At 67.9% G+C, this 224,369-nt stretch carries 216 protein-coding genes, 6 tRNA genes and 1 other RNA gene (1 of these 223 running past the window's edge); 81 read left to right on the top strand and 142 right to left on the bottom strand.

Translation table 11 applies throughout. The annotated features are described in order from the left end of the window. Nucleotides 1-305 carry the 3' portion of a TetR/AcrR family transcriptional regulator gene (locus tag ACIOVG_RS11655; RefSeq protein ID WP_247630066.1) on the top strand. It extends 289 nt beyond the left edge of the window, so the window shows 305 of its 594 coding nt (coding positions 290-594); its start codon lies off the left edge, out of view; it ends in the stop codon at nt 303-305. Here ACIOVG_RS11655 and ACIOVG_RS11650 read toward each other — a convergent pair. Genes ACIOVG_RS11650 through pdhA form a run of 3 tightly spaced genes read right to left on the bottom strand, consistent with a single transcriptional unit; the run spans nt 298 to nt 3,790 of the window. Next, entirely contained in the window at nt 298-1,665 is a 1,368-nt protein-coding gene (locus ACIOVG_RS11650; RefSeq protein WP_400873335.1) for a dihydrolipoamide acetyltransferase family protein, read from the bottom strand. The genes ACIOVG_RS11655 and ACIOVG_RS11650 overlap by 8 nt on opposite strands. Continuing rightward, on the bottom strand, nt 1,662-2,672 hold the full coding sequence (locus tag ACIOVG_RS11645) for an alpha-ketoacid dehydrogenase subunit beta (RefSeq protein ID WP_400873332.1): 1,011 nt from the start codon (nt 2,670-2,672) through the stop codon (nt 1,662-1,664). The genes ACIOVG_RS11650 and ACIOVG_RS11645 overlap by 4 nt, the downstream gene beginning before the upstream one ends. Before the next feature lie 2 nt (nt 2,673-2,674). Continuing rightward, nucleotides 2,675-3,790, bottom strand: coding sequence for a pyruvate dehydrogenase (acetyl-transferring) E1 component subunit alpha (gene pdhA, locus ACIOVG_RS11640; protein WP_400874751.1), 1,116 nt, complete (start codon nt 3,788-3,790; stop codon nt 2,675-2,677). A 169-nt stretch (nt 3,791-3,959) separates the two neighbouring features. Between pdhA and ACIOVG_RS11635 the strand changes: the two genes are divergently transcribed. After that, the gene (locus ACIOVG_RS11635; RefSeq protein ID WP_141872064.1) at nt 3,960-4,433 is read left to right on the top strand and encodes an Lrp/AsnC family transcriptional regulator; all 474 of its coding nucleotides are present in this window, start codon (nt 3,960-3,962) and stop codon (nt 4,431-4,433) included. Here ACIOVG_RS11635 and ACIOVG_RS11630 read toward each other — a convergent pair. Continuing rightward, a complete protein-coding gene (locus tag ACIOVG_RS11630; RefSeq protein WP_400873328.1) occupies nt 4,405-5,304 on the bottom strand; it encodes an alpha/beta fold hydrolase in 900 nt (299 codons plus the stop codon). The genes ACIOVG_RS11635 and ACIOVG_RS11630 overlap by 29 nt on opposite strands. A gap of 67 nt (nt 5,305-5,371) precedes the next feature. Here ACIOVG_RS11630 and ACIOVG_RS11625 point away from each other — a divergent pair, with 67 nt between their 5' ends. Continuing rightward, nucleotides 5,372-6,112 carry a 3'-5' exonuclease gene (locus ACIOVG_RS11625; protein WP_400874749.1) on the top strand — a complete coding sequence of 247 codons (741 nt, stop codon included), beginning with the start codon at nt 5,372-5,374 and terminating at the stop codon, nt 6,110-6,112. 48 nt (nt 6,113-6,160) lie between these two features. Here ACIOVG_RS11625 and ACIOVG_RS11620 read toward each other — a convergent pair whose 3' ends face one another. After that, entirely contained in the window at nt 6,161-7,180 is a 1,020-nt protein-coding gene (locus ACIOVG_RS11620) for a YihY/virulence factor BrkB family protein (RefSeq protein ID WP_400873325.1), read from the bottom strand. Then, complete coding sequence (locus tag ACIOVG_RS11615; protein WP_400873322.1) at nt 7,173-8,213, bottom strand: LacI family DNA-binding transcriptional regulator; 1,041 nt, start codon at nt 8,211-8,213, stop codon at nt 7,173-7,175. Before ACIOVG_RS11615 ends, ACIOVG_RS11620 begins: the two co-directional genes overlap by 8 nt. Before the next feature lie 207 nt (nt 8,214-8,420). Here ACIOVG_RS11615 and ACIOVG_RS11610 point away from each other — a divergent pair, with 207 nt between their 5' ends. The 5 genes from ACIOVG_RS11610 to ACIOVG_RS11590 all read left to right on the top strand — a co-directional run bounded on the left by ACIOVG_RS11610 (nt 8,421) and on the right by ACIOVG_RS11590 (nt 13,728). Further along, nucleotides 8,421-9,779: an ABC transporter substrate-binding protein gene (locus tag ACIOVG_RS11610; RefSeq protein ID WP_400873319.1), complete on the top strand. Its 1,359-nt coding sequence runs from the start codon at nt 8,421-8,423 to the stop codon at nt 9,777-9,779. A gap of 2 nt (nt 9,780-9,781) precedes the next feature. After that, on the top strand, nt 9,782-10,696 hold the full coding sequence (locus ACIOVG_RS11605; RefSeq protein ID WP_400873316.1) for a carbohydrate ABC transporter permease: 915 nt from the start codon (nt 9,782-9,784) through the stop codon (nt 10,694-10,696). Beyond that, the gene (locus ACIOVG_RS11600; RefSeq protein ID WP_400873314.1) at nt 10,693-11,517 is read left to right on the top strand and encodes a carbohydrate ABC transporter permease; all 825 of its coding nucleotides are present in this window, start codon (nt 10,693-10,695) and stop codon (nt 11,515-11,517) included. Before ACIOVG_RS11605 ends, ACIOVG_RS11600 begins: the two co-directional genes overlap by 4 nt. A 62-nt stretch (nt 11,518-11,579) precedes the next feature. Continuing rightward, complete coding sequence (locus ACIOVG_RS11595) at nt 11,580-12,560, top strand: family 43 glycosylhydrolase (protein WP_400873311.1); 981 nt, start codon at nt 11,580-11,582, stop codon at nt 12,558-12,560. After that, nucleotides 12,550-13,728 (top strand): serine hydrolase domain-containing protein, encoded by a 1,179-nt coding sequence (locus ACIOVG_RS11590; RefSeq protein WP_400873308.1) that lies wholly within the window; start codon nt 12,550-12,552, stop codon nt 13,726-13,728. The genes ACIOVG_RS11595 and ACIOVG_RS11590 overlap by 11 nt, the downstream gene beginning before the upstream one ends. 12 nt (nt 13,729-13,740) lie before the next feature. On the opposite strand, the gene ACIOVG_RS11585 is transcribed toward ACIOVG_RS11590, so the two are convergent. The 3 genes from ACIOVG_RS11585 to ACIOVG_RS11575 form a co-directional block, all read right to left on the bottom strand. Beyond that, nucleotides 13,741-14,385: a hypothetical protein gene (locus tag ACIOVG_RS11585; protein ID WP_400873305.1), complete on the bottom strand. Its 645-nt coding sequence runs from the start codon at nt 14,383-14,385 to the stop codon at nt 13,741-13,743. Between the two features lie 77 nt (nt 14,386-14,462). Next, nucleotides 14,463-14,539 (bottom strand) — tRNA-Ile (locus ACIOVG_RS11580). 30 nt (nt 14,540-14,569) lie between these two features. After that, nucleotides 14,570-15,106 (bottom strand): gamma carbonic anhydrase family protein, encoded by a 537-nt coding sequence (locus tag ACIOVG_RS11575; RefSeq protein ID WP_400873302.1) that lies wholly within the window; start codon nt 15,104-15,106, stop codon nt 14,570-14,572. Nucleotides 15,107-15,246: 140 nt separating this feature from the next. On the opposite strand from ACIOVG_RS11575, the gene ACIOVG_RS11570 reads away from it, so the two are divergent. Then, on the top strand, nt 15,247-15,732 hold the full coding sequence (locus ACIOVG_RS11570; protein WP_400873300.1) for a Dps family protein: 486 nt from the start codon (nt 15,247-15,249) through the stop codon (nt 15,730-15,732). 73 nt (nt 15,733-15,805) lie between these two features. On the opposite strand, the gene ACIOVG_RS11565 is transcribed toward ACIOVG_RS11570, so the two are convergent. From ACIOVG_RS11565 to ACIOVG_RS11550, 4 genes are read right to left on the bottom strand one after another with little or no spacing between them, the layout of a single operon-like run. Beyond that, nucleotides 15,806-17,311 carry an amidohydrolase gene (locus ACIOVG_RS11565; protein WP_400873297.1) on the bottom strand — a complete coding sequence of 502 codons (1,506 nt, stop codon included), beginning with the start codon at nt 17,309-17,311 and terminating at the stop codon, nt 15,806-15,808. A 39-nt stretch (nt 17,312-17,350) separates the two neighbouring features. Then, on the bottom strand, nt 17,351-18,349 hold the full coding sequence (locus ACIOVG_RS11560; RefSeq protein WP_400873294.1) for an Fpg/Nei family DNA glycosylase: 999 nt from the start codon (nt 18,347-18,349) through the stop codon (nt 17,351-17,353). Between the two features lies 1 nt (nt 18,350). Then, entirely contained in the window at nt 18,351-18,836 is a 486-nt protein-coding gene (locus ACIOVG_RS11555; protein ID WP_400873291.1) for a ribose-5-phosphate isomerase, read from the bottom strand. 38 nt (nt 18,837-18,874) lie between these two features. Then, nucleotides 18,875-20,059 (bottom strand): ferrochelatase, encoded by a 1,185-nt coding sequence (locus tag ACIOVG_RS11550; protein WP_400873289.1) that lies wholly within the window; start codon nt 20,057-20,059, stop codon nt 18,875-18,877. A 123-nt stretch (nt 20,060-20,182) separates the two neighbouring features. Here ACIOVG_RS11550 and pepN (ACIOVG_RS11545) point away from each other — a divergent pair, with 123 nt between their 5' ends. The 4 genes from pepN (ACIOVG_RS11545) to ACIOVG_RS11530 all read left to right on the top strand — a co-directional run bounded on the left by pepN (ACIOVG_RS11545) (nt 20,183) and on the right by ACIOVG_RS11530 (nt 25,989). Beyond that, the gene (pepN, locus tag ACIOVG_RS11545; RefSeq protein WP_400873286.1) at nt 20,183-22,735 is read left to right on the top strand and encodes an aminopeptidase N; all 2,553 of its coding nucleotides are present in this window, start codon (nt 20,183-20,185) and stop codon (nt 22,733-22,735) included. Between the two features lie 79 nt (nt 22,736-22,814). Continuing rightward, nucleotides 22,815-23,888 carry a mechanosensitive ion channel family protein gene (locus tag ACIOVG_RS11540; RefSeq protein WP_400873283.1) on the top strand — a complete coding sequence of 358 codons (1,074 nt, stop codon included), beginning with the start codon at nt 22,815-22,817 and terminating at the stop codon, nt 23,886-23,888. Then, nucleotides 23,843-24,331 carry a globin gene (locus ACIOVG_RS11535; protein WP_400874747.1) on the top strand — a complete coding sequence of 163 codons (489 nt, stop codon included), beginning with the start codon at nt 23,843-23,845 and terminating at the stop codon, nt 24,329-24,331. The genes ACIOVG_RS11540 and ACIOVG_RS11535 overlap by 46 nt, the downstream gene beginning before the upstream one ends. Then, on the top strand, nt 24,331-25,989 hold the full coding sequence (locus ACIOVG_RS11530) for an FAD-binding dehydrogenase (protein WP_400873280.1): 1,659 nt from the start codon (nt 24,331-24,333) through the stop codon (nt 25,987-25,989). Before ACIOVG_RS11535 ends, ACIOVG_RS11530 begins: the two co-directional genes overlap by 1 nt. A 9-nt stretch (nt 25,990-25,998) precedes the next feature. On the opposite strand, the gene ACIOVG_RS11525 is transcribed toward ACIOVG_RS11530, so the two are convergent. Beyond that, complete coding sequence (locus ACIOVG_RS11525; protein WP_400873277.1) at nt 25,999-26,664, bottom strand: hypothetical protein; 666 nt, start codon at nt 26,662-26,664, stop codon at nt 25,999-26,001. 51 nt (nt 26,665-26,715) lie between these two features. Here ACIOVG_RS11525 and ACIOVG_RS11520 point away from each other — a divergent pair, with 51 nt between their 5' ends. Further along, nucleotides 26,716-27,606 carry an acyl-CoA thioesterase gene (locus ACIOVG_RS11520; protein WP_400873274.1) on the top strand — a complete coding sequence of 297 codons (891 nt, stop codon included), beginning with the start codon at nt 26,716-26,718 and terminating at the stop codon, nt 27,604-27,606. 66 nt (nt 27,607-27,672) lie between these two features. On the opposite strand, the gene ACIOVG_RS11515 is transcribed toward ACIOVG_RS11520, so the two are convergent. The 4 genes from ACIOVG_RS11515 to ACIOVG_RS11500 all read right to left on the bottom strand — a co-directional run bounded on the left by ACIOVG_RS11515 (nt 27,673) and on the right by ACIOVG_RS11500 (nt 30,990). Further along, nucleotides 27,673-28,167 carry an acyl-CoA thioesterase gene (locus tag ACIOVG_RS11515; protein WP_400873271.1) on the bottom strand — a complete coding sequence of 165 codons (495 nt, stop codon included), beginning with the start codon at nt 28,165-28,167 and terminating at the stop codon, nt 27,673-27,675. 7 nt (nt 28,168-28,174) lie between these two features. Beyond that, nucleotides 28,175-29,854, bottom strand: coding sequence for an energy-dependent translational throttle protein EttA (gene ettA / locus ACIOVG_RS11510; RefSeq protein ID WP_363553498.1), 1,680 nt, complete (start codon nt 29,852-29,854; stop codon nt 28,175-28,177). A gap of 63 nt (nt 29,855-29,917) precedes the next feature. Continuing rightward, entirely contained in the window at nt 29,918-30,211 is a 294-nt protein-coding gene (locus tag ACIOVG_RS11505; RefSeq protein ID WP_400873268.1) for a DUF6993 domain-containing protein, read from the bottom strand. 272 nt (nt 30,212-30,483) lie between these two features. After that, on the bottom strand, nt 30,484-30,990 hold the full coding sequence (locus ACIOVG_RS11500; protein WP_400873266.1) for a single-stranded DNA-binding protein: 507 nt from the start codon (nt 30,988-30,990) through the stop codon (nt 30,484-30,486). 204 nt (nt 30,991-31,194) lie between these two features. On the opposite strand from ACIOVG_RS11500, the gene ACIOVG_RS11495 reads away from it, so the two are divergent. The 10 genes from ACIOVG_RS11495 (at nt 31,195) to ACIOVG_RS11450 (ending at nt 37,727) form a co-directional block, all read left to right on the top strand. Next, nucleotides 31,195-31,464, top strand: coding sequence for a hypothetical protein (locus ACIOVG_RS11495; protein ID WP_400873263.1), 270 nt, complete (start codon nt 31,195-31,197; stop codon nt 31,462-31,464). Between the two features lie 195 nt (nt 31,465-31,659). Continuing rightward, nucleotides 31,660-31,735 (top strand) — tRNA-Arg (locus tag ACIOVG_RS11490). 127 nt (nt 31,736-31,862) lie between these two features. After that, nucleotides 31,863-32,729: a hypothetical protein gene (locus ACIOVG_RS11485; protein ID WP_400873260.1), complete on the top strand. Its 867-nt coding sequence runs from the start codon at nt 31,863-31,865 to the stop codon at nt 32,727-32,729. Between the two features lie 99 nt (nt 32,730-32,828). Then, nucleotides 32,829-33,455, top strand: coding sequence for an oligoribonuclease (gene orn / locus ACIOVG_RS11480; RefSeq protein ID WP_400873257.1), 627 nt, complete (start codon nt 32,829-32,831; stop codon nt 33,453-33,455). Between the two features lie 36 nt (nt 33,456-33,491). Beyond that, nucleotides 33,492-33,567 (top strand) — tRNA-His (locus tag ACIOVG_RS11475). A gap of 131 nt (nt 33,568-33,698) precedes the next feature. Next, a complete protein-coding gene (locus ACIOVG_RS11470) occupies nt 33,699-35,885 on the top strand; it encodes a heavy metal translocating P-type ATPase (protein WP_400873254.1) in 2,187 nt (728 codons plus the stop codon). A 40-nt stretch (nt 35,886-35,925) separates the two neighbouring features. Next, on the top strand, nt 35,926-36,555 hold the full coding sequence (locus tag ACIOVG_RS11465; RefSeq protein WP_400873251.1) for a LysE family transporter: 630 nt from the start codon (nt 35,926-35,928) through the stop codon (nt 36,553-36,555). Between the two features lie 46 nt (nt 36,556-36,601). Then, complete coding sequence (locus ACIOVG_RS11460; RefSeq protein WP_400873248.1) at nt 36,602-36,949, top strand: metallopeptidase family protein; 348 nt, start codon at nt 36,602-36,604, stop codon at nt 36,947-36,949. Continuing rightward, complete coding sequence (gene clpS / locus ACIOVG_RS11455) at nt 36,946-37,242, top strand: ATP-dependent Clp protease adapter ClpS (protein ID WP_400873245.1); 297 nt, start codon at nt 36,946-36,948, stop codon at nt 37,240-37,242. The genes ACIOVG_RS11460 and clpS overlap by 4 nt, the downstream gene beginning before the upstream one ends. Then, nucleotides 37,239-37,727 carry a DUF2017 family protein gene (locus tag ACIOVG_RS11450; protein WP_400873242.1) on the top strand — a complete coding sequence of 163 codons (489 nt, stop codon included), beginning with the start codon at nt 37,239-37,241 and terminating at the stop codon, nt 37,725-37,727. The genes clpS and ACIOVG_RS11450 overlap by 4 nt, the downstream gene beginning before the upstream one ends. A gap of 12 nt (nt 37,728-37,739) precedes the next feature. Here the strand turns inward: ACIOVG_RS11450 and ACIOVG_RS11445 are convergent, their stop codons facing one another. From ACIOVG_RS11445 to gatC, 6 genes are read right to left on the bottom strand one after another with little or no spacing between them, the layout of a single operon-like run. Continuing rightward, nucleotides 37,740-38,321: a hypothetical protein gene (locus tag ACIOVG_RS11445; RefSeq protein WP_400873239.1), complete on the bottom strand. Its 582-nt coding sequence runs from the start codon at nt 38,319-38,321 to the stop codon at nt 37,740-37,742. Continuing rightward, nucleotides 38,305-38,622, bottom strand: coding sequence for a hypothetical protein (locus ACIOVG_RS11440; RefSeq protein ID WP_247630036.1), 318 nt, complete (start codon nt 38,620-38,622; stop codon nt 38,305-38,307). The genes ACIOVG_RS11445 and ACIOVG_RS11440 overlap by 17 nt, the downstream gene beginning before the upstream one ends. A 37-nt stretch (nt 38,623-38,659) precedes the next feature. Further along, a complete protein-coding gene (gene dinB, locus ACIOVG_RS11435) occupies nt 38,660-39,916 on the bottom strand; it encodes a DNA polymerase IV (protein ID WP_400873235.1) in 1,257 nt (418 codons plus the stop codon). A gap of 48 nt (nt 39,917-39,964) precedes the next feature. Then, on the bottom strand, nt 39,965-41,479 hold the full coding sequence (gatB, locus tag ACIOVG_RS11430; protein ID WP_400873232.1) for an Asp-tRNA(Asn)/Glu-tRNA(Gln) amidotransferase subunit GatB: 1,515 nt from the start codon (nt 41,477-41,479) through the stop codon (nt 39,965-39,967). Continuing rightward, the gene (gene gatA, locus ACIOVG_RS11425) at nt 41,479-43,020 is read right to left on the bottom strand and encodes an Asp-tRNA(Asn)/Glu-tRNA(Gln) amidotransferase subunit GatA (RefSeq protein WP_400873229.1); all 1,542 of its coding nucleotides are present in this window, start codon (nt 43,018-43,020) and stop codon (nt 41,479-41,481) included. The genes gatB and gatA overlap by 1 nt, the downstream gene beginning before the upstream one ends. Next, nucleotides 43,017-43,316, bottom strand: a complete 300-nt coding sequence (gatC, locus tag ACIOVG_RS11420) for an Asp-tRNA(Asn)/Glu-tRNA(Gln) amidotransferase subunit GatC (protein ID WP_247630032.1) — start codon at nt 43,314-43,316, stop codon at nt 43,017-43,019. The genes gatA and gatC overlap by 4 nt, the downstream gene beginning before the upstream one ends. Before the next feature lie 70 nt (nt 43,317-43,386). Between gatC and ACIOVG_RS11415 the strand changes: the two genes are divergently transcribed. After that, a complete protein-coding gene (locus ACIOVG_RS11415) occupies nt 43,387-45,087 on the top strand; it encodes a long-chain-fatty-acid--CoA ligase (RefSeq protein WP_400873226.1) in 1,701 nt (566 codons plus the stop codon). A gap of 47 nt (nt 45,088-45,134) precedes the next feature. After that, nucleotides 45,135-46,973 carry a DEAD/DEAH box helicase gene (locus ACIOVG_RS11410; protein ID WP_400873223.1) on the top strand — a complete coding sequence of 613 codons (1,839 nt, stop codon included), beginning with the start codon at nt 45,135-45,137 and terminating at the stop codon, nt 46,971-46,973. 63 nt (nt 46,974-47,036) lie between these two features. Here ACIOVG_RS11410 and ligA read toward each other — a convergent pair whose 3' ends face one another. From ligA to ACIOVG_RS11395, 3 genes are read right to left on the bottom strand one after another with little or no spacing between them, the layout of a single operon-like run. Continuing rightward, entirely contained in the window at nt 47,037-49,373 is a 2,337-nt protein-coding gene (gene ligA / locus ACIOVG_RS11405; RefSeq protein ID WP_400873221.1) for an NAD-dependent DNA ligase LigA, read from the bottom strand. A gap of 58 nt (nt 49,374-49,431) precedes the next feature. Next, nucleotides 49,432-50,529 (bottom strand): tRNA 2-thiouridine(34) synthase MnmA, encoded by a 1,098-nt coding sequence (mnmA, locus tag ACIOVG_RS11400; protein ID WP_400873218.1) that lies wholly within the window; start codon nt 50,527-50,529, stop codon nt 49,432-49,434. A 9-nt stretch (nt 50,530-50,538) separates the two neighbouring features. Next, nucleotides 50,539-51,714 (bottom strand): cysteine desulfurase family protein, encoded by a 1,176-nt coding sequence (locus ACIOVG_RS11395; RefSeq protein WP_400873215.1) that lies wholly within the window; start codon nt 51,712-51,714, stop codon nt 50,539-50,541. 93 nt (nt 51,715-51,807) lie between these two features. Between ACIOVG_RS11395 and glgX the strand changes: the two genes are divergently transcribed. The 3 genes from glgX (at nt 51,808) to glgB (ending at nt 58,216) form a co-directional block, all read left to right on the top strand. Continuing rightward, on the top strand, nt 51,808-53,880 hold the full coding sequence (glgX, locus tag ACIOVG_RS11390; RefSeq protein WP_400873213.1) for a glycogen debranching protein GlgX: 2,073 nt from the start codon (nt 51,808-51,810) through the stop codon (nt 53,878-53,880). A 65-nt stretch (nt 53,881-53,945) separates the two neighbouring features. Next, nucleotides 53,946-56,018, top strand: coding sequence for an alpha-1,4-glucan--maltose-1-phosphate maltosyltransferase (locus tag ACIOVG_RS11385; RefSeq protein ID WP_400873210.1), 2,073 nt, complete (start codon nt 53,946-53,948; stop codon nt 56,016-56,018). Next, nucleotides 56,015-58,216 (top strand): 1,4-alpha-glucan branching protein GlgB, encoded by a 2,202-nt coding sequence (gene glgB, locus ACIOVG_RS11380; RefSeq protein WP_400873207.1) that lies wholly within the window; start codon nt 56,015-56,017, stop codon nt 58,214-58,216. The genes ACIOVG_RS11385 and glgB overlap by 4 nt, the downstream gene beginning before the upstream one ends. Before the next feature lie 55 nt (nt 58,217-58,271). On the opposite strand, the gene ACIOVG_RS11375 is transcribed toward glgB, so the two are convergent. Both ACIOVG_RS11375 and ACIOVG_RS11370 read right to left on the bottom strand, forming a co-directional pair. Further along, the gene (locus ACIOVG_RS11375) at nt 58,272-59,195 is read right to left on the bottom strand and encodes a tetratricopeptide repeat protein (protein ID WP_400873205.1); all 924 of its coding nucleotides are present in this window, start codon (nt 59,193-59,195) and stop codon (nt 58,272-58,274) included. After that, entirely contained in the window at nt 59,192-61,102 is a 1,911-nt protein-coding gene (locus ACIOVG_RS11370; protein ID WP_400873203.1) for a glycosyl transferase, read from the bottom strand. Before ACIOVG_RS11370 ends, ACIOVG_RS11375 begins: the two co-directional genes overlap by 4 nt. A 176-nt stretch (nt 61,103-61,278) precedes the next feature. Between ACIOVG_RS11370 and ACIOVG_RS11365 the strand changes: the two genes are divergently transcribed. Then, entirely contained in the window at nt 61,279-62,328 is a 1,050-nt protein-coding gene (locus ACIOVG_RS11365; RefSeq protein ID WP_400873200.1) for an AI-2E family transporter, read from the top strand. Nucleotides 62,329-62,334: 6 nt separating this feature from the next. Here the strand turns inward: ACIOVG_RS11365 and ACIOVG_RS11360 are convergent, their stop codons facing one another. The 9 genes from ACIOVG_RS11360 to rpsB all read right to left on the bottom strand — a co-directional run bounded on the left by ACIOVG_RS11360 (nt 62,335) and on the right by rpsB (nt 69,074). After that, nucleotides 62,335-63,051 carry an alpha/beta hydrolase gene (locus tag ACIOVG_RS11360; protein WP_400874744.1) on the bottom strand — a complete coding sequence of 239 codons (717 nt, stop codon included), beginning with the start codon at nt 63,049-63,051 and terminating at the stop codon, nt 62,335-62,337. Between the two features lie 2 nt (nt 63,052-63,053). After that, nucleotides 63,054-63,341 carry a hypothetical protein gene (locus ACIOVG_RS11355; protein WP_400873197.1) on the bottom strand — a complete coding sequence of 96 codons (288 nt, stop codon included), beginning with the start codon at nt 63,339-63,341 and terminating at the stop codon, nt 63,054-63,056. A 9-nt stretch (nt 63,342-63,350) separates the two neighbouring features. After that, the gene (locus ACIOVG_RS11350) at nt 63,351-64,019 is read right to left on the bottom strand and encodes a transglycosylase SLT domain-containing protein (RefSeq protein WP_400873194.1); all 669 of its coding nucleotides are present in this window, start codon (nt 64,017-64,019) and stop codon (nt 63,351-63,353) included. 66 nt (nt 64,020-64,085) lie between these two features. Continuing rightward, nucleotides 64,086-64,667, bottom strand: coding sequence for a DivIVA domain-containing protein (locus ACIOVG_RS11345; RefSeq protein WP_400873191.1), 582 nt, complete (start codon nt 64,665-64,667; stop codon nt 64,086-64,088). After that, nucleotides 64,664-65,824, bottom strand: a complete 1,161-nt coding sequence (locus tag ACIOVG_RS11340; protein WP_400873188.1) for a phosphatidate cytidylyltransferase — start codon at nt 65,822-65,824, stop codon at nt 64,664-64,666. Before ACIOVG_RS11340 ends, ACIOVG_RS11345 begins: the two co-directional genes overlap by 4 nt. A gap of 5 nt (nt 65,825-65,829) precedes the next feature. Then, on the bottom strand, nt 65,830-66,384 hold the full coding sequence (gene frr, locus ACIOVG_RS11335; protein ID WP_141872151.1) for a ribosome recycling factor: 555 nt from the start codon (nt 66,382-66,384) through the stop codon (nt 65,830-65,832). Nucleotides 66,385-66,452: 68 nt separating this feature from the next. Next, nucleotides 66,453-67,169 (bottom strand): UMP kinase, encoded by a 717-nt coding sequence (pyrH, locus tag ACIOVG_RS11330; protein ID WP_400873185.1) that lies wholly within the window; start codon nt 67,167-67,169, stop codon nt 66,453-66,455. A 91-nt stretch (nt 67,170-67,260) separates the two neighbouring features. Beyond that, the gene (gene tsf / locus ACIOVG_RS11325; RefSeq protein ID WP_400873182.1) at nt 67,261-68,088 is read right to left on the bottom strand and encodes a translation elongation factor Ts; all 828 of its coding nucleotides are present in this window, start codon (nt 68,086-68,088) and stop codon (nt 67,261-67,263) included. A 44-nt stretch (nt 68,089-68,132) separates the two neighbouring features. Further along, complete coding sequence (gene rpsB, locus ACIOVG_RS11320; RefSeq protein WP_400873179.1) at nt 68,133-69,074, bottom strand: 30S ribosomal protein S2; 942 nt, start codon at nt 69,072-69,074, stop codon at nt 68,133-68,135. A 296-nt stretch (nt 69,075-69,370) separates the two neighbouring features. Here rpsB and ACIOVG_RS11315 point away from each other — a divergent pair, with 296 nt between their 5' ends. Then, a complete protein-coding gene (locus ACIOVG_RS11315) occupies nt 69,371-69,952 on the top strand; it encodes a M23 family metallopeptidase (RefSeq protein WP_400873176.1) in 582 nt (193 codons plus the stop codon). A gap of 62 nt (nt 69,953-70,014) precedes the next feature. Here ACIOVG_RS11315 and ACIOVG_RS11310 read toward each other — a convergent pair whose 3' ends face one another. From ACIOVG_RS11310 to ACIOVG_RS11270, 9 genes are all read right to left on the bottom strand, one after another. Then, nucleotides 70,015-70,917: a tyrosine recombinase XerC gene (locus ACIOVG_RS11310; RefSeq protein ID WP_400873174.1), complete on the bottom strand. Its 903-nt coding sequence runs from the start codon at nt 70,915-70,917 to the stop codon at nt 70,015-70,017. A gap of 98 nt (nt 70,918-71,015) precedes the next feature. Further along, nucleotides 71,016-72,209, bottom strand: coding sequence for a DNA-processing protein DprA (dprA, locus tag ACIOVG_RS11305; protein ID WP_400873171.1), 1,194 nt, complete (start codon nt 72,207-72,209; stop codon nt 71,016-71,018). Then, a complete protein-coding gene (locus ACIOVG_RS11300) occupies nt 72,206-73,735 on the bottom strand; it encodes a YifB family Mg chelatase-like AAA ATPase (RefSeq protein ID WP_400873168.1) in 1,530 nt (509 codons plus the stop codon). The genes dprA and ACIOVG_RS11300 overlap by 4 nt, the downstream gene beginning before the upstream one ends. Beyond that, nucleotides 73,732-74,094, bottom strand: coding sequence for a YraN family protein (locus ACIOVG_RS11295; RefSeq protein ID WP_400873165.1), 363 nt, complete (start codon nt 74,092-74,094; stop codon nt 73,732-73,734). The genes ACIOVG_RS11300 and ACIOVG_RS11295 overlap by 4 nt, the downstream gene beginning before the upstream one ends. Nucleotides 74,095-74,217: 123 nt before the next feature. Beyond that, complete coding sequence (locus ACIOVG_RS11290) at nt 74,218-74,544, bottom strand: DUF2469 family protein (RefSeq protein WP_017204525.1); 327 nt, start codon at nt 74,542-74,544, stop codon at nt 74,218-74,220. 50 nt (nt 74,545-74,594) lie between these two features. Continuing rightward, complete coding sequence (locus tag ACIOVG_RS11285) at nt 74,595-75,254, bottom strand: ribonuclease HII (RefSeq protein ID WP_400873162.1); 660 nt, start codon at nt 75,252-75,254, stop codon at nt 74,595-74,597. Further along, a complete protein-coding gene (lepB, locus tag ACIOVG_RS11280; protein ID WP_400873159.1) occupies nt 75,251-75,979 on the bottom strand; it encodes a signal peptidase I in 729 nt (242 codons plus the stop codon). The genes ACIOVG_RS11285 and lepB overlap by 4 nt, the downstream gene beginning before the upstream one ends. Nucleotides 75,980-76,097: 118 nt before the next feature. Continuing rightward, nucleotides 76,098-76,445, bottom strand: coding sequence for a 50S ribosomal protein L19 (rplS, locus tag ACIOVG_RS11275; protein ID WP_091037582.1), 348 nt, complete (start codon nt 76,443-76,445; stop codon nt 76,098-76,100). A 171-nt stretch (nt 76,446-76,616) separates the two neighbouring features. Then, nucleotides 76,617-77,105, bottom strand: a complete 489-nt coding sequence (locus ACIOVG_RS11270) for an MFS transporter permease (RefSeq protein ID WP_400873156.1) — start codon at nt 77,103-77,105, stop codon at nt 76,617-76,619. A 109-nt stretch (nt 77,106-77,214) separates the two neighbouring features. Between ACIOVG_RS11270 and map the strand changes: the two genes are divergently transcribed. Both map and ACIOVG_RS11260 read left to right on the top strand, forming a co-directional pair. Continuing rightward, nucleotides 77,215-77,997, top strand: coding sequence for a type I methionyl aminopeptidase (gene map / locus ACIOVG_RS11265; RefSeq protein WP_400873153.1), 783 nt, complete (start codon nt 77,215-77,217; stop codon nt 77,995-77,997). Nucleotides 77,998-78,061: 64 nt separating this feature from the next. Then, nucleotides 78,062-78,655, top strand: coding sequence for a histidine phosphatase family protein (locus ACIOVG_RS11260; protein WP_400873150.1), 594 nt, complete (start codon nt 78,062-78,064; stop codon nt 78,653-78,655). Here the strand turns inward: ACIOVG_RS11260 and trmD are convergent. Genes trmD through rpsP form a run of 4 tightly spaced genes read right to left on the bottom strand, consistent with a single transcriptional unit; the run spans nt 78,652 to nt 80,637 of the window. Continuing rightward, nucleotides 78,652-79,350 (bottom strand): tRNA (guanosine(37)-N1)-methyltransferase TrmD, encoded by a 699-nt coding sequence (gene trmD, locus ACIOVG_RS11255; protein ID WP_400873147.1) that lies wholly within the window; start codon nt 79,348-79,350, stop codon nt 78,652-78,654. The genes ACIOVG_RS11260 and trmD overlap by 4 nt on opposite strands. A gap of 20 nt (nt 79,351-79,370) precedes the next feature. Beyond that, complete coding sequence (gene rimM / locus ACIOVG_RS11250; protein WP_400873144.1) at nt 79,371-79,988, bottom strand: ribosome maturation factor RimM; 618 nt, start codon at nt 79,986-79,988, stop codon at nt 79,371-79,373. Continuing rightward, on the bottom strand, nt 79,972-80,202 hold the full coding sequence (locus ACIOVG_RS11245; RefSeq protein ID WP_363553403.1) for an RNA-binding protein: 231 nt from the start codon (nt 80,200-80,202) through the stop codon (nt 79,972-79,974). The genes rimM and ACIOVG_RS11245 overlap by 17 nt, the downstream gene beginning before the upstream one ends. Nucleotides 80,203-80,208: 6 nt before the next feature. Then, nucleotides 80,209-80,637, bottom strand: a complete 429-nt coding sequence (gene rpsP / locus ACIOVG_RS11240; protein ID WP_017830730.1) for a 30S ribosomal protein S16 — start codon at nt 80,635-80,637, stop codon at nt 80,209-80,211. 209 nt (nt 80,638-80,846) lie between these two features. On the opposite strand from rpsP, the gene ACIOVG_RS11235 reads away from it, so the two are divergent. Beyond that, entirely contained in the window at nt 80,847-81,998 is a 1,152-nt protein-coding gene (locus ACIOVG_RS11235; protein WP_400873141.1) for a glutamate--cysteine ligase, read from the top strand. A gap of 19 nt (nt 81,999-82,017) precedes the next feature. Here ACIOVG_RS11235 and ACIOVG_RS11230 read toward each other — a convergent pair whose 3' ends face one another. Then, the gene (locus ACIOVG_RS11230) at nt 82,018-82,989 is read right to left on the bottom strand and encodes a sugar-binding domain-containing protein (protein ID WP_363553399.1); all 972 of its coding nucleotides are present in this window, start codon (nt 82,987-82,989) and stop codon (nt 82,018-82,020) included. Nucleotides 82,990-83,091: 102 nt separating this feature from the next. Here ACIOVG_RS11230 and ACIOVG_RS11225 point away from each other — a divergent pair, with 102 nt between their 5' ends. From ACIOVG_RS11225 to glpK, 3 genes are all read left to right on the top strand, one after another. Then, nucleotides 83,092-84,801 carry a glycerol-3-phosphate dehydrogenase/oxidase gene (locus ACIOVG_RS11225; protein ID WP_400873138.1) on the top strand — a complete coding sequence of 570 codons (1,710 nt, stop codon included), beginning with the start codon at nt 83,092-83,094 and terminating at the stop codon, nt 84,799-84,801. Nucleotides 84,802-84,893: 92 nt separating this feature from the next. After that, the gene (locus ACIOVG_RS11220; protein WP_400873135.1) at nt 84,894-85,646 is read left to right on the top strand and encodes an MIP/aquaporin family protein; all 753 of its coding nucleotides are present in this window, start codon (nt 84,894-84,896) and stop codon (nt 85,644-85,646) included. 28 nt (nt 85,647-85,674) lie between these two features. Then, entirely contained in the window at nt 85,675-87,189 is a 1,515-nt protein-coding gene (gene glpK, locus ACIOVG_RS11215) for a glycerol kinase GlpK (protein WP_400873132.1), read from the top strand. A gap of 7 nt (nt 87,190-87,196) precedes the next feature. On the opposite strand, the gene ACIOVG_RS11210 is transcribed toward glpK, so the two are convergent. Further along, the gene (locus ACIOVG_RS11210; protein ID WP_400873129.1) at nt 87,197-88,120 is read right to left on the bottom strand and encodes a LysR substrate-binding domain-containing protein; all 924 of its coding nucleotides are present in this window, start codon (nt 88,118-88,120) and stop codon (nt 87,197-87,199) included. Nucleotides 88,121-88,198: 78 nt separating this feature from the next. Here ACIOVG_RS11210 and ACIOVG_RS11205 point away from each other — a divergent pair, with 78 nt between their 5' ends. After that, entirely contained in the window at nt 88,199-89,116 is a 918-nt protein-coding gene (locus ACIOVG_RS11205; RefSeq protein WP_400873126.1) for an EamA family transporter, read from the top strand. Between the two features lie 8 nt (nt 89,117-89,124). Here the strand turns inward: ACIOVG_RS11205 and ffh are convergent, their stop codons facing one another. The 4 genes from ffh to ACIOVG_RS11185 form a co-directional block, all read right to left on the bottom strand. Further along, nucleotides 89,125-90,681, bottom strand: a complete 1,557-nt coding sequence (gene ffh / locus ACIOVG_RS11200) for a signal recognition particle protein (protein WP_400873123.1) — start codon at nt 90,679-90,681, stop codon at nt 89,125-89,127. A 13-nt stretch (nt 90,682-90,694) separates the two neighbouring features. After that, nucleotides 90,695-91,195: an RNA polymerase sigma factor gene (locus tag ACIOVG_RS11195; protein ID WP_400873120.1), complete on the bottom strand. Its 501-nt coding sequence runs from the start codon at nt 91,193-91,195 to the stop codon at nt 90,695-90,697. Beyond that, nucleotides 91,192-91,806, bottom strand: a complete 615-nt coding sequence (locus ACIOVG_RS11190) for a hypothetical protein (RefSeq protein WP_400873117.1) — start codon at nt 91,804-91,806, stop codon at nt 91,192-91,194. The genes ACIOVG_RS11195 and ACIOVG_RS11190 overlap by 4 nt, the downstream gene beginning before the upstream one ends. An 84-nt stretch (nt 91,807-91,890) precedes the next feature. Beyond that, on the bottom strand, nt 91,891-92,478 hold the full coding sequence (locus ACIOVG_RS11185) for a TetR/AcrR family transcriptional regulator (RefSeq protein ID WP_400873115.1): 588 nt from the start codon (nt 92,476-92,478) through the stop codon (nt 91,891-91,893). 38 nt (nt 92,479-92,516) lie between these two features. Here ACIOVG_RS11185 and lipB point away from each other — a divergent pair, with 38 nt between their 5' ends. Then, nucleotides 92,517-93,215 (top strand): lipoyl(octanoyl) transferase LipB, encoded by a 699-nt coding sequence (gene lipB, locus ACIOVG_RS11180; RefSeq protein WP_400873112.1) that lies wholly within the window; start codon nt 92,517-92,519, stop codon nt 93,213-93,215. Continuing rightward, nucleotides 93,212-94,201, top strand: coding sequence for a lipoyl synthase (gene lipA / locus ACIOVG_RS11175; protein ID WP_400873109.1), 990 nt, complete (start codon nt 93,212-93,214; stop codon nt 94,199-94,201). Before lipB ends, lipA begins: the two co-directional genes overlap by 4 nt. A gap of 9 nt (nt 94,202-94,210) precedes the next feature. Here lipA and ACIOVG_RS11170 read toward each other — a convergent pair whose 3' ends face one another. The 3 genes from ACIOVG_RS11170 to smc all read right to left on the bottom strand — a co-directional run bounded on the left by ACIOVG_RS11170 (nt 94,211) and on the right by smc (nt 99,274). Further along, nucleotides 94,211-94,711 carry a DUF2004 domain-containing protein gene (locus tag ACIOVG_RS11170; RefSeq protein ID WP_400873106.1) on the bottom strand — a complete coding sequence of 167 codons (501 nt, stop codon included), beginning with the start codon at nt 94,709-94,711 and terminating at the stop codon, nt 94,211-94,213. 43 nt (nt 94,712-94,754) lie between these two features. Then, entirely contained in the window at nt 94,755-95,627 is an 873-nt protein-coding gene (ftsY, locus tag ACIOVG_RS11165) for a signal recognition particle-docking protein FtsY (protein ID WP_400873103.1), read from the bottom strand. A gap of 98 nt (nt 95,628-95,725) precedes the next feature. Beyond that, nucleotides 95,726-99,274: a chromosome segregation protein SMC gene (smc, locus tag ACIOVG_RS11160; protein ID WP_400873100.1), complete on the bottom strand. Its 3,549-nt coding sequence runs from the start codon at nt 99,272-99,274 to the stop codon at nt 95,726-95,728. 523 nt (nt 99,275-99,797) lie between these two features. Here smc and ACIOVG_RS11155 point away from each other — a divergent pair. The 5 genes from ACIOVG_RS11155 (at nt 99,798) to ACIOVG_RS11135 (ending at nt 104,370) form a co-directional block, all read left to right on the top strand. Next, nucleotides 99,798-100,076: a hypothetical protein gene (locus tag ACIOVG_RS11155; protein WP_400873097.1), complete on the top strand. Its 279-nt coding sequence runs from the start codon at nt 99,798-99,800 to the stop codon at nt 100,074-100,076. Nucleotides 100,077-100,090: 14 nt separating this feature from the next. Further along, nucleotides 100,091-101,182 carry a GNAT family N-acetyltransferase gene (locus ACIOVG_RS11150; protein WP_400873094.1) on the top strand — a complete coding sequence of 364 codons (1,092 nt, stop codon included), beginning with the start codon at nt 100,091-100,093 and terminating at the stop codon, nt 101,180-101,182. Then, on the top strand, nt 101,179-102,258 hold the full coding sequence (locus ACIOVG_RS11145; protein ID WP_400873091.1) for a GNAT family N-acetyltransferase: 1,080 nt from the start codon (nt 101,179-101,181) through the stop codon (nt 102,256-102,258). Before ACIOVG_RS11150 ends, ACIOVG_RS11145 begins: the two co-directional genes overlap by 4 nt. 100 nt (nt 102,259-102,358) lie before the next feature. Beyond that, complete coding sequence (locus ACIOVG_RS11140) at nt 102,359-103,054, top strand: ABC transporter ATP-binding protein (protein ID WP_400873088.1); 696 nt, start codon at nt 102,359-102,361, stop codon at nt 103,052-103,054. Then, complete coding sequence (locus ACIOVG_RS11135; RefSeq protein ID WP_400873085.1) at nt 103,051-104,370, top strand: permease; 1,320 nt, start codon at nt 103,051-103,053, stop codon at nt 104,368-104,370. The genes ACIOVG_RS11140 and ACIOVG_RS11135 overlap by 4 nt, the downstream gene beginning before the upstream one ends. A gap of 68 nt (nt 104,371-104,438) precedes the next feature. Here ACIOVG_RS11135 and mutM read toward each other — a convergent pair whose 3' ends face one another. The 6 genes from mutM to ACIOVG_RS11105 all read right to left on the bottom strand — a co-directional run bounded on the left by mutM (nt 104,439) and on the right by ACIOVG_RS11105 (nt 109,571). Then, on the bottom strand, nt 104,439-105,302 hold the full coding sequence (mutM, locus tag ACIOVG_RS11130) for a bifunctional DNA-formamidopyrimidine glycosylase/DNA-(apurinic or apyrimidinic site) lyase (protein ID WP_400873082.1): 864 nt from the start codon (nt 105,300-105,302) through the stop codon (nt 104,439-104,441). Continuing rightward, nucleotides 105,295-105,987 (bottom strand): ribonuclease III, encoded by a 693-nt coding sequence (rnc, locus tag ACIOVG_RS11125; protein WP_400873079.1) that lies wholly within the window; start codon nt 105,985-105,987, stop codon nt 105,295-105,297. The genes mutM and rnc overlap by 8 nt, the downstream gene beginning before the upstream one ends. Before the next feature lie 17 nt (nt 105,988-106,004). Further along, a complete protein-coding gene (gene rpmF / locus ACIOVG_RS11120; RefSeq protein WP_013586329.1) occupies nt 106,005-106,214 on the bottom strand; it encodes a 50S ribosomal protein L32 in 210 nt (69 codons plus the stop codon). Between the two features lie 2 nt (nt 106,215-106,216). Next, the gene (locus ACIOVG_RS11115; RefSeq protein ID WP_400874741.1) at nt 106,217-106,711 is read right to left on the bottom strand and encodes a YceD family protein; all 495 of its coding nucleotides are present in this window, start codon (nt 106,709-106,711) and stop codon (nt 106,217-106,219) included. Nucleotides 106,712-106,838: 127 nt separating this feature from the next. Further along, the gene (gene coaD, locus ACIOVG_RS11110; protein WP_400873075.1) at nt 106,839-107,336 is read right to left on the bottom strand and encodes a pantetheine-phosphate adenylyltransferase; all 498 of its coding nucleotides are present in this window, start codon (nt 107,334-107,336) and stop codon (nt 106,839-106,841) included. A gap of 54 nt (nt 107,337-107,390) precedes the next feature. Next, a complete protein-coding gene (locus ACIOVG_RS11105) occupies nt 107,391-109,571 on the bottom strand; it encodes an ATP-dependent DNA helicase RecG (RefSeq protein WP_400873073.1) in 2,181 nt (726 codons plus the stop codon). Nucleotides 109,572-109,632: 61 nt separating this feature from the next. Between ACIOVG_RS11105 and rsmD the strand changes: the two genes are divergently transcribed. Continuing rightward, a complete protein-coding gene (rsmD, locus tag ACIOVG_RS11100; protein WP_400873070.1) occupies nt 109,633-110,229 on the top strand; it encodes a 16S rRNA (guanine(966)-N(2))-methyltransferase RsmD in 597 nt (198 codons plus the stop codon). Here the strand turns inward: rsmD and thiL are convergent, their stop codons facing one another. Then, the gene (gene thiL, locus ACIOVG_RS11095) at nt 110,230-111,225 is read right to left on the bottom strand and encodes a thiamine-phosphate kinase (protein ID WP_400873067.1); all 996 of its coding nucleotides are present in this window, start codon (nt 111,223-111,225) and stop codon (nt 110,230-110,232) included. 23 nt (nt 111,226-111,248) lie between these two features. On the opposite strand from thiL, the gene ACIOVG_RS11090 reads away from it, so the two are divergent. Further along, on the top strand, nt 111,249-111,731 hold the full coding sequence (locus ACIOVG_RS11090; protein WP_400873064.1) for a DUF3515 family protein: 483 nt from the start codon (nt 111,249-111,251) through the stop codon (nt 111,729-111,731). A gap of 51 nt (nt 111,732-111,782) precedes the next feature. Here ACIOVG_RS11090 and ACIOVG_RS11085 read toward each other — a convergent pair whose 3' ends face one another. The 6 genes from ACIOVG_RS11085 to leuC all read right to left on the bottom strand — a co-directional run bounded on the left by ACIOVG_RS11085 (nt 111,783) and on the right by leuC (nt 118,146). Then, on the bottom strand, nt 111,783-112,865 hold the full coding sequence (locus ACIOVG_RS11085) for a D-alanine--D-alanine ligase family protein (RefSeq protein WP_400873061.1): 1,083 nt from the start codon (nt 112,863-112,865) through the stop codon (nt 111,783-111,785). Continuing rightward, nucleotides 112,771-113,904, bottom strand: a complete 1,134-nt coding sequence (locus ACIOVG_RS11080) for an NAD(P)H-dependent glycerol-3-phosphate dehydrogenase (protein WP_400873059.1) — start codon at nt 113,902-113,904, stop codon at nt 112,771-112,773. The genes ACIOVG_RS11085 and ACIOVG_RS11080 overlap by 95 nt, the downstream gene beginning before the upstream one ends. Then, entirely contained in the window at nt 113,894-114,658 is a 765-nt protein-coding gene (locus tag ACIOVG_RS11075) for a lysophospholipid acyltransferase family protein (RefSeq protein WP_400873056.1), read from the bottom strand. Before ACIOVG_RS11075 ends, ACIOVG_RS11080 begins: the two co-directional genes overlap by 11 nt. Then, entirely contained in the window at nt 114,655-116,022 is a 1,368-nt protein-coding gene (murA, locus tag ACIOVG_RS11070) for a UDP-N-acetylglucosamine 1-carboxyvinyltransferase (RefSeq protein WP_400873053.1), read from the bottom strand. The genes ACIOVG_RS11075 and murA overlap by 4 nt, the downstream gene beginning before the upstream one ends. Before the next feature lie 67 nt (nt 116,023-116,089). Then, the gene (gene leuD, locus ACIOVG_RS11065; protein WP_400873050.1) at nt 116,090-116,686 is read right to left on the bottom strand and encodes a 3-isopropylmalate dehydratase small subunit; all 597 of its coding nucleotides are present in this window, start codon (nt 116,684-116,686) and stop codon (nt 116,090-116,092) included. 2 nt (nt 116,687-116,688) lie between these two features. After that, nucleotides 116,689-118,146, bottom strand: a complete 1,458-nt coding sequence (gene leuC / locus ACIOVG_RS11060; RefSeq protein ID WP_400873048.1) for a 3-isopropylmalate dehydratase large subunit — start codon at nt 118,144-118,146, stop codon at nt 116,689-116,691. Between the two features lie 187 nt (nt 118,147-118,333). On the opposite strand from leuC, the gene ACIOVG_RS11055 reads away from it, so the two are divergent. Both ACIOVG_RS11055 and ACIOVG_RS11050 read left to right on the top strand, forming a co-directional pair. Beyond that, nucleotides 118,334-119,629, top strand: a complete 1,296-nt coding sequence (locus ACIOVG_RS11055) for an O-acetylhomoserine aminocarboxypropyltransferase/cysteine synthase family protein (protein ID WP_400873045.1) — start codon at nt 118,334-118,336, stop codon at nt 119,627-119,629. Beyond that, the gene (locus ACIOVG_RS11050) at nt 119,626-120,939 is read left to right on the top strand and encodes an LLM class flavin-dependent oxidoreductase (protein WP_400873042.1); all 1,314 of its coding nucleotides are present in this window, start codon (nt 119,626-119,628) and stop codon (nt 120,937-120,939) included. Before ACIOVG_RS11055 ends, ACIOVG_RS11050 begins: the two co-directional genes overlap by 4 nt. 21 nt (nt 120,940-120,960) lie before the next feature. On the opposite strand, the gene ACIOVG_RS11045 is transcribed toward ACIOVG_RS11050, so the two are convergent. Then, the gene (locus tag ACIOVG_RS11045) at nt 120,961-121,458 is read right to left on the bottom strand and encodes a DUF427 domain-containing protein (protein ID WP_400873039.1); all 498 of its coding nucleotides are present in this window, start codon (nt 121,456-121,458) and stop codon (nt 120,961-120,963) included. 36 nt (nt 121,459-121,494) lie between these two features. On the opposite strand from ACIOVG_RS11045, the gene ACIOVG_RS11040 reads away from it, so the two are divergent. Beyond that, a complete protein-coding gene (locus ACIOVG_RS11040; RefSeq protein ID WP_400873036.1) occupies nt 121,495-122,091 on the top strand; it encodes an LON peptidase substrate-binding domain-containing protein in 597 nt (198 codons plus the stop codon). On the opposite strand, the gene ACIOVG_RS11035 is transcribed toward ACIOVG_RS11040, so the two are convergent. Both ACIOVG_RS11035 and ACIOVG_RS11030 read right to left on the bottom strand, forming a co-directional pair. Then, a complete protein-coding gene (locus ACIOVG_RS11035) occupies nt 122,054-122,404 on the bottom strand; it encodes a DUF2834 domain-containing protein (protein WP_400873033.1) in 351 nt (116 codons plus the stop codon). The two genes, ACIOVG_RS11040 and ACIOVG_RS11035, sit on opposite strands and share 38 nt — an antisense overlap. A 12-nt stretch (nt 122,405-122,416) precedes the next feature. Further along, nucleotides 122,417-123,424 carry a TerC family protein gene (locus tag ACIOVG_RS11030; RefSeq protein ID WP_400873030.1) on the bottom strand — a complete coding sequence of 336 codons (1,008 nt, stop codon included), beginning with the start codon at nt 123,422-123,424 and terminating at the stop codon, nt 122,417-122,419. A gap of 264 nt (nt 123,425-123,688) precedes the next feature. Between ACIOVG_RS11030 and ACIOVG_RS11025 the strand changes: the two genes are divergently transcribed. After that, complete coding sequence (locus ACIOVG_RS11025; RefSeq protein WP_400873027.1) at nt 123,689-124,246, top strand: RNA polymerase sigma factor; 558 nt, start codon at nt 123,689-123,691, stop codon at nt 124,244-124,246. Further along, the gene (locus ACIOVG_RS11020; RefSeq protein ID WP_400873024.1) at nt 124,243-125,352 is read left to right on the top strand and encodes a DUF4349 domain-containing protein; all 1,110 of its coding nucleotides are present in this window, start codon (nt 124,243-124,245) and stop codon (nt 125,350-125,352) included. Before ACIOVG_RS11025 ends, ACIOVG_RS11020 begins: the two co-directional genes overlap by 4 nt. A 169-nt stretch (nt 125,353-125,521) precedes the next feature. On the opposite strand, the gene ACIOVG_RS11015 is transcribed toward ACIOVG_RS11020, so the two are convergent. Beyond that, nucleotides 125,522-125,594, bottom strand: a tRNA-Glu gene (locus ACIOVG_RS11015). Between the two features lie 151 nt (nt 125,595-125,745). Here ACIOVG_RS11015 and ACIOVG_RS11010 point away from each other — a divergent pair. Further along, a complete protein-coding gene (locus ACIOVG_RS11010; protein ID WP_400873021.1) occupies nt 125,746-126,384 on the top strand; it encodes an MBL fold metallo-hydrolase in 639 nt (212 codons plus the stop codon). 2 nt (nt 126,385-126,386) lie between these two features. Continuing rightward, complete coding sequence (locus tag ACIOVG_RS11005; RefSeq protein WP_400873018.1) at nt 126,387-127,268, top strand: aminoglycoside phosphotransferase family protein; 882 nt, start codon at nt 126,387-126,389, stop codon at nt 127,266-127,268. Here the strand turns inward: ACIOVG_RS11005 and pepN (ACIOVG_RS11000) are convergent. Beyond that, nucleotides 127,265-129,748, bottom strand: a complete 2,484-nt coding sequence (pepN, locus tag ACIOVG_RS11000) for an aminopeptidase N (protein WP_400873015.1) — start codon at nt 129,746-129,748, stop codon at nt 127,265-127,267. The genes ACIOVG_RS11005 and pepN (ACIOVG_RS11000) overlap by 4 nt on opposite strands. Nucleotides 129,749-129,846: 98 nt before the next feature. Between pepN (ACIOVG_RS11000) and ACIOVG_RS10995 the strand changes: the two genes are divergently transcribed. Next, a complete protein-coding gene (locus tag ACIOVG_RS10995; RefSeq protein ID WP_400873012.1) occupies nt 129,847-130,284 on the top strand; it encodes a MarR family winged helix-turn-helix transcriptional regulator in 438 nt (145 codons plus the stop codon). A gap of 60 nt (nt 130,285-130,344) precedes the next feature. Further along, nucleotides 130,345-131,202, top strand: a complete 858-nt coding sequence (locus ACIOVG_RS10990) for a 3-hydroxyacyl-CoA dehydrogenase (protein ID WP_400873009.1) — start codon at nt 130,345-130,347, stop codon at nt 131,200-131,202. Between the two features lie 26 nt (nt 131,203-131,228). Here the strand turns inward: ACIOVG_RS10990 and ACIOVG_RS10985 are convergent, their stop codons facing one another. Further along, nucleotides 131,229-133,712: a tetratricopeptide repeat protein gene (locus ACIOVG_RS10985; protein WP_400873006.1), complete on the bottom strand. Its 2,484-nt coding sequence runs from the start codon at nt 133,710-133,712 to the stop codon at nt 131,229-131,231. A 154-nt stretch (nt 133,713-133,866) separates the two neighbouring features. Between ACIOVG_RS10985 and ACIOVG_RS10980 the strand changes: the two genes are divergently transcribed. Together ACIOVG_RS10980 and ACIOVG_RS10975 are read left to right on the top strand one after the other, a co-directional pair. Beyond that, nucleotides 133,867-134,361, top strand: coding sequence for a hypothetical protein (locus ACIOVG_RS10980; RefSeq protein WP_400873003.1), 495 nt, complete (start codon nt 133,867-133,869; stop codon nt 134,359-134,361). A gap of 3 nt (nt 134,362-134,364) precedes the next feature. Next, entirely contained in the window at nt 134,365-135,369 is a 1,005-nt protein-coding gene (locus ACIOVG_RS10975) for a hypothetical protein (protein ID WP_400873000.1), read from the top strand. 1 nt (nt 135,370) lies between these two features. Here ACIOVG_RS10975 and ACIOVG_RS10970 read toward each other — a convergent pair whose 3' ends face one another. Both ACIOVG_RS10970 and ACIOVG_RS10965 read right to left on the bottom strand, forming a co-directional pair. Further along, a complete protein-coding gene (locus ACIOVG_RS10970) occupies nt 135,371-136,351 on the bottom strand; it encodes a DNA topoisomerase IB (RefSeq protein ID WP_400872997.1) in 981 nt (326 codons plus the stop codon). Between the two features lie 116 nt (nt 136,352-136,467). Then, on the bottom strand, nt 136,468-136,965 hold the full coding sequence (locus ACIOVG_RS10965; RefSeq protein ID WP_400872994.1) for a hypothetical protein: 498 nt from the start codon (nt 136,963-136,965) through the stop codon (nt 136,468-136,470). Nucleotides 136,966-137,136: 171 nt separating this feature from the next. Between ACIOVG_RS10965 and ACIOVG_RS10960 the strand changes: the two genes are divergently transcribed. Beyond that, the gene (locus ACIOVG_RS10960; protein WP_400872992.1) at nt 137,137-137,967 is read left to right on the top strand and encodes a hypothetical protein; all 831 of its coding nucleotides are present in this window, start codon (nt 137,137-137,139) and stop codon (nt 137,965-137,967) included. Between the two features lie 43 nt (nt 137,968-138,010). On the opposite strand, the gene ACIOVG_RS10955 is transcribed toward ACIOVG_RS10960, so the two are convergent. From ACIOVG_RS10955 to ACIOVG_RS10945, 3 genes are all read right to left on the bottom strand, one after another. Then, on the bottom strand, nt 138,011-139,678 hold the full coding sequence (locus tag ACIOVG_RS10955) for an MFS transporter (RefSeq protein ID WP_400872989.1): 1,668 nt from the start codon (nt 139,676-139,678) through the stop codon (nt 138,011-138,013). After that, nucleotides 139,675-140,691, bottom strand: coding sequence for a glutaminase A (gene glsA, locus ACIOVG_RS10950; RefSeq protein ID WP_400872986.1), 1,017 nt, complete (start codon nt 140,689-140,691; stop codon nt 139,675-139,677). Before glsA ends, ACIOVG_RS10955 begins: the two co-directional genes overlap by 4 nt. Before the next feature lie 72 nt (nt 140,692-140,763). Next, nucleotides 140,764-141,720: an AraC family transcriptional regulator gene (locus ACIOVG_RS10945; RefSeq protein ID WP_400872983.1), complete on the bottom strand. Its 957-nt coding sequence runs from the start codon at nt 141,718-141,720 to the stop codon at nt 140,764-140,766. Between the two features lie 216 nt (nt 141,721-141,936). Between ACIOVG_RS10945 and ACIOVG_RS10940 the strand changes: the two genes are divergently transcribed. Further along, on the top strand, nt 141,937-143,190 hold the full coding sequence (locus ACIOVG_RS10940; RefSeq protein WP_400872980.1) for an acyl-CoA dehydrogenase family protein: 1,254 nt from the start codon (nt 141,937-141,939) through the stop codon (nt 143,188-143,190). A 206-nt stretch (nt 143,191-143,396) separates the two neighbouring features. Here the strand turns inward: ACIOVG_RS10940 and ACIOVG_RS10935 are convergent. From ACIOVG_RS10935 to ACIOVG_RS10905, 7 genes are all read right to left on the bottom strand, one after another. Further along, nucleotides 143,397-143,468 (bottom strand) — tRNA-Gln (locus tag ACIOVG_RS10935). A 170-nt stretch (nt 143,469-143,638) separates the two neighbouring features. Continuing rightward, nucleotides 143,639-145,144 (bottom strand): glutamate--tRNA ligase, encoded by a 1,506-nt coding sequence (gltX, locus tag ACIOVG_RS10930; RefSeq protein WP_400872977.1) that lies wholly within the window; start codon nt 145,142-145,144, stop codon nt 143,639-143,641. A 62-nt stretch (nt 145,145-145,206) separates the two neighbouring features. Further along, nucleotides 145,207-146,466 (bottom strand): MFS transporter, encoded by a 1,260-nt coding sequence (locus tag ACIOVG_RS10925; protein ID WP_400872974.1) that lies wholly within the window; start codon nt 146,464-146,466, stop codon nt 145,207-145,209. Next, the gene (locus ACIOVG_RS10920; protein WP_400872971.1) at nt 146,463-147,239 is read right to left on the bottom strand and encodes a fumarylacetoacetate hydrolase family protein; all 777 of its coding nucleotides are present in this window, start codon (nt 147,237-147,239) and stop codon (nt 146,463-146,465) included. The genes ACIOVG_RS10925 and ACIOVG_RS10920 overlap by 4 nt, the downstream gene beginning before the upstream one ends. Nucleotides 147,240-147,378: 139 nt before the next feature. Further along, a complete protein-coding gene (locus ACIOVG_RS10915) occupies nt 147,379-148,479 on the bottom strand; it encodes a branched-chain amino acid aminotransferase (protein ID WP_400872968.1) in 1,101 nt (366 codons plus the stop codon). A gap of 62 nt (nt 148,480-148,541) precedes the next feature. Beyond that, nucleotides 148,542-149,585, bottom strand: coding sequence for a 3-isopropylmalate dehydrogenase (locus ACIOVG_RS10910; RefSeq protein WP_400872965.1), 1,044 nt, complete (start codon nt 149,583-149,585; stop codon nt 148,542-148,544). A 74-nt stretch (nt 149,586-149,659) separates the two neighbouring features. Then, nucleotides 149,660-151,195 (bottom strand): MFS transporter, encoded by a 1,536-nt coding sequence (locus ACIOVG_RS10905; RefSeq protein WP_400872962.1) that lies wholly within the window; start codon nt 151,193-151,195, stop codon nt 149,660-149,662. A 96-nt stretch (nt 151,196-151,291) separates the two neighbouring features. Here ACIOVG_RS10905 and ACIOVG_RS10900 point away from each other — a divergent pair, with 96 nt between their 5' ends. Further along, nucleotides 151,292-151,834, top strand: coding sequence for a TetR/AcrR family transcriptional regulator (locus tag ACIOVG_RS10900; RefSeq protein ID WP_247629941.1), 543 nt, complete (start codon nt 151,292-151,294; stop codon nt 151,832-151,834). Between the two features lie 62 nt (nt 151,835-151,896). Here the strand turns inward: ACIOVG_RS10900 and serA are convergent, their stop codons facing one another. From serA to ACIOVG_RS10885, 3 genes are all read right to left on the bottom strand, one after another. Then, complete coding sequence (serA, locus tag ACIOVG_RS10895; protein ID WP_247629940.1) at nt 151,897-153,501, bottom strand: phosphoglycerate dehydrogenase; 1,605 nt, start codon at nt 153,499-153,501, stop codon at nt 151,897-151,899. A gap of 120 nt (nt 153,502-153,621) precedes the next feature. Then, nucleotides 153,622-153,951, bottom strand: coding sequence for a hypothetical protein (locus ACIOVG_RS10890; protein ID WP_400872958.1), 330 nt, complete (start codon nt 153,949-153,951; stop codon nt 153,622-153,624). Then, nucleotides 153,948-154,421: a hypothetical protein gene (locus tag ACIOVG_RS10885; protein WP_400872955.1), complete on the bottom strand. Its 474-nt coding sequence runs from the start codon at nt 154,419-154,421 to the stop codon at nt 153,948-153,950. Before ACIOVG_RS10885 ends, ACIOVG_RS10890 begins: the two co-directional genes overlap by 4 nt. A 79-nt stretch (nt 154,422-154,500) precedes the next feature. On the opposite strand from ACIOVG_RS10885, the gene ACIOVG_RS10880 reads away from it, so the two are divergent. After that, entirely contained in the window at nt 154,501-155,433 is a 933-nt protein-coding gene (locus ACIOVG_RS10880) for a hypothetical protein (protein WP_400872952.1), read from the top strand. A gap of 22 nt (nt 155,434-155,455) precedes the next feature. Here ACIOVG_RS10880 and ACIOVG_RS10875 read toward each other — a convergent pair whose 3' ends face one another. Beyond that, nucleotides 155,456-156,115: a GntR family transcriptional regulator gene (locus ACIOVG_RS10875; protein WP_400872949.1), complete on the bottom strand. Its 660-nt coding sequence runs from the start codon at nt 156,113-156,115 to the stop codon at nt 155,456-155,458. A 124-nt stretch (nt 156,116-156,239) separates the two neighbouring features. Here ACIOVG_RS10875 and ACIOVG_RS10870 point away from each other — a divergent pair, with 124 nt between their 5' ends. Then, nucleotides 156,240-159,023 (top strand): FAD-binding and (Fe-S)-binding domain-containing protein, encoded by a 2,784-nt coding sequence (locus ACIOVG_RS10870; RefSeq protein WP_400874738.1) that lies wholly within the window; start codon nt 156,240-156,242, stop codon nt 159,021-159,023. A 71-nt stretch (nt 159,024-159,094) separates the two neighbouring features. Here ACIOVG_RS10870 and ACIOVG_RS10865 read toward each other — a convergent pair whose 3' ends face one another. Genes ACIOVG_RS10865 through ACIOVG_RS10840 form a run of 6 tightly spaced genes read right to left on the bottom strand, consistent with a single transcriptional unit; the run spans nt 159,095 to nt 166,140 of the window. Next, a complete protein-coding gene (locus ACIOVG_RS10865) occupies nt 159,095-160,444 on the bottom strand; it encodes an alpha-L-fucosidase (RefSeq protein WP_400872946.1) in 1,350 nt (449 codons plus the stop codon). Then, complete coding sequence (locus ACIOVG_RS10860; RefSeq protein WP_400874735.1) at nt 160,441-161,985, bottom strand: M81 family metallopeptidase; 1,545 nt, start codon at nt 161,983-161,985, stop codon at nt 160,441-160,443. The genes ACIOVG_RS10865 and ACIOVG_RS10860 overlap by 4 nt, the downstream gene beginning before the upstream one ends. A gap of 59 nt (nt 161,986-162,044) precedes the next feature. Then, the gene (locus ACIOVG_RS10855; protein ID WP_400872943.1) at nt 162,045-163,025 is read right to left on the bottom strand and encodes an ROK family protein; all 981 of its coding nucleotides are present in this window, start codon (nt 163,023-163,025) and stop codon (nt 162,045-162,047) included. A gap of 2 nt (nt 163,026-163,027) precedes the next feature. Beyond that, complete coding sequence (locus ACIOVG_RS10850) at nt 163,028-163,942, bottom strand: carbohydrate ABC transporter permease (RefSeq protein ID WP_400872940.1); 915 nt, start codon at nt 163,940-163,942, stop codon at nt 163,028-163,030. Beyond that, nucleotides 163,932-164,837 (bottom strand): carbohydrate ABC transporter permease, encoded by a 906-nt coding sequence (locus ACIOVG_RS10845; RefSeq protein ID WP_400872937.1) that lies wholly within the window; start codon nt 164,835-164,837, stop codon nt 163,932-163,934. The genes ACIOVG_RS10850 and ACIOVG_RS10845 overlap by 11 nt, the downstream gene beginning before the upstream one ends. Nucleotides 164,838-164,880: 43 nt before the next feature. Continuing rightward, the gene (locus ACIOVG_RS10840) at nt 164,881-166,140 is read right to left on the bottom strand and encodes an ABC transporter substrate-binding protein (RefSeq protein ID WP_400872934.1); all 1,260 of its coding nucleotides are present in this window, start codon (nt 166,138-166,140) and stop codon (nt 164,881-164,883) included. Between the two features lie 203 nt (nt 166,141-166,343). Between ACIOVG_RS10840 and ACIOVG_RS10835 the strand changes: the two genes are divergently transcribed. Continuing rightward, on the top strand, nt 166,344-167,495 hold the full coding sequence (locus ACIOVG_RS10835; protein WP_400872931.1) for an ROK family transcriptional regulator: 1,152 nt from the start codon (nt 166,344-166,346) through the stop codon (nt 167,493-167,495). A 51-nt stretch (nt 167,496-167,546) separates the two neighbouring features. On the opposite strand, the gene ACIOVG_RS10830 is transcribed toward ACIOVG_RS10835, so the two are convergent. From ACIOVG_RS10830 to ACIOVG_RS10795, 8 genes are all read right to left on the bottom strand, one after another. Next, the gene (locus ACIOVG_RS10830; RefSeq protein ID WP_400872928.1) at nt 167,547-168,812 is read right to left on the bottom strand and encodes an alpha-L-fucosidase; all 1,266 of its coding nucleotides are present in this window, start codon (nt 168,810-168,812) and stop codon (nt 167,547-167,549) included. 157 nt (nt 168,813-168,969) lie between these two features. Next, a complete protein-coding gene (ilvC, locus tag ACIOVG_RS10825; protein ID WP_247629926.1) occupies nt 168,970-169,998 on the bottom strand; it encodes a ketol-acid reductoisomerase in 1,029 nt (342 codons plus the stop codon). Between the two features lie 62 nt (nt 169,999-170,060). Continuing rightward, the gene (gene ilvN / locus ACIOVG_RS10820; protein ID WP_141872233.1) at nt 170,061-170,570 is read right to left on the bottom strand and encodes an acetolactate synthase small subunit; all 510 of its coding nucleotides are present in this window, start codon (nt 170,568-170,570) and stop codon (nt 170,061-170,063) included. A 3-nt stretch (nt 170,571-170,573) separates the two neighbouring features. Beyond that, nucleotides 170,574-172,376, bottom strand: a complete 1,803-nt coding sequence (locus ACIOVG_RS10815) for an acetolactate synthase large subunit (RefSeq protein WP_400872923.1) — start codon at nt 172,374-172,376, stop codon at nt 170,574-170,576. 68 nt (nt 172,377-172,444) lie between these two features. After that, nucleotides 172,445-174,163 carry a dihydroxy-acid dehydratase gene (ilvD, locus tag ACIOVG_RS10810; RefSeq protein WP_400872920.1) on the bottom strand — a complete coding sequence of 573 codons (1,719 nt, stop codon included), beginning with the start codon at nt 174,161-174,163 and terminating at the stop codon, nt 172,445-172,447. A gap of 9 nt (nt 174,164-174,172) precedes the next feature. Then, complete coding sequence (otsB, locus tag ACIOVG_RS10805; RefSeq protein ID WP_400872917.1) at nt 174,173-174,970, bottom strand: trehalose-phosphatase; 798 nt, start codon at nt 174,968-174,970, stop codon at nt 174,173-174,175. Nucleotides 174,971-175,080: 110 nt separating this feature from the next. Further along, entirely contained in the window at nt 175,081-176,490 is a 1,410-nt protein-coding gene (locus ACIOVG_RS10800; protein ID WP_400872914.1) for a trehalose-6-phosphate synthase, read from the bottom strand. 66 nt (nt 176,491-176,556) lie between these two features. Then, nucleotides 176,557-177,804, bottom strand: a complete 1,248-nt coding sequence (locus ACIOVG_RS10795; protein WP_400872911.1) for an MFS transporter — start codon at nt 177,802-177,804, stop codon at nt 176,557-176,559. A gap of 218 nt (nt 177,805-178,022) precedes the next feature. Here ACIOVG_RS10795 and ACIOVG_RS10790 point away from each other — a divergent pair, with 218 nt between their 5' ends. After that, the gene (locus ACIOVG_RS10790) at nt 178,023-178,322 is read left to right on the top strand and encodes a hypothetical protein (protein WP_400872909.1); all 300 of its coding nucleotides are present in this window, start codon (nt 178,023-178,025) and stop codon (nt 178,320-178,322) included. 39 nt (nt 178,323-178,361) lie between these two features. Here the strand turns inward: ACIOVG_RS10790 and ACIOVG_RS10785 are convergent, their stop codons facing one another. Genes ACIOVG_RS10785 through ACIOVG_RS10775 form a run of 3 tightly spaced genes read right to left on the bottom strand, consistent with a single transcriptional unit; the run spans nt 178,362 to nt 181,000 of the window. Further along, nucleotides 178,362-179,561 (bottom strand): acetyl-CoA C-acetyltransferase, encoded by a 1,200-nt coding sequence (locus ACIOVG_RS10785; protein ID WP_400872906.1) that lies wholly within the window; start codon nt 179,559-179,561, stop codon nt 178,362-178,364. Beyond that, entirely contained in the window at nt 179,554-180,225 is a 672-nt protein-coding gene (locus ACIOVG_RS10780; protein WP_400872903.1) for a 3-oxoacid CoA-transferase subunit B, read from the bottom strand. The genes ACIOVG_RS10785 and ACIOVG_RS10780 overlap by 8 nt, the downstream gene beginning before the upstream one ends. Nucleotide 180,226: 1 nt before the next feature. Next, complete coding sequence (locus ACIOVG_RS10775) at nt 180,227-181,000, bottom strand: CoA transferase subunit A (RefSeq protein ID WP_400872900.1); 774 nt, start codon at nt 180,998-181,000, stop codon at nt 180,227-180,229. Between the two features lie 104 nt (nt 181,001-181,104). Between ACIOVG_RS10775 and ACIOVG_RS10770 the strand changes: the two genes are divergently transcribed. Genes ACIOVG_RS10770 through ACIOVG_RS10755 form a run of 4 tightly spaced genes read left to right on the top strand, consistent with a single transcriptional unit; the run spans nt 181,105 to nt 184,136 of the window. Further along, on the top strand, nt 181,105-181,893 hold the full coding sequence (locus tag ACIOVG_RS10770; RefSeq protein WP_400872898.1) for an IclR family transcriptional regulator: 789 nt from the start codon (nt 181,105-181,107) through the stop codon (nt 181,891-181,893). Between the two features lie 53 nt (nt 181,894-181,946). Next, nucleotides 181,947-182,387 (top strand): MarR family winged helix-turn-helix transcriptional regulator, encoded by a 441-nt coding sequence (locus tag ACIOVG_RS10765; protein ID WP_400872895.1) that lies wholly within the window; start codon nt 181,947-181,949, stop codon nt 182,385-182,387. Further along, complete coding sequence (locus ACIOVG_RS10760) at nt 182,384-183,622, top strand: MFS transporter (RefSeq protein WP_400872893.1); 1,239 nt, start codon at nt 182,384-182,386, stop codon at nt 183,620-183,622. The genes ACIOVG_RS10765 and ACIOVG_RS10760 overlap by 4 nt, the downstream gene beginning before the upstream one ends. 31 nt (nt 183,623-183,653) lie before the next feature. Next, nucleotides 183,654-184,136 (top strand): YbaK/EbsC family protein, encoded by a 483-nt coding sequence (locus ACIOVG_RS10755; protein WP_400872890.1) that lies wholly within the window; start codon nt 183,654-183,656, stop codon nt 184,134-184,136. A 76-nt stretch (nt 184,137-184,212) separates the two neighbouring features. Here ACIOVG_RS10755 and ACIOVG_RS10750 read toward each other — a convergent pair whose 3' ends face one another. After that, the gene (locus ACIOVG_RS10750) at nt 184,213-185,766 is read right to left on the bottom strand and encodes an Ig-like domain-containing protein (protein ID WP_400872887.1); all 1,554 of its coding nucleotides are present in this window, start codon (nt 185,764-185,766) and stop codon (nt 184,213-184,215) included. 287 nt (nt 185,767-186,053) lie between these two features. Between ACIOVG_RS10750 and ACIOVG_RS10745 the strand changes: the two genes are divergently transcribed. The 5 genes from ACIOVG_RS10745 to ACIOVG_RS10725 all read left to right on the top strand — a co-directional run bounded on the left by ACIOVG_RS10745 (nt 186,054) and on the right by ACIOVG_RS10725 (nt 189,135). After that, nucleotides 186,054-186,126, top strand: a tRNA-Lys gene (locus tag ACIOVG_RS10745). A 137-nt stretch (nt 186,127-186,263) separates the two neighbouring features. Next, nucleotides 186,264-187,061 (top strand): inositol monophosphatase family protein, encoded by a 798-nt coding sequence (locus ACIOVG_RS10740; RefSeq protein ID WP_400872884.1) that lies wholly within the window; start codon nt 186,264-186,266, stop codon nt 187,059-187,061. A gap of 20 nt (nt 187,062-187,081) precedes the next feature. Further along, the gene (locus ACIOVG_RS10735) at nt 187,082-187,651 is read left to right on the top strand and encodes a hypothetical protein (RefSeq protein WP_400872881.1); all 570 of its coding nucleotides are present in this window, start codon (nt 187,082-187,084) and stop codon (nt 187,649-187,651) included. 62 nt (nt 187,652-187,713) lie between these two features. Beyond that, nucleotides 187,714-188,223, top strand: coding sequence for a GNAT family N-acetyltransferase (locus ACIOVG_RS10730; protein ID WP_400872878.1), 510 nt, complete (start codon nt 187,714-187,716; stop codon nt 188,221-188,223). 9 nt (nt 188,224-188,232) lie between these two features. Continuing rightward, complete coding sequence (locus ACIOVG_RS10725; protein WP_400872875.1) at nt 188,233-189,135, top strand: dihydrodipicolinate synthase family protein; 903 nt, start codon at nt 188,233-188,235, stop codon at nt 189,133-189,135. Nucleotides 189,136-189,138: 3 nt separating this feature from the next. Here ACIOVG_RS10725 and ACIOVG_RS10720 read toward each other — a convergent pair whose 3' ends face one another. The 5 genes from ACIOVG_RS10720 to ssrA all read right to left on the bottom strand — a co-directional run bounded on the left by ACIOVG_RS10720 (nt 189,139) and on the right by ssrA (nt 194,772). After that, nucleotides 189,139-190,590, bottom strand: coding sequence for an FAD-binding oxidoreductase (locus ACIOVG_RS10720; RefSeq protein ID WP_400872872.1), 1,452 nt, complete (start codon nt 190,588-190,590; stop codon nt 189,139-189,141). Beyond that, a complete protein-coding gene (locus tag ACIOVG_RS10715) occupies nt 190,580-191,716 on the bottom strand; it encodes a histidinol-phosphate transaminase (protein ID WP_400872869.1) in 1,137 nt (378 codons plus the stop codon). Before ACIOVG_RS10715 ends, ACIOVG_RS10720 begins: the two co-directional genes overlap by 11 nt. 37 nt (nt 191,717-191,753) lie before the next feature. Next, nucleotides 191,754-193,241 carry a purine-cytosine permease family protein gene (locus tag ACIOVG_RS10710; RefSeq protein ID WP_400872867.1) on the bottom strand — a complete coding sequence of 496 codons (1,488 nt, stop codon included), beginning with the start codon at nt 193,239-193,241 and terminating at the stop codon, nt 191,754-191,756. A 114-nt stretch (nt 193,242-193,355) separates the two neighbouring features. Beyond that, nucleotides 193,356-194,075, bottom strand: coding sequence for an IclR family transcriptional regulator (locus tag ACIOVG_RS10705; RefSeq protein WP_400872864.1), 720 nt, complete (start codon nt 194,073-194,075; stop codon nt 193,356-193,358). Nucleotides 194,076-194,402: 327 nt separating this feature from the next. Next, nucleotides 194,403-194,772: a transfer-messenger RNA gene (gene ssrA, locus ACIOVG_RS10700) on the bottom strand. Between the two features lie 137 nt (nt 194,773-194,909). On the opposite strand from ssrA, the gene ACIOVG_RS10695 reads away from it, so the two are divergent. Further along, complete coding sequence (locus ACIOVG_RS10695) at nt 194,910-195,572, top strand: SIMPL domain-containing protein (RefSeq protein WP_400872861.1); 663 nt, start codon at nt 194,910-194,912, stop codon at nt 195,570-195,572. Between the two features lie 40 nt (nt 195,573-195,612). Here the strand turns inward: ACIOVG_RS10695 and hflX are convergent, their stop codons facing one another. Continuing rightward, complete coding sequence (gene hflX, locus ACIOVG_RS10690; protein ID WP_400872858.1) at nt 195,613-197,118, bottom strand: GTPase HflX; 1,506 nt, start codon at nt 197,116-197,118, stop codon at nt 195,613-195,615. A gap of 68 nt (nt 197,119-197,186) precedes the next feature. Between hflX and ACIOVG_RS10685 the strand changes: the two genes are divergently transcribed. Then, nucleotides 197,187-197,828 (top strand): class I SAM-dependent methyltransferase, encoded by a 642-nt coding sequence (locus ACIOVG_RS10685; protein ID WP_400872855.1) that lies wholly within the window; start codon nt 197,187-197,189, stop codon nt 197,826-197,828. 18 nt (nt 197,829-197,846) lie between these two features. Here the strand turns inward: ACIOVG_RS10685 and dapF are convergent, their stop codons facing one another. The 18 genes from dapF to ACIOVG_RS10595 all read right to left on the bottom strand — a co-directional run bounded on the left by dapF (nt 197,847) and on the right by ACIOVG_RS10595 (nt 214,662). After that, the gene (gene dapF, locus ACIOVG_RS10680) at nt 197,847-198,719 is read right to left on the bottom strand and encodes a diaminopimelate epimerase (RefSeq protein WP_400872852.1); all 873 of its coding nucleotides are present in this window, start codon (nt 198,717-198,719) and stop codon (nt 197,847-197,849) included. A 22-nt stretch (nt 198,720-198,741) separates the two neighbouring features. Then, nucleotides 198,742-199,188: a GNAT family acetyltransferase gene (locus tag ACIOVG_RS10675; RefSeq protein ID WP_400872849.1), complete on the bottom strand. Its 447-nt coding sequence runs from the start codon at nt 199,186-199,188 to the stop codon at nt 198,742-198,744. A gap of 56 nt (nt 199,189-199,244) precedes the next feature. Next, a complete protein-coding gene (locus ACIOVG_RS10670; protein ID WP_400872846.1) occupies nt 199,245-199,775 on the bottom strand; it encodes a dihydrofolate reductase family protein in 531 nt (176 codons plus the stop codon). A 38-nt stretch (nt 199,776-199,813) separates the two neighbouring features. Then, complete coding sequence (gene miaA, locus ACIOVG_RS10665; RefSeq protein WP_400872843.1) at nt 199,814-200,758, bottom strand: tRNA (adenosine(37)-N6)-dimethylallyltransferase MiaA; 945 nt, start codon at nt 200,756-200,758, stop codon at nt 199,814-199,816. Next, on the bottom strand, nt 200,755-202,302 hold the full coding sequence (miaB, locus tag ACIOVG_RS10660) for a tRNA (N6-isopentenyl adenosine(37)-C2)-methylthiotransferase MiaB (protein ID WP_400872840.1): 1,548 nt from the start codon (nt 202,300-202,302) through the stop codon (nt 200,755-200,757). Before miaB ends, miaA begins: the two co-directional genes overlap by 4 nt. A 50-nt stretch (nt 202,303-202,352) precedes the next feature. Beyond that, nucleotides 202,353-202,826: a regulatory protein RecX gene (locus ACIOVG_RS10655; RefSeq protein WP_400872837.1), complete on the bottom strand. Its 474-nt coding sequence runs from the start codon at nt 202,824-202,826 to the stop codon at nt 202,353-202,355. Nucleotides 202,827-203,323: 497 nt separating this feature from the next. Continuing rightward, a complete protein-coding gene (gene recA / locus ACIOVG_RS10650) occupies nt 203,324-204,373 on the bottom strand; it encodes a recombinase RecA (RefSeq protein ID WP_247629894.1) in 1,050 nt (349 codons plus the stop codon). A 266-nt stretch (nt 204,374-204,639) separates the two neighbouring features. Continuing rightward, nucleotides 204,640-204,864, bottom strand: a complete 225-nt coding sequence (locus ACIOVG_RS10645) for a DUF3046 domain-containing protein (RefSeq protein WP_400872833.1) — start codon at nt 204,862-204,864, stop codon at nt 204,640-204,642. A gap of 22 nt (nt 204,865-204,886) precedes the next feature. Then, complete coding sequence (locus ACIOVG_RS10640; RefSeq protein WP_046014377.1) at nt 204,887-205,195, bottom strand: helix-turn-helix domain-containing protein; 309 nt, start codon at nt 205,193-205,195, stop codon at nt 204,887-204,889. Between the two features lie 141 nt (nt 205,196-205,336). Continuing rightward, complete coding sequence (locus ACIOVG_RS10635; protein ID WP_400872830.1) at nt 205,337-205,822, bottom strand: CinA family protein; 486 nt, start codon at nt 205,820-205,822, stop codon at nt 205,337-205,339. Then, on the bottom strand, nt 205,819-206,394 hold the full coding sequence (gene pgsA, locus ACIOVG_RS10630) for a CDP-diacylglycerol--glycerol-3-phosphate 3-phosphatidyltransferase (RefSeq protein WP_400872827.1): 576 nt from the start codon (nt 206,392-206,394) through the stop codon (nt 205,819-205,821). The genes ACIOVG_RS10635 and pgsA overlap by 4 nt, the downstream gene beginning before the upstream one ends. Beyond that, complete coding sequence (locus tag ACIOVG_RS10625; RefSeq protein WP_400872824.1) at nt 206,394-209,138, bottom strand: DNA translocase FtsK; 2,745 nt, start codon at nt 209,136-209,138, stop codon at nt 206,394-206,396. The genes pgsA and ACIOVG_RS10625 overlap by 1 nt, the downstream gene beginning before the upstream one ends. A 72-nt stretch (nt 209,139-209,210) precedes the next feature. Then, nucleotides 209,211-209,705 (bottom strand): GNAT family N-acetyltransferase, encoded by a 495-nt coding sequence (locus ACIOVG_RS10620; protein ID WP_400872821.1) that lies wholly within the window; start codon nt 209,703-209,705, stop codon nt 209,211-209,213. Between the two features lie 76 nt (nt 209,706-209,781). Beyond that, the gene (locus ACIOVG_RS10615) at nt 209,782-211,458 is read right to left on the bottom strand and encodes a ribonuclease J (protein WP_400872818.1); all 1,677 of its coding nucleotides are present in this window, start codon (nt 211,456-211,458) and stop codon (nt 209,782-209,784) included. 53 nt (nt 211,459-211,511) lie between these two features. Beyond that, the gene (dapA, locus tag ACIOVG_RS10610) at nt 211,512-212,489 is read right to left on the bottom strand and encodes a 4-hydroxy-tetrahydrodipicolinate synthase (RefSeq protein ID WP_247629887.1); all 978 of its coding nucleotides are present in this window, start codon (nt 212,487-212,489) and stop codon (nt 211,512-211,514) included. A gap of 129 nt (nt 212,490-212,618) precedes the next feature. Further along, on the bottom strand, nt 212,619-213,380 hold the full coding sequence (locus tag ACIOVG_RS10605) for an SDR family NAD(P)-dependent oxidoreductase (RefSeq protein WP_400872814.1): 762 nt from the start codon (nt 213,378-213,380) through the stop codon (nt 212,619-212,621). Then, nucleotides 213,380-213,856 (bottom strand): dihydrofolate reductase, encoded by a 477-nt coding sequence (locus tag ACIOVG_RS10600; RefSeq protein ID WP_400872811.1) that lies wholly within the window; start codon nt 213,854-213,856, stop codon nt 213,380-213,382. The genes ACIOVG_RS10605 and ACIOVG_RS10600 overlap by 1 nt, the downstream gene beginning before the upstream one ends. Continuing rightward, nucleotides 213,853-214,662 carry a thymidylate synthase gene (locus tag ACIOVG_RS10595; protein WP_400872808.1) on the bottom strand — a complete coding sequence of 270 codons (810 nt, stop codon included), beginning with the start codon at nt 214,660-214,662 and terminating at the stop codon, nt 213,853-213,855. Before ACIOVG_RS10595 ends, ACIOVG_RS10600 begins: the two co-directional genes overlap by 4 nt. A 118-nt stretch (nt 214,663-214,780) precedes the next feature. Here ACIOVG_RS10595 and ACIOVG_RS10590 point away from each other — a divergent pair, with 118 nt between their 5' ends. The 3 genes from ACIOVG_RS10590 (at nt 214,781) to ACIOVG_RS10580 (ending at nt 216,301) form a co-directional block, all read left to right on the top strand. Beyond that, complete coding sequence (locus ACIOVG_RS10590) at nt 214,781-215,194, top strand: thioredoxin family protein (RefSeq protein ID WP_400872805.1); 414 nt, start codon at nt 214,781-214,783, stop codon at nt 215,192-215,194. 21 nt (nt 215,195-215,215) lie between these two features. Continuing rightward, entirely contained in the window at nt 215,216-215,788 is a 573-nt protein-coding gene (locus ACIOVG_RS10585) for a DUF4395 domain-containing protein (RefSeq protein ID WP_400872802.1), read from the top strand. 87 nt (nt 215,789-215,875) lie between these two features. Beyond that, nucleotides 215,876-216,301 (top strand): OsmC family peroxiredoxin, encoded by a 426-nt coding sequence (locus tag ACIOVG_RS10580; protein WP_363553150.1) that lies wholly within the window; start codon nt 215,876-215,878, stop codon nt 216,299-216,301. Nucleotides 216,302-216,309: 8 nt separating this feature from the next. On the opposite strand, the gene ACIOVG_RS10575 is transcribed toward ACIOVG_RS10580, so the two are convergent. From ACIOVG_RS10575 to ACIOVG_RS10555, 5 genes are all read right to left on the bottom strand, one after another. Continuing rightward, nucleotides 216,310-216,747, bottom strand: a complete 438-nt coding sequence (locus ACIOVG_RS10575; protein ID WP_400872799.1) for a hypothetical protein — start codon at nt 216,745-216,747, stop codon at nt 216,310-216,312. After that, nucleotides 216,744-217,484, bottom strand: a complete 741-nt coding sequence (dapB, locus tag ACIOVG_RS10570; RefSeq protein ID WP_400872796.1) for a 4-hydroxy-tetrahydrodipicolinate reductase — start codon at nt 217,482-217,484, stop codon at nt 216,744-216,746. Before dapB ends, ACIOVG_RS10575 begins: the two co-directional genes overlap by 4 nt. Before the next feature lie 91 nt (nt 217,485-217,575). Next, the gene (locus tag ACIOVG_RS10565) at nt 217,576-218,178 is read right to left on the bottom strand and encodes a histidine phosphatase family protein (protein ID WP_247629879.1); all 603 of its coding nucleotides are present in this window, start codon (nt 218,176-218,178) and stop codon (nt 217,576-217,578) included. 69 nt (nt 218,179-218,247) lie between these two features. Further along, on the bottom strand, nt 218,248-219,276 hold the full coding sequence (locus ACIOVG_RS10560; protein WP_400872793.1) for an aldo/keto reductase: 1,029 nt from the start codon (nt 219,274-219,276) through the stop codon (nt 218,248-218,250). A 218-nt stretch (nt 219,277-219,494) separates the two neighbouring features. After that, entirely contained in the window at nt 219,495-221,771 is a 2,277-nt protein-coding gene (locus tag ACIOVG_RS10555) for a polyribonucleotide nucleotidyltransferase (RefSeq protein ID WP_400872791.1), read from the bottom strand. 367 nt (nt 221,772-222,138) lie between these two features. Between ACIOVG_RS10555 and ACIOVG_RS10550 the strand changes: the two genes are divergently transcribed. Continuing rightward, nucleotides 222,139-223,449: a UDP-glucose dehydrogenase family protein gene (locus tag ACIOVG_RS10550; protein ID WP_400872790.1), complete on the top strand. Its 1,311-nt coding sequence runs from the start codon at nt 222,139-222,141 to the stop codon at nt 223,447-223,449. Between the two features lie 156 nt (nt 223,450-223,605). Next, nucleotides 223,606-224,369 (top strand): DUF222 domain-containing protein (locus ACIOVG_RS10545; protein WP_400872787.1); only part of this gene is annotated, 764 nt, incomplete at its 3' end.

Below are 224,369 nucleotides of genomic sequence, written 5' to 3'. Positions count from 1 at the left end.
TCCACGTGGACTTCGCTCTCGGCAACGCTGAGGTCATCCAGGTGCAGGACCGAGACGTCGCCCATCTGTCCGACGAGGACCGCGCCGCAGTGCGACGGCTGCAGCGCACCTACATCGGCGTCTGGATCGACGCGCTCGCTCCCCTCCTGCCCGCCACGCCGGAAGAGCTGCGACTGCGCGTTCAAGCGTGCTTCGGCCTGATCAACTCGACGCCCCACAGCACGCGGGCCACCACCAGACAGCAGACCGCCACCGCGACCGTGCTGGCCGCGATGGCGGATGCCGCGTTGCGCGCCCCTACCTGAGAAGCATCGCCCGCCCGGGCTGCTCCAGCACGTCGGCGACGTCCTTGAGGAAGCGCGCACCTTCCGCCCCGTCGACGAGACGGTGGTCGAAGGACAGGCTCAGAGTCATCACCTGACGCAGCGCGATCTCTCCGCGGTGCTCCCAGGGCTGACGACGCACAGCTCCCACGGCGAGGATCCCGGACTGCCCCGGCGGCAGGATCGGTGTTCCCGCATCGACCCCGAAGACCCCGATGTTCGAGATCGAGAAGGTGCCGCCGAGCAGTTCCGCCGGGGATGTCCTACCCGCACGAGCGGTCTCGGCGAGACTTCTGAGCGCCTCGCTCAGCTCGACGAGCGACAGACGGTCCGCGTCGCGGATGTTCGGCACGATGAGGCCGCGCTCGGTGGCGGCTGCGATGCCCAGATCGACGTAGTGATACTGGACGATCTCACCGGCGGCCTCGTCCCAGTGCGCGTTGAGCCCGGGAGTGCGTCCCAGAGCGAGACAGACGACCTTCGCGATCACAGCGAGCAGACCGATGCGATGGGCGGAGAGCACCCGGTCCTCGCGGAGACCGGCGAGCAGATCCATCGTCTCGGTGACATCGACCGTGTGGAACACCGTCACGTGCGGTGCCGTGAAGGCACTGGCCACCATGGCTGCCGCCGTGTGCTTTCGCACTCCGCGGATCGGGATCCTCGTCTCGCGCTCGTGCGTCCTCTCGTCCGAGCCGAGTGCGGCGGGCGATGCAGGGACACCGGAACCGTCGCGCGCCGGCATCGATGCGTCGCTTCGGCCGGCACCTGTGCGCTCGGCGTAGGCATCCACGTCGTTGCGGGTGATCAGGCGGTCGCCGACGGCAGCGGCGACGAGCACGAGGTCGATCCCGAGGCGCTTGGCGTGGGCACGCACGGGAGGCGTCGATCGCGGCCGCTCGATCACGTGCTCGGCAGTGGCGGAAGGCGCAGCGTCGTGCGGCGCCGCTTCGAGCACCGCAGTGTCGGCGGCGGCGGTGGCACCGGAGATGCGGCGCGCTCGACGAGCCGGACGGGCGTTGGTCGACGGCGCTGCGCCGTACCCGACCAGGTTCGGCTGCGCCTTCTCCTCGACGATCGGCTCTGGCGCGTCGTCATCCTCCCCCTCGACGTCGAACGCGATGAGGGGAGCTCCGACGGCGATCGTCTCCCCCGCATCTGCGTGCAGCGTCGACACGGTGCCCGCATACGGTGACGGCAGTTCGACGACGGCCTTGGCGGTCTCGACCTCGGCGAGCGTCTGATTCAGCGTGACAGCGTCACCGGGCGCCACCAGCCACTGGACGACCTCCGCCTCCGTGAGACCCTCCCCGAGATCGGGCAGTCGGAACTCGGCGATCATGCGTCCACCTCCGTGAGGCTGTGGGGCCGATCGAGCACACGATCGACCGCGTCGAGCAGGCGATCGAGGTCGGGCAGGTGGAACTTCTCCAGCTTCGCGGGCGGGTACGGGATGTCGTGCCCCGTGACACGCAGCGGCGCTGACTCGAGGTACTCGAAGCAGCGCTCCGTGATGCTCGCGATCACCTCGGCGGCGACACCGGCCTCTCGCGAAGCCTCGTGGGCGACCACGACGCGACCGGTCTTGCGCACGGATGCCGCAACGGAGTCGTAGTCGACGGGTGAGAGGGAGCGCAGATCGATGACCTCGATCGACACGCCCTCGTCCTCTGCGGCTTCTGCCGCCTGCAGGGCGGTGCCCACCATCGCACCGTACGTGATGAGCGAGACGTCGCGACCGGCGCGCACCACGCTCGCCAGTCCCATCGGCGGCGCATCCGCCAGAGACGCGTCCAGATCGACCTCGCCCTTGTGGTGGTACAGCCGCTTCGGCTCGAAGAAGATCACCGGGTCATCGGAAGCGATCGCCTGGCGCAGACTCCGGTAGGCGTCGGCGGGATTCGACACCGCGACGACCCTCAGACCCGCGGTGTGGACGAAGTAGGCCTCGGGCGACTCGGAGTGGTGCTCGGCGGCACCGATCCCTCCGGCCCACGGGATGCGGATCGTGATCGGCATCCTCACCCGTCCCTGGGTGCGGTAGTGGAGTTTGGCGACCTGGGCGACGATCTGATCGAACGCCGGATAGACGAAACCGTCGAACTGGATCTCCACGACCGGCCGGTAGCCGCGGAAGGCCAGCCCCACCGCAGTGCCGACGATTCCGGACTCCGCCAGCGGAGTGTCGATCACTCGCTGAGCACCGAACTCGTCGAGCAGTCCGTCGGTGATGCGGAACACGCCGCCGAGCTTTCCGATGTCCTCCCCGAGCAGCACGACCTTCTCGTCATCCTGCATCGCCCGACGCAGACCGGCGCCGAGGGCCTTGCCCAGGGTCATCTCCGCCATGGTCACGCCTCGCTCTCGAAGCTCGCCAGATACGCGGCGTACTCGTCGCGCTGGCGGTCCAATCCCGCATGCGGCTCGGCGTACACGCCGTCGAAGACCGCGAGGGGCGCACGGGTCACCATGCCCAGGCAGGCTGCGCGCATGTCCTTGGCGACGACGTCGGCGGCCGACTGGATCTCCGCGAGATGCGCCTCGTCGAGCTCGCCGATGCTGCGCAGGTGCGCATCGAGGCGCGCGATCGGGTCGCGACGGCGCCACTCCTCCAGCTCCGCCTCGTCGCGGTAGCGGGTGGGATCATCCGCCGTCGTGTGCGGACCCATCCGATACGTGACCGCCTCGATGTAGGCGGGTCCCTTGCCGGACCTGGCATGCGCGAGCGCCCAGCGCATCGCCGCCATGCAGGCCAGCACGTCGTTGCCGTCCACACGCAGGCTCGGGATGCCGAAACCGGGCGCACGCCCCGCGATCGGGTACTGCGACTGCACCGCGACCGGCTCGGAGATCGCCCAATGGTTGTTCTGGCACACGAAGACGACCGGCGCCTGGTAGGACGCGGCGAAGATCATCGCCTCGTTGACGTCGCCTTGGCTGGTCGCGCCGTCACCGAAGTAGGTCACCGCGACCTCATCTGCGCCGTCATGGCGGATGCCGAGCGCATAGCCGACGGCGTGCAGGGTCTGGGCGCCGATGATGATCTGCAACGGAGCGACGCGCAGCGCAGCCGGGTCGTGCCCTGCACCCTCCTCGCCGCGCCACATCCGCACGAAATCCCCCGGCTGCGCGCCACGGGCGTAGATGACACCGGTCTCGCGATAGCTCGGGAAGACATAGTCCCGGGGAGCCAGGGCACGCGCGGTGCCGATCTGCGTCGCCTCCTGCCCCTGACACGGTGCCCAGAGTCCGAGCTGCCCCTGTCGCTGCAGAGCCACGCCCTCCGCATCGATGCGACGGAGGATCACCATGTCGCGCAGAAGCGCGCGCAGCTGTGACGCGTCGACGTCCGCGACGAAGCGGTCGAGATCCGGGTGCGCGATGCGCGTTCCGTCGGGAGCAAGAAGGCGCTCGGTGAGTTCCAGGTCCTGTGCCGAATCGGCGATGGGCGTGATCTGCGGTGACATCATCGTCCTCCAAGTCTCAGCGGCCCCGAAGGGCTGTGCACGCGGCACCCGGCATCATCACCGGCATGGTCTGAGCGTACGTCTGCTCAACACCTCGCTCAAGCAATGGAAGTGCGCTTGAGCATGTTGCTCAATATCGACGGATCGCGCCCTGCTAAGGTTTGGCACTATGCCTGGACTGGACCGTATCGATCTCGAGCTTCTCGCCGCACTGGCCGACGATCCCCGCATCACGATCGTGGCTCTCGCGGAGAATCTCGGCCTCTCCCGCAACACGATCCAGGCCCGGATGGCCCGCTTGGAGCAGACCGGGATCTTCCTCTCGTACGAGCGCTCGTTCGCGCCGGAGGTGCTCGGGTTCCCGCTGCAGGCCTTCGTCAGCATCGGCGTGCGTCAGACGGAGCTTCCGCGCATCATCAACGAGCTCGCACGCATCCCCGAAGTCGTGCAGGCGCACGGACTGAGCGGATCGATCGATCTACTCGCGCGCGTGGCCTGCCGCGACGCGCGTCATCTGTTCGACACGGATGCGAGGATCCTCTCGATCGAAGGAGTCGAGCGCACCGAGACCTCGCTCGCGATGGGCGAGGTCATCCCCTTCCGGGTGGCCGGGCTCATCGGCCTCGCGCGACGGGAATCCTGAGGAATCGACGGATCGCGCCGGCGGCTTCCGCCGGCGTCTCGTAATGGATCAGGTGCCCGACGTGCGCGATCTCCACGAGTGAGGCGTTGGGGAACAGCGTGGCGAGCGTGCGCTCCGCCTCGATCGGGGTGATGTCATCCCTCTCGGCGGCGACGAGCAGCGTGGGAACATCGATCGTCGGAGCGAACTCCCGCACGTCGTGCGAGACGCTCGCGACGAACGCGTCTCGCAGTACATCACGGTCGGAGAACCGCGAGAAATATGTGTCGTGCTGGTCGTGGATGAAGCGGCGCAGCTCGGGATCGGTGGTCTTCGCCATCGTGATGCTCATCACTCGCACGATCACGCGATTGCGCAGCAGGGCGGTGCCGAGGCGTTCAGGCAGCCGAGCGCCGAGCGCGTAGTAGAGCACGGCGAGCCGCGTCATCAGCCCCTTCGGACCTTCCAGCGCCGGGGCGCCGATCGGGTTCAGCAGGATCAGGCGCGGTGTCTGCAGACCACCGGCGACCGCCGCCGCCGTGACGATGGAGCCGAAGGAGTGGCCGAGGATGACCGCTCCTGGTGCCACCTTCGCGGCGAACTCCGTCAGCCAGGCGGCGTAGGCATCGAGATCGTGCGTTCGGGCCGGCAGCGGCGCTGTCTCGCCGAACCCCGGCAGATCGGGAGCGATCACCCGCGCCTCGGGGAGGAAGGCCAGCACGGATTCGAGACCATGGTGCTCGCCCCGGAATCCGTGCACGGCGATCACGGTCGTCTCCGCTTCCTGCGGCCCGTACACCCAGTACGCCGTCACACCGTCGGCGACCTCGACCTCATGCCGCTCGACAGGCAGTCGGCTGAGACGGTCGGCGTAGGGGGAAGGCACGGTCATGCTCCGAGTCTACGGAGTCGCCGTGTGCCTTCCGATGGATGTCGGCGGCTCGTCCTACCGTGAGGACATGCCGACCGCACCCGACCTCCCCGCCTGGCTCACGCGTGTCGGCGTCTTCGATCTCGAGACCACGGGTGTCGACGTCGCATCGGATCGGGTCGTGACCGCGCACGTCGGAGTACTCGACGCGAACGGACGACAGATCGCCGCGCGTTCCTGGCTCGCCGATCCCGGCATCCCGATCCCGGAGGGCGCGACCGCCGTCCACGGCATCACGACCATGCACGCCCGCGCGCACGGTCGTCCGGCTGCGGAAGTTGTCGGCGAAGTGACCGCGGCACTGCGCTCGCTCCTGGCCCAGGGCGTGCCCGTGGTGGCCTACAACGCCTCGTACGACTTCTCGTTGCTCGCGCACGAGGCGGTGCGACACGGCATCGAGCCGCTCGCCGATCCCGCACCGATCATCGACCCGCTCGTGATCGACAAGGCCTACGACCGCTACCGCCGAGGAAAGCGCACCCTCGAGGTGGTCGCCGCGCACTACGCGGTGCCGCTCGACGGCGCACATGAGGCCTGCGCCGATGCGATCGCCGCCGGACGCGTCGCGCAGGCACTCGCGCGGCAGTTCGTGCTGCCGCAGTCGCTCACCGAATTGCACACCCGACAGGTCGGCTGGGCCCGCTCTCAGGCCGAGAGTCTCACCGAGTACTTCATCAGCATCGGACGCCTCGAGCCCGAGGAGACGCTCGACGGCACATGGCCCGTACGACCGCACGCCTCGGCGCCGCAACCGAGGCGGCCGAGCTGACACCACGGCGGATACCCGTTCGCCCCCGGTGCGGCAACCGGCGACGTGTCAGTCGTCCGCGCCCTCAGAACGATGTCGCAGCTCCCTGGCCTCCGCGACCTCCTCGCTCGATCGACGGTTCTTCGACTTGATCTGCGTGTCGTCGCGCAGCGGAAGCTGCACGCGGAACTCCGCCGGCTCACCCGCCCTGAGCTCACGAGCGCGCTCGACTGCCGCATCGAACTCGACCCCGAGCATGAGCGCCAGGTTCGCGATCCACATCCACAGCAGGAAGATGATCGCACCGGCGAGCGGTCCGTAGACACGGTCGTAGTCCACGATGTTCGACACATACAGGCTGAACAGCGCGCTGGCGACGATCAGCACCAGGATCGCGATCCCCGCGCCGAGGCTCACCCAGCGGAACTTCACATGCCGGACGTTCGGCGCCCTGTCGTAGAGGAAGGCGACCGCCGCGATCACGATCGCGGCGAGAAGCGGCCAGCGGAGGATCTGCCAGGCGATGAGCACGGAGTCACCGAGCGAGAGCGCGTCGCCGATCGCGCGTGCGACCGGTTCGGAGAGTGCGAGCAGAGCAGCAACGGCCAGCACGGCGACGAAGAGCAGCACGCTGACCGCGAGCTGCATGAGCTTGAGCGCCCATCCCCGCCGGCCCTCCTCCACGTCGTAGACCCGGTTCATCCCTCTCCCGAGCACGGCGATGTAGCGCGCGCCGGCCCAGATCGTGAGCGCGAGGCCGGTCAGGAGCGCGAGACCCGCGATCGAGGACTCCGCGAGCATGTCGACGACCGAGGCCAGCCCTTTCGCGACCTCCGGCGAGGCGACGGCGCGCGACACCTCGAGGACGAGCGTGACCGTCTCCGATTCCTTGCCGAGCAGGCTGACGACGGAGACGACAACCATGATCGCCGGGATGAGCGCGAGAACGGCGTGGAACGTCAGTCCGGCGGCGATATCCCCGGCTCCATCTGCTCCGAACTTGCGGATCACGCTGCGAGCGACGAACCTCCAGGATCGGGCGTCGAGGTCGTTCGGCGATGGCTCTTCCGCGGCGGCTGTCTCAGTCATGCGCTGCCGAGCCCCTGGGGACGTCGATGGAGTCCCGCTCGACGACCGGCATGGGGATGAGGTGCTCTCCTTCAGCAGCCCCCGACAACAGGAGCTCGACGGCCGCGCGGCCCATCGCCTCGTGAGGTAGTGCCACCGTGGTCAGCCCCGGTCGCAGATAGGCGGCGAGCTCGTCGTTGTCGAACGAGACGATCGACACGTCGGAGGGCACTGACAGGCCGGCCTCGGCAAGAGCCTGGTACGCGCCGAACGCCAGGCGGTCGTTCATGCAGAGGAGAGCCCTCACGCGTACTCCGGCCTCCAGGAGCTTCTTCGTCGCGGCGTAGCCGGTCTCCGGTTCCCAGAGCCAGATGGACTCCTCTGCAACGAAATCGATCCCGCGCTCCGCCATCGCCGCTCGGATCCCCGCCACGCGGCGAGCGACGGTCGCAGACCGGAAGACGTCGTGTTCCGCTGCGTCGCTCTGGCCGATCAGCGCGATACCCGAGTCGTGTCCGGCTCGCGTCAGGAGTTCGACCGCCATTCTTCCGCCCGTCTCCTCATCAGGTAGGACCGCCACCTGATGACGAGGATTCGTGGCATTGAGCATGACGACGGGGGTGTCCTGTGGAACAGGTGGGATGAACAACTCGCGTGCACGCATCGTCGCGAACACGATCCCGTCGACCTGTCGGTCGAGGACAGCGGCGATGGCCTCCGCCTCGCGGTGGGGCTCGCCCCCCGTCTCGAGCACGAGCATGACATGCCCCGCGGCCTCTGCAGCTTCGAGAGCACCTTTGATCAGTCCGCTGGCGAAGCGCGTGGTCGCGACGACGTCCGATATGAATCCGATCGTGTGCGTCTTGTCCGTGCGCAGGCCGCGCGCAGCCACGTTCGGACGATACCCCAGCGCCTCCGCGGCAGCGATGACCCGGTCGTGGGCGTCCTGCGACAGTCGCGTGTCCGGACGCCCGTTGAGGATCATGGAGGCCGCGGTCGTGGACAGGCCGGCCATCTTCGCCACATCCGCCAGCGTCACGCGCTTCTTCGACATCACAACATCCCTCCAAGCTCTTGAGGGTATCGGCCGCAGAGGCGGGACACCTACTTGACAAAGTGATGGTCCGATCGAGAAGATGACTTTGCTAAATCCATTCAGCACGATCCAGCTCCCCCGCTCACGCATGTCCCGAACGGTGTCCGGCGGTGGCGGCTGATGGATCTCGCACCCTGCACCGCACCTGGACAAAGGAGTCACTCGATGGCAATCTCTCGCCCCAGCGGACGTCGTATCCGCAGCGGAATCGGCCTCACCGCCGCCGCACTCACCGCGGCCGTCGCGATCACGGGCTGCGCGCCCGGGGGAAGCACGACGGCGAAGCCCGCCGCGACCACCGACGTCAGCACGGAACTCACGACCGATGAAGTCACCTTGACGATCGCCGACGAGACGGGCTTCCCGGTCACGGATGAGCTGGCGGCGGAGTTCACGAAGCAACACCCCAACATCACCTTCAACGTCACACGCGACACGTTCGCGAATCTGACCGCGAATGCGCCGAAGCTCCTCGCCAGCGACACGCCGCCGGATCTGATCCGGCTCCCCACCATCGGCGACACGGTGCGTGATGGCTTGCTCGCCAACCTCGATCCCTATTTCGACGCGTACGGCTGGGACACCTGGTCGGAGTCGCAGTTGGCAGCGCTCCGGGTGAACGACGAGGGAGTGCGAGGCTCAGGGTCGCTCTACCAGTTGGGACTCGGATACAGCATCACCGGGATCTACATGAACCTCGATCTCGCCGCGCAGCTCGGGATCGACGCGCCGCCCGCGACGCTCGCAGAGCTGGAGGAGGACTTCGCCGCGGCGAAGGACGCCGGCATCCTGCCGATCATGGCGGGAGACAAGGATGGCGTCGTCAACTTCGTCGTGCAGGCCGCGATGAACCAGTACGCGGATAAGGACGAGTTCTCCGACTGGATCTACAACGTGCCCGGGGCCACGTACGACACGCCAGGCAACGTGAAGGGCGCAGAGCTCGTGAAGAAGTGGGCCGACGCCGGCTACTTCCCCAGCGACCTCAACGCGATCGACTACGCGTCGTTCGTGAGCCGGTTCCAGGCAGGAGAAGCGCTCTTCACCTTCAACGGCAACTGGGCAGCCGCCGACACGCAGGCGAAGATGGGCGACGGCGTCGACTTCTTCCTCGTCCCGCCCGCCGAGGAAGGCGGGAAGCACGTCGCGATGGGTGCGGCGAACTCGTTCTCCGTCGCCGCGGGGTCGAAGCACCTCAACGAGATCGTGTACTTCCTCAACTGGATCCACACCGATCCCGCCGCACGCCAGATCATCGTCGACGTGACCGGAGCATCCCCTGGAGGCGATCCCGCGCAGGAGATGCCCACGGTCGAAGAGGGATCCCTCATCGAGGATGCTCTCGCGATGGCGGCGCAGGTCGGTGCTGACGACGGCCAGATCGACTTCATGGCGAACTCGACGGCCGGCATCTATGCGGGCTCCATCATTCCCGAGTCCCAGCTGCTGCTCACGGGGAAGATCTCCGGCCAGGAGTTCGTCACTCGCGTCCAGGCCTTCTACGAGCAGGAGCTCGCGGGCTGATCATGACCGATTCCCCCTCTCCTCGTCGGGCTGCCGCCCGTTCGGCAGCCCGACGAGGCATCCTGACGAGCTGGCTCTTCGTCGCCCCTGCGCTCCTCGCCTACATCGGCTTCGTCATCTATCCGCTCATCAGCGGCGTCCAGTACTCGTTCTACCGCTGGAACGGAGTCGGACCGTCCGAGTGGATCGGCTTCGCGAACTACGTTCGGGTCTTCACGGACGCGACGTTGCTCGGCTCGATCGCCAACGCATTCATCCTGATCGCGTACTTCACGGTGATCCCCGTCGCGGCCGGACTCATGTTGGCGACGCTGATCCGCTCGATGAAGCCCGGCTTCTTCTCGAGCGCATCGCAGACGATCCTGTTCCTCCCGCAGATCATCCCGCTCGCGGCCGCCGGCATCGCTTGGTCCTGGATGTATGCGCAGACCGGTGCAGTCAACCAGATCCTCAATGCTGTCGGCCTCGGCGTCCTCGCACGCCCGTGGCTCGGCGACTTCCAGACCGCGCTGCCCGCGGTCGGCCTGATCGGCTCCTGGGTGCTGACGGGACTGTGCACCGTGCTGTTCCTCACCGGCATCGGCAAGATCGACCAGTCGCTCTATGAAGCAGTACGGCTGGACGGCGCGAGCTGGTGGCGGGAGTTCTTCACGATCACGATTCCCGGCCTCCGCCAGGAGATCGCGGTGCTCGTGACACTCACCGTCATCGCCGCGCTGAGCAGCTTCGACATCATCTACACCACCACGCTCGGCGGCCCGGGGCGCGCGACTCTCGTTCCCGGCATCTCGATCTATCGCATCGGCTTCACGCAGAGTGACGTCGGTCTCGCATCAGCGTTCGGAATCGTCCTGATGCTGCTCGTGCTCGCGTGCGTGCTCCCCATCCAGCGTCTGGCGAGAGTGAGAGACCGTTGATCGTCAACAAATCGGAAGTGATCATCGGCCGGGTCATCCTGGTCCTGGTCCTGATCCTCACACTCATCCCGCTCGCGAACATGTTCTCGGCGGCGCTGCAGCCGGCCGACGAGAACCCCACCGGCCTCACGTGGCCGTCCGACCCGCAATGGGGCAACTTCGCGCAAGCATTCGAGACCGGCCATGTCTTCCAGCTCATGGGGTCGAGCCTGTTCATCGTGGCATTCGTCGTGCCGATCAGCCTGGTCATCGCGACGCTGGCGGGATACGCACTCGGCAACCTGCGGATGAAGGGCGGACGATTCGTCTTCGTCTTCCTGCTCCTCGGCCTGACCATTCCGTTCGAAGCGTTGATCATCCCGCTCTACTACCAGATCCAGAGCCTGGGGCTTCTGAACACGCAGTGGGCCATCATCCTGCCGTTGATCGGTCTATACATGCCCTTCAGCGTGATCTGGATGCGTGCGCACTTCGTCGGCGTTCCTCCCGAGCTCTCCGAGGCGGCTCGCGTCGATGGTGCCACGACCCTGCAGGAGTTCATGCGGATCCAGCTTCCGCTGGCCCGCCCCGCGCTCTCGGCGCTCGCGATCCTGCTGTTCCTCTGGACCTGGAATCAGTTCCTGCTTCCGGTGGTTCTCGTCGCTGATCCCCTCAACCGCACGGTCGCCGGTGCCCTGACCTTCTTCCAGGGCCAGTACTCATCGAGCATCCCGCTCCTGAACGCCGGCGCCCTCTTGATCATCGTCCCCACGATCATCGTGTTCGTGGTGTTCCAGCGGCAATTCATCCAGGCGCTCCTCCAGGGCGCGGTCAAGGGCTGAACCCGCCCCTCCCCAGAGGGTCTCGGCGCCCCGACACCCTCTCCTATCGAAGCGGATCCACTGTGACCTTCACTCTTCCTGCCCATTGGGTGTGGGACTTCTGGCTCGCGGATGACGGCGACCAGTTCCACATGTTCTACCTGCACGCGCCGAAGTCACTCGGCGACCCGCAGCTCAGGCACCGCAATGCGCGTATCGGCCACGCGACCTCTTCCGACCTGAAGCGCTGGACGGACCATGGCGAGGTGCTGCGGCCCGGTCACCCGGAGGACTACGACGGGAGCGCCACCTGGACCGGCTGCGTGGTACGGGACGAGCGGGGAACGTGGACGATGTTCTACACCGGGTCCCGCTTCCTCTCCCCGGACACCAACGCGAACATCGAGACGATCGGAATCGCGACCTCCAGCGATCTGCACTCCTGGACGAAACTGCCCGGACCGGTCAGCCGTGCGGACGACCGGTGGTACGAGACGCTCGGATCATCGGACTGGCCGGAGGAGGCCTGGCGGGATCCGTGGGTGTACCGCGACCCGGACGACGAGCGGTGGCACATGCTCATCACCGCTCGAGCCCCGGACGGAGAGCTCCACGATCGCGGCGTGATCGGGCACGCGATCTCCGACGACCTCGTCACCTGGTCTCCCGCCGCGCCGCTGTCGGCACCCGGAGCCGGCTTCGCGCATCTGGAGGTCCCTCAGATCGTGGAGATCGATGGCCGCCTGGTCCTTCTCTTCTCCTGCGACACGGCCCACCTCGCGTCGCGACGACGGCCGCGTGGTGGGGGCATCTGGAGCGTCGAGATCGATTCGATCCGGGACCCGTTCGCGGTCGAAGGCGCGACGCTCCTGGTGCCGGAGGAGCTCTACAGCGGTCGACTGATCCGAGATCGGACCGGTGCCTGGCAGATGCTCGCCTTTCGTAACACGACAACGGAAGGCGACTTCCTCGGCGTGCTCACCGACCCGATGCCCGTCGGATGGACGGATGACGGCGGCCCGCTCACACTCCTCACGACCCCGGAAGAAGCACATGCGCACTGAGATCCACGGCACCGTCGCAACAGGGTTCGAGAGTGTCCGAGAGGCCTTCTCCTCCGGCTTCGACGACAAGCCCGATATGGGCGCCGCGCTCGCGATCATGCGCGATGGGCGCGTCATCGCCGACCTCTGGGGCGGTGTCTCGGATGAGCGTCAGCGGACACCGTGGTCGCAGGACACCGTGAGCGTGATCTTCTCGTGCACCAAGGGCCTGGTCTCGATCCTGGCGGCCCGACTCGTGCAGGAAGGCCGGCTCGACTACGACGCGCGCGTCTCCCGGTACTGGCCGGAGTTCGCCGCAGCGGGCAAGTCCGAGGTCAGGGTCAAAGACCTTCTGGCTCACCGTTCCGGCGTATCGGCGCCGCGCCTGCCTCTGCGGACCGAGGATCTCCAGGACTGGGAACTCGTCGTCGCCCGTCTCGCTGCGCAGCAGCCGCTGTGGGAGCCGGGCACCGGATACGCGTACCATGCGATCACACACGGATGGCTGATCGGCGAGGTGATCCGCCGTGTGACCGGGCGCACCTTGGGTGAATACTTCGCGGAGCTCGTCGCGACTCCGCGGCGACTCGACGCATGGATCGGGTTGCCTCCCGCGAAGCACACGCGCGTCGCGCACATGCAGGTCGGCTCGACTCTCCGGGCGTTGACGGCGGAGCAGTCCGCCTCCCGCGAGGTCGGCGTCGTGGATTGGAGCGAGCGGGCCATGACGCTCGGAGGAGCGCTTCCCCCTGAGCTGATCGGCCCGGGGCCCGACGACGGGTTCAACTCCCCCGCCATCCAGGCGGCGGAGATACCCGGCGCCGGCGGGATCGCCTCGGCTCGTGCGCTGGCCGGCATCTGGTCGGCGGTGATCTTCGAGCCCCAGGGCGAACGCCTCCTCGATGACGCGACGCTGGCGGCAGCCACCAACGTGCAGAGCGAAGGGCCTCCCGTGTGGGACGTGCCCGGCCCGTGGCCGCGCTGGGGCATGGGCTTCCAGCTCGACTCGGAGGCGCGTCGCTATCTGACTCCGACGTCGTTCGGACATGATGGCGCGGGAGGTCAGGTCGCCTTCGCGGACCCCGCATCGGGAATCGGGTTCGCGTTCCTCACGAATCAGATGGAGGCGATCGACGATGTCCGGGCCACCCGGATCATCGACGCGCTGCGCGACTCGCTGTCGTTGTAGACCCCGGCAGGATCACCGCGGGACGGCCACCGCGCATCGGTCGGCACCATATTCGACCCCGAGCGGCACGGTCTGTTCGATCACCGGCTCGCCGAGCACCCAGGTGACCTTCACAGCATCCCAGCGCGTCGCATCGCCCGAGGGCGGTGCGTGACCCACCAGCAGAAGGACGGCGTGCTCCGCACCCTGTTCGCCGGCGGTCACATGCTGTCCTTCGTCGCGGACGATCCGCTCGATCTCCGCATCGGAGAGCTCGGCAAGGGGAGGAAGACCCGCCAGGACGACCGCCGATGTCACCGACACGTCATCCCGTCCGAACTCCATGGCTCTCGACAACGAACCGCTGAAGAGCGGAGCGAGCTCGACCACGACATACACGTCCGCACCCGTCGGGGTCTCGCTCACCCGGCACTCCCGTGGAACGGTCACGGCCAGCACTCCCTCCGAAGGAGTGAACACGGATCGAACCAGGGCCGCCGCACCGAGGAGCAGGGCCGCACCGACGACGATCATCAGGACGACGGCCACAGTACGCCAGCCGCGACCGATCCGCGCGATGTGAGCGTGCTCGACGACATGCACCCACTGCCGCCCTGCCTGTCCTGACGCACGACCGGCGGCCCCGTTCTCCTGGCTCATGACAGGGAGAACGTCCACCGGTGGACACTCGCGTGGGATCGCGGCGGGCGCAGTCCCGCAGAACCAGCATCCACGCCGACCTCCTCCGAAGACTGTGGTGGGGCGGGTGGGACTTGAACCCACGATCGTCGGGTTATGAGCCCGCTGCCTTGACCAGCTTGGCCACCGCCCCGTGTGTACCCAGCTTATCGGTGGCCAGGGCTCAGACCGGAGCGGCGAGACTGTGGGTCCGGCTGTGCCGCAGATAGATGTCGGCGTTGGCGATGAGACCCTCGCGCTCCTCGTCGCTGAGCGCACGCCGCACCTTCGCGGGGACACCAGCGACGAGCGACCCGGCGGGAACGACGGTACCCCCGAGGACGACCGCGCCCCCGGCGATCAGACACCCTTCTCCGATCACGGCACCGCTGAGGATCACGGCGCCCATGCCGACCAGCGAGCCGTCGCCGATCGTGCATCCGTGCACCACGGCATTGTGCCCGACGGAGACCTTCGCCCCGATGTGCACGGGGTGGCCATCGTCGACGTGGACCGAGACGTTGTCCTGCACGTTGCTGTCGACGCCGACCGTGATCGTCGCCGAATCCGCACGCAGCACGGCGTTGTACCAGACGCTGGCCCCGGCAGACAGAGTCACTGCCCCGATGAGACGAGCGCCGTCGGCGACGAAGGAGTCTTCGGCGATCGACGGAGTGTGCTCTGGAAGGCTGAGGACGGACGCGCCCGCTGCGATGCTCATGAGGCGAGACTATCCTCACGAGGGCGAAAATCCGCGTGTTTCCGCGTGTGTAAGCCGAGCCTCAGCTTGCTTGCGGAATGTCTGAGGCTGAGTAGCGTTGTCTTCATCAGGTACGAGAAGGCACCACGGAGGAGCACAAGATGAGCAAGGCACAGACCGTTTCCACCACCGCCAGCGACCCGACCGTGGCGGCTGCCGCAGCGCAGTTCCTCTCCCCGGTCGTCCTGGGTCTCGAGGCGCTCACCGTCAACGGCAAGCAGGCGCACTGGCACGTCCGTGGCGCGAACTTCATCGGCGTCCACGAGCTGCTGGACACCATCGTCGCCCATGCCGGCGACTTCGCCGACACGGCTGCAGAGCGCATCGTCGCCCTCGGCCTCCCGATCGACGCGCGACTGAGCACCGTCGCCGAGAAGGCCGGCTCCAGCGCCGTGCCCGCCGGTTTCACTCAGTCGGACGAGCTCGTCCGCGCGGTCATCTCCGACATCGACGCGATCCTGGTCGACGTCAAGGCCGCGATCGACGGTCTCGACGAGGTCGACCTCACCAGCCAGGACGTCGCGATCGAGATCATGCGCGGCCTCGAGAAGGACCGCTGGTTCCTCGTGTCGCACATCGCCGCGTAACTCGCGTCTCAGAGAGAAGGGGCACCGGGATTCGTCCCGGTGCCCCTTCTCTCTGCTCGTTCTCCGTGCCCGCTCAGGCGACGTGAGTGATCCGACCGGCGAGGACGGTCGCCGCAACCGGCATGTTCCGCAACTCGGTCGCGGTCGACATCTGCGGATCCAGGCCGGTCAGCACGATGTCTGCTGGCTCACCGGGCCGGATCGACGAGCGCACGCTCGCCTGCAGCGCCCGATCGACGCTCACGCGCTCTTCCGGATGCCACGGCTCCCGATCGTCATCCGTGCGGTGCACCGCGGCGGCGATCGCCTGCCAGGGATCGAGCTCCGCGACGGGAGCGTCCGAACCGAACCGCACCTCGACTCCGGCATCGAGCAGCGACGCAAGGGGATACCCGATCGCCGTCTGCTCCGCCCAGTGCCGTCCGACCAGGTCCCGGTCGTCCAGAGCATGCTGAGGCTGCACACTGGCGACCACGCCGAGACGCGCGAATCGGGCGAGATCGGCGTGACGCACGAGTTGCGCATGTTCGATCGTGCCGGTCGCGCCGCTCACGGTGAACGCGTCGAGCGCGGAGGTGGTCGCCCTGTCGCCGATCGCGTGCACGGCCACGCTCAGCCCCGCGCCGGTCGCCGTCACCAGCGCATCGATCAGGGCGTCGCGAGGCACATTCAGAACCCCGAAGTTCTCCGGGTCCCCCGGGTACGCGTGCGAGCATGCGGCGGTGCGCGTGCCGAGCGAGCCGTCGGAGATGATCTTGAGCGGTCCCACCCGAACGAGTCCACGCCCGGCGGACGGAGCGTCCTCTGACCCGAGGATATCCCCGGTGTGCAGGCCGGCGGCGATCGCCCTGTCCAGGTCGAACGAGTACACAGCGAACTCCACGCGGTGCGCCGCGAACCCGGCTGCGATCCGGCGCGGCCACGCTTCTGCGTTCCACGCCATGTCGAAGTCGACGAGTCCGGTGACACCGCGCGACGCGGCCTGCTCCCCTGCGTGCTGCACCGCACGATCACCGTGTGCGGGGTCGACAGCGTTCAGACGCCGCGAGATCTCGAAAGCGTCCTCCTCGCGAAGGATCCCGTCGGGGCTGCGGAACCCCTCACGCTGGAGAGCTGCGGAGTTCAGCCAGACGCTGTGCACGTCGGCATTGATAAGGTACGTCGGCACACCGCCGGTCGCGGCATCCAGCGTGAACAGATCGGGGGCGTCGCTCCACAGGGCGTCTCGATAGCCGCTGCCGACCCGACGACCGTCGGCCAGCGGCGCGACGTGCGTCATCCGCCGAGCCGCCTCCGCGGCGGATCCGACCTGCCCCAGAGGCTCGCGCTCAGCTGCCAACGCCCACTGCACGGTGTGGACGTGGTTATCCCAGAGCCCGGGCACCGCCCATGCGCCGTCGCCATCGAGCACCTGGCCCTGGGGCCGCAGGCTCCCGGTCGGTGCGATGTCGACGATCTGCCCATCCGCGATCTGGATGTCGACCGGTTCGTCGTCGAGCAGGAAGTCTCGCCCCGGCCCGGCGACGCGCACGGCGCGGATCATCGCGATCGGCTCGCTGGACGGGGATCTCTCACGCATGTTCTCAGCCTCGGTTCGACGGGATCGGTGCAGGTCGCGTCACGCCTGGCAGCGCGGGCACCAGTACAGCTTGCGGGCGCCGATCTCCTCGAGGGCGATCTCGGTACCGCAGACACGGCAGGGCAGGCCCGCGCGATGGTAGACCCAGTGCCGGTCGTCTCTGCTGGCCATCGCGGCGCGGTACTCCTCGGCCGACAGGTCGTCCATCGTCATCATCTGCCCGGTCTCGACACCGATCGCGAGCAGTCGGACCCAGTCCCGCCACAGCGCGCGGACCGTTTCCTCACGGACGTCGCGCCCCGGGGTATGCGGGTTCAGACGCTGTCGGAAGAGCATTTCGGCGCGGTAGACGTTGCCGATACCGCTGACCACCGACTGATCCATCAGCAGGAGCGCGATCGCCGTCTGCTTCTTCGCGACCGCGCGGACGAAGCGCTCTTCGTTCTCGGCAGGGTCGCCGACCAGCGGGTCCGGTCCGAGTTTGGCGACGGTCGCGAGCATCTCTTCCGGTGTCTGCAGCACGCACGCGGTCGGACCGCGCAGATCCGCTGCCGTGATGTCCGTCAGGAGGCGCAGCCGCACCTGTCCGACCACGGGCGGCGGCCACTCCATCCCCTCGTCGACCAGTCCCTTGGTCTGCTCGGACATGCGCACGTGCACGCGCGTACGTCGGGGAGCGCCGATGGATGCGAGCGAGTTCTCCCCCGCATCATCGAGGATCGCCTCGTCCAGATCCGTGCCGCGCTGGTTCGTCTGGCCCATGCGACCGTTCGCGGAGGCGATCGTGGGGTCGACGAGGATCTCGCCCGCGAAGTCCCACGCGCCGTAGAGCCCGAGGTGCACGCGCAGCCACAGGTCGCCCTCGGTCTCGAGGAACATCTGCTTGCCGACCGCCTGCACGCTCACTGCGGCGCGGCCGTCGAGGACGGCGGCGCCCTCGGCGAAGCGTCCCTGCGGACTCGATGCCGACAGCGTCTTGCCGACGAAGTTGCGGTCGAACTGCCGCGCGATCCGATGGACGGAATGGCCCTCGGGCATGTCAGGCCCGAGGATCCGGAAGCAGTGAGCCGTCGCGCTCGAAGTCGGCGATCTGTCCGATGCGGCGCACGTGGCGCTCGTCACCCGAGAACGGGGTGGCGATGAAGCGATCGATCAGCGTGATGACCTCGTCGAAGCTGTGCTGGCGCGCGCCGATCGCGATGACGTTCGCGTCGTTGTGCTCGCGCGCGAGCTCCGCGGTCGACAGGTTCCAGACCAGGGCCGCACGAATCCCCTCGACCTTGTTCGCCGCGATCTGCTCGCCGTTGCCCGAACCGCCGAAGACGATGCCGAGCGCCTCGACGCCGGCAGCCTGGTCGCGCACCACGGCCTGCGCCGCACGGATGCAGAACGCGGGGTAATCGTCGACCGCGTCGTAGACGATCGGGCCGTGATCGACGACATCGTGCCCTGCGGAGCGCAGATGGTCCTGCAGCTGCGTGGAGAAGTCGAGACCGGCGTGATCGGTGGCGATATGGATGCGCATGGCTACCATCCTAGGATCGGTGCGCTCCCCGGACTGTCTCAGGGGACGATGCCGGCGGCGGCGGGCTTGAATCCGGCGCGGACGTTCTCGCAGCAGCCGGGACGGCAGACGTCGAAAGCACCGGGGAGTGCCGTGACGTGCGGCCGCTCCGCGTTCGGAGTCCCCTGCAGACGCTCCTGGATGAGATCGACGATGCCCGCGACGAATGTCGGCGAGATGCCGGGGGTGGGAGTGCGGATGAAGCGGAGCCCCGCCTCTTCCGCGGCCTCCGCCGCTTCTGTGTCGAGGTCCCAGAGCACCTCCATGTGATCGCTCATGAAACCGACGGGTACCACGGCCACAGCCTTGCGACCACGGTCTCCGAGCTCGCCGATCACATCGCAGACATCGGGCTCGAGCCACGGCTGCGACGCGGGGCCGGAACGCGACTGGTACACGAGCTCCCACGACACGTCCGCCGCGGCGGGATTGGACTGTCTCACGCGATCCATCACCCATTCCGCGACGGCGAGGTGCTGAGCCGCGTACGCCCCTCCCTCGCCCCAGTCGATGTCGCGCGCGCCGGAGCGCTCGGCGTCTGCGGTCGGGATGCTGTGGGTGGAGAACAGGATCTGGATATCGGCGGGGGCGACACCCTCGGCGAGGAAGCCCTCGATCGCGTCACGCACGCCGGTCTCGAAGGCGTCGACGAATCCCGGGTGGTCGTAGAAGGGGCGGATCTTGTCGATCGTCACAGTGTCGCCCAGCCCGGTCTCCTCGAGCACCCGCGCGAAGTCCTCGCGATACTGACGGCAGCTCGAGAACGAGCTGTACGCGCTGGTGGCGAAGGCCAGAAGAGTGTTGTGTCCGTGCTGGGACGCTTCGACCACGACCTCTTCGAGGTAGGGGGTCCAGTTCCGGTTGCCCCAGTACACGGGCAGATCGATGCCGCGGCGGGAGAGCTCGGCCTGCAGAGCCTCCTTGAGCACGCGGTTCTGCCCGTTGATCGGGCTGATGCCGCCGAAGTGGCGATAGTGGTGCGACACCTCTTCCAGGCGCTCGTCGGGGATGCCGCGGCCGCGCGTGACGTTGCGCAGGAAGGGGATCACGTCGTCCTGGCCCTCCGGTCCGCCGAAGCCCGCCAGGAGGATTCCGTCGTACGCGACGGGCGTCGTCACGTACGGCTCACCGCTCGCGGAGGCGGCAGAAGCAAAGGGAACGATGTTCGGCTCGATCGCAGTCACGTCTCTATCCTTTCATCTCCGCGGAGTGAGGGCGCGCGTCCGCCTGGCGTAGGCTGTCATGGTTGCCGTAGGCGCCAACTGCGCCAACCCCGGTGACGTCCCCTCACCCCTGGGAGTACAGCTGTGCCTGGAGAGAACCTCACACGTGTCGAAGCGCAGGAGCGCCGCGACGTCATCGACACGCAGTCGTATGAAGTCGCACTCGATCTGACAAAGGGTTCCGAAGTGTTCGGCTCCCGCAGTGTCGTGCGCTTCACCGCGACGCCGGAGAGCTTCACGTTCATCGACCTCATCGCCCGCGAGGTCCGCGAGATCTCGCTGAACGGCGAGCAGCTGGACCCGAACGAGGTCTTCGCCGACTCGCGGATCGCGCTCGACGGTCTGCAGGCCGAGAATGTGCTCGTGGTCGACGCGGACTGCCTCTACACGAACACCGGCGAGGGACTGCATCGCTTCGTCGACCCCGTCGATGACGAGGTCTACCTCTACTCCCAGTTCGAGGTTCCCGACTCGCGGCGGGTGTTCGCCGTCTTCGAGCAGCCCGACCTGAAGGCGACGTTCCAGTTCACGATCACGGCACCCGCGGCGTGGAAGGTCGTCTCCAACTCCCCCACCCCCGAGCCCATCGTGCACGATGACGACTCGATCGCGACGTGGGGCTTCGAGCCCACTCCCCGCATCTCCTCGTACATCACCGCTCTCGTCGCCGGCCCCTACGAATCGACGTTCTCGGAGCTGACCAGCGCTTCCGGCCGGGTCATCCCGCTCGGCGTCTACGGCCGCAAGAGCCTGTGGCAGCACCTCGACGCGGACTACATCTTCGACAAGACGCGCGAAGGCTTCGCCTACTACGAGTCGAAGTTCGGCGTCCCGTACCCCTTCGCGAAGTACGACCAGCTCTTCGTGCCCGAGTTCAACGCGGGTGCGATGGAGAACGCCGGCGCGGTGACGTTCACCGAGACCTACGTGTTCCGCAGCAAGGTGACCGACGCCGTCAAGGAGCGTCGTGTCGTCACGATCCTGCACGAGCTGGCTCACATGTGGTTCGGCGACCTCGTCACCATGAAGTGGTGGAACGACCTCTGGCTCAACGAGTCGTTCGCGGAGTGGGCGTCCACGATCGCCACGGCTGAGGCCACAGAGTGGACCGAGGCGTGGACCACCTTCAACGCCATGGAGAAGACCTGGGCGTACCGTCAGGACCAGCTTCCCTCCACACACCCGATCGTCGCCGAGATCAACGATCTCGAAGATGTGCAGGTCAACTTCGACGGCATCACCTACGCCAAGGGCGGATCGGTGCTCAAGCAGCTGGCCGCCTGGGTCGGCATCGAAGCGTTCTTCGCCGGTGTCTCGCAGTACTTCCAGAAGCACTCGTGGGGTAACACCGAGCTCAGCGACCTGCTCGTCGAGCTCGAGGCCACCAGCGGTCGCGACCTCAGCACCTGGTCGAAGAAGTGGCTGGAGACCGCGGGGGTGAACACGCTCGAACCGGTCATCGCCGACGACGCCAACGGCGTCATCTCGCGCTTCGCCGTGACGCAGACCGCGCCGGCCGATTACCCGACGATCCGCCCCCACCGCCTGGGGATCGGCTTCTACACGCTCGCGGACGGTTCGTTGACGCGCACGCACTACGTGGAGGTCGACGTCGACGGCGACCGCACAGAGGTGCCGGAGCTGCAGGGCATCGCACGTCCCGACCTCGTGCTGCTCAACGACAACGATCTCGCCTACGCGAAGATCCGCCTGGACGAGAAATCCCTCGCGACAGCGATCACGCACCTCGCCGACATCCACGACCCGCTCGCCCGCTCGCTCGTCTGGGGCGCCGCCTGGGATCAGACCCGCGATGCCGAGAGCGCCGCATCGGACTACATCGACCTGGTGCTCGGCAACATCGGCCGCGAGACCGAGTCGACCACGGTCCGCACGACGCTCGCGCAGTTGCGCACCGCCGTGAACCTGTACGTCGCCCCCGAGCAGCGGGCACAGGCACGCCTCAAGGTCGCGGACGGCCTCTGGGCCCTCGCCGAGTCCGCGGCATCCGGCAGCGATAGCCAGCTGCAGTTCGTGACGGCGTTCGCCAACTCCCTCGTCACTCCGGAGCACGCCGGTATCGTCGGCCGTCTGCGCTCGGGCGAGGAGACACTCGCCGGGCTCGACATCGATGCGGACCTCAGCTGGCAGCTGCTGGTCGGTCTCGCCACGATCGGCGCCACGGATGCCGCGACGATCGACGCCGCGCTGGCCGCCGACAACACGGCCAAGGGTGGCGAGTTCGCCGCGCAGGCACGGGCCGCACTGCCCGACTCCGCCTCCAAGAAGGCCGCCTGGGAGTCGCTGATCGAGCGCGATGACGCTCCCAACACGATCGTCCGTTCCGCCGCGCTCGGCTTCGTGCACCCGGCAGGCGTCGACGTGCTCGCCGAGTTCGTTCCGGCGTACTTCGACATGCTGCTCCCCATCTGGGAGTCGCGCAGCTACCAGATCGCGCAGTACCTCATCGTCGGTCTCTTCCCGACGGCCCTGGCGAACGTCGAGCTGCGCGATGCGACCAGAGCATGGCTGTCGGCGCACCAGGACGCGGCGCCCGCGCTGCGCCGTCTGGTGCTCGAGAACCTGGCCGACGTCGAGCGCTCGCTCGCTGCGCAGTCGCGCGACGCCGACGACTGACACGACACGCCTCGTCGATCGGGCCTCTGCGCGGTGCATCCAGCCCGCGCAGAGGCCCGATCGCTAGGATCTGGTACTGATGATGATCCCCTTCGACGTGACTCCCTCCCCCGCGCCTTCCGCCATTCCCGTGTGGTTGCAGCCGATACTCGAGGTGCTGGCGAAGGTGGGATGGAAGGCCCTCGCGGTCGCCGTGATCATCGCGAGCTGCGTGGTGGTCGGCCTCATTCTCCGGGTCGTGATCCGGCGAGTGGTGCACCGTATCGTCGACAGTGCGAAGAGCAAGGCGTCGGTCGACGACACCCAAGCCCTGGAGCGCTCTCCGCTCGCCGACATGCGCCTGGTGCAGCGCACCCGCACGCTCGGCACGATCCTGCAGAACATCGTGAACGTGATGCTCGTCGTCATCGCGATCGTGCTGATCGTCAACGCGCTCGACAACACTCTGCTCGGCTCCCTCACCCTCCTCACCGCCGCGGTCGGCGCCGGTCTTGGTTTCGGTGCCCAGAACATCGTCAAGGACGTGTTGAACGGCATGTTCCTGGTGGCGGAAGACCAGATCGGCATCGGCGACGTCGTCGACCTCGGACTCGCCAGCGGTGTCGTGGAGTACGTCAGCGTGCGCATCACCCAGGTCCGCGATGTGAACGGCACCCTCTGGTACGTGCGCAACGGTGAGGTCACCCGCATCGGCAACATGTCCCAGGGGTGGGCACGCGCGATCATCGATATCGGCGTCCCCACCGATGCCGACCTCGAGGTGGTCGAGCAGACCATGCTGGAGACCGCCCAGGCGCTTGCGAAAGACCCGAAGTGGCGCACCCGCATCGTCGAGAAGCCCGAGTTGTGGGGCCTGGAGGCGATCACCGGAGAGGCGCTCGTGGTCCGCGTAGTGATCAAGGCCCGCGCCAACGCCAAGGACGACGTCGCCCAGGAGCTGCGCAAGCGGCTGCGCGCCGCGCTCACCGAGAAGGAGATCGGCATCCCGAGCATGGAGGCCGTCACCCCCACGGGGCTCGAGGGCGCGCGACGGGTGCGCGGAGCCAACCCGCCCAAGACACGACCCAACGCCGTCACCGGGGTCCCCGTCATCCCCGACCGAGGAATCTGGCGCCGCAAGAAGCCGACCCAAGACGGGAGCACCCCGAAGTGACGTTCTACGAGGAGGTCGGAGGCCGCGAGACCTTCGCGAAGATCGTCTCGGTGTTCTACCGCGAGGTCGCGCTGGACCCCGTCCTCAAGCCGATGTATCCGGAAGAGGATCTGGGCCCCGCCGAGGAGCGCCTCCTGCTGTTCCTGGAGCAGTACTGGGGCGGACCGACCACGTACGGGGAGACCAGAGGACACCCGCGTCTGCGGATGCGGCACATGCCGTTCCACGTCGATCCGGATGCCCGCGATCGTTGGCTGCGACACATGCGCACCGCTCTCGATGAGGCGAAGTTGTCGCCTTTGCACGAATCGACGCTCTGGGACTACCTGGAGCGCGCGGCCTATGCCATGGTGAACACATTCGAGCCGTCGGGCATCGGCGCCGCCGCCGACGGACGCCCGACCCTCGAGTCCCGGTCACGTCAGGAATCAACGGAGAGCTGATGACGAAAACACCCCTGTCCACAGACGTCCTGGTGATCGGATGGGGGTTGGCCGGGCTCGTCGCGGCCGCTGAGGCGCTCGATGCCGGACGCCGCGTCATCCTCATCGACCAGGAACCCCGCACGAATCTGGGCGGTCAGGCCTGGTGGTCCTTCGGCGGACTCTTCTTCATCGACTCCCCCGAGCAGCGACGCATGGGCATCCGCGACTCGGTGGAGCTCGCGACGCAGGACTGGTTCGGTAACGCCGCCTTCGATCGCCCGGAGGACGAGTGGCCGCGTCGGTGGGCCGAGGCCTACCTGCAGTTCGCAGCCGGCGAGAAGCGGGCCTGGCTGCGCGAACGCGGTGTGGGCTTCTTCCCGGTCGTCGGCTGGGCGGAACGCGGCGGATACGGCGCCATCGGCCCCGGGAACTCCGTTCCGCGCTTCCACATCACCTGGGGCACCGGCCCCGGTGTCGTCGCCCCGTTCGCGGCCGCCGTCGAGCAGGGCGAGCGCGAAGGGCGCATCACGATCCTCCCGCGTCACCGCGTCACCGAGCTCGTCACCACCGACGGCGCCGTCACCGGAGCTCGCGGGGCGATTCTCACCTCCAGTGGAGCCGAGCGCGGCGTTCCGACGTCCCGCGAGGAGATCGGAGAGTTCGAGATCACGGCGGGAGCGACGATCGTGGCGTCTGGAGGCATCGGGGGAAACCACGACCTCGTGCGGGCGGCATGGCCGGAACGGCTCGGCACTCCCCCGGCGCACATGCTCACGGGCGTGCCCGCCTACGTGGACGGTTCCATGCACGCCGTCAGCGCCGCAGCCGGCGCTCGATTGATCAACGGCGACCGGATGTGGCACTACGTCGAGGGCATCACGAACTGGGACCCCGTGTGGCCCTCGCACGGCATCCGCATCCTGCCTGGGCCGTCCTCGCTGTGGCTGGATGCCACCGGCTCACGTCTGCCTGTCCCGCTCTTCCCCGGCTTCGACACGCTGGGCACGCTCGCCCATCTGCGCACCACCGGGTATGACCACTCGTGGTTCGTGACCTCGCGGCAGATCGTCGAGAAGGAGTTCGCGCTCTCCGGGAGCGAGCAGAACCCGGACCTGACCGGCAAGGACGTCAGCCTGCTCCTCAAGTCCCGTCTCGCGAAGGGGCCGACCGGTCCTGTGCAGGCCTTTCTCGACGAGGGGGCGGACTTCGTCGTCGAGAACGACCTCGAGTCGCTGCTGGAGCAGATGCGTCAGCACCCGGGCGGAGAAGTGCTCGACATCGACAACGTGCGCCGCGAGGTGATCGCCAGAGATCGGGAGATCGACAACGACTTCACGAAGGATGCACAGATCGGGATGCTGCGCTCGATGCGCGGATACCGCGGCGACAAGCTCATCCGCACGGCGGCGCCGCACCGCCTGCAGGACCCGTCGGCTGGCCCGCTGGTGGCCGTGAAGCTTCATGTCTTGACCCGCAAGTCGCTCGGCGGCATCAACACGGATCTCGACGGGCGTGCGCTCCGCGCGGACGGCCAGGTGATTCCCGGGCTGTTCGCGGCAGGAGAGGCCAGCGGGTTCGGCGGCGGCGGCGTGCACGGATACCGCGCGCTGGAAGGCACCTTCTTGGGCGGCTGCCTCTTCTCCGGCCGCCAGGCGGGTCGCGCCGCGGCGCGGTGAGCGTGCCGGCTACTCGGATGCGCCGGTGCCGCGGACGGCGGTGAGGCCCGTGGCCACCGGTCCGCGCGCAAGAACGTGTCCGCGTCGGAATGCCAGCCGGGTCCATCGCCCGGAGCGCGTCACCGGCACCTGCTCCTCGCCCGATATGAAACCGAGCGCATCGGCGGCGAAGGCGATCCCGCGGGGCAGGCCGGCGAGATCCTCATCGGGCTCGCCCCAGATCGCCGCCCGCAGCGCGCGGACGGCTTCCTCGCCTGCGCCGGGAGTCGCTCCCCTGGCGACGGCGGAGACACCCCACTGCGCGCGTCGGGCGATCACCGAGGCGTCCAGGGTAGTCAGCGGCTGCCAATCGGAGCGTGGCGGCGCGACTCCGGCCCAGGCGGGAGACAGCCCGGTCTCCGGCAACGCGAGGCTGCGCTCGTTCTCGCCTTCCGTGAGCGCGCTCACCACGATGTCGCACTGCAGTTCGGGGTCGGCATGCACGATGCGCATCGCCAGCACGGTCGGCGTCTGGTCGAACAGTCCGTGCGGCGCGAGCGCCGCAGTGGTCAGCGCCAGCACCCCGCCCGCGGCTTGAAGCCGCACCCCGTCGTCGGTGATCCGAGCCGCCCTCCCGACGAACGTGAGAACGTCCCTGGAGGTCTCGGCGTCGGCGAGGAGAAGCTGGTGCGGCACGCGTTCTAAACTACCAACGGTGCCGCGTGTGCGGCTGCGGAGAGGATGTTCATGAGCACGGAGAACCCTGCGGTCCGCAGCGTCGAGCGCCTTCTCGAGGTGCTCGACCTCGACTTCACGCAAGCCCGCACCACCGAGGACATCTTCGTCGGCGACTCGCATCCGATGCCGACGGGGCGGATCTACGGCGGGCAGGTGCTCGCTCAGAGCCTCATCGCCGCCGAGCGCACACTGCCGGAGGATCGCGCCGTGCACTCGATGCACGGCTACTTCCTGCGTCCCGGTGACGCCAGCCAGGGCATCACGATCGCGGTGGACCGCATCCATGACGGCCGCTCGTTCTCGACGCGGCGCTCGCAGGCGTACCAGAACGGTGTACCGATCTTCTCGATGATCGCCTCATTCCAGGACGAGGGACCCGGAGTCGAGCACGCGGAGCCCATGCCAGCCGACGTACCGTCGCCCGAGACGCTGCAGCCGGACGAGGATCGTGTGTCCGGCCTCGCAGGAGGTGCTCGGCGCATGCTGAGCGAACGCGCTGCCGACATCCGCCACGTCGAGCACCCGCTGTATCTCTCGAACGACTCGGAGCGGACGCCCCGCCAGGGCGTATGGATGCGGCTGCGCGCGCCGCTTCCGGACGATCCACGGCTGCACCGCGCCGCGCTCGCCTACCTCAGCGACATGTCGATCCAGGAGTCGATCCTGCGGGCGCATGGCCTGTACTGGTCGTTCCCGGGGCTCAAGGTCGCGAGTCTCGACCACGCGATGTGGTGGCACCGTCCGGCGCGCGTCGACGAGTGGCTGTTGTACGTGCAGGAGTCGCCGAACGCGCGCGGCGGCCGCGGCCTGGCGACGGGGCGGATCTTCACACAGGAGGGGGAGCTCGTCGCCAGTGTCGCTCAGGAGATCATGATCCGCGTCCCCGAAGGCACGGAGTAGCCTCGCGCGAGCCACCTCCGAACGCCGGCGTGCCCGTCAGCTCGGACGCCGGGCGTGCGGCTCCGCTCAGCGGTGGGTATAGGTGATGGAGGGGCCGACGAACGGCTCCCAGACATCGCGCATCTCCTGGGTGAGGCGCGTCGGGCGCCCCGTCGCGGCGTCCACGAGCACGATCACCGCGGTCGAGCGGGCGTAGAGCTCCCGCGGTGTCGCACTCGGATCGTTGTGCACCTCATAGCAGACCTCGACGCTGGATCCGCCGAGCTTGCCGAACCACATCTGCACCTCGAGCGGACGCCGCTGATACGGCACCGGCGCAAGGTACTCGATCTCCTGCCGCGCGATGAGCGTCAGGATGCCCTCATCGATCCCGGAGTCGAGCACGGCGGTCGACGGCGCCTCCTCGCCGGGACCCGCACGCCAGAACGCCCTGACCCGAGCTTCTTCGAGAAGCTTGAGCATCGAGGTGTTGTTGACGTGGTTGAACGCGTCCAGATCCCCCCAGCGGAGCTGGATGGGAATGTGCAGGCGTGGCCCCGGCGTCGAGTTCGACTCGCTCATCGTGGTCTCAGTCGCGCGTGAGCTTGCGGTGAGTGGAGCGGTGAGGCTTCGCGGCATCCGGGCCGAGGCGCTCGATCTTGTTCTCCTCGTAGGACTCGAAGTTGCCCTCGAACCAGTACCACTTGGCGGGAGCGTCGTCGGTTCCCTCGTAGGCGAGGATGTGCGTGGCGATGCGGTCGAGGAACCACCGGTCGTGGGTGATGACCACGGCGCAACCGGGGAACTCGAGCAGCGCGTTCTCGAGCGAGCTGAGCGTCTCGACATCCAGGTCGTTGGTGGGCTCGTCGAGCAGCAGCAGGTTGCCACCCTCCTTCAGCGTGAGGGCCAGGTTCAGGCGGTTGCGCTCACCACCGGAGAGCACGCCGGCCTTCTTCTGCTGGTCGGGTCCCTTGAAGCCGAACTTCGATACGTATGCACGCGACGGGATCTCGGTCTTGCCGACGGTGATGTAGTCGAGCCCATCGGACACCACCTCCCACAGCGTCTTGTTCGGGTCGATGTTGGAGCGCGACTGGTCGACGTAGCTGATCTTGACCGTCTCGCCGATCTTCAGATCGCCGCCATCGAGAGGCTCGAGTCCGACGATCGTCTTGAACAGCGTGGTCTTTCCGACACCGTTCGGACCGATCACGCCGACGATGCCGTTCGGCGGCAGGCTGAAGCTCAGTCCGTCGATCAGCACGCGATCGTCGAAGCCCTTCTGCAGCTTCTTGGCCTCGATCACGACGCTGCCGAGACGGGGACCGGCGGGGATCTGGATCTCCTCGAAATCGAGCTTCCGAGTCCGCTCCGCCTCCGACGCCATCTCCTCGTAGCGTGCGAGTCGCGCCTTCGACTTCGTCTGGCGGCCCTTCGCGCTGGAGCGCACCCAGTCGAGCTCCTCCTTGAGGCGCTTCGCGAGCTTCGCGTCCTTCTTACCCTGGATCTCGAGGCGCTCGCCCTTCTTCTCCAGGTAGGTCGAGTAGTTGCCCTCGTAGCCGATGAGCCGACCGCGGTCGACCTCGGCGATCCACTCGGCGACGTGGTCGAGGAAGTACCGGTCGTGGGTGATCGCGATCACCGCACCCTTGTACGCCTGCAGGTGCTGCTCGAGCCAGAGCACGCTCTCCGCGTCGAGGTGGTTGGTGGGCTCATCGAGGAGCAGCAGGTCGGGCTTCTGCAGCAGCAGCTTCGCGAGCGCGACACGTCGCTTCTCTCCACCGGAAAGCGGAGCGATCGCAGCGTCGCCCGGCGGGGTGCGGAGGGCATCCATGGCCTGGTCCAGCTGGGAATCGAGGTCCCAGCCGTCGGCGGCATCGATCTCTTCCTGGAGACCGCCCATCTCGGCGAGAAGCGCATCGAAGTCCGCGTCCGGGTCGGCCATGAGCGCCGAGATCTCGTTGAATCGGTCGACCTTGGCCTTGATCGCGATGCCGTCCTGGATGTTCTCCAGCACGGTCTTGGACTCATCGAGCTCCGGCTCCTGCATCAGAATGCCGACGCTGAACCCGGGAGAGAGCTTCGCCTCACCGTTCGACGGGGTGTCGAGGCCCGCCATGATCTTGAGGATCGTCGACTTACCGGCGCCGTTGGGGCCGACCATGCCGATCTTCGCTCCGGGGAGGAATGCCATCGTGACGTCGTCGAGGATGAGCTTCTCGCCCACCGCCTTACGCGCACGAACCATCGAGTAGATGTACTCAGCCACCGAAAACCGCTCCTTCTATTGGCGTCGAAGATCGACACTCCAGCCTACCGGCCCTGAACGGGGTCACCAGTCGATCGAGCGTGTGGTTCCGATCAGGCAGCGCCCTTCCGCCAGCTGCGGCATCACCGCAGTGACGACCTGCCCGGTCGACGGTCCGACCTGTCCGATCAGACACTCCTTCTCGCCCCATCTCACCGAGAACTGGAGGCTCTCTGCGGGGTTGCCCACCGTGGATGTGTCCTGCGTCACCTGCATCGTCGCTCTGTCGAACCCCGCGGCGACGAGCGCATCGATGTAGGCACGTCCGGCTCCGCGCTGGTCGGTCGACCAGACTGCCTCCGCCACGGCGGTGAACACCGGGAGATTGTCAACGGCGCTGCCATCGGGCTGTAGCGTCGGGGCCGAGTCCGTCGGCGTGACCGTCGGCGCGGGCGAGGCGCTGGTCGGAGGCTCCACCGGGCTCGGAGCGCAGGCCGCAAGGGTGAGGAGCAGCACTGCCGCTGCACCCGGCACGGCGATAGCGCGTCGTGCAGGAGATCCCGATCGTCGAAACACGACCCGAGTCTACGTGGCCCCGAATCCCCCGCTGCGCCCCGCCTGTTCGCCGCGGAGCGCAGCGACGGCTGCGCTCAGTGCGACAGCTCCGCGGAATCGACCGCTCCCGGCAGGCCGTCCCATGCGGACGCGAGCGGCATGGCGATGTCTGATTCATCCAGCTCTGCGTGCGAATCGGGTTCCGGCTCCGGGGGCGTGCGGCCCTGGCTCTCAGCCGCCGAGGCGCGCGGTGTGCGCAGATATGCCGTCGTCCCCCACCGAAGGTCATGCCCGATCGCATCGGCCTCGATGTCGACACTCGTGCCGTTCTTGCCGTTGCTCTCCCAGTTGCGGATCTTCAGGCGTCCCGTCACGATCACGCTGTCGCCGCAGCGGAGCGACGCCTTCGCGTGTTCTCCCAGCTGCCGGAATGCGGCGATCGAGAACCAGTTGGTCTCGCCATCGACCCAGGTCTGCGTCACCGGATCGAGCCGGCGGTGCGTGCTGGCGAGGCGGAAGTTCGTCACGGCGATCCCTCCGCGGGTCTGGCCGCGCACCGGATCGGTCGCGACTCTGCCCACGACGGTGAGTACTTCGGTCATCATCTCTCCTTCGTTCCCGGGACATCGCCCGGCGTGCACCCAGAGTGCGCGCTCGAGAGCGGTGACGGGTCCGCCGACCACGCGATCGGTGGAGAAGCCGTCAGCACACGGCGACGTGCAGGAAGGGCGGTGCGACGCCTCGGATTCCGGCGCCGGGCGAATGTCGGAGGTCGGTCATATGTTCGATAGCGGAAGGAGAATCCCATGTCCGACATCCAGATCACGTCATTACCCGAGGTACCTTTCGCGACACCTCGTCTGTCCTCATCGCGCGAGCATCTGGTCCGCGCCGCCGATCACCTCTGGCGCGTGCAAGACAGGGCAGAGAAGGTGCTCGGACATCTCCGCATCGTCGCCGATCCGCTCGGACTCCGCTATCGCGCCGAGCGATTGCACCTGGCTACGGGAACGTTCCGGATCATCGGAGAATTCTGGCGCGTGGACGACGCGGTCGCCGCGTTGCGTTACTCCTGAGTGCGGAACGTTGCCACTCCGGGGGCATGTGCGCTCGAATGCGAAGTGATGTCAGCCGAAGCAAGGTACGCACGCCTGGACAGAGCTCCGCGTGACAGCGGCACGGCCGTCGCCGCCATGTTCACGGTGCCGACACTCATGGCACCGACGCTTCGAGTACCGCTGAAGTCCGGTCGCCGGGTAGCCTAGTCACGCCCCCTCGTAGCTCAATGGATAGAGCAACGGCCTTCTAATCCGTCGGTTGCGCGTTCGAGTCGCGCCGAGGGGACCAATGCCTGAGAACGCAGTCGACTCGCGAAATGCCCGTCCCGCACACTCCTTGCAGGGTGTGGCGGTTTTGTGCGCGTCGGGCGGTCGACGATTTCCGGCCCGGGCGACGAGCGTGCTGTAATCCTGCTATGAACCTCGACGCGTCGACTTCTTCCCCACGTCCGGTCACCGGCCTCCCGAGGCGCACATTCGTCAAGACGGCGGTGTGGGCGGCGCCCGTCGTCGCCGCCGCGGTTGCGATGCCCCTCGCTGCAGCATCCGCCGGAGCGGGCGCGCGGAGTTTCACGCCGTCCATCACGGCAGCACTCGCGGTGCCGGATCAGTTCACGGGCCCCTTGACCTACGACGCCGGCATCGAATACACCACCTTCGTCAGCGACGACCCGGCGGCGGCGACCTTCACATGGGCTATCCACTTGGTGAATCGCTATGACGACAGCGTCGCTCCGATCCTGGTCGACTCCGGCACGGCGCTGATCGCGCGAGGCGACACCTGGACCACCGGTGGGACATTCGACACCTCCGCCACGCCACCCGGCACCTACCGTGCCACGATCACCGTCTCCACTCCTGCGTTGACGAAGGACACGTGGTCTGAGATCCGCCTCGCGTTGCCCCTGGCGCAGCCGCCGGTTCCGGCTCGCGAGGATCTGACACTCCAGCTCGACGCCGACTACGTCGCACCCGCCCCGGAGAATCTCAACCGCGCGCTGCTGCCCTGGGGTGTGGTGATCGGGTACACCGGCTCGGACACCGCACATTCCTACCTCTTCGGGTGGGGTCTGACGATTCGCCGAGCAGGCGACGCGGAGCCGGTCGTCGACACCGGGCCGACTGCGATCAGCGGACGCGCGTCGGTCGGCGCCCCTCAACATCATGAGGACGTCTTCTCGAACGACAACCTCGGCGTCGAGCCAGGCACGTACACGGTCACACTCACCGTGAACACCACTCCGGCGCTCACCACCGAGAAGACGGTCGTCGTCCCGACCTGACACGAACGAGGGCGCACACCTCCGACGGTCTGAGGACTCCCATCGGTCGTCGCTTCCGCGTCAGGAAACCGATGTCGGGTCCGTCGATAGGATGACGACATGGTATCTGCGTCCGAGAATGATCGACTCGTCTGGATCGACTGTGAAATGACGGGGCTCGATCTCGCGATCGATGAGCTCGTCGAGATCGCCGTGGTCATCACCGACTTCGAGTTGCGGCCTGTCGATCCCGGCTTCCAGATCGTGATCCGTCCCAGCGACGCGGCATTGGCGAACATGAACGACTTCGTCACCTCGATGCATGAGAAGTCAGGTCTCATCACCGAGATCCCGCTCGGAGTATCTCTCGCCGAGGCGGAGGCGCAGACACTCGCTTACATCAAGCGGTTCGTGCCGCTCGAGCGCAAGGCTCCTCTGGCGGGAAACACGATCGGCACCGACCGGATGTTCCTCGCGAAGTACATGACCGATGTGGATCAGTGGCTGCACTACCGGAATGTCGACGTGTCCAGCATCAAGGAGCTCTCGCGCCGCTGGTATCCCCGCGTCTTCTTCCAGGCGCCCGCCAAAGACGGCGGTCATCGCGCACTCGCCGACATTCTCGAATCGATCCGAGAGCTCCGGTACTACCGTGAAGCGGTGTTCGTCGAGGAGCCGGGACCATCGAGCGACGACGCGCGTGACATCGCGACCCGCACCGTGTCAGAGTTCACCCCGAACATGTAATAGACTCGTGTGGTCGCCCGCTCCGGTGGGCACATGGTGGGTATAGCTCAGCTGGTAGAGCGCTGGCTTGTGGTGCCGGATGTCGCGGGTTCGAGTCCCGTTACTCACCCCATCACGAAAAGGTCCGAATCGAAAGGTTCGGGCCTTTTCGCGTTTCCGTTCTTGGATCTGCTCCACCCTGGCAGGGAATACCCCCTAGGGGTATCCTGTTGTTCTCGGAGTAGCCACGAAGGGAACGTCATCATGACGCAGCACCAGCAGCCGGCACCCGGCTCGCACGCGACACACGCAGCGCACACGGAGCAGCACGCCCACCGCGACCTCGCCGGGCGCGACCAGCACGACATAGACGACCAGCCGGCCCATCACGCGGCGTCCGACGCACACGCGAAGCACGCGGGACACACCGGGAACGACGGCCACGGCGACGGCGGCCACGCCGCGCACGGCGGGCACGCCGGCCACGCCGGCCACACCGATCGATTCCGCCGGCTGTTCTGGATCATGCTCGTGATCGCGGTTCCCGTCGTCGCGACCTCGCCGATGTTCGCGATGATTCTGGGATACCAGGTTCCCGGCTGGGCGCAGTGGGTCGCTCCCGCGCTCGGAACGGTCATGTACGCCTGGGGCGGCACGCCCTTCCTGACCGGCGCGGTGAGCGAGATCCGGTCCCGCAAGCCGGGCATGATGCTGCTCATCGCGCTCGCGATCACTGTCGCGTTCCTTGCTTCCTGGGGTGCGAGTCTGGGACTGCTGCACCACGAGCTCGAGTTCTGGTGGGAGCTCGCGCTCCTCATCGTGATCATGCTGCTCGGTCATTGGATCGAGATGCGTTCGCTCGCCCAGACCACATCAGCCCTGGACTCGCTCGCCGCACTCCTCCCCGACGAGGCCGAACGCGTCGAAGGCGACCGGATCGTCGTGGTGCCGCCGTCGGTTCTGGGCCTCGGAGATGTCGTGGTCGTGCGTCCGGGAGGACGGCTGCCCGCCGATGGCATCGTGATCGAAGGAAGCGCGAGCGTCGATGAGTCGATGATTACGGGAGAGTCCGCACCGGTTCGCCGGGACGCGGGTGATCGCGTGATCGCGGGCACCGTCGCCACCGACTCGGGCCTTCGCGTCGAAGTCACGGCGATCGGTGGCGACACCACCCTCGCCGGCATCCAGAAGCTGGTCGCCGACGCCCAAGCGTCGTCGTCCCGCGCACAGCGGATCGCCGATCGGGCTGCCGCATGGCTGTTCTGGTTCGCACTCGGAGCTGCCGCCATCACGGCCATCGTGTGGACGCTCGTGGGGGCACCCGACGAAGCCGTGATCCGTGCGATCACCGTCCTGGTGATCGCCTGCCCCCATGCGCTGGGCCTTGCGATCCCGCTGGTCGTGTCCATCGCGACGGAGCGTGCGGCGCGGGCCGGGATCCTGGTCAAGGATCGACTCGCCCTGGAGAGCATGCGCACGGTCGACACCGTCCTGTTCGACAAGACCGGAACCCTGACCAAGGGCACGCCCGCGGTGACGGCGATCGAGACCGTCGGGACGCTCACCGCCGATGAGCTGATCGGCTTCGCCGCTGCGGCCGAACGCGATTCGGAACACCCGCTGGCCACGGCGATCGTCCGTGCCGCGCATGACCGCGATGTCACGATCCCGTCATCGACGGACTTCTCCTCCTCACCGGCCGTCGGCGTGAGCGCACGGGTCGACGGACGACAGGTGCAGGTGGGTGGGCCGCACCTCCTCACGGCCCACAGCGCTTCGGAGCTGAACATCGCCGACGCCTGGCGAGCCGAAGGAGCGATCATCCTCCACGTGCTGATCGATCAGCAGGTCTCCGGCGCACTGCGACTCGCTGATGAGATTCGTGACGAGTCGCACGAAGCCGTCGATGCCCTGCACCACGACGGAATCGAGGTCGTGATGATCACCGGCGATGCCGAAGCGGTGGCTCACCACGTCGCCGCTCAGCTCGGCATCACGCGGGTGTTCGCCGGGGTCCGGCCCGAGGACAAGGCGTCGCGAGTCCGCGAACTCCAGTCGGAGGGAAGAACTGTCGCGATGGTGGGCGACGGAGTGAACGATGCTCCCGCTCTCGCTCAGGCGAACGTGGGACTCGCGATCGGCGCAGGCACCGACGTTGCGATCGCATCCGCCGGGGTGATCCTGGCCAGCGACGATCCGCGCGCCGTGCTGTCGGTGATGGCACTCTCCCGCGCGAGCTACCGGAAGATGCGGCAGAATCTCTGGTGGGCCGCCGGCTACAACCTGCTGTCGGTACCGCTCGCTGCGGGGGTGCTGGCACCCATCGGATTCGTCCTCCCGATGTCGGTGGGCGCCGTGTTGATGTCGCTCTCCACGATCGTCGTCGCGCTGAACGCCCAGCTGCTGCGGCGCCTGGACCTGCGACCGCAGGACGCAGACGCCCGGCGCTGAGCCCGCAGGCGGCGGCGGGGGTGAGCCCTAGACTTGCGAGGTGTCACTCGCCGTCTGGTTCTCCCTGCTGACCGCCTGCGTGGTGATCAGCTTCACGCCGGGTGCCGGCGCGATCAACACGATGTCCAACGCTCTCAGTCAGGGGTGGCGGCGATCGATCTGGGGCATCATCGGGCAGCAGCTCGCCCTGATCGTGCACGTCGTGATCGTGGCTGCCGGCGTCGGGCTGCTGGTCTCGCGATCCGAAGTCCTGTTCAACGTCATCCGTTATGCCGGGGCGGCGTATCTCGTGTTCCTCGGCATCCGCCTGATCCTGTCGAAACCCCACCTGACCGAGACTGACGACCTCACGGTCATCGATTCGCGTGAGAGCCACTGGTCCATGATCCGGCGGGGGTTCTGGGTGAACCTGTTGAACCCGAAAGCGATCGTGTTCTTCCTGGCGTTCATCCCCCAGTTCATCCGCCTGGACCAGCCGCAGCTGCCCCAATACCTCACGCTGATCACCACCGTCATCGTGGTCGACGTGCTGGTCATGTGGGGCTTCTTCGCGGCGGCTGCCCGCCCCTTCCGCCGTCTCACCCGCTCACCGCGCGGTCAACGCACGCTCAACACCGTCTTCGGCGTCCTCTTCATCGCGGTCGCGGGGCTGCTGGTCTTCCTCCATTGAGGTCGCCGCGGATCCCCCGCTGAGCACCCGTCTAGGCTGGAACGTGATGGAGATGGATGCCGTGGCCTTCGAGGCCCTCGTGATCGACGAACTCGACCGTCTGCCTGACGACATGGTGGAGGGCCTCGAGAACGTCGTCTTCGTGGTCGAGGACCGACCGGAAGACGGGAGCCTGGATCTCCTGGGACTCTACGACGGCTTGGCGCTGACGGAGCGGACGCAGTACGGCATGGGCGAGCTCCCCGACCGGATCATCGTGTTCCGCGAGCCGCACCTGGCTGCGTGCGACTCCGAGGACGAGCTCCGCGACGAGGTCCACACCACTCTCGTGCACGAGATCGCCCACTTCTACGGCATCGATGACGAGCAGCTCCACGAGTTGGGGTGGGCATGAGCACCCCTCTCGTGACGCCCGACCTCGACGAGGTCACGGAGCTCAGCGCTGCTCCGCTCGAGCCGTGGCAGGTCGTCGTCTGGAACGATCCGGTCAACCTCATGAGCTACGTGGTGCGCGTGTTCCGGACCTACTTCGGATACAGCAAAGACCACGCGACCTCGCTGATGCTCGCCGTGCATCATGAGGGTCACGCCATCGTCGCCACCGGCCCGCGGGAGACCATGGAAGTGCACGCGCAGGCCATGCACGACTACGGGCTCTGGGCAACCGTGCGAAAGGCACCGCAATGACCTCGGCGACGATCATCCTCCCGCTCGCGTACCTCGAGGGCGTGCATCTGGCGCAGCTGGTGGACGACTTCGCCGAGCTCGTCGGAGCCGACCGCGACGTGCATGATCCGGCGATCACTCGGCTGACGCCGACCCCGTATCCGGACGATGAGGAAGCATCGGACTCCTTCATGGAGAGCACTCGCGAGGATCTGCTCGATCGTCGTCTCCTCGACGCGCACACCGTGCACAACGCGCTCCAGGGTTTCCAGGCGGTGGATGACCTCACCGAGGCCGATGCGCTGGCACCGCACGACGTCGTCATCCGCGCCGCGGACATCGACGCGTGGACGCGCACGCTCACCGCGCTCCGCCTCGTCATCGCCACCCGTCTGGGCATCACGTCCGACGACGATCACGATCCGGAAGATGACCGCTACGGCATCTACGACTGGCTCGGGTATCGCCTCGAGACGGTGATCAGCGCCGCGGACGAGATCGACTGAACAGGTCGATCGTCAAGGGATCTCGACGATTCGAGTCGCGTGTGCACGCGGGTCGTCGCGCTCCACATGGCGCAGCTCCTGCGCGGCCCATCGGTCCCAGTGGGGCCGGTAGGTCTCGCCGTCGCGTGCGAGCGCCCGAGCCTTCCTCACCGGATCCGCCGCATCCACCCAGATGCGCACATCGGCGAGGGCGGCGGTGGCCGGCGTCAGCACCCCGCTGCCCTCGATGATCACCCCGAGCGCCGGGTCGACCGCATGGCTCTCTGCCGGCGCTTCGCTCTCCCAGTCCCAGCGGTTCCAGGTGCCGAGGTAGCCGCGTCCGTGCGGACGCAGGACACCGTCCAGGACGTGCCCGACTCCCGCGTCGAGCCCGTCCCATCCCGGATACAGCGAGTCGAGCGCGATGACCTGCACACGCCCGGTCAGCGGCCACTGCCTCGCCACCCTGGCCGCCAACGACGACTTGCCCGCCCCGCTGCGTCCGTCGATGAGCACGACCGGGTTCGCTGCCGCGAGAGCGCGGATGTCCTGCGTGATCAGTGTCGCGGCACGCTCGAGCGCGGCGGCGACGAGATCGTCACTTCTTGAGGGCACGGATGATGCGGCTGAATGCGCGACCGGCGACCCAGACGAACGGAACGGCGACGACGAGAAGCGTCACGATGTTCGGCTCGAACCGGAGTCCCTCCTCGCGGCGCACGTAGACGCCAACGGGAACGGACACGCCGCCCCCACCGCCGCCTTCTGCGCCATCACCGCTGCCGCCCCCGAAGCCCGAGTACGTGAAGGCGACCGGGGTGATGCTGACGCCGTCGACGTCCTGCGGTTCGCCATAGGCGCTCTTCACGCCGAAGGTTGCAGCTTGCTTTCCGAGTTCCAGTGCGATGTTCGGCATGGTCCCACGGTACTCGACAGAACGCGTGCGCGCGGGGTCAGTCGAGACCATGCGCCTTCGGATGCTGTACCGCGCCGCGCCCGTCGTCGCGTCCCAGATGTCGAGCCCGTGTGATCGTGGCAGTCCCGAAACGCGCGACCGCGTCGTCGACGGCCCCCTCCACACGGCGCCAGTCCTCATCGTCGTCCCACAGGCCGAGCCCGCCTCCCCCGGCAGGGCGGAGCTTCTCGGCACGGACTCCGACGAGACGAATCGGGTCGCGCCGCTCGATCTGCTCGAACAGCGCATTCGCCGATTCGCCGATACGCTGCCCCACCGCCGTCGGCTCGGTCAGCGTCTGCGAGCGGCTGAGGGTGCGGAAGTCATCGAAGCGCACCTTGATCGACACCGTGCCCGCTTCCCACCCGGCACGACGCAGTCTGGCGGCGACCCGATCCGCGAGCCGCAGCAGTTCCCCGCGGAGGAAAACTCTGTCGGTGACGTCGTCGTCGAAGGTCTCCTCATGCCCGACACTCTTCTCGACGCGATCGGTCTCGATGATCCGGGCGTCCTGTCCTCTGGCGAGCTGGGCGAGCCGCGCGCTCAGCGCCGCTCCGACCGCGCGGTCGAGCATCTCCTGCGGTGCGTCTCGGATGTCCTGGATAGTCCTGATGCCGCGAGCCTCGAGGGCTTCTGCAGCCTTCGGGCCCACCCCCCACATCGCACGGACCGGACGTGGCGAGAGGAAGTCGAGGGTGTCAGCGGCGGATACGACCAACATGCCATCGGGCTTCGCCACGGTGGACGCCATCTTCGCCACATGCTTGGTGGCCGCCACACCGACGCTGCAGGTGATCCCGACCTCGGCACTCACGCGTTCGCGGATCAGCGCGGCGATCTGGGCCGGGCTCCCCCAGAGCCGCCGGACGCCCTGAACGTCGAGGAAGGCCTCATCGACAGAGAGCGGCTCGACCAGAGGCGTGAACGACTCGAAGATCGCCATCACCTGGCGCGAGACCTCTTGATAGCGGTGGAAATGCGGCATCACGATGCGCGCTGTCGGGCACAGCCGCATCGCCTGGGCGACCGGCATCGCGGCGCGCACCCCGTAGCGGCGGGCCTCGTAGGACGCGCTGGACACGACTGATCGTCCGTCCGGCGCTCCGATGATCAGCGGCAGCCCTCGCAGGCGGGGATCGTCGAGCACCTCGACCGCTGCATAGAACGCGTCCATGTCGACGTGAAGGATACGGGTGCCGGAGTCGTCGGCATCCGCGGGCGAGACGGTCCGCCCTCTACCGTCGCCGTGTCCCATATGACCATTCTCCCCTGGGCCTCCGACATGGAGGCCCAAGGTCGAGGGTTACTGTGCTGCGCGCTCGAGAACCAGTTCGCGCACCCGAGCGGCGTCGGCCTGGCCCTTCATGGACTTCATCACGGCACCGATCACGGCGCCGGCCGCCTGGACCTTGCCGTCCTGGATCTTCGCGAGCACGTCGGGCTGAGCGGCGAGAGCCTCATCGATCGCGGCGATGAGCGCACCGTCGTCCGACACCACCGCGAGTCCGCGGGCGTCGACGACCTCCTGCGGCGTGCCCTCTCCGGCGATGACACCTTCGAGTACCTGGCGTGCGAGCTTGTCCGTGAGGGTTCCCGCGTCGACGAGCAGCTGCAGCGCAGCCACGTTCTGCGGGCTGATCAGGGCGGCGGCGTCCTTCTCCTGCGCATTCGCCAAGCGGCTGATCTCACCCGTCCACCACTTGCGAGCGGTCGCGGGAGTGGCCCCCGCGGCGATCGTCGCCTCGACCTCATCGATCAGACCACCGTTGCGGACGTCCTGGAACTCCAGGTCGGTGAAGCCCCAGTCCGCCTTCAGGCGGCGGCGGCGCGCGACGGGCTGCTCCGGCAGTGCGGCCCGCAGCTCCTCGATCAGCTCCGGCGCCGGCTGGACGGGCAGCAGGTCGGGCTCGGGGAAGTAACGGTAGTCGTCGGCGTCGGACTTCGGACGGCCGGGCGATGTCGTGCCGGTGTCCTCGTGCCAGTGACGCGTCTCCTGCGTGATCGTGCCGCCGTCTGCGAGTATCTGCGCCTGCCGCTGGATCTCGTACCGCACAGCGCGCTCGACCGAACGCATCGAGTTGACGTTCTTCGTCTCGGTGCGCGTGCCCAGCTTCTCGGCGCCGCGCGGGCGCAGCGAGACGTTGGCGTCACAGCGGAGGTTGCCGCGCTCGAGGCGTGCCTCCGAGATGCCGAGGCTGCGCACGATGTCGCGGATCGTCGAGACGTAGGCCTTCGCGACCTCGGGAGCACGGTGCTCTGCCCCGAAGATCACCTTGGTGACGATCTCCACGAGAGGAACGCCCGCGCGGTTGTAGTCGACGAGCGAGTACTCCGCGCCCTGGATGCGACCGGTCGCACCACCCATGTGGGTGAGCTTGCCGGCGTCCTCCTCCATGTGCGCGCGCTCGATCGGGATCGTCACGAGCGTGCCGTCCTCGAGCTCGACCTCGACGGAGCCCTCGAAAGCGATCGGCTCGTCGTACTGCGAGATCTGATAGTTCTTGCCCAGGTCGGGGTAGAAGTAGTTCTTCCGCGCGAACCGGCTCGACTCGGCGATCGAGCAGCCGAGGGCGAGACCCAGACTGATCGACGAGCGGATCGCGGTCTCGTTCACGACCGGCAGCGAGCCGGGCAGGCCGAGGTCCACGGGCGCGATGAGCGTGTTCGGCGCGGCGGAGTGGAAGGCCTCGTTCGCCGGGTTCGGGGCATCGGAGAACATCTTGGTGTTGGTGTTCAGCTCGACGTGCACCTCGAATCCGAGAACCGGCTCGAACAGCTCGAGCGCCTTGTCGAAGTCCATGAGCTTGGTGGTGGCCATCAGCGGTTCCCTCCTGCGTGGTTCGTCTCGCTGCGTTCGCTCAACCGCGGTGCACGCGTGAGGAGCGGCGCACCCCAGGAGTCGAGGAGCACCGCTTCGAGCGCGGCGCCGACGCGGTACAGACGGGCGTCCTCCCTGGCCGGGGCGATGAACTGGATGCCGACGGGCAGACCGTCCTCGGCGGCGAGACCGCTGGGGATCGAGATGCCGGGCACTCCGGCCAGGTTGACCGGAATCGTCGTGATGTCGTTCAGGTACATCTGCAGCGGGTCGTCGATCTTCTCACCGAGCTTGAACGCCGTGGTCGGAGCCGACGGCGTCGCGATCACGTCGACGTCGGCGAAGGCCGCGGCGAAGTCCTGCTGGATCAGTGTGCGGACCTTCTGGGCGCTGCCGTAGTACGCGTCGTAGTATCCGGCGGACAACGCATAGGTGCCGAGGATGATGCGTCGCTTGACCTCGTCACCGAATCCGGCATCGCGCGTGGCGGACATGACGTCCTCGACCGTGGGGTTCCCGTCCGGGGTGACGCGCAGGCCGAAGCGCACCGAGTCGAACTTCGCGAGGTTGCTCGATGCCTCGGCGGGGAGGATCAGGTAGTAGGCGGCGACGCCGTACTCGAAGTGCGGAGCGCCGATCTCGACGATCTCCGCTCCCTGAGCCTCCATGAGCGCAAGCGCGCTGCGGAACGACTCGGCGACTCCGGGCTGGAAGCCGCTGTCGGGAAGCTCGCGGATGACACCGACCTTCAGCCCCTTGAGCACATCGCCGCGTGCGCCTTCGCGCGCCGCGGCGGCGAACGACGGCCACTGGTCGCTGAGGGAGGTGGAGTCCTTCGGGTCGTGGCCTCCGATGACATCGTGCAGCAGTCCGGCATCGAGGACGGTCCGGGAGACCGGGCCGACCTGGTCGAGGCTCGACGCCAGAGCGATGGCGCCGTAGCGGCTGACTCCGCCGTAGGTCGGCTTCACGCCGACCGTTCCGGTCACGTGGGCCGGCTGGCGGATGGACCCGCCGGTGTCGGAGCCGAGCGCGATCGGCGCCTCGAAGGCGGCGACCGCGGCGGCCGAGCCTCCACCGGATCCGCCGGGGATGCGGTCGAGGTCCCACGGGTTGCGGGTGGGACCGTAGGCCGAGTGCTCCGTGGAGGATCCCATCGCGAACTCGTCCATGTTGGTCTTGCCCAGCGGCACGAGGCCGGCGGCACGGGAACGGGCGACCACGGTGGCGTCATACGGCGAGAGGTAGCCCTCGAGGATGCGCGAGCCGCTGGTGGTGGGCTGATCGGTCGTGACCAGGACGTCCTTGATCGCCAGCGGGACACCGGCGAGCGGACCCAGGTCCTCCCCCGCCGAACGCTGAGCATCGATCGCCGCAGCGGTGTCGAGCGCATGGGCGTTGATGTGCAGGAAGGCGTGGACGTCGCCGTCCACCGCGGCGATGCGGTCGAGGTGCGCCTGCGTCGCCTCGACGCTCGACACCTCGCGCGAGGCGAGCTTCGCGGCGAGTTCTGCCGCGGTCAGTCGGATGATGTCGCTCACTGCTCTTCTCCCAGGATCGCCGTGACACGGAAGCGGCCGTCGGCGGCATCCGGTGCGTTCTGGAGCACCTGCTCGTGCGTGAGCGTCGTGCCGACCACGTCGGGGCGGAAGACGTTGCTCAGCGGAATCGGGTGGCTCGTCGCGACGATGTCGTCGGTTGCCACCTCGGACACCTTCGCGATGTTGTCCACGATGGCGTCGAGCTGGCCCGTGAGCCGCGACACCTCGTCGTCGTTCAGCTGGATGCGCGCGAGCACACCGAGATGGCGTACAAGATCAGGGGTGATTTCAGACACGGCCCAAGTCTAGTTGTCGCGCCCGCCGCCGCTCGCCCGCCGCTCCCAGCGCGCGGCCTATGCTGAGCGGGTGAGCACGTTCCAGCCTCCTCGCCCGTGGGTCGCCAGCTACGCCGCCGGTGTCCCGGAAGACCTCGCCCCCGTTTCCGGATCGCTGATCGACATCGTCGCCGCATCCGCTCGGGACTATCCCGACGCACCGGCCTTGCAGTTCTTCGGACGCGAGACCACGTACGCGGAGCTTCAGTCGGCGATCGATCGCGCCGCCGCCGGCCTGCGCGACCGCGGCGTGCGCGCCGGTGATCCCGTCGCGATCGTGCTGCCGAACTGCCCGCAGCACATCGTCGCCTTCTACGCCGTCCTGCGCCTGGGCGCGGTCGTCGTCGAGCACAATCCGCTGTACACGCCGCGTGAGCTGCGCAAGCAGTTCGAGGACCACGGCGCGAAGCACGCGATCGTCTGGAACAAGGTCGTTTCCACGGTCCAGGAGTTCCCCTCCGATCTCGCCGTCGACACCCTGATCTCGGTCGATGTCACACGGTCGATGCCCTTCCTCACCCGATTCGCCCTGCGGCTTCCCGTCGCCAAGGCGCGCGAGTCGCGCGCGGCCCTGACCGAGAAGGTGCGCGGAACCGTGCCGTGGGAGACGCTGCTCTCCGCTGACCCGCTCCCCGCATCCCACCCCCGCCCGTCCACCGACGATCTCGCGATCATCCAGTACACGTCCGGCACGACGGGCACTCCGAAGGGGGCGGCGCTCACGCATCGCAACCTGCTCGCCAACGCGGCTCAGGCACAGGCCTGGGTCCCGTCGATCCAGCGCGGCAAGGGGTGCGTCGTCTACGCCGTGCTGCCGATGTTCCACGCCTACGGCCTGACGCTCTGTCTCACGTTCGCCATGTCGATGGGAGCGCGCCTCGTGCTGTTCCCGAAGTTCGACCCCGATCTGGTACTCGACGTGATGAAGAAGCACCCGGCGACGTTCCTGCCGCTCGTGCCGCCGATCGCCGACCGCCTCCTCGCCGCGGCCACGCAGAAGGGCGTGTCGCTGGCAGGTGTCGAGGTCGCGATCTCCGGGGCCATGGCGCTGCCGCACGAGCTCGTCGTGCCGTTCGAGGAGGCGACCCACGGCTACCTCGTCGAAGGCTACGGTCTCAGCGAATGCTCCCCGGTGCTGATGGCGAACCCCGTGGCGGCCAACCGCGTCCCCGGGACGGTCGGCCTTCCGCTTCCCGGCACGGAGTGTCGAGTCGTCGATCCCGAGAATCCGACTGCCGACGTCCCCGCCGGTTCGGCCGGCGAGTTGGTCGTGCGGGGACCGCAGGTCTTCTCCGGCTACTACGGCAAGCCCGAGGAGACCGATGCGGTCTTCGTCGACGGGTGGTTCCGCACGGGCGACATCGTCACGATCGATGACGCCGGCTTCATCCGGATCGTCGATCGGATCAAGGAGCTGATCATCACCGGTGGCTTCAACGTGGCACCCACCGAGGTCGAGAACGTGCTGCGCCAGCATCCGCAGGTGGTCGATGCCGCTGTCGTCGGGCTGCCCAGCGACCACTCGGGTGAGGAGGTGGTGGCGGCGATCGTCGTCGACGGGACCGCAGATCTCGATGTCGAGGCGATCCGCGAGTTCGCCCGCACGATCCTGACCCCCTACAAGGTGCCGCGCAGGATCTTCGTCGTCGATGAGCTGCCGAAATCCCTCATCGGCAAGGTGCTCCGCCGGCAGGTCAAGGAGAAGCTCCTGGCCCTCACGACGGGCGCCTGAGGACGCGCTCACAGGCAGGGAGCAGCGCGCCACGCTACCCTTGGTCAGTGACTCCTGAAGATGCAGTGCTGACCGACGCCCCCGAGGACTCCCCCGCGACCCCCGGATTCGAGGAACTCGGCATCACCGGGCCCGTCCTCAAGGCGATCCGTGATCTCGGATACGAGACCCCTTCCCCCATTCAAGCCGCGACGATTCCCACCCTCCTCGCCGGACGCGACGTCGTCGGCATGGCCCAGACCGGAACCGGTAAGACCGCGGCCTTCGCGCTTCCCGTCCTCGAGCGCCTCGACGTCTCGCAGAAGTCGCCCCAGGCCCTCGTGCTGGCGCCGACCCGCGAGCTCGCCCTGCAGGTCTGCGAGGCCTTCGAGTCCTACGCCTCCAAGATGAAGGGCGTGCACATGCTGCCCGTCTACGGCGGACAGGCGTACGGGGTGCAGCTCTCCGCGCTGCGCCGCGGCGTGCACGTGATCGTCGGAACGCCCGGCCGCATCATGGACCACCTCGCCAAGGGCACCCTCGACCTCTCCCAGCTCCAGTACCTGGTGCTCGACGAGGCCGACGAGATGCTCAAGATGGGTTTCGCGGAGGACGTGGAGCAGATCCTCGCGCAGACGCCGGTCGAGAAGCAGGTCGCCCTGTTCTCCGCGACCATGCCCCCGCAGATCCGTCGCCTCGCGCAGAAGTACCTGCGCGATCCGGAAGAGATCAGCATCAAGTCGAAGACCGCGACCGGCACGAACATCACGCAGCGCTACCTCGTGGTTTCGTATGCGCAGAAGGTCGACGCGCTCACCCGCATCCTCGAGGTCGAGAACTTCGACGGGATGATCGTCTTCGTCCGCACCAAGAACGAGACCGAGACGCTCGCCGAGAAGCTGCGAGCTCGCGGCTACTCCGCTGCGGCGATCAACGGCGACGTCCCCCAGGCTCAGCGCGAACGCAGCGTGAACCAGCTGAAGGCCGGCAAGCTCGACATCCTCGTCGCGACCGATGTCGCCGCTCGCGGTCTCGACGTGGAGCGCATCAGCCACGTCATCAACTTCGACATCCCCACCGACACCGAGTCGTACGTGCACCGCATCGGACGAACCGGCCGTGCCGGCCGCAGCGGTGACGCGATCAGCTTCATCACGCCGCGCGAGCGCTACCTGCTCAAGCACATCGAGAAGGCGACGCGTCAGGTGCCGACGCAGATGCAGCTCCCCAGCACTGACGATGTGAACACGACGCGTCTCGCGCGCTTCGATGATGCGATCACCGCTGCACTGGGCGATGCCGCACGTGTCGACAAGTTCCGCGACGTGATCGCCCACTATGTGCGCAACCACGATGTGCCCGAGGCCGATGTGGCCGCGGCGCTCGCGATCGTGGTGCAGGGCGACACCCCGCTGCTCCTCGACCCGGCCGACGACCCGCTCGCCAAGGCGCTCGAGGCAGACAGCCGTCCGCCCCGCGAGCGAGGCACCCGCGAACCCCGCGAGCCGCGCTCCGAGCGTCGCGGACGCGGCGACTACACCGCCTACCGCATCGAGGTCGGCCGCCGTCACCGCGTCGAGCCGCGGCAGATCGTCGGCGCCCTGGCGAACGAGGGCGGACTCGGTCGCGATGACTTCGGCGTGATCAACATCCGTCCCGACTTCTCGACCGTCGAGCTGCCGTCGAACCTCAGCCCTGCGGTGCTCGACAAGCTCCGCGACACCCGCATCTCGGGTCGTCTGATCGAGATCAAGCCGGATCGCGGACCGGTCGGTCGACGCAACAGCGGACCCCGCGACGCCGAAGGCGGGCGCGGTGACCGCTTCGAGCGCCGCGACCGCGACGAGCGCCCGGCCCGCACGGATCGCGACGAGAAGCCGTTCCGTAAGCCTCGCCACAAGGCCTGAGCGACGCAGGATCAGTGAAGAGCGGGACCGGTTCGCCGGTCCCGCTCTTGTGTCATCTGCGCTTCAGGTTCCCGCGGAATCGGCGGACGGGAGGGCGTCGGGACCCTCCGTCACGAGGATATGGAACTGCGCGGCGTCGAGGATGCGCAGTCCGAGTTCCTCCGCCTTGGCGAGCTTCGAGCCGGCACCCGGCCCTGCGGCCACAAAGTCGGTCTTCTTGGACACGCTCGATGCCGCCTTGCCACCGGCCCGGATGATCGCCTCCTGCGCGCCATCTCGCGTGTACCCGTCGAGTGAGCCGGTGGCGACAACGGTCGACCCGTCGAGCACTCCCCCCTCCGTGACGGCCGCGCCGGGACCGGGGTGCCCCGGCGTCGACCACTGCACGCCGGCATCGGCCCACGCCTGCACGATCTCCTGATGCCAGTCCACCTCGAACCAGTCGAGCAGCGAATCGGCGATGATCCCGCCGACGCCCTCGACGGCCGCCAGCTCCTCGCGTGACGCCGAACGGATCGCATCGAGCGAGCCGAACCACTGGGCGAGCGCTCGAGCCGCGACGGGACCGACGTGTCGGATGTTCAGCGACACGAGCAGCCGCCAGAGCTCCTTGGTCTTCGCTCTCTCCAGCTCGGCCAACAGCGTCAACGCCTGCGACGAGGGCTGCGGACCGTGGGTGCCCGCCTTCTTCTCGGCAGCGGTCGGGTTGCGACGGAACGGCGCCCTGGTCTTGACCACGCCGTCGTCATCCTCCTTGGGGAGCCCGGTCTCGGCGTCGCGCACGAACAGCTCGATCGGCACCAGCTGGTCGAGCGTGAGGGCGAACAACCCCGCCTCAGTGATGAGCGGAGGAACCTCGGGCGTCGTCGGCTGGGTCAGCGCGGCCGCGGTCACCTCGCCGAGCGCCTCGACATCAAGAGCGCCCCGAGAGCCGATGTGCTCGACGCGACCCCGCACCTGCGCGGGGCAGGAGCGCGCGTTGGGGCAGCGAAGGTCGATGTCTCCCTCCTTCATCGCACGGAGCGGGGTTCCGCACTCCGGGCAGTTCTCGGGCATCACGAACTCGCGCTCGGAGCCGTCCCGCCGCTCGACCACCGGGCCCAGCACCTCGGGGATCACGTCGCCCGCCTTCCGGAGCACGACCGTGTCACCGATCAGCACGCCTTTGGCCTTGACCACGTCCTTGTTGTGCAGTGTCGCCTGCCGCACGACCGATCCCGCCACGTGCGCGGGCGCCATCACCGCGAAGGGAGTCGCTCTGCCGGTGCGCCCCACGGACACCACGATGTCGAGGAGCGTGGTCTGCACCTCCTCCGGCGGGTACTTGTAGGCGATCGCCCAGCGCGGTGCGCGGCTCGTCGCGCCGAGCTCGTCGTGCAGAGAGAGCTCGTCGACCTTGACCACGATGCCGTCGAGCTCGTGCTCGATGTCGTGTCGATGCTCGCCGAAATAGGCGACGAAGTCGGCGACGTCGTCGATCGTCGCGCACACCTTGGTGTGCGGACTGGTCGGCAGGCCCCACTCCGCGAGCAGACGGTACACCTCGCTCTGGGAAGCCACGGGAGGGTCCTCCCAGGCTCCGATGCCGTGCACGTAGAGCGCGAGCGACTCGATGCGCAGCAGTCCGGCCTCGAGTTCGAGGCCCTCCTTCTTGTCGATCTGCTGCCGGAGTCCGCCACTGGCGGCATTGCGCGGGTTCGCGAACGATGGGAAACGTCGTGCTGCCGCCGTCTTGGCCTTCTCCTCGTCGAACGGCTTCTTGGCCCCGTTGCGCGCCTCCCACCGGCTCAGCGCATCGTTGTAGGCACGTTCGCGGAAAGCCGCCTGTGCAGCGTTCAGCCGCTCGAAAGCGGCCACGGGGATGAACACCTCACCGCGCACCTCCACGATCGGAGGGTGCCCGCTGCCCACGAGCCGCTCGGGGATCTCCGGCAGCCGCAGCGCGTTCTCGGTCACGATCTCTCCGACACGACCGTCACCGCGTGTGGCCGCCGAGGTGAGCACACCGTTCTCGTAGCGGAGGTTGATGGCGAGGCCATCGATCTTCAGCTCGGTCAGCCACGCGACATCGCGCCCGGCCGCTGCCCGCGTCTTCGCAGCCCATTCCCTGAGCTCATCGATCGAGAACACGTTGTCGAGACTCAGCATCCGCTCGGCATGCTCGATGGTGGCAAGGCCCGTCGCCTCGGCCGCTCCGACCATCTGCGTCGGCGAGTCCTGGCCCTGAAGCTCGGGATGCAGTCTCTCGAGCTCTTCGAGCCGATGCATCCAGCCGTCGTAGGTGAAGTCGTCGACCACGGAGGTGTCGCGTCCGTAGTAGGCATCCTTCGCCTCCAGGATGCGTGTGGTCAGCCCCTCAGCCTCGATGCGGGCGTCTTCCAGCGAGATGTTCTCAGGCACCCCGTCAGTCTACGAGCGCGCACCGACATCGCTCCGGTGCCTCGCTGTTCCGCGAGGGTCAGACGCCGACAGGCACGGCCGACACGGTCGTATCGATCGTGAACTGGCCGAGCACGCGGGTGCCGATGTACAACACGGCGGTCTGTCCCGGGGCGACGCCGTCGAGCGGCTGCTCTGGCACGACGCGCACGCCGTCCGCCGTGACGAAGGCGGTTGCCGGCACCGGCTCCGCATGCGCGCGGATCTGCACGTGGCAGAGGAAATCGGCGTCTGCGGGACCCGCACCGGCCCAGCTGAAGCGCGCACCCGAGATCTCTCCGATCGCGAGCGCCTCCTTGGGACCGACCACGACCGTGTTCGACACGGGGCGCACCTCCAGCACGAAACGCGGCTTGCCGTCAGGTGCGGGGACCCCGAGCTTCAGCCCTCGGCGCTGTCCGACAGTGAACCCGTGGGCGCCCTCGTGCGAGCCCACCACTGCTCCGCTGCGATCGACGATCTCACCCGTCGCGGTGCCGACCTTCTCGGCCAACCAGCCGCGGGTGTCGCCGTCGGGGATGAAGCAGATGTCATGGCTGTCCGGCTTCTGCGCGACGGTCAGGCCCCGCTCCGCGGCCTCTGCGCGCACGATAGCCTTCGACGGCGTCGTGCCGAGCGGGAAGTAGGTGTGTGCGAGCTGCTCGGCGTTCAGCACGCCGAGCACGTACGACTGGTCCTTGGCGTTGTCGGATGCGCGGTGCAGTTCCAGTCCGGATTCACCCTCGATGAGCGTCGCGTAGTGCCCCGTGCACACCGCGTCGAATCCGAGCTCGATCGCCCGCTCGAGCAGCGCGGCGAACTTGATCTTCTCATTGCAGCGCATGCAGGGGTTGGGGGTGCGACCGGCCTGGTACTCGGCGATGAAGTCGTCGATCACGTCATCGCGGAACCGCTCGGAGAAGTCCCACACGTAGAACGGGATGCCGAGACGATCGGCGGCGCGGCGCGCATCCATGGCGTCCTCGATCGTGCAGCACCCGCGGCTCCCGGTGCGCAGCGTCCCTCCGGCTCGCGAGAGTGCCAGATGCACTCCGACCACGTCGTGCCCTGCCTCCACGGCGCGCGCAGCCGCCACGGCGGAGTCCACTCCCCCGCTCATCGCTGCCAGTATCCGCATGGGACCAGTCTACGAGCGGGTGCCTGTGCGGGACCCGGATGCACGCAGGTAGGTGTCGGCGATGACGTCGAGCACCGCATCCACATCCGCGTCCGTCGATGTGCGTCCCAGCGTGAACCGCAGCACGCTGCGGGCATCCTGCTCGCTCCGCCCCATGGCGATCACGACGTGAGAAGGCTCGGCCACACCGGCTTGACACGCAGAACCCGTGGATGCCGCGACACCTGCGACGTCCAGGAGGAACAGCAGGCTCTCTCCCACCGCACCGGGGAACAGCAGGTGCGCGTTGCCGGGAAGACGATCGTCACGGTCACCGAGCAGCTCTGCGGCTGGAACTTGCGCCCTGATCCCGTCGACCAGACGATCCCGCAGCGTCGAGAGCCGTACGCTCTCCGCCTCGCGTTCCCGTTCGGCGAGCTCGATCGCGGTGGCGAAGGCCGTCGCACCCGCGACGTCCTGAGTCCCGGCGCGGAGGCCGCGCTGCTGCGCACCGCCCCGCAGGAGTGCGGTCAGCTTGGCCGTGCGCGCCACCACCAGTGCGCCCACGCCGACCGGAGCCCCGATCTTGTGGCCGGCGACGCTCAGCGCCACCAGCCCCGCTCCCGCGTCCGCCGCCCCACGCACTCCACGGAACGACAGAGGAACATGTCCGAGCGCTGCGACGGCGTCGAGGTGCAGCGGAACACCGGCCGAAGCGGCGACCGCTGCCAGAGCTGCGGCATCGTTGATCGTGCCGACCTCGTTGTTCGCGACGAGCGCGGTGGCGAGGGCGGCGCCGGGCAGCCGCTCCGCGAAGTCCGACGACGCGATGCGCCCGTCCGACTGCACCGGGACCGCGCGAACGACGGCGCCCTCGGCGGACAGGGCTGCCACGGTGTCCATGGTCGCGTGGTGCTCCGCGTCGGGCAGCACGATACCGTCCGTCCCCGCCGCTCGCGCATGCCAGAGCCCTTGCAGCGCCAGGTTGATCGACTCGGTACCGCCCGAGGTGAACACGACCTCGATCGGGTCGGCGTCGAGTACCGCGGCGACACGCTCCCGCGATTCCTCCAGGAGCCGTCGGGCGTCCTGGCCGGCTCCGTGGGTCGACGATGCGTTGCCCACCAGCTCAGAGGCCGCCAGCCAGGCGTCGCGCGCCTCCGGCCGCAACGGCGTGGTGGCCGCGTGATCGAGATAGTGCCGCATGAGTCCATGCTCCCCCATTTCCGCACCCCCAGGGCGCAGGGAACTGAGTGCACGATGTGCTGGCACCGGGTCACATCCGCCTAGTGTGTACTCATGCCCGCGTCCCGAGACTTCACAGCGCCCGGCGGAACCGCTCTCGACGACCTCGGCGTGCGCCTGCACGACGGAGTCGGAACGCTCCGCGTCTGGTCACAGAACGCATCCTCCGTCGAACTCGTCGTGTTCGATGCCACCGACCTCGACTGGGCGACCGATCAGGTCGCCCTGGAACGGCTTCCCGGTGGCATCTGGCAGGTGACGACGTCGCTCCTCCAGCCGGGTACGCGCTACGCGATCCGGGTGGGCGGCCCGCACGGCCCGGGAAACACGTTCAACCCCGAGACGCTGTTGCTGGACCCGTACGCGCGGGGCCTCGCACAGGGCGACGGTTACGAAGAGTGGCGCTCGGTCGTCATCGTCGACGGATTCGACTGGGGCGACTCGCGGAAGCCCCGCATCCCCCTCGACCGGACCGTGATCTACGAAGGCCATCTCAAGGGGCTGACCAAACGCCACCCCGACGTCCCGCCTGCGCTGCACGGCACCTACGCCGGACTCGCTCATCCTGCGATGATCGCGTACTTCCATGAGCTCGGGATCACCTCGGTCGAGCTGCTCCCCGTGCACGCGTTCGTTCCGGAGCCCCGCCTTCTCGAACGCGGCCTCACGAACTACTGGGGGTACAACACTCTCAACTTCTTCACGCCGCACAACGCCTATGCCAGCGAGGACGCCCGCAAGCAGGGCCCGGAGGCAGTGCTCGCGGAGTTCAAGGGCATGGTGCGCCTGCTGCACGAAGCGGGTATCGAGGTCATCCTCGACGTCGTCTACAACCACACCTCGGAAGAGGGCATCGGCGGACCGCGCTCGAGCCTGCGCGGAATCGACAACGCCAGCTACTACCGGCAGGACGAATCCGGCGCGTACATCGACACCACCGGATGCGGGAACACGCTCAACACCTCGACAGATGCGGGTGCGCGACTGGTTCTCGACTCCCTGCGCTACTGGGCGCAGGAGATGCAGATCGACGGGTTCCGGTTCGACCTCGCCGCGGCGATCGCCCGCGACGCGTCGCACACCTACACGCCCGAGCACCCCCTGCTCACCGCTATCGCGAACGATCCGATCCTGCGCGATACGAAGCTCATCGCCGAACCGTGGGACGTGGGCCTCGGCGGATGGCAGACCGGCAACTTCCCCGCCGGTTGGCATGAGTGGAACGACCGCTACCGCGACCGCGTCCGCAACTTCTGGCTCAGCGACATCGACTACGCGCGACGTGCATCCGCTCCGGTCGGCATCGGCGGCTTCGCGACGCGTCTCGCCGGCTCGTCCAACACCTTCAGCGAGGATCGCGGGCCTCTCGCCAGCGTCAACTTCGTGACAGCCCACGACGGCTTCACACTGCATGATCTGGTGTCCTACGACGTCAAGCACAACGAAGCGAACGGCGAACAGAACCGCGACGGCGCCGACATGAACCGCGCCTTCAACCACGGCGTGGAGGGCCCGACCGACGACCCGACGATCCTCGCGGCACGGCGGAAGGCCATGCGCAATCTCCTGGGCACGCTGCTGCTCTCCGCTGGCATCCCCATGCTGACGGCGGGCGACGAGGTGGGCCGCACACAGCGCGGCAACAACAACGCCTACGCGCAGGACTCCGCCTTGACGTGGCTGGGCTGGGAGTTCGAGCCCTGGCAGAACGATCTGCGGGCGCATGTCTCCCGGCTCATCGCGCTCCGCGCATCGAACCCGGCGCTGCGGCCGAGCCGCTACGCCCGCCTCGGCGAGCACATCCCGAATGCCTCCGTCATGGACTGGTTCGACCAGAACGGCGAGACCATGGAGAGCGCGCAGTGGGCGGACCCCGGAAACCGCACCCTGCAGTACGTCGCAGCATCGACGCCTGATCGAGAGCAGTACAACCGGATCCTGCTGATCGTGCACGGCACCGAGTCGCCGATCGATGTGCGGCTGCCGGATGAGATCGAGGACGCGACGCGGTTCGTCTCGCTCTGGTCGAGTGCGGATGAGAGCCCATCCGACGTCGAGGAGGTCTTCTCCCCCGGCGATGTCCTGCCGATCCCCGGAACCTCGATGAGACTCTTCCGCGTGGAATGACGCCCGTGCCGACGCACCAGGAGCCGTCGCTACCCGCGGCCTCTTCCGCGCGGTACATTCGGGGGGTGGCTGCACGTGCTGGTACCCGGTCCTCGGCTCTTCGGAGCTCCGCTCAGATCCCGACGCGCGCCCTGGTCGGTGATACCGGCAGAGCGGGTCTCATCGCGACGAGGCTTCCGCTCTCGGACCCATCGCCGTCCGTTCCCGGCGGTTTCCCGGCGAAGGCCTTCGCCGGCGAGGTCGTCCCGTTCAGCGTGGTCTCGTTCCGCGAAGGCCACGACACGATCGGCGTCCATCTCCGGCTCACGGATCCACACGGCGAGGAGAGCCTGCATCGCCTGACGCCGCGCAACGACGGCACCGACCGATGGGCGGTCGATGTCGCCCTCGATGCCCAGGGGCCGTGGACGTATCGGTTCGAAGCGTTCTCCGACGATTTCGCGACGTGGGCCCACGCCGCATCAGTGAAGGTCGCGGCCGGCGTCGATGTCGACGTCATGGCGGCGCTCGGAGCCCAGCTGCTCACCCGTGCCGCGGCGGAGAGGGATCGACCCGCCGCGCAGCGCACGCGACTTCGTGCGGATGCAGCCGCCCTCGCGACGGGAGGGGCAGCCACGACACTCGCGTTGTCCACCGACCCCGCCCTCGCCCGGGTCTTCGCCGACCGCCCGGCGATCACCTTGAGTTCCACGTCGGACACGCAGTCGATCGTCGTCGACCGCACCGCCGCAGGCGTCGCGGCCTGGTATGAGTTCTTCCCGCGCTCCGAGGGCGCGAAGCGGCTGAAGGACGGCACGGTCAAGAGCGGAACATTCCGCACGGCCGCGAAACGGCTGCCGGCGGTCGCCGCCATGGGCTTCGACGTGCTGTACCTCGTGCCGATCCACCCGATCGGCGAGACGAACCGCAAGGGGCGCAACAACACGCTCACCACCGAGCCGGGCGATCCGGGGTCCCCCTACGCGATCGGTTCGGCTGACGGTGGGCATGACGCCATCCACCCCGACCTCGGCACCGCACAGGACTTCCGTGCCTTCGTGCGCGCGGCGCACAGAGAGGGGCTCGAGATCGCGCTCGACCTGGCGTTGCAGGCGTCGCCTGATCACCCGTGGGTCACCGAGCACCCCGAGTGGTTCACGACGCTGCCGGACGGCACGATCGCCTACGCCGAGAACCCGCCCAAGAAGTACCAGGACATCTATCCGCTGAACTTCGACAACGATCCAGAGGGCATCTACGCCGAGATGCTGCGCATCGTGCAGCACTGGGTCCGGCAGGGCGTGAAGATCTTCCGGGTCGACAACCCGCACACCAAGCCCCTGCAGTTCTGGGAGTGGCTGATCGCTGTGGTGAACGCGGAAGATCCGGATGTGATCTTCCTCGCGGAGGCCTTCACCCGTCCTGCGGTGATGCGGGCTCTCGCGGCGGTCGGGTTCCAGCAGAGCTACAGCTACTTCACCTGGCGCAACACCAAGGCGGAGCTCGAGGAGTTCCTCACGTCGGTGTCGCAGGAGACCAGCGACTACATGCGTCCAAATCTCTTCGTGAACACACACGACATCCTCACCGAGTACCTGCAGTTCGGCGGGCGAGCGGCGTACCGCATCCGCGCATGCATCGCGGCCACCGCCGCTCCCCTGTACGGCGTCTACGCGGGCTACGAGCTGTTCGAGAACGTCGCCAGACCCGGCTCCGAGGAGAACATCGACAACGAGAAGTACGAGTACAAGTTCCGCGATTGGGAGGGTGAAGAGCAGCGCGGTGACTCGCTCGCCCCCCTTCTGCGGTCTCTCAACGCGATCCGCCGCGCGCATCCGGCGCTGCGCCAGCTCCGCAACTTCCGAACGCACTGGAGCGATGACGACGCCGTGCTGGTGTACAGCAAGCATCTGGACGCCGCGTTCACCGGCACCGGCCGCTCGGACACGATCATCGTCGTCGCGAACGTCGACCCGCATTCGGTCCGCGAGACGACCGTGCACCTCGACACCACGGTCTGGGGGGTCGCACCCGGCGAGAGCTTCGAGGTCGAGGATCTGCTCACCGGAGCGGTCTGGACCTGGAACGACCACAACTACGTGCGCCTCGACGCCTTCACGGAGCCGGTGCACATCCTGAAGGTGAAGGAGCGGTCATGAGCTACATCGAAGACGTCGCGGCATCCACCGAATGGGAGGCGGTCGCGGCCGGTGCGTTCCACGATCCCCATGCCGTGCTCGGCTCGCACCCGATCACCGACGCCGCTGATCGCACAGTCACCGTCATCCGCGCCCGACGTCCACTCGCCTCGTCCGTGGCCGCGGTCTTCGCGGATGGCAGCCGCCTCGAGCTGGCACATGTCGCGCACGGGATCTGGGAGGCGCGACATGACGGCCCACCCATCCCCTATCGCCTCGCCACCGCGTACCGCGACGATGCGGAGACGGTCGCCGGCGATCCGTACCGCCACCTCCCCACGTTGGGCGACCTCGATCTCCATCTCATCGCCGAGGGCCGGCACGAGCGGCTCTGGCACGTCCTGGGTGCGCATCCTCGCACGCTGGACGGCGAAGACGGAGTCGCGTTCTCCGTGTGGGCGCCGAATGCCACCGCGGTACGCGTCGTCGGGGACCACAACGGCTGGAACGGTGAACCGCACGCGATGCGCTCGATGGGCGTCAGCGGCATCTGGGAGCTCTTCATCCCCGGGCTGCACGCCGGAGACCACTACAAGTTCCAGATCCGCACGCGGGAGGGCTCCTGGATCCTGAAGGCCGATCCGATGGCCTCGCGCGCAGAGGTCCCACCCGCCACGGCATCCGTCGTCGCGACCTCCTCCTACGATTGGGGGGACGGCGCCTGGATGACGCGCCGCGCCGCCACGCACGCGGTCGCGCAACCTCTGTCGATCTACGAGGTGCACCTCGGGTCGTGGCGCGGCGGTCTCACCTATCGTGACGCCGCCGAGCCGCTCATCCAGCACGTGACGGACACCGGCTTCACCCACGTCGAGTTCATGCCGCTGGCCGAGCACCCCTTCGGTGGTTCCTGGGGCTATCAGGTCAGCGGCTACTACGCGCCGACCAGCCGGTTCGGCAGCCCGGACGACCTCCGCTACCTGATCGACCGCCTGCACCAGGCGGGTATCGGCGTGATCATGGACTGGGTGCCGGGCCACTTCCCCAAGGACGCATTCGCCCTCGCGCGCTTCGACGGCCAGCCGTTGTACGAACACCCCGACCCGCGCCGGGGCGAGCATCAGGACTGGGGCACTCTGATCTTCGACTACGGACGCCCCGAGGTACGCGGCTTCCTCGTCGCGAACGCGCTGTTCTGGCTCAGCGAGTTCCACGTCGACGGCCTCCGCGTCGATGCGGTCGCCTCGATGCTCTACCTCGACTACTCGCGCGACGCCGGTGAGTGGGAGCCGAATATCCACGGCGGGCGGGAGAACCTGGAGGCCATCCGCTTCCTCCAGGAGGTCAACGCGACCGCCTACCGCCTCCACCCCGGCATCATGATGATCGCCGAGGAGTCCACCAGCTTCCCCGGCGTCACCGCTCCGACCGACCACGCCGGACTCGGCTTCGGGTTCAAGTGGAACATGGGGTGGATGAACGACTCGCTCCAGTACATCGAGCGCGACCCGATGTACCGCGCGCACCACGAAGGCGAGATGACGTTCTCCTTCGTGTACGCGTTCGGCGAGAACTACCTGCTCCCGATCAGTCACGACGAGGTCGTGCACGGCAAGGGCAGTCTGCTCGCCAAGATGCCGGGCGACCACTGGCACAAGCTCGCCAACGCCCGCGCTTATCTGGCGTACATGTGGGGCCACCCCGGCAAGAAGCTGCTCTTCATGGGACAGGAGTTCGGCCAGCTTGCCGAATGGTCCGAGGGCAGAGAGCTCGATTGGTGGCTGCTCGACCAGCCGTCGCACCGACAGCTGCAGGATTTCGTCGGTGCGCTCAATCGCACGTACCGGGCGCAGGCTCCGCTGTGGGAGCGCGACAGCGACGGCTCGTCGTTCTCCCGCCTGGGCGCGCCGAGCTGGGATCCCACCGTGATCGCGTTCGAACGACGCGACGCGCACGGAGGCCGAGTCGTCGTGGTGAGCAACTTCGCGGGAGTCGAGCGCGCGGGCCACCGCCTGGCCCTCCCGAAGGAGGGGGTGTGGCAGGAGATCTTGAACACTGACGCGGGAGAGTACGGCGGGCGTGGCTCCGGGAACCTCGGACTCGTGTACGCACACGCGGAGGGCGATTCAGCGATCGCCACCATGACGTTGCCCGCGCTGTCGACCATCTGGCTGCGTCATCAGAACGACCCGCACGTACCGACCATCAGCCGCGGCTAGGGTTCGGCGCGGCGCCATCTCGTTCGAGCGGGTTGCCGTCGACGGGGCGCCGAACTCAGAACAGCAGCGAAGTGAGTCGGTTCCGCGCCGCGAGCACGCGCGGGTCGCCCGCGCCGATCAGCCCGAACAACTCCACCAGACGCTCACGGACGGGCGTGCGCTGATCGGAGGGGAGCTTCTCGAACAGGTCCAGCAGCCGGCCGAACGCATCGTCCACATGTCCACCCGCCAGATCCAGGTCGGCGACGTCGAACTGCGCCTGGACATCGAGCGGACCGTCCGCGGCCGCTGCGCGTGCCGTCTGCAGATCCAATCCCTGGGTGCGGTCGAGCAACCGGACCTGGCCGAGGCCAGCGCGAGCGTCCTCGTCACGCGGGTTCTCCGCCAGCGCCTTCTCGTAGGCGGTGACCGCAGCGGCGTAGTCACCGATCTCGATCGCCGCGAACGCTTCTGCGTGCAGCGGCGGAAGCGGAGGCTCCTCAGGCGCCTCGTCGTCGGCGACGGCGTCGCCCACGGGCAGGGAGCCGGTGACTCCGTTCTGAGCGGCGAGCTGGAGCAGCTGCGCGAAGACCTCGCGGACCTGCTCCTCCGGCACGGCTCCGGTGAACATCGGCACTGGCTGTCCCGCGATCAGGGCGACCACCATCGGGATCGACTGCGCGCGGAAGCTCTGTGCGAGCTGCGGGTTCGCGTCCACGTCGACCTTCGCGAGCAGCACACGGCCACCCAGCTCTCTCGTCACCTTCTCGATGATCGGACTGAGCTGCTTGCACGGACCGCACCACTCCGCCCACAGGTCGATCACGACAGGGACGGTGCGGGAGATCTCGAGGACCTGGCCGAATGTCTCGTCGGTCGCGTCGACGACCACGTCACCGACGCGCGGCGCGGGCGCGCTCGACGTGGAAGGGTCCGGTCGGTTGCGCAGGCTGGACAGGTCGACAGCGCCGCGCAGGGCAGCGGGAGAGATATCGGTCACTTGATCACCTTCGCGGAGACGAGGTCCTGGTGGACGGCAAGGAGGCGGATCTGCTCAGTGGATCCCTGAGCAGGGACCGCGAAGAACAGCTGGAACGAATATGTGGTCTCGATGCCCTTCGCGGACTCCGACACTCCCGTGAGTGCCTTGGCCTGGGCGTTCTCGCCGAAGCGGATCACGGCATCGGCGACGGTCGGCGTCACGGTCTCGGTGTCGGTGACCACGACGCTGACGATCGCGCCACTGCCGAGCGTGGTCATCGCCACAGGCGCGTCGTCGGTCGGGGCCATGTCGAACGTGGCCTTCGACGTCTCCGACGCGTTGTTGTCCGCGAGTTTCTGCACCACTTCCTGGCGGCTATCCCTGATCGACTTCGCGAGGTCGAGGGAGAGATCGTCGAACAGTCCGTAGGCCTCGCTCTTCTCCCCCTCGTCGACGACACCGGAGAAGGCCGCCGCGAGGTCGGCGGGCGGAACGCTGAGGAAAGCGGAATCCTCCGGCACCAGCGAAGTACCCAACCAGCTCGCTGCGACTTCGGGGAGTGCGACGTCGGCGGACATCTCCGCCATGTTGGACACCTTGTAGTTGGACCACGGGTCCTGTTGCGTCATCGTGAGGATCACCGGAGGAACGGTGTCGTCGCTCGTGCTCTTCGACAGCAGGAGAACGGTGCGCGGCCAGCGATCGGTCGCCTCCGGCAGCACGACCTCGACCTTGTCGGTCGGGATCACGGCGGGAGGTGCCGTGTCGGGGAGCTCGGTGCGCAGCGCGTACGCGGTCGTACGCGCGGTGAGCGCCGGCCCGTCGAGTCGGGTCGCCGCGAGATCCAGATCAAGCGCGGTGTCCGCGTCGACGAGGGTCGTGGAGATCTCCTGCAGGATCCGCGTCGCCTGCGCCTCCGTCACGGCCGGGGGCTTCTGGTTGTCGGGAGCGATCACGGTGGGCGTCGGCGACGGAGTAGCCGACGCTTCGTCGAACTGCGGCCAGGAATCCGCCGAGCATCCGCTCGCCAGGAGAGCCGTGAGGCCGATGGCCGGCAGGGCGATCAGACGAAGCCGACGCCGCGGAGTGCGCGCGGAGCGCAGTGAGGTCTTGGCATCGGGGTCCTTGGTCTCGTCCACGATCTCGGCGTCCTCCACCTCGGAAGAATCAGGAGTCTGCGGAGCCGATGCCGGCGCGGACTCGAGCGCGTCCCGTTCACCCGGCGGGAGAGTTGCGACGTCGATCGGCTCGGTGATGGGCAACGGTCCCGGCCCCTTGCGACGGGGACCCCGCCCGCGTCGCTGGTGGCGGATGCCGAGCACATACAGGATCAGACCGACCAGCAGCACGGCGCCGCCCGCGGCCATGAGGGGGCCCGCCCACGGAGTCGAGTTGTCCAGGGGCCAGGAGATCGCGATGTCGTCCGGCGCGTCCTGAGTGCCGTCGTACGCGATGAGCACGCTCATCCCCTCGGGAAGCTGCATGTTGTCGGCGATCAGAGCGTCGGTATCGCTGAACGAGTCGAGCCACAGATCGGATCCGACCGGATTGTGGGCGACGGGCTCGTCCGTCTTCTCGCCGTCGCCCTCATCCTCGACGGGGGGTGCCGCGACGTGCTCGACATCCAGGCCGCCGTCCTTGGCCACGCTGACCTGGTTGTAGTCCGACTCGGCGAGCCATGCCTCGAGATCGGTGGTGCGCCCGTAGGCGGCGAAGATATCGCCGTCGCCGCGGATCAGCAGCGTCTGCGCACCCGGATTGCTCCTGAGCACCTCGCCATCCATCAGCACGAACGGCGCGGGCTCCTGGACCTCGACCTTGGTCTGCTCCGATGACGGCCCCATGAAGATGGTCCGCTGAGCGATCCCGGCCCCGATCAGCACCGCGGCCAGCACGAAGGCCACCACGGCCCATACGAAACGCACGAATAGTCTCCTCACGCATCTCGGAACCTGCCCGAGACGCAACACTCGACATTCCAGACTATCGAAACCACCTGTGTGTTGCCCACAGGTGGCTCCATGGGCTGCTGTTCGGCAGGTCGACAGGTTATCGAGGGCGGGGATCGATAGCCTGACACCAGCAGTCCCGAGGAGTCCAGATGAAGATCCACAATCCTTTCCGCACCGCCCTGGTGGCGACGCTCGGCGTGGGGCTGGGTATCCTCCTGATCGGCAGCGTGCAGAACCTGTCGACGGTCTTCCTCTATCTGGGCACCGCGCTGTTCCTCAGCCTCGGCCTCGATCCCGTCGTCGCCTTCCTCGAGCGCAAGAAACTGCCGCGGTGGTTGGCGGTGCTCGTCACGATCGTGGCCGTTCTGGCGATCTTCGCCGGCATCGTGCTGATGGTCCTGCCGATGATCGTCTCCCAGATCACGCAGCTCATCGATCAGATCACCCAGCTGGTGAGCCGGCCGGGGCTGCTCTCGGACATCGAGCAGTGGATCCTCGGCGTGTTCCCCAACCTCGACGTGCCGCGGGTTCTCGGCGAGGCACAGGCATGGCTGATCGGGAACGTGGGCGACATCACGAACAAGGTCATCAACGCGAGCGTCTCGATCGTCGCCGGGCTCTTCGGCGCGTTCATCGTGCTGATCCTGACGATCTATCTCACCGCGTCCACCCCTTCGCTCAAGGCGGCGGTCTACCAGCTCGCGCCCGCCTCGAAGCGGGATCGCTTCATCGACCTCGCGGAGCAGATCACCGACTCCGTCGGCTTCTACGTGATGGGTCAGCTCTCGTTGGGCGTGATCAACGGCGTGCTGAGCGCGATCTTCCTGTCGATCATCCAGGCGCCGTTCCCCGCCGTGCTCGCGGTCATCGCCTTCTTCTTCTCCCTGATCCCGCTGGTGGGTACTCTCACCGGGTCGACCCTGATCGTGTTGGTCTGCCTGATCCCCGGTCTGGGCTCCCCCGCCACTGCCATCGCGGCGGCCATCTACTACCTCATCTACATGCAGATCGAGGCGTACGTGATCTCACCGCGCATCATGAGCCGCGCGGTCTCCGTGCCGGGTGCCGTCGTCGTCGTCGCTGCACTGGCGGGCGGCAGTCTTCTCGGTCTGCTGGGCGCGCTGATCGCGATCCCGGTCGCCGCAAGCATCCTGATCATCTACCGGCAGGTGCTCATCCCACGGATGAACGAGCTCTGAGTCGCTTCAGCCGACCGGGGGCCAGTGCGTCGCGAGAGGAAGGGCAGCCGGGTTCACCGCGGCCACGATCTCGGTGAGCACTCTGCGGGTCTGAGTCTCGCCCACCCAGAGGTGCTTCCCGCCCTCCACGGCGATCAGCTGCGCATGAGGGATCGATGCGAAGCGCTCGCGCGCCTCCGCAGGGCGCAGGTAGTCGTCGAGCTCGGGAACGAGCACCACGACCTCACGATCCGTGCCTGCCCAGGCCGCGACCTCATCATCCGTCGCACGGTGCAGCGGTGGCGACAACAGGATCACTCCCTCGATGTCGTGGTCACGGCCGTACTTCAGAGCGAGTTCGGTGCCGAACGACCAGCCCACGAGCCAAGGACGCGGCAGCGCGCGCTCACGCACCAGATCCATCGCAGCGGCGACATCGAACTGTTCGGCGCCACCGCCGTCGAACGCACCGTCACTGGTACCGCGCGGCGACGTGGTACCCCGGGTGTTGAAGCGGAGTACCGCAAGGTCTGCCAGCGCCGGGAGCCGACCCGCGGCCTTGCGCAGGATATGCGAGTCCATGAAACCGCCCGCCGTGGGCAGCGGATGCAGGGTGACCAGAGTCGCCACGGGCGCGTTCGTCTCCGGAAGCGCGAGCTCGCCCACCAGAGTCAGTCCGTCGGCGGTCTGCAGCTCGACTTCCTCACGGCGGGCAGGCAGTTCCAACGGGCCACGGATCTCCATACTCACGCCATCCTCCAACAGTGTGTGTGCCAGTGTCTGCGCGCCGCCAGATCAGCGGCGTCGCCCAGCACGCCGTCGGCGCGCCAGGCGACGAGGTGCGCAGTTCCTGCCGCGACCTCTCGGCCGCAGCCGGGGCAGATGTACGCCTTCTGCGCCTGAACAGCCGACACGGGCTGCACGGTCCATTCAGCGCCGCGACGCGTCTCCGATCGCTTCCATCCGGCCATCAGCCGTTCGAGCGAAGCCTCGGCGTCAGGGCGCGCCGGATGCCGTTTGCGGGAGCGTGGCACGGTGCGCGCTCACCACCAGTGGTTGTTGGTCCAGAAGGCGTACGCCCCTGCCCAGCTCCCATAGCGACCGACCGCGTACCCGGTGGCCCACCGCAGATTGTCGACCGGGTTGTATCCGTTGCCGGGGACCTTGCTGCACGGCAGTGCCTGCACGAGTCCGCACGCCCCGGACGACGAGTTGGTCGCGTTCGGGTTCCAGCCGCTCTCGCGGGAGACGATGTAGTCCACGTACCCTTGGTCCGCCGCCGCGATCCCCGCCGCCGCCATCCACTCCGCCGGTGCACCACCGCCGCTGTAGAGCAGAGGCCCGCCTCCGCCGCTCGATCCGCCGGTGTTGGTCGCCTGCGCGACCACAGGCTTCGGCTTGGGTTTGGGCTTCACGTACACCTCGAACTCGCCGCGCTCGATCGGCGTGATCGCCGCCCCTTCGACCGTGACGGTCAGGTTCTGGGTATCGGCCAGAGCAACGGCGTAGACGCTGTCCGTCGTGTCAGCGGCAGGTGGATCAGCCAGTGCGACCCCGGTCGGCGCCATGATCGCCCCGGCGAATCCGACGACCGCGACGGCGCTGAAGACGCCGACGACACCGCGGCGTCGCGACCACCTCCGAGTACCTCTGCGCGCAGATGTCGCCACCGCCGCAGGTACCAGCGAGGCGTTGCTTCGTTCGAGTTTCATGTCGTTTCGGGAGTTCACGATGAAGGACAGTCTACGCAAAGACGCCTGAGACGACCATGGGAAGCCTCAGCGAACGGCCAGGATGACGTCGATGGTGGCATCGAGCAGGGCATCGACCTGCTCTTCGCGATAGCCGCCGCGCTGCATCCGGAATGCGGCAGAACGCAACTGCTCCGCGGTCAAGGCGTCGCCATCGCGAAGGTAGCGCACGATCCGGGTGGCGACGTGATCCACCTCGTCGACGCGATACCCGAACGTCAGAACACCGGTCCGCGCGAATCGATGACGCGCCGGACGCGCGAGATGGTCGAGGATGACCTGAGCGTCCTCACGCGCCTGCTCGACCCACGCCCCCGCACCTCGAGCACGCACGACCCGCTCACGCTCCCGCGCGGCGAAAGCGTCCTCGACGCGGCCCAGTGCCGCATCCACATCCGCGACGACGTAGCCGCCCTTGACGAGCGGGAACGACGCCGTCCGCACGTCGGCTGCCTCCAGCTGATCTCCCCCGAGCTCGAACGCCTTGCGCGCGGAAGCGAGAAAGGTGTCGACGGCTGCGCGGTGATAGCCGAGGGTGCGTCCGGTCGTGAGCGCGAAGGCGGGAGGTGCATCCTCTGCGGTCGCGGCATCCAGAGAACGGTCGGTCATGACAGCACCACCCAGGGTGAGAGGAGGAAGTAGAGGCAGAGCGCGGGGACGGTGGACGGAAGGATGCTGTCCAGCCGGTCGAGCAGACCGCCATGTCCGGGCAACCACGAGCTCATGTCCTTGATGCCGATGTCGCGCTTGAGCATCGACTCGCCGAGGTCGCCCAGAGTGGCGGAGAGCAGGATCGCCGCGCCGAAGATGAGCCCCGCCCACCAGGGCAGGTCGAGAAGGAAGATCGCGAGGAGGGTACCGGCGATCAACGATGCCGCGACCGCCCCCCCGAAGCCTTCCCAGGTCTTCTTCGGACTGATCCTCGGAGCCATGGGGTGACGCCCGAAAGCCAGACCCGCAGCGTAGGCACCGGTGTCCGCGGCGACCGCGATCGCGATGAAGCTCAGGACCCACCACTGCCCGCCTTCCTGCTTGAGCAGGATGAGGGCGACTCCAGCGAGGAACGGCACGTAGATCTGCACGAACCCGCCGACGACGGCGTCAGCGAGCACATCGCCGTACGTCCGACCGTCCTTCGAGATCATCTGGGCGACGAGCCGCCAGACGATCACGAACGAGACGGCGACGAACAGCGCGACCCAGCACAGCCAGATCTCGGCGAAATAGGCGGAGAGAACCAGGACCGCTGCGGCGATGAGCTGAGGGACGACATCGATACGCCGCCCGCCGGAGCGCAGAGCCCGTGAGAGTTCATAGACACCGAGAAGCGCCGCCGCCAGCGCGAACGGCACGAACAGCGCCTTGATGAAGAGCAGGGAGCCCAGAAGCGCGGCACCGAAAGCCAGTCCGATGACGATGGCCAGGATGAGGTCGCGGCCGGTGCGTTCCTTGATCCGCTCGTTCGCCTGATCCAGCTGATCCCGCGCGTGCGACACGTGAGTGCCCAACTCATCCCGCGCAGCCCGCCACTGCTCCCTGATCGCGTTGTGATCGGCGGTGTCGAGCTGCTCGGTCGTCACGACCTCCACTCCCCCGCTCTCGCGCTCCGCGCCGGGCAGCGGAGGACGCGGGGGGATGCTCGTCGCGTCGAACGCGGGGAAAGCCGTGTCCGGAAGCGGGATGCCGCGCGCGGAGCCGGCGCCGTCAGGCACTTCATGGCGCGACGGTGACGTCCCCTCCTCGTCATCTCGCGTGTCATCAGACATGCCGATTACACCTCGAGGAGTTCGGCCTCTTTGCGCTTGAGCGCGTCGTCGATCAGATCGACGTGCTGACGCGTGAGCGCATCGAGCTCCTTCTCGGCGCGAGCGATCTCGTCTTCGCCGAGTTCGCTCTTCAGAGCGTCGAGCTCGTCCTTCGCCTTGCGTCGAATGCCGCGGACATGCACCTTGGCGTCCTCAGCCTTGGTCTTGACGAGCTTCACATACTCCTTGCGACGGTCGGCCGTCAGCTCGGGCATCACGACGCGCACAAGGTTGCCGTCGTTCGTCGGGTTTGCCCCGAGGTTCGGCATGTCGCGGACGGCCTGCTCGATCGCCTTGAGCGCCGACTTGTCGTACGGCGTGATGATCAGCGTGCGCGCTTCCTGGTTGGCCAGCGAGGCGAGCTGGGCCAGAGGGGTCGGCGTTCCGTAGTAGTCGACCAGAACCTTCTGGAACAGCTGCGGATTGGCACGACCGGTGCGCACCGTGGAGAAGTCCTCCTTGGCAGCCTCGACCGCCCTGGTCATGCGGGAGGTGGTTTCAGCGAGGACATCCGCGATCACGGTGACTCCTATCGTCGGGGTGTTCTGGAAATTCTATCGGGCGCAGCCTGTTCGGCCGGATCACACGCTCAGGCGGTGACGAGTGTTCCGATCGGCTCGCCGAGCAGGGCGCGTGTCACGTTGCCTGCGGGCTCCATGCCGAAGACTCGCATGTCCATGTTGTTGTCCATGCAGAGGCTGAATGCCGTCGAGTCAACCACCTTGAGGCCGCGCTGGAGGGCGTCGCGGTACGTGACCTGCTCGATGCGCTCGGCGTCGGCATGCTTGTTGGGATCGGCCGTGTAGATCGCGTCCACACCGTTCTTCGCCACGAGCACCTCCTGGGCCCCGATCTCGAGAGCGCGCTGCGCCGCCACCGTGTCGGTGGAGAAGTACGGAAGACCGGCGCCGGCGCCGAAGATGACGACACGGCCCTTCTCCATGTGCCGCTCCGCACGACGCGGAATGTAGGGCTCCGCCACCTGGGTCATCGCGATCGCGGACTGCACGCGCGTCGCCGCTCCCGCCTGCTCGAGGAAGTCCTGCAGTGCGAGGGCGTTCATCACGGTGCCGAGCATGCCCATGTAGTCGGCACGACCTCGGTCCATGCCACGCTGGCTGAGTTCGGCGCCGCGGAAGAAGTTGCCGCCGCCGACGACGATGGCGACCTCGACGCGGTCGACGGCTGCAGCGATATCGCGCGCGATCTGGCTGACGACGTCGGGGTTGACGCCCAGCTGACCTGCGCCGAATGCCTCCCCGGAGAGCTTCAGAAGGACGCGGCGGCGTCCGGTGCGTTCGGTCATGGGTGTTGTCCTCTCATCCCGATTCAAGATAGTGCCTCGTGGGCACGAAGAAGGGGTTCGGATCTCGACGATCCGAACCCCTTCGACTTTGCTACGCGCCGACCTTGAAGCGCGCGAAGTCCGTCACGGTGATACCGGCGTCCTTCGCCACCTGGGCGACAGAGAGCTTGTTGTCCTTGGCGTAGTCCTGCTCGAGCAGCGCGACCTGCTTGATGAACGCGGAAACACGGCCCTCGACGATCTTGGGCAGCGCCGCTTCCGGCTTGCCCTCGTTGCGGGAGATCTCGGTGACGATCTCGCGCTCCTTCTCGACGGCGTCTGCCGGAACGTCCTCGCGAGAGAGGTACGACGGGTTGGCGAACGAGATGTGCTGAGCGATGCTGCGCGCAGTCTCGGCATCGTCACCCGAGTAGGCGACGACGACACCGATCTGCGGGGGCAGGTCCTTGCTCGTGCGGTGCAGGTAGACCTCGACCTTGTCGCCGGAGATCGTGCGCACGCGGCGCAGTTCGACCTTCTCGCCGATGATCGCGGCCTCCTCCGAGATGAGCTGCTCGACGGACTTGTCGCCCGCCTGAGCGGCGAGAGCGGCCTCGACCGAGTCTGCCTTGACGGCGGCGACAGCGTCGGCGACCTTCTCGGCAAGCGTGATGAAACGCTCGTTCTTCGCGACGAAGTCGGTCTCGCAGGCGAGCTCGATGAGCGTCACGGCGCCATCCTGCTCGCGAGCGACGACGAGGCCCTCGCTGGTGGAACGGTCGGCACGCTTCGCGTTGCCCTTGGCACCCTTCAGGCGCAGGATCTCGGTGGCCTTCTCGACGTCTCCGTCGGCCTCCTCGAGCGCCTTCTTGGTGTCGACCATTCCCGTGCCGAGCTGCTCACGCAGCGCCTTGAGGTCAGCGATGGTGAAGTTGGCCATGTGTGGTGGCTCCTTGCTTCGTTATGTATGTCGGTTCGAGGGGATTACTTGGCGTCGGCTGCCTCGGCGGCGGCGACCTCAGCGGTCTCCTCACCGGAAGCGGCGGCGATGGCCTCGTCGTGTGCTTCCGCACCGGCCTCGTCGGCAGCGGTCTCGTCGGCAGCCGGCGTCTCGACGACGGCGGCCTCGTCCTCAGCGGTCACGATCTCGGCGGCGTCGGCGGACTCCTGCACGGGGGTCTCGAGAAGCTCCTTCTCCCAGTCGGCGAGCGGCTCAGCGTCACCCGTCTCGGGGTTGTGCTTCTGCTGCAGGCCCTCGGCAGCGGCGTCTGCGATGATGCGCGTCAGCAGCGAGACGGAGCGGATCGCGTCGTCGTTGCCGGGGATCGGGTACTGGAAGTCATCCGGGTCGGCGTTCGTGTCGAGGATGCCGATCACGGGGATGCCCAGCTTCTTGGCCTCGTCGATCGCGAGGTGCTCACGCTTGGCGTCGACGACCCAGATGGCCGACGGCGTCTTGGTGAGGTTGCGGATACCGCCGAGCGACTTGTGCAGCTTGTCGAGCTCGCGCTTCTTGAGCAGCAGCTCCTTCTTCGTGAAGCCGCTGTTCGCCGGGGTCTCGTAGTCGAGCTCCTCGAGCTCCTTCATGCGTGCAAGACGCTTGGAGATCGTCTGGAAGTTGGTGAGGAGCCCGCCGAGCCAGCGCTGGTTGACGAAGGGCTGGCCCACACGGGTCGCCTGCTCGGCGAGGATCTCCTGCGCCTGCTTCTTCGTGCCGACGAAGAGGATCGTGCCACCGTGGGCGACGGTCTCCTTGACGAAGTCGTAGGCCTTGTCGATGTAGCCGAGCGACTGCTGGAGGTCGATGATGTGGATGCCGCTGCGCTCCGTGAGGATGAAGCGCTTGACCTTCGGGTTCCACCGACGGGTCTGGTGTCCGAAGTGCACGCCGCTGTCGAGCAGCTGGCGGATGGTGACCACAGCCATGGTCGTCTCCTGATTCTGGCGCGCTCTGCGCCGTTGAGGTTGTCAAGCCGATCTGACGATCGGACTTCCTGGCGCCCGGCGCACACCCGCCTGCTCTGAGAACAGGACCTGAGGGAGTGGATGCCGCGACGAGAGTCGCTGAGGGCACGCGTAGTCACCCCGATATCGAGGTGCTCCCCCAGCATACAGGATGCGCGACCGCACTCGTCCTGCACGACCGAACGGTCATGACCGAGTCTCCCCCTATCGGCTCCTCGCCCGCATCGACGACGGCCGATCCGTAACAGGATGCACGGATGACTTCCTCCATGCGACTGCTGAGCTGCCTGTTCGCGCTTGTGTTCGCGACGCTGTCCGCAGGAGACGCATGGCCCGGACCGGCGTCGGCGGCGTCTGCTCTCGCGGGGTCCGTGTCCGCGACGCCATCGGTCACGACGACCGACGCCCTCTCCGGGGCCCTCCCGTCCTGGGCCTGGCCGCTCACGGGCCCTCGCCGCGTCGCCGCGCCCTATCGTGCCCCCGCACACGAGTACGGCGCCGGGCATCGCGGTGTCGATCTCGTGGCCGAACCGGGCACCACCGTGTTCGCTCCGGCGGATGGCATCGTGGCGTACCGCGGGACTGTGGTGGACCGCCCCCTCCTCACGATCGAGCACCCCGGTGGCCTCGTCTCGACGGTCGAACCGATCACCTCGACGCTCTCTCCCGGCGAGGCGGTCTCGGCCGGGCAGCCGCTCGGGGCCGTCGACCTCGGTGGACACACACCGATCGGCGCCGTGCACCTGGGGGCACGTCTGAACGGCGAGTACATCAATCCGATGCTGCTGTTCGGACCTGTGGCGAGGGCGGTGCTGCTCCCGTGCTGCGCCGATGAGTGACGGCGCGACCGACCGCCGTCCCCTGAGCCGCGCCGGTGCGTGACACCGCGACTCGGGAGGACTCAGGCTCGGGGGTGCGCCAGGCGGTACGTCGCGGTCAGTCGCTCCGATGAGACATGGGTGTAGATCTGCGTCGTCCCCAGACTCGCGTGGCCCAGGATCTCCTGCACTGCCCGGAGATCCGCCCCACCGTCGAGGAGATGCGTGGCCGCGGTGTGGCGCAGTGCATGCGGTCCCACGGTCTCCGCTCCGACGACAGGAGACAGAACGCGGGCGACGAGCGTGTACACCGACCGGGCCCCGATGCGACCGCCACGGGCCCCGAGGACCAGTGCCGGAGATGCCGCGGGTGAACGTGCCACGAGCGTGGGGCGCGCCCGCCGGAGGTAGGCGGCGATCGCCTCTCCGGCCGGGAGGCCGAACGGAACCACCCGTTCCTTCGCGCCCTTTCCGAGGACGCGGGCCGTGCGACGGTCCAGGTCGACGTCGTCGATGTCGAGACCGCACAGCTCGGAGACACGGATGCCGGAGCCGTAGAGCATCTCGATGATCGCATGGTCTCGCAGCGCGATCGGATCGCCTCCCGCTGCCGCCGCTCGCTGGATGTCGAGAAGCGTCGCCATCGCGTCCTGGGAGGCGACGGTCGGCAGAGAATGTCCGCGCTTCGGGGCGATCAGCCGCAGGCTGGGGTCGTGCGCGATCAGGTCCTGCTCCTTCGCCCAGCTGAAGAAGGAACGTGCCGCGGATGCCCGTCGAGCGAGCGTCGACCGCGCATCCCCGCGCTGCGTAGCCTTCCAGAGCCAATCGCGTAGAGCTTCGAGGTCCACAGCAGCGAGGGCGACGGCACCGACGGACTCCGCCAGGTCGCGAAGGTCCGTACGATACGCCTTGACCGTTGCCGGCGAGAGCCGACGCACACGGATGAGGTGTTCGAGATACACCTCTGTGGCGGCGGACAGCTCCATGCACTCAGCTTGCCGTCGAACACGAGCGCTCGTGTGGAGCCTCGCCGCACCAGCCGCACCGCCCGGCGGCTGCCTCACGGGCGTTCTGTGGCGGCGCGCTACGAGGGTGACCGGCGCCAGCCACCTCCCACGGGGTGCACGAGCCCCTCGAGCTCCAGCAGGCCCAGGTGTGAGAGCACTCGTTCGACGGACAATCCGGAGCGGCGGGCGATCTCGATCGTCGGCTGCGCGGTACGACCGCCGAGCGCGTCCAGAACACGGACGCGCTCGGGGTCCACGCTCGCCCCTGCCGGGGTCCCGTCGAACGCCATGCCGCACAGCTCACGGACATCGGCAGCCGAGGTCACGCAGACCGCGTCGTACTCGCGCAGCAGCCGGTGGCACCCGGCAGAGGACGCCGAGGTGATCGAGCCCGGCACAGCCCCCAGCGGTCGTCCGAGCGAGGCCGCATGCCCTGCCGTGTTCAGCGAACCGCTGCGCCAGCCGGCTTCGACCACCACAGTGACGTCTCCCAATGCCGCGATCAGACGGTTGCGCGCGAGGAATCGCCACTTGGTCGGCGCGGCCCCGCAGGGCAGTTCGCTGATCACCGCACCTTCTTCGGCGATCTGCTTCAGCAGGCCGTGATGCCCAGCCGGGTATGCACGGTCCACGCCGCCCGCGAGGAATGCGACGGTCCCCCCTCCGACTCCGAGCGCGGCACGATGCGCGGCTCCATCGATCCCGTATGCGCCACCCGAAACGATGAGGGCGCCGGATGCGGCGAGATCACCGGCGAGCTCAGCCGCGACGTGATCTCCGTAGCCGCTGGAGGCTCGGGCGCCCACCATCGATACCCGCGGCGTGGCCGCCCAGCGACGAGGGTCTCCTCGCACCCACAGCGCGATCGGCGCGTTGGCACCGAGGTCATCCAGTGCGTGGGGCCAGAGGTCGTCGCTGGGCAGCAGAAGCTGCGCGCCGACCTCACGGGCTCCGCGCACCGCATCTCGGACCGCCCGTGCCTCCACCCGCGGGGTCCAGCGTCGCCGCCCCTCCGCCACTGCACGTCGTACGCGAGCATCTGCGGTGTCGAGGAGCGCATCGACCGCGCCCTCGCGCTGGGTGCCATCGATCGCGTACCGAAGGGCTTCCTCCGCCCCGAGTGCATGGATCAGAGCCCCGGCGATGCCGTCCCCCGGCTCGGCGAGCACACTCCACGTGGCACGCGCGAGCGCATCCACCACGTCCTCCCCCTCGCGGAGCAGGCGGATCTCATCCAGCGCTTCGGTGCTCGCGAACAGTTCGTCGATCACGGTGTCGTTCCTCTCCTCAGGTGCAGCGCGTGTCCGATCTCATCGAGGCCCGGCCTGTCGCGGCCGGAGATGTCTGCCAAGGTCCAGGCCAGACGCAGCACTCGGTCATACCCCCGAAGCGTGAGCGCGCCCCTCTCCAGTGCACGGTCGAGCGGGGATCGAGACGCCGCATCCAGGCGCAGCGCGCCCTGACGGAGCCATGTGCCCGGCACCTCCGCATTGCGGCGCCAGGGCGTGGTTCGCCAGCGTTCGGATGCGCGTTCGCGAGCCGCATGCACACGCGCACGAGCATCTTCCGACGTCAGCGACGACGCCGCGCCGAGCGGAGTCCTGTGCACGGCGACCCGCGCGACCTGGAGGTCGATGTCGACGCGATCCCGCAGAGGGCCGGACAACCGCGTCGCGTAACGCCGGATCGCCATCGGCGGGCACACGCACTCTGCGCCGCGGACACCGTGGTTCCCACACGGACACGGGTTCATCGCCAGAACCAGTTGGAACCGCGCCGGGAATCGAGCAGTGAACCCGGCGCGATGCACGTCGATCGCACCGGATTCGAGCGGCTGCCGCAGCGCGTCCAGGGCCACCCGGGAGAACTCCGCCGCTTCGTCGAGGAACAGCACCCCCCGATGCGCGCGGGCGATGGCTCCTGGCCGCGCCGCCCTGGATCCGCCACCGACGAGCGCCGCAACCGACGCGCTGTGGTGAGGAGCCTCGAGCGGGGGCGCCTCGTCGAGCCGGGCCACCATGTCTCCGCTGAGCGAGCGGACAGCCGCGACCTCGAGTGCTTCCTCCTCCGTCAACCGAGGAAGGATCCCCGGGAGCCGACGCGCCAACATGGTCTTGCCCGTACCCGGCGGGCCGCTGAGGAGCAGGTGGTGACCCCCGGCCGCCGCGATCATCAGCGCGTCCACGGCCTCGGGCTGACCGACGACGTCGGAGAGGTCGAGAGGGTCCTCGTGCACCGGAGCAGCTGCGGGCGCATCGACGGGAACCACATCGGGGACCTCGACCTCGGCTCCATGCCACACGGCGACCTCTGCGAGTGATGCGGCCGCACGCACATCGATGCCGGGGACCAGACGCGCCTCATCCTCGTTCGCCTTCGGGACGATGACACGATCGAAGCCCGCCCGCGACGCGGCGAACACGGCGGGGAGGATCCCCGGAACCGGGCGGAGACGCCCGTCGAGCCCAAGCTCGCCGATGTGCACGGTTCCCGCGATGGAGCGCCGAGCGAGCAGACCGCCGGCAGCGAGCGTCGCCACCGCGATGCTGAGGTCGAACCCCGATCCGTGTTTCGGGAGGCTCGCCGGAGAGAGGTTGACGGTGAGGCGACGACGGGGCAGATCCAGCCCCGCGTTCTTGCAGGCGTTGTGCACCCGCTGCACCGCTTCACCGAGGGCCTTGTCGGGGAGACCGATGATCTTGAACTCCGGCGTCTGGTTCGACAAGTCCGCTTCGACCTCGACGAGATGTCCATCGACGCCGGTCAGCGCCACCGCCCACGTCCGAGCGGTGGTCACGCCAGGTCTCGCAGATGTTCGAGCGAGGCGGTCTCGGGATCGGGGCCGACGATGCCGATGCCGTCGATCCTCAGGCTCAGACCGCGCGCCTGCGGCCCGTGCGCCTCCACCCACGCATGCGCAAGCCGCCAGAGCCGGCGTCTCTTTCGCTCGTCGATCGCCTCGAAGGGGTGTCCGAAGGCCGTCGTCCGACGTGTCTTGACCTCGACGATCGCCAGCTCATCGCCCTGCACCGCGACGATGTCGATCTCACCCTGCGCACATCGCCAGTTCCTGTCGACCACGTCGTAGCCGAGTCCCACCAGATGGGACACCGCGCGCTGTTCGCCCGCTCTTCCGAGATCATCTTTCGCTGCCATGGCCTCAGCATCGCGAAACGTCGCGTCTGAGAAATCCACTGGCGAGGTGCTATCCGGCCGCTCCGAACAACTCGATGAATCGTCCCGCGGTGCAGAGGAGGTGAGGCCTCAGCGGCCGGTGGATCACTCTCCGTCGAGGGAGAGCTCCTGCGGCAGCTCGAACTCGCGCCGCTGCAGCTCCTCCACGTTGACGTCCTTGAACGTCAACACGCGCACGGCCTTGACGAAGCGATCAGCGCGGTAGATGTCCCACACCCAGACGTCGCTCATCGAGATCTCGAAGTAGAAGTCGTGCTCGGTGTCACGACGGACGACATTCACCTCGTTCGCCAGGTAGAACCGGCGCTCGGTCTCGACGACGTACTGGAACTGGGACACCACATCCCGATACTCCCGGAACAGTGCCAGCTCGAGCTCGCGGTCGTAGTCGTCGAAGGCTTCCTCATCCATGATGAATCCATCCTAGAGTCGGAGCGCCATGAAGCCGCACCGCTCGCTGCTCAGAACAGCGTGGGAGCATCCGTGATCGCCCAGGACGCGCGGTGATACGGCGACAATCCGCTCGCCCTGATGGCCTCGCGGTGCTCCGCGCTCGCGTACCCCTTGTTGCGATCCCACTGATACTCAGGGTGACCACCGTGCAACTCCACCATGAGGGAATCGCGCGCGACCTTCGCGATCACCGACGCCGCAGACACAGATGCACAGTCGCGGTCGGCCTTGATGACCGGTCGCACCCGGAGCGGCCCCGGGTGAACGGCCGACACGTAGTCGTGGTTGCCGTCCAGGAGCACGAGCGCGTTCTCGACCGAGGCGCCCTGCGCCACCACCCCCAGCACCGCTCGTGAGGCCGCAAGGCCCAGCGCACGCATGATGCCGACCTCGTCGACCTCCGCCGCGCTGGCCCAGCCGACCGCGGAGGCCTGCACCCAGGCCGCCGCCCGCGCCGCCACGTCCGGACGACGCTTCTCCGTCACGAGCTTGGAGTCGCGCAGCCCCTCGGGTACCCGACGACGGGCGCCGGCGGCATCCATCACCGCGGCGCCGACGGCCACCGGCCCGGCCAACGCACCCCGACCCACCTCGTCGAGCGAGATGATCAGGTCGCATTCGCCCAGGAGCTTCCGCTCCAGCGTGAGCTTCGGCGCGACGACGGTCATTCCGGGTCCGGAACGCCGTTGAACGTGTCGTGATGACCGTCGATCGTCCCCATGCGGTTCAACGGCCACGTGGTCAGGAAGGCCTTGCCCACGACATTGTCCAACGGGACGAATCCCCCGCTGGGCAGGTCCTGGTGCGCACGGGCGTCACGTGACCGGTCTCTGTTGTCGCCGAGCAGCCAGAGCGAGCCCTCGGGCACCACCACATCGAACGGTTCGTTCGAGGCGGCGGTGTCGCCCTCGGGAAGGTTGAGGTAGCTGAGCTCGTCGATGGGCGCACCGTTGATGGTGATCTGGCCCAGCGCGTTGCAGCACACCACATGGTCGCCGGGCAGGCCGATCACCCGCTTGACCAGATGATCCTGAGCATCCGTCGCAGAGATTCCGACCACGTTGAGCACCCAGTCCACGGCCTGCACGAGCGGCGGAGCCGCGGGCTTCTGCGGGACGGGATCGAGCCATCCGCCCGGGTCCTTGAACACCACGACGTCGCCGCGCTCGTACCCTGTCCAGCGCGGCGTGAGCTCATCGACGAGGATCCGGTCCTTGATCAGGAGCGTCCGCTCCATCGATGCGGACGGGATGTAGAACGAGCGCACCACGAAGGTCTTCACCACGAACGACACCAGAGCCGCGATGAGGATGATGATCAACACATCGCGGAGGAAGATCAGGAAGCCGCGACGCCGCCTCGACGTAGGGGCGGACGGGGAATCGGTCGTCATCAGCTTCCTTCACGAATGGTGCACCGCACGCGAGCGGCAGTATCAAGGGTCGCACACCGGGGGTAGAACACAGCACCCCGAGACATCGTGTCCCGGGGTGCTGTGGAAAAGCTGCGCGTCAGCGGTCGCGCTTCTCCTTGATCTTCGCCTTCTTGCCACGGAGCTGGCGGAGGTAGTACAGCTTCGCGCGACGCACGTCACCGCGGGTGACGACCTCGATGTGGTCGATCACCGGGGAGTGCACCGGGAAGGTACGCTCGACGCCGACCTGGAAGCTGATCTTGCGGACCGTGAAGGTCTCACGCACGCTGTCGCCCTGGCGGCCGATGACGACGCCCTGGAAGACCTGGATACGGGAGCGGGTGCCCTCCGTGATGTTGACGTGCACCTTGACGGTGTCGCCGGGGAAGAAGTCCGGGATGTCCGAACGGAGGGAAGCCGCGTCAACGGCGTCGAGGATCTGCATGATCGTCTCTCTCTGCACTCGCCACAGGTCGCGTGCATGATGATGGAAGGAACAAAAAGGTGTGTGTGCCGTACGGCGCTGATGCGTCCGCGGGTTCCCCTGAGGCAGAACCGGTCACGGCACAAACATTCATTCTGCCATGGATGGGACCAGTGGCCAAAATGGCGGCGGTCAGTCCCGCGGGTCGACCTCACGCACGACGATGACCTCATGAGCGCGTGTCTCCGGGACCGGCTCATCAGTACCGGGGATGGTCGACCAGGCGATCGTCTCGCGGATGCGCGCGCCACTGCCCTTCGCCTCGTTCCACAGCTGCCAGAGCTGCAGCCAGAACAGGGCGATGCCGGCGATGATCGCGCCCGTCAGCAGCCACGGGAACGCTCCGTCGATGAAGAAGCCCACGGCGATCGTGAGCCCGTGCCACAGCGTGAAGCCCAGCACGTCCCACCACGACACGGCGCGCTCGATGCGCACCGAGGGGCGCGAGCGCGTCAGGAGCGTCAGGAGAAGCTGACCGATCAGGACCGAGGGGATCGCGATGAACAGCACCCACAGGATCGCCCAGCCACCCTGGAACACGCCCCATCCGACGAGCAGCCACAGCGGCAGCAGGAACGCCGCCGGGAGGAGCCAGCGGAAGAAGGCCTGTCGCAACCACATGCTCAGATCGTACGACGCCTCATCGATCGGAACTCCGGTGTTCGCTGTGAGCACGCGGCGAACCGGGCGCGCCGCATCGGGGAGAATGGAGTTGACGAGAGGACACCCGATGATCGAACTGCGCACCCCTGCCGAGATCGACGAGATGCGCGCCGCCGGCCGCTTCGTGGCCGAGACGCTGGCGACACTGCGCGACGAGACGAGGGTCGGGACGAACCTGCTGTCCATCGATCGGCGTGCGCACGACCTGATCCGCAAGGCGGGAGCGGAGTCCTGCTACATCGACTACCACCCCTCGTTCGGCGCGAGCCCGTTCGGCAAGGTGCTGTGTACGTCGGTGAACGATGCCGTCCTGCACGGACTGCCCCACGACTACACGCTCCGCGACGGCGATCTGGTCTCCCTCGACTTCGCCGTCTCGGTCGACGGCTGGGTGGCCGACTCGGCTCTCTCCTTCGTCGTCGGCACCGCGCGCGACGAGGACCTGCGCCTCATCGACACGACCGAGCGCGCGCTGGACGCCGCGATCGCTGCCGCTGTGGTCGGCAACCGCATCGGCGACATCTCCGCCTCGGTCGCGGCGATCGCGCACGGCGAGGGCTACTCGATCAACACGGATTTCGGCGGCCATGGGGTCGGCCGTACGATGCACGGCGATCCGCACGTGCCGAACGACGGTCGGCCGGGTCGGGGCTTCCCGCTGCGCGACGGTCTCGTCCTCGCGCTCGAGCCCTGGCTGCTCGCCACGACCGACGAGCTGATCACCGATCCGGACGGCTGGACTCTCCGCAGCGCGGACGGTTCCCGCGGAGCGCACTCGGAGCACACCGTCGCGATCACCGAGAACGGCCCCATCGTCCTCACCGATCGTTCCTTCCTCGGAGTGGACTGACGGATCACCGCGGTCTGTCGGACGGGGACGGTACGCTTCCGCGGACCTGTGCCATCCTGAGTCCATGATTCCCCAGGATCGTCACGTGCCGGAGCGACTGTTCCTCGCGCGACACGGTCAGACGACCTGGAACCGGGAACGGCGGCTGCAGGGGCAGTTGGACTCGCCGCTCACCCCTGAGGGCATAGCGCAGGCGCGCTCGCTCGCGGAACAGCTGGTCGGAACGGACGTGCAGACCGTGTGCTCGAGTCCCTTGGGCCGCGCGCTGCGAACAGCGGTCATCATCGCTGAGCGCCTCGGCGCCGAACTGATCGAGGTGCCCGAGCTCGCCGAGGTGCATCACGGCGAGCTGGCCGGCATGACGTGGGCGGAGATCGATGCAGCGTTCCCCACCGTCCGCGAGGAGCGTGCCGCCAACCGCTACGGGTGGGCGTTCCCCGGTGGTGAGAGCTACGCGCAGGCCCGAGCGCGTGCGCGCAAAGCGCTCACGAGTTGCGGATGGGCGGCGACGGGGACTCCGCTCCTCGTCACTCATGAGATGATCGGCCGGATGCTGCGCGCCGAACTGCGAGGCCTCGACGCGGCTGGTGCTCTCGCTCTGCGGCACCCGCACGGCGTCGTGTTCCGCCTCGACCGCGGCGTGGAGACTGTCCTCTAGGCAGGCTCGTCAGGCGCGAGCAGATCGGGGCGGCGCCTCCGTGTGCGCTCGATCTGCTGCTCGCGACGCCACGCGGCGATCGCGGCGTGGTTTCCGCTGAGAAGCACCTCAGGTACGGCGTGCTCGCGCCACAGCGAGGGCTTCGTGTACGACGGGTACTCCAGGAGCCCGTCCTCATGCGATTCCTCGACCAGGCTCTCGGGGTTGCCGACGACCCCGGGGATGAGCCGTCCGATCGCTTCGATCATCGCCATCGTCGCGACCTCTCCCCCGTTCAGCACGTAGTCGCCGAGACTGATCAGTCGGACCTCACCGAGGGTGGCGGCGTAGTCGAAGACGCGTTCGTCGATGCCCTCGTAGCGACCGCAGCCGAACACGAGGTGCTCGCGCGACGACAGGTCGCGTGCGGTCGCCTGGGTGAACACCTCACCGGCGGGCGACGGGAATATGATCGTCGGCCGCTCGGACCGCGCGCTGACCTCGTCGAGAGCGAGCCCCCACGGCTCGGGCTTCATCACCATGCCGGCACCGCCGCCGTACGGGGTGTCGTCGACGGTGCGATGCCGATCGCTCGTCCAGTCGCGCAGGTCGCGCACCTGGAGGTCGAGGATGCCGGAGCTCTGCGCCTTGCCGAGGAGCGACAGCGTCAGACCGTCGAAGTACGACGGGAAGATGGAGAGGACGTCGATGCGCACGGAGGGAACCGTATCAGCGGTCACTCGGCGGCGGCGTCGTCCGAGCTGGGTGCAGCCTCGGAGTCCGTTGCATCCGGGAGTTCCTCGAAGAGTCCGGGCGGCGGCGTGACGATGACTCGTCCCTTCGCCACGTCGACGGACGGGACGATCGCCTCGACGAAGGGAACCATGATCTCGCGGTCGCCCGCTTTCACGATCAGGAGATCCTGGGCCGGGAAATGCTCGATCCTGGCGACCCGTCCTACGACGACGTCGTCACGGACGACGTCGAGACCGACGAGCTGGTGATCGAACCAGGCGTTGTCCTCGACCTCGTCGACATCCTGATCGATCCAGAGGATGGCGCGCACCAGGCTCTCGGCAGCGGTACGGTCCTCGACATCGTCGAAGAACACCACGGGGCTGCCGTTCATCACCCGGTATTCGCGGATGGTGATCTCTTTCCCGTGCCACGGAGATGCCTCGGGCACCTGCAACGTGAACGCAGCGCCGGTCTGGAAGCGCCGCTCCGGGTTGTCCGTGTACAGCTCCACCTTGAGCCCGCCCTTGAGGCCGTGAGCCTTGACGAGGCGCCCGACGCGCAGCTGGTTCTTGCTCTTGTTGCCGTCCTGCGACGCCACGTCAGTCGTCCGCGACATCGACGCGGACGCGACGTCCGTCGGCCAATGCGGTGATGAGCGTACGCAGCGCCTTCGCGGTGCGGCCGCCGCGCCCGATCACACGACCACGGTCGTCGGGGTGCACACGCACCTCGAGGAGATCGCCTCGCGGCGACGTGGATTCGTTGATGCTGACATCCTCAGGGTGATCGACGATCCCCTTGACGATGTGTTCGAGCGCGGCGGCGAGCACGACGGATTACTCTGCGTCGGCGGCGGGAGCCGCGTCGGCCTCGGCAGCGGCGGGAGCCTCCTCAGCGGGGGCCTCCACCTTCTTCTCCGCCTTGGGCTTCACGACGGACTTCTTGGCAGCGTCGATCTCGAACGGAACCTTGGGCTCCTTGACCTTGAGCGTGGACTTCGCGTCCTTGTCGCCCTTGAACTTGCCCCAGTCGCCCGTGATCTTGAGGATCGCGGCGACCTGCTCGGTCGGCTGAGCGCCGACGGAGAGCCAGTACTGCGCACGCTCGGAGTCGACCTCGATGAAGGAAGGCTCCTCGGTGGGGTGGTACTTGCCGATCTCCTCGATCACGCGACCATCGCGCTTGGTCTTCGAGTCGGCGACGACGATGCGGTAGTACGGCGCACGGATCTTGCCCAGGCGCTTGAGACGAATCTTGACAGCCACGATTCTCCTGAATTGTGTGGAAGGAAACGAACTGATCGCCTGGAGAGTGGGGTGCACACCCGGCGGAAGCTCAAAAGGGGAGGACGATAGCTGGATAGAGGGTCGAGCAGGTCGTCCGACCTTCTATTCTGCCAGATCAGCGCGCCAGGAGCGAAACGCGGCGACACGGGTGTTGCCGAGACCGTCGTTCTGCGTGTCAGACTGTGCTCGTGACGCTCGATTTCGCGCCTTCGGCCCGCTCCACCGTCGGACTGGAGTGGGAGATCATGCTCGCCGATCCGGTGAGTGGTGACCTGGTCGGACGCGCTCCCGAGCTGCTGGCCGCTCTCGAGGAGGAGAGCGCCGATGAGCGCCACACCGTGACGGGCGAACTCCTCACCAACACCATCGAGGTCACCAGCGGCGTCGGCGACTCGGTGGCGCAGGCCGTGGATGACATCGCTCAGGCGATCGCCGCGGTCAGATCCGCCACAGATCCCGCGGGCATCGAGCTGCTCTCCGCAGGGAGCCATCCGTTCGCGCAGTGGTACGACCAGCAGGTGACCGACAAGACGCGCTACCACACGCTGATCGAGCGCACCCAGTGGTGGGGCCGGAACATGATGATCTGGGGCATCCACGTCCACATCGGCATCGAGGACCAGCGCAAGGTGTTCCCGATCATCAACGCGCTCACCGGCTTCCTCCCGCACCTGCAGTCGATCGCCGCGTCCAGTCCCTTCTGGGCGGGCGAGCGGACGGGATACGCCTCCAACCGCGCGCTCGTGTTCCAGCAGCTTCCGACGGCCGGCCTCCCCTGGCCCCTGCAGGACTGGTCCCAGTTCGAGTCCTATCTGGACGACATGGTGCGCACCGGCGTGATGGCGGATGCGTCCGAGGTGCGCTGGGACATCCGCCCGGCACCCCGGTGGGGAACCATCGAGGTACGTGCGTGCGACGGCGTCTCCACGCTCCCGGAGCTCGCCGCGATCGCCTCCCTCGTCCAGGTGCTTGTCGAGCACTTCTCCCGTGCACTCGACGAGGGACAGACACTCCCCCAGATGCCGGCCTGGTACCACCGAGAGAACAAATGGCGCGCCGCCCGCTACGGGCTGGACGCGCGGGTGATCGTGGATGCCGAAGGAACTCAGCTCCCCGTGCGCGACCATCTCTCTCAGACCATCGACGATCTCGCCCCTGTCGCTGTCGAGCTGGGATGCGCCCGGGAGTTCGCGAGTCTGCACACGATCCTCGACGAAGGCGCCAGCCACGCGCGACAGATCGCTGTCGCCGATGCATCGGACGGAGACCTCGGCGAGGTCGTGCGACACCTGATCCGCGAATTCCGCTCTGGACCCGAATCCTCGATCGACGAGCCCTGAGCCGCGACACCCGTCCGCGTCAGTCGTCGACGAGCTGTCGCGCGAGACCTTCGTCGAGCACCACGTCGGTGATGAGGTCGGCCGCGATGGCGGCGCGCAGGCTCACGAGCTTGGGAATACCCGAGACGACGCACACGCGCCGAGGAACCCGACGCAGGCGGTCGAGGCCCGGCCCCGTCGCCCGCGCATTCACCCGGATGTCACGCCATGACCCGTCGGAGCGGAAGAACACCGTCGCCACATCGCCGATCGCATGATCCTCTCGAAGACTCCGGTAGTCGTCGCGACCGAGGTAGCCGCCCACGTAGACGCGGCTCGGCACCTCCGCCGCCGGGGAACCGAGGCTGAAGACGGCGATGTCCATCTTGGCCTGCAGGTCGAGAACCCTGCGTGTGCTGCGCTCCCGCCACATGGCCTCACGCGTCGCCGGATCGTCGAAGAACGCCGGCACGGGGAACTGCTGCACCTGCGCGCCGAACGCGCTGCCGAATCGCTGCAGGATGTCGCTGGAGTACTCGACACCACTGGTCTGCGTGTTTCCCGCACCGTTGAGCTGCACGAAAGTCGTGTTGTGGGTCTCCTTCTGCGTCAGACCGCGGCTGACCGCGCTGATCGTCGAACCCCATGCGACGCCGATGATCATGTTCGAGTCGACGAACTGTGAGAGGAGCCGCCCCGCCGTCAGAGCTACGCGTTCGAGGCGCTCGACCTCGCTCACGATCTCCGACATCGGGACCACGTGCGCCGCCACACGATGGCGGTCACGGATCCGCTGCTCGAGGATCCCCAGCCGCTCGAGGGGTGAGTTGATCCGGATGTCGACCAGTCCGCTCTCGCGCGCGAAGCTCAACAGGCGGGACACGGAAGACCGCGAGGTGCCCAGCTCCTGGGCGATCACCTCCATCGTCTTGTCCTGCATGTAGTACAGCTGCGCTGCGGTGAGCGCCGCGATCAGCTTGGAATCGCGGGATTGCGCGCCGGGGTCGGCCATGAGTTCCTCCTCGCCCTCGATCCTTGCACATATGTGCACTGGACTTGCGCGCGGCGTTCCACAGGTCGATGCTGGGTGGCAAGCAAGGAAAAGGGGTCGAAGATGATCGAGTCGACGCACTCGTCAGCGGAACGCGCTGAGGTACGCGCAGTCCGTGAATCCGGACGCACGAGCGTCCTTCTCATCGGAGGCGGGATCAACGGCATCTCCGCATTCCGTGATCTGGCACTGCAGGGAGTCGACGTCCTCCTCGTCGAACGCGGAGACTTCGCCTCCGGCGCGTCCTCCGCATCGAGCCACATGATCCACGGCGGCATCCGGTATCTCGAGAACGGCGAGTTCCGTCTCGTCCGCGAGTCCGTGGAGGAGCGCAACGGTCTGCTCAAGATCGCCCCCCACTACGTCAAGCCGCTGCAGACGACGATCCCGATCTACTCGACGTTCTCCGGCATCCTCTCCGCTCCCCTGCGTTTCCTGACGCACCGCAGCGGCAAGCCGCAGGAGCGCGGCGCCTTCCTGATCAAGATCGGCCTGACGATCTACGACACGTTCTCCCGCGACGGCGGCAGCGTTCCCCGGCACCGCTTCCTCGGACGCAAGCGCTCGCTCGCGGAACTCCCCTCGCTCGACCCGAACATCAAGTACACCGCGACGTACTACGACGCCTCGATGCACGACCCAGAGCGTCTCGCACTGGATGTCCTCCAGGACGGCCTCGCCGCCCACCCGGCAGCCCAGGCACTGAACTACGTCGAGGCGATCGGTCGCGACGGCGACACCGTGATCCTCCGCGACCGCGAGAGCGGCACGGAGTTCGCAGTCGCCGCAGACGTGGTCGTCAACACCTCGGGCCCCTGGACGGACCTGACGAACGACGCGCTCGGCACCGACACCCGCTTCATGGGCGGCACCAAGGGATCGCACATCGTGCTGGACCACCCCGAGCTGCTCGAAGCGACCCGCGGCCGTGAGATCTTCTTCGAGCACTCCGACGGGCGCATCGTCCTCATCTACCCGCTCAAGGGCCGGGTGCTCGTCGGTACCACCGACATCGACGCCGACCCCCGCGAGGTCGCCGTGTGCACAGAGGAGGAGGTCGACTACTTCTTCGACCTCATCCACCACGTGTTCCCGCAGATCGACGTGAACCGCGACCAGATCGTGTACCGGTTCTCCGGCATCCGCCCGCTCCCCCGCCACGAGGACACGGCGCCCGGCTTCGTGTCGCGCGACTACCGCATCGAGGTCGACGAGAAGGGCACTGTACCGCTGGTCAGCCTCGTCGGCGGCAAGTGGACCACGTTCCGCGCACTCGGCGAGTCGCTCTCCGACGTGGTGCTCGGCCTCATCCACCGCACCCGGACGGTCTCCACCGCGGGTCGGGCCATCGGCGGCGGGCGGGACTTCCCGCGCACCGAGAAGGCGAAGCGCATCTGGATCCAGGAGTACCTCTCCGGCGCCGGCGACCGCGCCGAGAAGCTGCTCGCCCGCTACGGCACCCGCGCCGCGCAGGTGTGGGAGTACGTCGAGCAGGGCACGGACGCCCCCCTCGCCGGCGGCGACCTCTCGACGCGCGAGCTCGAGTGGATGGTGCACAACGAGATGGTCGCGCGCCTGCAGGACGTCATCCTGCGCCGTACGAGCATCGCGTTCACCGGCCACGCCGACGCAAAGGTCATCGATGAGATCGCGGACGCGCTCGCACCACTGCTGGGCTGGGATCGTGCGCGACACGACGCCGAACTCGAGCAGACGCGTGAGCTGCTGAACGAAAGGCATGGACTCCACATCTCGTCGCGCACCCGCGGCTGACGAGACCTCCGACCGTCGCCCTCCTTGCGACGCTCTCCCATCCAGGTGTCACGGCAGAGGGGCCGTGACCCACATGAAAGGTCAATGAAGACATGGCTGATGTCAATCTCGGTCTCTACTTCCTCTCGGAGTTGGTGGGCACAGCGATGCTCATCCTGCTCGGATGTGGCGTGGTCGCCAACGTCGCCCTGGCGAAGAACAAGGGCTTCGGTGGCGGCTTCCTGATGGTGAACTGGGGATGGGGCCTCGCGGTCTTCGCCGGTGTTCTGGTGTCCGCCTACTCCGGCGCGATCCTGAACCCCGCCGTCGGCGTGGGCCTGCTGATCTCCGGCACGATCACCTTCACGATGTTCCTGGTCGCCACCGGCGCCGAGCTCCTCGGTGCCATCATCGGTGCCGTGGTGGTGTGGTTGGCGTACAAGCAGCACTTCGACGAGGAGCCCGAAGCGGCGAACAAGCTCGGCGTCTTCTCGACCGGCCCGGCGATCCGCTCGTACGGCTGGAACCTCGTCACCGAGATCATCGGCACGTTCGTGCTGGTCTTCGTGATCCTCGCGTTCGCCGACTACGGCGACATCTCCGTCGGCACCCCCGGAGGCCTCGGACCGCTCACCGCGCTGCCCGTCGCCCTGCTCGTGGTCGCGATCGGCGCCTCGCTCGGTGGACCGACCGGATACGCGATCAACCCCGCCCGTGACCTCGGCCCGCGTATCGCTCACGCGATCCTCCCCATCAAGGGCAAGGGCTCGAGCGACTGGTCCTACTCGTGGGTTCCCGTCGTCGGTCCGCTCATCGGTGGAGCGATCGCTGCAGTCGCAGCCCCCGTCCTGCTCCACCTCGCCTGATCCCACCTGAATTCAAAGGAGAACACACATGGCTGACTACATCCTCGCCATCGACCAGGGAACGACCTCGAGCCGCGCGATCATCTTCGACAAGAAGGGCAGCATCATCGCGACGGGCCAGAAGGAGCACGAGCAGATCCTGCCGAAGGCCGGCTGGGTCGAGCACGATGCATCCGAGATCTGGCGCAACGTGCAGGAGGTCATCGGTCTGGCTCTGAGCCGCGCCGACCTGACGCGCCACGACATCGCTGCCGTCGGCATCACCAACCAGCGCGAGACCGCGGTGGTCTGGGACAAGACCACCGGCAAGCCCGCTTACAACGCCATCGTCTGGCAGGACACGCGTACGCAGGACATCGTGGACCGCCTGGCTGCAGACGGCGGCGTGGAGCGGTTCAAGCCGGTCGTCGGCCTCCCGCTGGCCACCTACTTCTCCGGAACCAAGATCGCCTGGATCCTGGAGAACGTCGACGGGGCACGTGAGAAGGCCGAAGCCGGAGACCTGATCTTCGGCACCACGGACAGCTGGGTGCTGTGGAACCTGACCGGCGGCGTCGACGGCGGAGTCCACGTGACGGATGTGACCAACGCATCGCGCACGATGTTCATGGACCTCGAGACGCTCGAGTGGCGCGACGACATCCTCGAGGCATTCGGCGTGCCGCGCTCGATGATGCCGGAGATCCGCTCCTCCTCCGAGGTCTACGGGGCAGCGGAGGACTCCTCGCTGCTGCGCGAGACCCCGATCGCCGGCATCCTGGGCGACCAGCAGGCCGCGACGTTCGGCCAGGCGGCTTTCCAGAAGGGCGAGAGCAAGAACACCTACGGCACCGGCTGCTTCCTGATCTTCAACACGGGCGAGGACATCGTCCACTCGAAGAACGGCCTGCTCACGACCGTCGGCTACAAGCTCGGCGACCAGCCCACCCACTACGCGCTCGAGGGCTCCATCGCCGTCACGGGCTCGCTGATCCAGTGGCTGCGCGACCAGCTCGGCATCATCTCCTCCGCCCCCGAGGTCGAGGAGCTGGCCGACAAGGTCGAGGACAACGGCGGCGTCTACATCGTCCCCGCCTTCTCCGGGCTGTTCGCTCCCTACTGGCGTCCCGACGCCCGCGGAGCGATCGTCGGCCTCACCCGCTACGCGAACAAGAACCACATCGCTCGCGCAGCACTCGAGGCGGTCGCGTTCCAGACGCGCGACGTGCTGGATGCCGTCAACGCCGATGCCGGTGTGGACCTCACCGAGCTCAAGGTCGACGGCGGCATGGTCGCCAACGATGCGCTCATGCAGTTCCAGGCCGATGTCCTCGGCGTTCCGGTCGTTCGTCCGGTAGTCGCGGAGACCACCGCGCTCGGCGCCGCGTACGCAGCAGGACTCGCTGTCGGCTTCTGGAACGGTCTCGACGACCTGTCTGCCAACTGGCAGGAGGACAAGCGCTGGGAGCCGTCGATGGAAGACGCCGAGCGCGACCGTCAGCTGCGCCTGTGGCGCAAGGCCGTCACGAAGTCCATGGACTGGGTCGACGACGACGTGAAGTGATCGCACATCACTGAGAGGCGGGTCCGGGAGCATTCCCGGGCCCGCTTCTCTGCGTCGGCGCGGCAGCTTCCACGACCCTGAGGAACGCCCGAGCGACGCTGCGAGGAGCGTCGGCGTCCCACGCCACGTACTCGATGCGGATCGGCCCCTCGCGGACCGGGACCGCGATCACGTCGCGATGCCGGCCCTCCAGCACAGCCGGGGCGAGAAGACTGACGGCGAGATCCGCCGCCACCAGGCCGAGGATGAGCTCAGCGGAATCCGCCTCGAAGGCGACATCCCTCTCGACACCAGCGGCGGCGAACGCCACATCGCTCTGGGCGCGCCCTGACGTGCCGGCCGGGAAATCGGCGAAGGTGAGACCGGCGAGATCCGACAGTGCGATCTCCGAGCTGCCGGCAAGCACATGCGTGGCGGGCACCGCGGCGACCAGGCGCTCTCTGCCGATCTCGCGAGCGGCGACGCCCCGAGGCAGGGAGTCCTCGCGAAGACCGAGGAAGGCCACATCGAGGTCTCCGGCTCGGACATCGACAGCCAACGCATCGCTGTTCCCGACCCGCAACTCGACGCGCGCCGACGGGTGCTCCGCCCGGAACCTCGCCAGCACCGCCGGGACGTCGACGGCGGTGACCGTGGGGATCACCCCGAGCCGGAGCGTCCCGACCACGTGACCCGCCGTGGCCGCAGCCTCCTCCTTGGCGCTGTCGATCGCGCGGAGCGCCTCGCGTGCGCGTGCCACGAAGGCGGTCCCGGCCTCCGTCGCGCGCACGCTGCGACTCGAACGGACGAACAGGCGCTGGCCGAGCTCACGCTCCAGCGCTGCGATCTGATGGCTCAGCGCGGACTGCGTGACGTAGCAGCGCTCGGCGGCTCGTGTGAAGCTCGAGGCATCCGCGACCTCGACGACGTAGCGCAGCTGAGAGAGATCCATTCATCCATGATCTCTGTTCATGTTTTACGTGACAAGCATGCGTTGGACTCATCCCCGCACGACGCTCAGGCTGGAACCATGAACCGCTCGATCACCGTGATGCTCACGGCTCTGGCCCCCATCGCCTGGGGCACGACCTACCTCGTCACAACCACGCTCCTCCCGGCGGGACATCCGCTGTTCGCCGGGCTCATGCGCGCACTGCCTGCCGGACTGCTCGCCATCGCAATCAGCAGGACGCTTCCCCATGGCAGCTGGTGGCTCAAGTCGCTCACACTCGGGGCGCTCAACATCGGCGCGTTCTTCCCGCTGCTGTTCCTCGCGGCTGAGCGTCTACCAGGAGGGGTGGCCGCCGCGGTCGCCGGGCTGCAGCCTCTCCTGGTGCTCGGCCTCGGTGCGATGGTGGTGCACGAGCGGGTCAGGGCATCGACTGCTGCGGCCGCACTCGCCGGTGCCGGCGGCGTCGCTCTGGTCGTGCTCGGTCCGTCCGCTGAGCTCGACGCCATCGGTATCCTCGCGGCCGCAGGCGGAGTGACCGCCACGGCGTTCGGCATGGTCCTGACCAAGCGGTGGGGGCGCCCGGAGGGCGTGGGTCCCGTCGCCTATGCCGGGTGGCAGCTGACGGCCGGGGGAATCGTGATCCTCCCGCTGGTCCTGCTCCTGGAGGGCGTACCCGCCCAGATCGACGGCAACGCTGTCCTGGGCTATCTGTGGCTCGCGACCGCCGGAGGCATCGTCGCATACACCCTCTGGTTCCGCGGAATCCAGCGGCTGCCTGTGATCGCTCCTGGGCTCCTCGCGCTGCTCTCGCCCGTGGTCGCGACCCTTCTCGGGGTGATCGTGGCCGGAGAATCGTTCACGCCGGTGCAGGTCGTCGGATTCAGCGTCACGATCGCCGCGCTCCTCGGCGGACAGTTCGCGGCGCGTCCTCGTCGACTTCCCGAGGCGATGCCGGTCACGACGTCACCGACCGAGCGTCGTCAGCTGTCGCGCTGAGGGACGGATCAGCTCTTGCCGAAGAGCTTCTGGATCTCCGCCATGTCCGCCTCGGTCGGCGCCTTGGCACCGCCGCCGAGACCGAACCCGGAACCCGTGGGAGCGGACGTCTGCGCCACCCCTGCGTTCTCCGCCGCACGCTTGGCCGGGTTGCCCGAGCGGGAACCCGACGACGACTTGCCCTTCTTGCCCCGCTTGGACGACGCACCAGGACGCCCCATGCCGGGAACCGGTCCCATGCCGGGGATGTTCGGCGTACCGCCGCGCGCGACGGTCTTCATCATCTTCGCCGCCTGATCGAATCGCGCGACCAGCTGGTTGACGTCGGTGACGGTCATGCCGGAGCCACGGGCGATACGCAGACGGCGAGAACCGTTGAGGACCTTGGGGTTGCGTCGCTCGCCGGGCGTCATCGACCGGATGATGGCCTCGGTGCGGTCGATCTCACGCTCGTCGAAATCGTCGAGCTGCTGCTTCATCTGCCCCATGCCGGGGAGCATTCCCAGCATCTTCTTCATCGAGCCCATCTTCTTCATCTGCTGAAGCTGGTCGAGGAAGTCTTCGAGGGTGAACTGCTCGGTCGCGAGCTTCTCGGCCATCTTCATGGCCTCTTCCTCATCGAAGGCCTGCTGCGCCTGCTCGATGAGGGTCAGGATGTCGCCGAGATCGAGGATGCGGCTCGCCATGCGATCCGGATGGAACGGCTCGAGGTCCTCGAGGCGCTCACCCGTCGAGGCGAAGATGATCGGACGGCCGGTCAGCGAGGCGACCGAGAGCGCCGCACCACCGCGCGCGTCTCCATCGAGCTTGGACAGCACGACACCGGTGAAGTCCACGCCCTCCTGGAACGCCTTGGCGACGTTCACCGCGTCCTGACCGATCGTCGCGTCGATGACGAAGAGCACCTCGTCGGGGTCGACCGCCTTGCGGATGTCGGACGCCTGCTTCATGAGCTCTGCGTCGACACCGAGTCGACCGGCGGTGTCGATGATGACCACGTCGTGCTGCTGACGGCGGGCGTGCTCGACACCGTCGCGGGAGACCTTCACCGGATCGCCGACACCGTTGCCAGGCTCCGGTGCGTAGACCGTGGCACCCGCCTGCTCCGCGACGACCTGGAGCTGGTTGACGGCGTTGGGACGCTGGAGGTCGGCGGCGACGAGAAGCGGGGTGTGCCCCTCGCCCTCGAGCTGCTTGGCGAGCTTGCCCGCGAAGGTCGTCTTACCGGAACCCTGCAGGCCCGCGAGCATGATGACGGTCGGGGCCGTCTTCGCGAACTGCAGTCGACGCTGCTCGCCACCGAGGATCTGCACGAGCTCCTCGTTGACGATCTGCACGACCTGCTGCGCAGGGTTCAGAGCCTTGTTGACCTCGTCGCCGAGCGCACGCTCGCGGACCTTCGCGGTGAAGTCCTTGACGACGGAGAGCGCGACGTCGGCGTCGAGCAGCGCGCGACGGATCTCGCGCACGGTGCCGTCGACATCGGCCGGCGTGAGCTTTCCCTTCGTACGAAGGTTGCGGAAGGTCTCGGTGAGCCGATCGGAGAGCGTGCCAAAGGTAGCCATGGTGCTTTAGATTCTACGCGAGCGGAGCCTCGACGCTCAGCGCGACGCGAAGCTCGCTCTTCGCCCGCTGGTAGCGCCCCCGCGCGGTGGACGCCGGGACACCGAGAAGCTCCGCGGCATCCGCGAGTGAGAACCCGTCCCAATGCACGAGACGCACGATCTCGGCCTCATCCGGCGCGAGCCGCGCGATCGCATCGCGCACCTCTGCACCCGCGTCCGCTGCCGGCGCGGAGAGGTCGCCCCGGACCTGCAGTCGGATGCGGTCGGCCAGCGCCCACCGTCGCCGGGCGCCACGCGCATGGTTGAGCAGCGTTCCCCGCGCGATGCCGAACAACCACATGCGCGCCCGCTCCGACTCATCCGGGAGTTCACCCACGCGCCGCCAGGCGACGACCATGGTCTCACCGAGCAGGTCAGGGGCGTCATCGACGCCGACCCGACGCTCGAGGTAGGCCAGGATGTCGCCGGCGCTGCGCTCGAGTGCACGCGTCAACCGCGCGGAGTCGCGGCTCACTCCGCACCCCAATCCTCGGCATCGCAGTGGACCTGAGCGTGGGAATCCATGCCTTCGAGCACGTCGCTCGTGAAACCGTGGACGGCGAGCTCGTCGTGGACGAGCTGCCCGACCGCCTGTTCGTGCGCGGCCCACGCGGCCAGGTCGGCACGGCGCGGATCCTGCTGTGCCGCGAGATCGTCGGCTGCGGACGCCTCGATCGTCGCGAGATACCCCGGGACGAGCGGAGCTGCGGCCGCCTCGACATCCGTGGATGCGAACCAGTCGTCCACGACGCGATTGACCTGGGCGTTCAGAATCGGATCGTGCGTGTCGAGTGCGCTGAACCGCAGTTCGCACGCACCCCAGGTGGGCGACGTGTAGGTGTACACGCGATCGGGGTTCTCCAGTCCGTCACCCCAGAGCCAATCGCCCGATGCGGTGGCGATGCCCGCTCCGCCCACGAGCACCAACGCCAGTGCCCCGCTGAGGAGAGCATTGCGTCGGGTACGACGCGGAGAACGCGCTTCGTCGCGTGCCGCGACGATCATCGCGTGCGTGTCCGACGGCTCGACACGTCGCTGCACGGGGGCCGCGGCGTCGAGCACGGCGTCCAGGGGATCGATGGTCATGGGATTCCTCCTCGTTCGAGTGGCTGTTCACTCATGACCTGTCCGTCCGGCGACGAATCGTCCGCGGTGCTCTCCTTTCCGCTCTCAACTCCCCCAGGGGAGATCGTGGATGGTGCCGAGCGCGTCGAGGAGCACCGTTTCGGGAGTGCCGCGTCCTGCCCCCTGCTCGGCCCACACCCGCAGGGACGACAGCACGGCGGTCGCGTGGGCAGAACCCAGGATGTCCGCGCGGATGACGTCGATGCCGGAGGCGACGGCCGAGTCGGCGATCCCCGCCGACAGGCGCGCGTGCCGGAGACCGGTGTCTCGCACGAGCTCCTCACGAAGCCCCATCGCCGCGGCATTGCGCAGGGCGAGGGCGAGCGGGTCAGGCTCGAACCCTCGCACGATCCGCACGAGGATGTCGTGCACCGCGTCCCCTCCCGCCTTGTCGCCGAGCGCGTGGAACGAATCGAGCGCCTGCTCGATGCGTTCGTCGATTCCCGACCAGAGCACATCGCTCTTCGAGGTGAAGTAGTTGAAGAAGCTGGAACGGCTCACCCCGGCACGCTGCGTGATGTCGGCGACAGAGGTGCCGTCGTATCCGCGCTCGAGGAACAGCTCGCAGGCCGCTTCCGCCAGGGTCTCGCGAGATGACGCCTTGGGGCGTCCGGCGCGGCCAGTCGAACTCATGTCTTCACGCTACCGCGAGTGCCGTGGTGCGCATCCGGATGGACCACACGGGAGTATTGTTAGACCCGATCCAATTACTGCGTCGACAGGAGACCCGCATGCTGGACATCGTCACGCCCGGACTCGCTCCGCACCTCGTCCCCTACCTCGACGGATGGGAGCTGCAACGGCGCATCCACGCGGATGTCGTGGGCGGAACGCGTCACGACACTCTCGTCCTGCTCGAGCATGAGGCCGTCTACACGGCCGGAAAGCGCACGGAGGCGCACGAGCGACCGACTGACGGCACGCCGGTGGTCGACGTGGACCGCGGGGGCAAGATCACCTGGCACGGCCCAGGACAACTGGTCGGCTACCCGATCGTGCGGCTGCCGGAGCCGATGGATGTCGTCGCCCATGTGCGCCGCCTGGAGAGGGTGCTGATCGAGGTGCTGCGACCGCTCGGAGTAGACGGCTACCAGGTGGACGGCCGCAGCGGCGTCTGGGTACGCCGGCCGCTGTCGGAGGACAAGGTGGCCGCCATCGGAGTGCGCGTGCAGCAGGGCGTCACGATGCACGGCTTCGCGATCAACTGCGACAACAGTCTCGCCGGATTCCGCGGGATCATCCCCTGTGGAATCACCGACGCCGGTGTGACCACCGTGAGCGAGGTCATCGGCGCCGACGTCTCCCCCGCCGACATCCTCGACCTCGTCACGAACGCCTTCACCTCCGAGTACGCAGGAGTTCCCGCATGACCGCCGCCCCTGAAGGACGCAAGCTTCTGCGCCTGGAGATCCGCAACGCCGAGACGCCGATCGAGCGCAAGCCCGAGTGGATCAGGACCAAGGCGAAGATGGGTCCGGAGTACACCGCGCTCCACTCCCTCGTGAAGAGCGAGGAGCTGCACACGGTGTGTCAGGAGGCCGGCTGCCCCAACATCTTCGAATGCTGGGAGGACCGGGAGGCGACCTTCCTCATCGGCGGGTCGCAGTGCACGCGTCGCTGCGACTTCTGCCAGATCGACACCGGCAAGCCGGCCGACTACGACACCGACGAACCACGCCGCGTCGCGGAGAGCGTCGCACGGATGAACCTGCGCTACGCCACGGTGACGAGCGTCGCGCGCGATGACCTGCCCGATACCGGAGCCTGGCTGAACGCCGAGACCGTCCGGAAGATCCACGAACTGAACCCGAACACCGGCGTCGAGCTGCTCGCGAACGAGCACAATGCGGATCCGGCCTTCCTCGGCCAGATCTTCGACGCCCGCCCCGAGGTGTTCGCGCACAACGTCGAGACGGTTCCCCGCATCTTCAAGCGCATCAGGCCCGCGTTCCGGTACGAGCGCTCGCTCGATGTGCTGACCCAGGGCCGCAACGCGGGACTCATCACGAAGTCGAACCTGATCCTCGGCATGGGCGAAGAGCCGGAGGAGGTCGTGCAGGCGCTGCACGACCTGCACGACGCCGGTTGCGACATCATCACGATCACGCAGTATCTGCGGCCGTCGCCGCGCCACCTTCCGGTGTCACGGTGGGTGAAGCCGGCCGAGTTCGTCGAGTTCAAGGAGGAGGCGGAGCGGATCGGCTTCCTCGGGGTGCTCGCCGGACCGCTCGTGCGCTCCTCGTATCGGGCGGGACGGCTCTGGGCGCAGTCGATGATCTCGAAGGGCCGGGAGATCCCGCCGCACCTCTCCCACATCGCGGAGAGCGCAGACCTCGGCTTCGCTCAGGCAGTGTGACGGGTGGCGTCAGTCGGCGCTCATCACCGACTGCACGCTTCCATCGGAACCGAGGTTCACCAGCAGCACGTCATCAGTGGAATCCGGGTCCAGTGCGTACTCCAGAACCGCGAACGGCTCGGAACCGCCGTGTTCGTCGGCGAGAAGCGTCATGCTCATCAAGCGGAGAGAGCGGATGATGTCGACGGCCGGGTCTCCGGAGACATCGACGAGCACCTCGACGAGTTCATCGCCGTAGGTCTCCTGCTGCTGCAGGATGTACTCGGTCACCTCGCTGGTGCGGTCATCGACCTCGGCGAGCATTCCACGGCGCGCGGTGTCGTCCACGCTCTCCAGCCCGGCGATCAGGGATGCGGCGATGTCGAGCGCCTCGGAGGAGACATCATCCTGGTCGGGCGCAGTCAGATCGACGGTGACGCTCTGGTCGCCGAGTTCCACGGTCTCCGACCAGAAGATCGAGCCGTCGGGACCTGAGGACAGGAGTCCGAAGTAGTCGTGTTCGATCGCCATAACGCTATGAAACCAGCCTCGTGCTCGGTGCGGTAGTCCCTCGTCAGCCGACGAGCGATTGGACGAAGACGTGCGGGGTGAAACCGGTCAGATCATCGATGCCCTCACCCTGTCCGAGCAGCTTGACGGGGATCCCCGTCCGCTCCTGCACGGCGAGCACGAAACCGCCCTTGGCGGAGCCGTCGAGCTTGGTGAGCACGAGTCCTGTGACTCCGGCATGCTGCAGGAAGGCCTCCGCCTGGAGAACCCCGTTCTGGCCCGTGGTCGCGTCCAGCACCAGCAGCACCTCGCTGATCGGCGCCTGCTTCTCGATCACCCGGCGGATCTTCGTGAGCTCATCCATCAGGCCACCCTTGGTGTGCAGACGCCCGGCGGTGTCGATGATGGCGATCTCGATCCCCTCCCGCATCGCGTACTCGACGGTCTGGAAGGCGACGGAGGCCGGATCCTGCCCCTGCTGCTGCGGGCGGACGATCGCCGCTCCCCCGCGCTGGGCCCAGGTGGCGAGCTGGTCGACCGCGGCGGCACGGAACGTGTCGGCCGCGCCGACGACGACACTGCGCTGGTAGCCGCGGAGGAACTTGGTGAACTTGCCGATGGTCGTCGTCTTGCCGACGCCGTTGACGCCGACGACCAGGACGACGGCGGGGCGCTCGGTGAGCTTCAGGGTCGTGTCGAACTTCGCGAAGTGCTCCTCGAGCGTCTCCCGCAGCATGCGCTGGAGGTCCTGCGGATCCGTCGTACGGAAACGCTCGACCTTCTCGCGCAGCTCCTCGACCACGCGTTCGCTGATGTCAGGACCGAAATCGGCCGTGATGAGCGCGGTCTCCAGGTCCTCCCAGGTCGACTCATCGATCGTGGGCTTGACGAACATGCCGCGCAGTGCGCGACCGAGGGACCAAGACTTCTCCGCCATGACTCCAGCCTACGTGTCAGGTGGCATCCGGGCATGCAGCACGACGTCCGCAGACGACTCCGCCGCCGTGGGGAGTCTCTCCCCGACTGCGACGGCGCTCAGACCGCGGCAGCGGCCGCGCGGTCACCGACACGCTGCCCCACGACCGCCGAGACGCCGTCCTGCCGCATCGAGACGCCGTACAACGCGTCGGCGATCTCCATCGTGCGCTTCTGGTGCGTGATGATCAGCAGCTGCGAACTCTCGCGGAGCTGTTCGAACACGGTGAGCAGGCGGCCGAGGTTCGCGTCGTCGAGCGCTGCCTCCACCTCGTCCAGGATGTAGAACGGGCTCGGACGGGCCTTGAAGATCGCGACGAGGAGCGCCACCGCCGCCAGCGACCTCTCCCCGCCGGAGAGCAGCGAGAGGCGCTCGATCTTCTTGCCGACGGGCCGCACCGACACCTCGATGCCGGTGGTCAGCATGTTCTCGGGATCCGTGAGCGAGATGCTCCCGGTTCCGCCGGGGAACAGCAGCGGGAACACCTCCCCGAACGCCTCCTTCGTGTCTTCGAACGCGCTCGCGAAGATCGTCTGCATGCGCTCGTCGAGGTCCGCGATGATCGTGAGCAGGTCCTGGCGCGTCTGAGTGAGATCGGCGAGTTGCTCGGTCAGGAACGCGTGACGCTGCTCGAGCGCGGCGAACTCCTCCAGCGCGAGCGGATTCACCCGACCGAGCTGGGCCAGCTTGCGCTCCGCCTCGTTGAGGCGACGCTGCTGGATCCGACGGTCGAACGGGATGGCCGTGTCATCGCTGCCGTCGTCACCGTCCGCGACGGTGAGCGGATCCCGCGGAACGGGCTGATCAGGTCCATATTCCGCAATCAGAATATCTTCGTCGAGAGCGAGCTCGGACGCCACCCTCTCGAGCAGGCTGTTCAGGTGCAGCTTCTTCTCATGGATCTGCAGCTCGAGACCGTGGACGCTCTCGGTGAGCCCGGCCAGACGCTCGCGCAACGAGGTCTCCTGTGCGCGCAGAACGGTCAGCTCCTGGTTCTGCGCCGACCGTGCAGCCTCCGCTTCCGCCAGAGCGACACGCGCTTCTGTCACCGATCGATCCAGGGAGTCGAGAATGCGCGGGAGCTCCTCGACCACCCCCGATGCAGCCTCGCGCTGGGCGCGCCGGATCACGGCACGTCGTGCGGCCTCGGCTGCTGCTCCGCGCTCCTGCTCCCGCTGCCTCTCGAGTCCGGTCACCCGCGCCTGCGCAGCCCGCACGCGTTCGCGGAGCGTCTCGACCTCCAGCCGGGCCCGCACTTCGCCCTCGCGCGCGGATTCCAGCGACTGCAGAAGACCGTCACGCGCTGAGGCGTCGAGCACCGGACGTGGAGCGGCGATCGCCTCGTCGAGCGCGTGCTTCGTCTGCTGCGCCTTCGCCTCGGCGTCGGCGACGGCGGCCTGCGCCTGTGCGAGACCGGCCTCCAGACGCTCGCACTCGGCGACGGCGGCCTCATGCTGCACGGTGATGCGGTTCACCTGCTCGGCGTGGGTGGCCAGGGCGGCATCGTGCTCACGAAGCGCGCGCAGCGCGTCCTTGGCGTTGCGCCGCGTCGTCTCGACGCTCTCGTTCGCATCCTCACGCGCTTCGCGCAGCGAGTCCACGACGACCTGGATCTCGGCGAGTCGCTCACTCGCCGCATCCCGTTCGGCGGCGAGTTCCAGCCGCGACCGCTCTCCACCGGAGCCGGTGCGCAGGGTCTGAGCTGTGATCACATCGCCTGTCACCGTCACGATGGTCGTCGTCGTATCGCCCGCGGCATCGAGAGCCGCACGAGCCGCACGAGCAGCGTCGAGGTCGTCTGCGATCAGCACGTGCGCGAGGATCCCGAGCACTCCGTCCGGTGCCGTCACGGTGTCCACGGCCGCAGTCACACCGGCGAGCTCCGGCAGCCGCAGCGCCGGGCGGGCCGCGTCGGCGACCACGAAGTCGACCACGCCCCTGCGTGCGTCGGCGGCTTCGGCGGCGAGGGAGAACGCATCGGCGGACGAGTCCACCAGCACTCCCTCCGCCAGGGGACCGAGCACGGCGGCGACCGCAGCCTCGAAGCCTGCCTGCACCTGCACCGAGTCGCCGACGAGCCCTCTCACGCCCCGCGCCCCCGTCTTGACGATCTCGGCCGCGCCACCCGAGATCGCGAGCGCGCTGCTGAGCGCGGCGGCCTTGGCCGTGAGCGCATCGACCTCACGTTCTGCGGCGTGCAGGCGCTCGCGCAGCGCTTCGCGCTCGGCCTCAGCAGCCGTCGCGGCACGCTGCGCGCTTTCGTACACCACCGAGTGCTCGGCCGCTGTGCCCTCCGGAGCCTCGGCATCGTCGATCGACTCGAGCGCATCGGCCGCCTCGCGACGACGCTGATGCGCGGCCTCCAGCGCGTTCTCCTGTCGAAGGACCGCTCCGCGCACCGCCGCCAGGGCCGATGCCGCGGCGTCAGCGGTGCCCCGCAGCGTGTTCAGCCGCATGTCGTACTCCGACACGAGCGCGCTCTGCTCGGCGATGTCGACATCGAGGGTGTCGAGCTCCGCCCGCGCGTTCATGACCTCGCGGCTCGCCATCACCGCCGCGTCCTGCGCATCACCGAGGCCCTCGGAGATCGCCGTGATCTCGTCTTTGGCCTCATCGATCGTGCTCTGGGTGACGGTGACTGCCGTCACCGCCGCGTCGTCCTCTTCGGACCCCAGCAACGCGAGGCGCTGGTTGGCGAGCGTGTAGAGACCACGCATGCGCTCCTGCACCTGTTCGAGCCCGAACGCCACACTGCGCGCCTGGTCGACGGCCACCGAGTTCTGATCCTGCTCGAGGCGGGTGATGCTCGCGCGCACCCCCTCGGCCTGGTCGGTGAGCACGAGGCGTTCGGTGTGACGCTCCTGCTCGGTGCGCGTGTGGTCGGCGAGTGCCGCACGCAACGCGACGACGTCATCCGCGAAGATGCGGGCCTTCGCGTCACGGACGACCGCCGCGATGGTCTGCGCCTCACGGGCGATCTCGGCCTGTCGTCCGAGCGGCTTGAGCTGGCGCCGGATCTCACCGGCGAGGTCGCTGAGTCGCGTGAGGTTCGACTCCATGGCATCGAGCTTGCGGAGGGTCTTCTCCTTGCGCCGCCGATGCTTGAGGATGCCGGCCGCTTCTTCGATGAATCCGCGACGATCCTCCGGTGAGGCCTGCAGCACGGTGTCGAGACGACCCTGGCCCACGATCACGTGCATCTCGCGCCCGAGACCGGAGTCGCTGAGCAGCTCCTGCACATCGAGCAGGCGGCAGTTGTCGCCGTTGATCGCATAGTCGCTGGAGCCGTTCCGGAACAGCGTTCGACTGATCGTCACCTCGGCGAACTCGATCGGCAGCGCGCCGTCGCTGTTGTCGATCGTCAGCTGAACCTCTGCACGTCCGAGCGGGCCGCGCGTCGACGTGCCGGCGAAGATGACGTCCTCCATCTTGCCGCCGCGGAGCGTCTTCGCTCCCTGCTCGCCCATGACCCAGGCCAGCGCGTCGACGACGTTCGACTTGCCGGAACCGTTGGGGCCGACGATGCAGGTGACCCCCGGCTCGAAGACGAAACTCGTGGGTTGCGCGAACGACTTGAACCCCTTGAGCGTCAGGCTCTTCAGATGCATGCGGGCACCACTCGTCGGGGGAGATTCACGCCCACACGCTACCGGAATTCCGCCGATCCGCCCGCATCCCGCGCGGTAGGAGCAGGATGCGGACGCTCGCCGCGACACGCCGGTGTGGTACCCGGATGCTTGACGCATGCGCACGCCGTTCGCTACGGTAGGCCACCGGATCGCCACACACGAAGGAGGTTACCGATGATCACTCAGCTGAACGCACAGGCCACAGGCCTCGCCGCGCACGCATTCTCTGCGCCGCGCCTTGCGCACTCGGTAGCCACCGGCATCCGTCCGCGCGCAATGTCCTAGAACCGCACTCGGAGACTCTCGCCCCTTTCCTGGGCCGGGTCTCGACGGTTCTTCCGCGCCCGATCGCCTGATCTCTCCGATCATGCGACCTCCGCCTCCCCCGGCACGTGCCGGGCGCGTGGCTCCAGGCACCCGCCGCTCTGCGCGGGCTCCCTCCGCCGACCCGGCATGAGTCCGGATCGATGCATCTCGCCATCTCTTCCTCGAAGGAACCATCGTGAACACCACGCTGTCCCATGACACCACCCACCCGCCGGATACGACGGACCGACCGGTCCTGCATATCCCCGCACCCGACGAGCTGCGCCGCCTCTCGTTCGCCGATCGCCTGGCGCTGCGCGTCGGCGTGTGGCTGCTCGAACGCGCTCAACGGCCGAGGCGGCGCCGGCGCCGGCGCGTCAACTACATCGACCCGATCGCGCTCGGCGACCTGGCCGTCTCGCACAGAGACTCACTCGCCCTGCACTCCTACGATCCGCTGCGCCAGCTGCGATGACCCGGAGTCAGGCCATGAACAGTGTCGTCCTCACCGCCGATGCCACGCTGCATCCGCTCACGCTTCCTGAGCGCGCGGATGCAGCGGACGCGGGCGAGTTCCACGAACTCGCCCGCGTCCGCAACGCCGTGTACCGCGAGCTGACCGGTAGGGACGAACAGGACCTGTCCCCCGCCGAGCTGCTGCCGCTCCTGCGCTCACGCGCCGAACGGACCACCGTCGTGTGGACCGTTCGGCGCGCCGGAGAGGTCGTCGGGCGTGCGGTCGTCGACGTTCCGCATGAAGCCGGTTCGCGCGTCGTGATCGCCACCATCGAGCTGCTACCCCGCGTGTGGGGGCAGGGTATCGGCACCGCCGTGCTCCCGCACGTGGAGGCGGTCGCCCGCATGCACGGCCGCTCTGTGATCCAGAACTGGACCGAGCAACAGGCGAGCGACGGTCCACGCATCGATGCGCCGACGGGCTTCGGCAGCGTGCCCCGCGACCACGTCGCCCGCTTCCTCGAGAGGCAGGGCTTCGGCCTCGAGCAGGTGTATCGCGTGAGTCATCTCGACATCTCCGCTGAGATCGACGCCCACGTGCAGACCCTGTGCGCACAGGCCCGCGCGGCGGCCACCGGCTACCGCGTGGTGCACTGGCTCTCCCCCACCCCTGCCGAACGGATCGACGGATACGCCTGGCTCAAGTCGCGCATGTCGACCGATGCGCCGTCGGCCGGCCTCGACGCCGACGAGGAGAAATGGGATGCGCGACGTGTCACCGAGATGGAAGAGCGGCTCGCCGAGCGGGGACAGACACAGCTCGTCGTCGCTGCGGAGCACATCGCGACCGGCGAGCTCAGCGCCTTCACCGAACTCGGCATCGGATCCGACCACTCCGCCACGACCCACCAGAACGACACGCTCGTCCTGAAGGAGCACCGCGGCAACCGCCTCGGGATGCTCGTCAAGTGCGAGGCGCTGCGGCTGTGGCGCGAACTGATGCCGGATTCCCTCCACATCGTCACCTACAACGCCGAGGAGAACCGGCCGATGCTCTCCATCAACGAAGCCATCGGCTTCCGCGCCATCGCGTACGAGGGCGCCTGGAAGAAGGAACTGACATGACCACGACCGAGCTCACGATCACTCCGCTCACCGTCCCACAGAACCTGGACGACCCGGATGCCGCGGACTTCATCGCCTTCGGCGAGCTCAACCGGCTCATCTGCGACGAGGAGGTGGGCCTTCCCGACCTCGCCGAGTCGTCTTCGCAGATGCTCGCCTCCTGGCAGGACGAATCCGATTGGCTCCACGTCGGGTACGTCGCGCGGCGTGGCGAGGAGATCGTCGGCATGGTGTCGCTCGCCTATGCGCAGGAGGAGCACGCGAAGGCGGCCGAGTTCGATCTGCTGGTCCCCGCGGCATACGCCGACCAGGGCATCTTGGACGCGCTGCTGCTCCACGCGGAAGACGATGCGCGTCGCCGCGGACGTGATGTGCTGCAGACCTGGACGCTCCACCGTCCTGTCACCGGCGATGACGCCCTCGTGCCGAAGACGGGGTGGGGACGCATCCCGCCCACCGCTCTGTCGGCGCTGCTCGAATCGCACGGCTACGGCTTGGAACAGGTCGAACGCAACAGCGAACTGGACCTGTACGCGGACTCCGCCGTCCTGGAGCATGCATTGGCCGAGGCCACCGCCTTCGCCGGCGAGGATTACCGCTCTCTCGCCTGGGAGCTCCCGACACCTCCTGCGCTGCGCGACGGGTACGCCGCCGTGCTCGCCCGGCTGGTGACCGACGCGCCCAGCGGAGACATGGAATTCGACGAGGAGGTCTGGGATGCGGATCGGGTCGCGCGTCGTGACGTGCGCATGACGAGCGCGGGAGAGCTGGTCGCGGTCGCGGCTGTCGAGCACATCCCCACCGGCGAGATCGTCGCGTACAACGAACTGCTGATCGGCTCTGACCGCACGGGCGTGACCCACCAGTTCGGCACGCTGGTGGCGAGGGAGCATCGCGGGCACCGACTCGGCACGATCGTGAAGTGCGCGAACCTGCTGCGCTGGCGAGAGCTGGTGCCACAGTCGCCGCGGGTCTCCACGTTCAACGCCGAAGAGAACCGTCCGATGCTCGACATCAATGAGGCCCTCGGATTCGTCCCCGTCTCGTACGCGGGCGCCTGGCAGAGGAAGATCTGACGGCGTGCGGTGCCGAACTCATCCTCGGGGATGACGCCGGCACCGCACCTTCATCCGCCCGACCGACGCTCCGGTGGATCCGGGCGACGAGGCTGGAAGCATGAATGTTCCTGTCATCGAAGCCCATGCTCTCCAGAAGACCTTCGGCGTGACCCGTGCACTCGCTGGCGTCGACCTCGCGATCCATCGCGGCGAGTCCGTCGCGATCATGGGCGCGTCCGGCTCGGGCAAGACGACGCTGCTCCACGTCCTCGCCGGGATCATCACGCCGGACTCGGGGTCGGTCACGTTCCGACCGGCCGAAGGAGCGGCGATCGAGGTCACGGCACTCGGCGAATCCGCCCGCTCCCGCCTGCGGCGCGAGCGCTTCGGCTTCGTCTTCCAACAGGGGCTGCTGATCCCCGAGCTCACGGCCGTGGAGAACGTCGCGCTCGCCTCGATGATCAACGGCGTCTCCCGGAAGGATGCTGTGCCGCACGCCGCCGCGTGGCTCGCCGCCCTCGGCCTCGCCGGCATGGAGGACCGCCGTATCGGCGAGCTCTCCGGTGGTCAGGCGCAGCGCACCGCCATCGCCAGGGCACAGGCGACCGGAGCAGAGCTCGTGTTCGCCGACGAGCCCACCGGAGCACTGGACTCGCGCACCTCCTCCGAAGTCATGGACGCGCTGCTGTGGTCGACGACCGGCCAAGGGCGGACCCTGGCGGTGGTCACGCACGACGCCGATGTGGCCGCCCGCTGCACACGGACGATCGCGGTCAGAGACGGCCGCATCATCTCGGCGGCGGTCAACGCATGAACCGCCACGTGCTCGCGCTCCTCCTTCGCCCTGCACCGGGGCAGAGCAGTCTTGTCGCGCTACCGGTCATCGCCTTCGCCGTCGTCACCACGCTCGTGCTCACCGTCATCGGCGGCGCGCAGTCGTTCTGGAGCTGGACCGACGGATACGCCGGCCTGTACCAGGCGCTCGCCGCGATCGCCCTCGTGCTTCTCGTCGTCCCTCTGATGTCGCTCGGTGGCGCTGCTGCCCGCCTTTCGGCGCGGCGCCGCGATGAGCGACTGTCCACACTGCGCCTGCTGGGAGTCACACCGCGTGGTGTGGGCGTGGCGACGGTGACCGAGTCGGTGCTCCTCGCGGGCGCTGGTGCCCTCACCGGCGTACTCGGCTACCTGGCCCTGACCCCGCTGATCGCGCTCATCCCGTTCCGCGGCGAGGCACTCGGGCTCTCGGGCGTACTGCTCCCGCCGCTCGCCGTCGCCGCTGTCGCCGCGGGGGTGCTCGTCATCGCCGCATCGAGCGCCGTGCTCGGGCTACGGCGGGTCGTGATCTCCCCGCTCGGTGTGCGCACGCGCGCCACGGCGACCAGCGCGCACTGGATACGGGCGGTCGTCGCAGCCGGCGTGCTGGCGATCTCCTTCGTACTGATCAAGGTGTTCCCCTCCGTCGGAGGCCTGCTCACGACCATCGTCGTGCTGTCCGTGCTGTTCGGCGGCGCCCTGGCCGTCCTGAACCTGGTCGGTCCATGGGTGCTCAAGGTCTCCGCCCAGCGTCAACTGCGTCGTGCCGACGCTCCGGAGAGACTGCTCGCGGCGCGCATCGTCCTCGACTCTCCGCAGGCGGCCTGGCGTCAGATCGGCGGCATCGCGATGGCCAGCTTCATGGCCGTGTTCGCAGGCACCGGGGTCTCGCTCATGGGCCTCATGAATGCCGAAGGCAGTTCTGCGGATGCCGCTCTCGCCGTCGACATGCGTACCGGGCTGATCATCACCCTGATCGGATCGTTCCTGATGGTCGCCGCGTCCGTGGGGATCAACCAGGCGTCCGATGTACTGGATCAGCGGGAGCTGCACCAGAGTCTGCATCGACTCGGCATGCCCTGGGAGACGATGGACCGTGCCCGCCGACGCGCGATCATGTCTCCGTTGCTGATCACCGCCATCGGGTCGGCGCTGTGTGCGGGAATCCTGGTGTTCCCGCTTCTGGGCATCGCTCTCATCACGACGCCGGAATCGCTCCTCACCATCGCCGCCGTGCTCGGCGCCGGAATCGGTGTGGTCTGGGTGACGACGCGTGCGACACGCCCCCTGCTCGCCCGATCGTTCGCGACGGTCTGAGGGACGACTCTGATGGGGGCGCGTTCGAGCGGAACTCGACAGCGTCTGGCTCTCCTACGCCCGCGGTGTCAGCGTCGCCGCTGGCACCGCGGGCAGTAGTGCGAGCCACGGTTCATGAAGCTCTCGCGCACGATCGGTGTTCCGCATCGCGGGCACGGCTTGCCCTGCTGGCCGTAGGCATTGAGCGAGTGTGCGAAATAGCCCGCCTGGCCGTTGACGTTGACGTACTGCGCGTCGAAGCTCGTGCCGCCCTCGGCGAGGGCCTTCATCAGCACCGCACGGACTTCGGCGAGCAGGCGACGCACGGCCTGGGTCGACAGAGCGTTCGCCGGCGTCTCCGGGTGGATGCGCGCCGCCCATAGCGATTCGTCGGCATAGATGTTGCCGATACCGCTGACGACGCCCTGATCCAGCAGTACCCTTTTGATCGCGCTGCCGCGGCGGGCGAGAGCCGCGCGGAAAGCCGCGTCGTCGAAAGCGACGTCGAGCGGGTCCCGCGCGATGTGCCCCACCTGGGTGGGGATCTGCGACGGCCCATCCGCGACGAGAGCATCCACGGCGAGCGATCCGAACGTTCGCTGGTCGGAGAACACCACAGCCAGCTCGCCGTGCACGGGATGCTCGAGGTGGATGCGGACGCGCTCGTGTCGCTCAGCCACCGCGTCTGGCGTGCGCAGCAGCATCTGCCCGCTCATCCCGAGATGAGCGATCAGTGCGGTCTCCTCGGTGTCGAGGGGCAGCCACAGGAACTTCCCCCGTCGGCCGGCATCCGTGAACGTCCGCCCCTCGAGGCGCGCGACGAAGTCGGCGGCACCGGCCGGATGACGGGTGAGAGCCCGTTCGTCGAACACGCTCACCGCCGTGATCAGCGATCCGATCGCCGCGGGTGCAAGGCCCGCTCGGACCACTTCGACTTCGGGAAGTTCAGGCACGCTCGTTGAGCAGGCGCCATGCGCTCAGCGCGGCAGCCATCTCGGCCGTCTTCTTGCTGCTGCCCTTGCCCGTCATGCTCACGTCACCGACGATGACCGTCGCGGTGAAACGACGATCGTGATCCGGCCCACTCGCCTCGATCGAGTACTTCGGCGGAGTGGCGCCGGTGCGGGCAGCCAGCTCCTGCAGGCTGGTCTTCGGATCCATCGCCGCGCCATAGCGCTCCGGGTCTGCGAGCAGCGGCTGGGTCAGACGCAGCACCAACTCGGTGGCCGCATCGGGACCGGCCGACAGATACGTCGCTCCGATCACGGCTTCCATGGTGTCGGCGAGGATCGAATCCTTGTCGCGTCCGCCGGTCTGCTCCTCACCGCGCCCGAGCAGCAGATGGCTGCCCAGGTCGATGCCGCGAGCGACCTCAGCCAGGGCGACCGTGGAGACCACGCTGGCGCGTCGCTTGGCGAGTTCGCCCTCGTCGAGCTCCGGGTGCGTGGTGAACAGCATCACGGTGACGGCCTGCCCCAGCACGGAATCGCCCAGGAACTCCAGACGCTCGTTGTGCGGGATGCCGCCGTGCTCGTACGCATAGGAACGGTGAGTGAGGGCCAACCCCAGAAGCTCCGCGTCGATGTCGACGCGGAGCTTAGCTGGGAGAGGTCTCGTCCCCCCGGGGACCTCCGTCACGATCTGAGTTTCGAGACTCAGACGTCAGCGACCTTGCGGCCCTTGTACTCGAGGAAGAGCTCAGTGCCCTGCGAGTCCGTGACGACCTTGGCCTGGTGGGGACGGCTGTAGACGACCTTGCCGTTCTCGATGGTCTTGACGAGGGCAGGAGCCTCCGCCTTCCACTGCGCGCGGCGCGAGCGGGTGTTCGAACGGGAAACCTTGCGCTTCGGGGGGTTACCAGCCATGACTAGCTCTCTTCTTTCTCGGCGGCACGGCTTGATGCCGTGCCGTCTTGGTCTGTGATCTGCTGGAGCGCGCTCCATCGAGGATCGATGGGAGCGGCCTGCTCCGTCCCGGTGCTCACGGCCAGTCGTTCGCCCGTTTTCGAGTCGAGACCCGGGCAATCCGGCTGACACACCGGCTGAAATGGAAGTGCCAGTACGGCCGCTTCCCTGACGAGAGTTTCAAGATCCACGTGGTCGTCTTGAACCTCGAAGTCAGTTTCTTCCTCACCAGGATACGCGAAAAGCTCCTGGAACTCGACTTCGACGGGCCGGACGATGTCGATCAGGCATCTTCCGCACACTCCCACGTACTCGCCTTCCGCTGAGCCCGTGACGAGAATGCCCTCGTGGACCGACTCCAGACGCACATCCAGGTCGAGTTCAGAACCGGCTTCGAACGAGACGATGCCCTCACCCCACTGTTCCTTCAGCGTGATCGTGAACTCATGCTCACGCATCTCACCGGGACGTCGGACGATGTCTCGGGCGGGGAGGACGAAGGGGCCGTTCAGTCGAGATCGCACTCGACCATGCTACCGGCTCGCCCTGCACAGGGGCCTGGGAGCGCAGTGCGGCACCGCGCGGTCAGATTCCGCGCGCCCCGGTGTCGAGGAACGAGGCGACGGCCGGCGGCACGAACGGCGACACATCGCCACCGAGCGATGCGACCTGCCGCACGAGAGAGCTCGACACGAGCGCGTGTGCGGGATCCGGCAGCAGGAAGACGGTCTCGATGTCGGCGAGGTGGCGGTTCACGATCGCCATCGGCGACTCGTACGCGACGTCGATCTGCGAACGGATGCCCTTCACCAGAACGCCGGCGTTGACGTCACGTGCGTAGTCGACCAGCAGCCCCATGCTCCAGGAGCCGATCACGATGTTGCCCGGCATCCCGTCCTCGGCGATCGACTGCTCCAGCAGCGCGAGCCGCTGGGCGATCGGGAGCATCGCCTCTTTGCCGGGGTTGTGCACCACCAGCACGTGGAGTTCGTCGAAGAGGATCGCGGCCCGACGGATCACGTCGAGGTGACCCAGGGTCGGCGGATCGAAGGAACCCGGGACGACGGCGATCCGGCTGCTCATGCGATCCAGCCTAGGGCACGGGCGATCACGACGAGTCGACGCGGTAACGCAGCGTCAGTTCTTCGCCAGCGCCGCACGGTCCGCATCGCTCACACGCCGGCTGATCGCATCGCGAAGACCGGGGTGGCCATCGAGAGCGGGATCGTGCGCGAGGATCTCCTCGCCGATCTCCCGCGCCCGCGTGATGAGGGCGGCGTCCTTCACGACGCGCAGCAGCTTCAGCGAGGAACGGACACCCGCCTGCGCCGCGCCGAGCACATCGCCCTCGCCGCGCAGCTCCAGATCGACCTCGGCCAGGGCGAAGCCGTCGAGGGTCGCCGCGACCGCCTCCACGCGGTCGCGCGCGAGCGTGTCGGACTCCGCTTCCGTGACGAGCAGGCACAGCCCCGGTACACCGCCACGACCGACGCGGCCGCGGAGCTGGTGCAGCTGCGAGACCCCGAATCGGTCGGCATCGAGCACGATCATCGTGGATGCGTTCGGCACGTCGACGCCGACCTCGATCACCGTCGTGGCCAGAAGCAGGTCGATCTCACCACGCGCGAAGGCCTGCATCACGGCGTCCTTCTCGTCGGACGGCATGCGGCCGTGCAGCACGGCCCGTCGCAGCCCGCCCAGCGTCGGGTGCGTGGCGAGGACCTCGTCGAGCTGCACGACGCCCCAGCGCGGTCCGTTCCCACCCTCGGGCGCGAGCGTGGGAGCCGCAGGCTCGGTGCCTTCGGTCGTCTTCTTCGCTGTGTCGATCGCCGCACAGACCGCGAAGACCTGGCGCCCTTGCGCGATCTCTTCGGCCGCGCGCTCCCAGACCCGATTGAACCACCCCGGGTGCTCCGCGAGCGGCGCGACGAAGGACTGGATGCCGGCGCGGCCGGCGGGCATCGTGCGGATGACCGAGGTGTCGAGATCGCCGAAGACGGTCATCGCGACGGTGCGCGGGATCGGGGTGGCCGTGAGGACCAGAGCGTGCGGACTCGATCCCTTGGCGCGAAGAGCCTCGCGCTGCTCGACACCGAAGCGGTGCTGCTCGTCGACGACCACCAGTCCCAGGTCGGCGAAAGTGGTCTTCTCCCCCAGCAACGCATGGGTTCCGACGACGATGAGCGCCTGCCCTGAGGCGACGCGCAGAGCCGCCTTGCGACGTTCGGCCGCCGGCATCTGGCCCGTGAGCAGCGTCGGCATCACCAGCGGGGCGAGCTGCGGCCCGAGCATCTTGGCGATCGACCGCAGGTGTTGTCCTGCCAGCACCTCGGTGGGGGCGATGAGCGCGGCCTGTCCCCCGCTCTCGGCGACCTGCAGCATCGCACGCAGCGCCACGAGTGTCTTGCCCGAACCGACCTCGCCCTGCACCAGCCGGTTCATCGGCCACGCCCCGACGAGATCGTGGGCGATCTGCGCACCCACGGTCTGCTGATCAGGGGTGAGCGTGTACGGCAGGGCAGCGTCGAAGCGTTCGAGGAGACCGCCCGGCGACGCCGTACGCGGTGTCGCCGACAGAGCGCGCACGGCATCTCGCTGCTGCAGGAGCGCAGTCTGCAGGGTCAGCGCCTCGTGCATGCGCAGCGTGCGCACCGCGGGGTCGATGTCGTTGCGCCTGCGTGGCCGATGGATGCGCTCCAGCGCCTCCATCGCGGTCAGCAGCTCCTCCTGCACGCGCACATCGTCGGGCAGCGGGTCGGGAACCGCGTCGAGATCGTCGAGCACACGCCCGATCAGGCGGGCGATCTGCCACGTCTGCAGGGTCGAGGTCGCGGGGTAGATCGGGATGGGGACGGCCGCGCGGGCATCCGCCGTGCGGCGGGCGGTGTCCTCATCATCGAAGAGCTCGTACTCCGGGTGCGCGAACTGGGTGACGTTGTTGAACATCCCGACCTTGCCGGAGAACACCCCTCGGCGCCCCACCGCGAGGTCCTTCGACCGCCACTCGGCCGCACCGATGTTCTTGGCGAAGAACATGAGAGACATACGGCCGATGCCGTCACCGATCACGACGTCGACCATCGCGCCAGGGCGGTTGCGCATGCGCCGGAAGCTCGACGAGAGCACCTCGGCGACGATCGTGACGGTCTCGCCGATCGGGAGGTCGCGAATCGGGGTGAGCTCCCCCGGATCGGCATAGCGCCGCGGGTAGTGCGAGAGCAGATCTCCGACGGTCTTCATGCCGAACGCCCGGTCCAGGGTCTTCGCCGGTGCCGCACCGAGCGCGTCATCCAGCGACGAATCGAGCGTGAGCGACATGCTCCGAGTCTAGAGAACCTCACCGACACCCCGAGCGCGGCCGCTGTCGTATCGTGAACAGGTGACGAGGATCATCGCAGGCCGCGCCGGCGGCGCCAGACTCGACGTGCCCAGCGCCGGCACGCGCCCGACCAGCGACCGCGTGCGGGAGTCCCTGTTCGGCTCGCTGGAGTCGGCGGATGCGATCGTCGACGCCAGAGTGCTCGATCTGTATGCCGGCTCAGGAGCCCTCGGCCTGGAATCCCTCAGCCGCGGAGCGCGCAGCGCCGAACTCGTGGAGCAGAATCGCGCGGCGGCGGCCGTCATCCGTCGCAATGCCGCGACCGTGGCACGGGCCGGTGGTCTCGCCTCCGCCCGTGTGCACGAGAGCGCCGTCCGCCCCTACCTGCTGCGAGCGACCGGTCCCTTCGACCTGGTCTTCACCGACCCGCCCTACGATCTCGGCGATGAGGCGATGAACGAGGATCTGAAGGCCCTCGCTCCCCTTCTGTCCGCGCACGCGGTTGTCGTCGTGGAGCGGGCCAAGCGCTCGGCAGCGCCGGACCTCGCCGCAGCGGGGCTCGAGCTCTTCCGAGAGAAGAACTACGGCGACACGACACTCTGGTGGGCCAGCCCGTTGCCGGGCTCCGCGGAAGTCGAAGACGCCCCCAGCAGCTGATCAGCCGGAGACGGAGTCCCAGTCGCGATACGGGTCCCAACCCAGGATCTCGACCGGCTCGTCGTCGCACAGAAGGCCTTCTTCGCCTCGCGCACGCACCTCACCGATGATGCGGAATCCCGGAGGGAGCACGCCATCCGGGAAGGTGGCGAGCAACGCGTGGTCCTCGCCTCCGACGAGCGCACGTTCGGGCTGGTCGCCGAGCGCTGCGCGGCTCAGAGCGATCGTGACCTCGGACGCAGCGGCCAGGCGTCCGGCATCGAGCGCCAGGCCGTCGGACACGTCCATCATCGACGACGCTCCGGCGATCGCGGCGATACGCCCCAGGCCGATCGGAGGAGCTGGACGCAACTGAGCGGAGAGCGCGGCGCTCTCGCCCGGTGCGAGCCGTGCGGGGTCGACGGGAACAGGGGATCCCCCATCGCGGAACTTGTCGAAGAGGATCGCCAGCCCATGCGCGGCGTGCCCGAGCTCGCCTGCGACCGCGACCGCATCGCCGGGCCGCGCACCCGAGCGCGTCACGGCCTGTCGTCCCTCCAGATCGCCCAGAGCCGTCACGGCGACCGTGAGGACATCCGAGGTCGTCAGATCGCCGCCGACGACCGCACAGCCGGGAGCGAGTGCCGCACAGGCATCGCGGAGACCGTCGGCGAGGCGCTCGACGAACGACAGGCGAAGATCCCGGGGAATGGCCAGCGCGACGAGCAGCGCTGTCGGCTGCGCTCCCATCGCAGCGATGTCGGCGAGGTTGACCGCCGCCGCCTTCCATCCCAGGTCATAGCCGCTGGTCCAGGCGAGTCGGAAATCGGGGCCGTGGACGAGCGTGTCCGTCGTGGCCACCACGCTGCCCGAAGGCGCCGCGATCACTGCGGCGTCATCTCCCGGTCCGAGGATCGTATGCGTCGCGGGTGCGGTGCGCGAGAGGATCGCGCGCAGGATGCGTCCTTCGGAGAGGTCGCCCAGGCGCGGATCGTCAGCTTCGGGTCGGGAGGGCATGCTGTCAAAGGTAGCCTGGAAGCATGCCCCGTATCCGACGCCTCGTTACCGCTGGGAGCGCGGTGATCGTGGCCGCCTTCCTCGCCGGATGCTCGACCACCGTGCACATCGAACCCGCCGACGACGCGAACAACCCGGCCTGCGCCGCCGTGTCGGTCCTGCTGCCGGACAACCTCGCCGGATTCGACCGGGTCTGGACCGACGCGCAGGCCACCGGAGCCTGGGGAGACCCCACGATCGTGCTGCGATGCGGCGTGGAGCCACCCGCACCCTCGACGCTCAACTGCACGACCCTCGGTGGCGTCGACTGGCTGGTCCTCGATCAAGAGGAGAACCGCCAGCGACTGGTCACCTACGGACGGGACCCGGCCATCGAGGTCAACATCCGCCGCGGCGAGGAGATCGACTTCGCGACCGTGGTCGACAAGCTCTCCTCGACGATCCAGTCCGCGCTCGCGCCTGCCACGGCGCACTGCACCGAGCGGGTCGAGACACCGGCGAGCTGAGCCGGCGCCGGTCACGAGGCCGCAGGAAGCCTGCGCCGCTCACGCACCGGGTCAGCGGCGCAGGCCCGCCTCGATCAACTCCGAGATCAGATCGCCGTAGCTCAGCCCCGACGCGACCCAGCACTTGGGGAACATCGAGATCGGGGTGAAGCCCGGCATCGTGTTGAGCTCGTTGACGACCAGCTCACCCGCCGCGGTGAGGAACATATCGACACGGGCGAGTCCCCGCCCGTCGACGGCCTCGAACGCGCGGATACCGGCGGACTGGATCGCCGCCACTTCCGCATCGGTGAGCTCGGCGGGGCACACGACGTCGACGCCATCTCCGCCGAGGTACTTGCCCTCGAAGTCGTAGAAGCCGCGCGAGGTCAGCACGATCTCGCCCGGAAGCGAGGCACGGACACCCTCGGCGCCTTCCAGGACGGCGACCTCGATCTCGCGGCCGGTGACGCCGGTCTCGATGAGCACCTTGTCGTCCTCGGCGAACGCCAGGGCGAGCGCGGCGTCGAGCTCTTCCGGCACGGTGACCTTCGACACGCCGACGCTGGAGCCTGCGCGCGCGGGCTTGACGAAGAGCGGGAGGCCCAGCGCCGCTGCATCCTCACGGATCGACGCGGCATCGGCCGCCCACTCCCTGCGACGCACGGTGACCCACGGAGCGACCGCGATCCCTGCCGACTGGAGCGCGATCTTCATGAAGTGCTTGTCCATGCACAGCGCCGAATCGAGCACACCGCCGCCGGCGTAGGGAACCTCGAGAGTGTCGAAGTATCCCTGGATCGTGCCGTCCTCGCCATGCGTGCCGTGCAGGATCGGCAGCACGATGTCGATCTCGCCGAGGCCTTCGACGGTGCCGTCGGCGTGCACGACGCGCAGTGTGCGGTCGCCGCCGGGCTCGGGCCAGCGCACGCGGCTGCCGTTGTCGACGACCTCCGGCAGGTGCTCGGCATCCAGCGGGAACTTGGCGGGGTCGTCGTCCTCGAGGACGAAGGCCCCTTCCCTGGTGATCCCGACCGGGATCACGTCGTAGCGGTCGCGATCAATCGCGCCCAGCACGCCCCCCGCCGTGGCGGAACTGATCGAATGCTCGCTGGAGCGTCCTCCGAAGAGCACCACCACCGTCTGCTTGTCCATGGTTGGTCCTCTCACCCTGGGGGGTGTCGTCGTCCGTCGTCAGGTGGGGTGCGATGTCGCGGGGATCCATCTTCCCGTCCAGCACCATCTTCACCTGCTCGACGATGGGCATGTGCACCTCGGACTCGCGTGCGAGCTGCAGGATCGGCGCCACGGACGCGAGTCCCTCGGCGGTCTGCTGCATCTGCTTCACGACGTCCTGGAAGCTGTATCCCTGTCCGAGCAGGCGCCCGGCGGTGTTGTTGCGGCTCAGCGGCGATTGGCAGGTGGCGATCAGGTCGCCCAGTCCTGCCAGCCCCTGGAGCGTTTCGGGGTGCGCTCCGTTCGCCACCGCGAAGTCGGTCATCTCCACGAGCCCGCGGGTGATGATCGATGCCTTGGTGTTCTCGCCGTAGCCGACGCCGTCGACGATGCCGATCGCCACCGCGATCAGGTTCTTGAGCACGCCGCCGAACTCGGTGCCGATCACGTCGGTGTTCACGAACGTGCGGAAGTAGCTGTTCCGCGCGGCTCGCGCGACGATCTCCGCCGTCTCCTGGCTCCGCGAGGAGATGACGGCAGCCGTCGGCTGCTCGCGGGCGATCTCCAAGGCGAGGTTCGGGCCTGAGGCCACCGCGATTCGGTCGGGGTCACAGCGCAGCTCCTGCTGGATGACCTGGCTCATGCGCAGTCCTGTACCGCGCTCGACGCCCTTCATCAGGCTGACGATCTTCGCGTCGCTCTCGGAGAGCAGCGGCCGCAGCGCCTTGAGGTTCTCTCGCAGCGACTGGCTCGGCACCGACAGGTACACCTGTTCGGCGCCGTGCATCGCAGTGGCCAGCTCATGAGTCGCCGCCATCGTGCGGGGCAGGTTGATGCCGGGGAGGTACCGGGAGTTGCGCTTGGCCTCGTTGATCTCCTGCGCGAGCTCGGCGCGGCGCGCCCACATCGTCACCTGAGCGCCGCCGTCGGCGAGGATCTTGCCGAATGTGGTTCCCCAGCTGCCCGCACCGATCACGGTCGTCCGGGGACCTGCGGGCGCGTTTCTCTTAGGAGTCAAGACGACCCGTCTCCTTCTGACCGTGCGTCGCGGGGTTCCAGCGCTCAGCGGGCGCCTTCTCGTCGCGCAGCTCTTCGAGAAGTGCAGTGATCGCGTTCATGAGCCGGTTCGTCGCCTCGTTGAGCGCAGTCTGCTCGCCGGCCCGTCCACGCAGATCGGACACATCGACGGGATCCCCGATGATGACCTGCACCGGCTTGCGCAGCGGCCACAGGCTGAGACCCTTCTGGTAGCGCCCCATGATCTCCTGGGTACCCCACTGCGCCATCGGGATCAGAGGGATGCCGTCGGCGAGGGCCAGCCGCACCGCTCCGGACTTGCCGCGCATCGGCCACAGCCCGGGATCGCGCGTGAGCGTGCCTTCGGGATACACGATGACCCCGCGACCGTGCTCGACCAGCTCGGCGGACTGCTTCATGGTCTGCTTCGCCGACGACGCGGATGAGGTGCGCGCGACCGGGATCATGCCCGTGCGACGCAGCACCCATCCGAGCACCGGCACCCTGAACAGGCTCTCCTTGGCCATGAACCGCGGAGCGCGACCGATCCGCCACACCGCCAGAGCGACGATCAGCGGATCGAACTCGGAGTAGTGATTCGGCGCCAGCACGAACGCACCGGTGCGCGGCAGCTTCTCCGCACCGGTGATCCGCACCTTCGCGATCAGCGAGACCAACGGCACGACGATCGCCGCGACCGGCCAGAACAGGCTCGGCCGTGACTTCTCCCCCGAACCGGAAGACACCGGCGTCACCGGATGACGTCGAAGTCAGCGCCGACGGCGTCGAGCTTGGCGAGGAACTTCTCGTAACCGCGGCTGAGGATGTCGACACCCGACACCTTCGACTCGCCGGACGCGGTGAGAGCGGCGATCACGTGGCTGTACCCCCCACGGAGGTCGGGCACCACGATGTCGGCGCCGTGCAGCGGCGTCGGGCCGGTGATCACGGCCGCCTGCTCGAGGTCACGACGCGGAACACGCCGCGGACCGGCCTGCAGGCCACGCGGGTGCACGACGATGTCGGCGCCCATCTTGACCAGAGCCTCGGTGAATCCCATCCGGTTCTCGTACACGGTCTCGTGCACGACCGAGCGCCCGTTCGCCTGAGTGAGCGCGACGACGAGAGGCTGCTGCCAGTCGGTCATGAAGCCGGGGTGTACGTCGGTTTCCACGACGACGGGCTTGAGCTCATCGCCACGACGGAAGAGGATTCCGTCCTCACGGATGTCGAACCATCCGCCTGCCTTGCGGAAGACGTTGAGGAACGTGAGCATCTCCTGCTGCTTGGCGCCGCCGACGAAGATCTCACCATCGGTCGCGAGTGCAGCAGAGGCCCACGATGCGGCCTCGTTGCGGTCGAAGATCGAACGGTGGTCGTAGCCACGGAGCTTCTCGACGCCCTCGATGACGATGACCCGGTTGGGCTCGTACGAGATGATGGCGCCCATCTTCTGCAGCACCGCGATGAGATCCATGATCTCCGGCTCGATCGCCGCGTTGCGCAGCTCGGTGACGCCCTCGGCACGGACGGCGGTCAGCAGCACCTGCTCCGTCGCGCCGACGCTCGGGTACGGAAGGTGGATGTTCGCGCCGTGAAGACGGGTTCCGCCGGTGGAGAGACGGATGCCGCTGGGGAGCTTCTCGACGATCGCGCCGAACTTGCGCAGCGCGTCGAGGTGGAAATCGATCGGCCGGTCGCCGATGCGGCATCCGCCGAGGTCGGGGATGAAAGCCTGTCCGAGACGGTGCAGCAGCGGACCGCAGAAGAGGATCGGGATACGGGATGCCCCCGCGTGCGCGTCGATCTCCTCGAAGTGCGCGGACTCGACATCACTCGGGTCGAACACCAGCGCGCCGGGCTCGTCGCCGTCGGAAACGCGCACACCGTGCACCTCGAGCAGCGAGCGCACCACGGCCACATCGCTGATCGCGGGTACGTCGCGCAGCACGCTGATCGAATCGCCCAGGAGGGAGGCCACCATCGCCTTGGTGGCGAGGTTCTTCGCCCCCTTGACGTCGACGCGGCCGCGCAGCGGTCGTCCTCCTCGAATTGCGAGGACGTCTCCGGTGAGAGCGGGGACTCCGTCCGGAAGAGCATCGCGCACGGGTGTCGTCATTCGGAGCCTCACTTCATTCACGGAAAATCAGGGGCGGGTCGCCCCCAGGCCACCCGCCCCTTCCGTATCACTGCACGGGGAGGGTCCGGGGCCGCCACGACTCGCGACGGGCCTCGAACTGCGCGATCTTGTCTTCGTTGCGCAGCGTAAGCCCGATGTCATCGAGCCCTTCGAGGAGCCGCCATCTAGTGTAATCGTCGATCCCGATGTCAGCCTGGATGTCGCCGATCGAAGCGGTGCGCGCCTCGAGGTCCACGGTGATGTTCGCCCCGGGAACACGGTCGATCTCGGCCCAGATGCGCTCGAGATCCTCTTCCGAGATCGTCGCGGCAAGCAGGCCCTGCTTGCCCGAGTTGCCGCGGAAGATGTCGGCGAACCGCGGGCTGAGGACCACCTTGAATCCGAAGTCGCGCAGCGCCCAGACGGCGTGCTCACGGCTCGAGCCGGTGCCGAAATCAGGTCCGGCGACGAGCACGGACGCGCCCTGGAAGACGGGCTGGTTCAGCACGAACTCGTCATCCTGACGCCAGGCGTGGAACAGCGCATCCTCGAACCCCGTCTTGGTCACGCGCTTCAGGAACACCGCGGGGATGATCTGGTCCGTGTCGACGTTCGAGCGCTTCAGCGGCGCTGCGATACCGGTATGGGTGGTGAACTTCTCCATGATCAGGCCTCTTCTCCGATGGTGACCAGCAGATCGCCGGGGCTGGACAGCGTGCCGCGGATGGCGGTCGCCGCAGCGACCAGCGGGGACACGAGGTGCGTCCGGCCCCCCTTGCCCTGGCGTCCCTCGAAGTTGCGGTTGGAGGTGGAGGCGCAGCGCTCTCCCGGAGCGAGCTGGTCGGGGTTCATCCCCAGGCACATCGAGCAGCCGGCGAACCGCCACTCCGCCCCGAAGTCCGTGATGATCTTGTCGAGGCCCTCGGCCTCGGCCTCCAACCGCACGCGGGCAGATCCGGGGACGACCATGACGCGCACGCCGTCCGCCTTCTTCTTCCCCTCGATGATCGACGCGAACGCGCGGAGGTCCTCGATCCTGCTGTTCGTGCAGGACCCCATGAACACCGCGTCGACGGGGACCTCCTTGAGCGGGGTCCCGGGGACGAGATCCATGTACTCCAGCGCCCGCTCGGCGGCCGCACGTTCGTTGGGGTCGCTGATCTCGGCGGGATCAGGGACGGAAGCCGACAGCGAGCTGCCCTGACCGGGGTTGGTGCCCCAGGTCACGAACGGTTCGAGCTCGTCGGCATCGATGAAGACCTCGGCGTCGAACGTGGCGCCCTCGTCGGTGGGAAGGGTGCGCCAATAGGCGACCGCGTCGTCCCAGTCCTGCCCCTTGGGCGCGTGCTGACGGCCCTCGAGGTACGCGAATGTGGTCTCGTCCGGGGCGACCATCCCGGCGCGCGCACCGGCCTCGATCGACATGTTGCAGATCGTCATGCGGCCCTCCATGGAGAGCGCGCGGATGGCACTGCCGCGGAACTCGAGCACATAGCCCTGTCCCCCGCCGGTTCCGATCTTCGCGATCACCGCGAGGATGATGTCCTTCGCCGTCACGCCGGGGCGCAGCGTGCCGTCGACAGTGATCGCCATGGTCTTGAACGGCTTCAGAGGAAGAGTCTGCGTGGCCATCACGTGCTCGACCTCGCTGGTGCCGATGCCGAAGGCCATGGCCCCGAACGCGCCGTGCGTAGAGGTGTGGGAGTCGCCGCACACGACGGTGATGCCCGGCATCGTGAGGCCGAGCTGCGGGCCCACCACGTGCACGATGCCCTGCTCGGCGTCACCCAGCGAGTGCAGACGCACACCGAACTCCGCAGCGTTGCGCCGCAGCGTCTCGATCTGCGTGCGGCTGGTCAGATCGGCGATCGGCTTGTCGATCTCCCACGTCGGGGTGTTGTGGTCCTCGGTGGCGATCGTCAGATCCAGGCGACGCAGCGGACGCCCTTCGCTGCGCAGGCCGTCGAACGCCTGCGGGCTGGTGACCTCGTGGACCAGGTGGAGGTCGATGTAGATGAGGTCCGGCTCGCCGTTCTCGCCCTTGACGACGAGATGGTCATCCCAGACCTTCTCGGCGAGTGTGCGGGGGCGTACGTGATCGGCACCTGATGCGGGGGTGTTCATTGCGTGTCTCCTGAAGCTGGCGGTTCGGCCCACGATGGACTCCGCGACGAGGAGGGGCTCAGAACGAGGTCTCGTCGCGGCCGCTAAGAAGGAGCACGATCCGCATGACGTCAGATTACCACCGCTTCAGCACGGTGTGATCCGCCGTGACACTCTACTGAGACCTGCCCGATCGAGAGGTACCCGCATGACCGCCGACTCCACCCACTTCACCACCCGTGCGGTGCACGCCGGCCGCACCCGGGAGACGGCCACGTCGCGGGCCACTCCGATCTTCCTGACGGCGGGCTTCGAGTTCGACGATTTCGACCATGCCGCCGACCATTTCGGCACCGGCGCGGGTTTCGGCTACACCCGGACGGGCAACCCGACCGTGCGCACGGTGGAGCGCCAGCTCGCCGCCCTCGAGTCGGGAGCGGATGCTGTGCTCGTCGCCAGCGGTCAGGCAGCCGTCGTCACGGCGTTCCTGACCGTCGCGGGTGCGGGCGACCACATCGTGAGCTCGACCCACATCTATGAGGGGACACGGGGTCTCCTGGTCGACAACCTGGCGCGACTGGGCATCGAGGCCACGTTCATCGACGACATCCACGACCCGGAGACATGGCGTGCGGCCATCCGTCCGAACACGCGCGCGCTGTTCGCGGAGTCGATCGCGAACGCCCGCAACGACATCCTCGACATCGCGGCGGTCAGCGCCGTGGCCGACGAGGCCGCGATCCCGTTGATCGTCGACAACACGCTCGCGACGCCGTACCTGGTGCGCCCCCTGGAGCACGGCGCAGCGATCGTCGTGCACTCCGCCTCGAAGTTCCTGGCCGGTCACGGCTCGGTGCTCGGCGGCGTGATCATCGACGACGGCCGCTTCGATGCCGCCCGGCACGGGCACAACGCGCCGCACCTCGTCCTTCCCGGTCGCGGCGACGTACCCAGCGTCGCGGCGCGCCACGGCGGCAATGCGCGCATCGCCTACGCACGGGAGTCCGTCGCGCCCCGCTTCGGCGCATCTCCCTCACCTCTGAATGCCTTCCTGATCGGCCAGGGCGTCGAGACGCTCGGCCTCCGCGTCGAGCGCCAGTCGCGCAACGCCCTCGAGATCGCTCGATGGCTGGAGGCGCAGGAGGAGGTCGAGAGCGTCGACTACGCCGGGCTGCCCTCGCACCCCGACCATGCCGAGGCCGTCCGCTACCTCCACGGCGGGTTCGGGTCGATCTTCACCTTCACGCTGCGCGGAGGGCTGCCTGCCGCGCGTCGCTTCATCGAGAGCGTCGAGGTGTTCGTGCACATGACCCACATCGGCGACGTCCGATCCCTCGTGCTGCACCCCGGCACCACCAGCCATGCGCAGCGCAGCCCCGAAGAGCGCGAGATCCTCGGGGTGCGCCCCGGCACGCTGCGCCTCTCGATCGGGATCGAGGACGTGAGCGATCTGATCGGCGACCTCTCCCAGGTCCTCGCCGCGACGGAAGCGGCGATCGCATGACTCGCCCGCAGCATTTCGGCTGGTTCCTCGCCCGCGGCTTCGGCCCGCAGGGCTGGGGCTACCCCTCGCTCGACTGGGACTATGACTGGACGCGTCCGGAGATCTACCAGGAAGCGGCACGCACTCTCGAGCAGGCCGGCTTCGACCTCGTCATCATCGAGGACAGTCCCTCACTCGGTTCGCCCGAGACGATCGACATCCGCGTGCGTCATGCATTCGGCGGACCGAAGCACGATCCGCTCCTGCTCGCTCCGTACCTGTTCCAGGCGACGACGCACCTCGGCGTCGTCCCGACCGTGAACCCCGCGGCTTCCCTGCCGTTCACCTCCGCCCGCCAGTTCGCCACACTGCAGCACCTGAGCGGGCACCGGCTCGGACTGAACGTCGTGACGGACACCGGCAGCGCTCGGCACTTCTCGGATGCGCCGCAGCTGGACCACGACGCGGCCTACGATCGTGCGGAAGAGTGGCTCGACGGCATCCGCGCGCTCTGGCACAGCTGGGACGACGGCGCGTTGATCGCCGACCGTGGCACACAGATCTATGCGGACGGCGCGAAGCTCCGCACGGTCCGGCACCGCGGCGAGCATTTCGCCTTCGACGGTCCCCTCAACGCGCTCCCCTTCACCGACGGGGAGCCCGCCATCGTCTCTCCCGGCGGCTCCGGGCGCGGTCTCGGCTTCGCGGGAGCGAACTCCGACGTGCAGCTCGCTCTGGCGCCCCTGCATGAAGCATCCGTGCGTGCCTACCGCGCCAAGGTCCACGACGCGGCGATCGCGAGAGGACGGCGACCGGAGGACATCAAGATCCTGTTCGCGATCCAGCCCGTCATCACCTCGTCGGTCGAGGAGGCGGATCGGATCGTCGCCGCGTCCACGCACCCCGATGATGCCGCCCTCGTGCAGATCGCCCGCAAGCAGTCCAGCGATCTGGAGACCGATCTGACCGCCCTGGATCTCGACAAGCCTCTGGACCTGTCGATCTTCGGTGGACACGTGTCCCGCGGAAGCATCCAACGCCTGATCGGCGATCGGGGCGAGGGCGCACCGCTGCGTGCGCACCTCACCGCACTCGTGCGCGCCGGCCGCATCAACGATCGCTCCGGGTTCGTCGGCACCGCGGAGGAGTTCGCCGACCTCATCGAGGAGCTGGGCGAGTGGGGCAATGACGGGGTGCTCCTCTGGGGAGACTTCCACCCCGTGACGCTGCACCGCACGCTCGATGAACTCGTGCCGATCCTGCGCCGACGCGGCATCCTGCGTCGCGACTACGTCGACGGCGGCCTGCAGGCGAACCTGCGGGCGTTCTGACTCCGACTCGACCGAGCCGGATCACCAGCCCAGGGAGCCGGGCACGCCCTTGAACGGCCCGACGACGGACGACGTCACCCACCCGCCGTAGAAGCCGCCGGGCTGCGGCACGACGACCTCGCCGCCGACGGTGCACTCGTCCATGGGACCGGCATACACGGCGATCCGCTCCGTCAGCGACTCGAAACCTGACGACGGGTGCGGGTAGTTCCAGGCCGCGCCCTCGCGCACGGTCTCGCCGCCGCGCACGTCGAAGTAGCGCGCGGCACCCTTGAACTCGCAGAACGAGGAGCCGGGGGCATCCACGAGCGCACCGGGGACGAAGTCGGCGAGCGGGAGGTAGTACACCGGAGGGTGACTGGTCTCCAGCACCCGCACGGCGTCACGGGTGTCGGCGATCAGCGCGCCGCCGAGGCGGATGGTCACCCGCTCCGCCACCGGCTCCACGCGTGGCGGTCGGGGATAGTCCCACACGGATTCCTGACCGGGAGCGGGAATGATCGGAACAGGCCTGCGCATCTGTTCACTGTACGTCGCTCGGTGTTGACTGGGGTCATGGTCGCGATACCGATGTTCCCGCTGGGGTCGGTGCTCTTCCCGCACACCCCGCTGCCGCTGCGCGTGTTCGAGCCGCGCTACCTCACCATGATCGGGCGCCTGCTCGACGAGGACGACGCGCAGTTCGGCGTGGTGCTCATCGAGCGTGGACACGAGGTGGGCGGTGGCGACCGGCGCAGCCGCATCGGCACGATGGCACGGCTGATCAGCGTCGCGGCGGGCGCGGACGTGCTCCACACCGTGTCGGTCGGCACCGAACGCTTCGTGGTGGACGCGTGGCTCGACGACGACCCGTATCCGCGGGCGGAGGTCACCCGGCTCGCCCCACTCGACTGGCATGACGGGCTCACCCCGCTGCGCGCCGAGGCCGAGCGGATCGTGCGGCGCACCCTCGCGAGCGCGCCCGATGCGCGGTGGGATCCCGCGACCGAGCTCTCCGATTCCCCCGGCGCCGCCGCCTGGCAGCTCGCGGCGATCGCTCCGCTCGGCGAGTACGACAGGTACTCCCTGCTGCAGGCGACCACCACAGGAGGGCTGCTGGGCCAGGTGATCGATCTCACGCTCGAGGCGGAGCTGCTGTGGTCAGCCGAGTGAGGTGACGCTGGCGCATCGCGAGGAACAGCGGAAGGGCGAACGCGAACGCGGTCACACCCGAGATCACGACGTAGAACCAACCCCGCCGCATCCCGAGGCGCCGGGCCTCGACGATGATGAACACGCTCCCCGCGATCGCCACGACCAGCAGATCGACCGTGATCGACGACACCGCCGGGCCGCTGCGGATCAGATCACCGATGAAGTCCGTCATCTGGGTGATCGCCATGACGTTGAACACCCAGGTCCCGACCAGCCCGGCCAGCGCGAGCACGAGATAGAAGAGGGCCAGGGGCGTCCAGTGACGGGTCATGGCGCCATGATCTCACTCGACGATCGCTGCCGTGTCCTTCGCGGCGCGCTTCTCACGCGATGAGGCGATCAGGCTGGCGACGGTCGCACCGACCATAGCCACCAGGATCACCGTCAGCGACATCCAGATGGGGATGTCCGGCGCCCACTCGATGTGCTCGCCGCCGTTGATGAACGGCAGCTCGTTCTCGTGCATGGCGTGCAGGATGAGCTTGACGCCGATGAATCCGAGGATGATCGCGATGCCGTAGTGCAGGTAGCGCAGCCGGTCGAGCAGGTCGCCCAGCAGGAAGTACAGCTGGCGGAGCCCCATCAACGCGAAGATGTTCGCGGTGAACACCAGGAAGCTGTCGTGCGTGATGCTGAAGATCGCAGGGATCGAGTCGATCGCGAACATCAGGTCGGTCACACCGATCGCGACGAAGACGATGATCATCGGCGTCCACATGCGCTTGCCGTCGACGACCGTGCGCAGCTTGTTGCCGTCGTACTCCTCGCTGATGTCGATGCGACGGCGCAGCAGCCGCACGATGAAGTTCTCGCGCTGCACCTCGCCGTCATGGTCGCCGTCCGGCATCGCCTGGCGGATCGCGGTGTAGATCAGGAAGGCGCCGAAGATGTAGAAGATCGGCGAGAAGTTCTCGATGATCGCGACCCCGAGCAGGATGAACAGCCCGCGCAGCACCAGAGCGATGATGATGCCGACCATGAGCACCATCTGCTGCAGCCGTCGAGGCACGGCGAACTGCGCCATGATCAGCACGAAGACGAACAGGTTGTCGATGGACAGGCTGTACTCCAGCGCCCAGCCGGTGAGGAACTCTCCGGCGAACTGTCCGCCGGCGAACAGGTACAGCAGTCCGGCGAACACCAGCGCGAGGCCGACGTAGAACGCGACCCACAGCGTGGATTCCTTGGTCGACGGGATGTGCGGCCGAAGGCGCACGAGCATCAGGTCGCCGATGAGGATGAGTACGAGGACGACGAGCGAGCCGACTTCGAACCAGACAGGAATGTTCACGCGCGCACTGCGCCTTTCGAGAGGGGTCGTTGATCACCGAGAGTCTCTCCCCCGCACAGAGTGCGTCGCGCGCCCGGAGCAGCGGTAGTGGTGCTCGTGATGACGTTACGCGCGGATACGGGATACTCCCCCTCGCGATGCCCATGTTAGCGGAGCCTGCGGGGGTGCGGGACCGTTCGCGGTGACGTGACTTCATCGATCGATTCTGAGACGATGGCGCTTCTGTCGACACTTTCCCGGTGAGAGACACCGAACGGAATCAGGATGCCCGTGCAGACGAGTGATCAGAAGTGGGCGGCACAGGCCGCGGCGGGTGACGAGAGCGCCTTCCGCGAGTTGTACCGGGCCCACGTTCGACCGGTCTATTGGATCGCCAACGGCATCCTCGCATCGTCCACCGATGCCGAGGACGTGACCCAGGAGACCTTCGTGGTCGCCTGGCGCAAGCTGCCCGGCCTCGAGCTGCAGGGAGAGTCGATCCTGCCGTGGCTGGCGACGATCTGCCCCTTCCAGGCGGCGAATCGGCTGCGCCAGCGGCGACGGGATCAGGCCCACACGGCGGATGTCCTGGACGAGAACGTCCCGGACACCGTCAGCGTGGAGGAGCAGGTCATCACGGCCGCTCTCGCCGCGCGGATCGCTGCGGAGGTCGGCACCCTGAACGAGCTCGACCGTGAGATCTTTCGTCTGTGCGCATCGGAGGGCTACGCCTACCAGGCTGCTGCCGATGAGCTGGGTGTGAGCCATGCGGTGGTCCGGAACCGTCTCTCGCGAGTGCGCACCCAACTGCGCGGCGCCGTCAAGGAAGTGAGAGACGCATGAACGACCAGACCCCCCTCGAAGAGCTGCCGGAGCTGTCGGACGAGGCGATCGCGCGCATGGAGAACTCGGTCTTCGCGCAGATCGCCGAGGAACGTACCCCTGCCGCACGCGCCGCCACCCGGTCACGCGTGCGTCGCCGGCGTTGGCTGACCGGGGCGGGGATCGCCGCAGCCTTCGCCGTCGGAGTGATCGTGACTCCGCCGATCCTCGGCGCCGTGGGGTCCGGAAGCGTGATGAGCACGGCGGAGAGCTCCGACATGTCGGGAGGATCCGTCGCCGATTCGGGTGCGGGTTCCATCGATAGGAGCACGGATGTGGCATCCGAGGCGTCCGGCGACGTCACCGCGCCGTCTGGTCTGATGGGCGCCGAGTCCGGGGACGCCGATAGGGAGATCATCACCACGGCGAACGTGACTCTCCAGGTGAAGGACATCCCGGATGCCGCCGCCGCTGTGACCGCACTCGCTGAGAAGCATGGCGGCTACGTCGAGAGCACGCAGGTCGGAAAGGACATGGCGCTCGATGACACCTCCGCCCCTGCGCCTTCCGACCAGGGATACGGCTGGATCAGTGTGCGCGTGCCGTCGGCAGACCTCACCGATGTGATCGGCGAACTCGGCGATTCCGGCGACGTGCTGTCGTCGTCGATCTCGAAGCAGGATGTGACCGCGACCGCGATCGATCTGCGGGCTCGCGTCGATGCGACCAAGGCGTCCGTGCAGCGCCTCACCGAGCTCATGGCGCAGTCGGGCAGCGTCTCCGAGCTCATCGAGGCCGAGGTCGCGCTGACCGATCGACAGGCTCAGCTCGAATCGTGGGAGCAGCAGCTCGCCGCTGTCGAGGACCAGGTGGCCATGTCGACTCTTCAGGTCGAGCTGACCCGCGCTGCCGCGCCGACGACCGCGGACCCCGCGGGCTTCACGGACGGTGTGCTCGCCGGGTGGAACGGACTGGTCGTCTCCCTCAACGCCCTCGTCATCGCGGTCGGATTCATCCTCCCGTGGCTCGGCATCGCGGCTGTCGTCGCGCTGATCGTCTGGCTCATCCGTCGCGCGCGTCGGGCACGGCGCACTGAACCGATCAGCACGGAGACGACGACGGACTGAGGACGGTGCCGAACGCCGCCCCGATCGTCGATCGGGGGCGGCGTTCTCGTCTGCGCCCACACGGATGCCCGGGGGCGACGGAACATCCCGGGAGTTCCCGTTTCGCTCCGCGACACGAGCCGGATACGACGAAAGCCCCCGGGAGAACCGGGGGCTTTCGTGTGTTGTGTGACCCCAGCGGGATTCGAACCCGCGTTACCGCCGTGAGAGGGCAGCGTACTAGGCCGCTATACGATGGGGCCGTCTGGCGGAGCGTTTCCGTCCCGCGACAACCGTTCAAGTATGCCACGACGATTCTTGCAGCGCCAAATCGAGCCGAGAGTACCGGACTCCCGGGCGTGGCGAGCCCATATCGGGTTTGCCCGGAGACCCCAGAAGGAGTTGACTCTTCCCATGCGCGTGACCAAGTTCGAACATGCCACCCTCCGCATCGATCAGGGCGACGAGACGCTGGTGATCGATCCCGGCTCCTTCACGACCCCGCTCGACGACCTCAACGGCCTGGTCGGCATCGTGCTCACGCACGAACACCCCGACCACTGGACTCCGGAGCACCTCGACCGCCTCCTGCGCGCTGCCCCAGGCACACCCGTCTTCGCGCCCTCCGGCGTGGCCGCGGCTGCCGACGGCTACGACATCACGGTCGTCTCACCGGGCGAGACCGTGACGGTCGGCGAGTTCACCCTGCGCTTCTTCGGCGGCACGCACGCGGTCATCCACTCCTCGATCCCGACGGTCGACAACGTGGGCGTGCTCGTAAACGAGAAGCTGTACTACCCGGGCGACTCGTACGCCGTGCCCGAGGGCATCGACGTCGACACGCTCGCCGCACCTGTCGGCGCTCCCTGGCTGAAGATCGGCGACGCGATGGACTACGTGCTGGCGGTGAAGCCCCGGCGCGCATTCGGCACCCACGACATGACGCTCTCGGTCGCCGGCAAGACGATGCACCGCGGGCGCCTGCAGTGGGCGACGGAGCAGGGTGGCGGCGAGTTCTTCGCGCTCGAACCCGGTGAGTCGCTCGACCTCTGAGCATGGCCGACTCCCCCGCCGCCGAACACGCGCTCGCTGACTGGGAACTACGCGATCTGCTCCGTGCTGCGGCGCCTCGCATCGCCGCGCTGCCCCTGACACGTCTGGCCGATGGCTGGGACAACACGATCTGGCGCCTCGGCGAGGACTTCGCCGTGCGGGTGCCGCGACGCGCCGCAGCCGCACCGCTGATCGAGAACGAGCAGCGTGCGCTTCCCGAGATCGCCCCTCGACTCGCGTCCGTCGGCGTCCGTGTCCCCGCACCCCTCGTCTGCGGAGTGCCGACGGATCGCTTCCCCTGGCCGTGGTCTGTGATCCCCTGGATCGAGGGCGGTAGCGCGCTCACCACGCCGCGACGGCAGAACGCGTCGTGGGCGCCCGCCCTCGCAGCAGCGTTGTCGGCGCTGCACTCCCCTGCTCCCGCCGATGCGCCGCACAACCCGGTCCGCGGCGTGCCGTTGCAGAATCGGGACGAGGCGATGCGTTCACGCCTGCCCGCCTCTGCCGAGGCGGCTCCGCTTCGCGACGCATGGGAACTCGGGTTGCTCGCCCCGCCGAGCACGGAACGGGTATGGATCCACGGCGACCTGCACCCGGGCAACATCATCGTCGAAGGCACGCGGCTGGTGGCGCTGATCGACTTCGGTGATGTGACCGCCGGTGACCCTGCCTACGACCTGGCCGCGAGTTGGATGCTGTTCGACGCACCAGGGCGCTCCGCTTTCCGGGCCGCGACAACGGACGGTTACGACGAGCCGACCTGGACTCGCGCGCGCGGCTGGGCGGCCTACATCTCGCTCATGCTGCTCACGCAGAGCGACGACCGCCCGGACTATCGCGCGGTGGGGCTCAGCACGGCCGAGGAGCTGCGCGCGGCGGACTAACGCTGAGCACCCCGCACCCGCAGCTCGCGCGCGAGATGATCGCGCTGCTCGATCACGATGCGACGAAGCGCCGCCGGCGCCGTCTCGTTCTCGGCGAGCCAGGTGTCGACGAGCGCGAGCGAGTCCGTCGCGGGGAACAGTCCGATGACCAGGCGACGGGCGAGCTCGATGCTGCGCGAGCTCCACACCGCTCCGATGCGCGCGAAGTAAGCCGCGTCGAACGCCGAGATCAGATCGCGTCGGCCGCCGGCGCGGAAGCCAGCGATCTCCGCGTCCAGGTGGTCGTTGCTGAGCGTCAGATCGTCCCAGGCGACGTCCCAGGCCGCACGTCGCACATCGGCATCCGGTCGTGACGCCAACGCTCGACGCGCCGCCGTGCGTCCGCTGCCGGTGGCGTCGCGCGCAGCCTCCGCCTCGATGTCCTCGACCGTCGCATGCCCGGTGGTGGCGAGGGCCGTGAGCAGCTGCCACCGCAGATCGGGGTCGACCGTGAGTCCCTCCGGTGCCGCACCGTCGAGGATCTCGCGCAGATCGGCACTGTGGAGATCGTCATAGGCCGAGGCGCCGGCGAGGGCACGCGCCCAGCTCAGCTGCGCGTCGCTGCCGGCATCCGCCGACTGCAGAGCCGCCCAGGCGGTCTCGGTCCACGCCCGCTGCTCCTGGGCGCGCCGCTCGTCCCGGACGAAGTGACGCACGGCGTAGGCGGCGTTGGCGATGACGCCGGTGAGCAGGCCGATGTTCGACTCCGACGGCGCGTGCGCGCGGGCGACAGCGAGATATCGGGAGGCATCGAGTTCGCCGTCGCGTGTCGAGTTCCACAGCGACGACCACAGCAGCGCCCGCGCCAGCGGGTCCTCGACCGCCGACAGTGATGCCTCGACGGTGCGCAGGGACCGCTCGTCGAGCCGCGCCTTCGCATACGTCAGGTCGTCATCGTTCAGGATGACGAGCTCCGCCGGGTCAAGGTCGACGAGCGTACGCGGTGCGGCGATGTCCAGCGACACCTGCTGCTGACGCACGATGCGGTTACCCTCACGTCCGTAGAGCCCGATGCGCAGGCGATGCGGACGCGGATCCGTCTGCACGAGTTCGACCGTGCCGTCTGCAGCCTCCTCGAGCGCGAGCGTGGACATCCCGGTGGTCTCGAGCCACGCCTGCGACCAATCGCTCATGTCGCGCCCGGAGACGGCGCTCAGCTGCGCGAGCAGATCATCGAGCGTCGTGTTGCCGAACGCATGGGCGGCGAAGTACCGCCGTGCGCCCTCGAAGAATGCGTCCTCGCCCACGAATGCGACGAGCTGCTTGAGCACCGCCGCGCCTTTGGCGTACGTGATGCCGTCGAAGTTGAGCTTCGCCGCCTCGAGGTCGGGGATGTCGGCGACGATCGGATGCGTGGTGGGGAGCTGATCCTGCTGGTAGGCCCAGGCCTTGCGGTTGGCGGCGAACTTCACCCAGGCGTCGGTGAACCGGGTGGCCGCGGCGGAGGCGTGCGCTCCCATGTAGTCGGCGAACGACTCCTTGAGCCAGAGATCATCCCACCAGCGCATCGTGACGAGGTCGCCGAACCACATGTGCGCCATCTCGTGGAGGATCGTGTTCGCCCGCGCGGCGCGCTGCGCGTCGGTCGCGGCTCCCCGGGACAGATACGCCTCGGTGAACGTCACCAGGCCCGGGTTCTCCATCGCGCCGAGGTTGTACTCGGGCAGGAAGATCTGGTCGTACTTGCCCCAGGGGTACGGATACGCGAATGCCTCGGTGAAGAAGTCGAGCCCCTGGCGGGTGACATCCAGGATCTCCTCGGACTCCAGATACGGCGCGAGCGAGCGCCGGGCGAACACGCCGAGCGCGATCCGCTGATCCTCACGCGACCACTCTCCCTCGACGCGCGCATAGGGTCCGGCGGCGACGGCGGTGATATAGCTCGAGATCGGCAGGGTCGGGGCGAACTCGACGCGCTGCCGCTCGTCCGTACTCTCCCGGCCCACAACGGCCTGATTCGACAGCACTTCCCACCCCGCCGGAGCGTGCACCACGAACGTGTACGGCGCCTTGATGTCCGGCTGCTCGAAGCAGGCCATCACCCGGCGCGAATCCGCCGGCTCGTACTGCGTGTAGAGGTAGGTCTCGCCGTCTGCCGGGTCGACGAAGCGGTGGAGCCCCTCGCCGGAGCGGCTGTACGCGCCGACCGCCTCGACCACGACCACGTTGCGCGACGCCAGCCCCTGCAGCGCGATCCGGGCGCCGTCATGACGAGGCGTCTGCTCCACCCCGTTGACCGTGACGCGATTCACGGACTCGCCGATGAAGTCGAGCCACGTCTCGCGCGACGACGAGGCGAAGTCGATCGTCGTCACGGTCGGAAAACCGGTGGTTCCCGGATCGGCGGCAGCCGTGAGGTCGAGCTCGACGCGGATGCTGTTCACGACGACGGCAGCGGATCGCGCCGCCGTCTCCTCGCGGGTCAGATTGGCGGTGTCCATGCATCCATCCTGTCATCCGACGCCCCTGGCACCGGCCGCTCCACTGTTGCGGAATGCAACAGTGGAGCGTAGTGTTGCTTAAGACAACAGGAGGCGCGATGGGAACCGCAGAACGACGAGATCAGCACAGCGCGACCGTGCTCCGCTCCCTCGTCGCGATCTCACGCCGTGGCCTGGCCGACGCACGGTTCGGCGACACCCCCCTGTCCGTCACCGACCAATCCATCGTGATGGCCATCGCAGAACAACCCGGCATCCGCTCCATCGACATAGCGCGCATGTTCCGGCTGAACCGCTCCACCGTGTCCCGCCAACTCGCCGCGCTCACCTCGCTCGGGATCGTCCGCGAGGTGCCCAGCGACTCCGGGCGCGGTCGCCCGCTCGAACTCACGCCCGCCGGAACGGCCGCGTACCGCGGCACGCTCGACACGCTGCAGCAGATCATCGACGCGCACCTCGCTGCGTGGACCGACGACGAGGTCGCCCGGTTCGCCCATGACCTCGAGCGCTTCGACCACAGCGCCGAACAGCCCTGACCGGGCGCCTCGGTGCACTCGCAGAACCCGACCCACAAGGTCACCACAGAAGGAAGAGAAATGAAGAACATCACCGTCCTCGGCACCGGCGTCCTCGGATCACAGATCGCGTTCCAGACCGCCTTCCACGGATTCGACGTCGTCGCGTACGACATCGACCAGCCGGCCCTCGATCGCGCATCCGAGCGCTTCCAGGGCCTCGCCGCACGGTACGAGGCAGACGGGGTCGCGGGAGCCACCGACGGAGGCGCAGCAGCCGCGATCCCGCGCATCCGTCTGAGCGCCGACCTCGCCGATGCCGTCTCCGCCGCAGATCTCGTGATCGAGGCCGTTCCGGAGAACCTGGAGCTGAAGCAGGGCATCTACCGCACGATCGCCGCCGCCGCTCCCGCGACCACCGTCTTCGCCACGAACTCGTCGACCCTGCTCCCGAGCGCCCTGGCCGAATCGACCGGCCGCCCTGACCGCTTCCTCGCACTGCACTTCGCGAATGAGATCTGGTCCCACAACACCGCCGAGGTCATGGGCACCCCCGCCACCGACCCCGCCGTCTACGCGCAGGTCGTCGCGTTCGCGCGCGAGATCGGCATGGTCCCGATCGAGATCAAGAAGGAGAAGGCGGGCTACCTGCTCAACTCGCTGCTGGTGCCCTTCCTGCAGGCCGCCGGTGAGCTCCTGGTCGACGGCATCGCCGAGCCCGAGGCCATCGACGCCACCTGGCGCATCGGCACCGGCGCCCCCGCCGGCCCGTTCGAGATCTACGACATCGTCGGGCTCACCACCGCCTACAACATCTCCCGGATGGGCGACGCGAAGCAGCAGGCCTTCGCCGACCTCATCAAGGAGCGCTACATCGATCAGGGGAAGCTCGGCGTCGCTACCGGCGAGGGGTTCTACACCTACCCCCGCGCCAACTGACCGACACCTCGATTCAGCGGTCGCCCTCACTCCGAGGTGTCGGCCGCTGAGTCGTGTCCGCCGGCCATTCGATGTCCCAGTCGCCGATACAGCTCATGCGACGCCGATGCCAGCTCGACAGCACGCGTGCGGTGACCGGCCGCGCAAGCGGCACGCGCCAGGATGCCGTCACTGCGAGCCACCTCCGCACGGTCACCGGTGGCCTCTGCGATGCCTCGCGCCTCCCGCGCATGGCGCTCGGCTTCGGCGAGAACCGCCGCACGATCCGCCCCCGCCAGGGAGTCGCGACTCAGCAGTATCTCTGCCAGCGAGTTGGCCGCTTCAGTGGCGATCAACGGGGACCCGGCCCGCTCCGCATCGGCGAGCACACCCTCGGCTGCCCGCCTCGCCTGCGACGATCTGCCTTCGCGTGCATCGATGCGGGCGCCGAGCAGAACCAGGTCGGCCTCCGTTCCGTACTCGCCGGAGCCGCGCGAGGAGTCCAGAGCATCACCGATCCACTCCCGCGCACCGGTGTCGTCACCGCGCGCCTCCGAGATCAGCGCCATCGTGCGCCTCACGTACGGCAGTGAGCGTCCCTGCGAAGCCTCGAGAAGGGCGTGCAGTTCACTCCGCGCTTCGTCGAGGCGTCCGACGGCCAGCAGACACAGGGCTCTGTTTCCCCGCACGATCACGACGTTGAGCTCGTCCCCGGCTGCCAGCGCGATCTCGAGCGCGGCGGCGTAGTGGCGCTCCGCCTCCTCGTACCGCGCCACGATGCGGAGCGTATCCGCGTGGTTCCCCATCGCGCGCCCTTCGACCACGCGATCGTCGAAGGTGCGCGCCACGTCGATCGCCTTCTGGTAAGACACCAGCGCGTCGTCGAGATGGCTCATCCAGCGTTGCACGTTGCCGATCTGATTCCACGTCCGGGCGAGCGCCGCCCCCTGGGCCACTCGTCGCACGCGATGAAGGGTCACCAGAGCCTGATCGAATCGTCCGAGCTTCTCGGCGCACTGGGCGATCCCCAGCGCGATGTCGGGGACGAGGGTGAGAGCGGCGCCGCGTGCGGCGAGGTCGTGCAGACGAAGGGACTCATCCCACATCGACCAGCGCGCCAGCCCCGGATGCGCCGCGATCGCCAACTGCTCGACAGCACCGTCCAGACCGTGCTCCCGAGCCGCGCTCGCCACGGCGAGAACGGTGCCCGCCTCCCGCGCGGCGTAATCCCCGTCATCGGCGATCGACTCGCGCAGCGCGTCCGACATCCGCTCGACGAAAGCGCGGCGCGTCGAGGCAGGGCGCAGCGACCGTGAGCGATCTGCGGCGAAGGCGAACACCGTCGCGTGCATCTGCACACGCCCGTCGCGTCGCTCGATCAGGTGACGAGCTCTGAGCCGTTCCAACTGCTTCTCCGCGCTCTTCCCCAGAGCGCCCACCAGAAGGCGCTCATCCACTTCGCGGTCGAGGAGGGCGATGTCGGCCAGAAGCCCCGCATCGCGCGTGGGCAGAGAGCGGGTCGCCGCTTCGAGCACCGGCCTGATGCGCGCATCGCGCGGCTCCTGCTCGAAGCGGGAAGCCAGGTCGTCGAAAGTCCACCCGCGGTGTTCTCCCACGATGCCCGCAAGCATCGCCAGGTCGAGGGGAAGCCCCCCACCGACTGCCACGATCCGGTCGAGAGCGTCGCCCTCCAGTGGAGCATCTGGCCTGCCGGCACCGGCCGCATCCCGGTCGGCGAGCATATGGTGGAGCAGTCTTCTGGACGCCCCATCGTCGAGCGGCCCGAGCGCACGGTGGACAGCGGTGAAACCCTGCTCCCGCAGCCGTACCGCGATCGGTTCGAGGTCGACGCGGGAGGTGAGCACGTAGCGGACTCCAGGCACGATGAGCTCCGCGACAGGGTACCCGGAGCCCAGATCCTCGATCACGACCACTCGGCCCGCCGCCTCGGCGCGCACACGCTCCCGCAGCCGGGCAAGCTCATATGGCAGGGAGCGGTTGCCCCAGCCTCCCAGCATGCGGCGCAGGACGTCGATCGGATCCGGTGCCGGCCGATCCGGATCCGATCCGCGCAGGTCGACAGTGAGGACAGCTCCCGCCGGTGCCAATGCCGAGGCGAGCGTACTCTTCCCGATTCCCGGCAGCCCGGACAGCAGGGTGACCTCCGCCGGGGGAAGCGAGGCGATCAGCTCCTCACGCCCGATCTCCGCTCCCGGCGCCCGACGAGGCGCGAACGTCGTCTCGATGTGTGCTCCGCGCCGGTCTCCGTTCAGCACGCCCGCGCACTCCTGCCATCGCGCAGCCTCGGCCGAGTCTCCGCCGAGCACGCGCACGATCTCACCGATGAGCCGAGCATCCACCCGGCGGCGCCCCGGACGGAAGCAGTCGTAGACGGTCACCTTCGCGGGCTCTGCTCCCCCGCGCAGCGCACCGATGCGTCGGGCGATCTCGGCATAGGAGGGAGATCCGGCGGCGGAACGCCTGCTGCCGAGATCCCTGCAGAGCTCGTCGAGGCTTCGGGGGGCCGCCATGTCTCCGAGCCTAAGACAGACCGAGGCCCACGGATGCGACATCCACGTTCGGGGTCGTTCGGGGTCGTTCGGGAAGTCGCCAGCAGGGAGACGCCCTTCCTAGGCTCGCTCAGCGGGAGGCGAGTCGCGCCGCCCGCTGAACAGGAGAGACTCGATGACCACACGTACAGAGATCGCGGCGAAACTCGACGACTTCGCCTATCAGAAGGCGAACTTCGGTGGATTCCTCATGAACAAGAGGGCGAAGAGTTCACACGCCCTGTGGACGGGCAATCGCGACAAGGGGGTCACCGAACTCAGCATCCTCGCCACGCGCGACTACGGAGACAACAACATCTACGACGTGGCGGCCTTCACGCTCGATGGGACGGTTCCCCGCGAGGTGCTCGCCGAGCTCATGTCTCAGGCCGAAGCCCTCGCCGACCGCATCAACCTGCGGGAGCACGGCTACGTGTACTCCTGGCTCGAGCCGTGGGACGGCGGGGGCACCATCTGGATCTCGAAGAAGCCGGAGTTCCGTGCGCTCAGCCGGCCGGAGCAGGGCATCTACGTCATCCCGATCCAGCGCCTGTCCGGCGACGAACCGCACTGGCTCGCCTGGGTTCGCGAGCGCGGGCAGCTCGACATCGCCATCGTCTACAAGCCCTGATCGGTGGCCGTGACCCGCCGTGAAGAGGCGCTGCCCGACCGTCTGGCGCCGCGCCCCGGCATCCTGGTCGCGGCGATATCGCTCGCCTATCTCGCCGTCTGCGCACCGGTCGCCCTGTACCTGCTGCCCGTCGGCTTCGAGCTCCGCGGCGGGTCTCTGCTCGCACTGCAGCTCCTGGTCGTGCTCGCAGGCGGAGCGGCCGTCGCGTACGCGTCGACCTCCATCCTGCGCGCGGCGCGCCGGCGATCGCAGCTGCTCGCGATCGCCGGTGCGATGGGATGGACGTTCCGGCCCGACGTCAGCGATTGGATCTGGGGTGGCTCGATCGATGAGCAGGTCGAGCGGTCCGCCCGATCCTCTCGGGATCACCTCGATGCCCGCGCCAGCCCCATTCCGTTCGATTCCGCCGAGCGCATCCTCACCATCGGGGATCGCGAGGGCTCGACCATCCATACGATCAGAGCGGTGCGCATCCCGCTGCCCAGCGAGGCTCCCCGCATCACGCTGCGCTCACGACGTGGTCGGGGCGCGCTCAGCCTGCTGCCGCGACGACCCCGCGGCCGCACCGAGTTGCGATTGGAAGGTGACTTCAGCGATGTCTTCGAAGTCTCGGTCCCGCCCGGCTATGAAACGGACGCTCTCTACGTCCTCACCCCCGATCTGATGGCCGTGCTGCTGGATACGAGCCCGGATGTCGATCTGGAGATCGTCGACAGCACCTTGCACGTCTACTTCCCGGCGGTCGATCTCACCGATCTCGCCGAGCTCGACCGCTTCCTCACGGTGATCGGCGTGCTCCACGAGCGGTTCGGCCGTCGCACGTTCCTGTACCGCGATGAGGGGGCGGTCCCGCTGGATCCGATCTCTCCGCGCCGCAGCGGCGACACTCTCTCGGCTGCCGCACGCACCCTGGAGACCCGCATCCGACTCTGGCCGATCATCGTGGCCGTGCTGACACCGCTCATCCCGATGCTCATCGCTCTGATCTGGCTGCAGCTCGCCGCGTGAGTCAGCGCCCGCGACGCGGCTTCTCCGCGAGCAGCCGCCGCACTGCAGTCTCGGGGGCGACCGTCAGATCGAGCGTCGTCCCCCGGGCGTACAGGCGGAAGACGCGCGGATCGATGTAGCTGCCGCGGGCGACAGCGGTCGTGTTGCCCAGCGCGGTCGCCGTCGCCTGCACCGCGAGCCGCTCGGCCTTCCTGCGCTCGGCCGTGGTGTCGAGCACTCCGATCCGCGCCAGGGCATCGGCGGCGAGGATCGTGCCATGCAGGGTGCGGAAGTCCTTCGCCGAGAACACCCCTCCGGTCACGCGGCGCAGGTAGTCGTTCACCTCGGCGGGCGTGATGCGCACCCTCCGCCGACCCTTGCGGTACGCCAGCAGGAAGGCGCGATCGGGGCCGGCCGACAACTCCGTGAGCACCTCGGCGAGCGGTGCATCGGAGATCTCGATCGAGGCGGTCTGCCCGCTCTTGGCAGGGAACGACAGAGCGACGGTCGATGCCGTGATCTGCACGTCGCGGCGACGGAGCGTGGTCAGCCCGCGGCTGCCGTGCTTCACCAGATAACGCTCGGAGCCGACCCGAAGGGCCGCATCGTCCAACAGCCGGAACGCGGTGGCGAGCACTCGCTCACGGGACAGCGTCTCGTCGCCGAGCGCCCTGGTGACGCGCGCTCTCGCGCGCGGCAGTCGCTCCGCCAGATCGAGTGCTCGTCGGAACTTGCTCCGATCGCGACGCACGCGCCAGAGCGGATGATAGAGATACTGACGACGCCCCGCTTCATCCGTGCCGACGGCCTGGATGTGCGCCAGCGGATCGGCGGCGATCCAGACGTCCTCCCACGCGGGTGGGATGACGAGATCGTGGATGCGCTCGCGATCAGGTTCCGGCGCCGCGTGGCCGTCCTGGTCGACGTAGCGGAAGCCCGAGCCGGAGCGACGTCGACGGTAGCCGAGATCCTCGCCGGGCACGACCCTCACGAGCGCGGTCATCGTGTGCCCCTGACCTGCTCCGGGAACGGGGACGAAGGCATGAGGACGATCATCGGCCCAGGATGATGCGCATCGCTCCGGCCGAGAAGGGGCTGGCCTGTGGCAGGAGGATGGTGCTAAGAGGGGATCTCGACAGTGGGATCGCGGAACATGGCCCGCATGTGGTCGCTCGTGAGGAAGTCGGCGATACCGATCATGATGAGGCTGAACACGATCTGCTCCGTGACCATCCAGAAGGGATACAGTCCGGGGATGGCCGCCATCACGAGCGTGATGATGGGGAAGATCTGCGCGAACAGTCGCAGACGGAGGTAGGCCCATCGCCACCCTCGTGCGGCGCGCCAGGCGAAGTAGAACAGGGTCGCCGTCATCGCCAGCACCACGACCGTACGCATCCACACCGCGAGCGGAACCGGCTCGCCCTCCACGGCCAGCACGAGCGCGACGATGACGGCGCCGACGCCGATGAGCAGTTCGACGACGAGCAACCAGATGATCCAGGTGAACGCCCGGCGGGTGCGCGGGTGGGTGCGATTCGCCTCGCTGATCTCGACGCCGGCCTGTCTCCCTCCGGCAATGCGGTCAAGACGGAGGAGAAGCGGTTCGAGGGCCATGCTGGGAGCCTATTCCCGCCGTGGCGCTGCGACCTCACCCATTCGATGGAGATCTGACGACCGGGACCCGGTCGAGCAAGTGATGCGCCAGACGCTCAGGCGAGGAGGACACTCGAATCGTCGATGCGGCCGGATTGAGCGGAACCTCGCGGTTCTGAGAGGATCACGAGCATGAGCCTGTCTTTCGAAGAGTTCCGCGAGCGCCTGTCGACCCCCGGCGGCGCGGCGTCGCTGGGCCTCACGCTGAGCGATGACGAAGGACGGCGGGTGCGCACCGACGACTCCGCGTCCCGTGCGTGGTACGACTACTGGGTCAGCACGACCGTCCCGTCGGGTCCCGACGCGACGACCCCAGGCGCGGCTACAGCGCCGGCTGCTTCCGAGGCCACGGCCAACGGTCATGGCGCCGGTGGACACGATCTCTCCGCACTGCGAGCCTCCCCTGCTGCCTTCCCCGGTGCCGCGCCCTTCGATCCCCACGCGCCCACGCCCGCCGCCACGCCTGCTCGCAAGAGCAGAACCGGCCTGTGGGTGTTGCTGTCGATCCTCGGAGCACTCGTGCTCATCGCCGTCGTCGTGCTTGTGGTCGCCCTCACCACCGCGCGCCACTGGACCAAGGTGGACGTGCCGGAACAGCCGGAGACGTTTCACACCGAGGAGTACGAGACCGGGCGGTTCGACGTCTCCATGGACGATGTCAACCTCTGCTTCGTCGACCAGGCCTGGTCCGACTGCATCGACGCGATGGCGGCCGAGTACGATGCGGTGTGCGCCGATGTCGAGTTGGCCGACGCGGCGACCCGCGTCTGCGACGAGTACCTCGCAGCGATCGACGACATGCGCTCGCAGGGCACCGACGGCGTGGTCGCGAGCCTGGGCACCTTCGGGAACCTGGAGCGTACGGCGGAGACGGCCACGAGGGAGGTCTCGAACGAGGACTACCGACCCGCCGAGACCCACGAAGCGGTCTGCTACCTCGGGTTCCTCGGCGAGTGCCGCTAGTGCTCGCTCACGCCCCGGTCATTCCTCAGGCCCGCACCATTCCTCAGGCCCGGTCGGGTTCCGGCTCGCGGCCCGTCGCGACGGACGTCGGCACCTCGCCGGGGCGATAGCGCGGCAGCCTGCTCGCCGGCACGATCGCCAGCGCGCTGACTGCGGCGAGGATCAGGAGTCCGGTCTTGAGCGCACTCAAGCGCGCCTCCTCATTCACGGACACCGCGGCGTCGACCTGCGCGGGCGACGCGTCGGTCTGCTCGAGCACCTCCTTCAGCCGGTCGTTGCTGACGAAGTTCGTGCGGTCGAGATCGACCTGTGCCACCAGTTCCGGCGGAAGCTCGGGGTGATCGACGAGAGAGCCCACCACGTTGACGCTGAGGATGCCCACCAGCAGCGCGCCCGCGACCGCGGTGCCGACCGCGGAGGCGAGGTTCTGAGTCGTTCCGCGGACCGAGCCGACGTCGCCGGCGAGCGTCTTCGGCGATGCCGTGACGAGAACGTTGAACACCAGGGTGACCAGAGCGCCCTGCCCCACACCGAAGACGAAGAGTCCGAGGATCGTCGGGAAGGTCTCCCAGTTGTTGTTCACGACGACGGCGAGCCACACCAAGGCGACCGTGGTCAGGCTGAACGAGAACATCCCGATCGTGCGGGGCGAGAAGCGACGGTAGAACCGCACGACGAGCATCGCGGTGAAGAACACCGTCAGGTTGAACGGCAGCATCGCCAGCGAGGTGTCGAAGGGCGTGCGGCCCTGCACGATCTGGATGTAGAGCGGGATGCTGAAGTTCAGCGCCGCCTCCAGCCCGACCACGATGAACATCGCGTACACCGCTGCACGCTCGCGGGAGGAGCCGAACACCGACAGACTCACGAGAGGGACCTTGCCCGCCTTCGCGCGTCGGCGTGTCCAGAAGAAGAAGAGCTGTACCAGTATCAGGCCGATCACCACGAGCACCGGCGCCGGTGACAGTCCGAGCACATCGAACGGGGCGTCCGCTCCCGCCTGAAGCAGGCCCCATCGGTTCAGATTGTTGACGCCGAGTGTGAGCGACACGATTCCGGCGCCGATGAGCAGCGCCGCGACGACGTCGATCTTGATCTCGGAGTTCCCCGGCTCACCGCGCAGCCGAAAGCTGAGGATGAAGACGGCGACTGCGAGCACCAGCACCACGATGAACACCTGCCGCCACCCCACCAGGGTCGCGAGGGTGCCACCGATCAGGAAGGCGCTGACGCCGGCGAGAGCACGCGCCGAGCCGAGTGAGCCGATCGCGGTGGCCTGTTGCGCGCCGCGGTAGTTCTCGGCGATGAGGGCGACCAGGGAGGGGACGATGATCGCCGCAGACGCACCGGCGAGGGCCTGCGCGAGGATCACGAACTCGACGGACGGGGCGGCGATCATCAGGATCGCGGACACGGCGAAGAGGGCGACGACGACCCGGAAGACGATCACCCACCCGACGCGCTGGCCTATCTTCGCACCGACCATCACCAGCGCGGCCACGACCAGGCCGTAGGTGACGATCGCGGTGCTGATGTCGGTCGGCGGCACACCGAACGTCTCGACCATCCCGCCCAGCGAGACCGGCAGCGCCGACACGTTGTACGACATCAGGATCTGCGCGAGGAAGAGTCCGATCATCGGCACCCAGGATGCGCGATCCTGTTCCGTGCGGAGAGCGGACTCCGGGGCGGCGGACGATGCAGAGCTCATGCGTCTGCTCCTCTCGTGAAGTGCGAATCGGAGGCGAAGATGTTCAGTCCCAGGGAGCGCGCGAGGAACGCCGTGGCGATCTGTCCGCGCACGCTGTTGCCGGCGCCGTCGAGCGGCGGAGCGTAGGTGCCGATGCCGACCTTGCCGGGTGCGACCGTGACGAGGCCGCCCGCCACGCCGGACTTTCCGGGAAGGCCGATCTCGAACAGCCACTCCCCTGAGCGCTCGTAGAGACCGCTGGCGGAGAGCACAGCGAGTGTGTCGCGGCAGACGTCTGCGGACACGACCCGCTCCCCCGTGAGAGGATTCACACCACCGTCCGCGAGCGTCGCTCCCATCACGGCGAGGTCCCTGGCATCGACGAGCAAGGAGCATTGACGGGTGTACACGTCGACCACGGCGTCAGGGTCGGCGGTAATGCGTCCGTAGCTCTGCAGCAGGGTGCCGATCGCGCGGTTGCGATGATTCGTCTCGGACTCGGAGCGGTACACCTCCTCGTCGATCTGCAGCTCTCGTCCCGCGAAGCGCGAGAGCCCGGTGAGGATCGCCTCCCACTTGTCGTCGGCGCCACCGGGCAGGAGCGCCGTCGTGGCGATCGCACCGGCATTGACCATCGGGTTCATCGGGTGACCGTCGTTGAGCTCGATCGCGACGACCGAGTTGAAGGCGAGACCGGTGTTGTTGACCCCGACGACGTCGAAGGCCCTCTCATGTCCGACCTGCTCGCTGAGAAGCGCGTAGACGAAGGCCTTGGAGATCGACTGGATCGAGAAGGGGATGCGGGTATCGCCGATCTCGTGCAGCCCACCGCGGACATCGGTGACGCACACTCCGAAGGCGGCAGGATCCGCTTCTGCGAGAACCGGGATGTAGTCGGCGACCGTCCCCTCCTCGTGGCGCTGCGCGCGGGCGTACGCCGCCGCGAGCACCTCGTCGAGCCGCGCATCCGGCGGCACGGCTCCGGTCGCCACCGCTTGATCGATGTCCGCGACATCCAGTTCTTCTCCCCGCATGATGCTCAGCGTAGAGCCTGACGGCCACTCACCGATGAACCGTGTCCTCCGGCGCCGTCTCGCGCCGACTCCTCACGCGGCGACGGACCGGTACTCGCGGGGACTCATCCCCAGATGCGTGCGGAACGCACGGTTCAGATGCGAGAGATCCGCGAACCCCCATCGCGCTGCGAGCTCGGTCATCGTCATCCCGGTCGAGGCGGTGAGCTCTGCGGCGCAGTGCTCGACTCGCAGACGCATAACCGTCTGGCTGAAGGACATCGCCGCCCCCTCGTAGAGCTGATGGAGCTTGCGCGGCGAGATGGCGAAGCGGGCTGCGGTCGCCGTCGGGCTCACGTCTCCGAAGCGCAGCTGCTGCGCGACGTATCGCTCGATGCTGGTGCGCAGCGCCGCCCCGCGACTCTCACTCGCCACGAAGGCTTCGACAGGGGTGCGCTCGGCGAAGGCGTCGAGGATCGTCTCGAAGACTCCGCCGAGCACGGCGCGCTGAGCCTCGTCGACGGTGGTCGATGCGGACCAGGCTGAACGCATGGAGTCGGCAAGGACGGCGCTCATCCCGGTCAGCGCGGAGAAGGTGGTGGCCCGGAGATCCTGCTGCACACGATGATCCAGGCGGGCGCTCGGCACCCGGAAAGACACCGACGCCCACGGGTCGAGATAGTCGAGCACGAATTCCTCGGCAGCGTTCACGATCGTGAAGGTCCCCGCCGGTGAGAAGGCCTCTGATCGCCCCTGACGCACGATGCATCGGCCGCGCAGCATGAGGTTCACGAAGACGACCTCCTCCTCCAGCCTCTCCACCTCCGCCCGACCGTGATGAATGGTCTGGGCGCACGTGGCGATCTCGGCGGCATTGAGGGCGCCGAGATGCTGACTGGTCACCGTGCCGGGCAGACCGGGCCGCCGCCAGGCATCTCGTTGGCCGCGCTCGACGGGACGCAACGGAGTGAAGGCATCGCACAGCGCGTGCCTCCAGTACGCGTACTGCTCGGCCGGGGGCCGGGTGGACGTGTCCCAGCACAAGGTCATCGCCCTCTCCTTATCGCACTCGCGCGGATCGCTTCGACGCCAGTAGATCGATGCGCGATCACGACACGGAGTCGTTCTCGTTTCGCGCAGGTAAGAGAGATCTCACCGCAGGCGGCCGTGCGCGCTCGTCCTCGCCCCCGTGCGCTCTGAGACAAGCGGAGGTCTGCGGACGCGGCCGATGCTGTTCAAAACCCGCCGTCCATCGAGGAGGACCCCATGGCTATCGATTTCACCCTGTCGGATGAGGAGATGTCCCTGCGACTGCAGGCACGCGAGTTCGCCGAGAACGTGCTCACGGGGGTGGCCGACGCCGTCGCTGCGTACCCCGAGCCCCTCGATCGGTTCCGTGCGCTCAAGCCGTTCTACCAGCAGATGGTGGATGCCGGCTTCATCGCGGGGCTCGTCCCTGCAGAGGCAGGCGGACACCGGTTCACCAATCTGCAGTTCGCTCTCGCCTGCGAGGAGCTCGCGCGTATCGACGTCAACGTCCCGTCTGCCGTGCTCGGCACCGGACTGGGGCTCTTTCCGATCATCGCCGCAGGCACGCCCGAACAGCAGGCGCGGTTCTTCGCTCCCTTCTTGGACGGCAGTCCGGCCCTCGCTGCGATCGCATTCACCGAGGCCGCCGGTGGCGCCAACTTCGACCACCCCGACCCCCGATTCGGAGTCCAGACCTTCGCGGTCCGAGATGGCGACGAATGGGTGATCAACGGCAAGAAGGCCTACACGACCAATGCATCGGGGTGGGATGACGAGGGCGCAGATCTGATCAGCGTCGTGTGCCGCACCGACCCCGGGGCCCCGCCGCAGGAGTCGCTCGCGATCATCGTCGTCGAGAAGGGCACTCCCGGCGTCGTGATCACAGGCATGATCGACACCTTCGGTCACGTCGCGACCAACTCGCCGGTCGTGGAGTTCCGGGATGTGCGCGTGCCGCTGTCGAACATGATCGGAGAGCCGGGCGACGGCCTGCAACTGACCAAGGGCGCCTTCTCCTGGACCTGCTCGAGCATCGGCGCCGCCGCGGTGGGCAAGATGCGTGCCGCGTTCGAATACGCATACCGGTTCGTGACGACGGAGAAGCGGTCGGGGAGCGTCCCCGTCATCGAACACCAGAACGCCGGTTACATGCTCGCCGACATCAAGACGCGTATCGAAGCCGGTCGCTACTTCGCGTGGAAGGCAGCCGATCACTTCGACAAGACCGGATGGCTCGATCGGGAGCTGTCGAACATGGTGAAGATCTACAACTCGGAGCTGTCGGTACAGACCGTGTACGACGCCATGCGACTGGTCGGGGTCGAGTCCTACGGTGACCGCACTCCGCTCGGCGCGATCATGCAGGACGTCCTCTGTTTCCCGATCTACGACGGCGGGAACATGGGCGTGCGTCGCCGCCATCTCCACGAGATGCTGCGGGCACCCGGGTACGACCACCTCGCCGCGTCGGAGAACCGACTGTCCGCCTGATCCCCGGGTCCCCGCGATGAGCCGATACCCCTCCGGCTCATCGCGGGGAAGCGGCAGAACCACGCGCCGGATGATCGGCCGACATCGATGGCCTCGGGCGTTGCCGCCGGTCGCTGCGGGCCCGGCGATCACCTGGCGGGCGCGCATCCACCCGATCGATGCCTAGCAACGACAAAACCCCCGCCTGAGCGGGGGTTTTCGTTGTGCTGGGGTACCTGGACTCGAACCAAGAATAACGGAACCAGAAACCGTCGTGTTGCCAATTACACCATACCCCAAGGGCGAAACCGGAGCCTCGCACCGAGAGTCAAGCTTACCCGACCGGTCGCCCCGCACCAAATGGAGCCTGTCTTTCGCACCCCGGGCGTGGCGGATCCGCACGTCGAGACGCGAGAGGAGGAGGACCGCCAGGCACTCCCCCTCCTCCGAGACGACTCCGCGACGTGCGTCAGCCGGCGAGCTGCGCCGACAGCGCCCGCAGGCGGCGCAGCGATTCGTTCTTGCCGAGCAACTCCATCGACTCGAACAGCGGCGGAGAGATCCGTCGTCCCGTGATCGCGACGCGCGGAGGCCCGTAGGCGACGCGAGGCTTGAGCTCGAGCTTCTCGACCAGCGCCTCGGCGAGGGCCTCCTGGATCTTCTCCGGCGTGAACTCGGTCACCGGCTCGAGCGCGGCCACGCACGCGTCGAGAACCTCGGCCGCGTTCGCCGGGAGGCCCTTGAGCGCGTCCGCGTCATACGACAGGTCATCCGTGAAGAGGAAGCCGACCATGCCGGGGACCTCGCCCAGCAGCTGTACCCGCTCCTGCACCAGCGGTGCGACGCGGAACGCCTGCACCAGCTGTTCGTGCGTCGGCTCGTCGAAGAGACCGGCAGCGGCGAGATACGGGACCGTGCGCTCGGCGAAGTCCTTGCCGTCGAGCATCCGGATGTGGTCGCCGTTGATCGACTCGGCCTTCTTCTGGTCGAAGCGGGCCGGGTTCGGGTTGACGTTGACGATGTCGAACGCCGCGGTGAACTCGTCGAGCGTGAACACGTCGCGGTCGGGTCCGATGGACCAGCCCAGCAGTGCCAGGTAGTTCAGGAGCCCCTCGGGGATGAATCCGCGGTCGCGGTGCAGGAACAGGTCCGCCTGCGGATCGCGCTTGGAGAGCTTCTTGTTGCCGGTCTCACCGAGCACGAGCGGCATGTGCGCGAACCGAGGCACGAAGGTCGTGACCTCTGCCTCGATCAGTGCGGCGTACAGCGCGAGCTGACGCGCGGTCGAGGGCATCAGGTCCTCTCCGCGGAGCACGTGTGTGATCCCCATAAGCGCATCGTCGACGGGGTTCACGAACGTGTACAACGGCACGCCGTTCGGACGGACGACCACGAAATCGGGGAAGGATCCGGCCGGGAACGTCACCTCGCCGCGGATGAGGTCCTCGTAGGTCAGATCCTCGTCCGGCACCCGCAGTCGCAGCGCGGGCTGGCGCCCCTCGGCACGGAATGCCGCCTTCTGCTCATCGGTCAGGTCGCGGTCGAAGTTGTCGTATCCGAGCTGCTTGGCCCGACCGTTCGCCTCGTTGCGTGCGTCGATCTCCTCCGCGTTGGAGTAGCTCTCGTACAGGGCGCCCGAGGCGACCAGCTTGTCGATGACGCCGCGGTAGATGTCGTGGCGCTCCGACTGCCGGTACGGGGCGTGCGGACCACCGACCTCGACCCCTTCGTCCCAATCGATCTTCAACCAGGTCAGTGCGTCGACGAGCTGGCGGAAGCTCTCCTCGCTGTCCCGCGCAGCGTCGGTGTCTTCGATGCGGAAGATGAGCTTGCCGCCGTTGTGGCGGGCGTAGGCCCAGTTGTAGAGAGCCGTGCGCACCATGCCGACGTGCGGCAGGCCTGTCGGCGAGGGGCAGAAGCGGACGCGGACGTCGGCACCGCTGGCGGTCGTGGTGAGGGGGTGAGGAGTAGCCATATCCCTTCGATTCTAGAGCGCGCGACCCCGCGGCGATGCCGATGCACCGCCACGTGAGTGCTTCACGTGCGCGTCGACCGGGCGAGCGGTGAGAGCGCGACGATCGCGATGACGAGCACGGATGCGGCGATGCCCAGTCCGGCGTACTGGAAGTTCGACAACACGACCCCGGCGAGCACGGCGCCCGCGGCCGCGCACAGGCTCATCAACGAGTCGCTGCGCCCCTGGCGGCGGGTCCGCAGCTCCGGCGCAGAGGCCTCGGTGAGCAGCGCGGCCCCGGCGACCGTCGCCGCGCTCCAGCCGAGCCCGAGCAGGATCAGGGCCGTCATCACGCCCCAGGGCTGATCGTTGGCGAAGATCGCGAAGACGAGCGACGCCGCCGAGAGGGCTTGCCCGAGGAGGACGACACGCAGTTTGCCCCAGCGGTCGGCGAGGATGCCGAACACCGGCGAGAGCGCGTACATCCCGGCGACGTGGAGGGCGATCGTCACGCCCACGAGCTGCGAGACGTCAGCCGGCAAAGCCGCCATCCCGTGCGCGCCGTGCGCCATGTGCGAGAGGTGCACGGGCGTCATCGCCATCACGGATGCCATCACGACGTGCGATGCCGCGACCGCGAAGATCGCGTACCGCGCCACGACGGGGCGATCGACAACGGTCTCCCCCGTAGCCGCTGCCGCCGTGCGCGCGAGGCTCTGCGCCGCCAGGAGTGGATCCGGACGCAGCGCGACCAGGTAGAGCAGGAGTGCCGCGCACTGGGCGACGAAGGAGAACACGTACGAGCCGGTCTGCGGGGGCATGCCCAGCGTGTGGCCGACCACCTCACCGGGGGCCAGCAGCAGCGGCCCGGCGACTCCGCCGATCGTCGTCGCCCAGACGACGATCGAGAGGTCACGTCCTCGGTGCACCGGAGCGGCCAGGTCGGTCGCCGCGAAGCGCGACTGCAGGTTGCCCGCGTTGCCCGCGCCGATCATGAGGATGCCGGCGAGCAGGAGCGGGAAGATGCGCAGGGCCGCGGCGAGGATCACGACAGCGATCCCGACCAGTGCGAAGAGATTGCCGAGCGTCAGCGCGCGACGCCGTCCGACCTTCGCCGCCAGCCGGGCGAGCGGGATCGCGCACAGCGCAGCTCCGAGCGTGACGGATGCCGTGGCGAGGCCGGACAGCGCGTCGCTCCCGGAGATGTCCGCGGCGAGAAGTGCACCGAGCGAGACCGTGGCGCCGAAGGCGATGCCTCCGAGCACCTGGCCGAGCGAGAGGATCGCGACGGTGCGCCGTTGGACGACCGCCTGCTCGGTCGCCGTCAGCGCCGCCGAAGTCATGAGGGACGCGGTGCGTCGCGTACGGCGTTGCGCAGGATTCCCAATCCGGTGATCTCGACCTCGACGGTGTCTCCGGCCTCGAAGGGGCCGACGCCCGCGGGAGTCCCGGTGAGGATCACGTCTCCGGGGAGCAGGGTGAACACGGCCGAGGCGTACTCGATGATCGCCGGCACGGAGTGGATCATGTCGGTCAGCGGTGCGTGCTGGCGGACCTCGCCGTTCACGCGGGTCTCCACACTCGCCGTCGCGAGATCGAAGTCCGTCTCGATCACCGGCCCGAGCGGGCAGAACGTGTCGAAGCCCTTCGCGCGCGACCACTGGCCGTCCTTGCGCTGCAGATCGCGAGCGGTCACGTCGTTGCCGATCGTGTATCCGAGCACGTGGTCGAGGGCGTCGGCGGCCGTGACGTTCTTGGCGATCTTGCCGATCACGACGGCCAGCTCGCCTTCGTACTCGGTGCGCTCGGACAGCGCCGGACGCACGATCGCGTCACCGGGGCCGATCACAGAGGTGTTCGGCTTGAGGAACAGCAGCGGCTCCTCGGGCGCGACTCCCCCCATCTCGGCGGCGTGATCGTGATAGTTCTTGCCGACGCAGACGACTTTGGAGCGCGGGATCACCGGAGCGAGCAGCACCGCATCGGCGAGAGCCACACGGTCGCCCGTCGTCTCGTACCCTGCGAACAGGGGGTCCCCGGCGAGCACGACGAGGTCGCTCCCGTCGATGATTCCGTACATGATGGCGTCGTCGTGACTGAACCGGGCGATCTTCATGGATCCAGCCTAGCCAGACCGCGCACCGCCGGACCCCGCAGCCGTGACGAGACCCCGTCCAATTGACGAGACCCCGCCCTGCGAAGATCAGCAGGACGGGGTCGTCGATGACGCGGGGTTCGGCGTCGCGCCGAGGCGATCAGGCGTCGAGACGCAGCAACCAGCCGCGCTTGTCCTCGCGGCGGCCGTACTGGATGTCCGTCAGCTCCTCGCGCAGTGAGAGGGCGAGCTCGCCCAGCGGCTGCGGCTCCTCGAATCCCTCGCCGAGCAGCGCACCGATCGGAGTCACGACGGCGGCGGTACCGCACGCGAAGACCTCGACGATGTCGCCTGACGCCACGCCGGAGCGCCACTCGTCGATCGAGATCGGTCGCTTCTCCACGGTGTAACCGCGATCCTCGGCGAGCTGCAGCAGCGAGTCGCGCGTGATGCCCTCCAGGATGCTGTCCGACTCGGGCGTCACCACGCGGCCGTCCTTGAAGACGAACACGACGTTCATGCCGCCGAGCTCCTCGACGTAGCGGTTCTCGTTCAGGAACACGACCTGGTCGCAGCCCTTCGCGCTCGCCTCGCTCTGTGCGAGCAGGCTCGACGCGTAGTTGCCGCCGGTCTTCGCCTTGCCCGTACCGCCCTTGCCCGCACGCGCGTAGTCCTCGGAGAGCCAGATGCGTACCGGCTTCACGCCACCGGAGAAGTACGCGCCTGCGGGGCTCGCGATCACGTAGTAGGCGACCTTCTTCGCCGCGCGGACACCGAGGAATGCCTCCTTGGCGAACATGAACGGGCGCAGGTACAGGCTCTGGTCGGCGCCGGACGGAACCCAGCGGCCGTCGACGGCGATGAGCTCGCGCAGCGACTGGATGAAGTACTCCGTCGGCAGCTCCGGCAGCGCCAGGCGCCGAGCGCTCGCCTGCAGACGTGCGGCGTTGCGGTCGGGGCGGAAGGTGTGGATCGAGCCGTCCTCATGGCGGTACGCCTTGATTCCCTCGAAGATCTCCTGCGCGTAGTGCAGCACCGAGGCGGCGGGGTCGAGAGGAATCGGGCCATACGGCTGCACACGCGGACGATGCCATCCGCCCTTGTCCGACCAGCAGATGTCGACCATGTGATCGGTGAACACGACGCCGAAGCCCGGGTTCTCGAGCACCTCGGCGACGCGGGCGGGCGTCGCCGCTGCGAGGTTCTTGGTCACGGCGAATTCGAGAGGCGCCACGGCCGTCTCCGCATCGATGGTCGTCATAGTCGTCATCCGTTTCTCAGGGGTGGGCGCATCATCGCACCTCTTCAGCCTACGCCTGCCGGTCAGAGGCGGGCAGTGATCGCGGAGCCGATCTCCGCGGTGGAGCGGGCGCCGATGCGACCCGCGATGTCGGCCTCGACGGCGGAGGTGACCCGCGCAGCCTCGGCCGAGAATCCGAGATGATCCAACAGCAGCGCGATCGAGAGGATCGCCGCCGTCGGGTCCGCCTTCTGCTGCCCCGCGATGTCCGGCGCGGAGCCGTGCACCGGCTCGAACATCGACGGGAAGGTGCCGTCCGGGTTGATGTTCCCTGAGGCCGCCAGGCCGATACCGCCGGTGACGGCGCCGGCGAGGTCGGTGAGGATGTCGCCGAAGAGGTTGTCGGTGACGATCACGTCGAAGCGCGCAGGATCGGTGACCAGGAAGATCGTCGCCGCGTCCACGTGCAGATAGTCCACCGTGACGTCGGGGTGCTCCGTGGCGACCTCGTCGACGATGCGCTTCCAGATCGCACCGGCGTGCACGAGCACGTTGGTCTTGTGCACGAGCGTCAGCTTCTTGCGACGGCGCGCGGCCAGCGTGAATGCGTGGCGCACGACGCGCTCGACACCGAAGGCGGTATTGACCGAGGTCTCGTTCGCGACCTCCTGCGGAGTTCCCACCCGGATCGCGCCGCCGTTGCCGACGTACGGCCCTTCCGTACCCTCGCGCACGACGACGAAGTCGATGTCGCCGGGGTTCGAGAGCGGGCCGGGGGCGCCGGCGAATAGCTTCGACGGACGCAGGTTGACGTAGTGGTCGAGCGTGAAGCGCAGCTTGAGCAGCAGACCGCGCTCGATGTTCGCGTCCTTCAGGCGAGGGTCGCCCGGTGTTCCTCCGACGGCTCCGAGAAGGATCGCGTCCTGCGCCGTGATCGCGGCGAGGTCGTCGTCGGTCAGCGTGTCACCGGTCTCGAGGAAGCGTCCGGCACCGAGCGAGAAGCGCGTCTTCTCGAAACGGACGCCGCTGTCGGCGGTGACCGCGTCGAGCACCTTCTCCGCTTCGGCGATGACCTCGGGGCCGATCCCGTCTCCGGGGATGACGGCCAGCTTCACGACACGCGACATGACTCTCCTTGCACCGGGATGAACCGACCCGCGTCCATGAGAGGTCGTCAGGGCCGGTCCATCCAGCGTACTGGTCAGTGCGAGGTGCGCGTGCGCAGTGTGACGCCCGCGATCACACCGGCGATGACGACCAGTCCGGCACCGATCAAGGAGGTCACCATGACGCCCGAGCCGAACGCGGCGGATGCCGCCTCCCAGAGGGCATCGCCGAGAGCGGCAGGCAACTCGTGGGCCGCGGTGTACGCGCCGGCCAGAGTCTCCTTGGCCGCGTGCGCCACCTCGGCGGGCAGCCCCGCCGGCAGCACGAGCGCTCCGCGGTAGAAGGCGGTGATGAGACCACCCAGGATCGCGGTGCCGAGCACAGCACCGAGCTCGTACGCGGTCTCGGAGACGGCGCTGGCCGCCCCCGCCTTCGCCGCCGGCGCGCTCGAGAGGATGAGCTCGTTCGAGATGGTCTCCGCCGCGCCGATGCCGATGCCGAGCACGACGAAGGCGATGACCAGCGGGGCGACGCCGTGCTCATGCGTCGTGAACGCCACGATGAGATACCCGGCCACGGAGAACGCGAGCCCGGCGGGCACCACCACATGCGGCGGCACACGACGCGAGATCGGCACGACCGTGAGACCCGCGACGATCATCGCGAGCATTCCCGGCACGAGTGCCAGACCGGCCGTCATCGGCGACAGGCCCAGGACCAGCTGCAGGTGCTGCGACACGAAGTACAGGAAGCCGACCAGCGCGACCACACTGAGCAGATTCACCAGGATCGCGCCGGAGAAGGACCCCCGGCGGAACAGCGCCATGTCGAGCATCGGGATGTCCGCGCGGAGCTGACGGCGCACGAACAGGTAGCCCATGACGATGCCGAGCAGTGCCCAGCCACCCGCCGACAGGCTGGGGCCGTCGACCGCCAGCGACTTGATCGCATAGACGACGGGGATCATCGCCGCCATCGACAGCACGATGCTGATCAGGTCGATGCGGCCAGGGTTCGGGTCGCGGCTCTCCGGCACGAGCAGAGGCGCCGCGATGAGCAACGGGATGAGAACCGGCACGGCGATGAGGAACACCGATCCCCAGGCGAAGTGCTCGAGGAGGAAGCCGCCGACGATCGGACCGAGGGCGGAGCCTGCGGAGAATGCCGAGGCCCACACCGCGATCGCCATCCGGCGCTGATCGCGGTTCTGGAAGATCGAGCGCAGGAGCGAGAGGGTCGACGGCATGAGCATCGCTCCGAAGAGGCCGAGGAGCGCACGCGCCGCGATCAGCAGCCCCGCCGTCGGCGCGAAGGCCGCGAGGGCGGAGACCGCAGCGAATCCGGTCGCTCCGATCAGGAGCATCCTGCGGCGGCCGAAGCGGTCACCGAGCGTCCCCATGGTCACCAGGAGTCCGGCGAGCACGAGCGGATAGACGTCGATGATCCACAGCTGCTCGGCGCCGGTCGGCGCGAGCGCGATGGAGATCTCGGGGAGCGCGAAGCTCAGCACCGTGTTGTCCACCGACACCAGCAGCACCGGCAGCATGAGGACGACGAGCGCCGCCCAGCCGCGGGCTCCGACGCGGGGAGCATCCGTCTCTGTCGTCGGGATCGACGCAGTACGGGTCATGGAACACCTCTCAGGATCACAGGACGATCTCTTACTAAACCGTCCGGATGGTATAGTAACAGAATCCCGTCGTCTCCCCTGCGCAGAGGATCCCGAATGCCCCGACCGCCCCTCGCTCGCGAACGCGTCCTCGACGCCTTCGAGGCCATCGTCATCGCCGACGGAGAACGCGCGGCGACCCTCGAAGCGACCGCGAAAGCGGCCGGTGTCTCCAAGGGCGGACTCCTCTACCACTTCGGCTCCAAGGACGAGCTCGAGGCGGGCATGCTGGAACGCCTGGACGCACTCACCACCGCCGACCTGGCGCGCATGGCCGCGGCGGAAGAGGGCCCGGTGGCGTACTACGTCCGCACCTCCGTCATGGAGGACGATGCTCTGGACCGGGCACTGATCGCGACCACCCGCCTCGCCCAGGGCGGCTCCGCCCCTGCCGCCGACATGCTGCGGCACACCAGGGCACGGTGGGCCGATGAGATCCGCCCCCACGTGCGCGACGCGGCCAGCCTCGACCTGGTGATGCTGCTCAGCGACGGCCTCTACTTCAACAACTCGCTCGACGTGCACGGCCCAGAGCGGCTGGTACCGCATCGCGAGGAGCTCGCCGCGCTCATCGACCTCGTGCTCCGCGCCACGTCCTGAGTCCCCCACCACGCAGAAGAGGCGGGAGCATCACGCCCCCGCCTCCTCGATGACTGCGTGGATCAGACCTCGGTGATCTCGATCTGGCGGAAGAGATCCGCATCGATCGCGGCGCTGACGTCTTCGAGCAGGTCCTCCGACACCGGCGAGTCGAGCGTGAGCACGCTCAGCGCCTGGGCGCCGGCGGCCTGACGTGCGATCTGCATGCCCGCGATGTTGATGCCGGCTTCGCCGAACTTCTGGCCGTACACGGCCACGATGCCCGGACGGTCGGTGTAGAGCATCACGACATGGTGCTTCTCGATCGGCAGCTCGAGCGCGTGGTCGTTGATGCCGACCAGCTTCTCCGCCTGCTTCGGTCCGGTCAACGTGCCGGAGACCGAGAGCTGCGATCCGTCGGAAAGCGCACCGCTGAGCGTGATGACGTTGCGGTACTCATCGCTCACGTCGTCCTTGATCAGACGCACGGCGATACCGCGCTGCTCGGCGAGCAGCGGGGCGTTCACGTACGACACGGTCTCGCTGACGATGTTCGTGAACACGCCCTTGAGAGCTGCAAGCTTGAGCACGCTGACGTCGTAGTCGTTCAGTTCGCCGTGCACCTCGACGTCGAGGCTCGTGAGCGGCGAGGTCGCCAGCGCGGCGAAGATCTGACCGAGCTTCTCGACCAGGGAGATGCCCGGGCGCACGTACGGGTCGATGACGCCACCGGCGACGTTGACGGCATCGGGGACCAGATCGCCGCCGAGCGCCAGACGCACGGAGCGTGCGACCGAGACGCCGGCCTTCTCCTGCGCTTCTTCGGTGCTGGCGCCGAGGTGCGGAGTAACGACCACGTTCGGCAGGTCGAGCAGCGGACGAGCCGTGCCGCCCTCGGCCGGGGGCTCGGAGGTGAACACGTCGAGTCCGGCACCGGCGATCTCGCCGGCGACCAGCGCCTCATGCAGGGCGACCTCGTCGATCAGGCCACCTCGGGCGACGTTCACCACGAACGCGGTCGGCTTCATGGCCTTGAACTGCTCCGCACCGATCATGCCCGTGGTCTCGGGCGTCTTCGGCATGTGGATGGTGAGGAAGTCGGACTCGGCCACGAGCTCGTCGAGCGAGAGGAGCTGCACCCCGAGCTGCTGCGCACGAGCCGAGGTGACGTAGGGGTCGTATGCGACGACGCGCATGTCGAACGCCGCGAGGCGTGCTGCGACGAGGGCGCCGATCCGCCCGAGGCCGACGATGCCGACGGTCTTCTCGAACAGTTCCGCTCCGGTGAAGGAGCTGCGCTTCCACTGGCCGGCGGAGAGCGAGGCGTGCGCGGCGGGGATGCGGCGCGCGAGACTGAGGATGTGTCCGACCGTGAGCTCGGCGGCCGAGACGATGTTGGAGGTCGGGGCGTTGACGACCATGACACCTGCTGCGGTCGCTGCCTTGATGTCGACGTTGTCGAGGCCGACGCCGGCTCGGGCGACCACCTTGAGCTGCGGCGCGTGTGCGAGTGCCTCCTCGTCGATGCGCGTCGCGGATCGGACCAGCACCGCATCCGCATCGGACAGCGCGGCGAAGAGCGCCTCGCGGTCGGTGCCGTCGACGTCACGGACGTCGAAGTCGGGGCCCAGAGCCTCGATCGTGGCGGGAGAGAGAACTTCGGCGATGAGGACGACGGGCTTCGGCACAGAGGATCCTTTGGGGCAGCGCAGTAGGGGCCGATGCGCCGCACACCATGGGGGCGCGATCACCTCCACTGTACCGGAGCCGCCTCGTCGCTCCGCGCCGTGTGACGGCCCCCTCCGCCGCTAGGAGGTCGCGAGCGTGAGGCTGTACGCGATCAGACTCATCCAGAACACCGCGACGATGCCGAGCCCGGCGAGCAGCACCAGGGCGAGCTCCCCCGCCCTGCGCCGGCGTCCGATCACATACGCGAACGCGAAGACGATCGCGGGGAAGGCGACCCCGAACGAGAGCACCGCCCAGCCGCCGCCGCTCAGTCCGCCCTGCGCCATAGCGATCAGATGCGCGACCGCGTTCCACACCGCGTAGGCGTAGAAGAGCCCGGCCAGGCCGAGGACCAGTCCGACCATCCATCCGGGAGAAGCCTTCGAGCGCTCGCTCGGTGTCGCGCTCATGATCCGATCACCCCCACCGTCACGAATGGCCAGGGCACGAGAAGCACGACCCCGAGCAGAAGCAGGCAGACCCGCACCCAGGCGGCGCGACCGCGGGTCAGCACCCAGGTCGCGAGGAACCAGAGCGCGGGAGCGGCGATGGCGAGCACGAACCAGGGCAGGAACATCGCGTCGGCCACGAAGAAGTTCGCGAGCGGCTTGAGCCGCAGCCCTCCCACCACCCAGCCGATCGAGTACAGCAGATAGACACCGCCGACCACTCCGAGCACGAGCAGCGTCGCGGTGCTGAGCGGCTCCGATTCCGCGGGATCCGCGACGGTCTCCCCCGCCGCGGCACTGTCGTCATCGACGCGGCGCACTCCGTCGCTGCCCTTGCCAACGGCGTTCCACCCGGCAGGCAGTGCGGACGCGGCGGGCGGTGTCTGCTCATCACCGTCCCAGCTCAGGGCGTCATCGGAATCGGATGTCATTCCCCCAGCGTAGGACACGCGTTCCACTAGGCTCAGGGGCATCCGGGCCGGTGAGGCCCATGTCGGGGGAAGGACCACCGTGGCTGAGCAGAACAAGAAGGTCCCGCAGGGCGCACCGAAGGCGGAAGCCACCGAGCCACCCGCCGGCTGGACCCCGACCCCGGAGGCGAAAGCCACAGCCACGCGCTTCCGCTGGATCGCTGCGATCCTCTGGGCCGTGGCCATCGTCGGCGAAGCGGTCGGCATCTTCTGGCTGTTGCGTCAGCGTGTATTCGTCGGCGAGGACGGAACGCTCGTCCGAGACGCCGATACCGGCCTCCTCCGGGAGCAGGGCGCCAGTGCGGAGTTCCCCCAGTGGGCGTTCGTCGCTCTGCTGGTGCTGCTCGTGGTCATCGCCGCCCTGTCGATCACAGGTTCCGTCCTGTGGAAGAAGGCGAACCGGCTCGACCCGGCCCGCAAGTCCGACACCGTGCGGTTCTTCGTCCAGAACCAGCTCGGGGCCATCATCGCGATCGTCGCGTTCCTGCCCCTCATCATCCTGATCTTCCTGAACAAGGACATGTCGAAGGGTCAGAAGACGACGGCCGGCATCGTCGGCATCGCACTGGCCGTGCTCGCCGCGGTTCTGGGCACCACCTTCAACCCGCCGTCGGTCGAGCAGTACACGGCCGACCAGTCGGCCGTCATCCAGCTGCTCGGACAGGACGAGGTCGTCTGGGTCGACGGCGGCGCCGTCTACCACGTCTGCGACGAGGTCCCGGCGATCCAGACCGGCAGCGAGATCCGCACGGGCACGACAGCCGAAGCCATCGAAGCCGGCAAGATCCGCCTCACACTGCAGTTCCCCTCCGAGCTGCGCGCGTGCGATCTCACGGTGCCGGAGAACGCCGACGAGATCGCCGACGCCCTGCGCGCGATCCAGGCGGGGCAGACCGATACCGTGCTTCCCGCTCCTGTGTGGGCGGACCCGGCCGATGCGCCGATCATCGTGGAAGAGGCTCCGGCCGAGTAGCCGCACCGGATCGAGCTCGGCGCTAATCGGCGCCGAGCGCCTCGACGAGCCTCGCCTCGGCGGACGAGAGATGCCCCTCCAAGACCTCGGCCGCCCGCTCGCCCTCACCTGCGGCGACCGCGGCCAGCATCTCCGCATGCTGCGCGGCGATCGCTGCGGCGTCGAGAAGTCGTCGGTCCTGCACCTGCGCCATGCACAGCCGCACCTCGTCGAGGACGCTGCGGTACATGCGCCCCGTCCGCTCACTGTCCAGGGCGTCGATGAGGGCCGTGTGGAACCGGAGGTCGGGATCGACCGTCGCCGGATCCGGCCCCGGCCCCATGGCCAGGATCTCGGCATTCGCGGCGGTCGCCGCCGCGGGGACCGCCCGTCGCGTGGCGAGCTCGCGCAGCGCCGCGCTCTCCAGGCGGATCCGCGTCCGATAGACGTCGCGCACCGTCTCCTGGTCGATGCCGACCACCCTCGCGCTCCGGTGAGCCGTGCGCTCCAGAAGTCCCGAGGCGACCAGTTGCTCGATCGCCGCCTTCGCGCTGGGCCTGGCCACGCCGAACATCTGCGAGACCGCCGCTTCGGTGAGAGGAGCGCCCGAGCGGATCTCGCCGCCGAGGATCCGCGTGCGCAGTTGCGCGGTCACGGCGTCCACCACGCCGACGATGCCGAGAGCGGCTTCTGTGGTCGTCATACGGTCAGCCTACCGAGAGGGTCTGGCTTCGGTACACTTGTCAGACAATCTTTCGACGGAGCAGAGGAGCACCGTGTCGACCACTCTCGCCGAACCCCTGGATTCCGCCCTGCTCGGGCCGTCCATGCAGGTGCACTCGCGGTCCATCGATCGCTTCGCTCGGGCGCATGATGCCTCCCACTACCTGCTGATCCCCGATGCCGTGCTGTCCCCCGCCGACGCCGAGGACGTCGCACGCGCCTTCGGAGCCGTGCGCGCGGCCGGGCGCACGCTCACCTTCCGCTCCGGAGGCACCAGCCTCTCCGGCCAGGGGGTCAGCGGTGACATCCTCGTCGACACCCGCAGCCACTTCCGCGACATCCGCGTCGAGGACGATGGGGCGGTGGTGCATGTCGGCCCCGGCGCGACAGTGCGGCAGGTCAACACCCGGCTCACCCGCTACCGCCGCAAGCTCGGCCCCGACCCCGCCAGCGAGATCGCCTGCACGATCGGCGGCGTCGTCGCCAACAACTCCAGCGGCATGGCCTGCGGTGTCACCGAGAACACCTACCAGACCATCCGCTCGATGCGGGTCGTGCTCCCCAGCGGCACGATCCTCGACACCGGGGCCGCCGACGCGGACGCTCAGCTGCGCGCGGCGGAGCCCGCCCTCGCCGAGGGGCTGCTCGCACTGCGCGCACGGCTGCTGGCGTCGCCCGCCCACGTCGCATTCCTCCGCCAGCAGTTCTCCATGAAGAACACCATGGGCTACGGGCTCAACGCGTTGCTCGACTTCGATGATCCGGTGCGCATCCTCGAGCACCTCATCATCGGGTCGGAGGGGACGCTCGCGTTCGTGGCGGAGGCGACGTTCCGCACGATCGAGGTGCGCTCCGCCATCGCGACCGGACTCCTGGTGTTCGAGACGCTCTCGGCCGCCATGTCCGCCCTGCCCGCACTGACCGACCTCGGCCTCGCGACGATCGAACTGCTCGATGCCGCCTCACTCCGCGTGGCCCAGGGGCTGAGCGACGTCCCGGCGGCCATCGCCGAGATCGAGGTGCAGGATCACGCCGCGCTGCTCGTCGAAGTGCACGCGTCCGACACCGAGGCACTGATCGCCTCCCGTGCCGTCGCTCAGGCGCACTTCGAAGCCCTGTCGCTCGCCGTCGCCCCGCGGCTCACCACCGATCCCGCCGAGCGTGCCGCGCTCTGGCACGTGCGCAAAGGGCTCTACACGGCCGTGGCCGGCGCGCGCCCCTCCGGCACGACCGCGCTCCTCGAGGACATCGTGGTGCCGGTCGATCGGCTGCTCTTCACGTGCGAGCGCCTGATCGAGCTGTTCGCTGAGCACGGGTACGAAGGCTCCGTGATCTTCGGCCATGCCAAGGACGGCAACGTGCACTTCCTGCTCAACGAGCGCTTCGACGACGCGGACAGCGTGGCGCGCTACCGTCGCTTCACCGACGACCTCGTCGACCTGGTGCTCGGGCAGCAGGGCTCGTTGAAGGCCGAGCACGGCACCGGGCGGATCATGGCCCCGTTCGTGCGTCGTCAGTACGGTGACGAGCTCACCGACATCATGTGGGAGATCAAGCGCCTGTTCGATCCCGACCTCATCCTCAACCCCGGCGTCGTGCTCTCCGACGACCCCGAGTCGTATCTGCACGATCTGAAGCGCGTGCCCACGGTCGAGAACGAAGTGGACCGCTGCGTCGAATGCGGCTACTGCGAGCCGACCTGTCCGAGCAAGAGCATCACCCTCACACCGCGACAGCGCATCGTCATCCGGCGCGACATGGCGTGGGCCGAGGAGCAGGGCGACACCGCGCTGCTGCAGGAGCTGCAGGCCGACTACGACTACGAAGGCGTGCAGACGTGTGCCGTCGACGGTATGTGCGGCGTCGCCTGCCCCGTCGACATCAACACCGGCGACCTGGTGCGACGCCTGCGCGCCGAACAGTCGAGCAAGGTCGAGGGGACGCTCTGGAGCACCGCCGCACAGCACTGGAGCACGGTCACACGCGCCGGCGGCGTCGCGCTCACGGTCGCCGACGCCCTCCCCGTCCCGCTCGTCCGCGGCGTCACTCGACTGGGACGCGCGGTGCTCGGCGCCGATACGGTTCCGCTCTACGACGGCGGACTTCCCCGCGGCGGCTCGAAGCCCCCGCGCCCTGCGTCCCCCGCCGATGCCAGCGCCGTGTTCTTCGGCGCGTGCATCGGCACGATGTTCGGCCCGGAGACCGACGGCGCCGGCTCACGCGACGCCCTCCGAGAGCTCCTCGACCGCGCCGGGATCGCGGTCGTGATCCCTGAGGAGAACGGCGGCCTCTGCTGCGGCACCCCCTGGAAGTCCAAGGGGCACCTGGACGGCTATCGGCTGATGTCTGAGCGCGTCCTCGACTCGCTGTGGGAGGCGAGTCGCCAGGGCGAACTCCCGGTCGTGTGCGATGCCGCCTCGTGCACGGAAGGGCTCGACGTGATGCTCGCCCAGTCCGTGGCGAAGAGTCCGCGCCACCGGGGTCTGCGCATCGAGGACGCCACGACGTTCGTCGCACGCGAGGTGCTTCCCCGCCTCACCGTGCCACGCAGGCTCGACTCGATCGCCGTGCATCCGACGTGCTCGACCACGGCGCTCGGCGCCACCGGTGCGCTCACGACGATCGCTGAGGCCGTCGCCGAGGATGTGTTCATCCCCGAGGGATGGGGATGCTGCGCCTTCGCAGGCGACCGCGGCATGCTGCACCCCGAGCTCACCGCCAGCGCGACCGCACAGGAATCGGCGGAGATCGCCGCAGCGGATGGCGACCGCGGAGGATTCGACGCCTTCGTCTCGGCGAACCGCACGTGCGAGATCGGGATGAGCCGCGCCACCGGGCGCCCGTACCGGCACGTGATCGAGGTGCTCGAAGAACTGACGCGCGTCTGAAGACCACCTCGACAGGCTGACCCGACCGCACCGCCGGCTCCGTGCACGGCGGTGCGGTCGATGATCCGGAGTCAGCGCGTGTCGGCCGACAGCACGGCGACGGGGGTCGACCGGAGCGCATCAGGGATCACGACCACGCTCTCCCCGCCGCGCCCGACCGCCGTTGCTCCGCTTCCGTCTGCCCACCGCAGCGCGGCGGACCGCAGTTCCGGAGCCAGCACGAACTCCCCTGCGGTCGGATCCAGCGCATGCACGTGCACCACGGACCCCGCCTGCGTGTAGCGGACCGGCGCGCCGACCGGCTCCCCCATCCGGATCCACGGCCGCGTGCCGTAGATAGCGTCTCCGTTGCTCTGCAGCCACGCGCCGAGCTCGCGCATCGCGGTGCGCTGAAGCTCCGGGATCGACCCGTCTGCGGCAGGTCCGACGTTGATCAACAGGTTGCCGTTCTTCGCCACCACGTCCACGAGCAGCCGGATCAGCGCCGCACCCGACAGCGAATGGCGCGCATCCTCGTCCTGGTTGAAGCCGAACGAGTAGCCGAGCCCGCGCGTGGACTCCCACGGCTGCGGGATGATGTCGGGGATATCGGTGTACTCCCGCGTGAGCACGCCGTGATACGGCACGCCCCATCGGTCGTTGACCACCCCGTCCGGCACCGCGTCGAAATAGCGGCCCAGCAGCGCCGCCACGGCGAAGTCGTCCCGCCCCTTGCCGCCGTCGGGCCACTCGATGTCGTTCCAGAGCATGTCGGGAGAGAACCGCGCGATGAGCTCATCGAGCTGCGCCGCCGAATAGCGCGCGAAGTGCTCGTCGTTACGGCGGTATCGGAAGAGATCGGTGTCGGACTCGATGGCGGGGAAGTCACTGACGTGCCAGTCCAGCGCACCCGAGAAGTACACGCCGAACCTGGCGCCGGCACGACGGGTCGCGGCGTGGAACTCCGCGATGAGGTCTCGGCGCGGACCGCGGGCGACGGAGTTGAATCCCGTCGTCTCTGTGCCCCACAGGCAGAACCCCTCGTGATGCTTGGTGGTCGGCACGATGTACTTCGCGCCTGCACCCACCAGCTCCCCCACGAACGCATCCGCATCGAACGCCGCCGCATCCCAGCGATCGGCGAGATCCTCGTACGAAGTGCCCGGGCCATAAAGGCGCTGGTGCCGTTCCCACGTCGGACTGCCGGCGATGCGCACGGTGTTGCCGTACCACTCGGCGTACTGGTGCCAGCCATAGGCGTCCTCGGTCGGGATGTGGACGCCCTCCCCGTGCTGCACGGCCCAGGCGGGCACCGAATAGAGCCCCCAGTGCACGAAGAAGCCCAGCTTCGCATCCCGATACCAGTCGGGCACCGCGTGCGACGGGTACACCGGCGCCGCAGACCCGAGGTCCGGCCCCGTGCGCTTCTCGAAGTTCATCATGCGGATTCCTCCTGGTCCTCGCCGCGCCGCGTGACGACGGCGGTGAGTGCGGGCGTGCCCGTGGTGTCGAAGGGGTAGACGCCGGGGCGCAGCCGATGGTGTCCGAGTCGCAGCAGGTCCTGATCGACACCGCCGGGTGTCAGCGCCAGCGTCCACCCCGCAGCCAGGTCGTAGAGCTCGGGTTCGAGGTACCCGATCTTCACCACGACGATGTCGGCGGTCGTGGGCTCGAGGCCCAGCATGCGGAAGTCATCGAGATGATGGAACGGCTTGCGCCGCTCGGTGATGATGGCGTGCAACCCGCCGACCGCGATCACGACCTGGGTGCCGGCATCCGGGTCGCCATCCGTGATCGAGTAGACGGTCCCCGTGATCGTGACGGGGCCGTGCGGCCCGTCGTCGACGCCCGCGCCCGCCGAGAGCGTCACGGTCCGGCCGACGCCCGCGGCGACGGCGAGGGCGACGGCGGCCCGGTCGAAGATCGAGGCGACCAGCGTCGTGCGGGTGCCGTCGGTGAGCTCCGGTCGATCGAGCAGTCGGGCGAGCGTCCACGTGACGTCACCTGCACCGCCTGCAGTGGGATTGTCCCCGGAATCCGAGATCAGATACGGACGCTGCGCCTGCGGCGCAAGGGCTCGCGCGACGGCCTCATCCAACGTGCCCGTCTCCGCGACGAAGACGAAGTCCTCCCGCGCGTTCCAGAACATCCGCGCGACGCGCTCCGCCTCGCGTGCGATGAGCATGCGGTCGTCGCCCGTGACCACGACGTACGCCTGGCACCGGGGCTCGTCCGCCCAGGCGTATCCGATCCACACCGAGGCGTCGACGACACCGTCCAGCGCTTCGATCTCGGGGAGCTGCGCATAGATCCCCGTCGCCGGCTCCAACCGGGTACTCGTCTTCTCCCCCGGCAGCAGGACGGGGACCGGCACCCACGCACTGTAGGGACGACGTCGCAGCGGGTCGGCGCCGTGTTCTCCCCTCAGACGCGCGAGCAGGTTCCATACCGCGCGCTCCTTGGTGTTCATCCAGTCCTCGTGGGGCGCCATCCGGTAGCACGTCAGCAGATCGACTGCGTCGCGCAGCACTTCCGACACGTTGCCGTGCAGGTCCATCGAGGTGGACACGAGCGTGTCCTCGCCTAGCGCCTCACGTACCGCGGCGGCCAGATCGCCCTCCGCGTCGTCCATGCCCACCACACTCATGGCTCCGTGGATGTCGAAGAAGAAGCCGTCGAAGGGGCCTTCCGCACGGATGCCGGCGAGGATCGACTCCTTCATCCGACGATAGGTGTCGGGGGCCACAGCCCCGCCCGGCAGCGAGCGTCCGTGCGTGAGCGGCACCCATTCGGCCGCGCCGTTCAGTTCACGCCCGGCCTCGAGGAACGGGTAGTACGCCAGCAGCGCGTCGCCCGTGCGGACCGTGAACGCCTCGTCCCCGGAGATGTGAGGTGAGAAGGTGCTCGATTCGATCGAGATCCCGGCGATGCCGATCCTCGGACGGGCGAGGCCTCCGTCGGCGATCGCCGGCAGCGGGCCCATCCAGATCTCGCTGGCGTCGGGTCGTTCGGTCACGTGCAGCTCCTTGTTCGATGCGATGGTCACGGTCGGCTCGCGTCGACGAGCACGAGAGCGCGTCGAGCCGTCTCGATGGCTCCGAGCGCGACCGCATCGCCGCCGAGCCGCGCAGGGGTGATGCGCAGAGGCAGCCCCGACACCGGGGAGTCCGTGCGCAGCGTCTCGTCGATCGCCGGTTCGAGCAGGTCCCACGCGCTCGACACCCCTCCTCCGACGATCGCGTGAGGGAGGTCGAGCAGCGTCGCCGCGCTCGCACACGCCAGCGCGAGCGCCCGCCCTGCCGCACGGAACACCGCGGCCGCGTCCTGATCGCCGGCACGGGCACGGTCGGCGACGACGCGTGCATCGAGGACGGCGCCGCCGACGCGCTCGGCGTAGCGGCGTCCGATCGAGGTTCCGGAGGCGAGCGTCTCGAGGTGTCCGGTCTGGCCGCACGTGCACACGAGGTCGCTGTAGCCGGGGGTATGCCCGATCTCGCCGGCCGCCCCGTGCGGTCCGTGTCGCAGCTCGCCGTCGATGATGACCGCACCGCCGACGCCGGTGCCGAGCATGACTCCGAGCACGTCATGCTCCGAGCGGTCATGCGCGGCCACCTCTCCGAGGAGGAACGCGTTGACGTCGTTCTCGACCCGCACGGGGACCGAGAGTCGCGACTCCAGCGCGTCGGCGAGCGGGAACCCCGCCCAGTCGACGAAGGTCGCCGATGCCGCGCGCACGGTGCCGGTCTCGTGATCGATCACGCCGGCCGCGCCGACTCCCACTGCCGTCAGGTGCACGTCGGCGCGCGCGGCGAGGTCGCGGGCGAGCGCCGCCGCGGCATCCGCCATGGCTGCTCCCCCGAGGCTCGCCGGAGCGGGAACACTCCCCCGGGCCAGGACGACACCGGCATCGGACACCAGAAGTCCGCCGATCTTGGTGCCGCCGATGTCGATGCCGACGATGCCGGCAGCAGGCGTGAGCGGGTCGTTGAAGGGCATGGTCGTCCCGTCGTGCTGTTCGATCATGGTCACCGTCCGCCGAGTCCCGCCATCGCGATGCCCTTGACCAGGTGCTTCTGGAGGATGATCACCAGCAGAGTGGTCGGGATCATGGAGATGATCGCGGCGGCCATCTGCAGATCCCACCGGGTTCCGGTGAGCCCTGCGAAGCTCGCGAGTCCGACCGGCAGCGTGCCGTGGGCGTTGTAGTCGACCGTGACGATGAGCGGCCACAGATAGCTGTTCCAGAACGTCAGGAACGTGAACACCGCGAGCACTGCGACCGCGGACTTCGACAGCGGCAGGATGATCTGCAGGAACGTGCGCACGGGACCGGCGCCGTCGACGCGGGCCGCCTCCTCCAACTCATAGGGGATGCCGCGGAAGAACTGCCGCATCAGGAACGTCCCGAAAGCACCGAACGCGAAGGGCAAGACGAGCGCCTGGTACGTGTCGACCCAGTCGAACCACTGCATGACCTGGAACATCGGGATGACCAGCACCTCAGCGGGCACCATCAGGGTCGCGAGGAACAGCACGAAGACCGCATCCCGCCCCTTCCAGCGCAGACGGCCGAAGGCGTAGCCGGCGGTGGTCGAGACGACCAGCACCACGAGCGTGCCGAGGATCGCCACGATGAACGAGTTCACGATGTAGGTGACGAAGGGACCGTAGGCGAAGACGTCGACGAAGTTGCTCCACCGCAGTTCCGACCCCACCAGGGTGGGCGGCATCGAGAACATCTCCGCGTTGGGCTTGAGCGCCGAGAAGAACGCGTAGATCAGCGGGGAGATGAAGATGAGCGCCGCGACGTAGATGCCGATGTGCGCGAGGATGAGGCGTACCCGTGCCGCAGGGGTGGTGGCGGCGCCGCGCGCCCGACGCACATCGCGGCGATCGCGCAGCGCCCGCGGAGTGAGGGTGGTGACGGTCTCAGTGCTCATAGTGCACCCACTTCTTCTGCGCAGCGAACTGAAGCCCGGTGATCGCGATGATGATGGCGAACAGGATCCAGGCGGCGGCAGCGGCGAGGCCGAGATCGCCGAAGGTGAAGCCCTGCTCCCAGATGTACATGACGAGCGGCTTGGTCGCGTTGCCCGGCCCGCCGCCCGTGAGCATCTGCGGCTGCACGAACACCTGCAGCGACGTGATCATGGTCATGATCGTCGCGAAGAAGATCGACGGGGAGATCATCGGGATGATGATGCTCCACGCTCGTCGGAACCCCTGGGCCCCGTCGATGCTCGCCGCCTCCAGCACGCTCTCGGGGAGCTGCTCCAACGCGGCCGAGAAGATCAGCATGTTGTAGCCGAGCCCCTGCCAGACGCTCATCACGACGACCATGATCATCGCCCAGGAGGGATCCGCGAGGAAGTTCGGCAGCTCGATGCCGAACCAGGTCTGGGACAGTCCGTTGAACAGCCCCTGCGGCTGCAGCATCATCTTCCACACCAGCACGTTCGCCACCATCGGCGTCACGACCGGGATGAAGAAGAGCACGCGCAGTGCGCCGCGGCCGCGGATCCGTGGACCCAGACCGAGGGCGAGCACGAGCGAGAGAGCGACACTCAACGGCACGTACAGCAGCGTGTACACCGCCGAGTTGCGCAGTGCCGGCCAGAAGTCCGGGCTGCTGGTGAACAGCTTGACGTAGTTGTCCACCCCGTTGAAGGTTCGTTCGCCGAAGGTCGGCCAGTCGAAGACGCTCATCACGATCGACAGCCCGACGGGCACGATCGTGAACACGGCGAGTCCCACCAGGGCTGGGCTTGCAAATCCCAGCGCCTGGCGGGCCTCCACCTTTGCGAGCGATCCTCGACGTCTCGTCGTGATCGTCATCTCAGTTTCTTTCTCTGCTACTGCTGCGGCGGCCGGAGTGGGGTCACTCGCCGAACTGCGACTGCGCGTTCGACAGCAGCTCCTCCATCGTCATCTGACCGTTGTAGACGCTGACCAGGTTCGGCTGGATGTAGCTGTCGAGCTTCTGCCAGTTCTTGGTCATGTACAGCGGCACGGTGTCGCCGAACGCCGCCTCGAAGACGGACTTGACCTGCTCGCGGTACTCCTCATCGATGGACTCGAAGTAGAGCGGCTGCGACGAGATGCGGGCCGGGTAAGACCGGCCGGACGAGGCGATGTAGTCCTGCGCATCCTCACCGAGCAGCGACCCCAGCACCTTGAGCGCTGCCTCGGGGTTCTCGCAGTTCGCGGAGATGCCGTAGCCGGAGCCGAGGATCGGACCGGGGTTGCCATCGACACCCGCGGGCAGCGGGACCATTCCGGCCGCGAAGCCGGACTCGTTGTTCAGGTAGCTCACGGCGTTCCAGGTGCCGTCGACCGCCATCGCGGCGTTCCCACCCGTGTACTGGTTCTCACCCCATCCGGTGTCGGATGCGGACGAGACGGGAGCGGCGACCTTCTTCTCGGTGACCAGTCCCGCATACCAGGTGGCGGCGTCGACGAAGTCCTTGTCGTCGATGTGCAGCGTGCCGTCCTCGGACGCAGGCTGCGTGGCGGAGTATGCGATCGGCATCGACATCCACTGGTAGCCGCCCATGCCCATCCCGAAGCCGTACTTGCCGTCCTTCGTGGCGTCCGCGGCGATCGCGTCGAAGTCGTCGAACGTCCAGCCGATCTCCGGCGTGGCCGCTCCTCCGGCCGTCAGCAGGTCCTGGTTGTAGTAGACGAGCATCGTCGCGACGTCGAAGGGCACGCCGTAGACCTTGCCCTCGAAGCTGAGGATGCCGTCGGCGCTCGGGTTGAATTCGGCCCAGTCGATGCCGGCCGTCTTCAGATCGGCGTCCGAGAGCTCACGGAACCCGCCGGTGTAGCCGCCGAGCTGCGCGCCGCTCATCCCGGTGATGCAGGCCATGTTCCCGCTGGCCATGTTCGTGGTGAGCTTCGTGAAGAAATCGCTCCACGGCGAGGTCTGCAGCTTGATCTTGACGTCGGGGTTCTGCTCCTGGGCGAACGCGACCTGAGCCTCGAGGGCCTCCACGTCCGTCTCACTGCCGGCCCACATGTCGACGACGATGGTGTCACCGTCTGCGGAACCGCCGGCGCTGCCGGTGCTCGCGCATCCGGTCATCGCCACGGCGACGCCCGCGACCGCGGCCACGGCGCCTACGCGCATCTTCTTCATTGAATGTCTCCTCGGGAAGGAAGGGAGGTTATTTCGGGAGTCGAAATAACCTAGTAGGATTTCGTATGAAGTTACGCTGTCACACTTCTCAGGGCCGTGCAAGCCGAACATCCGATGTTTATCTGTCCTTGATAATTCGTAACCTTCACGAAACAGACACCACCCCGGATACGCTGAGCCGTGTTCCGACACGAAGGATCCTCATGACGAACCCCGCCGATCGACCCGCTGAGGATCCGCATTCACGACGCATCCTCGACCTCGTCGCCCGTGGGGAGGCCCGCTCCCGCAGTGAGCTCGCCGCCCGCCTGGGGGTCGCCGCCTCGACGGTCGGACTCCGCGTGCAGACCCTTCTCGACGCCGGCGTGCTGGAGGAGGCGGGCGCGGGGACGTCGAGCGGCGGGCGCAGACCTCGTGTGCTGCAGATCGCCGGAGACGGCATCGTCCTCTCGGCCGATCTCGGCGGCGGCCACGCCCGTGTCGGACGCCATAGCCTGAGCGGCGCACTCCTCAGCTCGCGCTCCATCGAGATCGATCTGACCGACGGCCCCGAGGCCACGCTCGCCCGGGTCGCGGGGATCTTCGACGCCCTCACCGATGGCGCCAGGATCCATGCGATCGGAGTGAGTCTGCCCGGCCCCGTCGACATCGAGACCGGTTCCGTCGACCAGCCGTCTCGCATGCCGGGGTGGCCGGGATTCCGCGTCGGCGAGCACCTCTCGGCACGTTACGACGCGCCGGTCGTGGTCGACAACGACGCCAACCTCGCCGCACTCGGCGAACACCGTGAGCAGTTCGGCCACACGCATCACAGCATCACCGTGAAAGCGGGCACCGCGATCGGCAGCGGCATCATCGTCGACGGTCGCGTGCACCGCGGCGCGACGGCAGCGGCAGGAGACATCACCCACACCCGCATCGACGGCAGCGGAGACATCCCCTGCTCCTGCGGCAACACCGGCTGCCTCGAGACCGTCGCCAGCGGGGCGAGCCTGGTGCGGCAGATGCGCGCACGCGGCAACGACCAGGTGCGCACGACCACCGATGTGCTCACCCTCGCCCGCGACGCCGACCCCGAGGCCACCACGCTGGTGCGGACGGCGGGGACGCATCTCGGCCAGGCGCTCTCCGGCGTCGTGAACTTCTTCAACCCGCACGCCGTGTTCCTCACGGGGAGCATGAGCGCGTCCGAGCCGTTCATCGCGGCCGTGCGCAGCAGGGTCTATGAAGCCTGCCACCCCCTGGCCACGCAGCGCCTGCGGATCGAGGCCGCCACGACCGGTGCCGACGCCATCCTCCATGGCGCCGCGCGCCTCGCCCTCGAGGGACTGGACATCCCGGTGACGACCGACTGAACCGGCGCCACCGGGCGGGTCACCACCGGGCGGGTCACTCCCCCGGCGTCGTCATTCCGCTGTCAACGTCAGCTCGATCACCGGCAGCAGCACATCGGGGCGCTGCACGGGCAGGTGCACCGTCAGCGTCCCCTCGTCCTCGCCGGCCGGAGTCATGAGATCGGCCTGCTGCTGCGGATCCGACACGCTCGTCTTGAGCCAGGAGCCGTCGTTCAGCAGCCGCGCGTACGAGACGCGCCCCGCCAGTCCAGGCAGGTGCACGAACCCCAACGGCCAGGCGAAGAGATGCAGGTAGAGCCGATCGCCACGGCGCGTGTACACGCCTTCGCGCGGTGGAGCGAACGGAGCGTGACCGGCGCCGATCACGGCGTCGCGGTGCAGAGCCATCCAGTCGCCGATCTCGCCCAGCGTCGCGGCGTCGCGCGGCGCGATGGCTCCGCGCCCGTCCGGGCCGATGTTGAGGAGCATGTTGCCTCCCATCGACACGGAGTCGACCAGCATCTGGGTGAGCATCGTCGCCGACTTCTGATCCGTGTTGTCGCGGTGGTAGCCCCACGAGCCATTGAGCGTCTGACAGGCTTCCCAGGTCAGCGGCACACCGTCTCGTTCGATGGGCGCGGTGGGCTGGTACTGCTCGGGGGTGACGAAGTCGGCCGGGATCCCCAACCGGTCGTTGACGATCATGTCGGGCTGCAGTTCGCGGCACAGCGCGAGCAGTGCATCCGCGTCCCAGTCGTCCGGCCCCTTGCCCGCCCAGCCGTCCTTCTCCTCGGGGTAGGTGAAATCGAAGAAGAGGTAGTCGATCTCCCCGTAGCCCGTGAGCAGCTCGCGCACGTGCCCGTGCAGATACTCGCGATACCGCCCCATGTCGCGCCCCTCGTTCAGCGCTTGGGCGTTCTCGTCGTCCCGGCGGGGGTGATTCCAGTCAACGGTGAAGTCCGGGTGATGCCAGTCGATCACCGAATGGTACAGACCGACCTTGAGCCCCTCGGCGCGCACCGCCTCGACGAACTCCCGCACCAGGTCCCTGTCGACGGCGACGCGTGACGTGAAGTCGGTGAGCTGCGAGTCCCACAGGCAGAACCCGTCGTGGTGCTTGGTGGTGAGCACCACGTAGCCCATGCCGGACTCCTTGGCCGTGCGCGCGATGGCCCCGGCGTCGAAGCGGTCCGGATCGAAGTGATCGAAGTACTGCCGATAGTCGTCGTCGGTGAGGCGTTCGTAGTTCTGCACCCACTCGTGCCGCGCAGCGGCGCTGTAGAGGCCGAAGTGGACGAACATGCCGAATCGGGCCTCGTCGAACCAGTCGTCAGTCATCATTCCCTTTCGAAGTCGAGTATCTCCATCCTGGCACAGACATCCGATGTCTATCGAGCGGACCTCAGGGAAAACGAAAGAACGGGCACCCCGAGGGGATGCCCGTTCCTTCGACTGTCGAATCAGCGCGTCAGCGCGTCAGCGCGTCAGCGCTGAGTCAGCGCGCGGCGCTGCCGTCGACGTAGTCCTCGTCCTGCTGCTTCCACGCGAAGAGCGAGCGCAGCTCCTTGCCGGTGACCTCGATCGGGTGCTGCTCTTCCTTGGCGCGCAGAGCCAGGAACTCCTCGGCACCGTTGTCCTGGTCGTCGATGAAGCGCTTCGCGAACGCGCCCGACTGGATGTCGGCGAGCACACCCTGCATGCTCTCCTTGACGCGAGCGTCGATGACGCGCGGACCCGAGACGTAGTCACCGAACTCTGCGGTGTCGGAGATCGACCAGCGCTGCTTGGCGATGCCGCCCTCCCACATGAGGTCGACGATCAGCTTGAGCTCGTGCAGCACCTCGAAGTACGCGATCTGCGGCTGGTAGCCCGCCTCGGTCAGCGTCTCGAAACCGGCCTGCACGAGGTGGCTGACGCCACCGCAGAGCACGGCCTGCTCGCCGAACAGGTCGGTCTCGGTCTCCTCCGTGAAGGTCGTCTTGATGACACCGGCGCGGGTGCCGCCGATCGCCTTCGCGTACGAGAGCGCGAGGTCCCAGGCCTTGCCCGATGCGTCACGCTCGACGGCGATGATGTCGGGGATGCCGCGACCGGCGACGAACTCGCGGCGGACGGTGTGTCCGGGGGCCTTCGGCGCGACGAGGATCACATCGACACCCTCGGGGGCGTCGATGTAGCCGAAGCGGATGTTGAAGCCGTGCGCGAACGCCAGCGTCTTGCCGGCGGTCAGGTTCGGCGCGATCGACTCGCTGTAGATCGTGCGCTGGTGCTGGTCCGGCGCGAGGATCATGATGACGTCGGCCCACTCCGTGGCCTCGGCGACGGTCTTGACCGGGAAGCCGGCCTCCTCGGCCTTCGCGGCGGACTTGGAGCCCTCCTTCAGCGCGATGGCGACCTCGACACCCGAGTCGCGCAGGTTCTGCGCGTGGGCGTGACCCTGCGAGCCGTAGCCGACGATCGCGACCTTCTTGCCCTGGATCAGGGACAGGTCTGCGTCGGCGTCGTAGAAGATCTCGGTGCTCACGTGTGTTTCTCCTTGTTCGTGGTTGATGCGGGACCGATCGGCCCCTGAGTTCTGGGTGGGGTTCAGCCGCGCAGGACGCGCTCGCTGATGCTCTTGCCGCCGCGGCCGATGGCGAGGAGACCGGACTGGGCGATCTCCTTGATGCCGAACGGCTCGAGTGCCTTCAACAGCGCCTCGACCTTGCCCTTGTCGCCGGTGACCTCGACGACGAGCGCATCCGGTGCGTAGTCGACGACCGAGGCACGGAACAGGTTCACGACCTCGATCACGTTGGAACGGGTGGCGTTGTCGGTGCGCACCTTGACCATCATGTGCTCGCGCTGCACGGAGGTCGAGAAGTCGAGCTCCACGATCTTGATGACGTTGATGAGCTTGTTCAGCTGCTTGGTCACCTGCTCGAGCGGGAGCTCGTCGACGTCGACGACGACCGTGATGCGGGAGATGCCCGGAACCTCGGTCACACCGACGGCGAGGGATTCGATGTTGAAGCCGCGGCGGGCGAACAGCCCTGCGACACGGGTCAGAAGACCGGGACGGTCCTCCACCAGCAGACTCAGCACGTGGGTCGACATGTCTCAGACCTCCTCATCGAACGACGGCGCGTGGTCACGCGCGTACTGGACGTAGCTGTTGCTGACGCCCTGGGGAACCATCGGCCAGACCATGGAATCGGCACTGACGACGAAGTCGATCACGACCGGGCGGTCGTTGGTCTCCAGCGCCAGCTGGATCGCGGCGTCGACCTCCTCCTCCTTCTCCACGCGGATCGCGAGACAGCCATAGGCCTCCGCGAGCTTCACGAAGTCGGGGATGCGGATCGTGCCGTGACCGGTGTTCAGATCGGTGTTGGAGTGGCGCCCGTCGTAGAACAGCGTCTGCCACTGACGCACCATCCCGAGCGACGAGTTGTTGATGATCGCCACCTTGATCGGGATGTTGTTGATCGCGCAGGTGGCCAACTCCTGGTTGGTCATCTGGAAGCATCCGTCGCCGTCGATCGACCACACGACGCGGTCGGGCTCTGCGACCTTCGCGCCCATCGCCGCCGGGACCGAGTAGCCCATCGTGCCGGCCCCACCGGAGTTGAGCCAGGCGTTGGGACGCTCGTACTTGATGAACTGCGCGGCCCACATCTGATGCTGACCGACACCGGCCGCGTAGATGCCCTCAGGGCCGGTGAGCTCACCGATCCGCTGGATGACGTACTGGGGAGCCAGCAGCCCGTCGGTCGTGGGCGCGTATCCGAGCGGGAACTCGGTGCGCAGACCGTCCAAGTACGACCACCACTCCTCGATGTCGGGCTTGGCGCCCTCCGTCGCTCCGCGGAACGCGGCATCGAGGTCGATGAGGACGTCGCGCACGTCACCCACGATCGGCACATCGGCCATGCGGATCTTGGAGATCTCCGCGGGGTCGATGTCGACGTGCACGACCTTGGCGTTCGGCGCGAAGAGCGCCGCCTTGCCGGTCACGCGGTCGTCGAAGCGTGCGCCGAGCGACACCAGGAGGTCGGCCTCCTGCAGCGCCAGGACAGCCGGGACCGTGCCGTGCATGCCGGGCATGCCCAGGTGCTGCGGGTGGGAGTCGGGGAAGGCACCGCGGGCCATGAGCGTCGTCACGACCGGCGCACCGGTCGACTCGGCGAGCTCGAGCAGCTCGGCGGACGCGCGTCCGCGGATCACGCCACCTCCGACGTAGAGCACCGGCTTCTTGGCGGAGGCCAGCAGGGCGGCCGCGGCCTGGATCTGCTTGCCGTGCGCCTTGGTGACCGGGCGGTAGCCGGGGAGGTCGATCTTGGGAGGCCACACGAACGGCGCGATGGCCTGCTGCGCGTCCTTCGTGATGTCCACGAGCACGGGACCGGGGCGGCCTGTCGACGCGATCTCATACGCGGCGGCGATCGCACCGGGGATCTCGGCCGCGTCCTTCACGAGGAACGAGTGCTTGGTGACGGGCATCGTGATACCCACGATGTCGGCCTCCTGGAAGGCATCCGTCCCCATCAGGGTCGAGAACACCTGGCCGGTGATCGCGAGGAGCGGCACCGAGTCCATGTAGGCGTCCGCGATCGCCGTGACGAGGTTGGTCGCACCGGGGCCGGAGGTCGCGATGCACACGCCGACCTTGCCAGACGCGGACGCGTAGCCCTCGGCGGCGTGACCGGCACCCTGCTCATGACGGACGAGGATGTGACGCAGGTCCTCGGCGTCCATGAGCGGGTCGTAGACGGGAAGGATCGCGCCGCCCGGCAGACCGAACACATCGGTCACCCCGAGCAGCTCGAGCGAACGGACGACGGCCTCGGCGCCGGTGATCTCCGGCGCTGCGGACTGGCGGGCGGGTGGTCTCGGCACGGCCGAGACGGAATCAGCAGTCATGATGTTCCTTCTTGGTGGTCTGTGGAGCCGTAGTCATCCGGCGAAGGATCCTGAACGATGTCGAAGGATCAACCGGTGGTCGCGCCCTCTGCGGCGGACCGCACGAGACGCGAGTACTTGGCAAGGACGCCACGGGTATAGCGCGGGGGAAGCGGCTCCCAGCCAGAACGGCGGGAGGCGAGCTCCGCCTCGTCGACGAGTAGGTCGAGAGAGCGAGCTGCGATATCGACCCGTATCAGATCACCATCGCGCACGAACGCGATGGGACCTGCGTCCACCGCTTCGGGTGCTATGTGGCCGATGCACAGGCCGGTTGTGCCGCCTGAGAATCGTCCGTCTGTCAAGAGTAGTACATCTTTTCCGAGTCCCGCGCCCTTGATGGCCGCCGTGATGGCGAGCATCTCGCGCATGCCGGGTCCACCCTTGGGCCCCTCGTAGCGGATCACGACGACGTCTCCGGCCTTCACCTCGCCGGCCGCGAGAGCATCCATCGCGCCGCGCTCGCGCTCGAACACACGGGCGGGGCCTTCGAACACGTCGGCATCGAAGCCTGCCGACTTCACGACAGCACCCTCGGGGGCGAACGAGCCGTGCAGGATCGTGATTCCGCCGGAAGCGTGGATCGGGTTGTCGAACGTGTGGATCACATCGCCATCGACGGGGTCCGGGTTGAGATCGCGGAGGTTCTCGGCGACCGTCTTGCCCGTCACGGTGAGCGCGTCTCCGTGCAGGAGCCCTTCGTCGAGCATCGCCTTCATGATGACTGGGATGCCGCCGTGACGGTCGACGTCGTTCATGACGTACTTTCCGAACGGCTTCATGTCTGCCACGTGCGGCGTCTTGCTGCCGATGCGGTTGAAATCGTGCAGGCTGAGGTCGATCTCCGCTTCGCGGGCGATCGCCAGCAGGTGCAGCACGACGTTGGTCGACCCGCCCAGCGCCATCGCGAGGGCGATCGCGTTCTCAAAGGACTCCTTGGTCAGGATGTCCTTCGTGGTGATCCCCTGCCGGAGCAGGTTCACGACGGCCTCGCCGGAGCGGTGCGCGAAGTAGTCGCGCCGACGGTCGGCCGAGGGCGGTGCGGCGGATCCGGGAAGGCTCAGCCCCAGCGCCTCAGCGACGGACGCCATCGTGTTCGCGGTGTACATGCCGCCGCACGCTCCCTCGCCGGGGGCGAAGGCGCACTCGATGCGCTTGAGGTCCTCTTCCGTCATCCGACCGGCCCGGCACGCGCCGACGCCTTCGAACGAGTCGATGATCGTGATGTCCTTCTCGGTGCCGTCCGAGAGCTTGACCCATCCGGGCGCGATGGATCCGGCGTACAGGAACACGCTGGACAGCCCGAGTCGCGCGCTGGCCATGAGCATGCCGGGGATCGACTTGTCGCAGCCGGCGAGGAGCACGGATCCGTCCAGCCGCTCGGCCATGATCACGGTCTCGACGGAGTCCGCGATCACCTCACGTGAGACGAGGGAGAAGTGCATCCCCTCGTGGCCCATGGAGATGCCGTCCGAGACGGAGATGGTGCCGAACTGCAGCGGGTATCCCCCGCCGGAGTGCACGCCCTCCTTCGCGCCCTGAGCGAGACGGTCGAGGCTCAGGTTGCACGGCGTGATCTCGTTCCAGCTGGAGGCGATGCCGATCTGGGGCTTTTCCCAGTCCGCATCGCCCATGCCGACGGCACGGAGCATGCCGCGAGAGGTCGTCGCCTCGATGCCGTCCGTGACGACGCGGCTACGGGGCTTGATGTCGATGGGCGCGCTGGGGGCCGACTCGTTCGAGGACATGCAGGAAGTCTATTCCTGCAGGGCGGCTCGCTCGTCCGCCAGCGCCTCCAGAAGGAGGGCGATCTGTTGTGGGTTCTCCACACGGATCGCGGCGGCGCTCTCACCGGGCCCGACCCGCACCCCCAGGTCGCCGTCGCCGAGCACGCGCATCGCGTCCTCATCGGTCACATCGTCTCCGGCGAACACGATGCCGGTCGCGCCGAGACGCTCGCGCAGGGTCGCCATCGCGGCGTCCTTGCCCTCGGTGCGCGACGAGAACTCCAACACGCGGTGGCCGGCGCGGCGACGCCAGTGCGGGAACCGTGCCGCGACGAGCTCGTCGATCTCCGCGAAGACCTGCTTCTCGACCTCGCGGTCGGCGCGACGCGTGTGCACGCCCATGCCGAAGGTCTTCGGCTCGAACTCGGCACCCTCGTGACGCTCGATGATGGGGCGCGCCGCCGCCCAGAGCTCTTCGCGCGCGCCGTCGTCTGCTGTCTCGCCAGCGGCGTCGGCCCCGCCGTCGCCGGGGAACCAGTACTGCGCGCCGTGGGAGCCGGCGAGCACGATCGGGGAATAGTCGTCGTGCTCCGTGATCTCACGGAGGTCGTGCAGGCTGCGGCCGGACACGTAGGCCACGACCGTGTTCGGCAGCGCAGCCAGTCGCGCGACCTGCGCGGCGACCTCGGGAAGGGCGCGCGCGGCCATCGGATCGGGCACCAGAGGCGACGCGGTCCCGTCGAAGTCGAGGGCGACGACGAGCCGCTCGGTGGCGGCCACCGCGCTCACGTCGGCATCGGGCGCTCCGGGGGTCCACACGCGCGTCACAGGGTCTCCATTCTCCGCAGGGTTCTTCTCACGCCGGAGGTTCGCCTCCGGCAGGGGATCTCGAACGAGAGTTCTTCTCCAGTATGGCCGTGCACGACTCGGCGGCGTGCTCAGCGCGGGTGGACCTCCGCCAGCGCCTTCAGGAACGACGATGACCACGCGTCCACGTCGTTGTCGAGCACGCGGCGGCGCAGCGAGCGCATCCGCCGGGACTGCTCGGAGGGAGACATCTCGACCGCGGTCATGATCGCGTCCTTGACACCCTCGATGTCGTGCGGATTCACGCGCACCGCCTGCCGGAGCTCGTCCGCCGCCCCCGTGAACTCGCTCAGCACCAGGACACCGCGGTTGTCCGCTCGGGTGGCGACGTACTCCTTGGCGACCAGGTTCATGCCGTCGCGCAGAGCGGTGACGAGCATCACATCGGCGGCGAGGTACAGCGCCACCATCTCCTCGCGCGGATATCCCTGGTGGAGGTACCGGATGGCGGTGTGCCCCATGGTGTCGGTGTCGCCGTTGATGCGGCTCACGGCGAGTTCGATCTCGTCGCGCAGGTGCACGTACGCGTCCACGCGCTCCCGGCTGGGGCTGGCCACCTGCACGAGCGTGACGTCCTCGACCTTGAGGCGCCCCTCGGCGAGGAGCTCACCGTACGCCTTGATGCGGTGACGGATGCCCTTCGTGTAGTCCAGGCGGTCGACCCCGAGCAGGATGCGGGCGGGGTTGCCCAGGCTCGCACGGATCTCGGCGGCGCGCGCCTTGACGTCCTCGCGTTGGGCGAGCTCGATGTACGGCGCGGTGTCGATCGAGATCGGGAAGGCGCGGGCGACGGCCGTCCTCGTCGATCCGTCGCTCTCGACCACCGTCACGTGCGAGCCCTTCACCTCGTAGCGCAGCCGTCGGCGCACCGCGGTGAGGAAGTAGGTCGCGTCCTGAGCCCGCTGGAAGCCGATGACGTCCGCGCCGAGAAGGCCACGCAGCACCTGGTCGCGCCAGGGCAGTTGCGCGTAGAGGCCGTGCGCGGGGAACGGGATGTGGTGGAAGTAGCCGATGGTCACGTCGGGGCGCAGCTCGCGCACCATCTGCGGCACCAGCTGCAGCTGATAGTCGTGCACCCAGACCGTGCCGTCCTGCGCCACGGCGGCCACAGCGGCCTCCGCGAACCGCCGGTTCACGGTCTCGTAGGCGTCCCACCATTCCCGGTGATACTGCGGTGGGGCGATGACGTCGTGGTACAGCGGCCAGATGGTGTCGTTCGCGAAGCCCTCGTAGTACTCAGCGACCTCGGAGGCGCTGAGCGGGACAGGGATGAGGTTGATGCCGCCGTTCTCGAACGGCTCCATCTCGGTGTCCGGCTGACCCGCCCACCCGACCCAGGCGCCGTTCACGTTGCGCATCATCGGCTCGAGCGCCGCGACCAGACCGCCGGGCGAGGTCCGCCATCCGACCTCGCCATCAGGGCCTTCCACTCTGTCGACCGGCAGCCGGTTGGCGACGACCACGAAATCTGCAGCGACCAAGATGACTCCTCACGCCAGCGGTAGCTCCCAGGCTATCGAGGTTGGCGGCCTCCCGGCGCCCGACGCTCAGGCGGCGACGGTCCGGCGGCGCGTGCGGGAGCTGCTGAGCACCCAGTTCAGCAGGCCGGCGCCGAAGGCCACGGCCGCCGCGAACATCGGCAGCACCAGGGCAGCGGACGTCCCGACGTTCTCGGCGATCTCCCCAGCCACGGCGGCGCCGATCGACTGTCCGACCACGATCCCCGACCCCAGCATCGTCATCACAGTGGCGGAGCGGCCGCGCGGGCTGAGCGCCGCGCCGAAGCTGTACTGGGTGACGAGCGTGGGGCCGATGCCGATGCCCATGATCGCCAGCGCGAGCATCATCATCTCCGGCGAGTCGACCAGACCCAGCAGGAGCGACCCGGCGAGCAGGATGCCGGAGAACACCAGCCAGCGTGCCCGCAGCGAGAAGGCAGGGGGCAGCCACGCGACACCGAGCGCGAGAACCGCCGAGCCGACGCCCATGACGCCGTACAGCAGCCCCGCCTGCTCTGCCGCGTCGCGATCGGCCATGAACGAGGTCAGCGAGGTGAGCATGGTGCCGAAGAAGATGCCGACGCCCAGGATGCCGAGGATCACGACCAGGAGCTGCGGTCGGAACAGCTCCGACGCCGGCGACAGCGCCTTGCCGTCCTCACCGCGGTCGCGGGAGACGTGGCGGGCACTGGGGTGCAGGGCGAACGCGCCCACGAACACCACCGTCAGGATCGCGGCGCCGACCAGCGGTGCCCACGGCGCGATCGCGGACGCCAGGATGCCGACGATGAACGGTCCGAACACGAACACGGTCTCGTCCGCGGCCGACTCGTACGCCATGGTGCCTGAGACCGTGCGCGGCTGTCGGCTGTCCTCCACCCGCTCGCGGATCAGGGTGACCAGGCGCGAACGCGACAGCGGCGATACCTGTGGAGCGGTCGCGCCGATGCCGATCGCCGCGATGAGCACGAGTGCGTCCGGGGATTCGCCGTACACGACGACCGTGAACAGCAGCAGCATCGTGCCGTTGGCCAGGGCGACGATCAGCAGCACCACACGCTGTCCGAAGCGGTCCGCCGCCGCACCGAGCAGCGGCCCGAAGCAGGCCGTGCCCAGGCCGACCGCGGCGGAGGTGAGCCCTCCGAGCGAGAGCGAGCCGCGCGCGGACACGACGACGGTGAGGACACCGACGACCATCATGGCGAACGGCAATCGCGCGATGAAGGCGATCAGGAAATAGGGGAAGCCGGCGATCCGGAAGAGGGTCGGCTCGGCGGAGGTGTGTGTCTGGGTCATGGCTCTCGCGCGCCCGAAGACGCGAAGTCGGGTGCCGCCGCTGTCCGCCGAGAAGTCGGCGGCCGGTAGATACACGGTTATGCGGCCGCGGGCCTGCCGCGACCCCTCCATGGTAGCCGGTACCGGGCAGGAGCGCTCATGTGACATGGCGGCTCCGGTCCGGCCGACGGTTGTCAAGGCTCGGGACCGAAGCCGCATATGCCGAGTAGCGTAGGGACATGCGCTACCTCTTCAGCACTGGACTCATCGCAGCGATCTCTGCCGGGGTATCGCTCCTGCGCGGCACGCGGAGCGAGCCGATCACCTGGCGCGCAGCCCTCTCCTGGGTGAGCTGGGGGATCACGATGGCGCTGGCGGTCGGCGCCGTGGTCGACATGCGTCGGGAGCGCCGCGGCATCGTCGTCGACGCGGACTCACCGCAATCGGTCAAGAAGTCGAAGAAGGCGCAGCGCCTGCAGTTCCGGTCGCAGAAGGCGCTCGCCGACGCGCAGGGGCACGCCAAGGACAAGCGCTCCTGAGACGCGCTCTTCGTCGCACCCCGACGCGATGAGCGCCGATCACCGCGTCAGGATGAGCGCCTCGCCCTGACCGCCTCCTCCGCACAGGCCGACGGCGGCGGTTCCGCTCCCCCGCCGTGCGAGCTCATGCGCCAGGTGCACGACCAGACGGTTCCCGGAGGCGCCGATGGGGTGCCCGATGGCGATGCCGCCACCGTGGATGTTCACGACATCGGAATCCAGGCCGAGCTCGACCTGAGAACGTGCGACCACCGCGCCGAAGGCCTCGTTGATCTCGACGAGGTCGAGATCCGCGGGCCTGATGCCCTGCTTCTCGCACGCCTGCTCGATCGCTCTGGCCGGCTGCGCCTGCAGCGAGTTATCCGGTCCGGCGGTCTGTCCGCTCGCTCCGACCGTCACCAGGACCGTCCATCCTTCGGCATCCGCCCGTCGCCGTGACGTGACGACCACGGCCGAGGCGCCGTCCGAGATGGGCGAGGAGTTCCCGGCCGTGATCGAGCCGCCCTCGATGAATGCGGCACGCAGCCCCGCGAGGGTGTCGAGCGTCGTCTCGGGGCGCACGCCCTCATCCGCGGTCACTGTGATCGGCTCGCCACGGCGCTGAGGCACATCCACCGGGACGATCTCGGCGTCGAACACGCCCGCCTCCCGCGCGGCCGCTGCACGCTGGTGCGACAGCGCGGCCACGGTGTCCTGCGCCGTGCGGGTGAGCTCGTACCGGGCGTTGTGCCGTTCGGTCGACGCCCCCATGCTCTCCTGGTCGTAGGCATCGGTGAGCCCGTCGAACGCCATGTGGTCGAGCACCTCCACGCTGCCGTAGGCCCAGCCGTCGCGTGAGCCCATCAGCAGGTGCGGAGCTCGTGTCATGGATTCCATACCCGCGGCGACGACGACCTGCGCGTCACCGGTGCGAATCATGCGCGCGGCGTCGATGATCGCGGTGAGCCCGGAGAGACAGACCTTGTTCACCGAGTGCGCCGGCACATCCCAGCCGATGCCCGCACCGATGGCGGCCTGTCGTGCGGCGTTCTGCCCCGACCCGGCGGCGAGCACCTGTCCGACGATCACGGCGTCGACGGCGGCAGGTTCCACCGCCCCCTGCTCCAGAGCGCCGCGGATCGCGAAGGAGCCGAGCTGCGGCGCGGTGAACGCCGAGAGCTGGCCCTTGAGGCGACCCTGCGGGGTGCGGGCGGCCGCGACGATCACGATGTCGTCGGCGGTGGAGTCGTTCTCAGTCATTGTCCACTCCTGTCGTTGCGGTCCGGAGCGCGTCCGGGATGATCAGCGGCGGCTCGGTGGCCGCGACGACCTCGTCGACGGTCACGCCAGGCGCGGTCTCGACCAGGATGAGTCCCTCCGGAGTCACATCGATCACGGCCAGGTCCGTGATGATCCGATCCACGACCCCGCGGCCGGTGAGCGGCAGCGAGCAGTCATGCACGATCTTCGCCGAGCCGTCTCTCGCCAAGTGCTCCATCAGCACGATCACCGTTCCGGCGCCGTGCACGAGGTCCATGGCGCCACCGGGCCCCTTGACCATCTTCCCCGGGATCATCCAGTTCGCAAGATCGCCCGACGCCGAGACCTGCATCGCCCCGAGGATCGCGGCATCGATCTTGCCGCCGCGGATCATTCCGAAGCTGGCTGCGGAGTCGAAGTACGCCGCTCCAGGGAGCACCGTGACCGTCTCCTTGCCCGCGTTGATGAGGTCGGGGTCGACGGCGTCCTCGTGCGGGTAGGGACCGACGCCGAGGATGCCGTTCTCGGACTGGAGCACCACCGTCACGGCCGAGGGCACATGGTTGGGCACGAGTGTGGGCAGCCCGATGCCGAGGTTGACATAGGCCCCGTCCCGGAGTTCGGCCGCGGCGCGCGCGGCCATCTCATCGCGCGTGAGTGCCATGTCAGGCTCCTTCCGCGGCGACGGTGCGCCGTTCGATGCGCTTGGGGATGTCGGAGCCGACCTCGACGATCCGGTGCACGTACACGCCGGGCAGATGCACGTGATCGGGGTCGAGTTCGCCCGGCTCCACCAGCCGCTCGACCTGCGCGATGCAGATGCGTCCGGCCATGGCGGCCAGCGGGTTGAAGTTGCGGGCGGCCTTGTTGAAGATCAGGTTGCCGTGCCGGTCACCGGCCAGGGCGTGCACGAGGGAGAAGTCGGTCGTGATCGCCTCCTCCAGCACGAAGTCGCGCGGCGTGCCGTCCAAGTCGAAGCTGCGCACGTCCTTGGTCGGAGAGGCGACAGCGATCGTGCCGTCCGCGTTGTACCGCCGGGGCAGTCCGCCCTCCGCCACCTGGGTGCCGACACCGGTCTGCGTGTAGAAGGCCGCGATACCCGACCCTCCGGCACGCAGCTTCTCGGCGAGCGTCCCCTGCGGAGTCAGCTCGAGCTCGAGCTCGCCGGTGAGGAACTGGCGTTCGAACTCCTTGTTCTCCCCCACGTAGGAGGAGGTCATCTTGCGGATGCGGTGCGCCCCGAGCAGCACCCCCAGGCCCCAGTCGTCGACGCCGCAGTTGTTGCTGACGACGCTGAGCCCGGACGTGCCCTGTGCCAGAAGCGCCTCGATCAGCGCGATCGGATTGCCGGAGAGACCGAACCCTCCGACCGCGAGCGATGCCCCGTCCGGGATGTCGGCGACCGCCTCGGCAGCTGTGGACCATTGCTTGTCGATCACGTGCACTCCTTCGAAACGCGTCCTGCGTCCAGCCTGGCGCGTGAACCGTCGCAGCGGAAGCAAGTTCTTGCGATGTGGTCGCTTCGCGCAGTAGCGTCCACATTATGGAACCGGCATCCGGAGGAGTCCCCGGCGCACAGTCGATCGCACGCGCGGCGCACCTGCTGCGCCTCGTCACGGCCGCCGGGGCCGAAGGGGCGGCCCTCCACGACCTCGCACGGGACGCCGGGCTCACCAGATCGACCACTCACCGCCTGCTGACGGCGCTCAGAGCCGAAGGGCTCGTCGATCGCGATGCCGACAGCACGCGCTGGATGCCTGGCCCCGAACTGTTCCTGATGGGCTCCGTCGCCGCCGCACGGTATGACGTCACGGGTCTGGCGCGGGACATCGTCCGCTCGCTCGCGGTGAAGACCGAGGAGAGCGCGTTCTTCTCGGTGCGCCGCGCGGATGAGACCGTGTGCCTGCTCCGCGAAGAGGGAGCGTTTCCGATCCGCTCCTTCGTGCTCAGCGAAGGAGTGCGCTTCCCGCTCGGCGTCGCCAGTGCCGGCCTGGCGATCCTGGCCTTCCTGCCTGACCACGATGTGGATGCCTACCTGGAACGCCATCCCGACCTCGGCAGCGCCTGGGGCGGGACTCACGGGGAGCGCCCCCTGCGCGCCCGGCTGGCGGAGACCAAGGAGCGCGGCTACGCGATCAATCCCGGCCTGATCGTCGAAGGGAGCTGGGGCATCGGCGCCGCCGTCTTCGACCGGGCGGGGAGACCGGAGTGGGCACTGAGCCTCACGGGAGTCGAGTTCCGATTCGGCCCCGACCGGATGGCGCAGCTCGGGCGGACGCTTCTCGCGCACGCGCACGAGCTCTCCGCGCGGATCGCCAACGCCCGACGCTGAGGCGAATCTCGACGTCGGATCGTTTACATACCAACAGGTATATACTTCTTGGTATGAATCGTGTGGACGTCATCCCGTCGATCGTGCTCTCCGCCTATGCGCTGGCCCGGATCGCCGCCCAGGATGCGGGCAATGAGGCGCCCGCCGCGCAATGGCGGGTGCTGAGCCTGCTCGATCAGCAGGGTCCCCAGCGCGTGGGGGCCCTCGCGAGCGCCGCCCGCACCACGCAACCCGGCATGACACGCCTGATCGGCGTGCTGGAGCGCGAGGAGCTCGTCCTGCGCTCACCCGACCCTGAGGACTCGCGAGCCACGATCGTCGACATCACGACCGCCGGCTCGGCCGCACTGCGTGCCTGGCGTGCGGAGTTCCGCGACACCCTCGCCCCTCGGTTCGCCGGGGTGAGCGAGGAGGAGTGGCAGGTCCTCGAACGTGCGGCGGAGATCCTCGACATCCACACCGACACCGCCGACAAGACAGGAGCAGCACGGTGAACACCGCCGCCACCACCCCCACCGCATCCCCCTGGAAGCAGCCGGCGCAGGTCTGGGCGGTCGCCTTCGCCTGCGTCGTCGCCTTCATGGGCATCGGGCTGGTCGACCCGATCCTCCCGGCGATCGCCGAGTCCCTGCAGGCATCGCCGGTCGAGACCGAGCTGCTGTTCACCAGCTACCTCCTGGTGACGGGCCTGGCGATGCTGGTGACGAGCTGGATCTCGAGTCGCATCGGCGCCAAGGCGACCCTGTTGATCGGTCTCGGGCTGATCGTGGTCTTCGCGCTGTTGTGCGCGCTGAGCGGCAGCGTCGACGCCGTCATCGGCTTCCGCGCCGGCTGGGGACTCGGCAACGCCCTGTTCATCTCGACGGCCCTGGCGACGATCGTCGGCGCCGCGTCCGGCGGCAGCAGCGCCGCGATCGTGCTGTACGAGGCGGCGCTCGGCCTCGGGATCGCGATCGGCCCCCTGCTGGGCGGCCTGCTCGGAGAGCAGAGCTGGCGCGGTCCGTTCTTCGGCGTCGTCGTCCTGATGGCGATCGCCTTCGTCGCCGTGCTGGTGCTCGTGCGCGGCGGGTCGGAGAAGCGCGTACCGGTCCCCTTCTCCGCACCGTTCACGGCACTCCGCCGGCCCGCCCTGGCCGTGCTGGCGGTCGCCGCGCTGTTCTACAACATCGGCTTCTTCGTGCTCCTCGCCTTCTCCCCGTTCCCGCTCGGCTTCGGCGCGATGGGGATCGGCCTCACGTTCTTCGGCTGGGGTGTCGCGCTGGCCGTCACGAGCGTGTGGGTCGCGCCCGCCCTGATGCGCAGAATGCCGCGCACGCGCATCATCCTGCTCTTCCTCCCGCTGCTCGCCATCGACCTCGTCGCGGCGGGGCTGCTGGTCGGCAGCGCCACGGCACTCGTGGTGTGCATCGTGATCGGCGGGCTCCTCCTCGGCGTCATGAACACGGTGCTGACCGAGGCTGTGATGGAGGCGACCGACCTGCCGCGCTCCGTCGCCTCGTCGTCGTACTCCGCCGTCCGGTTCCTGGGCGGAGCCATGGCCCCGCCCATCGCGGCGTTGCTGTGGCACGCGTTCAACGCGACCGTGCCCTACCTGTTCGCCGCCGCCGCCGTGCTGATCGCCGCGTCGACCGTGTTCCTGGGTCGACGTGTGCTCGCCCACATCGACGACGAGGCCGTGGATGCGCCGGCCGAGGATGCTGCGGCGATCCTGGTCGGCGACGCCGCCTGATCTCCCGCGGCCGATTCGATACGGTGGGGCGATGATCGATGTGACCTCGCTCCCCGAACGCAGCAGGCTGGTGCACCAGCACCTCGCGGAGGCCGGGATCGACGCCGAGATCCGCGTCCTTCCGGACTCCGCGAGAACCGCGCCTGAGGCCGCCGCCGCGATCGGCTGCACGGTCGCCGCGATCGCCAACAGCCTGGTCTTCCTCGCCGACAGCGAACCGGTGCTCGTGATGACCAGCGGCGGACACCGCGCCGACCTCGAGACCCTCGCCGCCGAGATCGGTGCCGGAACTGTCGCCATGGCCCCCGCAGCGACCGTGCGAGCCGTGACCGGCCAAGCCATCGGGGGCGTGGCGCCCGTCGGACACCCGGCACCGATCCGGACCTACATCGATGAGGCGCTCCGTGCGCACGACACCGTCTGGGCTGCCGCCGGTCATCCGCACACGGTGATGCCGCTGACGTTCTCTCAGCTCACGGCCCTGACGTCGGGAACCGTGGTCACCGTCGCCTGATCCGCACGCCACTCGATCCAGCACCTCTCCGCGCCCGGCGTCGGGTGGCCGGGCACGGAGAGGCACGATCAGAGCGTCACTTCTCGGAGCGCACCCGCCTCGCGACGGCCGCTCCACCGGTCAGTGCGAGTCCGAGCAGCATCACCGCCCCGCTGGCCCACAGGAGCCCGACAGGAACGTCGGTTCCCGTGGATGCGAGCCCACCGGTCAGCGGCAGCTCGGTCGGCGGGCTCGGCTCGACTGCCGGCGTCGGCGTCGGGGTCGTCGGAGTCGTCGTCGGAGGGGTGGTCGGGGGCGTCGTCGGCGGCACGACCGGCGTCGCCGTGTTGGTCAGCGTGATACCCACTGCCGCTCCCGCAGCGATCGTGATCTCCGCCTTGCCGTCGGCGAGGGCGCGGACGCCGGTCCCCGAGAACGCAGGTGTCCCCCAGGTCACGCCGTCGATCGTCGGCAGGTCGATCTCCTCGAGGGTGATGACCGTGCCACGAGGGAGTGCGATGCTCGTCGCCGACGCACCCACCGTGACCTCGAGCTCCTTGCGCACCACCGGGTCGCCGTAGGAGTACGCCACGTCGAACACGGTGCCCTCAGGCACGGTCGCCGCACCCTCACCGGCGAGCTGCTTCTGGATCGAGAAGCTCCCCGACGTCCCTCCGGTGCCCGCTCCGCCGCCCGAAGCCGTCCACACCTGCGCGGCGTGCACGACGACCCCACCGATATCGGCGACGTTCGCGAACGAATCGCCCGTCGCGCCGTCGGTGGGCACGGTGTAGTACTTCACCACGTAGTTGCGCATCGGATCGATCGGCCCCCCGATCTCCACGTGGAACGAGTCGCCAGCGGCATCCCATCCCCCGGTCCAATCGGTGACCGCCTGACGATCTCCGCCTGCGGCGTCGGTGCTCCACACGGTCAGCGTGCCGTCGATGTTGTGGTGCTCGCCAGAACCCGCGCCCGGCGGCGTCAACGTGTCATCGATCTTCAGAGGGTCGACTCCGGCGAAGGTCGCCCCGGGAATCATCAGCTGCCAGGCGAGCCGACCGTCCGCCGTCTGCCACGCCCACTTCTCCGGCGCAGTCGGAAGCGGATCCCCGATGATGCCTCCCCCAGGGATCGGCACGGGCACGACTTGTCCGTCGACGGTGAAGTCGACGGTCGTGTCGGTCGTCTCCTCGGCAGCGGAGACCAGGAACCAGAGCGAACCGGAGATGTCCGTCCGCCCGTCGACGTAGTCGGTGAGCGTGCAGGTCACGACGGCCTGGGTTCCCGCCGACACGGTGCAGTTCGCGACGGTCTGCGTGGGATCGTCCTCTGCCGGCACCGCGAAGGAGCCGGTGAATCCGGCGAACTCGGCCGGCAGAGTGAACCCGAACGTCTGCCCGGAGACGGCTCCGTCCGGCACCGACCACGAGGCATCCACGCGGAGGTGTTCGTTGACCGTGGTCTCCCCGCTTCCATCGGTCGTCGTCACGACGATCGACGCCGGATCGATGGCCGCGGGATAGTCGTAGTCGGCGGCCAGCGCCGCAGAGGCGCCCCAGCCCGCCATCGTCATCACTGCCACGATCGCCGTGGCGACGACAGCCCCCGCGGATCGGATGCGCGACGCGCGTCGTAAGTGCATTCCCATAGGTGTTGTCCTCCAGTCACCTCTCGACTCTGCCTGCGCAGAGACCCCGGTTATGAGACCACAGGGAGGCACCGCTGTTACGCGATATACCGGAACACGTCATGACCAGGGTCCAACGCGTGCGCACATCGATCTCGCACTGGGCTGGGCGCGCGGTCGTGAACGCGGGTGGTGAAGCGCACGGCAGAGCGAGAATCGCGGGGGCGACCACGGCTTTCCGCCCTCGATTTCACATGCCGCCCGTCGGCTGGTAATGTAATTCCTCGGCCGGGGTCATCCCGGAAAACGCACCTCTAGCTCAATCGGCAGAGCAACTGACTCTTAATCAGTGGGTTCTGGGTTCAAGTCCCAGGGGGTGCACGGATCAGCCTCACGAATCTCTCGCCAGATTCGCGAGGCTTTTCTGCTTCCTGCAGAAGAGTCGCGCCAGGTCTGGCGCCTCCCGCTTCGTGACGTCCCACGACGTCCCATCTTTTGCGGACGACTATCCTGGGATCGTGACCGTCTCCTCCCCCGCTGACGCCCTCCGCGCTGACCTCGAACTCGCCCTCCGGCTCGCCGATGCGGCCGACGCGCAGTCCTTGCCGAGATTCGACGTGGCCGATCTGGTGGTCTCCACCAAAGCCGACAGTTCGCACGTCACCGACGCCGACCTCGCGACGGAACGCGCGATCCGCGCGATCCTCGCCGCTGAGCGTCCGGGGGACGGCATCTTCGGTGAGGAGTTCGGTGCAGAGGGCGACACGCACCGACAGTGGATCATCGATCCGATCGACGGCACGGCGAACTTCCTCCGCGGTGTCCCGCTGTGGGGCACCATGATCTCCCTTGCGATCGACGGCGAGCCGCAGGTCGGCGTCGTCAGCATGCCGGCGCTCGGACGTCGCTGGTGGGCGTCCACCGGCGCAGGCGCCTGGACGGCCACCGATGGGGATCCCCGCCGACTCGGAGTCTCCGCTGTCGCGTCGCTCGACGAGGCGAGCGCGAGTTTCCAGAGCATCGCACAGTGGGCGGATGCCGGGCACCTCGACGACCTCGTGCGCCTCTCCTCCCGCGTCTGGCGCGACCGCGCGTACGGCGACGTCTACTCGTACATGCTGCTCGCGGAGGGGCGACTCGAGATGGTCGCCGAGTTCGACGTCAAGGAGTACGACATCGCCGCTGCGGTCCCGATCGTGCGCGAAGCCGGCGGGCGGATGACCGCCTACGACGGTTCTGAGACGATCTCGGCCCGATCGACGCTCGCAACCAACGGCGTCCTCCATGAGGCGTTCCTCACCCTGCTGCACGACTGATCAGAACCATGAGGCCCGCGATGATCCCCCGCATCACCTCCGCGACGGCGGGAGCGCTCCTTCTTCTCGCCGTCCTCACCGCGTGCACCGGTACCGCCGAACCGGCGCCATCACCGACCGCTGACTCCTCGACTCCGACCCCCCGGGCAACCTCCGTGCCGATCGACTCCCCTGCCCCCGAGGAGCCGGATGCGGAGCTCACCTGCGAGTCGATGATCTCGGCAGGCACAGTCGAGGCACTCACGACCGCCGGGTGGACCGCGAAGCCGAAGGACTTCGTGATCGGCGACGTCGAGCTCAGCGACGGTCTGCTGTGCTTCTGGGCGGACTACGCGGTCGGATCGGACCACGGGCAGCTCTACGGCTGGTCGGCGATCACGACCGAGGATGCGACCGCAGCCCAGGACGCACTCCTGGCCTCGGGGTGGACGCGCGAAGACGGCCCTGAGGGGACGTACATCACGGAGGATCCGCAGTACTCGATGGGCACCGATGACGATGGGTACGGGATGACGTACCTGTTCCACGACGGGTGGGTGAAGCTGGCCGACACCCGCCAGGGCCTGGTCCTGATCGAATGGGCCGGCTGACCGGGTCCAGCGTCCACGCACTCGCCTCGTGCGATGTCGGTGACCCGTGCGACGCTCGACGCATGGCAGACATCGCCCTGCGCCTCTGGAACGACCAAGACCTCTGGCTGCTGCACCGTGCGAACACCGCCGAGATGACCGCACATCTGAACGGCCCGGAGACCGATGCCGAGGTCGTCGATCGTCACGCCCGCTACCTCCGCTACGTCGAGACCGGCGAAGCGCGGATGTTCGCCATACTGCAGGGAACGCGCGCCGTCGGATCCATCGGCTACTGGCACCTGCGCTGGAACGAGCACGACGTGTTCGAGACCGGGTGGTTCATCCTCCCGGAAGCCCAGGGGCACGGCCTCACTCGTCGTGCGCTCGCCCTGTTGCTCGACGACGTGCGCCGCCACCGGGGAGCCAGACGCCTGCTCGTCGCGTTCCCGGAGACCGACAACCCTGCCTCGAATGCGGTGTGTCGCGGCTCCGGCTTCCGGCTGCTCGGTACCACCACCGCGACATTCCGCGGCGCCGATCTCGTGATGATCGAGTGGGTGCTCGATCTCGCGGATTCCGCCGCCTCGTAGGCTGATCGCATGTCTCTCTTCACCGGCCTCAGCGCGTTCCCACTCACCCCGTTGCACGACGACATGGTCGATGAGCGCGCCTTCGCCGGCCTGGTGGAACGTCTTGCGCGGGCGGGGGTCGACTCGATCACCGCGCTCGGTTCCACGGGGTGCGCGGCCTATCTCAGCCCGATCGAACGCGCACGCGTCGCCCGCCTCGCTGTCGAGCACGCCGACGGCACACCCGTGTTCGTCGGCATCAGCGCTCTCCGCACCTCGGAGGTCCTCAGCCATGCAGAGAGCGCCGAGAAGGCGGGAGCTGCCGGCCTGCTCCTGGCGCCCATGACGTATCAGCCGCTGACTGCCGAGGACGTGTTCGGGTTGTACCGAACTGTCACCGCGCACACCGGGCTCCCCGTCATCGTCTACGACAACCCCGGAACCACCCACTTCAGCTTCTCGAACGAGCTCTACGGACGCATCGCCGAGCTTCCCGGGATCGCGTCGATCAAGATCCCCGGGGTTCCCCGCGATCCGGTGGGCGCCCGCGCACACGTCGCCGCGATCCGCGCCGTGCTCCCGGCCGGGGTCACCGTGGGAGTCTCCGGCGACGCCTTCGGCGCTGCGGGCCTCGCGGCGGGCTGCGATGCCTGGTACTCGGTCGTGGCCGGCACCCTGCCTGCTCCCGCCGTGGGGATCACCCGGAGCAGCCAGGACGGCGCCGTCGACGCAGCCGCCGCCGAATCGATGCGTCTCGCACCGCTGTGGGATCTTTTCGCGGAGTTCGGAGGCAGCCTGCGGGTGATCGCGGCCATCGCCGAGCACCTGAGGCTCGCTCCGCCGCGGAGCCTGCCACTCCCGATCCGCGGACTGGACGATGAACAGCGGGGCCGCGTCGCCGCCGTGCTCGAAGAGCTCGGGCTGACGGGCTGACGCTCACTCCGCGCGACGGTCGACCATCTTTCCGGGGTTGAGCAGACCCTCCGGATCGAGAGCTCGTTTGATCGCCCGCATCACCGGGACACCGGTCGGATGCTCGTCGATCAGGTCCGACATCTTGCCCTCGCCGATGCCGTGCTCCCCCGTGCATGTTCCTCCGAAGGAGAGCGCTCGACGGATCATCCGTCGGTACAGTCCGGCCGCGCGCTGCCGCTCCGCATCGTCCCCGTTGGCGAGCACGAACGCGAGGTGGAAGTTGCCATCCCCGACATGCCCGGCGATCGGTGCGAGGAGTCCACTGGCAACGATGTCGGCTTGCGTCTCGGTGATGCACTGGGCGAGATGAGCGATCGGCACGCAGACGTCGGTCGACCACGTGTACGAATCGGGGCGGAGCGCCTGTGCGGCCGGGAGGGCATCGTGACGCACCTGCCACACCCTCTCGTGATCCGCAGGATCGATCGTGCGGCGCTCGAGCACCCCCTCGGCGTCCGCGATGACATCGAGTCGCGCTGCCTGCCCATCGAGACTCCTCGCCTCACCGCTCAGCTCCACGAACAAGGTCGAGGCCTCGCGGAAGTCGGTGTGCGAGTACGCATTGATAGCCGCGATCTGCGCGGTGTCGAGAAGCTCCGCGCGGGCCAGGTCGACGCCCACCTGCAGGCAGCGCTGCACCACGCGCGCCGCCGCTTCGACCGAGGGGAAGGACATCACCGTGAGCGTACGAGCCTCGGGGATCGGCGTCAGCTTCAGCGTCAGCTCCGTGATGATCCCGAGCGTGCCCTCCGAGCCGATGAACAGGTGCGTGAGGTCGTAGCCGGCGGACGACTTGCGTGCGCGGCCGCCGGTACGCACCACGGTGCCATCCGCCATGACCACGGTGAGCCCGCGGACGTTCTCGGCCATCGTGCCGTACTTCACGGCGTTCGTCCCGCTGGCACGCGTCGCTGCCATCCCTCCGATCGACGCGTCCACGCCAGGGCCGGCGACGAACTGCACACCGTGAGGGGCCAGCACCGGGTTGAGTTCGCTCCGACGCACTCCCGCTTCGACCGTCGCATCTGCGGAGTCCGGGTCGATCCGCAGGATCCGGCTCATCCCCTGCAGGTCGATGACCACGACCCTCGACCGCGACGGGACGACTCCGGTGATCGGATCCGCCTCGCCAGGGAGCGCGTTCGCTCCCCCCTCCAATCCGGTGCCGGTTCCCCGTGCGATGACGGGCACGCCCGCTGCGCGACATACCCGCACCGCTGCGGCAACGTCATCCGTGGTCGTCGCCCGCACCACGGCGACGGCAGGCGCCCACGTGTGATGGGAGCGGTCATGCGAGTAGTCGCTCGTATCGACGGCCTGCCACAGCACACGGCCCGGCAACGCACGCTCCAGCGCGTCGATGAGTCCTCTCGCCTCGTCTCCCCCGTCCGCAGTCGTCTGCTCATCCCACATCGTTGCTCTCCTTCGCGCTCGACGCCACGAGGTCGCGGGTGACATCGAGTACCCGTTCATGTGCCTCGCGCAGACCGATGGACACCCTGACCCCCTCCGCACCGAACTGCCGCACGGAGACCGCCTGCGCATTGCAGATCGCGGTGAACTCGGCCGAGCGTCCGCCCAGCGGCAACCAGACGAAATTCCCCTGGGCATCCGGGACGCGCAGACCCAGGTTCGCAAGCTCTTGTCGGAACCACTCTCGCTCCTGCACCGTCTGCTCGACCCGTTCGAGCACCTCCGGCAGAGCCTCCAGCGAGGCGATCGCCGCCATCTGCGCGGCATGCGGAACCGAGAATGGAACCGCGACGGCCTCCAGATGCCGGATGATGTGCTCGTGCGCGATGCAGTACCCCACACGCAGGCTCGCGAGCCCGTGAGCCTTGGAGAAGGTGCGCAGCACGAGCACGTTCGCGAACTCGCGGAGCAGCGCCATCGCGTCCAGCCTGTCTTCACCACGCACGTACTCGACATAGGCCTCGTCGATCACGACGAGCACGTTCGAGGGCAGCCGTGCGAGAAAGTCCCTGACCTCGGTGTGACGGAGCGCGGGACCGGTCGGATTGTTGGGCGTGCACAGGATCAGCACGCGCGTTCGCTCGGTCACCGCCGCCAGCATGCCCTCGAGGTCGTGCGTCATGTCAGGGCGAAGCGCCACCGGAACGCCGCGCGCTCCGGTCTGACCGACCGAGATCGGGTACGACTCGAACGAGCGCCAGGCGAACACGACCTCGTCCACGGTGCCGTCGGCGCGACGTCCCGCGAACACCTGCAGGACGTCGTTCAGGACCGCGAGGCTTCCCGTCCCGGCCACGATGTTCGACGCACGGACTCCCAGGAGATCCGCGAGTCTGTCTCGAAGGGGTGATGCGGTCGGATCGGGGTAGACGTTCAGGCGGTCGGCGTGCCGCATCGCCTCGATCACTGCAGGCAGTGGTGCGAAGGGGCTCTCATTCGAGGAGAGCTTGAAACCCACCAGCCCCGGACGAGCGATCACCGGCTTGCCGGGGCGATAGCGCGGCAGACGGCTGATCTCGGGCAGAGGCTGCACCCCTTCCGGCCGGTCGTCTCGTGTTGCCGTCATGAGGACTCCTCTGGTCACGGACTCGTGAGATGACACGTCAGATCACCGCGATCTGTCCGGTCTGCTCCGGCGAATAGTCGCGCGGATAGATCATGCTCGACGGTGGTCGCATGGTGCGTTTCGCCCAGGGGTAGTAGACCGCGAAGGTGACGATCATCGACACCGCCCAGGAGACGTCGATACCACCCATCACGTCGGCCAACGGCCCGTTGAACGTGCCCAGAACGCTGTAGGTGTCGCTCGTGAGGAAGGGGATCTGCACGGCGATGCCGATCGCGTAGGGCACCAGTGCCGTCCAGTTGACCGCCCCGTAGCGTCCGTGTCGATCGTAGAGCGCGGGGATGTCGATGCGCTCCTTCGAGACCAGGTAGTAGTCGACCAGATTGATGATGCTCCACGGGATGAAGACCGCGAGGAGCAGCAGGACGAAGTTCTTGAAGTTGTTCAGGAAGTCCGCGCTCGCAGCGATCGCGATGACCATCGTCAGGGCGACGAACACGATGATGTAGATCGAGCGCGCCCGCGACGAGATCCTTGTCTCCGCATTGAAGCTCGTGATCACCGTCACGGTGCTCATGATGCCCCCGTAGGCGTTGAGGGTGTTCGCGGTGAGCTTGCCGACGATGATCACGAGGTAGATCACGAACGCCGCAGCGGCCGGCCCTGCCAGGTGGCCGACGAAGCCCACCGGTCCTCCGAGGAGGGCCTCCCCCGAGACCGCGCCGATCAGGATGCCCAACGTCATCGAGATCTGCGTGCCGGTGACGCTGCCGAGGAACGTCGACCAGAACGTCGTCGACACCGGGGTGTCTGCGGGCAGGTAACGCGAGTAGTCGGCCACGTAGGGCGCGTACGTCATCTGCCAGCTCGCGCCCAGCGTCAGGCACACCATGAACGTCGCGGCATCCGTCGCACCTTCGCCGAAGGTCGCGCCCACGTCGTAGTTCGCGAAGAGCTGGAAGAAGAGGTACGCGAATCCGAGGATGCCAGCGACGGTCGCGATCCGCCCCATCACGTGGATGAGCTGATACCCGAAGACCGAGACGATCACCGTCAGCGCGCCGAAGATGAGGATGCCGACGACAGGGGCGGAGCCGGCGGTCGAGGGCAGTCCGAGGAGGTGGCTGATGGCATCCCCGGCCAACGCGGCCCCGGTCAATGCGAATCCCAGGTACATGCAGATGACCAGCACGAGCGGAAGAGTCGCGCCGATCACTCCGAACTGCGCGCGGCTCGAGATCATCTGCGGCAGCCCCATGCGCGGGCCCTGTCCCGAGTGCAAGGCCATCGTCACTCCGCCGACGACGTTTCCCAGGAGCACGGCGATGATGGCAGTGAGCGGCTCGGCATGGAAGATCGCGACCGCGATGAGCCCGGTCACGATCGCGGTGATCTGCATGTTCCCGCCGAACCAGAGTGTGAATTGGCTCCACGGGGTGCCGTGTCGCTCGTTCGCCGGCACCATATCGATGGTTCTGCGCTCGATGACCAGGGTTCCGGTCGTCGTCGTCTGTTGACTCGTCATCGTGTCAACTCTCCTTTCGGTTGTCCGAGAGCGGCGGCGTGGATCATCGCAGGGAGCGATGACCAGCGCGATGCCGGCTCTTCGGATGGTCTGCAGTGGTGCCGAGCGTGAGGGTCACAGGCGGAGCCCCTGCTCGGACAAGGCCTTCGCCGCCACCACCGTCGCCGGAACGGCGGTGCGGGCAAGCCGGGATGCGCGAAAGACCGGCGCCATCGTGGCGACGGCCCCGATGACGAGACCGTCTCTGAACACCGGCGCGGCCACTCCCCACACCCCTTCGTCGACCTCCCCCGCGCTGGTCGCGAACCCCCTCTCGCGCACCTCGGCGCGCGATTCCAGCACGGGAGAGGCGTCCGATCCGGCGACGCCGTGCCGAGCCAGAATCCCCGCAGCCTCATCGTCCGGAAGGTAGGCGAGTATCGCGCTTGTGCTCGCCCCGGCCACCATCGGCACGACCTCTCCCACCACGAACGTGCAGCGCAGCACCCGAGAGCCGTCTGCGGTGTCGATGCAGACGATGTCGTCGCCGCGACGAACCAGCAGTGCGGCGAATTCGAGCGTGTGAGCTGCGAGTGCGTGAAGCGTGCGAGACGTGACATCGCCGCTGAGAACGCTGCGTCGATACCGTTCGGCCAGCGCGACGGTCACCACGCCGGCGTGATAGCGCCCCCTGGTCGGCCCCTCTTCGACGAGTCCCGCGTCGACCAGCGAGGAGAGGCAGCGATAGACCGCGCTCAGCGGAAGGCCGGTGCGCGCGGCGATCTGTGCGACACGGGGCGCATCCATGCGTGACACGGCGACGAGGACCTTCGAGACTCGGTCGAAACTCCCCATCGGCGGACTCGCCACGGATATCGCCTCTGACATAGGTCGGATGCTACAAGGGCTTCACGACCCCAGTCATGGCGAATTTGCGCTGAGCGACAATTACTTCCATCGGCACCTCAATGCACTCACGCGCGTGGATATCCGAGCCACCATTCGCCCCCTATATGTGACTGAATTTGGAACGAAATACTCCACGATCAGGAGCAAGAGGCAGTGAATGCGGTAATAGCCCCCTCGAGCGTGCCTGATCGGACATGGAAGGAGCAGACACGGAAGAACCCCGCACTCCCCCTGAAACAGGGAAGCACGGGGTTCTGAGTTGTGACAGCGACCTGGTGGAGCTGGGGGGAATCGAACCCCCGTCCAACGCTGAGTCTCCACGCCTTCTCCGGGCGCAGTCTGTGAAGACGTTCTACTCGGCTCCGACCTTTGTCACAGACACCTAAGTCGACGAGCCCAGCCTGGGAAGAGTCCCACGTGACGTCCAGACGCCGTCACGCAGCAAGATTCCTAAATGACGCCAGGATCCGTATCGGAATCACATACGGCCTGACGGACTATCGGGCTCGCTTATGCAGCGAGGGCGAAGTCGTTGCGCTTGGTTTCGGCAACTATTTTTTTGCAGAGAGCGTTTACGAGATAACTCTGCATCCTCGGCCCGCTTCTCGTGGATTCACAGGCGCTGTCGAAACCGATCAGCCCCGTGGTCCTTCTCTCGAAGGAGCCGCTGTCACGCTGTGGAGTTGTCTGCTTGCGTCGTGTGAGCGACCCAAGCATTACAGACTACAACGGATACGGCCGGCTCGCCATTCCCGCGGACCGCTGGCGTAGAGTCGGCGCATGAGCGAAGTCACCGTCACCGTCCGCGGCGAGCATGAGGCACGCATCGCGCCCGAGCGCGCCACCATCCGCGTCACCGTCCGCGCGGAGGGCCCGGAGCGCGGCTCTGTGGTCGACGACGTCATGCGGCTCAGCGAGCCCGTGCGCGTGAGCATCACAGAACGGGCCTCGACCGATGTCGTAGTCGACTGGTCGAGCAAGCGACTGTCCGTGCGCGCCGAGCGCCCGTGGAACAACGAGGGTAAGCGGCTCGCGCCCGTGTATTACGCGAGCATCGACTTCACAGCGACGTTCACCGAAGCATCCGAGCTCTCGATCTGGGTCTCCGACATCTCCGCGTGGGATGGCGTCGAGGTCGGATGGGTCGACTGGCACCTGACACCGAACACGCGGGATCGCGTCGAGCGCGAGGTCGCCGCTGCTGCAGTCGGCGTCGCCGTCACTCGCGCCGAGGCGTATGCAGGCGCTCTCGGCCTCTCGACCGTCACTCCGCTGGAGATCGCGGACGTCGGACTGATCTCCAGCGGGCAGCCCGCCTCCGGAGCTCCCCTGATGAAGGCACGGGCAGGTGCGTTCGCCGCCGACTCCTCCCCCACGATGGAGTACGAGCCCGACGACCTCACGGTCACCGCGACCGTGGAGGCGCGCTTCGTCGCACGGTGACCCGTCGGGCGAGCTCGCGGCCGGTGATGAACGACCGCCGTCAGCGAGCGAACGGGGCCAGTTCCGCGGCCAGACGCTCGGAGACGCGAGCGTGCACGGCTGTGCCGTCTTCCTGGTGCTCCACCGACAGCAGCATCCCGGTCTCGTGGATCGCCGCGACCAGGTCACCGCGGTCGTAGGGAACGACCGCGCGTACCTCGACGGCGGGCTGCGGCAGCGCCTCTTCGATCGCCGCGCGAAGCTCCTCGATACCCTCGCCGGAACGCGAGGAGACGAAGTGCGCCCGCGGCTCGAGGCCCTGCAGCACGAGGCGCTCATCGTCGGGGATCAGGTCGGCCTTGTTGAAGACCACGATCTCCGGCATGTCGCGTACGCCCACGTCACCCATCACATCGCGGACGGTCTGCAGTTGACCCGCCGGGTCGGGGTGCGAACCGTCGACGACGTGGAGCACGACATCGGCGTCGCCGACCTCTTCCAGGGTCGAGCGGAACGCCTCGACGAGCTGGTGCGGAAGGTTCCGCACGAATCCGACCGTGTCCGTGATCGTGTAGACGCGACCGTCTGAAGTCTCGGACCGCCGCACAGTGGCGTCCAGCGTCGCGAACAGCGCGTTCTCGACGAGCACGCCCGCGCTCGTGAGCGCGTTCAGCAGACTGGACTTGCCCGCGTTCGTGTAGCCGGCGATCGCCACGGAGGGGATCGTGTTGCGCTTGCGCTCGGCGCGCTTGGCCTCTCGGGCCGGCGCGTAGTCGCGGATCTGACGGCGCAGCAGAGCCATCTTGGTGCGGATGCGCCGACGGTCGAGTTCGATCTTCGTCTCGCCGGGGCCGCGGGAACCCATACCGGCACCGCCGGCACCAACCTGGCCACCGGCCTGGCGGCTCATGGAGTCACCCCAGCCGCGCAGACGCGGGAGCAGGTACTCGAGCTGCGCGAGCTCGACCTGCGCCTTGCCCTCGCGACTCTTGGCGTGCTGGCTGAAGATGTCGAGGATCACGGTCGTGCGGTCGATGACCTTGACCTTCACCACGTCCTCCAGCGCACGACGCTGGCTCGGAGCCAGTTCCGTGTCGGCGATCACCGTGTCGGCTCCGACAGCGGCGACAATGTCCTTGAGCTCCTGCGCCTTGCCCCGACCGAGGTAGGTCGCAGCATCGGGATGCGGACGACGCTGCAGTACCCCGTCGAGCACGACGGCACCGGCGGTCTCGGCCAGAGCCGCGAGCTCGCGCAGAGAGTTCTCCGCATCCTCTTGAGCGCCCTGCGGGTACACCCCGACCAGGACGACGTTCTCGAGGCGCAGCTGACGGTACTCGACCTCGGTGACGTCCTCCAGCTCGGTGGACAGCCCGCCGACACGGCGAAGAGCATGTCGATCTTCGAGGTCCCACTGGTTGCCGTCGGTCGTGGAGTGTGCCGCGGTCGATTCGTCCTGCAGCGCCTGTGCAGCGCCGAACGTGCGTACCTCGGTGCGCGTGTCCGCGTGTGCGAGCACGCGATCCATCGCGTCGTCGCCCGTGGAGGGTGTCGTGGTCTCCGTCATCCGTTCCTTGTCTCTGGCTTTTGTTGCGAGCCTTAACCTTAGCCCCCGGTCTCCGGTACGCTCGCCGTATGGGGTCCGACCACTACTTCACTGCGGCCCCGGCAAGCCCCGAGAACCTGCGCGCGATCCATGTGACGCTCGCGGGCCGAGAGCTGGACGTCACCACTGCGGGAGGCGTCTTCAGCCCGGATCGTCTGGATGCCGGCACCGCAGTGCTACTCGCCAACATGCCTCCGGTACCGCCGGGAGGCAACCTTCTCGACCTCGGCAGCGGATGGGGTCCCATCACGCTGTCGATGGCCATCGCGGCACCGCATGCGACGGTGTGGGCTGTCGATGTGAACGAGCGTGCGCTCGATCTTGTCCGGCGCAATGCCGCAGCGCTCGGACTCACCAATGTCAACGCATCGCTGCCCGACGATGTTCCCGCCGAGATCAGCTTCCGCACGATCCGCTCCAACCCGCCCATCCGGGTCGGCAAGAACGAGTTGCACGGGCTGCTCGAACGGTGGATCCCTCGTCTCGACGAGCGCAGCGACGCCTGGCTCGTCGTGCAGCGCAACCTCGGCGCCGACTCGCTCCAGCGCTGGATCGGGGCGACGTTCCACCCCGGCTACAGCGTGTTCCGCACGACGACGGCGAAGGGCTACCGCGTGCTCAAGGTGCGCAAGCACGGCAGCCCGCCCACGGAGCCGATCACCCTGAGCTGACCCTCACGCGCGTCGCCCTCAGATGAGGTCGACCTCGCCGTGGAAGACGAGCTGAGCCGGACCGGAGAGCGCGACGTGCTCGCCGTCCTCCGCCGGGAACATCCGGACGCCCAGGGTGCCTCCGGGGACCTCGACGCGCCAATTGTCCGGCGCCGCATCACCCGCCCAATAGCGCACGGCCAGAGCGGTCGCAGCCACGCCGGTGCCGCAGCTGAGGGTCTCGCCGACGCCGCGCTCCGACACCCGCATGCGGACGTGACCGATCCCGTCGCGCACCAGCGGGTCACCCGGAACCACGAACTCGACGTTCGCGCCGGACGGCGGCGTCGGTTCCAACTCAGGGGCGCGATGCAGCTCGAGGGCTGCGAGCTCGACCTCCGAAGCGAGCGCCACGACGACATGCGGGTTCCCGACATCGATGCCGATACCGGGGCGCGTGATCGTGAGGCCGTCCGCCTTCACCAGCGGTTCACCGCCCGACAGCCGCCAACGACCGAGGTCCACCTGGTAACCGGACTCGCTCCTGGTCACGTCGCGCACTCCGGCTCTGGTGCCGATCGGCATCGTGGAGCCCGGCTCGATCTCCGCGAGACCCGAGCGGAGGAGGAAGTGCACGAAGACGCGGATGCCGTTGCCGCACATCTCCGCGATCGAACCGTCGGCATTGCGGTAGTCCATGAACCACTCTGCAGCAGGCTCTTCCGCCAGGCTCGCTGCACCTTCCGGAATCGCCGATGACCGGACGACACGAAGGACACCGTCCGCACCGATGCCGAAGTGGCGATCGCACAGGACGGCGACCTGTTCCGGGCTCAGATCGAGCTCACCATCCGCGTCCGCGATGATGACGAAGTCGTTGCCGGTGCCATGTCCCTTGGTGAATGCGACCATCAGCCCAGTCTAGGGATCCGCGCTAGACGTCGGCGACGAGCCGCTTCCCCGTGTTCGCCACGGTGAAGCGTTCGTAGCCGAGAGCATCGTAGAACCCGAGGACGGCCTCGTTCCCCTCCCGCACCATGAGTTGCACCTTCGGGCACCCCATCGCCTCCAGGAGCCGCTCCGCTTCCTGCACCAGGCTACGAGCCACTCCTCGCCCTCGCGCGGACTCCGCCGTGGCGAGGTAGTACAGCCAGCCTCGGTGGCCGTCGTATCCTGCCATCACCGTGCCGATCACGGTCGCTCCGCCAGGGCCCTCCGGCGTCGCAGGCGCGGCGACCAGGAAAAGCTCCGGCTGCACAGTGCGCTTGCGCGCGATGTCGAGGTACGGGTCGTTCCAGGGCCTGGTCAGACCGGCCTCGTGCCACAGCGCCACCACCGGCTCTGTGTCGCTGTCCTGGAACGCACGAATGATCCACTGCACGCCTTTTCCTCCTTGCTTTACCGCCGGCACCGGCTCACGAGTCTAGGAGAGCGCGATCATCCCCTCGACACGAGGTACCGTCCGCAGAGGAAGCTCCGGTTCCGTGCGACCTCGAGCAGTTCGAGGTCGAGGGCACGCGGCAGCAGCGGCGCGCCCGCACCGAGCGTGACAGGCGCGTACTGCACCCACACCTCATCGAGGAGTCCAGCATCGGCGAATTGTCCGGCGACCTCTCCTCCGCCGACGATCCAGATGTCCTTCTCCCCTGCCGCGGCAGCCATCTCATCGTGCGCCCTGCGCACATCGTCTTGGACGAACCGGACATCCGCTCCCTCCGGGGCCGGGAGTTCCCGGTGGGTGAAGACCCAGGTCGGCTGCGGGTACGGCCACGGTTCCTCGCCCTGGTTGCGGAGCAGCCACTCGTATGTCGAGGCCCCCATCGCCAGCGCTCCGATCCCCCTCTCGAACGCGCGGTACGCCATCGGGCCTTCGTGGTCGATGTCCTGCTTCAGCAGCCATTCCAGCGAATGCTCGGGAGTCGCGATGAAGCCGTCCAGGCTGGACGCGGTGTAGTAAGAGGTGGTCATGGTCCCAGCGTCTCAGGAGCCACCGACATCGGCTGGCCTCAGCCGTCGAGAAGCGAGCGCACGTCAACGGGCGGCTGCTGCCATTCGAGCCCGCTGTACCGCTTGAACCACGACACCTGGCGACGGGCATACCGCCGGGTCAGCGCCTGTGTCTCGGCGATCGCCTCTGCCTGTGTGAACCGACCTTCGAGTTGCCCGAGCGCCTGCGCATAGCCGATGGCACGTCGGGCGGTGATTCCTCGCTCGATGCCCTGATCGCGCAGCCCGGCCACCTCGTCGAGCAAGCCGGCTGCCCACATCCTCTCGACGCGTGCATCGAGCCGTTCCACCAGCTCGGAGCGGTCGATGTGCACACCGATGAGTCGTGTGCGCGGGTGCCACAGCACCGGTTGCTCGGGCAGGGCGGCGCCATGGTTCGCCCCGCCTTGTTCGAGTACTTCGAGCGCGCGGACCACACGGCGCTCGTTGCGTGGATCGACGCGCTCTGCCGTCTTCGCGTCGAGGGCACGGATACGCTCGATCAGCGCAGCAACGCCGTGCTCCTCCAGCTCCCGTTCCAGTCGTGTGCGCACCTCCGGATCGCGCGGCGGGAACTGGAAGTCGTAGACGACGCTCGATACGTACAGCCCGGACCCTCCGACGAGGATGGCATCGCCACCACCCTCGTGGATCGCGGCGACCGCCTCACGCGCGAGGGGCTGATACCACGCGACCGCGGCCTCCTGCTGCACCTCTCGCACGTCGAACAGATGATGCGGGATGCCTCGACGTTCGTCGAGGTGCAGCTTGGCGGTGCCGATGTCCATACCGCGATACAGCTGCATCGCGTCGGCATTGACGATCTCGGCCGGGTTGCCGCGCTGCCGCAGCGCGGCGGCGAGGTCGAGCGCGAGATCGCTCTTGCCCGTGCCCGTCGCGCCGACGACGGCCCAGAGGCGCGGTCCCGACGCCGACCCGGATTCGCGCTGACGAATCGCGTTCACACTCCGACGCGGAGTGTCGGCAGCCCGAGCGAGACGGCGCGCGGTCCTCCGTCGCTCGTCGGCGCCGGCACGGCACAGGACTCCGCCTGTGCGCGGTCCCAGGCGTCTCCCCCGCGGGTCCGACGGATCTGCAGCGGACGCCCGGACGGGTCGTCTGCGAGCAGATGGAACGGGGCCGCGTGCGTGATCGTCACGGTGACGACATCGCCGGGACGAGGAAGATCCGATCCCTCCGGTACCTGGAAGTGCACCAGACGGTTGTCCTGCGCGCGACCGGTCAGACGGTGCGTCGCCGCGTCCTTCTTGCCCTCGCCGGTGGAGACCAGGACCTCGACCTCACGACCGATCTGCTTCTGGCTCTCTTCGAGCGAGATGCGTTCCTGCAGCGCGATCAGTCGGTTGTAGCGTTCCTGGACGACGTCTTTCGGGACCTGGTCTTCCATCGTGGCGGCCGGGGTGCCCTCACGGATGGAGTACTGGAAGGTGAAAGCGCCAGAGAACCGTGCCTGTTCGACGACGCGCATGGTGTCCTCGAAGTCCTCGTCCGTCTCGCCCGGGAAACCCACGATGATGTCTGTCGTGATGGAGGCGTGCGGGATGCGCTCGCGCACGCGGTCGAGGATCCCGAGGAACCGTTCGCTCCGGTAGGAGCGTCGCATCGCCTTGAGGATGCGGTCGCTGCCGGACTGCAGCGGCATATGCAGCTGAGGCATGACGTTGGGGGTCTCTGCCATGGCGTCGATGACGTCGTCCGTGAAGGCCGCGGGGTGCGGGCTGGTGAACCGGATGCGCTCGAGCCCATCGATCTCCCCTGCGGCGCGCAGGAGCTTGCCGAACGCATGACGGTCGCCGAACTCGACGCCGTAGGAGTTGACGTTCTGGCCCAGCAGCGTGACTTCGAGGGCACCGTCTTCCACCAACAGCCGGATCTCGTTCAGGATGTCGCCGGGGCGACGGTCCTTCTCCTTGCCCCGCAGGCTGGGCACGATGCAGAACGTGCAGGTGTTGTTGCAGCCCACCGAGATCGACACCCAGCCGCTGTGGGCTGCATCGCGCTTCGTGGGAAGCGTGGAGGGGAACACTTCGAGTGACTCGAGTATCTCGAGCTCGGCCTCGCCGTTGTGGCGCGCGCGTTCGAGGAGACCCGGCAGCGAGCCCATGTTGTGCGTCCCGAAGACGACATCGACCCAGGGCGCCTTGTCGAGCACGGCCTGCTTGTCCATCTGGGCGAGGCAACCGCCCACGGCGATCTGCATGCCTTCCTTGCGCCGCTTGACGCCGGCCAGCTGACCGAGCGTTCCATAGAGCTTGCCCGCCGCGTTGTCGCGCACGGCACAGGTGTTGATGATGACGACGTCCGCCTCGGTCCCGGCCTCCGCACGGGTGTATCCGGCGCTTTCCAACGACCCGGACAATCGCTCGGAATCGTGCACGTTCATCTGGCACCCGAAGGTGCGCACTTCATAGGATCGCTGTCTGCCGTCTACGTCGACGGCTGCCGACGAGGCGGTGATGATCGTCGGTTCGCTGCGCGGGATAGTCATGATGATCCCATTGTACGAGCGTGATCCCGTGGATCAGCGCGAGAAAGGCGTCAGTCGGAGTCCACGAAACGCACGCCGCTCGCGGGACCGCCGAAGGCCGCCTCGGCCAAGGCGGTCTTCGCGGCCGTCATCGCGACAGACCCGTTGTAGCCGCGGCGGGACAGCTGGCCCACCAGTCGCCGGAGAGCCGTCTCCTGGTCGAGCCTGCTGAGGGATCGGGCCTTGGTCCGCGCGAAGTCGAGCGCTCGCTCCGCGTCATCGTCGGGCAACTCGTCGAGCGCCGCGTTGATCACGTCGCGAGGAATTCCCCGCTGTGAGAGAGCACGAGACAGCGCAACACGCCCCTGACCCTTGCGCTGCGTGCCCGATTCCACGAGTTGGCTCGCGAGCTCGGCGTCATCGAGGTACCTGCGCCGAGTGAAATCGTCGATCACGTCGTCGACCTGAACGCCGTCGAGGCCGTGCGTCTTCAGCACCGCGCGGGCCTCGGAGATCGACAACGAGCGCACTCTGAGCTTACGCACGAGGCTCTCGGCCGCGACCTTCTGAGTCTCCTCAGGGTCGGGGCCTTCGGCAATATCGTCTTCCTCATGACCGCCTTGACCATCCAACGCGCGCAGCCGCGGGGCCCTCTTCGCCGACGCTCCCCCACGCGCGGGATGCCGATCGCTCGGATCGCCATCAGCGTAGGCATCAGTCGGGCGACCGCTCTGCGGTGCCGCGTCCCAGGTCGAACGCCAGAGCTCGGCATCGCCGGTCCGCCGCGGCGCGACGGGAGCCGCCTGCGCAGTGATGTCTGACGTCTCTACGTCTGTTCGTCCAGCGTGCGTCCTGCCAGAAGAAAGCCATTCCTCCGCACTCCCGGTGGCTGGACCGCCACCGGTGGCCGACCCGCGCCCGGTCGTCGCGTCCTCGCCGGAGTCTGCCACGCGAGTGCGATCGCGTCCGCCGAACAGCGGGATAACGGGGGCGAGCCGCTCGTCAGAGTTCCGCGGTCCGCCCCCGCTCTCACCGGTCATGATCAGGCCGGACGACGCTCAGCGAGCTCGTCCGCCGAGGCAACAGCTGCCACCTGCGGGCCGATGCCGAGCTTCTGCTTGATCTGGGTCTCGATCGCCAGCGCGATGTCGGGGTTGTTCAGCAGGAACGTGCGAGCGTTCTCCTTGCCCTGCCCCAGCTGATCGCCGTCATAGGTGTACCAGGAGCCGGACTTCTTCACGATGGCATGCTCGACACCGAAATCGATCAGGCTGCCCTCGCGCGAGATGCCGATGCCGTACAGGATGTCGAACTCCGCCTGCTTGAACGGCGGCGCCATCTTGTTCTTCACGACCTTGACGCGAGTGCGGTTACCGACAGCATCGGTACCGTCCTTCAGCGTCTCGATCCGACGAATGTCGAGTCGCACGGACGCGTAGAACTTCAGTGCCTTTCCACCGGCCGTCGTTTCAGGGGAACCGAAGAAGACACCGATCTTCTCGCGCAGCTGGTTGATGAAGATCATCGTGGTGTTGGTCTGGTTGAGACCACCCGTGAGCTTGCGGAGCGCCTGCGACATGAGGCGAGCCTGGAGACCGACGTGCGAGTCGCCCATCTCACCCTCGATCTCGGCGCGCGGCACCAGGGCGGCCACCGAGTCGATGACGATCAGGTCGATCGCGCCGGAACGCACGAGCATGTCGGCGATCTCGAGCGCTTGCTCTCCGGTGTCGGGCTGAGACACCAGCAGCGCGTCGATGTCGACGCCGAGCTTCGCCGCATAGTCAGGGTCGAGCGCGTGCTCGGCATCGATGAATGCAGCGATGCCACCCGCACGCTGAGCGTTGGCGATCGCGTGCAGCGTCAGGGTCGTCTTACCAGACGACTCCGGCCCGTAGATCTCGACGATTCGACCGCGCGGCAGGCCTCCCACACCGAGAGCGACGTCGAGAGCGATGGATCCGGTGGGGATCACGGCAACGGGAGCACGCTCGTCGCTGCCCAGCCGCATGACCGAGCCCTTTCCGAACTGGCGATCGATCTGAGCGAGAGCTGTTTCCAGGGACTTCTCGCGGTCGGCGGGTGATGGCATGATGTGTTCCTTCTGCTCGCGTGGTGCCGCCTGTAGGCTGTCGCGGCGCTCCCGGCTGGGAGCAACTCTCCGACAAGGCGTATGGCTCATCGGCCATGTCTTCACCGTATGAGAGGCCTCCGACATTCGGTCAGCAAGCCCACAAACGGTGGAGAGCATCAGCCCTGAACCACTTGTGCAGAAGATTACGCCTGATTCGAACGCATCTTCGACGACACGCCGATTGCGGCGCGTCGTGAACCGGACTCATCGAACACCGGTACGGGTCAGCGCTTACGGGGCTCGAGTCGCCCGGCACCATGACGACGCGATTCGGGCACATCCATCTCATCGCACAGGGCGAACCAGATCTCCCGCGGAGGAACCCCCGCATCAAGGGCCTCCGCGGCCGTGCGATCGCCCAGCGGCGTGAGCACCAGGTCCTGGAGAAGAGAGGACGCGCGCGTTCGGAATTCCGACTCCACAGCGCGGAGGAATTCGCTTCGACGCATCGAGGAACGCAGAACCTGCGCCTCAGCGCAGCGAGAGCTCAGGCTCGATGGACGCCACCAGGTCGTCCGGAACGACGTCAGGGAAGACCTGGATGCCCTCGAGCACGGAGATACGATCGCCGACCTCACGCATGATGGTCGAGATCGGCACGTCGAGTGCATCCGCGACCGAAGCGAGGATCTCGCTCGACGCTTCCTTCTGGCCGCGCTCCACCTCACTGAGGTAGCCCAACGCGACCGATGCCTTGCTCGCGACCTGCCGGAGGGTGCGGCCCTTCTGCAGGCGGAAGTCCCTCAGCACATCGCCGATTTCCTGTCGTACAAGAATCATCGGAACCTCCTCCCGGATCGTGAATTCGGAGTCTCCTCCGACGAGATCGCCAGTCTAGTCCTACTGGCTTTCACAAAATCTACCCCTGCACTCTGTGGTTTGAATGTGAGCACATCATTCGTAACGACGCAGAGACGCCGGCTATTCCCCGAGCACATCGCGCAACGTCCGCAGCACCGCGTCAACCGTCGCAGACCGGATCTGCGCCCGGTCCCCGTCGAACAGGAACGCCGCTGTGCGCGACGCCTCGGGCGTGACAACACCGACATGGACCGTCCCCACCGGCTGACCGTCCGGCGAGGCCGGTCCGGCGATACCTGTCGTCGAGATTCCGACGTCAGCGGCGACGCCGTCGATGCTCACGGCGCGACGCACCCCCTCCGCCATCTGCAGAGCCACGGTGGGATGGACCGGTCCGTGGCGTTCGAGAAGCTCCGCATCGACGCCGAGCAGAGAATGCTTGATCGGCGTCGCGTACGCGACCACGCCTCCCCACAGCACCGCAGACGCACCGGGAACCTCGACGAGCGCGGCGCTGACAGACCCTCCGGTCAGCGATTCGGCGACGCCCAGCGTCCACCCTCGGCGACCTAGAGCGTCGAGTACAGCGGCGGCCGACGAGGTCATGACTTCTGCCGCGAGCCCCGCACCTGCGCGACGATGTAGTCGATCCCGCTCACCACGGTGAGGATGAGCACGACGATCATCAGCACTGCGGTGATCAGAGTCCAGGGCCCGAGCCCGATGAGCTCATGCAACGGGAGCAACGCCCACCCCAGAGCCACGCCCTGGAATGCCGTCTTGATCTTGCCCATCCACGCGGCCGCAACGACATGCTCCTTGGCGACCACCAGCCGATGAACGGTGATTCCCCACTCGCGCACCAGGATGATCAGCACGATCCACCACTGCAGTTCGCCGAGGATCGCGAGTCCAATGAAACCGGCCCCGGTCAGGAGCTTGTCGGCGATCGGATCCCAGAGCTTCCCGAAGTCGCTGACGATGTCGTACCTGCGCGCCAGGTAGCCGTCGACCCAGTCCGTGGAGATGGCGATGATGAAGAGGATCGCGGCTGTCCACCGGAGTCCTGGGCTCGTGATGCCATAGGTCCCACCGAGCAACAGCACGACGAAGAAGATGACCGCCAACGGGATGCGGGCGACCGTGATCGCGTTGGGAAGCTGCCGAGGAATGGTCATCAATCGCGTCCCGTCAGGCCCCAGGCGTCTTCGTCACCCTCGGACTCGACGACCGGCAGTCCGTCGAACTGCGCCTCGATCGGGTCGAGCCCGCTCGGAAGCGGAGGAACCGGAGGAACGGCCGGGGCGGCAGGAGCTGCCGCAGCCGCGGGGGAATCCTCTCCGCGCAGCTTGGCCATCACCTGAGGCAGCTGCTCGGCTGTCGCCAGCACGTCGCGCGCCTTTGAGCCCTCGGAGGGACCGACGATCTCGCGCGACTCCAACAGGTCCATCAGGCGGCCGGCCTTCGCGAATCCGACGCGCAGCTTGCGCTGGAGCATCGAGGTGGAACCGAACTGGGACGAGACGATGAGCTCCGCGGCCGCGAGCAGCAGCTCGAGATCGTCGCCGATGTCCTCATCGACTTCCTTCTTCTTGCTCGGCTCCATCGCCTCCTGGACGTCGGAACGGTACTCGGGACGAGCCTGGCGGGTCACGTGCTTGACGACCGCGTCGATCTCCTTCTCATCGACCCACGCGCCCTGCAGGCGGAACGGCTTCGACGATCCCATCGGTGAGAACAGCGCGTCACCCTGGCCGATCAGCTTGTCGGCACCCGGGCTGTCGAGGATCACGCGGCTATCCGTGACGCTGGTCACGGCGAAGGCCAGGCGGGAAGGGACGTTGGCCTTGATCAAACCAGTGACCACGTCGACGCTGGGCCGTTGGGTGGCGAGCACGAGGTGGATACCGGAGGCACGAGCGAGCTGCGTGATGCGCACGATCGAGTCCTCGACGTCGCGCGGGGCGACCATCATGAGGTCGGCGAGCTCGTCGACCACGACCAGGAGGTAGGGGTACGGCTTGAGCACCCGCTCGCTGCCGACCGGGAGTTCGACCTCTCCCGCGCGCACGGCGCGGTTGAAGTCGTCGATGTGACGGAAGCCGAACGACGCGAGGTCGTCGTACCGCATGTCCATCTCCTTCACGACCCACTGGAGCGCCTCTGCGGCCTTCTTCGGGTTCGTGATGATGGGCGTAATCAGGTGGGGCACGCCGGCGTAGCTGGTGAGCTCGACGCGCTTCGGGTCGATGAGGACCATTCGCACATCAGAGGGCCGTGCCCGCATGAGCAGGCTCGTGATCATCGAGTTCACGAAGCTGGACTTACCCGAGCCGGTCGAACCGGCGACCAGCAGGTGAGGCATCTTGGCGAGGTTCGCGATCACGATGTTGCCGCCGACGTCCTTTCCGACGCCGATGGTCATCGGGTGGGTGCTCTTCTGGGCAGCCTGCGACCGCAGCACGTCGCCGAGCGCGACCATCTCCTTGTCGGCGTTCGGGATCTCGATGCCGATCGCGCTCTTGCCGGGGATGGGCGAGAGGATGCGGACGTCATTCGAGGCCACGGCGTATGCGAAGTTGTTGCTCAGCTGCAGGATCTTCTCGACCTTGACGCCGTGTCCGACCTCGACCTCGTACTGCGTCACCGTCGGACCGCGCGAGAAGCCGGTGACCTTCGCGTCGACCTTGAACTGCGACAGCACGCTCGTGATCTGCTCGATCACCTTGTCCGTCGCCTCGGAGCGCTCGACAGGTGCGGGTCCTTCGACGAGCAGTCCGGGAGACGGAAGGATGTACGGAGCGACCGGAGCCTGCGGGCCACGGTCCCCCGGCCCCTCTGTGCCGAAGCCGTCGAGGCCCGGGAGCTCGGGCATCTCACCCGTGTCCGACTCGTCATCGAGCAGCGCCGTCGTCTGCTGTCCGGCGAGCGACTCCGTCACCGAGCGGACGTCGGAGAGGATCTCGGTCGCCGCATCCTGGGCGTTGGCGACGATGACGGCCTGGTCGTATGCGGGTGTCGGTTCCTGCGTCGTCAGCAGTGCGGTGATGTCATCCGAGCCGAGCGTGCCGTCGTCAGGGTCCTCCTCACGACCGGTCTTGTTGCGGCGCCACCACGGCAGCACATCGGGGTCATCGACCTTGTCGGCCTCGTCGACCGGCGCGGCCTCCTTCACCGGCTTCTCGGCGCGCTCGGCGTCGAACATCCAGGCGTAGAGGTCGCCGAGGCGAGCGCCGATCCGGTTCGGCGGAGTCTTGGTGAGGATGAGCACGGCGAGCACGGCGAGCAGGCTCAGCACGATGTAAGCGACGACGGGGGTCAGGAACGCGAGCGGCTCGCCCACCATCCAGCCGAACAGGCCCCCGGCCTCGCTCAGGGCGAGCATCCCCTCTTTCGGCTGCGCGCGGACGACGGCGCCGAACTTGTCAGTGGTGCCCGCCGCGACGTGGCAGAAGCCGGCCAGCGCCAGGATGAAGAGGCCGAACCCGATACCGATGCGACCGTTGTCATGCACCGAAGACGGATGCCGGAACAGCCATCCGGCCAGGAAGAGGAGGAGCACGGGCATCACGAAGGCGACGCGACCGATCAGCCCGCCCACGGAGTACGCACTGATGTTCGCGGCAACCTCGTTGCCGATGAAGAACCACTCGTTGACGGCGCCGAGGATCGCGACGAGGACGAGCAGGAAGGGGAACCCGTCACGGCGGTCGTCCTTCTCGAGCGTCTCCGGCCCGAAAGCGCGGAACAGTCCCCCGACACCGTGCGCCAGTCCGCCCCATGCTCGGACGACGACGGGAGGCTTGTCGGCTTCGTCGATGTACTTCTTGGGCGCAGGCTGAGCCTTCGGAGCGGCCTGCCTCTTGGGGCGAGCCGGTGCGCTCTCAGACGCGCGCGCGGATTTCGTGGTGCTCCTGGCCATGCTCTCACGTTACGCTCAGGCACCGACGTTTCCCCGCAATGACGCGGCTTTCCGGTGATCCGGAACGCGGGCTCAACCGGTGCGCCGCACCATCGTGTCACGGAGGAGCCCCTCTGCTGAGACGGTGAAGCCCTCAGACCGGTAGAGGCTGCGCGCGAAGTTGTCACGCTCCACGCTCAGCGAGATGCGCGCATGACCGTGCGCGCCCGCCAGCTGGACCACGCCGCGCAGCAGCATCCGTCCGACGCCTCGTGCACGCCACAGCGGATGGACGCCGACGATGAGCTCCGGCACCGACGCGGCGACGAACCCGAAGCCCGGTTCGTTCTGCGGCAGCATCCGGAACCACGACGCGCCGATCGGGATGCCGTCGGCATCGATCGCGACCAGCCCGTCGTCCGCCGAGCGCTTCCACCCCGCGATGTACCGACGGTGTTCCGCCGAGGTCAGGACCTCATGACGAGGCCGCACTCCCCCGGCTCGCCAGTTCGCGGCCTCCACGAGCATGTCGCCGAGGAAGACGGCATCGGACTGCTCCGCCGGCCTCGTCGAGAATCCCGTGTGCATGACGCGAGCCTAGGCCCGCGGTGTTACACCCCGATGTCGGTCAGCCGTGAAAGCACGACGGTCGCGCATGGGCCGTTCAGGCCTCGATGACGAGCGGCACGATCATCGGACGACGACGCAGCCGCTGGTTGACCCAGCGACCGATCGTCCGCCGGACGACCTGCGAGAGCGAGTGCGTGTCGCGGACTCCGTTGCCGGCCGCCTCTTTCAGCGCGGCCACGATCTTCGGGGTCACGTCGTCGAAGACAGAGTCGTCTTCAGCCACCCCGCGTGCGTGGATCTCCGGCCCGGAGATGATGCGTCCGGTCGCGGCATCCACCACCACGATGACGGAGATGAACCCCTCCTCTGCGAGGATGCGACGATCCTTGAGGTCGGCGTCGGTGATCTCGCCGACCGTGGAGCCGTCGACATACACGAACCCGAGGTCGAGCTGTCCGGCGACGCGCGCGTCCCCGTTCTTGAGGTCGATCACGGTGCCGTTCGAGGCGATGATCGTCCGCTCCGGGGCGATCCCGGTGTCCTGCGCCAGCTTCGCGTTGGCGATCAGGTGCCGGTACTCTCCGTGGACCGGGAGCACGTTCTTGGGCTTCAGGATGTTGTAGCAGTAGATGAGCTCGCCGGCGGCGGCGTGCCCGGAGACGTGCACCTTCGCGTTCGCCTTGTGCACGACGTTCGCACCGAGCTTGGTCAGTCCGTCGATCACGCGGTAGACCGCGTTCTCGTTGCCGGGGATGAGGCTGGACGCGAGGATCACGGTGTCGCCCTCGCTCACCTCGATCGCGTGGTCCATGTTCGCCATGCGGCTCAGCACCGCCATCGGCTCGCCCTGCGAACCGGTGGACATGTAGACGATCTGCTCGTCGGGAAGATCGCGCGCCTTCTTGAAGTCGATCAGGAGCCCGTCCGGCACCTTGAGGTAACCCAGCTGCTCGGCGATCGTCATGTTGCGCACCATGCTGCGTCCGAGGAATGCGACCCGGCGACCGTGCGCGTGGGCGGCATCGAGGACCTGCTGCACGCGGTGCACGTGACTGGAGAAGCTGGCGACGATCACCCGGCGAGGCGCCTTGCCGATGACCTGATCGAGCACGGGGCCGATCGAGCGCTCGGTCGGCGTGAAGCCGGGGACGTCGGCGTTGGTCGAGTCGACCAGGAACAGGTCGACTCCCTCTTCGCCGAGGCGCGCAAAGGCCCGCAGGTCGGTGATCCGGCCGTCGAGCGGCAGCTGATCCATCTTGAAGTCACCGGTGGCGAGTACCAATCCCGCGGGCGTGCGGATGGCGACCGCGAGCGCGTCGGGGATCGAGTGGTTCACGGCCACGAACTCGAGGTCGAACGGTCCGACCTGCTCCCGCTGCCCTTCCTTCACCGTGAGGGTGAAGGCCTTGATCCGGTGCTCCTTGAGCTTGGCCTCGACGAGCGCGAGGGTGAGCCCCGACCCGATCAGGGGGATGTCGCTCTTCAGGCGGAGCAGATACGGCACCGCGCCGATGTGGTCCTCGTGCCCGTGGGTGAGCACGACACCGACGATGTCGTCGAGACGGCCGCGGAGCGGCTCGAAGTCCGGGAGGATCAGGTCGACACCGGGCTGGTGCTCCTCCGGGAAGAGCACCCCGCAGTCGACGATCAGGATCTTGCCGTCGTACTCGAACATGGTCATGTTGCGACCGATCTCAGCGAGGCCGCCGAGCGGTGTGACACGCAGTGTTCCCTCGTCGAGAGGGGCAGGTTCTGCGATAGGGATGGACATGCTGTCTCCTCAGTCGGACACTGAGCGCGTCCGTTCGTTCATGGGGACGCGCGTCAGCGCGTCGTGCCGTGCACCTTCGGCAGGGCACCACCCGCGGCCGCGTTGCGGTCGGGGCGGAAGTTGGAGAAGTCGGCGCCGGCGACGCTGTTCACGAGGTCGAGCTCGTCCTCGATGAGCGCTGCTTCCCACTCTTCGGGGCCGACCAGCGGCAGACGGACACGCGGGCTCGAGATGCGTCCCAGCCCGTGCAGGATGTACTTCGCTGCGACGGTGCCGGGAACGTGGGTCATCACGGCGCGCACCAGGGGCTCGAGCCGCTTGTGCTCAGCGGTGGCCGTGGCCAGGTCGCCCCGGTTCACCGCATCGATGATGGTGCGGTACGGCGTGGCCGTGATGTTCGCGGTGACGCCGATCAGACCGGTCGCGCCGATGGCGAGGTGAGGCAGCACATTCGCGTCGTCCCCCGAGAAGTACATCAGATCGGTCTGGTTGAGCACGCGGCTCACCTCGGAGAAGTCGCCCTTGGCGTCCTTGACCGCGAGGATGTTCGGGTGCTTGGCCAGGCGCAGGATCGTCTCGTACTTGATGGGCACGCCGGTACGACCGGGGATGTCGTAGAGGATCACCGGAAGATCGGTGGCGTCCGCGACGAGACGGAAGTGCGTGAGGATGCCCGCCTGGGTCGGCTTGTTGTAGTACGGCGTGACGATCATGATGCCGTCGGCGCCGGCCTTCTCGCTGGCCTTGTAGAGCTCGATGGCGTGCGCGGTCTCGTTCGAGCCGCCGCCCGTGATGATCTTCGCCCTCCCGGCGGAGACCGACTTGCCGACCTCGACGAGCTTGAGCTTCTCGGGGTCGGTCAGCGTGGAGGTCTCGCCGGTCGTTCCCGTCACGACGATGCCGTCCGCGCCTGCGGTGATGACGTCATCGATGTGCTTCTCGACGGCGGGCCAATCGACTTCACCGTCGGCCGTCATCGGAGTGACGAGCGCGACGAGAACCTGTCCGAATGGATTGCCCGAGTGCGTCATGCCCCCCAGCGTATCGTCTCGGATGCGGGTCACGCAGACGCGACGAGCCGGATGACCTCGCCGCGCGAGACGCCGAGCGCACGCCACGACACCCGCACCTCCGCGTAAGGTGCGGAAACGAGGCGCGGCTCAGACGCGGCCGCGCCGGGCGACACCGGATGTGAGGGAACTCGGCAGCACTCGCGTCAGCGCCACGATCGCCTTGTAGCGCCAGGACGGAATCGATACCGCTCTGCCGCGAGCGGCGTCACGCAGTCCCTCCCTCACGACATCGGAAGCGTTCAACCACATCACCCCGGGTACACCCTCTTCACCGACGGCGAGACCCATGCGCTCGTGGAACGATGTGTGCGTGAACCCGGGGCACACCGCGGTGACGCTCACATGATCGCGCGCATACTCCGCGTTCGCCCAGCGACTGAAGCCGATCAGCCAGGCCTTGCACGCCGAGTAGGTGGATCGGGAGATGAACCCGGCGACCGATGCCACGTTGATGATCCGTCCACCCCGACCACGCATCGTCTGCAGTGCCGCATGCATCAAGCGCAGAGGGGCCTCGACGTGCACACGCAGATGGCGCACCTCGTCGTGGACGTCGTTGTCGGCGAACTGCAGCGGCAGCCCGAAACCGGCATTGTTGACGAGCAGATCGACGGGATCGCCCGCATCGCGCAGACGGTCGGCGACACGTTCGACATCGGCTTCGACGGCGAGGTCTGCCGTGAGCACTTCGACCGCGACACCGTGTGAGCTGCGCAGCTCTGCCGCCAGCTCCTCCAGCGCATCGGCGGACCGGGCGACCAGGATGAGATCGGCACGGCGGCGCGCGAGCTGACGTGCGAACTCCGCGCCGAGCCCGGCGCTGGCTCCGGTGATCAGTGCGGTGGGCATCAGCGCTCGTATCCCACGAAGCGGTAGCGGATGCCCGTGCGGGAGGTCTGCCACTCGCCTTCATCGACGAGCCGCCATCCTGCCTTCGACGGCGCGTACGCGTCACCGTCGACCGCGAGATCCAGCTCGGTGACCTCCAGACGGTCGGCGTCACCGATCACCTGACGGAAGATCTCCGCTCCTCCGATGATCCACACCTCGTCCAGACCTCGCACGGCTTCGGCGACGGTCGCGGCACGGTGCGCTCCCTCGGCGCTCCAGTGCAGCTGGCGGGTGACGACGATGTTCTGGCGCCCCGGCAGAGGGCGGAAGCGCTCGGGCAGAGAATCCCAGGTCTTCCGTCCCATCACCACGGGTGCGCCCAGGGTGACGTCCTTGAAGTGCGCGAGGTCCTCCGGCACATGCCACGGCATGCCGCCCTCTGCGCCGATGACGCCGCCGTCGGCCTCCGCCCAGATGAGTCCGACCCAGGTCATACGGCCACCGCCGCCCGGATCGCCGGGTGGTGCTGGTAGTCATCGACCACGAAGTCATCGAACGCGTAGTCGAAGATCGACTCCGGCGTCCGCGCGAATCGCAGGGTCGGGTACGGGTACGGGTCGCGCGACAACTGCTCGCGCACCTGATCGACGTGGTTGTCGTAGATGTGGCAGTCGCCGCCGGTCCAGACGAAATCGCCGGGCTCGAGGCCGACCTGCTGGGCGACCATCAGAGTGAGCAGCGCATAGGAGGCGATGTTGAACGGCACTCCGAGGAACAGGTCAGCACTGCGCTGGTACAGCTGGCAGGAGAGCTTGCCGTCGGCGACGTAGAACTGGAACAGCGCATGGCACGGTGCGAGCGCCATGTCGGGGATGTCGGCGGGGTTCCACGCCGACACGATGAGTCTGCGGGAATCGGGAGACCGACGGATCTGCTCGATGACCTCGGAGAGCTGGTCGATGCTCTCACCGCCCGGCTTGGGCCAGGAGCGCCATTGCACCCCGTAGACCGGCCCGAGGTCGCCGGATTCGTCGGCCCACTCGTCCCAGATCGTCACGCCGTTGTCCTGCAGCCACCGCACGTTGGAATCGCCCCGGAGGAACCAGAGCAGCTCGTAGGCGATGGACTTGAAGTGCACGCGCTTGGTCGTGATCAGGGGGAAGCCCTGCGAGAGGTCGAAGCGGATCTGGCGACCGAACACGCTGGTCGTGCCCGTACCCGTCCGATCGGACTTGTGCGTACCGCTCTCGAGGACGTCACGGAGCAGGTCTTCATACGGCGTCGGGACGGCTGCGCTCATGACAGCAACGATACCCGGCCGCTCCCCCGCACGGGCGGATGCCAACGCGCGCCGGACGCGGATGTCATGGTGTGACACATCGGCCCTCGCCCCCTCCGCAGCGGCGTACTCTCGTCCCATGTCGCCTGCGCTCGCTCTCGGAATCGCGGCAGCACTCCTCGTGCTGGCCGTGGTGATCGGCGTGGTGCAGCGGCGCCTCGACGGCCGCCGCCGTGCTGGTGGCGCACTGCGATTCGATGCGCGCGATGCGGAATCCGCCGCCCTCGGCTCGCGCGCGACGCTCGTGCAGTTCAGCACGGAGATGTGCACCCGGTGCCCGCAGGTGCGGCGCATGCTGCACAGCTACACGGAGAACCACGACGGCCTGACCCACGTCGAGGTCGACCTCACCCATCGCCCCGACCTCTCCGCGCGCTACAAGGTGCTGCAGACGCCGACGACCTTCCTGATCGACAACACCGGCGCCGTCCGCGCGCGGTTCCACGGCGTGCCCCACCGGCACGCCCTCACCGAAGCCCTCGCCGCCGTCTGACGCGCGAAGACTGGAGCAGAGATGACCACTCCCGCCGGCATCGACCCCCGCGGTCCTCGCTTCGCCGCCACGATCACAGCGCTGCTGCTGATCGCCGCGACCTTCCTGGCGCTGATCGGCATCTCGACGGCGAAACTCCTCGGGAGCTGGTTCGCGATCTCCCCCGGCTTCGACTTCGCGTTCGTGGCTCCGCAGTCGTGGGCGGTCAGTGCCGCGCCCCTGCTGCAGCGCGCACTGGATCCGGGATTCCTCCTCACCGTCGTGATCGCCCTGCTCTTCGTGTGGAGCGTGGCGTCTCCGCGGACGGCACCCTGGGGCGTGCTCTTCCGCCGTGTCATCCGTCCGCGCCTGTCCGCCCCCACCGAACTCGAGGATCCGCGTCCGCCCCGCTTCGCTCAGGGTGTCGGTCTCTTCGTGGTCACGGTCGGACTGATCCTGCACCTCGCCGGCGTGCCGTGGGCGCTGCCCATCGCCACAGGAGCGGCCTTCATCGCGGCGTTCCTCAACGCGGCGTTCGGGCTCTGCCTCGGCTGCCAGCTCTACCTGCTGCTCCAGCGCGCGGGGATCCTCGGACGCGGGACCTCGACCGCCTGAGCACTGTTCCGTCGCCCGTGTGCGATGGATAGGCTGGCCGGAACGCGCGCCGTGCACACCGAGCAGAGCGCGAGAACCGGAGGAATCATGCCCGTCACCAGCGAAGCGACCACCACCTGGACCGGATCACTCGCCGAAGGTTCCGGCACCGTCGCGTTCTCGACCTCGAACCTGGGCACCTTCCCGATCAACTGGAAGGCGCGCAGCGAGGGCAGCGACACCACCACCACCCCCGAAGAGCTCATCGCGGCGGCGCACGCCTCGTGCTTCAGCATGGCGCTCTCGCACGCGCTGAGCGAGAACGGCACCCCGCCGGAGCGCGTGAACACCAGTGCCTCGGTCACCTTCAAGCCCGGCGTCGGCATCACCGGCAGCCACCTCAACGTCAACGCGGTCGTCCCGGGACTCAGTCCCGAGGCGTTCCAGGACATCGCGAACGAGGCCAAGACCGGCTGCCCGGTCTCACAGGCTCTCGCCGGCATCGAGATCACGCTCGAGGCGACGCTCGCCTGACGCTGTTCTCAGGAGCGCGAGAGGCGGATGGCCTCGCGGATGCTGGCCCGGGCGTCCTTGCGGCGCCCGGCCGCGTCCTGCACGACTCCCAGCCGGAACCGGGCGCGCCATTCGGTCGGCGCGGCTTCCGCCTCGGCGGTGTAGCGCGCGATCATCGGATCGGCGTCGCCCTTGGCGATGCGGCCGCTGGGGGTGAGCTCGGTCTCCGCCTGCGGCATCCCGCCCTCTGCGTCCAAGGTGCGCCCGAGCTTGTCGGCCGCGAAGCCGAACTGCATCTCCCGCACCAGCGCCCAGGCACCGATCAACGGCATCACGATCAGGGCGACACCGATGGCGATCGCGATCGGCTCCCCCGTCGTGAGCATGAGGACGGCCCGCTGGCCCACCACGACGATGTACAGCGCAAGGCACAGCGCCATGACGCCCACGCCGATGCGCGAGATCATGAGCGGATGCCGATGTCGATCATGTTCTCGAGCCCGACGACGACGCCGGTGGCCTGCACGGAGAACGGCACCGCGAGGCGGATGCCCGGCGCATAGGCCAGCGCGGGGTCGGTCGTATCGTGCGTGAAGGTGAGCGACTCACCGGGCCCGGACAGGATGACCTCCTGCTTGGCGACCACGCCGGGGCGGCGCAGGGAGTGGATCGGAACGCTGCCGACCTGCTGGCCGCGCGCACGCTGGTCTGCGTGCGGAGCGCTCACCGGTCCCTGCTCGACGCGTGCGGCGGCGATCAGCTCTGCCGTGCGCACAGCGGTGCCGCTGGGAGAGTCGATCTTGGTCTCGCGGTGGGCCTCGATGATCTCGGCCGAGCCGAAGAACGGTGCGGCGGCAGCGGCCAGAGCCGACCCCAGAACCGAGCCCAGTGAGAAGTTCGGGATGAACACGACACCTGTTCCCGCCGCCTCGGCGAGGGGACGCACGAGAGCGATGCGCTCTGCCGACCAGCCCGACGTCGCCACCAGGACGTTGACGCCGTGCTCGATCGCCGAACGCACCACGTCGATGCTCACCTGCGGAGTCGACGCGTCGACCACGAGGTCGGCGCCGGCGAGCTCGGACAGGTCGCTGCTGGAGGTCAGCACCCGACTCACCTCGAAGCCCTCAAGCTCGTCGATCACCGCATGGATGATCGTGCCGAGCTTCCCGGTTCCGCCGACGAGTGCTACCTGCGTGGTCATGTGTCCAGTCTATTGAGCGTTCACGCTCCGACTGCCGGGGGCGCGCGGGGCGCGACCGTGCGCGAGCCGTGGGATCGCCCGCCGTATCGGCTCAGACGGGAAGCGCGTCCGGGATGCCCGTCCGCAGCTCCACCGGCAGGTGACCGGTGTCATTGTGCGTCAACAACGTCCAGGGGCGTCCCTGCTTCTGCGCGATGATCGTCAGACCGCAGTGCGCCTGGTTCAACGTCATCCACCGCCATTCCGGTGCGCCGAGAACCTCGCGGACGAACCACGAGATCACGAAGTTGTGCGTGATCAGCACCTCGTGCACATCGCCCGGCTTGCGCACCAGGAACTCGTTGACCGCGTCGAACATCTGCGCACCACCGGCCTCGATCTCCGCCTCGGTCACCGATCCGAAGAACGGCTCGAAGACGGCCGGAGTCTCCTCGGTCATCCCCGTCGGAACGCAGTCGAACAGAAGCGCGGTCGGCTCGGGGTCGACGGAGGGCAGGCGACCGGCGATCGCACGAGCGGTCTCGTTCGCGCGCAGCAGCGGTGAATGCCAGACGGCATCCAGCGGGAGTCCGGAGAGCCGGTCGGCGATCAGTTCCGCCTGGCGCTGTCCTCGCGGCGACAGGGGTCCATCGGCGAGGCCGTGCTCGGCATCCTGATGTTCACCGTGTCTGACCAGATATATGTAGTGCGTCACAACCCGCTCGCTTCACTGCCAGCATCTGCCGGGCTTCTCTTCCACCCTATGTCACGGGTGCGACGGTGCTCAGTTGCCTGCACGCGTGAGCTCCGCGAGCTGCGCCCGGGACAGCGTGACGCCGGCTCCCTGCATCAGCTCATCGACGTGCTCGGTCGCGAAAGTGTTCACGATGGGGGCGGCGACGGTGCGCTGCGCCAGCAGCCAGGCGATCGATACCGCCGCGACTGGCACGGACAACTCTTCAGCGACCTGATCGAGTGCGCGGAGGATCTTGATCCCTCGACGGTTGAGATGTCCGCGCAATTGCTCTCCGCGCACGCCTTGAGATGTCAGTGCCTTCCGGCGATGACGCCCGGACAGGAACCCGTGCTCCAGCGCGTGCGAGGGCGTGACGGCCAGACTCTGTGCTCCGGCGACGAGGCGCAGATCACCTTCGAAGGGCTGACGACGGATGAGGTTGTACGGCGCGTCGATCACTTCGATGCGCGGATAGCCCGCTGAGGCGAGGATGCGCGCCTCCACGAGCCGCTCCGGGGCGAAGCCGAAGGCTCCGATCGCCCCGACCTTGCCGGCATCCGACAACCACTCGACCGTGGCGAGGGTGTCTTCCAGGTTGGTGGTGGCGTCGAGCGTCGCGTCGAGGTGCAGCACGTCGATGCGTTCGACTCCCAGTCGTGTCAGCGAACCCTCGACCGCGCGCACCAGGTTGACCGACCCCAGACCGGGGTTGTCCGCGTGTGCGCCGATCCGGACGCTGAGCAGCGCGTGGTCACGCAGACCGCGGGAGCGCAGCCACTGGCCGATGATGTGCTCGCTGCGTCCGCCGGAGAAGCCGTCGGCGGTGTGCACGGCGTTGCCGCCGAACTCCACGTAGCGATCGAGGATGCCGTGGCTCGTCTCGAGGTCGACGTTCCATCCGAACTCCGCAGCTCCCAGCATCAGCGGGAACGTCTCCAGACCGGTCTCGCCGAGCGGGACGCGGATGGACTCTCCTATTCCGGGGCCGACGATCGGAATGGGGGCGGATGGATGCTCCGCAGCCTCCTGCGGGGCACGCTCTGCGGACGCTCCTGCGCCTACGCTGAACAACCGCATACTCTCACCCCCGCATCGGTCAGTGCGTTCCGACCTGCGTACCTGCCATGATCTGCACCCCCCGGTGCGTACTTCGAGGGTAAGCGACTTCGGCGAACACTCCGACCAATCCGGGGAACGGCGCGAAAACTTCGCATAACGGTTTGGTCACACCGCATATGACAGAACCCGGGTGCCTCCGCTGCGGAAACACCCGGGTTCTGATCAAACGGTTCCGATCACTCGGCGGCGGACTCCTCAGCGGGAGCAGCCTCGGCCGCGGGGGCGTCGTCGAGCACAGGCTCGAGCGACAGCTTGCCGCGGTCGTCGATCTTCGTGATCTTCACGAGGATCTTCTGGCCGACCGAGAGGACGTCGTCGACGTTCTCCACGCGCTTGCCACCGGCGAGCTTGCGCACCTCGGTGACGTGCAGCAGTCCGTCCTTGCCCGGGAGCAGCGAGACGAACGCACCGAAGGTGGCGATCTTCACGACGGTTCCGAGGAACTGCTCGCCCACCTCGGGGTTGGTCGGGTTGGCGATCGCGTTGACCTGGGCACGAGCGGCCTCGGCCGACGGGCCATCGGTCGCGCCGATGTAGACGGTGCCGTCCTCCTCGATGGAGATCTGAGCGCCGGTCTCGTCCTGGATCGCGTTGATCGTCTTGCCCTTCGGGCCGATCAGCTCGCCGATCTTGTCGACCGGGATCTGCACGCTGATGACGCGCGGCGCGGTCGGCGCCATCTCGTCAGGAGCATCGATCGCGGCGTTCAGGACGTTGAGGATCGTCAGACGAGCGTCGCGCGCCTGGGTCAGCGCACCCGTGAGCACGGACGTCGGGATGCCGTCGAGCTTCGTGTCGAGCTGGATGGCCGTGACGAACTCGCTGGTACCGGCAACCTTGAAGTCCATGTCACCGAGAGCATCCTCAGCACCCAGGATGTCGGTCAGCGCGGCGTAACGGGTCTCACCGTTGACCTCGTCGGAGACGAGACCCATGGCGATACCGGCGACTGCGGCGCGCAGCGGCACACCCGCGTTGAGCAGCGACAGCGTCGATGCGCAGACGGAGCCCATCGAGGTCGAGCCGTTGGAGCTCAGCGCCTCGGACACCTGACGGATCGCGTACGGGAACTCCTCGCGGCTCGGCAGAACCGGCACGAGTGCGCGCTCGGCGAGGAAGCCGTGCCCGATCTCGCGACGCTTCGGCGAACCCACGCGGCCGGTCTCACCGGTCGAGTAGGGCGGGAAGTTGTAGTGGTGCATGTAGCGCTTGCTCGTCGTGGGCGACAGCGAGTCGATCTGCTGCTCCATCTTGAGCATGTTCAGCGTGGTGATGCCCAGGATCTGGGTCTCACCGCGCTGGAAGATCGCGGAACCGTGCACGCGCGGGATGACCTGCACCTCGGCGTCGAGCGGACGGATGTCCGCCAGGCCGCGGCCGTCGATGCGCACGCTCTCCGTGAGGATGCGACCGCGGACGATCTTCTTCGTGACCGACTTGTAGGCGCCGGAGAACTCGCTGAGAGCCGACTCGGGCAGCGTGCCCGCCTCGACTGCGGCGGCGAGCTCGCCCTTGACACGGTCCTTGATCGCGTCGTCGGCGTTCTGACGCTCGGTCTTGTCGGCGATCTGGTAGACGTCGCTGAGCTCGGCGAACGCGCGCTCGGAGACGAAGCTGAAGACCTCGTCGGTGTACGGCGGGAAGACCGGGTACACACCCGGCTCCTTCGACGCGGTCGCGGCGAGCTCGGCCTGAGCCTTGACCAGCTGGGCGATGAAGGGCTTCGATGCCTCGAGCCCCTGGGCCACGACAGCCTCATCGGGCTTGGTGGCGCCGGCCTTGATCAGGTTCCAGCTGCCCTCGGTGGCCTCAGCCTCGACCATCATGATGGCGACGTCTTCCGTGCCATCGGACTTGGTGACGACGCGACCAGCGACGATCAGGTCGAACACGGCCTCGCTGACCTGCTCGGCGGTCGGGAACGCGACCCACTGGTCTGCGTGCTCGCCCTGGCCGGGGATGAACGCGAGGCGCACACCGGCGACGGGACCCGAGAACGGCAGACCCGAGATCTGAGTCGACGCGGACGCGGCGTTGATCGCGAGGGCGTCGTAGAACTCGCCCGGAGCGATGGAGAGGACGGTGATGACGATCTGGACCTCGTTGCGGAGTCCGTCGACGAACGACGGGCGCAGCGGACGGTCGATCAGACGGCAGACCAGGATCGCCTCGGTGGAGGGGCGGCCCTCGCGACGGAAGAACGAGCCGGGGATCTTGCCGGCAGCGTAGGAACGCTCCTCGACGTCGACCGTCAGCGGGAAGAAGTCGAAGCCCTCGCGCGGGTGCTTGCCTGCGCTGGTGGCCGAGAGGAGCATGGTCTCGCCGTCGAGGTACGCGGCGACTGCGCCCTGAGCCTGCTGCGCGAGGCGGCCGGTCTCGAAGCGGATGGTGCGGGTGCCGAAGCGGCCGTTGTCGAGAACGGCCTCGGTGGCGGTGATTTCAGGACCTTCCAAGAGGTCTCTCCTTCTTTGTTTAGACTCGCGAATCCGTATGACGCGCGAGCGTGTTCTATAAGGTGCGGATGCGGCCGGATATGGGCGCGCGGGCATTCCCGCGAATCTCGCCTGCGCTGGCCACCAGTAGAAAGCCACCCGACATCGTGCGCCGAGGAACCCACCACAGGGGACCAGCTTCTCCGCCGATCGCTCCATGAGTCGATATGAAATTGGAGCGGTTGACAGATTGCAACCGCATCAACCCTATCAGCGCGTCCCTCGAAAACACTGGGTCCGACCGCATCGGCGGTTCCGTCATGGCGCCGACACGTGCTGTTCACCCGCGCGTTGTTCACCCGTGGCCGTCGTCGAGTGTGCTGACGGGATGCGCATGTCAGTGATCGGCTGTGGGTACCTCGGTGCCGTCCACGCCGCGGCGATGGCTTCGATCGGACACGACGTCGTCGGGATCGACGTCGACGAGGACAGGATCTCCACCCTGTCTTCAGGCGAGGCGCCCTTCTTCGAACCGCAGCTCTCGGAGTTGCTGCAGGCGGGCCTCGCGTCCGGCCGACTGCGGTTCAGTGCTCGGATGCAGGATGCTGAGGGTTCCGCAGTGCATTTCATCGCGGTCGGCACGCCTCAGCTACCGGGCGGGCACGCCGCGGATCTCCGATTCGTCGATGCCGCGATCGACGGTCTGCTCCCCCACCTGCGCGCCGGGGATGTCGTGGCAGGCAAGTCCACTGTTCCGGTCGGAACGGCAGAACGGCTGGCCGAGCGCCTGTCGCCGACGAGGGCGACACTCGTGTGGAACCCGGAGTTCCTGCGCGAGGGTTGGGCGGTGCACGACACACTGACGCCGGATCGGCTGGTGGTCGGGGCGCCGTCCGGTCCCGATGGCGACCGTGCGGCAGACACGTTGCGCCAGGTGTACGCCCCCGCGATCGACGCCGGCACGCCCTACCTCGTCACCGACCTCGCGACGGCCGAGCTGGTCAAGGGTGCCGCGAACGCGTTCCTGGCCACGAAGATCTCGTTCATCAACGCCATGGCGGAGATCGCCGAGGCGGCCGGCGCTGACGTGACCCTCCTCGCCGACGCGCTCGGACACGACACGCGCATCGGCCGACGCTACCTCGGCGCTGGAATCGGTTTCGGCGGGGGCTGCCTGCCCAAGGACATCCGCGCTTTCGCGGCGAGAGCGGAGGAGCTCGGCCGTGGTGACGCGGTCGGCTTCCTCCGCGAGGTCGACATGATCAATCTCCGGCGGCGTGATCGCGCCGTGCAGCTCGTCGTGGATGCGCTCGGCGGTCTCGTGTTCGGCCGTCGGATCGCCGTACTGGGTGCGGCGTTCAAGCCGTTCAGCGATGACATCCGCGACTCTCCCGCTCTCGACGTCGCCGTTCGGTTGCGCGGCTTGGGGGCGGACGTGGTGGTGACCGACCCTGCGGCCATCGACAATGCGGCCGCTCTGCACCCGCAGCTCGGCTATGCGCGGGAACGAGATGACGCGCTCCGTGATGCGGACGCCGTGGTCGTGGTGACCGAGTGGGACGAGTATCGGCGGGACCTCTCCCCTGTGCTCGCGGCCGGGCTCGTGCGCCGGCGCATCGTCATCGACGGGCGCAACTGCCTGGATGCTGCGGCCTGGCGGGCGGCAGGTTGGGACTACCGCGGGATGGGGCGCCGCTGAGGCCGTCGCCCTCGGATGTTCGGGGCTTGTGGAGAGGTCGCTTCTCGATCGCTTCCGGGGAGGGCGAGTGCGCGCGGATCGTATTCCAGAATATCCATCTGACCTGGCGTGTTTCGGGCGGATTCGACGGTCGGAATGTCGGTGACCCTCGGTTGGATGAGCAGTATGAACCGCGCGGTGGATGTGCTCGATGAGGTCGTGAGCGACCTGGACGGGCTGCTGCGCGCGGGGACGGTGGCGGGGTTGTCGGATGCGGAGAAGCTGGATCTGTTGCGCGCGGCGGGTGATGTGGTGCGGCGGGCGGAGGCACTGGTCGTGGAGACGGTGGCGTCGGTGCCGGCACGACCGGCGGGGTCGGGGGATCCGGCGTTCTGCGGACAGTTCGGGTGCCGCAGCATGAGCGAACTGCTGCAGCGGGTGCTGCGCACGGACGCGCCGGGTGCCGGACGGGTCGTGAAGGCCGCACGGCTGGTGCGCCGAGAGGTGGACATCAGCTCCGGGGGCTGGCTGCCGCCGTTGTGGCCGCTGTTACGGGCGGCGTTGGTGGACGGGGCGGTCGGGATCACCGGACTGTTGGCGGCGACCGGGCCGATCGAGCAGGCGCGCGGGCGCGTCGGGGCGGCGGACCGGCTACGGGCCGACGCGGAGCTCGCTGCCTATGCGCGCGGATGGGACATCGCCGAGACGGATGCCGATGCCGATGCCGATCATGGACCTGCCGCGCCACCGGCGACGCCGGAGGATCTGCGGATCCTCGCGCAACGGATCGTGATGTTCCTCGACCCCGACGGTGCCGAACCCGCCGAAGAAGCGGCGATGCGGGGGCGTGGGGTGATCCTGGGTCGGGCGAAGAACGGACTGATCCCGATCCGCGGGGACCTGCTGCCGGAAACAGCGGGGCAGCTGCAACGGATCTGGGA

The sequence above is a fragment of the Microbacterium sp. NPDC087591 genome, from assembly GCF_044743625.1.
In the GTDB taxonomy this organism is placed as follows: Bacteria; Actinomycetota; Actinomycetes; order Actinomycetales; family Microbacteriaceae; genus Microbacterium.
This window is presented reverse-complemented; position numbering and strand designations above follow the sequence as displayed.

What these genes read in the sequence shown, in the direction of transcription:
- murA (WP_400873053.1), bottom strand. Translation starts at nt 116,022, where the DNA reads ATGACGACACCCGTGCGCGATGCTCTTCCGGACGGAGTCCCCGCTCTC.
- ACIOVG_RS11115 (WP_400874741.1), bottom strand. Translation starts at nt 106,711, where the DNA reads ATGCGTGAGCATGAGTTCACGATCACGCTGAAGGAACAGTGGGGTGAG.
- ACIOVG_RS10795 (WP_400872911.1), bottom strand. Translation starts at nt 177,804, where the DNA reads ATGACCCAGACACACACCTCCGCCGAGCCGACCCTCTTCCGGATCGCC.
- ACIOVG_RS10600 (WP_400872811.1), bottom strand. Translation starts at nt 213,856, where the DNA reads ATGACCTGGGTCGGACTCATCTGGGCGGAGGCCGACGGCGGCGTCATC.
- ACIOVG_RS11470 (WP_400873254.1), top strand. Translation starts at nt 33,699, where the DNA reads ATGACGCAGCACCAGCAGCCGGCACCCGGCTCGCACGCGACACACGCA.
- ACIOVG_RS10595 (WP_400872808.1), bottom strand. Translation starts at nt 214,662, where the DNA reads ATGAGCGCAGCCGTCCCGACGCCGTATGAAGACCTGCTCCGTGACGTC.
- ACIOVG_RS11020 (WP_400873024.1), top strand. Translation starts at nt 124,243, where the DNA reads ATGAACGACCAGACCCCCCTCGAAGAGCTGCCGGAGCTGTCGGACGAG.
- ACIOVG_RS10750 (WP_400872887.1), bottom strand. Translation starts at nt 185,766, where the DNA reads ATGGGAATGCACTTACGACGCGCGTCGCGCATCCGATCCGCGGGGGCT.
- leuC (WP_400873048.1), bottom strand. Translation starts at nt 118,146, where the DNA reads ATGAACACCCCCGCATCAGGTGCCGATCACGTACGCCCCCGCACACTC.
- dapB (WP_400872796.1), bottom strand. Translation starts at nt 217,484, where the DNA reads ATGACCACGCAGGTAGCACTCGTCGGCGGAACCGGGAAGCTCGGCACG.
- ACIOVG_RS11345 (WP_400873191.1), bottom strand. Translation starts at nt 64,667, where the DNA reads ATGACCGACCGTTCTCTGGATGCCGCGACCGCAGAGGATGCACCTCCC.
- ACIOVG_RS10560 (WP_400872793.1), bottom strand. Translation starts at nt 219,276, where the DNA reads ATGCGGTTGTTCAGCGTAGGCGCAGGAGCGTCCGCAGAGCGTGCCCCG.
- ACIOVG_RS10705 (WP_400872864.1), bottom strand. Translation starts at nt 194,075, where the DNA reads ATGGGGAGTTTCGACCGAGTCTCGAAGGTCCTCGTCGCCGTGTCACGC.
- ACIOVG_RS11005 (WP_400873018.1), top strand. Translation starts at nt 126,387, where the DNA reads ATGGCCGACTCCCCCGCCGCCGAACACGCGCTCGCTGACTGGGAACTA.
- dapA (WP_247629887.1), bottom strand. Translation starts at nt 212,489, where the DNA reads ATGACGCACTCGGGCAATCCATTCGGACAGGTTCTCGTCGCGCTCGTC.
- leuD (WP_400873050.1), bottom strand. Translation starts at nt 116,686, where the DNA reads ATGGAGAAGTTCACCACCCATACCGGTATCGCAGCGCCGCTGAAGCGC.
- ACIOVG_RS11610 (WP_400873319.1), top strand. Translation starts at nt 8,421, where the DNA reads ATGGCAATCTCTCGCCCCAGCGGACGTCGTATCCGCAGCGGAATCGGC.
- ACIOVG_RS10710 (WP_400872867.1), bottom strand. Translation starts at nt 193,241, where the DNA reads ATGACGAGTCAACAGACGACGACGACCGGAACCCTGGTCATCGAGCGC.
- ACIOVG_RS11035 (WP_400873033.1), bottom strand. Translation starts at nt 122,404, where the DNA reads ATGACCCGTCACTGGACGCCCCTGGCCCTCTTCTATCTCGTGCTCGCG.
- ACIOVG_RS11635 (WP_141872064.1), top strand. Translation starts at nt 3,960, where the DNA reads ATGCCTGGACTGGACCGTATCGATCTCGAGCTTCTCGCCGCACTGGCC.
- ACIOVG_RS11090 (WP_400873064.1), top strand. Translation starts at nt 111,249, where the DNA reads ATGCCCCGTATCCGACGCCTCGTTACCGCTGGGAGCGCGGTGATCGTG.
- ACIOVG_RS11395 (WP_400873215.1), bottom strand. Translation starts at nt 51,714, where the DNA reads ATGCGGCACTATCTCGATCACGCGGCCACCACGCCGTTGCGGCCGGAG.
- dinB (WP_400873235.1), bottom strand. Translation starts at nt 39,916, where the DNA reads ATGGGACACGGCGACGGTAGAGGGCGGACCGTCTCGCCCGCGGATGCC.
- ACIOVG_RS11190 (WP_400873117.1), bottom strand. Translation starts at nt 91,806, where the DNA reads ATGACCATCGATCCCCTGGACGCCGTGCTCGACGCCGCGGCCCCCGTG.
- ACIOVG_RS10870 (WP_400874738.1), top strand. Translation starts at nt 156,240, where the DNA reads ATGCAGGTGCACTCGCGGTCCATCGATCGCTTCGCTCGGGCGCATGAT.
- ACIOVG_RS11495 (WP_400873263.1), top strand. Translation starts at nt 31,195, where the DNA reads ATGTCCGACATCCAGATCACGTCATTACCCGAGGTACCTTTCGCGACA.
- ACIOVG_RS11515 (WP_400873271.1), bottom strand. Translation starts at nt 28,167, where the DNA reads ATGAGCGAGTCGAACTCGACGCCGGGGCCACGCCTGCACATTCCCATC.
- ACIOVG_RS10715 (WP_400872869.1), bottom strand. Translation starts at nt 191,716, where the DNA reads ATGACGGCAACACGAGACGACCGGCCGGAAGGGGTGCAGCCTCTGCCC.
- ACIOVG_RS10685 (WP_400872855.1), top strand. Translation starts at nt 197,187, where the DNA reads ATGGGGTCCGACCACTACTTCACTGCGGCCCCGGCAAGCCCCGAGAAC.
- ACIOVG_RS11500 (WP_400873266.1), bottom strand. Translation starts at nt 30,990, where the DNA reads ATGACCGAAGTACTCACCGTCGTGGGCAGAGTCGCGACCGATCCGGTG.
- smc (WP_400873100.1), bottom strand. Translation starts at nt 99,274, where the DNA reads ATGCATCTGAAGAGCCTGACGCTCAAGGGGTTCAAGTCGTTCGCGCAA.
- ACIOVG_RS10765 (WP_400872895.1), top strand. Translation starts at nt 181,947, where the DNA reads ATGAATCGTGTGGACGTCATCCCGTCGATCGTGCTCTCCGCCTATGCG.
- ACIOVG_RS11085 (WP_400873061.1), bottom strand. Translation starts at nt 112,865, where the DNA reads ATGGACAAGCAGACGGTGGTGGTGCTCTTCGGAGGACGCTCCAGCGAG.
- orn (WP_400873257.1), top strand. Translation starts at nt 32,829, where the DNA reads ATGGTATCTGCGTCCGAGAATGATCGACTCGTCTGGATCGACTGTGAA.
- ACIOVG_RS11570 (WP_400873300.1), top strand. Translation starts at nt 15,247, where the DNA reads ATGAGCAAGGCACAGACCGTTTCCACCACCGCCAGCGACCCGACCGTG.
- ACIOVG_RS11150 (WP_400873094.1), top strand. Translation starts at nt 100,091, where the DNA reads ATGAACAGTGTCGTCCTCACCGCCGATGCCACGCTGCATCCGCTCACG.
- ACIOVG_RS11025 (WP_400873027.1), top strand. Translation starts at nt 123,689, where the DNA reads ATGCCCGTGCAGACGAGTGATCAGAAGTGGGCGGCACAGGCCGCGGCG.
- glgB (WP_400873207.1), top strand. Translation starts at nt 56,015, where the DNA reads ATGAGCTACATCGAAGACGTCGCGGCATCCACCGAATGGGAGGCGGTC.
- ACIOVG_RS10815 (WP_400872923.1), bottom strand. Translation starts at nt 172,376, where the DNA reads ATGACTGCTGATTCCGTCTCGGCCGTGCCGAGACCACCCGCCCGCCAG.
- thiL (WP_400873067.1), bottom strand. Translation starts at nt 111,225, where the DNA reads ATGCCCTCCCGACCCGAAGCTGACGATCCGCGCCTGGGCGACCTCTCC.
- ACIOVG_RS11260 (WP_400873150.1), top strand. Translation starts at nt 78,062, where the DNA reads ATGATTCCCCAGGATCGTCACGTGCCGGAGCGACTGTTCCTCGCGCGA.
- ACIOVG_RS10735 (WP_400872881.1), top strand. Translation starts at nt 187,082, where the DNA reads ATGATCCCCCGCATCACCTCCGCGACGGCGGGAGCGCTCCTTCTTCTC.
- ACIOVG_RS11365 (WP_400873200.1), top strand. Translation starts at nt 61,279, where the DNA reads ATGAAGATCCACAATCCTTTCCGCACCGCCCTGGTGGCGACGCTCGGC.
- ACIOVG_RS11205 (WP_400873126.1), top strand. Translation starts at nt 88,199, where the DNA reads ATGAACCGCTCGATCACCGTGATGCTCACGGCTCTGGCCCCCATCGCC.
- ACIOVG_RS11530 (WP_400873280.1), top strand. Translation starts at nt 24,331, where the DNA reads ATGACGAAAACACCCCTGTCCACAGACGTCCTGGTGATCGGATGGGGG.
- ACIOVG_RS10945 (WP_400872983.1), bottom strand. Translation starts at nt 141,720, where the DNA reads ATGACCTTGTGCTGGGACACGTCCACCCGGCCCCCGGCCGAGCAGTAC.
- ACIOVG_RS11520 (WP_400873274.1), top strand. Translation starts at nt 26,716, where the DNA reads ATGAGCACGGAGAACCCTGCGGTCCGCAGCGTCGAGCGCCTTCTCGAG.
- ACIOVG_RS10965 (WP_400872994.1), bottom strand. Translation starts at nt 136,965, where the DNA reads ATGGCCCTCGAACCGCTTCTCCTCCGTCTTGACCGCATTGCCGGAGGG.
- ACIOVG_RS10835 (WP_400872931.1), top strand. Translation starts at nt 166,344, where the DNA reads ATGACGAACCCCGCCGATCGACCCGCTGAGGATCCGCATTCACGACGC.
- ACIOVG_RS11630 (WP_400873328.1), bottom strand. Translation starts at nt 5,304, where the DNA reads ATGACCGTGCCTTCCCCCTACGCCGACCGTCTCAGCCGACTGCCTGTC.
- ACIOVG_RS10755 (WP_400872890.1), top strand. Translation starts at nt 183,654, where the DNA reads ATGATCGATGTGACCTCGCTCCCCGAACGCAGCAGGCTGGTGCACCAG.
- rpmF (WP_013586329.1), bottom strand. Translation starts at nt 106,214, where the DNA reads ATGGCTGGTAACCCCCCGAAGCGCAAGGTTTCCCGTTCGAACACCCGC.
- ftsY (WP_400873103.1), bottom strand. Translation starts at nt 95,627, where the DNA reads ATGGCGGAGAAGTCTTGGTCCCTCGGTCGCGCACTGCGCGGCATGTTC.
- ACIOVG_RS10645 (WP_400872833.1), bottom strand. Translation starts at nt 204,864, where the DNA reads ATGCGTCGAAGCGAATTCCTCCGCGCTGTGGAGTCGGAATTCCGAACG.
- ACIOVG_RS11645 (WP_400873332.1), bottom strand. Translation starts at nt 2,672, where the DNA reads ATGGCGGAGATGACCCTGGGCAAGGCCCTCGGCGCCGGTCTGCGTCGG.
- ACIOVG_RS11040 (WP_400873036.1), top strand. Translation starts at nt 121,495, where the DNA reads ATGGTCGCGATACCGATGTTCCCGCTGGGGTCGGTGCTCTTCCCGCAC.
- pepN (WP_400873015.1), bottom strand. Translation starts at nt 129,748, where the DNA reads ATGGACACCGCCAATCTGACCCGCGAGGAGACGGCGGCGCGATCCGCT.
- ACIOVG_RS11050 (WP_400873042.1), top strand. Translation starts at nt 119,626, where the DNA reads ATGACTCGCCCGCAGCATTTCGGCTGGTTCCTCGCCCGCGGCTTCGGC.
- ACIOVG_RS11010 (WP_400873021.1), top strand. Translation starts at nt 125,746, where the DNA reads ATGCGCGTGACCAAGTTCGAACATGCCACCCTCCGCATCGATCAGGGC.
- ACIOVG_RS11270 (WP_400873156.1), bottom strand. Translation starts at nt 77,105, where the DNA reads ATGTGGTTGCGACAGGCCTTCTTCCGCTGGCTCCTCCCGGCGGCGTTC.
- mnmA (WP_400873218.1), bottom strand. Translation starts at nt 50,529, where the DNA reads ATGCGGATACTGGCAGCGATGAGCGGGGGAGTGGACTCCGCCGTGGCG.
- pdhA (WP_400874751.1), bottom strand. Translation starts at nt 3,790, where the DNA reads ATGTCACCGCAGATCACGCCCATCGCCGATTCGGCACAGGACCTGGAA.
- ACIOVG_RS10960 (WP_400872992.1), top strand. Translation starts at nt 137,137, where the DNA reads ATGAGCCTGTCTTTCGAAGAGTTCCGCGAGCGCCTGTCGACCCCCGGC.
- ACIOVG_RS10980 (WP_400873003.1), top strand. Translation starts at nt 133,867, where the DNA reads ATGACCACACGTACAGAGATCGCGGCGAAACTCGACGACTTCGCCTAT.
- ACIOVG_RS10925 (WP_400872974.1), bottom strand. Translation starts at nt 146,466, where the DNA reads ATGACTTCGGCGGCGCTGACGGCGACCGAGCAGGCGGTCGTCCAACGG.
- ACIOVG_RS10990 (WP_400873009.1), top strand. Translation starts at nt 130,345, where the DNA reads ATGAAGAACATCACCGTCCTCGGCACCGGCGTCCTCGGATCACAGATC.
- ACIOVG_RS11560 (WP_400873294.1), bottom strand. Translation starts at nt 18,349, where the DNA reads ATGCCCGAGGGCCATTCCGTCCATCGGATCGCGCGGCAGTTCGACCGC.
- ACIOVG_RS10580 (WP_363553150.1), top strand. Translation starts at nt 215,876, where the DNA reads ATGCCCGTCACCAGCGAAGCGACCACCACCTGGACCGGATCACTCGCC.
- ACIOVG_RS11210 (WP_400873129.1), bottom strand. Translation starts at nt 88,120, where the DNA reads ATGGATCTCTCTCAGCTGCGCTACGTCGTCGAGGTCGCGGATGCCTCG.
- ACIOVG_RS10790 (WP_400872909.1), top strand. Translation starts at nt 178,023, where the DNA reads ATGCGCTACCTCTTCAGCACTGGACTCATCGCAGCGATCTCTGCCGGG.
- dapF (WP_400872852.1), bottom strand. Translation starts at nt 198,719, where the DNA reads ATGGTCGCATTCACCAAGGGACATGGCACCGGCAACGACTTCGTCATC.
- rimM (WP_400873144.1), bottom strand. Translation starts at nt 79,988, where the DNA reads ATGTCGCGGACGACTGACGTGGCGTCGCAGGACGGCAACAAGAGCAAG.
- ACIOVG_RS11615 (WP_400873322.1), bottom strand. Translation starts at nt 8,213, where the DNA reads ATGTCGAAGAAGCGCGTGACGCTGGCGGATGTGGCGAAGATGGCCGGC.
- ACIOVG_RS10635 (WP_400872830.1), bottom strand. Translation starts at nt 205,822, where the DNA reads ATGACCTCGTCGGCCGCCGCTGTACTCGACGCTCTAGGTCGCCGAGGG.
- ACIOVG_RS11295 (WP_400873165.1), bottom strand. Translation starts at nt 74,094, where the DNA reads ATGGCAGCGAAAGATGATCTCGGAAGAGCGGGCGAACAGCGCGCGGTG.
- ACIOVG_RS10865 (WP_400872946.1), bottom strand. Translation starts at nt 160,444, where the DNA reads ATGATGAACTTCGAGAAGCGCACGGGGCCGGACCTCGGGTCTGCGGCG.
- clpS (WP_400873245.1), top strand. Translation starts at nt 36,946, where the DNA reads ATGAGCACCCCTCTCGTGACGCCCGACCTCGACGAGGTCACGGAGCTC.
- recA (WP_247629894.1), bottom strand. Translation starts at nt 204,373, where the DNA reads ATGCCATCACCCGCCGACCGCGAGAAGTCCCTGGAAACAGCTCTCGCT.
- ACIOVG_RS11310 (WP_400873174.1), bottom strand. Translation starts at nt 70,917, where the DNA reads ATGGAGCTGTCCGCCGCCACAGAGGTGTATCTCGAACACCTCATCCGT.
- hflX (WP_400872858.1), bottom strand. Translation starts at nt 197,118, where the DNA reads ATGACGGAGACCACGACACCCTCCACGGGCGACGACGCGATGGATCGC.
- map (WP_400873153.1), top strand. Translation starts at nt 77,215, where the DNA reads ATGATCGAACTGCGCACCCCTGCCGAGATCGACGAGATGCGCGCCGCC.
- ACIOVG_RS10785 (WP_400872906.1), bottom strand. Translation starts at nt 179,561, where the DNA reads ATGACTGAGAACGACTCCACCGCCGACGACATCGTGATCGTCGCGGCC.
- ACIOVG_RS11055 (WP_400873045.1), top strand. Translation starts at nt 118,334, where the DNA reads ATGACCGCCGACTCCACCCACTTCACCACCCGTGCGGTGCACGCCGGC.
- ACIOVG_RS10625 (WP_400872824.1), bottom strand. Translation starts at nt 209,138, where the DNA reads ATGGCCAGGAGCACCACGAAATCCGCGCGCGCGTCTGAGAGCGCACCG.
- ACIOVG_RS11540 (WP_400873283.1), top strand. Translation starts at nt 22,815, where the DNA reads ATGATGATCCCCTTCGACGTGACTCCCTCCCCCGCGCCTTCCGCCATT.
- ACIOVG_RS10780 (WP_400872903.1), bottom strand. Translation starts at nt 180,225, where the DNA reads ATGGCACTCACGCGCGATGAGATGGCCGCGCGCGCCGCGGCCGAACTC.
- ACIOVG_RS10850 (WP_400872940.1), bottom strand. Translation starts at nt 163,942, where the DNA reads ATGAGCACTGAGACCGTCACCACCCTCACTCCGCGGGCGCTGCGCGAT.
- ACIOVG_RS11225 (WP_400873138.1), top strand. Translation starts at nt 83,092, where the DNA reads ATGATCGAGTCGACGCACTCGTCAGCGGAACGCGCTGAGGTACGCGCA.
- ACIOVG_RS11340 (WP_400873188.1), bottom strand. Translation starts at nt 65,824, where the DNA reads ATGTCTGATGACACGCGAGATGACGAGGAGGGGACGTCACCGTCGCGC.
- ACIOVG_RS11285 (WP_400873162.1), bottom strand. Translation starts at nt 75,254, where the DNA reads ATGACCGTCGTCGCGCCGAAGCTCACGCTGGAGCGGAAGCTCCTGGGC.
- ACIOVG_RS10920 (WP_400872971.1), bottom strand. Translation starts at nt 147,239, where the DNA reads ATGAAGATCGCCCGGTTCAGTCACGACGACGCCATCATGTACGGAATC.
- ACIOVG_RS10845 (WP_400872937.1), bottom strand. Translation starts at nt 164,837, where the DNA reads ATGACGATCACGACGAGACGTCGAGGATCGCTCGCAAAGGTGGAGGCC.
- ACIOVG_RS10995 (WP_400873012.1), top strand. Translation starts at nt 129,847, where the DNA reads ATGGGAACCGCAGAACGACGAGATCAGCACAGCGCGACCGTGCTCCGC.
- ACIOVG_RS10860 (WP_400874735.1), bottom strand. Translation starts at nt 161,985, where the DNA reads ATGGGCCCGCTGCCGGCGATCGCCGACGGAGGCCTCGCCCGTCCGAGG.
- rplS (WP_091037582.1), bottom strand. Translation starts at nt 76,445, where the DNA reads ATGCAGATCCTCGACGCCGTTGACGCGGCTTCCCTCCGTTCGGACATC.
- glpK (WP_400873132.1), top strand. Translation starts at nt 85,675, where the DNA reads ATGGCTGACTACATCCTCGCCATCGACCAGGGAACGACCTCGAGCCGC.
- ACIOVG_RS10970 (WP_400872997.1), bottom strand. Translation starts at nt 136,351, where the DNA reads ATGACCGCGCTCGTGAGGGTCGTGCCCGGCGAGGATCTCGGCTACCGT.
- ACIOVG_RS11440 (WP_247630036.1), bottom strand. Translation starts at nt 38,622, where the DNA reads ATGCCGAACATCGCACTGGAACTCGGAAAGCAAGCTGCAACCTTCGGC.
- ACIOVG_RS11460 (WP_400873248.1), top strand. Translation starts at nt 36,602, where the DNA reads ATGGAGATGGATGCCGTGGCCTTCGAGGCCCTCGTGATCGACGAACTC.
- ACIOVG_RS10940 (WP_400872980.1), top strand. Translation starts at nt 141,937, where the DNA reads ATGGCTATCGATTTCACCCTGTCGGATGAGGAGATGTCCCTGCGACTG.
- ACIOVG_RS11590 (WP_400873308.1), top strand. Translation starts at nt 12,550, where the DNA reads ATGCGCACTGAGATCCACGGCACCGTCGCAACAGGGTTCGAGAGTGTC.
- ACIOVG_RS10590 (WP_400872805.1), top strand. Translation starts at nt 214,781, where the DNA reads ATGTCGCCTGCGCTCGCTCTCGGAATCGCGGCAGCACTCCTCGTGCTG.
- glgX (WP_400873213.1), top strand. Translation starts at nt 51,808, where the DNA reads ATGCCCGCGTCCCGAGACTTCACAGCGCCCGGCGGAACCGCTCTCGAC.
- ACIOVG_RS11575 (WP_400873302.1), bottom strand. Translation starts at nt 15,106, where the DNA reads ATGAGCATCGCAGCGGGCGCGTCCGTCCTCAGCCTTCCAGAGCACACT.
- ACIOVG_RS11220 (WP_400873135.1), top strand. Translation starts at nt 84,894, where the DNA reads ATGGCTGATGTCAATCTCGGTCTCTACTTCCTCTCGGAGTTGGTGGGC.
- tsf (WP_400873182.1), bottom strand. Translation starts at nt 68,088, where the DNA reads ATGGCCAACTTCACCATCGCTGACCTCAAGGCGCTGCGTGAGCAGCTC.
- rpsB (WP_400873179.1), bottom strand. Translation starts at nt 69,074, where the DNA reads ATGGCTGTGGTCACCATCCGCCAGCTGCTCGACAGCGGCGTGCACTTC.
- ACIOVG_RS10640 (WP_046014377.1), bottom strand. Translation starts at nt 205,195, where the DNA reads ATGATTCTTGTACGACAGGAAATCGGCGATGTGCTGAGGGACTTCCGC.
- ACIOVG_RS10890 (WP_400872958.1), bottom strand. Translation starts at nt 153,951, where the DNA reads ATGAGCGCGACACCGAGCGAGCGCTCGAAGGCTTCTCCCGGATGGATG.
- gatB (WP_400873232.1), bottom strand. Translation starts at nt 41,479, where the DNA reads ATGGCCACCACCAAGCTCATGGACTTCGACAAGGCGCTCGAGCTGTTC.
- ACIOVG_RS11565 (WP_400873297.1), bottom strand. Translation starts at nt 17,311, where the DNA reads ATGCGTGAGAGATCCCCGTCCAGCGAGCCGATCGCGATGATCCGCGCC.
- ACIOVG_RS10605 (WP_400872814.1), bottom strand. Translation starts at nt 213,380, where the DNA reads ATGCCCACCGCACTGATCACCGGAGCCAGCGCCGGGCTCGGCGCGGAG.
- ACIOVG_RS11605 (WP_400873316.1), top strand. Translation starts at nt 9,782, where the DNA reads ATGACCGATTCCCCCTCTCCTCGTCGGGCTGCCGCCCGTTCGGCAGCC.
- ACIOVG_RS10830 (WP_400872928.1), bottom strand. Translation starts at nt 168,812, where the DNA reads ATGACTGACGACTGGTTCGACGAGGCCCGATTCGGCATGTTCGTCCAC.
- ACIOVG_RS11360 (WP_400874744.1), bottom strand. Translation starts at nt 63,051, where the DNA reads ATGGAGATCCGTGGCCCGTTGGAACTGCCTGCCCGCCGTGAGGAAGTC.
- ACIOVG_RS10910 (WP_400872965.1), bottom strand. Translation starts at nt 149,585, where the DNA reads ATGTCGCGTGTCGTGAAGCTGGCCGTCATCCCCGGAGACGGGATCGGC.
- ACIOVG_RS10900 (WP_247629941.1), top strand. Translation starts at nt 151,292, where the DNA reads ATGCCCCGACCGCCCCTCGCTCGCGAACGCGTCCTCGACGCCTTCGAG.
- ACIOVG_RS10770 (WP_400872898.1), top strand. Translation starts at nt 181,105, where the DNA reads ATGGAACCGGCATCCGGAGGAGTCCCCGGCGCACAGTCGATCGCACGC.
- ACIOVG_RS10730 (WP_400872878.1), top strand. Translation starts at nt 187,714, where the DNA reads ATGGCAGACATCGCCCTGCGCCTCTGGAACGACCAAGACCTCTGGCTG.
- ACIOVG_RS10575 (WP_400872799.1), bottom strand. Translation starts at nt 216,747, where the DNA reads ATGATCTCGCGCATCGGCGTGGGCGTCATGGCGCTGTGCCTTGCGCTG.
- ACIOVG_RS10550 (WP_400872790.1), top strand. Translation starts at nt 222,139, where the DNA reads ATGCGCATGTCAGTGATCGGCTGTGGGTACCTCGGTGCCGTCCACGCC.
- miaB (WP_400872840.1), bottom strand. Translation starts at nt 202,302, where the DNA reads ATGACTATCCCGCGCAGCGAACCGACGATCATCACCGCCTCGTCGGCA.
- ACIOVG_RS11105 (WP_400873073.1), bottom strand. Translation starts at nt 109,571, where the DNA reads ATGTCGCTCACGCTCGATTCGTCGCTGGATGACGCGCTCGGTGCGGCA.
- ilvD (WP_400872920.1), bottom strand. Translation starts at nt 174,163, where the DNA reads ATGTCCTCGAACGAGTCGGCCCCCAGCGCGCCCATCGACATCAAGCCC.
- ACIOVG_RS10670 (WP_400872846.1), bottom strand. Translation starts at nt 199,775, where the DNA reads ATGACCACCTCTTACTACACCGCGTCCAGCCTGGACGGCTTCATCGCG.
- glsA (WP_400872986.1), bottom strand. Translation starts at nt 140,691, where the DNA reads ATGCGGGGAGAAGAACTGGATGTCGCGGACATCGATCAAGCGGTGGCG.
- ACIOVG_RS10695 (WP_400872861.1), top strand. Translation starts at nt 194,910, where the DNA reads ATGAGCGAAGTCACCGTCACCGTCCGCGGCGAGCATGAGGCACGCATC.
- ACIOVG_RS11290 (WP_017204525.1), bottom strand. Translation starts at nt 74,544, where the DNA reads ATGGATGAGGAAGCCTTCGACGACTACGACCGCGAGCTCGAGCTGGCA.
- ffh (WP_400873123.1), bottom strand. Translation starts at nt 90,681, where the DNA reads ATGGCTACCTTTGGCACGCTCTCCGATCGGCTCACCGAGACCTTCCGC.
- lepB (WP_400873159.1), bottom strand. Translation starts at nt 75,979, where the DNA reads ATGACGACCGATTCCCCGTCCGCCCCTACGTCGAGGCGGCGTCGCGGC.
- ACIOVG_RS10585 (WP_400872802.1), top strand. Translation starts at nt 215,216, where the DNA reads ATGACCACTCCCGCCGGCATCGACCCCCGCGGTCCTCGCTTCGCCGCC.
- pgsA (WP_400872827.1), bottom strand. Translation starts at nt 206,394, where the DNA reads ATGACCATTCCTCGGCAGCTTCCCAACGCGATCACGGTCGCCCGCATC.
- ACIOVG_RS11185 (WP_400873115.1), bottom strand. Translation starts at nt 92,478, where the DNA reads ATGAGTTCGACTGGCCGCGCCGGACGCCCCAAGGCGTCATCTCGCGAG.
- ACIOVG_RS10885 (WP_400872955.1), bottom strand. Translation starts at nt 154,421, where the DNA reads ATGACATCCGATTCCGATGACGCCCTGAGCTGGGACGGTGATGAGCAG.
- lipB (WP_400873112.1), top strand. Translation starts at nt 92,517, where the DNA reads ATGGACCACACGGGAGTATTGTTAGACCCGATCCAATTACTGCGTCGA.
- ACIOVG_RS10875 (WP_400872949.1), bottom strand. Translation starts at nt 156,115, where the DNA reads ATGACGACCACAGAAGCCGCTCTCGGCATCGTCGGCGTGGTGGACGCC.
- ACIOVG_RS10725 (WP_400872875.1), top strand. Translation starts at nt 188,233, where the DNA reads ATGTCTCTCTTCACCGGCCTCAGCGCGTTCCCACTCACCCCGTTGCAC.
- ACIOVG_RS11315 (WP_400873176.1), top strand. Translation starts at nt 69,371, where the DNA reads ATGACTTCCTCCATGCGACTGCTGAGCTGCCTGTTCGCGCTTGTGTTC.
- ACIOVG_RS11625 (WP_400874749.1), top strand. Translation starts at nt 5,372, where the DNA reads ATGCCGACCGCACCCGACCTCCCCGCCTGGCTCACGCGTGTCGGCGTC.
- ACIOVG_RS10855 (WP_400872943.1), bottom strand. Translation starts at nt 163,025, where the DNA reads ATGATCGAACAGCACGACGGGACGACCATGCCCTTCAACGACCCGCTC.
- pyrH (WP_400873185.1), bottom strand. Translation starts at nt 67,169, where the DNA reads ATGACCGAACGCACCGGACGCCGCCGCGTCCTTCTGAAGCTCTCCGGG.
- ACIOVG_RS11555 (WP_400873291.1), bottom strand. Translation starts at nt 18,836, where the DNA reads ATGCGCATCCATATCGCCACCGATCACGCCGGTCTCGACTTCTCCACG.
- ACIOVG_RS10905 (WP_400872962.1), bottom strand. Translation starts at nt 151,195, where the DNA reads ATGACCCGTACTGCGTCGATCCCGACGACAGAGACGGATGCTCCCCGC.
- ACIOVG_RS11230 (WP_363553399.1), bottom strand. Translation starts at nt 82,989, where the DNA reads ATGGCCGACCCCGGCGCGCAATCCCGCGATTCCAAGCTGATCGCGGCG.
- ACIOVG_RS10720 (WP_400872872.1), bottom strand. Translation starts at nt 190,590, where the DNA reads ATGTGGGATGAGCAGACGACTGCGGACGGGGGAGACGAGGCGAGAGGA.
- ACIOVG_RS11045 (WP_400873039.1), bottom strand. Translation starts at nt 121,458, where the DNA reads ATGCGCAGGCCTGTTCCGATCATTCCCGCTCCCGGTCAGGAATCCGTG.
- ACIOVG_RS11145 (WP_400873091.1), top strand. Translation starts at nt 101,179, where the DNA reads ATGACCACGACCGAGCTCACGATCACTCCGCTCACCGTCCCACAGAAC.
- ACIOVG_RS10615 (WP_400872818.1), bottom strand. Translation starts at nt 211,458, where the DNA reads ATGTCCATCCCTATCGCAGAACCTGCCCCTCTCGACGAGGGAACACTG.
- ACIOVG_RS11485 (WP_400873260.1), top strand. Translation starts at nt 31,863, where the DNA reads ATGAACCTCGACGCGTCGACTTCTTCCCCACGTCCGGTCACCGGCCTC.
- ACIOVG_RS11350 (WP_400873194.1), bottom strand. Translation starts at nt 64,019, where the DNA reads ATGAAACTCGAACGAAGCAACGCCTCGCTGGTACCTGCGGCGGTGGCG.
- ACIOVG_RS11170 (WP_400873106.1), bottom strand. Translation starts at nt 94,711, where the DNA reads ATGGCGATCGAACACGACTACTTCGGACTCCTGTCCTCAGGTCCCGAC.
- ilvN (WP_141872233.1), bottom strand. Translation starts at nt 170,570, where the DNA reads ATGTCGACCCACGTGCTGAGTCTGCTGGTGGAGGACCGTCCCGGTCTT.
- ACIOVG_RS10955 (WP_400872989.1), bottom strand. Translation starts at nt 139,678, where the DNA reads ATGAGCTCTGCATCGTCCGCCGCCCCGGAGTCCGCTCTCCGCACGGAA.
- ACIOVG_RS11135 (WP_400873085.1), top strand. Translation starts at nt 103,051, where the DNA reads ATGAACCGCCACGTGCTCGCGCTCCTCCTTCGCCCTGCACCGGGGCAG.
- ACIOVG_RS11140 (WP_400873088.1), top strand. Translation starts at nt 102,359, where the DNA reads ATGAATGTTCCTGTCATCGAAGCCCATGCTCTCCAGAAGACCTTCGGC.
- ACIOVG_RS10620 (WP_400872821.1), bottom strand. Translation starts at nt 209,705, where the DNA reads ATGCACACGGGATTCTCGACGAGGCCGGCGGAGCAGTCCGATGCCGTC.
- ACIOVG_RS11650 (WP_400873335.1), bottom strand. Translation starts at nt 1,665, where the DNA reads ATGATCGCCGAGTTCCGACTGCCCGATCTCGGGGAGGGTCTCACGGAG.
- gltX (WP_400872977.1), bottom strand. Translation starts at nt 145,144, where the DNA reads ATGGCTACTCCTCACCCCCTCACCACGACCGCCAGCGGTGCCGACGTC.
- ACIOVG_RS10985 (WP_400873006.1), bottom strand. Translation starts at nt 133,712, where the DNA reads ATGGCGGCCCCCCGAAGCCTCGACGAGCTCTGCAGGGATCTCGGCAGC.
- lipA (WP_400873109.1), top strand. Translation starts at nt 93,212, where the DNA reads ATGACCGCCGCCCCTGAAGGACGCAAGCTTCTGCGCCTGGAGATCCGC.
- ACIOVG_RS10915 (WP_400872968.1), bottom strand. Translation starts at nt 148,479, where the DNA reads ATGACGACCATCGATGCGGAGACGGCCGTGGCGCCTCTCGAATTCGCC.
- ACIOVG_RS10840 (WP_400872934.1), bottom strand. Translation starts at nt 166,140, where the DNA reads ATGAAGAAGATGCGCGTAGGCGCCGTGGCCGCGGTCGCGGGCGTCGCC.
- ACIOVG_RS11620 (WP_400873325.1), bottom strand. Translation starts at nt 7,180, where the DNA reads ATGACTGAGACAGCCGCCGCGGAAGAGCCATCGCCGAACGACCTCGAC.
- coaD (WP_400873075.1), bottom strand. Translation starts at nt 107,336, where the DNA reads ATGAGCAGCCGGATCGCCGTCGTCCCGGGTTCCTTCGATCCGCCGACC.
- ACIOVG_RS11450 (WP_400873242.1), top strand. Translation starts at nt 37,239, where the DNA reads ATGACCTCGGCGACGATCATCCTCCCGCTCGCGTACCTCGAGGGCGTG.